Origin of the sequence: Paenibacillus sp. GCM10027630 (genome assembly GCF_042676305.1) — a bacterium.
Classification (GTDB): domain Bacteria; phylum Bacillota; class Bacilli; order Paenibacillales; family NBRC-103111; genus Paenibacillus_S.
Window position 1 is genome coordinate 55153 of sequence record NZ_JBHTGY010000001.1, and the last position, 230686, is coordinate 285838.

Consider the following 230686-nt stretch of genomic DNA (forward strand, 5'->3'; position numbering starts at 1 on the left):
AGCCTACGATTTGTATAATCTCCAAGACGGTTCACCTCTCCTGTCATTCGGAGAATAATCTACTGGAACAAGAAAATGGTTTTGATCTCTTTGAATAAGTTATCAAGCAATCTTACGACCATGAACAAAACGACAACAAATCCGATTACCGTAACCCAATGTGCCATATCCTCTTTGCCCATTTGCTTCAGGACGGTATGGATCATCGCGATAATAATGCCAATTCCGGCAATTTGGAATATCGCGTTCACATCTACATTCATTCGTGGCACCTCACCTCCAGCCTCAAAGCACTTTACTGCCCAAGTTAATTCAATACATCAGGATGACTATAAGCGCGCCCATCAGAAGCCCCAGAGTCCTCCACATGCTTTCGTACCGTTTGCGCTCCTCCTGAGCGGTTTCTAACTCACTTTGCAGCTGCTGCACCGTCAATCGAAGATGCTTCACTTGATCTGCTCCATCCGACAAACCTAGAGTAAAGCCCAGCTGGCGAAATATATCCTGTTCACCCGGCTTCATCGAGGTATGCCTCCAATCTGACGAAACCGTCTGCTGCCAAATCGACTGAACCGAACGCCCTCCCGCTCTCGTTAATTCTTCGGCTACATGCCGGAAGATCAGATGAATCGGTGGAGGGCAAGTTTTTGCCACTTGCAGCAGTGCGTCGGGCAGTGGCGTCGACCCGTAAATAATTTCGGTTTCCAGCCTTTGGAGAGCCCGTATAAGATCACCAATCTGCTTCGGCCGCCGCGCATACTGCTGAGCTTGATAAAAACCAAACGAGGTAGCGGCAAGCAGGATCAGCATTGCACCCAGCAGCTTCAACATAAGGGTTCCTGCTTCTTGGACATAAGCTGCCCTTGCAGCAAAGTGTGATTCCTTGTCCAGTCGATGGCTACCGGTGGGGGTGGGCTGCCTCTCTCTTCCTTCCATGAGGCTTGGACGGATCCAGCGGGTGTTAAAAGCTCGGATTTCAGGAGCACCGGACATCCTTGAGCATCGTAAACGCCTAGCAAGGTTCCAACGCCATTGCGATTGCCCAGTACTACAATCCTGCTAAAGACACCTTCGGCAAGCATCTCATGCAAGACCGGACGTTTAATTACATCCGTGTAATCCATGCCATGTGCTGTAGCAATTACTCTAATGCCTGCATGAACCGCTTCGTGTATAGCCGCTGCATCTTCACTTCGGCCAATCTCATCGACAATAAGCACCTCAGGGGACATAGAGCGTATCAGCATCATCATCCCTTCCGCTTTGGGGCAAGCATCAAGCACATCCGTACGCGGACCCAGTTCAAAACGAGGAACGCCTTTGACGCAGGCCGCAATTTCTGAACGCTCATCTACAATGCCCACTTTGTACCCCCTGTGCATCAAGCTCCCCTCCTTGATTGCCGGACCATTGCTTACGATTCGAGCTAAATCCCGTATAAGCGTTGTCTTACCCTGCTGAGGAGGCGAGACGACTAAGGTGTGATGAATCGCTCTATGTTCCTGCTGTTGATCCAACAAATAAGGAAGAACCTTTACCGCCGCACCTCTATGTTCTTTAGCAATGCGGATATTGAAACCGGTAATATCCTTCAGATGCTTTACCTTTCCATGCTCGAGCACTGTCCTGCCCGCTAGTCCCACCCTATGGCCTCCGGTTACGGTAATGTAACCTCTGCGAAGCTCCTCCTCGAAGGTGTACAGAGAGTGCATGGTCAGCATTTCCAAGAGCGCTGCACAGTCTTCTCGAGTCGGCAGGTAAGCTGCAGCCGGATCCTCACACAGTCCGGATTGTCGGGATACAAACCCGTAGCTGCGCCCCCAGGCGATTTCTAGCGGTCTCAGCTCCCGAACCCTGATCTCTTGTAATTCCTGCATAACATGCTTTGGTAGAGTTGCTAGTCTTTGTCGCAAAGGGACAGAAAAAAGCTGGAGTAGCGATTGCATCGTTGTCATCCCTCCAAGCTCTTCATCATTAATACTTGTACTTTTAATATTCATATGTATGCTTGGACTAATTAAATATGACCATTTACTTTTTCAAAATACCAATGAAGATACAGCTCACTCCAGCCAGCACCCAGAGCATTTTGCCATAAGACAGCTTATCTGCAAGTCCCGCCAGCCCAATGGTTGTAGTAGTCAGCAAAATGAGAGGTCCAACCATTGCGAGCCCTGTATTGACCATCAGCGCTTTATCAATCTGATTAAAACGAAGCATGAGCAGCGCCGCTATGATCTCAATGCTGCCGGACATGAACCGCAGTGACGCCATGCCCAGCACGATTTTGTTTAACATCGTTTTTTGTTCACCTCCTTTAAAGCATTTGCTTTGGCAGATCTTGCTCCACTTTCAAAGTCGGTCGAATCTATGCAAATCAACTCCTGACAAGCCTCTCTATCAATCTATGCAAACCCGGCTAAATTTAGGCATCATGGGCACACCACTAATTCCAGCTGCATATGATGACACTGAAACTTAAACAAACAGAAAACGCGAGGCGATCGATCATGGAGGCAACATCACATCTCAAGTGGCATCCGCTACTTAGAGATCCGTCAAGCAGACGAACGGACAAACCGAGAATGCTAGGTAAAACGATGGTTATTGATAAAGGCATGGGCCTGCATGCACTCGATGATTTTTTGCAAACCGCAGGCGCTTATGTGGATATGCTAAAAATGGGATTTGGCACTTCCTCCCTCTATAAGACGGAGCTGCTAAAGCAAAAAATCGAAATGGCCAAGGCGCAACAAATCCTGGTGTACCCTGGAGGTACTTTCTTGGAGGTAGCGATCCAACAAGGAAAAGTTGATGCCTTTTTTGACATGGTCAGCTACTTAGGGTTTAACGGATTAGAAATTTCAGACGGTACGATTCAGCTTGAGCGCGGCTTGAGAAGCGAGTTGATTCAGCGGGCTAAAGAAGCGGGCTTCAAGGTAATAACCGAATACGGTAAAAAATGCTGGGGTTCGTCCATTGAAATTGATGATTTAATTGAGACGGTTATTATCGATGCTGAATTGGGTGCCAGCCTCATTACGATTGAAGGACGAGAGTCGGGTAAAGGTGTAGGCATCTTCGATGAAAACGGGGCATGTAAGGACAATGAAATTGAGCAAGTGCTGCAGCAGGTGCCAAGCAAGGATTTATTACTATGGGAAGCGCCGCACAAGGATCAACAGGTTCATTTGCTGAACATGTTAGGCTCTGATATCCATCTCGGCAATATAGCTCCTCACGACTTAATATCACTAGAAGCACTGCGTAGAGGACTAAGATCCGACACCTTGCATTTTGGAGTGGGAACGGCTGCTGTGGAAAACGACTGCGATAATTGAGGATTAAAAAGTAAATGGAGTTAATGCTTACGAAGTTCTGCGGAAAACCCAGCAAATGCTTACGCAGTTGGTTTTCCTGCAGAAAACCCTTAGGAGGTTACACTTGTGGAAATACTGGTAATTCCCAGCGTCAATGAAGCGCGCATGGATGACTTGGCGAATAAAACCGTGATAGTTATCGATGTGCTGCGGGCAACGAGTACCATGTTAACCGCGTTAGCTCATGGATGCAGGGCGATCATTCCCACGGAAACGGTATTGCAAGCTAAACAGCTGCAACAACCAGGCTATTTGCTCGGCGGGGAGCGGGCTTGCAAAAAAATTCCCGGGTTCGATTTCGGCAACTCTCCTTTTGAGTATATGGACGATAAAATAACCGGTAAACATCTTGTCATGACTACAACTAATGGAACCCGCTCCATCCAAAAATCGCTCAAAGCGAGTACCATCATTGCCGCCTCGCTGCTGAATGGAAAAGCTTGCGCCAAGGAAGCAGCAGCGTTAAAGAAGGATATCGTAATTCTATGCTCCGGCACTCAGGACATTTACGCTTTTGAAGACGGGATTTGCGCAGGACAGCTTATTGAAGAGCTTCAGACCGCCTTGCAGGCTACAGGCTGCACAGAGCCTGAAATTAACGATTTAGGACTCAGCATGCTGTATGCATACCGACAAGTTCAAGGCAACATGACTCAGGTTTTGCTCAATTGCTCTAATGGTAAGAGGCTTAGCAAGCTAGGGTTTACTGACGACATTATATATTGCTCTCGTTTAAATCTAATTCAACTGGTGCCGATCATCCAAGATGGCCAACTGGTGGCCTCGCCAGTAAACCAGTTCATCTGAAACAAGTTCTAAATCAATGCCCCCCTCATACACTTAGAGAGAAATCAATGAGACAAGGGGTCCTACAAATGTACGGAGACATATTACTCGTAGTTCTCATCATTATCGGGCTGATCGGACGCTCTCACATTATTACGACAGCAGCATGTGTTCTGCTTATTGTCAAGCTAATTAGCCTTGACAGATTCCTTCCGACAATCGAGCGTAGAGGTCTTGAGCTGGGATTACTCTTTCTAACGATGGGAGTATTGGTTCCGTTTGCCAGTGAACGGATTTCTTACAAAGACGTGGTTAGCGTTTTTACATCATGGCCCGGTATATTGGCATTGCTCGGAGGAGCAATCGCTACTTACATGAACGGCAAAGGCCTGGCACTATTAAAAATAGACCCACAATTAATTGTGGGTCTGGTGATTGGATCGATCTTTGGCATTGTCTTTCTAAGGGGAATTCCCGTTGGGCCGCTGATGGCAGCGGGAATCACTGCTTTTTTATTAAAACTGTTTACATTCGTGTTCGACAAATTAAAGTAAGTGTTGACGGGCCTGCCAATGGACAAGCCGTGATAACTAACGTCTGTCGGAAGGTCCGCCGACAAATGCTTGCACATCGGTGTCCAAGCCATATGCTGTATGCAGCGCTTGAATAACTTCGTTCAGGCGGCTGTTATCAATAACGCAGGAAGTTTTGATTTCGGACGTGCTAACCATATTAATGCTTAAGCCCAGGTTGGAAATCGTTTCAAACATTTTGGCAGCAACGCCTGGTGTGCTCACCATTCCTGCTCCCACGATGGAAACTTTCACCAAATTCTCTTGAGAAGTAACCTCACGGAAACCTACTTCAGAGCGGATGCCTTCGATGACTCCTAGTGCATTGTCTTTATCGGTTAAAGCAACGGTAAAGGAGAAGTCAGCCAGTCCGTGAAGAACGCCGCTTTGTACAATAATATCCACATCAATTTGCGCTTGGGCCAGAGCCGTAAATACTTTTGCCAGCTGCCCCGGTTTTTCTTCTACTCCTAGAATACTGATTCTCGCTACATTCTTATCGCTTGCAATCCCGCGAACAACGATTCCTTGTTCCATCGCTGCTTCCTCCTTCACATTCGTACCTGCATTATGGTTGAAGCTGGATCTTACGACCAGCGGCACATTATAATTTTTCGCATATTCCACAGCTCTTGGATGCAGCACGGCTGCTCCCAAATTTGCAAGCTCCAGCATTTCATCATACGTGATCTCAGGAAGCTTGCGAGCGCATTTAACCACACGCGGGTCCGTTGAATAAATGCCGTCTACATCGGTGAAAATTTCGCAGACATCCGCTTTTATTGCGGCTGCCAAAGCAACTGCCGTTGTATCCGAACCGCCCCGTCCCAAAGTTGTGATCTCGCCTTCTTCCGTCATACCCTGGAATCCTGCGACAATAACCACATTCCCTTGGCCCAATGCATCCAACACACGTTCAGGCTTTATATCTGTGATTCTTGCCTTTCCGTGTACGGCTTCAGTATACATACCTGCTTGCCAACCTGTATACGAAACGGCCGACTGCCCCAAACTATGTATGGCAATGGACAGCAAAGCAACAGATACCTGCTCGCCTGTGGATAACAGCATATCCATCTCTCTGGTCGGAGGCGTTTCCGTACTAATCTGCTTCGTCAAGTCGATCAAATCATCCGTCGTATCCCCCATCGCAGAGACAACAACAACGCATTGATGACCATTTCTTTGTGTCTCTACTACACGGTTAGCCACGCGCTTCATCCGTTCCGCATCACCAACGGAACTTCCGCCAAATTTCATTACTATAAGAGACAAAGCTGTTCACTCCCTACCGAAAAATACATAACAATGTATCATTATATCATAACTACCTCTAAGGTTGAAGCAGAAAAATGTCCGTTAAATCGAAAGAGGCTTCCAGCCTATCGAACCCGACTGGCCGGATTGCCCAGGCAGCTCCTCTCGGCTCAGCTTCCCTCTTCGTATGTACTCCATATAGGATGCAATCGTTCCGTCGTGGCTTACAATGTGTACCCTGGTCTTATCCAGCCTTTTACACCAAGCTATAAACTGATCCGCCCATTTTTCAAATAGAACGGTAGGGACGGTATTAATCCCTTGAAGCCACAAATAGGCAGGAATATCACTTGGCAGCAAAAAATCGCTGAACAGCTCAATTAAACGCGGCGGCTCTAAAGTATTATCACAAGGCATTGTTGTAAAGTCATAGCGATTCGGAAACTGCCTCGGACCGATAGCTGGATGTATAAAACGTGCTGCATTCGTTCCGGAGCACCACACTTGAGCTGTCTGGAGTGAATATCGAGTTGGACTGGCAATAACAGCGTCCTGCTCCGTTAAAGGCAGCGTAACTCTCAATGATGCAGCTTCCTCCTCACCTTGTTGAGTCAATTTGGGATCAGCTACATTGTAGCTGTCCGGTGTATGCACCATATGCTCTCCATGACCATGACGAACAAAAATAATTTCCATATGCCGCCACCCCTAATCTTGTTGTTACTTTATTTTATGCACATCAACCTCGTCTTACATCCTTATTTAATTAGTACCCTATTTTCTGGCACCTTTAACCAAACCAAGCCAAACCATCAATGAAAAACAACCTCGTCCTATCATCACACCGATTAAATTCAACAAAATATCATCGACGTCAAAGCTGCCTACTTTACCGATGAACTGCAAAGATTCAACCGCTGTTAGAACCAGCACAAAAAGACTCGCCAAGTGCAAGGGCTTCATATGACGAGGGAATAGCCATGGAATGAGGATTCCAAAAGGGATGAAGGCTCCGACGTTGCCAAATAAATTAATGACCCATATGCCAAAATTGTAATGATGATACTCTTGAATATAATTCGCGATCGTTTTGAAGGGAATAATGTTATACATCCGAACGGACCGATTAGAACGGGAAAAGCCAAAAAACAACAGGTAGATCATAAAAGTAGAGTATCCAATAAAAAGTAACCACGCAGTTGTCCGCAGCCGTTGATGAAATCGAGCTCTATCCAAGCCTACCGGCCCCTCCATATGAAATTTTGGCGCTTCAAGATAGAGCTACCCTGTTGCTCTGCTTCCACTCTTGAGCAAGCATACCGTAAACGGCATGGTCAATATAATGATCATAAAGCCATTCAGCCTGCCGGACAACCCCTTCGAGCTTAAATCCCAGCTTCTCAGGAATCGCTCTGCTTCTGACATTCAATTCCCCGGCTTTAATTTCTACACGATTTAGTTTCATCACTCCAAACAAATGGTCAACCACTGCATGACAGCTTTTCGTCATCAGTCCCTTCCCCTCGTAGCCTGATGCAAGCCAATAGCCAATGGAAGTTTTTCTATGAGTCCAATCAATAGAATGCAGCCCTATATTTCCTGCAAGCTCACCGCGGTAAAATAAAAAGCAATTAAATCCATTGTTTGCGGCAAGCTGTCTCACACAGGATTCAAGAAACATCTGGGTATATGCAGCACTTCGCGTGCTATCCACCCATGGCAGCCACTCGCGCAGATGAGCCCGGTTATTGTTCACCAGCTCATATAATTGCGCTGCATATTTAACCTCACACAATCGGAGCTCGAGCTCTCCGTCTTCATAACTAATCATATGCTCGTCCTCCCTAATCTCTGTAACGGTAATTTAGTCCTAAAAAAAAGATTTACACCTTATGGGCAGCTGTTTGGCAGCAAGCTTTTCAGGTATAAATCTTTTATTTGCACTATTTAAAAAATGACAATAACTACTCTTTGGCGCGGGAAATGTATTTGCCTTCACGCGAGTCAATTAATAGCAGGTCACCTTCGTTAATAAATAGAGGAACCTGTACACTAAAGCCAGTTTCCAGCTTAGCGCTCTTAGTAGCTCCTTGTGCAGTATTACCTTTAATACCAGGCTCTGTCTCAGCTACCTTCAGCTCGATGCTGTTAGGAAGGTTAATTCCTAGAATCTCACCTTGATAGCTCATAATATGGATCATCATGTTTTCTTTCAGGAAGTTAAGCTCCCACTCCAATTGCTTGGCTGTTAGGCTGAACTGGTCGAAGGTTTCCGTATCCATAAACGTATATTCCGTACCGCTTGCATATAGATATTGCATCTCACGGTTTTCAATATGTGCGCGACCTACGTTCTCACCAGCACGAAAAGTACGCTCAACTGTATTTCCGTTACGCAGGTTTTTCAGCTTGGAGCGAACGAATGCAGCACCCTTACCTGGTTTTACGTGTTGAAAATCAATAACTGTAAACAAATCATGTTCTACCTCGATGGTTAAGCCTGTTTTAAATTCGTTAACTGAAATCACTGAAAAATACCTCCCTAAAAATGTGAGCAGACGGCATCCATTGCCATAGACAAAAGTTCAGACGCTGCTGAATTGTAATACTAATCAAGCACAATCAAGTCTTTACTTGAATGTGTTAATTTCTGGTTACCGGTTTCGGTAATAACGATATCGTCTTCGATGCGTACGCCGCCAAAGCCCGGCAAATAAATACCCGGTTCGACCGTTACCGTCATACCTGGTGTCAAGACAACATCCCCTTGGGTGGATAGCCGCGGCGCTTCATGTATTTCCATGCCAAGCCCATGGCCCAGTCCGTGGCCAAAAAAATCTCCGTAACCATGACGTTTAATGACATCGCGGGCAATCGCATCCGCTTGTTGGCCCGTCATTCCCGGCTTGATTCTCTCCAATGCTGTCAGCTGAGCCTCCAGCACGATGCTGTATATTTCTTTGTGTTTGTCCGTCGGTTTCCCAAGAACGACAGTTCGTGTAATGTCCGAACAATAGCTTTTGTAGTAAGCTCCGTAATCCAATTTTACAAACTCATTCGTTTGCAGGATTCGATCGCTTGCCTTACCGTGCGGCAGTGCAGACCGTTCGCCTGAGGCGACGATGGTTTCAAAGGAAGTCGAAGCAGCTCCGTTCTTCCTTACGAAAAACTCAATCTCAAGCGCGATATCCAGTTCCTTGGCTCCCGGCTTCAGAAAAGGCAAAATATGTGTAAAGGTTCGGTCAGCCAAATCAGCTGCTTCCTTCATAACATCAAGCTCGGCAGCATCCTTTACCAATCTCAGCTGCTCAACAAGCCCGCCTGTTGCAACCATTTCGATTCCTTGCAGCGATTCGGCGGTAGACAGGTAAGTACCATAGGTCATATCCAATTTCTCGAAACCAACCTTAGAGATACCAAGCTGAGCGAGCAGTGCACGAACCGTCTCCATCGCCTTGGGCGCATGCTCTACAACTTCATAGCTTACAGCCTGCGCTGGCGCTTGAGTCATGTAACGAAAATCCGTCAGCAGATAAGCTTTGGCTTCAGTTACGAGCACATATCCGGACGAACCGGTAAATCCCGTCAAATACTGACGGTTAACTCCATTGGTGATGAGCAGTGCTTGCAATCCTTGTTCTTGCATGACAACCCGGATACGATCCAATCGTGCTTGCTGCATTGTTATCCCTCCAATGACTTGAGGTGGTTTACCATAGCGCGAAGGCCTAATTCATAACCTTCCGCACCCAATCCTGCAATTTGTCCCAGCGCAACAGGAGCAATCACCGATACATGGCGAAATGCTTCTCTTTTGTGAATATTGGAGATATGCACTTCAATTAACGGAAGCTGTACAGTACTGATAGCATCCCGCAGTGCATAGCTGTAGTGCGTGAAGGCACCCGGGTTCATAATAATACCATCCATAGTGCCGAAGGCCTCATGAATTTTATCGATCAAGGCCCCTTCGTGATTGGATTGAAAGCATTCCAGCTCAATTCCAAGCTCTGTCGCAAGCTTCCGAAGGTTATCTTCAATGGCCTTTAACGAAACAGAACCGTAAATACCGGGCTCACGTACACCCAGCATGTTTAGATTAGGACCGTTTAACACTAAAATCCGCTTCAAACTCAGACCCTCCACATACCCTTAAAATACACGTACAAAATATTTTACCATAACTTTCTTCTATTTGAGAACTATTTTTTACGAAGATACGTCAGACCCTATTCCGGCTGTGGTTTGTTCGATCCTGAACTGAATGGTTCACGAACACTTTCATCGTTAAATTCAAAGGCTATGCTATATCCAATAAATAATCCCCAAAGCATAAACAGACAAGCCTCTGTAAGTATAGTGTTCCAATCCAGAAACGCAATCCAGTTCATCATCCCTGTTATTGGGCCCACTAAAAGAAAGATGATCCCCCAGATCGCTAGCCCATACATAATTCCGACCCATGGCCCAACTGCTTTGGCTAGAAAAACGGTATACAACAGCGTAGCCACAATAGAAAATAAAATAAAAACCACCCAACCGAGCAAATAGCCCTTCCACGTCAGCAAAAAGCTGTTTTTGAAAAAAGGCTCCACCAAAAATCCCGGCGGCAAGCTGGTGAAATGAAAATAATGCTCTACCATTTTCACTGCTCCCCACAGCAGTCCGGTAAAAAAACCAATATACAGTGAAAAAGTCCATTTATTGGAGCGTTTATCGGTTCCCTTTTCTCCCTCAGCCGCCATAATGATCCTCCGTTTCTTTCAGTATGATTGAATGGGTTTATGTTCTGAATAACGTTAGTATATACAATTTTTTGTACCCTAAACTTTACGTTGTCCTAAGGGTCAATATGTATTAGTTGCCATTCTAACCATCTGTCAACGGTAACAAGTATAAAAACTTATACTTCTTGCTCAACTTAAATACAGGGTCCTTCCTTATTTTCATACCCAGCGGTAGCTTTCTCTCTTTGAATCCGATACAATAAATAGTGAAGCCTACACATATATATCAAAAGAAGGTGTATTCGTTGTCGCAAAATGAGCAGCCATGTACGATTTACGGAGGTCAAGCCGTGATCGAAGGAGTAATGTTTGCAGGTCTAAAAACCCATGTCACGGCCGTACGCCGAAAGGATAATTCCATCGCCTATTTCGAAGTGCCAAAGAAGGAAATCGGCTGGGTGCAAGCTTTGAAGAAAATACCCTTCATTCGGGGAATTGTCGGCATAGTCGAGGCAAGCGCCAAGGGTGCGCAGCATTTGAACTTTTCTGCTGAAACATTTGCCGAGGAGCAAGGTGAGGAACAAGCGCCCAAAGAAGAGCAGAAGGAATCCTTTACAGGAAAAATTTCCATGATTCTGGGTGTCGCTGTAGTAGGGGTTTTATCCTTCCTGTTTGGGAAGTTTATATTTACGCTGGTCCCGCCTACTATCGAACAAGTTTTATTCGGTAATTTATTCGTCAATCAGATCGGACACAACTTGCTCGAAGGACTTATCAAAATCATTTTGCTCGTAGCCTATATATACTTTATCTCACTCACGCCGATGATTCGCAGACTGTTCCAATATCATGGAGCTGAGCATAAAGTTATAAGCGCATACGAAGCAGGAGTTGAGTTGACTGTAGCTAATGTACAGAAATTCAGCACACTTCACTATCGCTGCGGGAGCAGCTTTATCGTTTTCACGGTGTTAGTCGGAGTCATTATTTATTCCTTTTTCACCTACGATACCTTTGTTCAAAGAATTGTGCAGCGGATCATTCTTCTGCCTGTTGTTATAGGGGTTTCGTACGAGGTCTTACGTTTCACTAACCTGCTTCGCGACATACCAGTACTTCGTTATCTTGGTTATCCAGGTTTGTGGCTGCAGCTTTTGACCACCAAACAGCCTGATGATTCCCAAGTTGAAGTGTCCATCGCTTCTTTTAACCGGATGTTAGAGTTGGATAAACAAGCAAGAGTATAAGCTTAAAGCTGAAGTTTATGAAGAAAGTTTCGCTGCTCGCGAAACTCCAGGGAGGAAATCGTGATGAAGAAACGTTATCCTATTGCCGCCTATATTATACTTGGATTAGCCTTAATTGGATTGGCATCCAAAGCTTTGTCTCTCATTATCCCGATCGCAGTGTTTGCTGTAATTTTTCTGCTCTATAAGTTCCCGCCAAGCACCTGGGGAAATATCGGAAAATCCAAGCAAGGCCCCAAAAATTACAGCCGCACCAAAGAGAAACGAAGCAGAAATGCTTCATTTCGTGTCATAGACGGCAATAAGGGAAGCTCGGATGAGCCTCCCAAATATCATTAAACGGCGATCTGATCGCCGTTTTTTTTATTAATAATTAATCGGTTTTCTTTTGCGAACCACATGCTGCATGTAGTTTGTTTTATAATCAGTCAGCTTCCACTTGTTGAAGAAATTTTCAGCTGCCAGATTGCCTGATTCATAGAGCCCCTGGCTTTTCTCCTTCGATATATCAAATTCCGTGTTACTAACTCCTAAAGTAGGAATTTTCACAGTCCTGAACCGGTTAACATCCTCAATGTAACGTTCATCATGAGCATCCATCATAGTAGAGAAGAGCGCCTTCAGCATGGATAAGGGTCCATAAATTTTATTGGGCATACCTGATCCCCGACCTACCAATTGAAAACCTATAGTCGGAATCATTGAATCCAGAGCTGGAATCTCGTCCCTATCAAACAGCCACAGTGGGAAATTGCTTAATAATCCGCCGTCCACGATATAAACAAATTGTTCGGCGAAGGTTTCCGTTGGAAGCCTTTTAGCCGCTGATTTGCGAATAATGACGGGGTCGAAAAAATATGGAATGCTTGTACTCATCCGTACAGCCTTGGAAATGGAAAATTGAACGGGATCAATACCATAATCCGCAATATCATCCGGAAGTACAAGCAGCTTGCGACCGGAAATATCCGAAGCTATAATTCGCAGCTGGTTCGGACGAAGATCACCGAAAGTACGAATCCCTTTGGCCAATAGCAATGTATGTATCCAATGCTCCAATGTTTCTCCGGAGTATAAGCCTTTTTTCAAGAATAAACGCGCTAACGGTCCGATCAATTTTGTATCAAATAATTTAGAACGCTGCATAAAAGCGCTGAATGGAGTAGCTTCAATGACTGTTTTCAATTCATCCGATGTATAGCCCGCGGCTACTAAAGAGGCGACAATGGCCCCTGAAGACGTCCCTGCCACCTGGTTAAAAGTAAGGCCCTTACTCTCTGCTGCGTGTACAGCGCCTGCCAATGCGATCCCCTTAACCCCTCCGCCTTCAAACACGGCATTAATTTTCATACGTATCCCATCCCCGCATTTATATAAGTCCGCAACAGACCGCTACTTATTGGAATATATGCAGGGCGGGTTTGACCCAATACCGTATTTGTAAAACTCACTGCTCACAGAATCAACCGTACTATTTAAGCTTATTCCATAAGTTCGTGCATGGAGTGGGACTAAGTGAGGGGTTTCGACCACTTTTGGTTCTCGTGTTGATTGGATAATCAGGCCTGCCGAAGCGGAAACCTTCTTACACCAATTTCCAAACTTGACTAAAGTAAATTGTCTTGCTTCCAAATGGTTAGCGGGAAATCCTCCAGTTAATATTGGTCCATATGGGTCAATCAGCACATATAGCAGGAAAACATCCTTCTAATTCCGTTCACATCCAGCCTATTACCTCAATTAATGCTGATTAGATGAAGAATTTCCAGCTAAACCTCTCATTTGGGAGATAAAGGAGGTATTAGCTCCAGAATTTCCAGCTAAACTTTAATATGAGACTTCAATGTTGACTTTCATAAGACGAGAATATTATTGCTGGGATCGCCCCAACACGCCTTGCTCTTGCGATAAGGGTAAGGTTCTCCCCCAAATAAAAATTGCTTTAGAAAAAGCATCCGATCAAGATCGGATGCTTTCTAAGTTTCGTCCATTTCTTTTTTCAAATTCATAAGGTCCTGAAGTCTAATAGGGTCACGCTTAAAATATTCGACCAAAGTTTCAATGCATGTAATCGAATCCCAGCTCAGGTGATGCTCAATACCTTCCACATCTTTATAGATCGTATCTTCCGATACGCCAATAACAGTTAAAAATTCCTCCAATAGCTGATGCCGGACAACCAATCGTTTGCCCATCTTCTGTCCTTTAGAAGTTAATACCAGACCACGGTATTTTTCATACACCAAATAATTGTCCTTATCCAGTTTCTGAATCATTTTGGTAACAGAGGAAGGGTGTACTTCTAAACCTTCGGCGATATCGGATACACGTGCATACCCTTTCTCGTCTATTAATTTATAGATCCTCTCCAGATAGTCCTCCATACTCGGTGTAGCCATTTAGCTTTCCTCCCGTAATTCATAAAACCTGGCAACATATAATTCCCATGAGTGAACCGCAGCGGTTCTGATCAAACTAGGCTCATTATAAGCGCCTTTTACTATAACACAGCCTAATGGTTGACGCAAGTTAAGCATGAGGAGTAAATTAACTTGCTTAAAATAAGCATAACGCATAATGAAATCCTGACTCATACATCGATTCAATTGATGCTTACAGCGCAGCGCAGACTAACTAAGAACGTAACATTGGAGGCAACATAACCATGTCAACTGGACTGCTCACTCCCCCCATACGGCAAACGCAGGTTTTTGTTCCAGAGCTGGTTTATTTTGAACCGGATGCATTAAATTATCCCAAAGGCCAGCGAATACTTGAATGGGCCAAGCAGCAAGGCTTACCTATTCAAATGACTACCTCTCACAACCGAATTACTAATCTGCCCGGTGAAAGTGACCTGGAGAAATACAAAATAGCTAAGCGAACGCTTGTCGTAGGAATTCGTAAAACTTTAAAATTCGATACTTCCAAGCCTTCCGCCGAATATGCAATCCCAATTGCCACAGGCTGTATGGCTCACTGCCACTATTGCTACCTGCAAACTACTCTGGGAGCCAAACCCTATATCCGAGTCTATGTAAACACAGATGACATTCTAAAAGCCGCCAAGCAGTATATCGAAGAACGGGCTCCCGAAATAACAAGATTTGAAGCGGCTTGTACCTCCGATCCTGTCGGTCTGGAGCATATAAGCGGATCATTAAAAGAGCTAATAGAATTCATGGCACAGGAGCCGCTCGGACGCCTCAGATTTGTAACCAAATTCCATCACGTGGAACCACTTCTCGGGTTAAAACACAATAAACATACTCGTTTTCGGTTTAGTGTTAATGCTGATTATGTAATCAAAAATTTTGAACCGGCGACCTCCAGCTTTTATGAACGAATAACAGCGGCAGGACAGGTTGCCCAAGCTGGTTATCCACTCGGCTTCATTATCGCTCCAATAATATGGCATGAGGGCTGGGAAAATGGCTATCAGGAGCTGCTGGAGAAATTAAAAGAGGCGCTTCCTGAAGAAGCTACCTCTGATCTAACCTTTGAATTGATCCAGCATCGTTTCACCAAAACAGCCAAAACCGTCATCCAGCAGCGTTATCCCAAAACAAAGTTAGAGTTAGATGAAACGAAGCGCAAATACAAATGGGGCCGCTGGGGTCAAGGCAAATATGTGTACCCGGATGACCAAGCCAATGCTTTGCGAGAATTCATTACAGAACAGATCTTTGAGAAATTTCCGCAAGCCAAAATTGATTATTTCACTTAAAACTTCAAATAGTCGGGGGTTATTTGATTCAACCATATGGTAATTCGGGTCATCTGATCCGTATAAAGGAGAATGGCCATAATAATCATTAATCCTCCGCCAAGTTTCATAATTAACGATGAATAGCGCAATATCCATTTGGTCGTGCCGATAAAAAAGGCAAGTATTACAAAGGGAATGGCAAACCCGAGCGAATACGCTGTAATCAGGGGTACCCATGAATCCGGATTTGTCGCCGCTAATGCCAAAATCGCAGATAAAATCGGGCCAATACAAGGAGACCAGCCAGCTGCGAAGCCCATTCCTACCAGGATGCTTCCGAGGTAGCCTGCCGGCTTCAGCTTCCATTGAAGCTTACGCTCTCTCAAAAGCCATTGCGGTTGAAAGATGCCCAGCAAGAACAAGCCCATAGCAAAAATCAACAGCGCCGCGATTTGCCGCAATAAATCCTTGTAATCAATAAACAGGTTGGATACGACGCTGGCCCCCCAGCCCAAGCTGTAAAAAATAATCGAGAAGCCGGCAACAAAGCAAAGCGTATGTAAAATGGTTTTGCTGCGAATCTCCGTTCCGGAGTCCGCATTCTTAAGCTGACTGACGGATATCCCTGTTATATAGGATAAATAGGAAGGATACAACGGCAAGCAGCAGGGTGATATGAATGATGCAAAGCCTGCCCATAGGGCAATCCATAGATTAATTTCCAAACATTTACGCCCCCTAAATCCAGAGAATAATCTCTGATCCTACCCCTCATTATATCGAATTTTTCAACTTGCACGGATAACCTTTTCGAAAATTATGTGTCTCTCTTGCTCCATGCAATGAAATAATTCCATCCCATTTATACTATAAGCGAAATCCCCTTTTAATAAATAAGCTCAAAATCAACAGCCCGATTAAAAATAGAACAATAGTAGCTCCCGGTGCCAAATCCCACATTCCTGCAGCAAACAAGCCGCCGACAACGGAAACCTCGGAGAATAGAACCGACCAAAAGATCGACTTTTTAAAGCTTTTGGCTACAAGCAAGCTGCATGCGACAGGGATGGTTAATAGCGAGGAAACCAGCAGCGCCCCCACTATTTTTATCGCAACGCTAATAACAAGTGCAGTGAGCATCGTAATCATGATGTTGTAAAAACGAAGCGGCAAACCGCTGACGCCAGCAGCGTCTTCATCGAAAAACATCAAAAACAACTCTTTATAGTTCAGCAATATAACTCCGACAACTATAACCGTTACTCCAAAAACCACCCACAGATCAAAATTATCCAAGGTGTAAATACTGCCGAAAAAATAGCTCATAACATTCATATTAAAGCCTTTGCCCAGTGTAAACAGCAAGGTAGCCAGAGCAACGCCGCCTGACATGATGATCGCGATGGATAATTCCGCATATGATTTATATGCCTTGCGCAGCCTCTCTATGGCAAAGGACGCCAGCAGCGCAAATATGAGCCCGACTCCAATAGGATACACATTGATCAAGAAACCAAGCGCAATTCCCGCTATCGAAACGTGGGCAAGTGTATCTCCGATCATCGATAATCTGCGGAGAACAAGAAATACGCCCATTAATGGCGCAGTAAGCCCGATTAATATACCGCCCAATAAGGCGCGTTGAAAAAAATATTCTGAAAAAATGTCCAACTGACTCGCTCCTAGCTCCAGCTTTCATTAAACCAACACTTCCATTTGCTCCCGCAGCTGCTGGATGGAATGCGTCAAATTCGTTTCTTTGCAATTTTCAGGCTCATGCGTATGCTTAACGTAAAAAGATAAAGCCCCGCTTTTTTGGGCAGGCTCGTTTCCAATATAAGATTGTACCATATCCATATCATGTGATACCAGAAGAAATGTAATATGGTGATGCTGATGCATATGGCGGATCATCCGGAAAAAACCTGCTTGCGTTTCGGCGTCAATACCTACCGTAGGTTCATCCAGGATGAGCAGCTGCGGATTGTTAATTAATGCCCGTGCCAGAAATACGCGCTGCTGTTGTCCTCCTGAAAGCTGTCCTATGCGACGGTCTGCCAAGTCCTCAATGCGCATTGCATAAAGCGCGTCCTCGCATTTTTGCTGCTCCGCCTTACCTATCCGGCGAAACATATTCTTCTTGCCATACAGACCGGATAGCACTACTTCCCGTACGGTAGCCGGGAACAGCGGATTAAAGGCATTTTTCTGCGGCACATAGCCGATACGTTCCCAATCGCGGAATGTACTTATTGGCTGACCGAACAAACGTATTTCCCCCTGCGACGGCTTCAGCAGGCCAACGATCATTTTCAACAATGTTGTTTTCCCTGCTCCATTGGATCCGATCAGCCCAACAAAATCACGTTCCAAAACAGTAAAATTGAGATGCTCTATCACTTGTTTATTCTCATAAAAAAAAGAGACGTCATCAACTGTGACGATACTCTGATGACATCCTGCATTGCCAATAGGTGATGCATTGGAATCCATAGATATTAGCTCCTTCTTCAACAGGCTCTTCCTTCTATTGTAATGCTTTTATTAAATTATTCAAATTGCTGTTCATAATTGATATATAATCTGCTCCAGCCTTTGACTGCTCCTCTGTTAAACCTTCGATCGGATTTAGCACGGCTGTTTCCACTTTTGCATCCTTGGCCAATGTTTTGGCTAATTTGTCGGAGACCAGCTCCTCGAAGAAAATAATTTTGACATTATTCGTACGAATGAATTCATTAATATTTTTTAAGTCCTTGGAGGTTGGTTCCGCGTCAGGAGATAGGCCCATAATAGGTTTTTGTATCAAACCGTATTCTTTCGCCAAATATCCGAATGATTGGTGAGTTACAACAATTTCTTTTTTCGACAAACCGGATAGTGTCTGCTTATATTTATTATGCAGTTGGTCAAGCTGAGCTGCATATTGATTATAATTGGCTTCATAATCAGCTTTATGGGCCGCATCGACTTTTATCAAATTATCCTTGACGGTCTGCGCCATTTTTTTGGCATTTACAGGACTTAGCCATACATGTGGATCCCAGTGGCCTTCATGCACTTGTGCGTCCTTGGCTTTTTCTTTATTGCTGCTATCTTTTTTCTCAGCCTCATGTCCATGCTCATCCTCCTCGGCAGCCTCGATTAGATCAAGACCTTTACTAGCTTCGACTACCAATTGTTTGGAGTCCTTGGGCATGCTGCTAAGCGTATCATCCACCCAGCCCTCAAAGCCGGCACCTAAATAAAGAAACATTTCAGCTTTAGTAATATTCTGTATATCGCGTCCTTTAGGCGACCAATCGTGAGGCTCTACTCCTGCAGGAACGAGGTTAATGACATTGACATGATCGCCGCCAATTTTTTTCGCGAAATCATAGAGTGGATAGAAGCTGGCAACAACATTGATTTTTCCCGAAACCAGCGTAGCTTGCGGCTTACCGCAACCAGATAACATGATCGACAATATTAAAATTAGTAGTGCAGGAATTACAATAGCTCTCTTAACAGCAGACATTTACGAACACTCCTTATGTAAATCGTAATTATTTTTATTAACAGATTTGATTATACGACCGGACTCTCAAAATTGTCAACTATTAATAATATTTACGATTAGATACGTTTTAAACTTCATTAATATAAAAAAAACAGCATCCAACCGAATGTTCCCGGTTTGAATGCTGTTACTATTAACTGTCACATAAGAGTTGCAGCTACTATTCGACACGGACCGCTTGAAGCTGAGCTTTCACACATAGCTCAACCGCTTTGAATGCATGATCTTGAGTCATGGCATTCTCTGTACGATTGATGCAGTCAAGCACAAGCTGACCGAAGAACGGATAGCCCACTTGGCCGCGGAGTGAATAATGCTTCTCACCTTCATGATTGACCAAATATAAATGGTCTCCAGACGGGTCACGTGCAATATCAATGTATTTACGAATCTCAATGTAACCTTCGGTTCCAAGAATCGTCATCCGACCGTCTCCCCAAGTACCCAGGCCGTCTGGCGTTAACCAGTCAACACGGAAGTAGTTGGTTGCTCCATTGTCAGCAATCAGGGTAGCATCGCCAAAATCCTCGAGCTCCGGATAGTTCTTGTTCTTGTAGTTTGCAACCTTACTGTTGACAACTGTTGCATCCTTAGCTCCTGTGAAATACAAGAACTGCTCAATTTGATGGCTGCCGATATCACATAGAATACCGCCGTATTTATCAGCTTCAAAAAACCAATCCGGTCTGGACGGCGCATTCAAGCGATGAGGACCAAATCCAATAACTTGAACTACGCGGCCGATAGCGCCCTGCTCAATTAATTGACCAGCAAACACCGCACTTTCAACATGCAGACGTTCACTATAGTAAACCATATATTTACGACCGGTTTCTTTCACTTTCGCTTTAGCTTGCTCTAATTGCTCCAGAGACGTTAGCGGTGTTTTATCTGTAAAGTAATCTTTGCCATGATCCATAACACGAAGACCTAATGCGCAGCGCTTTGATGGTACAGCCGCACCAGCTACCAGCTTAATGGACGGATTGTTCAAAATTTCCTCTTCGGAAGCAGCGGCTTTAGCTTGAGGAAACTTGTTAATAAACGCTTCGACTTTCGCCGGATCCGGATCATAAACAGCGACCAAATCAGCGCCAGCCTCAATCAGTCCATTACACATCCCATAAATATGGCCGTGATCCAATGCAATTGCTGCAAAAGCAAATTCTCCCTTGTTAACAACCGGATTTGGCTTGCCTTGCGGTGCATAATTCATTCCATCCTTGTTTTGCATAAGAACTAAAACCTCCTGGTAATTAGATCATGATTATTAGTAAATTGTTAACGTGAACAATCCTCATTTTACCACAGATCCATTAGGAAGTGCATCAGAAATTGTAGCTAAAGTTAATTGATCTCCATGTGATGCTGCAAGAATCATTCCTTGTGACAATTCCCCTCTTAATTTGACCGGTTTCAGGTTAGTCACGCAGATGACTTTACGGCCGACCATTTGTTCAGGCGTATAAAATTTGGCGATGCCAGAGACAACCTGGCGCTGCTCTGTACCCAGATCCAGCTGCAGCTTCAGCAGCTTGTCAGCGCCCTTCACCGGCTCAGCTGCCAGCACCTCAGCTACGCGCAGCTCAACTTTAAAGAAATCATCAATCGAGATTTCTTGGGTTTCAACTTCCGCGGTAGCGGTCTGTTTCGAAGCTTCAGCAGGCTTCTTGCCTGCTTTCTGCACACTTCCCCCGGCAGGAGCAGCTGAATCTGGAGCAGCAGCTTCGAGTGTCCCTCCCATTGCCTCAACGATCGAGGAAACCTCCTTCGCCAGCTCAAGACGCGGGAACATTACCTCGCCCTTCACAACTTGAATTCCGCTAGGCAGTGTGCCAAAGCTGTGAATGGTGTCCCATGCAGTCAATGGGCCTTCGCTTATACCAAGCTGTGCCCACATTTTATGCGGTGTAAGCGTCAGGAATGGCTGCAGTAACACGGAAGTTATGCGCAATGATTCAGCCAGACAATAAAGTACAGAGCCCAATACAGGGCGTTTGCTCTCTTCCTTGACCAGCGACCATGGCTGCGTCTCGTCAATATATTTATTGGTGCGGCTTACCATCTGCCAAAGTGCGGTTAAAGCAACGGAAAACTCCATTTTTTCCATCGCTTCCTCAACCTTGATTACTGTTGTGCGAATCGTTTCCAACAGAGCTGCGTCGTATTCAGTTGCACCTTCGATGTAAGGCTGAATCGTACCGTTAAAATATTTATCGATCATAACTACAGTTCGGCTAAGCAGATTACCCAAGTCATTGGCCAAATCGAAATTAATCCGTTCAATGAAGCTCTCCGGCGTAAAAGCTCCATCCGAGCCGAACGGCACCTCACGCAGCAAATAATACCGCAATGCATCGAGACCGTAACGATCAATTAGCATAACCGGATCGACAACATTCCCTTTGGACTTGGACATTTTTCCATCCTTCGTCAACAGCCAACCATGACCGAATACTTTCTTAGGCAGCGGAAGATCGAGCGCCATCAGCATGATTGGCCAATAGATCGTATGGAAGCGGACAATTTCTTTTCCGACCAGATGAACATCCGCCGGCCAGTAGGTCCGATATTTGCTGTCATCCTCACTGCCGTATCCTAGGGCTGTAATATAGTTGGATAATGCATCGATCCATACATAAATAACATGCTTGGGATCATTCGGCACTTTAACTCCCCAGTCAAACGTCGTTCGGGATACAGCAAGATCCTCAAGACCCGGCTTGATGAAGTTGTTGATCATTTCATTCTTGCGGGATTCCGGTTGAATGAACTCCGGATTTTCTTCGTAAAATTTAAGCAAGCGGTCTGCATACTTACTCATGCGGAAGAAATAGCTATCTTCTTTAATTAATTCAACGGGACGGCCGCAATCCGGGCATTTACCGTCAACCAGCTTATTTTCCAAGAAAAACGATTCACAGGGTGTACAATACCAGCCTTCATAGGTGCCTAAATAAATATCTCCCTGCTCCATCAACTGAGCAAAAATTTTCTCAACCGATTGTTTATGACGCGATTCCGTAGTACGAATAAAATCGTCATAGGAAATATCAAGCTTTTTCCATAAGTCTTTAATGCCCGCTACCACTTCATCAACGAATTGCTGCGGAGTAACTCCCTTTTCCTGCGCCTTCCGTTCAATCTTTTGACCATGCTCGTCAGTACCCGTCAAGTAAAGAACATTGAAGCCTTTCAGCCTCTTGTAGCGTGCCATCGCATCCCCAGCCACGGTTGTATAAGCGTGCCCGATATGCAGCTTGTCGCTCGGGTAATAAATCGGCGTTGTAATGTAAAACGATTTTTGTTGCTCAGTCATGTCACTCGGCCTCCTTCAGGTTTAAAAAAAAACAAAAGAAGCCCTGTCCATCTTGGGACGAGAGCTTGTGCTCACGCGGTACCACCCAACTTCCCCCGCTTCCGTGTTAGGAAGACAAGGCTCAGCAGTCATGTTGCGACTTTCCGTTAACGCCGGAACTGCGATGACTATTTATTCGCCGCTTCCCAAGCTCGAAGCTGTTTCTTCGGCAAACTCATAGTCATATCCTCCAGGACCATCTTCCTCTATTTCAGTCAACCGGCTCTCAGCACAACACCGGCTCTCTGTATGACCTCTGCAGAGTACTCATCCGTTCATAGGCAATTCAAATATATGGTTAAGCCAAATATAGCGGAATATACGGACTCATGTCAAGTTAATGGCCTGATTCACGTTTCTTCATGTTTACATAGTTGGAGCAGAGCTTCAATGAATTACTTCTTTTTTCCTGAAGCAGGGGGCACGTGGTCGATCCCTCCCGGGTGAAAGGGATGGCATTTGCACACTCTCTTCACACTGAGCCAAGTCCCCTTGGCAGGGCCATGCAGCTCGAGAGCATCCAATGCATACTGCGAGCAGGTTGGATAAAAGCGGCAGGTCGGCGGCTTGAGCGGAGAAATAAATTTGCGGTAAAACAGCACCAAGGCTAGAAGCATCCGTTTCATAAAATACACCTCCGAAAAGCAGCAGCCTGGTTCTAAGGCCAGTCCATATTTGTCTTCCTACTCGATTCTAGTCGTTCAAACTGCTATAAGTCAAACTGGTATCTTCTATAATCCAATCGTTTAAATACAAATTGATGGAGTTGATCGTGTGTGCTTGAAATATTTCTTTCATTTTTCCATCTTTTAGTAACAGGCTATAGAAGTTCGAAGTGCTTTGGTTGTAATCAATTGTCTTCCAAATATGCCCCTTGTCTACCCTATACCCTAAATAATAAGCATTTTCCCCGGATCGCCAATATGTCCCATTTTCGAGGTCTACAAAGAAAGGAGGATCGTAAGCCTCTGTGTATGGAGACCAGGTATAAACCTGATCTTGATTAGTCAGCTCTTCCAGATTGACATTCTTGAGTTCAGATAGAGTTCCTGACAACAAATTTAAGGTTTTGTAGCTTACACTCGCCTTTTGGTCCTCGGTTTGCAGCTTCTTATCAATTTCAAAATAGCGTATAAGAGCGATTTCTAGATCAGGTATCCAGCCTGCCAGCTCCAAGTGAACGCCACCGCCCGGAGTCTCGATCTGATGTTGAATTTTTCCGAATTCGTCCATAATCATCAAGCCTTGCGGGGCTAAGATATCACTTTCTCCTCCAGTCATCCAATGCTCAGCTCCATCTTCAAAAGCATAGTGTCGCACCAAGTAGCGGTTGTCCGGACTCCAGCTTACGTTCAGCCCGATGCTCCCGGGCAAGCTCGGCTCTGACAACAAGCTGCCATCCAGAAAGTATAGTTTATCTTTATGCCAGAACCGTTCTCCGTCAGGTGATCGTAAAATTGAATATCTGGGCCATGTGCTAGGAAATCGGTCATCCGACACGTGGAAGCTCCCCTGATCCAAATCATAAACACGTAATTTCCCTTCGGAAAAAGAGGGAAGAATCAGCTTATCCTTGCTATAATTGAGCCAACCCGGCATAAAAAAATCAGGAGAAGCTTGTTCAGGCTGTTTGTCGAACAATACCTTTTTCTCGCCCGTGTATATATTCATTTGTTCAATGTTGTAAAATGTTTCTGTCTCAGGTGTGCCATGCACCGCTACATAAATGATATGCTCAGCATCTATAAAGCCAAATAATTCGGTTACGCTATCCGTCATATACGAATCTGCTGTACTGCCGTACATAAGCATGTAGTTTTGAACCGATTTGGATTCAGGCCTGACAACAAGCAGATCTTTCCGGTAATGCGTTTCTCCATTAAACTGCTCTGTTCTCCTAACAACATGAACTACTGCATCCTGACTCGGAGTGGATAAGGTTTGCATCACATATCCATTATCTGCATCATTCAATACTATACGAAACCCTTTAGGAGTATCCGATACGCTTAGCTTCAAAGAGCTCTCAGCCAAAGGAACCTTTGCAGGCAGGTTGACTGCCTGGGCCTCAGCCTTTACAGAGGGGCCAAGTCCAATGACGTGACTCGAGGTTTCGGCACCTCCAACCACAGCCACCAGCAGCATGGACAACAAATATTTTAGCTTCATCCTTTACTCACAACCTCTCCGATTCTTCATAGAGAATGACGCAATAACTTGTGAAAAGTTCCATTATCCGAAAAAATAGTAATTTTTTTGCTTTGTCAGCATCTAAAGTTGTTCTGTCAAACCATCCCTTACCAGCTTAAGCATAGCGTCCTTACGGTCTGGAGGACAAGCGATGATATACGGTTCCGGGTTCATACCGGTAAACGGATTCCCGTTGAAATCCAGAATTAATCCCCCTGCTTCGCGTACGAGCAGCAAACCGGAGTAAAGGTCATCGCCTTCGGAATTGTACAGTACAATCCCGTCCAATTGTCCGCGAGCCAGCATACTCCACTGCATCGTTGGAGCCCACAGCCTCATCATCCGCTTCGTATGCTTCTCTATATGCGCTCTCAATTGTACCGCTCGTGCCTCCTGCTGTACTTTATGTCCTTGAATCCAACCCACCGTTAAACGACTTGGCATCGTTCTCGGCTGTATCCTCAAAGCTTGTTCATTACAGGCAGCTCCCTGATTGTAGACAGCCGTATACATTTTATCCAGGATTGTATCGTATATAACACCAAGCATAGGCTCCTTCTTGTAAATAAGCGTAAGTGAGACGCCAAACAAAGGTAAGCCTACAGCAAAATTATTCGTTCCGTCCAATGGATCAACGAGCCATAGCCAATCGCTCTCGACTCCCGACCAGCCGGATTCCTCGCTGCGGATTTGGTGATCGGGAAATACTGCTCCAAGCCTGGATAAAATCTCATGCTCCGCTTTGATATCTGCTTCGGTCAGCACATCGCCAAACTCATCCTTCTCTTCCATCGTGAAGTCTTCATCGAAACAAACCCTTGCTGCATGGCCCGCAGCCTTGGCCGCCTCAACAGCCACTTTAATCGCTTTTTGCAATGTAGCTTCCATTTATGATCTGTTCCCCCATTCATCGATTTACATAAAAAAAAGAAAGCACCCTTACTTTTCGCAGGATACTTACTTAATAGAATAAATGTTTTTCATTGAAATTGCGAGATATTTCCAGCTTCTTCATTCTGGCTTCGTAAAGAAACATTAGCGCCCAAAGATCGGAACAAATGGATCGCATTCTCATAGCCCCGCTCGATATGCTCGATACCCGTAATACGGGTAACCCCCTCTGCAACTAGACCAGCCAGAAGAAGACAAGTACCTGCACGAACATCGGTAGCATGAACCCAGTTGCCTTTAAGCGGAGTGCCTCCTCTTATAAAGGCGCTTTCCTTACGTACCTCCACATCTGCACCCAATCGCTTTAACTGGTGAATATGGTTAAATCGTTTAGGATATACCCGCTCTGTCACGATACTCTTCCCTTGAGCCTGCAACAGCAGAGCGGTGAAGGGCTGCTGTAAATCAGTAGCAAATCCCGGATACATACCGGTTCTAACACGCGTAGCCCGCAGCTTACCGGTCGAATGTGCTGTTAGGCTTTGATCCGTCATCTCAAGCTCCATGCCAATCTCGCGCAGCTTGGCCATACATGAGCCCATATGCTCTGGAATAACATTATTTACAGTGATGCTGCCTCCCTTTATACCCGCAGCCATCAGAAATGCCCCAGCAATCAAACGGTCGGGAATTACGGTATAGGTACCGCCACCAAGAAACGGAACCCCATCAATACGGATGTGATCGGTCCCGGCCCCTACTATTTTGGCACCAAGCTGATTTAAGAAATTAGCTGTATCGACTACCTCAGGATCCATAGCAGCATTGTACAATCTTGTGCGACCTTCGGCTCTTACAGCGGCAAGCATGGCATTTATCGTTGCGCCAGAAGTAATCATGTCAAAGTAAATATCGGCACCGCGCAGCTGTTTCGCTTCTACGATGTAATAATCGTTAAAGAATGTAACCTCAGCACCAAGCAAACGGAGTGCCTTGATGTGTTGATCGATCGGCCGTGAAACGAAATCATCTCCGCCAGGGAATCCCACAGTGACCTTGCCGAATTTTGCCAGAAGGGCACCGACGAAATAGTAGGAAGCCCGATAAGCGGAAGCTTTCCCTGGGTCAATGACTGCACTGTGAATATAGCGTGGATCGAGCAGCATCTCTCCGGTTGGCAGCCGTTCTATTTGCAAGCCTATGTCTTTGCCGATTTGGCGGATGACGCGAAAATCATAAATATCAGGAATACCTTCCAGGGTAACCGTAGCATCTGCTAAGCATGATGCCGCAAGCAATGCTAAAGAGCTGTTCTTAGAGCCTTGAATCGAGACGGCACCGTGAAGCGGACCGCTGCTTTGTACTTGTATGTAATCCACGATCGTACCTGCTTTCCTATGGGTTTGGTTCGACTTATTCTTTTTCCAAAACATAGCCGCTGCCTCGAACAGCGCTGATCGTAAAGGTATCTTTTCCATATTTTTTGCGAATTCGATATATTAATGCATTGAGCTCATCCATACTTACGTCCGGAACCCCATCTTCTCCAGTTGAGCGCTCCTGCCAAACGGTCTTCTTGATCATATCAAAAGATACCAGCTGATTGGCATGATCGTTCAAAACTTTAATGAACCCGTATTCTTTCTCCGACATAACAATTCGTTGACCGTCAACATAGCATTCATGCTTCTCCCAGTTGATTGAAAACCCTGACTCCTGTAATCCCACTTGCCGTGGATAACTGATAGGCTCGAATTCCAGAGTCTGATCTGCAAACAAATACGAAAAATGAATAACTACCATTCCTTTTGCAAGCTTGATTATGTCAAACGAACGTAAAATATGCGGGGTATACGGTTCAATCCTGAATCCGTTAATTTCAGTTCCATGTCTGCTGCCTAAATCATATAAAACCGCTTCTTCATTCTCCCTCTTGATCATGAAATGCTTGCGGGAGATGAAGGCGTTAGAGAAAGCCAAATCTGGAATATCATCGTTCGTCATTCGCCCGACAAACAATTCCTTCGCCGACAAATTTACACAGGTGCCAGAACGATGAGGCTCTCCTCTAATCACATAGAGGCTTGCATAAGTTTCCAGCCGGGTACTGTCCAATTCCATTGCTGTGAGTCCCACCTTCACGAATACATTCATATTACAACAGCTATCTTATGATTACTGTGTGATATGACACATTCTATTGTACCATAAAAGGTTTAACGATAAATGCCCGTTCACTGACTACTGACTCACATTTCTATGACAGATAGCCATTTCATGAAAAATGACAGACAATACCCCATAATGACTGAGTCGAAGCATTAGCGGATGTAATTGTTCCGTTATGGCATGGTAAGCACAAAAAACAGAGAGATAACGGAACAACTTCTTCCGTTATCTCTCTGTTTTTGTTCAATATGTCCCTATTCGCTCCTAATAGCGGAATTCTACCTTCCGCTATCGTCTTAAATTGGAGGTAACTGATTAAATAACGGAACTTCCAGTTCCGTAAGGGATCTATAGAGGCACATAGCTGTTTCCCGCTATCCGAATATAAAAAGGAACTCGCCTGATGATTGAATCCGTAAAGATCTCAAGAATCATTGTCCGATCTGATAGCCTTCTGATACAAACTGTTTTATGCTTTTTACCAAAACAGCTCAGTATGTCCCTTCAACCGGCTCAAGCCCTCTACAAAGAAGTAATCACCATAGATAAGAGGGACATCCACGTTCTTGCCTTCAGGATAATGGCTCGTACCATGCAGAATCAAGCCTTCCTCCTGAAGATTATTCCATGCTCCGTAATTTTCAAACAAGGAACGCAATATGTCTTTGCCCGCATTGCGATAGCTATCCGCTTCCACCGAATCCACTTGATCGGCAATCAACAGCAGACCGCATGCTGCGCAAGCTCCTGCTGATGTATCCCGATACGGAGTGATATCAGGCGGGAGGCGGAAATCCCATAATGGCACATGATCCTCAGAAAGCTGTGCGATGAAGAAATGGGCCACTCGCTTGGCTGCCTGGAGATATCTCTCATCTCCCGTATACTGATAGCTTAAAGCCATCCCATATATCGCCCAAGAAGCGCCGCGGGACCATGCTGATTCCGGGGCAAAGCCTTGCCCCCCCAGAGCTTCTATCCTCTCTCCGGTATGTGGATCAAAACGAACAATATGATAAACCGAGCCATCCGGTCGAATAAAATGGTTAAGTACAGTATCCGCGTGTTCGATAGCCAGGTGCTTATACCGAGGGTCCACTGTTTGTTCGGATGCCCAATACAACAGCGGCAAGTTCATAAGACAATCGATAATAGCGATACCAGAGTTGTCCTCGCCCTCCCTCCACGGGTTCCACGCGCGGATGAAGCTGCCCTTCACGTTAAAGCGTGCTGCTAATAAATTGGCAGCTAGCAGCCCGCGGCGCTTGGCATCCTCAGCCTGCAGCAGCTTGTAGCGTGCCACGCTCGTTAAGGTCCACATAAAGCCTATATCATGGTCGAGCTTATAGTAGTTAGCAATTACTTCATCCAGCTTCAGCTCGCATTGCTCTGCTATCGATTTAAACTGCTCATCCTTAGTTTCTCTATATAATAGCCACAACAGTCCTGGCCAGAAGCCGGCTGTCCACCAATAAGAAGGCTCCAATACATAGGAACCATTCACACTTGCATGTGGAAATTGCGCCCCGATTCTCTGGCTGGTCCTGCTTACTTTATTCACCGTCTGCTGCCATGCTTCTTCTACCCATTGTTCCACTTGAATGCTCATCTTGTATTCATCTCCCTAAGAGTTTGCACGAGAAAACTTGCTTCGTTAGTTTCTTATTCAAACTGAAAGCTTAATTGGATCTTGCATATTTTCTCCTGCTGAAGCAATGTAAAATCTATTGCGAACACTTTTTTCACCACGCCAAAATGATCTGTAAACTCAAGACTCTGAACATGAGGCTGAAGGGTGTGGTGATCGTATCCAATCGTCAAACGCTGCTCCTTCCCAGGAATAACTATGGATTCACCAGATAAATCCGGTTCAAGGCAGGTCACAAATCGTTCGACTATCCCTTCTGGCACCTCGCTGAATCGATAGGAATCCTCCAGTAAGAGTACGGGATGCTCCTTCTTGCACCATGTAAAGCTTCTTTCCAGGCTTAGAAGATTCTCATCTTCATACGCAGCAGCAAGATTAAGCCGTATGGACTCTTGATCCTTTTCCAATGCCACATTCAATACTTCTGCACGGTGTGCAGCACCCTCCTTCTGCAAATGACCATTGATTATCGGCACTGAGTGGCCTTGCGATCCGTTGCAGAGATAGGAGTAACGCTCCGCTCCGAAATAGCTTTTGGTATACATGCCGGAGCCTAGGTCAGCGAGAAACGTTTCCCCTTGAGCATGCATAATAAAATGCCCGACATCATTATGATTATGCGGCTCATTATTATGTCCGCCCTTTGCTGCAAAGCAAAAAACACCTTCGTCATTCGCATATCTAGAGATAAGCCATTCCGCATCATTCAAATAATAGGTTGCTTGCCCCCAAGGCTCTCCAAGACTCGCTTTATCAGGCCGGAACCATAATATATTGCGCAGTGCCGTTGCCCACCGGTTGCAATGATCCTCCGTATAGCTCGTCCGTAAAGCCATATCAGGAATGACGACATCCGGGTAAATCCTGTTTAAATAATGGGTCAGCCCCATATGAATACGGGATTCAGGCATCGAATCGGAGAAGTTAACGACCGAGCTGCCGGTCATAAAGCATTTTTGTTGAAACAAGGCAATCCGGTGTATCTTCTCGTTAGAAAACAAATTCAGACAGCCGGCTGTTCTTTTCTTCAATAAATCGGCAAAAAACACAAAAAATCCAAAGCCGTAGTACCAATATCCGTACCCTTCTGTAGTAGCCCCATCTTCCTCGAACCCTTCCAAATAACTATCCAAGGTCCCGAGCACACGCTCCAATATTTTCGCTAAATCATCTTCATCTTTCATCATATGGAGCGCTGCAGAGCCGATAGAGCCTGCACAAACGGCTGCCCAATTATGTGTTGCTGTTTCCCAAGAGAATGGACCTTGATGAAGGTAGGGCCAGAAGATCCGACGGTAAATCTCATGTGTGATTCGGTTGCGAAGCAGCAGCGGTAATCTATTCTCCATTAATCTGAGCACTTCGCTTAAAGCAAATCCAGTTTCGGCTGCAAACAAGTCGATAACAGAAGCGTTTCCTTGAATAGCTCCTAAGTAATTATCCAAAGAATATTGTGCAGCCTGTGTTGTTTCAACCGTTGTACCCGCATGTGCAGGCAAACACCAGGTGTATTCATTGCATATCGACCAGATCGTTTCCTGCAATGCTTCCACATAATCTACACGCTCAGGCTCAAGCAAGGACATGAGGGTAAACGTATTAAGCCTCTTTCTCATAATAAAATATACTCTCTCGTACTCGAGCCGGGATCCGCTTTCTCCAAAAATACGAAATAAAGAGAAAGATAAGTCCGGTGTAGGCTGCGTTAACAGCTGCTCTGCTTCCAAGCGGATTTCATCGATCATAGGACGGTAGGATTCAGCCAGACTCAGCTCCCTCCACCATGCATCCTGACTTCCAGGGCTGAAAAGAAGTGACGAGCTATCACCTGAATATTTGCTTAGCAGCTGCTTAATCTGATTCTGATTCATATATAAGCCCCCCATAGTACACGAGTAATCTTAACTCCATACTAATGCATTTAATGCTTATAAAATACAACTTTTTTTACTTTTTCAAGTTATTTTTTGACCTCTGTATTCGACTGGTGTAACCCCTTCTGAAGCCTTGAATATTTTGATAAAATAGCTCTGATTATCGTAACCAAGCATCTCGCAAATTTTGCCTACAGGATGGCTGGTCTGATCAAGCAGCTCCTTGGCACGGATCATTTTCATCCGGGTTACATATTCAATAAAGGTTTCCCCTGTTTCCTTCTTAAACAAGCGGCTGAAGTAGCTGCTGTTCAAAAACAAATGGTCGGCCACCTCCTCCAGACTGATCCTTTTGTCCAAATGCAAGGACACATAATGACAAGCCTGCACCACTTCGGTCCGTTTGCTCTGCTCCCAAATCTCACCGGCCAATGCAATAACCGACTGAAAATGCTCTATTAGCCAATGCTCCAACTCCACTAGGGAATCGATATCCAGAATCTCTTTATGAAGGCTTTCTACAGCATACGTGGAACGAAAATATTGCAGCGACTGAAGCTTCAGCTTAAGGTCAAGCAGCAGCTTGAGCACCCAATCCTTGACCTTCTCCGGCGGAAAAGAATGCTCCTTCAGAAATTCCATCCAGTGCTTAACCGTAGGAATAATCCTATCGGCTTTCTTCTCAATCATCATTTCCCTAAATTCCTTGCTAGCCTGATCATACCAAGAGAATAAATCGATATCTCCGTCAATAAATGGACGCTGTTTCGTAATGGAGCCTTCATCCATATAAAACCGCTGAACCGTACTCGATAACAGCCCATTGAGAGCAACCTTAATTTCATCAGGACGGTAACAAATATCGCCGATAATAAAAGACATCGAAATCTTCAAATATTTGAGCAGAGCATCTTGAATCGCCTTTATTTGTATTATTGCTGTATCAAACGGATTAATCTTAAGGGTCGCATGATAGGGGTATAAGAAGAAGGACTCCTTGATTCCATAAGCAAAATGAACCTCTGGCGTATCATATCGGGCACAAACCTCGCTAATCACGTTATCCATGGCAAAGCGCAAAATGTCGTCGGACATAAAACGATGTTTGGCCAATCGATACTCGTCAACAAACCCCAGAATCGGCAGGCATGCTTTGCCCTCCATGTCTAGATTGAAGGCTTTTGCTTCCAGCAGCCAATCCTGAGGATCAATAATTGGCTGCTGCATCATTCTACGGATAAACTTCTCTTTGAGCAGCTCCTTGTTGCGATCCACCATATGCTGCAGCTGATGCTGATGCGCCTGAACCTGCTCTTCTTGATCCAAACTTACTTTGAATTGCAGCAGCAGCTTCTCCAAATCAGCCGGATCAAGCGTATCCTTGAGCACATATTCCTGCACATTAAGCTTCATGGCTTGCTGTGCGTAATGAAATTCGCTGTGGCAGGAAAGAATGGCCACCCGCAGGTTAGGCTTCTGCTCCTTAAGCAAACCAATCAGCTCGATGCCGTTCATCAAGGGCATTCCGATGTCTGTAATCAGAATATCCGGCATTTGAATAGTAGCATGCTCTAGCGCAACGGCCCCATTCTCATAGCAGCCTTGAAGCTGCAGACCGTATGCCTCCCAGTTAATCGTCTCCGATAAAAGCTGCAGTACCGGGTAATCATCATCAACAAGCATGACATTATACATAAGCAGCTGTCACCTCCACACGGGGAATATACATCGTAATGCGAGTTCCTTCCCCTTCCGAACTGTCAATTCTCATGTTAAACCTGTCGCCGTAGGTTAAGCGCATCCTTTCATGTACATTCAATAAGCCTATACTTGAAAATCCTTTTGGAGATTCCACAGCCGTCTGCTCCCTTTCCTCTCCTGACACTAGCATCTTGCGAAGCCTATGCAATATTTCTACAGGTATCCCTCTGCCATTATCCTCTACACTTAGAATCAACGTATTCTCTTCCATCCAAGCCTTCAGCATGATTGTACCGGCGGATTGTGTTAATCCATGGATTAATGCGTTCTCAATCAAGGGCTGTAGAAAAAAACGAGGTACTTTTATTAACAGAGCATCAGCTGATATGTCGGTTTTCAATAAAACGGGCTCCTTTTGCCGCATATTCATCAACACAACATAATCCATAACTATTTCTATTTCCTCATGCAAGCTGATAGTTTCTTTCTCCTGATTAATAGTCATCCGCAGCAGCTTGGAGAGCGACCCTATCATATCCGCACTTTCCCTATCCCCTCGTAGCATTACCTTCATACGAATGGAGTTGAGCACATTAAATAAGAAGTGGGGGTTTATTTGCGCTTGAAGCATAGCAAGCTCAGCTTTACGTTTGCGTGCTTGCGTATAGGATACTTCAGCAATCATCTCTTTGATCCTGTCGAGCATCTGATCGAACAAGAAGCCCAGTCGTCCAATCTCGTCCTCGCCACGAATATTCGAACGGGTCTCAAGATCGCCTTTCTGAACAGTAAGGGCCACCCTTCCCAGTCTAACGAGCGGCTTCGTAAAGGTGCCCAATAAATACAACAGCAGCAGCAAAAATACGATAAATGAAATAATTTGAAATCCGAACACTTTATTAAAAATAGCTTCAATTTTAGATATCGCCATTTTATATGGAGTTATGGAAACCAGCTTCCAGCCTGTGAAGGATAAGGAGCGTTGGGTCATCAAATACTCTTCATTGTTAACCTCAACAATATCGGAGCTGATCTGTTGGCTTTCTTGATTAACGTATGGAAATGGAAAGGTTTGCCCGATTTTCTCTCCATTATTGTGAGATAAAATAACGTTGTTAGCATCCATAATCATAAATTCCTGATTATTAGGAAGATTCTCGAAATTATGGTTCAGCTGATTTTCCATAACCGTTACAATAACATAACCGTATATAGTTGACCCCTCGCCACGAAGCGTGCGCACAACCGATAGCTGATAAGGATTTCTCACCTTCTCGGATTCAAACACGGTAGGCGTGGTTCCAACCCAATAGGATTGAAAGCCGTACAGGTTTTTCAATTGGGAAAACCACGGCTCCTTCGTTAGATTAAGAGGATTATATTCGTAGATTGAATAATTGGAGTAATAAGAACCATTGGTAAGCAGGATCGTTACGTAGCATATTTCCCCGCCAATTGTAATATTATCAATTTGCTTCATTATTTTGTTCTTATCATAAAATTCGTCATATTCCGCAGTGGGTTCCGTATAACGATGTCCCGAAACATTCGACTTGAAGATGAAATTCAGATCAGAATCCATTTGGATAGAGTTCGCAATATTGAGCATATATTTCAAAGAATTCGTTACATAGTTATTGACCAACAGCATGGACTCCTGTGAGTTCGTGATGGCCTGCTCCTTCACTGCATCTTGAGTCAAATAGTTATACGTCGCTAGGGTAATGCAGGCTGGAAGCAAAATACAAATGATAGAAACCATCATCAGCTTAAAACGAAACGACCTCATTGATAACCATCGACGTAATCGAAATTGCAGTTAAAACGCCTCCTCAAACCATTTGGGGACCTGCCCTTTAAACGTAAAAAGAGAGGGGCGGCTTGCACCATCCCCTCATATTGCAGTATTTCCTTAGTATAGCAGATTATTTTTTATTGGCGTCAATAATACCTTTAACGCGATCCTGGGAAGCTTTTACAGTTGCATCAATATCTTGTTTGCCTAAGATCATTTTCTCGAATTCCTCGTTCACTGCTTTGTAAACCTCAGCTTGGTAAGAAACCGGAGGTACGATTGCAGATGCCTTAGCATTCGCCAGAACACTGTTCAAAGAAGCTTTGTCGACTTTCTCAGGGTTTTTGGTGCCGCTAAGAATTGTGTCTGTGATTTTACCAAGATCTTCAGCTTTCACTTTGTTCCAGGATGGAATGTTCTTACCTTGAACCAATGCTCCGTCCGTAGTCAACCAGCGAATAAATTTGTATGCTTCTTCCTTGTTCTTGGAGCTTGCAGCAACTGACATATAGTCTGTAGTTACTTGAGTATAGCCGCTTGGATCAGCTGCAGTGTTTTTAGGGAATGGAGCTATAGCTACATTAAAATTCAAAGGAACCTGCTCAGTACCGCCTAGCTCTGTATTCATCCAGCTGCCTGTTACGATCATAGCTGCTTTTTGATTAAAGAATTGAGTACGGTAGTTTAACTTTTGGGAAAGCATATCAGCGTACGGAGTAGCCGATTTATCATCCTTCTCCATCTTCATACGAAGTTCCAATGATTTCTTAAAGAGCGGTGAATCCATATTGGAAGAACCGTCTGCTTTAATAAATTCCGGATTATCCTTTTGATTCTCCAATGCCAGCTTCGCATAATCCAACCAGCCGCCATTTTGCGGACCGTGGAAATAAGTACCGTATACTTTGGCAGCGCCCTCGCCTTTAGTCAGCTTCTTAGCATAATCCATGAACTCGTCCCATGTCCAATCCTTAGGAATGGCAAGTCCGGCTGCGTCCAATGCTGTTTTGTTCAAGATGACATACCAAGGGTTAAATTTACCTGGAAGGGCGTAGTACTTACCGTTCAGCTTAGTGTCAACCTTGTAATCTTCACTAACTTTATATCCGTCTTTAGTAATGTAATCATCGAGAGGAGCTACCATACCCAATGATACGCGCTGAGCGTAAGATGCCGGGTCACTGAACATAAGAACGTCCATTGCTTCCCCTGAAGCCGCTGCAAGATCAAGCTTCTTTAAAGCCTCTTGAGTATCGCCTTTCTCACTCAAACCGATAACGTTGACTTTAACATTCGGGTTCTTCTCTTGATAAGCAGCTATTGTTTTCTGCCAGTTATAGTTACCTTCTGTTCCAAAAGTATAGAAGCGAAGCTCTGTTAATTTGCCTGCAGGTGCCGCACCTTGAGTGTCATTATTTTTCTCTGTACCTGCGCCTGCACCACAGCCTGCCAACAGCCCCATGACTAACATACCGCTTACTACACTAGTACCTAGTTTCTTTTTGTTCATGTTGTTGAAACCCTCCTTGTTTTGGGCCAATCTTGTTTTTGTACAACGCTTACAATGAAATTGTATCAATTCGAGCACTTGAATCCATGCTCGTAAATTGACTTTTTTACAATTTTTTTGACTTTTCCTCTTATCCTTTGACTCCACCGGTCGCAATACCCTCGATAACACTCTTCTGACCGATCATAAATATGATTAGCAAAGGAAGAATAGATGATACAGCGGCAGCCATAATTAATGAGTAGAATTCACCGCTTAGTGAAGTGAACTTTTGCATCGCGAGCGGAATAGTGAACAGCTTATCCGTCCTCAAGAAGATCAACGGGTTCTGATAATCATTCCATGTCCAAATGAAGCGAAGAATCGCATAAGTCGCAATGGACGGCCGTACTAGCGGCAGCGCAATGGACCAAAAAATCCGAAAGTGACCAGCGCCGTCAATTTTGGCGGACTCAATAAATTCATTATGAAGTCCCATAAAAAACTGACGCAGCATAAATGTACCAAGAACACTAAAGCTGCCAAGCAGAATAAGTCCCAGGTGACTGTCAAACAGTCCGATATACCGGTATAAAATAAATTGGGGTACCAAAGTAGCTTGTCCAGGAACCATGAAGGTTGTCAGAACGATTAGAAACAGCCACTTGCTTGCCTTAAACTGTACCTTGGAGAAACCATAAGCAGCCATACTGGAAACAATTACTGAGATGGCAGTCGTAATTAAAGCAATTTTAATCGAGTTCCAGTAATATAAATAGAACGGAAATTTACCCAGCCATACTTCCGTATAGTTCTTCACTGCGTTCCATTGCTGCGGAATCCAATCGATTGGAAAATTGAACACATCCGATTCCATCTTAAAGGATGCAGACAGCATCCAAAAGAATGGCATAAGAAACAAAATGCTGACCGCAAACATAACAATGGTCACTATTACCCTTCTGAGGCTTAGAGGCTCCCTCATGTTAGTTCCCCCCGTTTCCATAATTCTCGTCGAATTTTAATAATTAACCCATTTTTTCTGGCCGATCCATTGAAGCGCCGTAATTACCAATACGCACAAGAACAGAACTGCGGCCATCGATGAAGCGTACCCTAACTTCAGGTTCGTGAAAGCTGCATCATACATATACCATACGAGCAAGCTGGTTGACTGTACGGGGCCCCCCTGTGTCAGCACCGCTATCAAATCAAACACTTTAAAGGTAGAAATAAAGCCGGTTATCATAAGGAAAAATGTTGTTGGCGACAGCATCGGCAATGTAACACTTTTAAATTTTACCCAGCCATTCGCGCCATCGATATCCGCCGCTTCATACAAATCCTTCGGTATCGCCTGCAAAGCTGCAATATACACGATTAGATTGAAGCCAATGGAAATCCAAACATAGATCATCATGACAGAAAGGAGCGCATAGTCCGGATCGGCAATCCACTTGGGCGGATTCGAGACACCGATGGACATAAGGAACTGATTGACCGGTCCAAGAGAAGGATGGAACAATACTTGCCATACAATGGCAACGGCCACTACGCTTGAAATATAAGGCATGAAGTAGGCTACTTTAAAAAAGCTTTTGAAGTAAACCTGCTTGTCTATCAGAATCGCCAGTACCAATGAAATGATCAAGTACGCTGGAACGGTCAGCAGAAAAACAGCATTGTTGCGGAATGACTTCAAAAAAGTTGGATCATGAAATAATTTCTTGAAATTATCCAGTCCAGCCCATTCAAACCCACCGAAGCCCATTATGAAATTCCAATTCGAAAAGCTTAAAATGAACGTCGCAATGATTGGAATCAACACAAGTACTGTTACCCCGATCAACATTGGGCTTACGAATAGGAAGCCCGCTAATGTTTCTTTACGCTGCAAGCTGCTGCTGCGCTTTTTAGTAATCCGGTTTCCCGCTGAGTTAGCGGATGGATTGGAGTTCATATGTCATTCACCTCGACTTCCTTTATGTTGATTACATTATAATTAATAATGATGGTTCTTTTTTAACGCTATTTTGATCACATTATCAATTATTTTGACTTTTCCTAAAAAATTTAAGTAATTTATGCCCCTTTAGCATTCCACACTTTACAGTAAAAATATTACCCCGGAGTCAATGATCGGACAAAAAAGAAGGGGTTGTCCCGAAGTAGCTTTAGCTACAAGGGAGCAACCCAATTGTTCTCCAAAAAAAATGACACAGAGACTAACCATGCCCAATCGCCAGCCTTATAATGTCGATCGATACTTTCCTCAACAAAATGTGAGCAAGCGAAAGCCACCCGATCTTCAAGCTTACTTAGGTAAGCCGCGAAGCAGGAAGTCCCTAAAGCCCCGTTGTTCTTCAATTGACTAAGCACATTATCTACCATCAGATGCACGGACACATACTCGGCGTTCTTCCATCCATCGACGTGGGTATGGACCGACTGCCTTGCAATTCCGCAACGCTCCCCCGCGGGATTCGCTCGCGTTGGAAACTTCCTCGCTTGTTTTTGTAGTGAAGATAGGCCGAGAAAGAAAATAGATGGAAATCCTCACGTTAATTCGGCCTGAATATCGTTTGAAATCAATCTAACTGGAAAAACTCACGCTAAAATAGCTGCTATGGATAATATCACCCCAAACACGTAGAATTAGCATGAGAAATTCCAGTTATTGGGCTAGGAATGCTATTTTCGGAGTAATTAACATGACAATTTCCTTATATTTTGCTGGGAGTGGGGAACGTTTGGCTGCTATAAAATGACGTAACTGAATCACGATCCCAGATCACAATCCCCAATCACAAGCCCCAATCACGATCCCCGAGATCAGCACGCACGTTGGGAAAGGAACTCATCTCTTCATTTGACTGAGAGTACCCAAGAAGGGACCAATAAGAAAGGGCTGACTTCCAAAAAGCTAAACCCTAGTGAGTGAATCCCGTAGAATGTGCATAAAACCTCACAATAAAAATGCACCTCCTAGAATTTCATCGGATAAACTAGAAGTTTATTCCAATGTCTATTCAAAGAGGTGCACTCCAACTGTCAAAGTGGATATAAAGTCGATATGCTTGATTCTTTTGTATCCCTATTTCAGATTAAGGGGTGGATAGGCGGCTGCTCCAAAATGGCTTTTGAGACAGCCCCTCTACTCCTTTACTATGCTATTGAGGTAGGTGCGCCAAACGGTGAACTGTATCCGCTAATTCCACCAAGAATGCGCTTTGCCTCCTCATCACTCATCGAACCGTATCTTTCCGCGGCATCTACAATTTTCGGGAATAGATGTACATCACCCGCGGTAGCAAATCCCGCCACACCTGGGAAGGATAATACGAAATGGACACAGGCGTCGATTGCTTTGATAACTCGCAAGGCAACATCTTGCCTGCCGGTTTCCTCGATTAATTGGTCGAAAGCCTCTCGGTAATCGGGAAGGGAATACAAGTAATAGTTCAAAGGCAGAAGCACGGTATCAAAGGAATAGCGACGCAGTGCTTCCAAATGTGTAACTGGAGCTTGATGACCATGTCCTGTAATTCCGATTGCCTTCACGATGCCTTCTTCTTTAGCCTCCAGAGCAGCTTCCAAAGCTCCGCCCTTTTCCGTACATTTATCCAGTTCGTCCACTGTGCCAACAGAATGAAGCTGAAGCAAATCGATATGATCTACCTGTAGCAGCTCCAAAGAACGGTAAATTTGAGCTTTCGCTTTCTCCTTCGTACGTTCGCCTGTTTTGGTCGCAAGAAAAATTTCATCTCGGACCTTCGGCATCCAGGGTCCCATTCTCAGCTCTGCGTCACCGTAGCTCGCTGCTGCATCAAAATGATTGACACCATGCTGCAAAGCATACGAAATGGAAGCATCCGCTTCCTCCTGTGTCACCTTGCCAAGACTGGCTGCACCAAACATAACGACCGATCTGGGATTGCCCAGACGTCCCATTCTTCGTTGTTCCATCTTACTTCCCCTCCTGCCAATTTTTCTTATAATTTAAATATAGGGCTACCTGGTGGAGCCTAAAGCGCTTCTCATACTAAGAATGTATTTGGATGTATCGAGCGGATTGACACCTCTGCGAGTTCTTGCTGCATCAACATCAGGAGGACATTCCCGGTAGCTGTCGAATCGGGCTGTATAGGTACCTCGCCCACCGGTCAAGGTGCTTAGTTTCACTGGGAACTCTAATGAGCTTGCAACCGGGATAAGCCCTTCCACTGTAAATCTTTCACCTGCTATAACAGGATATTCGAATACAGCTCGCATAAGGTTCAATTCGTTCAATATTTTACCGCTTACTTCCTGAGGAGCTGTAATTCTAAAATGAAGATAGGGTTCCAGCAGCGTTGTTCTTGTATGCGCCAGTCCATCCATAATTCCCATGGGTGTAGCCAGTACAAAGTCCAACGGATGGGTATGCCAAACATGATGCTGTCCCTCTACCAGCGTCACTCGAAGATCTGTAACTTCCCAACCCTGCAAGCCCTGCATTAGTGCCTCAGGTACTCGCCTCGCCACCTCATTTTGGTAGCTGTACAGCAAATCCTCCGGCTTAACCTGGGAAGTATATTGAAGTCCGCTGCCGCGAGGGCCAGGCTCAATGTGAAACCGCAATATCGCCCAGCAAGGTTTGGGCATCGTATAAGCCACATATCCATAACCTGTGCCGGATGGGGTTTCTTTGTAAATCACACTTGGCGAGCCGAATTCAGCACGCAGGCCGAAGCGGCTATGCAGCTGATGGGTGAGTATTTCCAGCTGAATTGGCCCCATGATCTTGATATGCAGCTCCCGCTCCTGCTGATGCCACTGCAAATCCAGCAGCGGGTCCTCATCAGCGAGCTCCTGCAAGGCAGCTACAAGCTGAGGGTACTCGGCATTGCTTGCCGGATGCACCTGCACGGTCAGCAGCGGAATTGTCAGCCTGTGCTCAGGAGGCACGGAAGCAGCGCTGCCGATAACATCCCCGATCTTCACTCGGCTTAGCCCGCAGACGGCAGCGATATCACCGGCGTTCAGCACGCCGACATCTTCATAATGGCCTGCATGGATTTTACGAATTTGCGTTACTTTCTCATCCAGCTCTTGCGTAGTATTATGAATCATATCGCGATTCTGAATACGTCCGGCATACAATCGGACTAACGCTACTTTTCCCATTACTTTGTCACGCTCAAGCTTAAATACAACACCGGATAACGGATCTTCCACTTTACCCGATGGAGAAGGCAAGAAGGATAGCGCTGCATCCATCAGCTCCTTTATGCCAATCCCTTTGCTCGCCGCGGCAAACAAGACAGGATAAACCTTCGCTTGTTTTGCCAATCCGCATAGACGCTCATAAAGCACCTGCCGGGGAACCTCTTCCCCTTCTATATAATGCTTCATCAGCTGGTCATCATGTTCAGCGAGCTGCTCCAAAACGGAGTCATAATCCGCTTGCTCTACTGAAGCTTCAGTCTCACTTTTTCCATTAAGCGAAAACTCCCACTCCCACAGGCTGTTTACGCGGCTAAAGCTATCTTCCTCACCCGAATAGCACTGCACAGGAATGGCATCAGGAGTTAATACGGAGCGGATTTCGTTAAGCACCCGCTGAGCCGAAGCGCCTGTCCGATCCATCTTGTTTATGACAATTAAGGTGGGAATCTGAAGAGTCCGCAAAGCATTCCATAGTGTTTCCGTATGAGCTTGAACCCCTTCTACTGCAGACACTATTAAGATGGCCCCATCCAGAACGCGCAGCGACCTTTCCACCTCGGAGGAAAAATCAACATGACCCGGCGTATCTATTAAATTGACCTTGTAGCCCTTCCATTCGAATACTGTTGTCGCAGCCCGAACCGAAATGCCCCGTTCCCGCTCTACATCCAGCCAATCGGTCTGTGCCGTTCCCATATCAACTCTGCCAAGACTGCGGATTCGGCCGCTTTCGTATAACATATGCTCGGTTGTTGTCGTCTTGCCGGCATCAACATGAGCAACGATGCCGATATTCCTCAGCTTCATTTCTCTTCGCTGCGGTCAGTCGCAGGTGGAGGCGTGATTGATAAAGAATCAATCTCTTTACGCCACTCAGGTGTCATATCGACCTGTAGGGCTGCAAGCGAAGGCTCCAACTGCTCCAGGCTACGGGCTCCGATAATCGGTGCAGTCACACCTGGGTGAGACATAACCCACGCAATAGCTAAAGTTGCCGGATGCAGTTCACGTTCTGCGGCATATTCGGTAAAACGTTCTGCAACATCATAATACAATTGCTCGCCGTAACGTTTGCCATACATCTCCTGATCAACGAGCCTGCCTTGTGCAGGTCTTTTATCCTTGCCGTATTTCCCACTTAGAAGCCCGCCACCTAATGGACTGTAAGAAATAACGCCTACCTGCTCGGATTCAGCCAATGGCAAAATCTCCACCTCAGCCTGCCGCTTGACCAGATTGTACATCGGCTGGATGCATTCGAAACGAGCCAAGCCCGCTTTATCCGAAATCCCCAGCGCCTTGGTGATTTGCCAAGCCGCCCAGTTGCTAACCGCCGGATACAATATTTTACCCTGCTGCTGCAAATCGTCCAAGGCCCGCAGTGTTTCTTCCATTGCTGTAGTGGAATCGAAATTATGGATGAAATATAAGTCGAGCCTGTCCGTGCCCAGTCGTTTCAAGCTTTGTTCAACGGACAGCATAATATTGCGGCGCGACATCCCTCGGGCATTGATGTCACTGCCCATCGCCATACTAACCTTCGAAGTGAGGACGATTTCATCACGGCAATCAGCAATACAGCGGCCGAGTATTTCCTCTGAACGTCCTCCCGCGTATACATTGGCACAATCAAAGAAATTAATGCCTACCTCTCTGCATCTCCGAAACATTGCTCGCGAGGTTTCCTCGTCTGCGTTTCCTCCGAAAGACATCGTTCCAAAGCACAAGCTGGACACCTGAATGCCCGTTTTTCCTAATGTACGGTATTTCATTTTCAATATCCTCCCAAGAGTTTCGCTCTGCGAAACTGACATTATAATGATTAATTAGACAATTGTGGTGCTCCCGGCATTAATTGCATGAATTCAATACGGTTGCCATCCGGGTCTTTAGCCCAGCATTGGAAGTTCGTATCCTTGCCCATTTTTGGCTCAACATCCAGAGTCACGCCGTTCGCTTTCAAATGATTGGCAATTTCATGAATATCATCTACCTCAAGGCATAAATGATTATAGCCTATAGGCTTCTGCACGGGCTCGACCTTATTTAACCCACCATAAAAGAGTTCAATAAATTGCCCTTCGCATACTTTAAGATATTGAATCCAAGGCTTATCATCCTTATCCTGCAGCTCGAACAATTTCTGAAAACCCAATATATTGCAGTAAAAATGCAAGGATTGTTCCATGTCCTCAACTGTAAGAGCAATATGTCCAAGTCGTTTTATCATATTATCTCCTCCTAAGGTTTCAGCGAAACCAGCATCGTAAGCCTTCACTCGGTCTTTTTTTGAACAAAATCGATAACGTAAGCGTTCTCTCAGATTTGCTTGGGTATGTATTCACTTATTCGGCTTCCCTTTTCATTTTATAGAAAAATCTGTTGAAATATAAGGAGTGACTTAGTCTTTATTAAGTTACCTTGAGGTAAGGATGGCACTGAGGCGTTAGTAAGGCAATATATATTCAGTACTTAACAAACCTAAGAATGTTAATTATAATTGGCACTGAATCTATCATGTTACGAAAAATAGTTGGAGGTGCTTTAACAATGAAATACCGTAAGCTTGGAAACAGCGGCTTAAAAGTCAGCGAAATCAGCTTGGGCAGCTGGATGACCTATGGAGGTTATGTTGAAGACGATAAGTCGGTTAAATCAATAGAGCAAGCCTATGACTTGGGAGTTAACTTTTTCGATACAGCTAATGTATATGAACGTGGGGAAGCCGAGCTCGTTATGGGTAAGGCATTAAGCGCCTATTCCAGAGATTCCTATGTACTGGCTACTAAAGTGTTCTGGCCTATGGGTGACGGTCCTAACGACCGGGGTCTTTCCCGTAAACATGTGATCGAGCAATGCCATGCCAGCTTGAAGCGTCTGAATACGGATTATGTTGACCTTTACTACTGCCACCGCTTCGATCCTGAGACACCGCTTGAAGAAACGCTTCGCGCCCTAGATGATCTTGTAACACAAGGCAAAGTCCTGTACGTTGGTGTCAGTGAGTGGACGGCTGCTCAGATGGTCGAAGCTCTCTCCATTGCGGATAAATATTTGCTGGATCGTATCATTGTTAACCAACCGGTATATAACATGCTTAACCGCTATATTGAAAAAGAAGTCATCCCTACCGGCTTGTCCAAAGGGATTAGCCAGGTCGTATTCTCACCACTCGCTCAAGGTATTCTTACAGGAAAATACCGTGCAGGCGCCGGTGTACCCGCCGACAGCCGGGCTGCAAGCAAAAGCTGGGGGGATGAGAAGCTTACCGAATCCACCTTGGCTAAGGTCGAGCAGCTGATTAAGATTGCTGATGAGCTGAATATTAAAGTTTCACAATTGGCTTTGGCCTGGATTCTGAGACAGCCGAATGTCGCGAGCGCATTAGTCGGCGCAAGCCGTCCGGAGCAGGTTATCGAGAACTGTGCAGCCTCCGGAATCGTGCTGTCCGAGGATGTAATCAACTCCATTGAAGGCATTTTGCAGAACTAGCTGCTGCCTCCAGACAATCCAAGTAAAGGGCGGCTAATCTCTGATTAGCCGCCCTTTACTGTACCCGCTTCAACGTTTGCTTCTTGACTTTATAGTTGCCCGATTTGCTACTGAACGACTACCAGGCTTGCTGCCAGACTTGTAAGATGAACGGTTCTTCCGGTTCAAACGGACACTCGCCGTCGATACCTTCGCACCTCCGCCAAACATGCCAAACAATTTCATAATCGGTCCCATTTGCTGAAAAAGACGAATCATTTGGTTGGCTTTGCCCATCATGGATATAATTCCGTCAATCCCGCCGAAGCCGCCCAGTAAGGAAGCACCGGTATTTGGAGTTGCGGATGCTGAAGCTTCCACGTTTTGTTCCGATTCAATCCGTCCTATCTGCATATCCTCATCCTCAATGAAATTCCTGCTTCCTCTTGACGGTCTTGCAGCAATCTTTTTATAGGGCTTATAAGCTTTGGCTGGAGCATTGCCACTGCGTCCTTTGGTTACCGCTTTCCCCGGGGCACTGCCTCTTGATGAGCTTATGGAAACCTGCTGTCCCCGCATCCGTTTCTTTTTGTCCATCGAGTTCCCTTCCTTCTTCAAATGTTCTTCTAATACCTGATACAGGATACTTGTCTCTGCTATACTGTATATGTATGTAGAAGCCATATAAAAAGGTTGGGATACCCGACTAGTACCGATGAAATGTGTGTTTGTTTAGTAGTGTTTACAGAATACCTAGCCTTATTTCAGCTCTAGCGTTGCGCGATACAGCAGCTGATCCCAGCTAACCTTCGCCCCCAACGTCTCCCCTGCAAAACGAAGTGGTATATACAAATGTCCATCCACTATGACAGGAGCCTGCTCAAGCTTGATCGCCCTGCCGTTTACAATGGCTTCCGGTACATCTGGACGCAAAGTCAGCTCAGTTGTACCACGTTTGGCAGTTAATACACGTTCTTCGCCATCCCATTTGAAACCAGCTCCAATTCGCTCGAAAATACCACGAAACGGCACCATGGTCACATCCTGCTTAATAAAACCGCGATTTTCATTGACGAATTTACCGTTCACTACTACCTGAACCTGCGGATCATCGTAGCGCTTTACTATTAAGGCATTACTCAGCAATCTGCCAGGAGAGCGCTTCATCATCCCTTCGGCGTACAAGGCTGAGCTGGACCCCCCGTCCATATTCATGGCCTCTACCATTCCAAGCTCTACCAGGGCTTGCGCCATATCTACAGCTGTTGCTGAGGATACAGTTCCCATAACCAGCCGCCCCTCCCCGTTCACACCAACAAAACTGCGTGTATTAGCCGATCCCGTAATTTTAGGATCATCAAAGCCATCTCTTTCAAAATCTACATCGGCCTGTCCGTTCGTTACCAGCTTCGGCCCTGCCCCAATAGCTGTTTCCCACGCTTCTGCAACGGGAACAGCATTCGAACCGCTGCCGTCAGCCACATAGGCTTCTATTTCAACTTGATCGCCCTCATGCAGATTAGGCAGCAAATTTTTATCATTATTTGGACTATGCCCAATATAGATTACATAACCATTCTCAGGAGCTACTGTGGTACCCTCCGTCAATGACGTAATTCGTCCAGCTTCTATTACAGCCTTCGTTCCACCAGCTCTGTCTATCTGTTGTGCAAAATCACTTGTATAAGCGATAACTTGATCGGCATCATCACCGTAATAAGTGTTTACTCCCCATGGATTAACTGTATACACGTTATTGTTGTGTTTTACCTTAAAGCTCAGCTTTGTTTGCATCTGATGAATTTGAGCCGTTTTATCCGTCTGGATACCTAACGCCACGTTTTCTCCTGATCTCACAAAGCTCCCGGACTTGATCATCAAGCCGTTGGGATGCCTCTTGCTTTCATCCTGCTCATAAGCATCGAAAAATGTGCCGTTAACCCCTGCAACCGCATCACTGCGTTCAATCATTCCGGCAAAGCTTTCCACATATCCGATACCCGCTTCCGCCGTTATTGGCATAACCCGAATATACGGGTCCGACAAGTCGATGGTTGTCCACTGTACGGTAAATTTCTTACCGTTAGCTTGTACAGTAGTTGAGTCAAATACAACAGATTCGCTTGCCTGTGCAGAACTCCCTGTCCATGAGATCCCGAGCATTACAGCTGCACTAGCAGCAATAATTACACTTTTCTTCCAAAATATCATCTTGTCATCCCCGTTCAATTATTTATGAAATTTCAATAAATACCCCTGTTTATAATTGAAAAATAGAACCTTTGAACAAAAAAAAGACTACGATTTCGAATAGTCTTTTTGCTAATAAATTTGTACTGCGCTTCACCTTAGTGTGGATCTACCGTTTTTGCTCAGGCAGTGTTACCCAACCCGCATAAATAGAATAGTAGAAGAAGAACGCTGTAATTAGTCCAAGCACCAGCAATAAAAAACCGAGTTTAGTCTTCTTTTGAAAAAATGCCACGAGCGCTCCGCTAAAAAACGACCCCATCAAAATTAAAAACAAAATGAACAAAATAATCATGAAAGCTGCTGTCTCCTTTTTTTCCATCTCCATCATATCAACAGTTAATACTTTACCATTTTTGCAGCTGAAAATCGAATACTAAGGCGCATTGCTTACCTAAATGTTACTAAGTCATATTAATTTCAGTACTTTTCTCGCAACTATGTTTTCCTTATACTGATTAGAGAAGCTGAATTTTGCAGCTGTTGGGATTCAATGTGCCCAGCCTGCAGGATGTCAGATTCAACCTACTAAAGGAGGTTCAAAATGCCTTATCAAGCGAATTCAGAACGTTATCAATCTATGAAATATAACCGGAGCGGGAGATCAGGTGTGCAGCTGCCTGCAATATCATTGGGGCTGTGGCATAACTTTGGAGGCGTGGATACATATGAGAATGGAAGAGCAATGCTTAGAGCCGCATTTGATTTAGGCATTACTCATTTCGATCTGGCCAACAATTACGGACCGCCACCGGGCTCAGCTGAAGAAATGTTCGGGTCGATGATGAAGTCGGATCTGGCTCCGTACCGCGATGAATTAATTATTTCCTCCAAAGCCGGATATCGGATGTGGGAAGGACCTTATGGAGAATGGGGCTCGAAAAAGTATCTTATTGCTAGCCTGGATCAAAGCTTAAAACGCATGGGCCTTGATTACGTCGATATTTTCTACTCCCATCGTTTTGACCCTAATACTCCGTTGGAAGAAACAATGGGTGCTCTCGACCAAATCGTCCGCCAAGGAAAAGCTCTCTATGTCGGGATCTCCAGCTACACAGCCGAGCAAACTGAGGAAGCGGTTAAAATTTTGAACCGATTGGGTACTCCGCTGCTGATCCATCAGCCTGTTTACTCCATGCTGAACCGTTGGGTAGAGAACGGACTTCAAGACGTGCTGCAGGAGCATGGCGTAGGAAGCATTGCTTTTTGCCCACTGGCTCAGGGCTTGCTGACGAACAAATATTTAACGGGAATTCCGGCTGATTCCAGAGCCTCCAACCCTACCAGCTTCCTGAAAGAAAAAGATGTAACCGAAGATAAAATTGCGAAAATCCGCCAATTGAATGAGCTTGCCCAGCAACGGGGACAAAGCCTTGCTCAAATGTCACTCGCTTGGGTGCTGCGTGAAGGGCGAGTTACCTCCGCTTTAATTGGTGCGAGCCGCGTCAGTCAGATTGAAGAAAATGTAGCAGCTTTGGCCAACCTGGATTTCAGCAGTGAAGAGCTTGCCAAGATCGATAATATTTTAAAATAAGCACTCATAACAAAAAGCCAAGCTCGCAGTTTATGCAAACTTGGCTTTTTGTATTTATTGAGGTTGCTCAGGAGCCTTGCCCAACTGTTTGAGCCCACGTATCAAGCACCCTCTTTAATACGCCGTCCATCCAGCATCCGCAGTAATAACGGTACCATTAACAAAGCTCGAATCATCTGAAGCAAGAAATAATGCGACCTTGGCGATCTCTTCGGGTTCACCGGCTCTTGGGTTTAAGTTCATTCCGGCCATTGCTCTGCCCATGCCAAACTCATTTGGTTTATTAATGGAGGTGCTGATATTAGTATTTACTCCGCCTGGAGCAATAGCATTACAACGAACACCGAGCGTCGCATACTGAAATCCTACGTTTTTTGTTAATCCGACAACCGCGTGTTTGGCTGCCGTGTATGCCGCTCCTGCCCTTGAGCCCATCAAACCTCCGGCTGAAGCTATGTTAACTATGACTCCACTTCCTTTTGAAGTAAAGATGGGAAGTGCCTTGCGTATCGCTCTCATAGGGCCGGTTGTGTTAATGGCAAAAACTCTTTCCCAAAGCTCGTCTGTCAAGTCAGCGGCTGGAACAAAATTATCCATTATTCCTGCATTATTAACTAAAATATCTAATGTGCCATAGGTGGTAACTGCCTTGTCAATTAAATTCTGAATGTCCTCTTCTTTTGCAACGTTGGCTGCTACAGCTATAGCTTCCCCGCCATTGGATTTAATTTCTTCAACGACTGCATTAGCTGGGTCTACATTAATATCGGATACAACGACTTTAGCTCCTTCTTGTGCATAAAGAATAGCAATAGCTTTCCCCATACCTGAAGCTGCCCCTGTTACCACTGCAACCTTGCCTTGAAGTTTCATTCCAAACCCTCCAATTGATGATCTCTGCTAAATGTTCCACTATTTCAAGCTTTTTGCCATCTTTACTAGTTCTTCCTCTTCGAGCTCCCTGCCGAAAATGCTGATAAATGTATCATTTTCTGTCCAGTCTAGCCTTATGAAACTATTCTCAGTTATTGAAGTGACGAGCAATGCTTTGGTTCCGCGGATAAATATTTCCTTACTCGACTCCGGCCCGAATGAACCTGTAGTCAGAACACCATTCTTGTGAAGCTTATAATAAGTTACCCTTAGTAAATGATTCTTATCATTCATATAAACGAGCATCGTATGATCCGTCTTGCTCTCTCCTTCGCGAATCCAAGCTAATCCCTCATCAAATGTATAACCACTAGGCAAATAGGCTGGAACATACATTTTAAAATCAGCGTAGTTCTTGACCTCCTGCTCTTTGAGCTTCAGTTCTGTTAATGTAATCGGTCCTTCAACCAATTGATTAGGGGATGCCCCGTTCGTTGAGGATGCAATGGATTTGGTGGAGGCTGAAACCTGTGATTCCATGCCTGGCGCTATCGGCATAACCATTCCGAATATAAAGCCCCCGAATACAAGAGCTGTGATCATAAAGCCTACCGATCCGAGACGTTCACTAAATAAACGCCGTTTTTTATGTCTATGTATTCGTTTTAAGACCTGCTCCCAAGCCTCAGGCAGAAGCAGCAGTGTTTCATTGGGATGAAGCGGCACTTGTTGCGAAGGCGTAAGCGTCGCAGCCAATGGCAGCTGCTTACTGATCCGCTGCATCATGAGCTCTCTGAGCATGACAACGATCTGCTCCTCATCCAGCAATCGAAAATAACGCCGGTGCTTGGCCGCCCATAAAAAAACGTCAACAGCACTGTTCTGAACAGCTGTTTTCTCCAATAAAGACAGCTCGTCTAGTTCAGAAAGCACAGCCATATAATGATCGAACAATGTTTTTTGCACTATTACCGGCAATGAAAATACATTTCCTTTAAACAGCAGCATCCATTTCAGGTCCATGTTGCCTCCTATTGCTTGACCTTTAATCCTTCACCGATCTTATTCAATTCCTGCTCATTCATAGCAGACCGAACAATAATATTGATATCTTGATTATTCCATTCCAGCTCCCCTCCACCCTTTGCTGGGGTGGTAAAAGTGCGTATTCCATCCGGGCGATCCGCATTCGGGCTGAAGGATCGTTTGCGGAACAATATCTCCAGTTGTCCCTGATTATCTGCGCTTCCCTGGTAAACCAGCTTAACAGCGCTCGCTTTTGATTCCCCCAAGGTTATATGGACGGTCGCCTCTTGAAGTATATAGCCCGAAGGAATGTAAGCCGGAATGGGCATAGCAAACTGTGCTGCAGAAGCGGCTTCCTCCAGTGTAACCTTCACTCTGCGAAAAGCAGATTCATTCGGTAAATCGCGATTGTCCTCCAGCTTGGGAGGAGGAAGCATGTCGTCCGGTGGCGGAGGTGGCGTCTTGGCTCCTTCGGTAGACGCATTCTCCGTGCTTCGGACGCTCACGTTAATGGTATTGTTCTTCGCTTTATAAACCATTTCAAACATAGGTCGAAACGCTTCCGTTGTATGCAATGTGCTAAACAGCATTGCTCCTGCGATCAATGAAGCGGCGCTAACCGAGGCCCACTTGGCTCTGCGAAGCCAGACTGCTTTGCGTTGTTCCTTCTGCAAACGTTGCTGCAGGGTACGCCAGGAGGCTGATGGATCAGCATTAAATTCAGTTGGTAAAGGCTCGCTATTTTCTGCGGCTTCGTCAAACAAACGCTCGAACTCCGCATCAAACTCTGACTTATTCATAGCTCATTCACCTTCCAATCATCCTGAAGTTTACGCTTGACTGCTTCTCTTGACCTGAACAATGTTTGGCGGATTTTCTCCTCCGAAACATCCAGCCGTTCAGCCATCTCCTTGTAGGAAAGCTGCTCGACCCAACGCATATGCAGCACTTGCCTGTATATAGGCTTCAATTGTTGTATGTAATGTACAATAGCTTCCTTCATTAGCTTGGCCTCCACCTCAGCTTCAGTTGAAGGATGGATAGAACTCATAAAAGATATGGCATTATCTATATAGACATCATCAGAAAGAAGTTCGTTCCGTTTATTATTATTTTTTCTTAAATAACTTATAGTTGCATTACGCGCGACCGTTCGCAGCCAGGCTATAATTCTTCCTTCTTCAACATCATGGGGACTTTTTCGGATAAGATTTATAAATGTATCTTGAATAATATCCTCTGCAGCCGGGTGATCTCTAACTATATACATAATCTTAGGGTACACTAAGCGGTAAAACTGATCATATACTTGCTCCTGCAATATCGGGTCGAGGGACCTGATATCACCGGTTAATAGAACTAAAATTGATTTTGACATAACTCCTCCGCAGCCGTATAAGCCGATTCCTTTATTTCCCAATGGATATTGCCCAAGCTCTATCTTACACTTTTTCATCCATTATTAGGAGATTAATCTCACATTTTGTATATTCAGCATTATTTTTTAGAATGAATGGACTTAATGAAGGTTGTCAAATAGTGGTTGAAAAAGCGAGAAGCTGCAAGGAGGATCAAGGTACGGTTCATAGGATACCGAGGTTTAGGAGAGGTTTACGCGGTTTGCGCTTCGGCAACAAACCGCGTAAAGATCAGGCTTTTCTAAATACGAGGACTGCGTTGTGCCCCCCGAAGCCGAAGCCGTTGGAAATGGCCAACTGAATCGGAGAAGCTGCCGCCTTATTAGCGACAATATCCAAATCACATTCCGGATCTGGGTTCTCGAAGTTAATCGTTGGCGGGATAATGCCCTCCATCAAGCTTTTCACTGTAATTACAGCTTCCAGCCCTCCGGCGGCACCGAACAAATGCCCTGTCGCCGATTTCGTAGCACTCACCTTCAACTGGTACGCATGTTCACCAAATACTCGTTTGATTCCCTTTACCTCTGCACGGTCACCAAGCGGAGTACCGGTTGCATGCACGTTGATATAATCGACTTCCTCCGGCTGTACGCCAGCATCCCTAAGCGCTTCCTTCATAGCCATAGCATTGCCTGTTCCTTCCGGATCAGGTGCTGTTATATGATAGGCATCCGCAGATTGCCCATAGCCAATAATCTCCGCGAGAATTGTGGCGCCTCTAGCTCGAGCATGCTCCCACTCCTCCAGTACAAGTACCCCTGCTCCTTCTGACATCACAAATCCGTCACGATTCGCATCGAACGGCCTGCTAGCCTTCTGCGGCTCATCATTTCGTGTCGACATCGCCTTCATATTGCAAAAGCCTCCAAAGGACAGTTCATTCACCGGCGACTCCGCCCCACCGGCAATCATTGCATCCGCAGCGCCGCATCGGATAAGATGAAAGGCTTCTCCGATCGCATTATTTCCGGAAGCACAAGCATTAACAGGCGTTGTATTCGGCCCCTTTGCCCCTATTTGAATAGATAGCTGAGCCGATCCCATGTTAGCGATCATCATGGGAATAAGGAATGGACTGATGCGACGTGCCCCTTTTTCCAGCATAGTTTTATGATTGTCGAGTGTCGTTTGAATTCCGCCAATCCCGGTTCCAATGGACACTCCTACGCGGAACGCATTTTGTTCCGTAATCTTTAAATCAGCATGAGTCAGAGCCTGCTTCCCCGCCGCTACAGCAAACTGTACAAAACGGTCCATATGCCGCAGTTCCTTGGGCTCGAAGTAGTCCTCAGGATGAAAATCAGTAACAATACCGGCTATTTGCGTAGCAAAAGAAGATGGATCAAACACTTCAATGCGCGAGATTCCTGATTCCCCTTGAACCAGTCGGCTCCAGAAGGATGAAACATCCGATCCCAGTGGGGATATAACTCCTAAACCTGTAACAGCTACACGTCTTGACATATAGGAACAGCTCCTTATTAGAGATTGTTCAAAAAGTTCAACTTTTGATCACGAAGTAAACTTATTGAACACTCATTATTAGTAAGATATTAAAGGTTCATTGATTTGCGGATCCAGTTGAAGCTTCAATAGCAAGCCCGCTTGTACAAGTCCTGCTCCAAATCCATAGAGCAGCAATCGGTCTCCATTCTTTACTCTCCCATCCCGAATGCCCAAATCAAGCGAAAGCGGAATCGTTGCAGCAGATGTATTGCCGAACTGTACGAGGCTGTAGAGGGTTCGCTCAATGGGAAACCCGCTTCTCTCACATACAGGCTCAATAATTCGCAAATTAGCGCTATGCGGAATAAACCAATCTACCTGATCCATACTCCGTCCACCTTTTTCAAGTAAAGCATTCATTCCATCCGGTACTGTGCGCACCGCCCACTTAAACACTTCCTTGCCATTTTGTACGAGCAGCTTAGAGTCCTTCAGTTCCACCTCATTGAGCTTGTTGGCTATGCCGGTGCGGTAAACATGGATACCTCCCTTGCCCTCCGTTCCCATATGATAGGCCTCGAAGCTTGATTGCTCTGCATCCTGCTCCACTAATGCAGCACCGGCTCCATCCCCGAACAACACACAAGTTGTTCGGTCTGTGTAATCTGTTATCTTCGAGATCGTGTCCGCTCCGATAACCAGAATTTTGCGGTGCAGCCCTGATGCAATGAAGCTGTGTGCCGTATGCAGCGCATAGGCAAAACCGGCACAGGCTGCACTTAAATCAATAGCACCAGCAGCCGTCTGTATACCCAGACGGTCTTGAACAATTGCCGCAACACTTGGAAAAGGAAAATCCGGTGTGCTTGTGGCAACTATAATCAAATCAACATCGCTAACGGTCTTATTATATCTGTGCAGCAAATCTTGAACCGCCGCTACGCATAAGTGACTGGTATATTCGTTGGGGCCGCTAATTCTGCGCTCTCGAATTCCGGTTCGTTGTACGATCCATTCATCGCTTGTCTCCACCATGTCTTCGAGATCTTTATTTCGTAGTATGCGTTCCGGTACATAGGTGCCAATAGCTGTAATACGGGCATGTTGTAAGTACATGGGTCAACGCTCCTTTATTTATTATCTAGTATTAGTACCTAGTGCTAATTGTAATTAGTATAACTCCCTCAGCTTGTCCGTGTCAATCCGAAAAAAACCGGCCCCCTGCACACATCATGTGCTGGGAGCCGGTTCTCTATTAGGGAATATGAATAATGCCATCAAGATCACTTATATCCGATTTATTGAGGAATAACGGCTTTCGTAACGATTTCCCATTCATGTATTTCGTAGCCTCTTGCGCCGCTGGATACATAAGGGTCTTGTCTGACCACTTCCACAACTTCATCCGTTGATTCCGCTATGTAAATAACCAATCCACCGGAACCGTCTGAAAACTTGCCACTAGCAAATATTTTGCCCTCATTACGACCCTTTTCAAGAAATTCAAGATGCTGGGGGCGGAACTGCTGGCTTTTCTCAATATTAATGATAGGTAAAAAAACGGCATAATATTTCATCAGAAAATCCCTCCAAAATAAAGTTTATTATTAAGACAGCCTTATCTAGGATTATTCGGAGTCGAACAATCCCAGATAAGTACCATAGCCTTCCTTCTCAAGCTCATTCTTTGGTATAAAACGCAGCGCCGCAGAATTAATGCAATAACGCAGTCCTCCTGCTGACTTGGGACCATCATTAAAAACGTGGCCCAAATGCGAATCCGCCTCCCGGCTGCGCACTTCAGTCCGGATCATGAAATGGCTGAAATCCTGCTTATCCTTCACATTTGAAGATACCAACGGTTTGGTGAAGCTCGGCCAGCCGCAGCCGGAGTCGAACTTATCAAGTGAACTGAACAACGGCTCGCCTGATACGATATCCACATATATGCCTGCACCTTTATGATCCCAGAATTCATTTTGGAAAGGAGGTTCGGTTGCATTGTTTTGTGTCACTTCATATTGAATTGGGGTCAGCTTGCTTCTTAGCTTCTCTTTATCCTTTTCAGTATTCCAGTGAGCGGCTATGAAGTTATCACGACCCGAGCCTTTTCTGTACATCTTGTAATGCATCGTTTTTTTATGATGATAGCCCTGATGATAGTCTTCTGCTTCGTAAAAGGGTCCCGCCTCAACGATTTCTGTCACAATAGGTTTGCTGAAACGTCCGCTTTGCTCCAATTTTTGCTTGGAAGCCTCCGCCAGCTGCTTCTGCTCATCACTATGATAAAAAATCGCTGTTCGATAAGAACGCCCGCGATCATGAAATTGTCCGCCTGCATCCGTCGGGTCGATTTGCTGCCAGAAAATATCGAGCAGCTTCTCATAAGAGAATAGCTGCGGATCATAAGTAATCTGCACCGCTTCCGCATGCCCTGTCATTTCCGAGCAAACCTGCTCATAAGTGGGATTTACAGTGCTTCCACCCGTATAACCGGAAACGACTCGCTGAATCCCTGGCATTTCCTCAAATGGAGAAACCATGCACCAAAAGCATCCTCCTGCAAACGTCGCTAGCTCGTAACTGCCCTTCTTTTCGGTCTCATCCTTCATCCGTATCCCTCCACCCTATAGGAAATAACTTGCCACTTCTTATCATAACAAGGTTTCAGACATTTTCCAAATGAGCTGCAAAAAACATACGAATGTAAAGATCTGCATATTTACTGCATCGAATGGAAAAATATAACCATACAAAATAAAAGTTTCAGGTGGATGTGAAATGGAAACGTCACTTAAGAAAATCAGTTTTTTGCAGGTCTGTATGATCCTTATGCTAATGAATGGACTGACGAATCATGTCATTGTGAACCCGATGCTCCTGGATGCCTCTGGAAGAGACGCCTGGATTTCTGTTTTATTTACTGGAGCCTTATTTCTCCCATGGTGCGCTCTTCTTGTATGGTTTATGAAAAAATCAGGTCAACAAAAGCTCCAGCCTTGGTTAGCTCGAAAAACAACTCCTATTGTGTCATGGATGATAGTAATTCCGATCTGTCTGCAGCTGTTTCTAATCGGTGGTAGTACTGTCTTGCATAGCGCAACATGGACAATAACCAACTACTTGCCTTCCACTCCAAAGCTTATCTTGGTTATTACTTTATGTCTGGTTTGTTATTATTACGCCAAATCAGGCATTAGCATGATTGCCGTGAGTGCGGGAATCTTACTTCCAATCGTCGTTCTATTGGGTTATTTCGTTTCTTTCTCGAATTCCCCTCGTAAAGACTATACTCTTCTGCAGCCTGTTATGGAGCATGGATTACAGCCTGTTATTCACGGGATGCTCTATGCCGGAGGCGGATTTATCGAGATGTTCATGATCATCGCCATCCAGCATCGATTGAAATCCAACCTTCGCGCCTGGAAGCTCGTAATTTTGGGGATTATCATGATTTATATTACGATCGGTCCGATTGTTGGCGGCATTACCGAATTTGGACAGGAGGAAGCGGCCAAACAATTTGAATCCCCCTTTGAGCAATGGCGGCTGGTCAAATTAGGCAATAATATCGAGCATGTCGATTTTTTATCCGAGTTCCAGTGGCTTTCCGGTGCCGTTATTCGAATCAGCTTCGCCCAATTTCTACTTGCAGAATTATTGCCATTTCCAAGTTCGAAGCAGCGAAACCGATTTATACTTTTCATCACTATCTGCTATGGTGTACTCTCTATGATCCCTATTGACAGTTATACCTTCTATTTATGGATGTATCGGTACTACATGCCCATTTCACTTGCGATTGGTTTCTTTTTATCCATCGTCTGCATCACTATCTCTTTATTTTCTAAGACCGTTAAGGGGGAAATTGCATGAATGGGAAGATGCTTGAACCCGTAGAGAGTTGGAATGAGCACAAGATAAAAGCTCTATTCCCTCATTCGGCAGATGTTCAAATCATAAGCTATCGGTTTGAGAATGATATCTCATCAACTGAAGTCATTCTTTTATATAGCGAAGGATTGTGCGAGACCAGTCAGATCGGAGAGGTCGTCCTTCCGGAGCTTGAGCATTTGTTTCGTCAAAATGGGTTTAAAGAACTGCTTCTAGACCGTACTTACGGCAGCTTGCCATTAATACCTCTGGAAGCTAACGCTACATCTGAACAAATATCCGAATTAATCTTTGAAGGGGATCTGCTGCTGCTGTTTCCCCCAACTAATGCTTTATACAAAATGTGCACTTGCAATCGTCCTCAGCGCACTCCGGGGGAATCGAGTACGGAGGTGTCCATCAAAGGACCGAAGGATGGATTCGTCGAGGATATTAGTGTCAATGTAGCTTTAATCCGCAAACGTCTTCGAAGCCCTTCCCTCTACTATGAAACCTATACACTAGGAAAACGGACCAAAACAAAGGTCGGTTTATTATATTTTCAAGATATCATCGCTCCCGAAATATTGGAAAGAATCCAAAAGAAAATAAGCCAGCTTCAGATCGACGGACTGTTTAGCATCAACCAGCTCGAAGAGACGATTACCGATAACAAGTACTCTTTGATGCCTTTGCTAGACTATACAGGCCGGCCAGATAAGGCGGTCAGCAGCTTGCTTGCCGGAAGATTCGTAATCATAGTTGACGGAAATCCGATGGTATTAATTGGTCCTGCTACCTTTTTGCTTATGCTGAAATCGCCTGAAGATCTATACTTTAGCTTCCAATATATTTCCTTTGCCCGCTTTATTCGGATATTCAGCTTCTGTTTATCCATTCTCCTTCCCGGAGCTTGGGTAGCACTCTCTTCATTCCACCCGGATCAAATTCCATTCAGGCTTATGGCAACCATATCCTCGGCTCGTATCGGCCTTCCGTTTTCCGGGCAGCTTGAATTGTTTATTTTATTGTTATTGTTAGAGATCTTTAGAGAAGCAGGCTTGCGTCTGCCGAATTCCCTAGGTCAAACCTTGACCGTTGTCGGCGGATTAATAATAGGAGATGCGGCCATTCGAGCAGGCTTGGTTTCACCAAGTGTCGTCGTCGTTGGAGCAATAACGGCCGTCAGCGGGACAACATTGGTCAGCCAATCGTTAAGCGCATCGGTTAGTGTTATTCGTCTTGTGCTTTTTTTCATTTCTTCGTTTCTTGGGATGTTTGGGCTCCTTCTGGGCATTGTGCTGTTAATTGGCTATATGAGCACTCTACGCTCCCTGGGCGTGCCCTATCTGTCGCCAATATCGCCACTTATTTTTAAAGATTTGTTGGGAGCGATATTCCGGATTCCTTGGGGCAAAAATAAATCAAGACCACGTTCCTTGCACACCATAGATTCGGACCGACAAGGGGAAGATTAGTGTGAAATTATGGACTAAACTGATTCTCGTTTGTATAGCGCTCTTGCCTCTATCCGGATGCTGGGATTCCAAGTCTATTCAAAACTTGGCTTATGTAACGGCTCTTGGGCTCGATTATAAGGATAACGAAGTTAAGGTCTATGTTCAGGTTATAAACTTCTCGAATGTGGCCAAAAGTGAAAATTTTGAAATTGGTAAAAATGTGCCCGTGTGGATCGGCAGAGGGGTTGGCAAAACCATTACTGAAGCTATGACTTCAATCTATGCGACATCACAATTAAAAGTTTACTGGGGGCATGTCAAAGCTATCGTCTGCAGCGAAGAGATATTAAAACAGAAGGAGACGGTCCGTCAAGCCTATGACGCTATTAACCGTTACCGTGAGGTTCGTTATAACGTTTTGTTATATGGGACGAAGCATCCTTTGACCGAAATCTTTACTCAAAAGTCCATATTTAAGCTTTCACCTTTGGACACCATATTGGATACCCCAGAGGATACTTTTTCGCAAAGATCGTTTATTCCTCCCCAATACGGCTATAAGATTATTTCAGAAATCAATGAGCTGGGCCGTACGCCTATTCTCCCATCTATCTCTATAACCAAAGATGTTTGGAGTGAGGATGAAAAGGAAACACCGATGTTTCAAATAGACGGGGCCTACTTAATGAATGAACAGTTGATTGCACATTGGTATTCTGAAGATGATCTCAAGGGACTACGATGGCTACAAAAAAAAATGAAACGGTCCCTTATTGATATTCCTGATAATAAAAACCCGGATGCGTCTTTGGTATTGGTTAAGCCCCATCATTCTATACAGTATTACTTCGAGAATAATGAATTGCGGTTTAAAGTAAACATTAAAGCCAGTGCGTATGTCGATGAAATGGTATCCAACATCTCCGTGAATACGATGAAAAAACAAGCCGAAGCGGTTGTAAGCAATGAAGTCATTTCAACCTATCAAAAAGGACTCCCGCTTCAGATGGACACACTAAATTTGCTTGGAGAACTGTATAGAAAAGACTCGGGGAAATGGTTTGAATTGCAAAAGGAAAACAAGCTTGTACTAAAAAAAGAGACCTTGGGCAAGGTCGAGGTTCATGTGGATATTATGCATACCGGAAAATATAAAGGAAAAGTACATTCTTGAGCTTAATTAGTTAATTTTCGGATTTATCGTCCGAATGGGTCTTGAAGGAACGTGCAATATACAATACCGGCGTTCCTGCAACCGAAATGACAAACTTCAGCACATAAGTCGTCAACAGAATTTGCCACCACACATCAATTGGGAACACTCCGTAGAAGGCGATTGAACAGAATACAAGGGAATCAACAAATTGGCTGAGTCCTGTGCTTCCGTTAATGCGCAGCCAAAACTGCCCGCGATCCGGAAACCTTCGTTTTAATGCACTGAATACATAAACATCCAGGAATTGACTGACAAGGTAGGCGCACACACTTCCAAGGGCAATTTGCGGTGCCAAGCCAAATATTTGCTTTAGAGCCTCCTGTGCCAGATCAGTCTCTTGAGGAATGAACACAAGCACCATCTGCATAATGATCGTCGAAGCGAATAAGCTGAAAAATCCAAACCAAACGGCTTGTTTCGCAGCCTTGGCCCCGTATTTTTCATTCAACAGGTCGGTCGTCATATAAATCGATGCATAGATCGAGTTCCCCAATGTCATGACGATGCCGAAGATTTCGATCGTTTTGACAACCTGAATGTTAGCCAGCACGGTCGCAATACCTACCCAGGCATAGAGCCCCTTACGGCCAAAGAGCCGGTAACTGACTAGAAACAAAGCAAAATTGACGATGACGAATGCAAAACCCCATACTAAATTAAACATTGTAACTACTCCTTAGTTTTGATTACGCGGGAGGATTTCGAACCGCGACCGGCGATAGATTGGCCCGCCAGTTAAGCCGCTTCGGTATTTACGAAAAAAATACCGAAGCATTCATTTTACCACGCTATGTTAAATCCAGCAATGCACAGATTAATCAGTTACATCCAGCCATGCCTCACCATTGCATCCGCTGTAATTGACGTATGACATCTCTAATCTGAAGCCGCCTGTTCGGCATTTGCAGGGCAAGGATATATTTGCACTCTGAGTCTCTGATTTTTGTAATTACTAATTAATCGTTTCGATATACGCGTCCCCTTGGCATCTCCCGCTCGTGCAAGTCAGTACTAATCTTGCATCGTTCTGATTAGAGCTGTCCAATACAAAATCCGCAGTGATATTGTGATCACCCGAATTGGGGTAGCCATATACAGTTAAAGGATTGGTAACTGTACCGCTGGCAATAATGTTCGAGTATCCGTCTATAAGTTCCCAATTAATGTCTCCCCAATTGCCTGTTGGTGCACTATTATTAACACTTATATATACATGCGTTCCATAATGATGTCTGGATTCTACTTGCGAATTAGAGTTTTCGTACATTTCAATCCATTGATAAGAGGCGGCATGGACGGGCAGCGAATATACAAGAATAGAAGCAGCAATAACAAGTGTGGAAAACAAACGTTTTTTCATCAATCTCTTCCCTTCATTTTAAAATACAAAAGATCTATCAACCCTTAAGGTTCTATCCACCGAACAGCTCTCCCTACAGCCTCCCTTCACCTAAAATGCTGGAAGAAGCAAATAAATTTCCGTCTCGCTCCTTTTCGCATTATGTAATTAACTGGAAACAAAGCCAATAATATCATGCTTATATTTGACTTAATATAGGTGTATCCAACTCTACTTTCCTTGCTAAATCGACTGCCATAATATAGGAATTTTCTGATTTAAGAGGATAGCAATCGGGGTAATGAAGTTAAATAAGGGCTTAACTACAATGTAAAAAGGCTCAACTCAAAATCAGTTGAATGACCTCCTCGGACCATAAGCATGAAAAAAACCTGCAAACATGCAGTTGTTTCTAACGAAATTGCTCTTAAGAGAAAAAAAGTGTAAAAGTACAGCAATTTTCACGGAAAATTGGTCCGGTTCAGTTAAGAATAGAAAAAAGATGTATCTTTGCATGAATTTAAGCATACTGCCATTTAAACGGTCAAAAGGATGTACAAATGCAGGTTTTTAGGGTAAGCAACGATAGGGGGCGCACATAGTATGAACAGCCGATCATCTATGAGTAGAAAGCAAAAAACTGTAATAATCATCGCTGTCCTGATCGCCTTAGCGGGACTGGTCTCGATGATCCTATGGTCTCTTATGGTTCAAACTAAATGGCATCAAGCTGCGAGCACTGAGGATTCATTTGTATTATCACTGGATAATGGTGATTTTGTTAGAGGCATTAAGGTAATCGGGGTCACTAGTGCAACTATGGATAAGAATCTGAAGCTGCTAATTGACGGGACGAAAATGCCAACTAAACCCGTTATGGAGCAAAATGCACTACTTACACTTGAAATCAATGATATGGAAGCAGGAAACGGATACTTGAACAGCGTGTGGGTTAACGATAAATTAGTCCATACCTTCGAGAATAATGCCACTACTTTTACTAAGGTCACTATCCCTGTCCCAGCTCATTTACTGAAGTCCGGCAACAACAAAGTAACGTTTCGATCAGGCAGCTTAACTTCACGGCAGGATGAAGCCGGAGAGCATGATGATTGGCGGTTTCGCGCCTTGAAATTCGAGCTGGGAGATGGAACGGTACTGGACGATCCCAATTATAAAACCGCCACCACCTACACAGTCGGGGACGCTCAGGCTGGGGAGCCAACTAATTTATCGCTTTACAAAGATTTCAACTATACGATCAAAGACGAGAAATTCCGTACTTTTTTTTATTTATGGGATACTCAAGAGATATCAGATGGCAGCCACCAAATACAACTGCTAGCCGACGGCCCCTCCGGTAAAAAAGCAAAAGCAGTGACGGTTCAAGTTGATAACACTTCTCCGACTCTGGAGATTATTACCCCAATAGAGGGCAGAACTTATAAAAATAAAGTCAATGTTAATGTGAAATCTACCGATGAAGGCTCTGGAAGCGGTCCCTTAGTAATTAAACTGGATGGGAAGCTGATTGAACTGCCTGCCGAGATCGACACTACCAAGCTTGCAGTCGGAGAACATAAGCTGGATGTCGCCGCCTCTGATAAAGCAGGCAATGAACGGGACAAAACGGTAACCTTTCGTGTATTGGATGAAAAACCAAATCCGCCTGTATTGGCCGCTCCGGCAGATTTGAGTACAATTCCATCCAAGCAAACAGCACTTAGTGTGCGTGTAAGTGATGCTACGGACGATCCTATGAAGGTGTCATTCTATAAAGCCAAACGCTATGACCTGGCTCAGTCAGGCGGCATCCATGAATCCTATGCCCATGCCGTCGATAGAGAACCTCCGTTAACCTTAATCCCTTCTGGTGAAACGGTTTTGACTCCGCAAGACCGAGAGCTCGTTGCTACTCGTGATGGCAAGTATTTATTAAATAACGATAAGGAGAATTTCCCTTACCACCGATTTTCGTTCAATGTCGGCAGCAGCTTGCCTAAGGATGCAGAAGCGGTATGGACGGGACATTCCCTCCCCGATCGCCTGGTAACGATGTACCTGTGGAATTATGAAAAAGCTGCATGGGATGATCTCGATTCCAATATAGGTACGGAGGATTTTACTCTGCATGGCAAGATTATCCCAGCTCATGTCAGAAACGAACGCGTAGAGGTACTAGTTCAAGATAGGATTCCTTCGACCGGTGACTATGATTTTGCATTTGTATGGATGACCGATACGCAGTACTATTCGGAATCGTATCCGAAGATTTATGATTTAATGACCCAATGGGTCGTTGATAATTGGAAGGAAAAGAAATTCAAATACCTCCTTCATACCGGCGATATTGTGAACAACTGGAACAGCAAAGCGGAATGGGAACGAGCCTCTGCGAGCATGAAAACGCTGGATGATGCGCATATACCGTACGGAGTTGTCGCAGGGAATCACGATGTTTATTATGACGTTGGCAACTACGATGAGTTTTGGAAGTATTTTGGGAGAGAGCGTTTTGTTAATCAACCGACCTTTGGAGGTGACTTGAACAATAATCGGGATCATTATGATTTAGTATCCGTTAACGGTCATGACTTTGTTATTGTATACCTCGGATGGCTGATCGATCAAAAAACATTTGATTGGGCAAACGGTGTATTACATAAATATTCTGACCGCAACGCGATCATTGCGACTCATGAATATTTAAAGCCAAGCAAAGCATATTACGGTCAAGGCAAAGGAGTTTGGGAGAAGCTTGTCGTTCCTAATTCCAATGTATTTATGGTATTAGGCGGCCACAATCCGGGTGCAGCTTATAATATTAAGAAGCTTGGCGACCGTACAGTTCTTGAAATGCTTAGCGATTACCAGAATGGACCCGAAGGCGGCCAAGGATTTATGAGGTTTCTACAGTTTGATTTAACAAATAACAAGCTGCTGGTCAATACGTACTCGCCTTATATAAAGAAGTGGAATTTTTTTAAACCGGATGAAGATGATTTCGTCCTGCCGCTTAATCTCAAACCTATCGAAAAACAGGTCGCCACCGATTACATTGGTATATACGCCTGCACTAATGACCTAATAGGTCAAGTGGAGAACGTCCCTAGCGGCAGCTCAGCTACAGTAACTTACAACGGCTTGCAGCCCGATCAACAATATGATTGGTATGCAGTCTCCCAAGATGAATTCGGAGGGCAAAGCAAATCCGAGGTATGGTCATTTCATACAAAGTAAAAGTGATCAACTGCAAGACACTAAAAGCGGAGGACTCGTCCTCCGCTTCTCAATCCTTTTTTATATGAAGATTTAAAAAACTTATAAAGTTTGACGTGTATTACAAGATAGCGGAAATGAGCTCGGTCCATAATGATTTTAGCGTTTCCCAAGCGCTTTTCTGAGGAGCCTGAGCAATCGTTTGTCCGTTAGCAAGGGGCTCGGTTATTACAGCAGCAGTTACAGCTGGTTGCAATATACTTGCATTCAGCTTGGAATCTTGAGATTTAACATCTGCGTTCGCATCGGCCAGTGCTGCTGAATGCAAAGGAGTCGGGTTGATTCCCAGATCAGCATAGGTGAGAAAATCTGTATAAACACCATGGACTCCCAAATCCATAAGCTGTTTCACCTCTGATGTATCATTAATCGAATGCGCATAAGTAACAACTCCAGCTTTAGTTAGAGCCGCAATAAAACTATCGGTAACCCGTTCTGTCGGCATGGCTACCACTCGGATCTCATTATTTTTTACGTAATTAACAACTTCATCAGGTTCCATAGCGCTTAAATAGATCGAAAAAATGACATTTTTAAAAGGTACAATTTCTTTAACCGTCTCCATCATTTCCGGTGAATATATTTCCGGTATAACTCTATCGAGAATTGCGGGATCAACTTTGTTAGCCGTATCCCGGATTAAAGTAAACTGCTGCTTAACCAGCTTCGGGTCCGTTTCCTTCGTATCCGTGATAAAATAAACATCAGGATGTTTATTTAATATTCTGACTACATCATTGAACGAGAGCGGCGTATATTTTTCTAAAATTTTATAGCTTTTAAATTCTTTCAAGGTTAGAGGCTCATCCAGCTTATTTTCGGGAATATCCTGTTCGAATTTTTGCGCCAAATAGCCCATCCAATCATGACGCGCAGCTAATTTGCCATCTTCGGTTAAGGATAAATCAATCTCGAACACACGCTGTCCTTTATCATAGTTTTGAGTAAATGCTTGTAAACTGTTGGTGTAATCAATACCGTCAATTCCACCTAATGCGTGGGCAATTAAAGGATATCGGGTCCATTCCGGGGGATCGGCTGCATAAGCGGTTGTCATTTTCCCCGGAAGCCATAAAGTTGCCGAGAGCAGAATGGATAAACAGGCTATCAGTATGTTTCTCATCATCATCCTCACCTTTGTTTTTGGATTTGTTTTCTCTCTATGGATTGGTTTCATAATTGAATTACCCATAAAGTAGAAGAAACTACCACAAAAATTGGTGAAAGTTATGACTTAGAACAAACAAGCCGTAAATTGGACTTTGAGAATCGAATGTCATATAATAGGCACAATTTTAGGAGGTGATTATATTGGGTAATATAGTAAACATCCTATTAAATCGTCATAGTAGTCTTCCTGTGCTAGTTCTTGCTATAACTCTATTGGCAGGCTGCATGTCCAATACTCCGTTGCCGCAACCAGCTCCTCCATCAGGTGAAGCTCCCGCTTCAGGCACTGGAACCACTAATCCGGGAACCCCCGGAGCTTCTGCTCCCGGAACCCATACAGCACCTGGCAGCGCACAGCCACCGGCAAATTCATCGGGACAGGCTGCGGATAAACCTTATCGATTTGTAGTTATGGGTGACAGCCGGGGATCGTCCACCGGAACTAACGAAACCACGCTTCGCGCATTGATGGAAAAGGTAAAAAAGCTGTCTCCATTACCCGGATTTATTTTATTTACCGGTGATCAGGTGGTCGGCGGTTCGGATGTAGGAAAACAACTGGAGGATTGGAAAAATATTGTCGATGACTATTTCCCAATTACATCCCTGTATCCGGCACTAGGCAATCATGAGCATGATGAAGCTATTTTTACGCAATCATTCCCTGCACTTCCTAAGGAGCAGCTCACTGGCTATGGCAAGACCGTATATGCTTTTGATTACGGCAATTCACGGTTCATCACACTTAATTCCGACCGCACCAACGCGAAAAAGAAATATATTATCGATAAGGATCAGCTTGAGTGGTTAGAAAAGCAGCTCAAAACAAGCGATAAAAAACATAACTTCGTTCAGTTTCATGTACCCGCCTATCCCATCGGCGCCCATCTTGGGAATTCATTAGACGGTGACCCGGCTTCCCGGGACGCTTTATGGTCTATCCTGGACAAGTATAAGGTTAGCGCTGTATTTGTAGGCCATGAGCATAATTACAACCGGCGAAAAGTGGACAGCAGCTTTGATGGAAGCGGCTATCAGTTTACAAACACCATTTATCAATTAACGGTTGGCGGTGCTGGAGCTCCCTTATATTCGGGTAATAAAGAAAATAAACAAGTCGTTGTAGGGCCAAAGGCTAGCTACCATTACATGGTCGTGGACGTAGATGGCGGCAAATCAACCTTTAGAGCGTATGATCTTCAGCAAAATGAAATCGACTCGTTTATCGTTGAGCGATAATTCTAGCGAAAGCTGAGCTAATGCTTACGAAGCAAGTTTTAGAGAGAAAACTTTCAGGAGGCTAACTGCAAATGAAAAAAGGAGCTCCTTACCGTGATATGGCCATTGCCCAGGGGATGATCGCTATCCTCTTTTTCCTGCTCATCCCATTGGCAAATGCAATCGGCCCGGGAAGCCAACGTTTATCCGGTGTCCTGCATGGTCTTGGAGCATCGCTAACCTTATTGGTCGCAACCTACACTTGGCATGCTTACTATACCTACGCCAGAGGGAACAAGGCTGCTGGAGCTAAGCTGGAGTGGCGGCTGCTTACGACCAACCTGCTAACCTTGGCAACCATAATCGCTGGAAATTGGCTGTATATCGGATACCAGGCTCCTGAAGGAGCCTCGGAATGGTTTAAGCTACACGCTCCTATGGGCCATTGGGTTGTTATGGAATACAAAGAATTTGTCAGCCTCATGACCTTTCCTCTGGGAGTGGCTGCCAGTGTACTGATTCGGAGATTTTCAGAAGGCAGGAAGATGGATGAGATTCGATGGGTGGTCGGTATCTTACTGACCTTCATGTGGTTTTGCATGTTTATCGGATTTACGTTCGGTCTTGTGTTGGCAAAATGGAAGCTGGCGTAAGGAGGTATAGTTTCGAAGGAGCTTAACTCTGTAAGCCGAATCTTCATGTATTAAGAACTGATGTAAGGAGGTCCATTATGGAAACGGAACATGAACAAGCAGAGTTACAGCAAATCAAGGAAACCCCTCAGAGAACGGAGACATCCAAGCAGCCCCGGTCTGGTGAAGTGGTTGCCGCTATGGCTGCAGTAGTTCTTGGCATGGCTGCGCTTACCGCAGCTCATTGGTGGAGTGCTGCCGACGCTCCTCACGCCAATCCAAAATTGCTCCAATGGGGCTCCTGGCTTCCGAGTGGGCATCGAATCGGCCCCTTTGCAGGTAAACAAGCCGCAGCACTTGTTGTGTGGCTCACCAGTTGGCTTATACTGCTTCCACTATTGATGCGATTTGATTTCAAGCTTCGCAAGTGGACTTATGCTTTTGCCACCATTATGCTGATTCTGCTTATACTCCTGTGGCCCCCTGTGTATCATGCATTGTTCGGCTGGCCTGCTTAATCAGCACTATTACTTAGAGAAGGAGGCGATGGAGTGAAAAGTAAAGGCAGAGGAAGCATAGCAGCCTTACCAATAACCATGCTATTCGTGTTAATGCTTGCATGCTTGACGGTTACACTTTTGATGTCCAAACCTCCTCTTACAGGAGTTATGGAGCAGAGTTCGAATATGAACCGTTCTCCAGCATGGACCATTGGATACTTGATCGGACAGCAGACTGTTAAAGAGCCGAGCCGTTTACAGCATCAGCTGGAGGCTCGTAAAGATATTATGTTTTGGACGGGAGAGGCAAGTCTGGCAAGCGACACGTCAAACATCCAGGCCGCTAGAAAGCCTGCTCCGCGGTCATTTTTCCCAATATGGAATGAGGGAACCGCTGCTTTTAGAGACCAGTATGGGGATTTGTTCCCTCATATCCCTGAGGAACAGCTAAAGGGATATGGCAGAACCGCTTACTTCGTCGACTATGGCGAAGCTCGGTTCTGGTTTCTTAACGCCGCGAAGCTGGAGGAGGAGCCATCGGCACAGCTCGATTGGCTGAAGCGAACCGCGGAGGAGAATCCCCAGCTGCACCGGATCGTACTCCTCCAGAAGGAGCCGGTGCAGCCCGCGGTGTGGGATCGGCTCGCCGAGAGCGGCGCCGATCTCATGCTGATCGGCGCGCGGGTCTACGCGCCGGAAGCCACGGTAACCGCGCAGCCGCAGGCCGGTTACCGCAGCTCCGCCCACCCCGGGTGGGCGGAGTGGACCGTGAGCAGCCCTTCGGGCGGGCTGCTCATCGTCCAAGGGCAGGGCAGCCGCCTCGAGGCGGCGCTGCCCTTGGACCCAGCCGGTCGCGCAGCGGACCGGCTCGAGCTTGATGCAGCCGCGCTGCGCCAGCCGGCTGCTGTGCAGGAGCGGGCGCCGATCAGCATCGGCGCCATGTGGCGGTACCATGCAGGTGGACCGGAGGTCCACGCCGAAGTACCGCCAGGGCTTGACCTGACCGGGGAAACCCCCACCCGGTCAATGGAGCGGCCGCCGCGTCAGGACTGGCGCAGCCCTGAGTACAACGACGCTGGCTGGCGTTGGTCAGCCGCGCCATTCGGCCGCTCCTCCGACAGCGGCCGTAAGAACAACATTCGTACCCCTCTCTCTGCTGAACTTCAATCGCCAGCGTACTACTTTCGAAAAAGCTTCATTCTGGATGAAGCTGAGGCTTCTGCCGCGATTAAAGAGTGGATAATGCATATTTCATATGAAGACGGTTATATTGCCTATCTGAATGGAGTTGAAATTGCCCGAGATTCGATCCGTGAAGGGCTTGTCGACTACCGAACACTAGCTGTTCCCCATACTGGCGGATTATATGAAACCGTCTCCCTTGGCAACCACCGGAATCTGCTGGTGCAAGGCATCAATACTTTAGCCGTAGAGGTTCACACCAGTCATCCGGACTCTCCGGAAATGTGGTTTGACCTAAGCTTGTCTTACAAAAAATAAAGCCGCATTTCGACCATCCCGGTATGATAAGGAGAGGAGCAAAGTCCCATGAATAAGAAGGTGAATTTTAATCCGATAGCTCTGTTTCAAAGTTCACGGCAGTTTATAAGTACAAGCTTTATATCCAAACGATGGCTGCCGCTTAGCTTATGCATCCTGCTTCCTCTCCTTTCCTTCTGTGTCGGATGCTCTAGCCAAACTAGTAATATACAAGAGCCTGAGCTTCTTGTGGCGCTTTCATTTGCTCCCCGGCATTTAATGATCGATAACCAAAATGATTTTGTCTGGACTAAAGTTACCATTAAACTTAATGACAACTATATCTATCAAACCAATATGTTATCGCGCGGCCCTTCCAGCATTCCTCTATCTTCTTTCCATAATGAGCTAGGTGAGGCGTTTAATCCGGAAAAGACTCAACCCCATCATTTAATTCTGGAGGTACTTGAGGGCTTTAATGGGAACCCAGGTCAGTTCATTTGGTAATGGTAAAATTTTGCTTAAATTACTATAAAGTTTCAATCAAGCGCATTGTCCTGGTTTATGAATGAGACTATACTATTGACATCAATCAAAACCAGAGCGTCTTCATGCATTTTTATAGGAGGATTTATTATGACAGTAGAAAGTAAAAGAAAAGAGCCATTCAGGTACATGCTAACGACTCCAACAGAATGCACATTTGAAATTATTCAGATTAATGGCTATCCCATCTCGGCCAAACCAGCTGAGGCTGCAATTATCGATCTAAGCAAGTCCGGCTGTAAGCTCTATACGAAATTAGACTTAAATGCTGAGAATAATCGGATTAAGCTGCTCGTCAATTTAGCCATTGATGGTCAAGCCATGAAATACCGTGGAACCATTCGCTGGCAAAAGCAAACCGAACACTCCTTCCATTACGGAATTCAGTTGGAGTTAATCGATTCTGAAATAGACCAGATGCTTGCTGACATCAAAGCTTTGGCAACTCATAATAAAATAGAAGTCGTTTAACGATCTACCATCTATTCCTTCGATGTATTCAAAGACTCGCCTGTCAGCATCTTTATAAAAGCAAGCAGCGCTTGAGACATCCATTTCTTGGGATGTATAATAAGCTGGAGCTCGAACCGAAGAGCCTCATGAGCAAAGGGGACTATCGCAATACTTCCCCGATTCACTTCTTCTTGTGCCGCAATCAGCGGCATGAGTGCAATCCCCAGACCATTAGCAACGCATTGCTTGATCGCCTCCAAGCTACCTAACTCGAAGCCGATTCGAAATTGAATCCCATGATCCTTCAACAGCTTTTCAAAAATCCCCCTATAAATACAACTCTCTTCAGAAACGATTAATTCAATATCATCCAGATCTTGAATCCTCACATGAGCTTGTTTCATCAGAGGGTGAGCAGGAGGTGCTATCAAGACCAAGGGCTCCTCACGTATTGAAATGCAATGAAGGGTCGGATCCGCAGGATAACGATCGAGCAGCAGCCCCACATCAAATTCTCCGTCCTTTACTTTAGTCACCAAGACGGATTCGCTTTCTGGAAGCAGTTGGACGGTCAATCCCGCAATCTGTTGTTTCAACTGCTGCAAATAGCGCGGCAAATAATAGGCAGCTAACGAATCGATGGTACCGATAATGATCGAACCTCCGATTTGATTTGCAATTTGTTCCTTTGACTGATCATACAAATCGAGCATTTGCACAGCCAGCTTTAGAAGCTCTTCTCCAGGCGGGGTCAGCCGAAGCTGTCGGCCATACCGCTCTATTAAAGACACACCATACTCCTTCTCCAGCTTCTGAATTTGCATGGTAATACTGGACTGCGCATACCCGAGCTCTTCAGCCGCCCTCGTAAAGCTATGTCGCCTTGCAACCTCACGAAATGTACGCAGATAGGTCAAATCCATAGCTACTTGCACCTTCCCTTCATACGGTTGTTTACGACTGCTGCAATTCAGAAACATGCAGATGGTTCATTTAGCTGCAAGCCGCCCTTAATCATCATCAAAAATAATGATCATGCTCATCATTTATTATAGATAACTGTAATGATTGAATCCATGCTAAAGTATCCATACACACTTAATGAATGGAGTTGGATGCAATGTTACAATCACAAGAGCTTCGTGGAATTTATGTTCCTATCATAACACCTTTTAATGCTAATGGAGAGCTTGACCTGGAGTCCTTTGGATCGCTCGCCCAACATTTAATTACCGAAGGTATTCATGGCTTGGTTGTCAATGGAACCACTGGCGAATCGCCTACTGTTGAATCGAACGAAGTACCTCTTCTAATAGCAGCCGCACGTATGGCAATTGACTCCACTCGACAAATTCCAATTGTAGTTGGTACAGGAACGAACAGCACAGCTTCTACCCTGCAAAAAACCGAACAAGCTGGGTTCCATGGAGCTGATGCTGCGCTAGTTGTTGTTCCCTATTATAGCCGGCCCTCGCAGCAAGGAATTATTGAACATTTTCGCAGTCTGGCAGCTGCAGGCCTTCCGGTTATTATGTATGATGTTCCTCACCGTACTGGGGTTGTATTGGAGGTCAATACTGTACGGACTATAATGGAAATGGATCATATTATAGGACTTAAGGACAGCACTGGCAGTATTAAATTGGTTTCGGAATTATTCCGGGTTGGATCAAAACCAGTTCTGTGCGGGGATGATGAGCATTTCTATGCGTCACTCTGCTGCGGGGCTCAAGGGGGTATGCTTGCTTCAGCCCATATAGGTACTGATCGATTTGTTCAATTGTATCAGCTTTTTATGGCAGGACAGACGCGCGAAGCCAAGCTGCTGTTTGACGAACTGCTTCCGTTAATCCGACTCCTGTTCACTGAGCCCAATCCGGCACCACTTAAATGGTTGCTTGCCCAACGGCTGCTAATAATGTCCGATAGCTTGCGGCTTCCATTGACTCGCATAAGCACTCAGCTTCAGCAGCAGCTAGCTTCATTACAGGAAATATAAGTCGCGTATTCTAAAACAGCTGCTTCTCTTCCAATTTGCCACAAGTCGCATACATTAAACAATTGCTTCTTCCAAACAAGTTCGCGTATTTTAAACAGCTGCTTCTTCTAATTGCCACAAGTCGCGTATTCTAAAACAGCTGCTTCTCTTCCAATTTGCCACAAGTCGCATACATTAAACAATTGCTTCTTCCAAACAAGTTCGCGTATTTTAAACAGCTGCTTCTTCTAATTGCCACAAGTCGCGTATTCTAAAACAGCTGCTTCTTCCAATTGCCACAAGTCGCGGATATTAAACAGCTGCTTCTTCCAATTGCCGCAAGTCGCGGATATTAAACAACTTTTTCTTCCAATTGCCGCAGCCGCTCCATAATCCTTCGCTTGCGGTAAAGCATTTTTCCAGTCTCCGCCACCTGCTGAAGCGACTCTCGGTTGGAGTAAGCGCCGAATAGAGTTCCAGCTATGGGCACGAGCTGAAATAATTTCTTCATGCCGAAGCTGTCCCGGTAAGCGGAGACAACCTCGCGCCAGCCTTGAAGTTGGCTCATAACCTGGACAGAGATATCTTCGCTATCATATTCGGCTAGTTCTTCAAGAATTGCTTTTTTGCCTACAATGTCGGAAGAAGAGAACTGCAGGCATTTTATAATAAAGGTACGCTCTCTTGCGTCCTTTGGATTGAAGCCGTAGCAAATAGCTAATTCCTGCAATACCTTCAGTGATAGCCCCAACATGGCGGGTATGTCCGCTACTATAGTGAACAGCCCGCCAAATCCGGTCGCCGCTCCTTGAACAGTTGCCATATTTGTTCGGCTTTCCCCTAGCTGGTCCGCTACTCGATCCATCACGCCAAGAGGAAACTCCTTGAGTTCCTTGATCTCTTCGGGTCCGTTGATCTTCTCGAGTCCCTTGACCTCTTCGTATCCTTTGATCTGTTCGGGTCCTTTGATCTCTTCGTATCCTTTAACCTTTTCAAGTCCTTTGGATTCTTGTATCTCTTCGGTCCAACGTTCCGCTTGGCGATATTCCCTTTGAAGCTTGTCCTGAATTGTCTTTTCAGACACAAGGTAATCTCCACCGGTTTGGATAAATCGACCTATTTCATTCAAAGCTAGCTCTATTTTGTCCTGAATTAATTTTGGTGTCCATTTATCCAACAAGACGAAGGGGAGCCGTCCGAGTTTCTCCCAGAACCACAAATCTTTTTGTTCTTTTTCCCATCGAATAATAGTTTGAAGCTCCCGCAACAGCTGTTCTTTATTTTCCATTTATCCTTAATCCTCTCCTTTCCCCTTCCAATACGTAAGATTGGCGAAAAAAGGTTCAATTATTAATCAATCAGCGATCCTCTCCTTTTAGATCAACTCTAACTGGAAAAACTCCCGCTAATATAGCCCACATTACCTAAATATCAAATTTAACGGAGAAAACTCCCGTTAATATCACCCTTTTGGGCAATTCCCCCACATACGTATTAAAATAGATGGATAATTTCCAGCTAAACTCCTTTTGAGGCAGAAAAGCGGAATATTAGCTCCAGAAATTCCAGTTAATATGTCAAACAGTGGATAGGAGCTTGCATTGGTTTTTGACTTTGGTTTTGACTTTGGTTTTGACTTTGGTTTTGACTTTGGTTTTGACTTTGGTTTTTCTCATTGCTCTCGACTTAGGTCGCTGTTTTCGCTTTGCTCTCAGCTTTGACTTGGACTTTACTTCCGACTTTTGTCTCGCCTTTAACCCTCGCTTTCCTCCTCGCCTTCCTCTTATCCTTCGTCCCACATTAATTTTACTTTAGAACCGTTTCAAGCAACTCCCACACCGGCAACTTGACAACGTTCAGGCTAACCGACTTACATCTCTTAGTTGTTCAAACCTTCCCGCTAGAATGAACATCAACATTTTTGCGGAAATATCGGAACCCCCATCGAAGAGCATATGGAACAATAAACAAAATAAATAAAATGCGGAACATTTGATAAGCAACGACTAACGAAACGTCAGCTCCGACAAGAGCAGCAGTAACCCCCATTTCCGTCATCCCGCCTGGGGACATGCCTAGAAATGCTGTCAACAACGACATAGGAAGGACCAGACTGAATGCATAGGATAGTCCTATGGAGAATCCGATTACAGCAACATTACCTAATACGGTATACGGCAGCAGTCGCCTCCATTTGCTAAGGCTGCTCAGTTTAATTCCCAGTCCCATGTATATGCCTAAGCTCCACTGAGCCAACAGTACAAATAAAGAAGGTAGATGCGGCGGCTCCAAGCCTGCGACTGTAAAAGTAGCAGCAGCCAAAATAGGCCCCAGGAAATAGGCTGTGGGGAAACGCAGCTTCACCGCTACCCAACAGGCAGCGGCCACGCCCATAAAAATCAGGAATGAGAATATGGGCCGGGAGTGCAATGCCATGCCCCAGCTCAGCAGGGAACCTATAAGTGTGTTCTCATTGCCTCCATTCGCAATGCTCCCTACCCCTGCACCTCCAACACCAAGCCCATCAGCAAGTCCATGGACAGCGACAAAGGGGATCACAAATACTACCATAAGCAAGCGTATGGTTTGCATAAAAGCTACGACCGCTTTATCTGCCCCTTCGATTTCTTCGCTCAGCACTATCATCTGAGATAATCCTCCCGGTATACTGCCGATGGCACTGCTAGCCGGACTCACTCCCGTTTGGCGGGCCGTAATAAAGGCTATACCCAAGCTGAATGCTATCGTTAACAGCGTAGCTATAAACATGGATGGCAGCTGGGAGGAGATTTGCTTGGCACTGTTCAATGTAAAGGAGAGCCCCAGGCTGTAGCCAAGCAGCAGTAAGCCCCCATTGCGCAGCCTAATCGGCCAAACCAAACTTCGTCGTGTACAAACAGTCCATACCAGAACCGCCGCCAAGGGTCCAAGCATCCAGCTCAGCGGCACATGCAAAAGGGTAAAGAGCATCCCACCCGCAAAGGTGATGAGGACCGTTTCCAATATCCGTTTCATGTTGTATTCCTCTTTTCTTAGAACCTGCAATACGTTCATCGTATACTTTCTGTTATTATATCAAAACAAGGCCGTACAGCACATGAAAGTGTTGTACGGCCTCCTCTATGAACTTATTTAAGCTTTTCTCTAAAATTTCACGAGATCCGCAACCTGCACAGCTTGACCTGTACGAAGTGAACGGTTTCCTGCAATACCTGTAAGTATGGACATTGCACCATCTACATGAGACGCTGCGCGATTGAATCGATCTGGAGCTGGCTCACCGAATAAATCATTGAGCAATACCGGATCTCCGCCGCCATGGCCTCCCTTGCCTTCTTCTACCGTTACTTCGTATGGCTTATCAAACAAAGGATGCACAAGAATTTTCTTCCCTGTTACCGCACCTTCCAGACCTTGTTCGCCACCGGAGTTGACATAGGATTGCTCAACTACGTTCATCTCAATGCGGCCTTTAGTTCCGTTAAAACAAACACGGAAGCCTTCCCAAGGTGCATAAGCATACAGATTGTAAGTTAGAAACGCATTGCTGCGGTATTTAACCATAACGCCCATCGTATCTTCAATATTGATGCCATCGCCGAATACGCTTTGGTCGCGATAATAACCGTCTTCTTTTTCTGCATCCAAATACATAGCTTTCAGATTACCGTTATCCTCCAAGTGCAGAGCAAATGGATCGTTCTTAGCATATTCGCTGCCATGAGCACGGGAATAAAACTTCGTTTCTCCACGTTTCTCGGCATTCTCGCGGCCATAGAACATCAAGTCGCCAAGAGCATACACAGTAGCAGGCTGAGTGCCTAACCAGAAGTTCACCAGATCGAAATGGTGAGTCGATTTATGAACCAGCAGACCGCCGCTGTTGCGTTTGTCGCGATGCCAACGACGGAAGTAATCCGCGCCATGCTTCGTATTTAACAGCCATTCAAAATGAACGGAGTTCACATCTCCGATAACTCCATCAGCGATAAGCTCGCGGATTTTCGTGTTATGCGGTGAATAACGGTAGTTAAATGTTACGCGCAGCTGGCGGCCTGTTCTTTTTACAGCATCCAATATTTCCTGGCATTTCACTTCGTCTACAGTCATCGGTTTTTCCGTAATGACATCGCAGCCAAGCTCCATTGCACGAATAATATAAGTATGGTGAGTACGGTCAACGGTTGTGACAATTACGAAATCCGGCTTCGACTCTTCAATCATGCGGTCGAATTCTTCGGATTTGTAGGTAGGAAGAGGTCCAACACCATGTTCTCCCACTTTTTTATTGGCAAAATCCATACGAGTCTGGTTTACATCGCAAAACGCGACGAGTTCAGAAGTTTCTTTAAAATCCTTGGCAATGGCGGAGTAAAAAAAACTGGCACGGCCACCTGTACCAACGAGTGCATATCTTTTACGAGCTGACATCTATTCTTCCTCCCTTGTCTATGTTATTGTGATTATAGCGCAATAATTATAATAAAACAGCACTATAATTGCTTAAAAAATCTTTTTTTCAACATTTCTTGCAGTCAATATCTGCATAATCATTGGAGGAACATTTCATGAAAGACAGCCATTCATCCAAGATGAAACTTGCATTTTCCTCAGATCATGGACTTTTCCATCTGGATCATTCCATTCGTACAGGTCCTTATAATATGACTCAGAATCATTCGCATGACTCCTATGAAATTTATTATATGCGTGCGGGAGAACGGTTTTATTTCATTAAAGACCGCTCCTATCATGTAAAAAGGGGGGATCTGGTGCTTATTCAGCCTAATGTTCTGCATAAAACAACCGAATCTTATTCCCCTAATCATGAACGGGTATTGATCAATTTCAAGACTGCGTTCGTTACGCGGATAAACAATGAAATTGCCCCGGATTTACTGCAAATATTCGAGGAAGGTCCAGTGCTCCATCCCGATGCCCGTGAATTAATTATTATAGAGTCGATCATGGACAAAATGCTGCGGGAGCAAAAGCAGGGCGAGCCGGATGCAGAGGGATATATAAAACTGCTGCTTGGAGAACTGATGCTCCTGATTAACCGGCATATTCGCCAGACTGACCGCAAAAGCAAAACCTCCGAGCATCCAACCACTTTGCACCGAAAAGTGTCCGATATGGTTGTCTTCATCAATGAGAACTACCGGGAGCCGCTGTCGTTAAAATCACTTGCAGAGCATTTTCATATCAGTCCCTTTTATTTGTGCCGCATCTATAAGGAGGTTACGGGCTTTACCGTTGTTGAATATGTCAATCAGGTGCGTGTGCAGGAAGCCCAGGTGCTTCTGAAAACAACTCGCAGCTCAGTAACCGACATTACGGAAAAGGTCGGCTTTGAGAGCAGCACGCACTTCGGGCGTATTTTCAAAACCTTATGCGGAATGTCTCCTCTACAATATCGAAAATTGAATAAAACGTAATACCCAGATCTATTATCCTATACTATTACTTAACCAAAAAGGGCCTCGAGCCAGCAATTTCATGCTGCTCCAGGCCCCTTTTTCACTTCAATCCAACTTACACTAATTGCTCCGGATTTAATTGCTCCAGCTCAGGAATTACAAACCTTCCATCCTTACGGATCAGAACGTCATCGAAGTAAATTTCGCCGCCACCGAATTCTGGCCGTTGAATAAGAACCATATCCCAATGCACAGAGGAACGGTTGCTGTTATCCGCATCCTCATACGCATTACCAGGAGTAAAGTGGATGCTGCCATCGATTTTTTCATCAAACAAAATATCCTTCATCGGCTGCTTGATGTACGGATTTACACCAATAGCAAATTCGCCAATGTAGCGAGAGCCCTCATCTGTATCCAATATCTCATTGATTTTCTTCGTATTATTGCTTGTTGCTTCGATGATTTTACCATTCTCAAATTTCAGCATCACATTTTCAAACGAGGTTCCCGTATATATGGTTGGTGTATTGTAGGTAATCACTCCATTTACGGAATTTTTAACTGGTGCCGTGAACACCTCTCCATCAGGAATATTATGTGCACCTGCACATGGAATAGACGGAATGCCTTTGATCGAGAAAGTCAGATCTGTTCCTGGGGAAACCAGGCGAACTTTGTCCGTCCGGTCCATTAAGGAGACAAGCGACTCCATGGCTTTGGCCATTTTGCTATAATCAAGGTTGCATACTTGGAAATAAAAGTCCTCAAATGCTTCGGTGCTCGTATTGGCTAATTGAGCCATCGAAGGGTTTGGATAACGCATAACACACCATTTGGTGTGATTGACACGCTGATCGACGACCGGACGCTGATATTCCTTCACGTAGAGCTTCATTTGTTCCTCTGGCACATCGGAGGTTTCGGTAATGTTGTCTCCGCTGCGTACTGCTATGTATGCCTGCATTTGCTTCATACGTTGAAGCTCCAGCCCCATAAGAGTCTGGTACTGCTCCTTAGTTCCGTTAAGCATCAAGCTGCGCGTTACAGCAGGGTTGCGCAGTTCAACAAATGGATGTCCACCTGCCGCATACACCTCTTCAATCAAGCATTTAGTCAGCTCCTGATCGGGCAGTCCAATCATCTCAAGCAGTATATTTTCACCAGGCTGCAAATTTACGGAATAACGAATCAAATTATTAGCCATAATCTTGAGTCGCGGATCTCTCATTTCACTCATCTCTCCTTTATTCTTTTACTTCTATTCAATGTAACCAATTTTGCTAAAAACATCAAATCTGTTCACCATGATGTGCTCTGTAGAAATTTCTTAACACAATAAAACAATCACCCTCAAAACCGAGGATGATTGTTCTGTATGGCCCCATATTCATTTACATGCAACGCTTCGAGCTTAATCTCCGTCGGATCAAATATTAGCAGCTCCTCCGGCTGAAATGCATTCGCTATTTCCCGCTCCGCGCTCTCTGGTGAGTCCGAACCGTGAATAATATTATTGCCCTTATCTGTTGCAAAATCACCTCGAATGGTTCCAGTCGAAGCTTCAAGCGGATTGGTCTTTCCGATCATAAAGCGGGACATAGCAACAACCCCTTTTCCCTGCCATACCATGGCAAATACAGGACCGGATGTTATAAACTCAAGCAGCTCGCCATAAAAGGGCTTGTCTGTATGCTCCGCATAATGTGCTTCGGCCTGCGCCATTGTCATTCTCATCAGCTTGGCTCCAATCAGCTCAAAGCCTTTATCTTCAAATCGCTGAACCAATTTCCCTATCATTTTTCGCTGCACCGCGTCAGGCTTAAGCATTAAGAATGTTTTTTCCATTACCCTACACTCCATTCTGTCTTGTTATGATCTTGGTAACATTCCATTATTACCCAAAATATGCTTTCTCACTCCTAAGCCTTGCCTGCAGAGATAAAAAAATGTTTTAATCATAAGCTCTCATCAAGTCCACAAACTCCTTCATATACAAAAAAAGCTAAATCAGGCGCATCGCGGCAGCTGATTCAGCTTTCTTTATTTCACTATCATTGTCTTCAAGCAGCTGCTTCTGACAATTTTACAGTACGGCAGCCGGTGTTCCCACGCTTGCGCTTGAACCTGATGTGCGGGATTGTCCCGCTTCTTTTTTCCCTTGCTGCAATTCATACATTTGATAATACTTGCCGCCTACCGCCATTAACTCATCATGGGTTCCTCGTTCTACAATTTCCCCGCGGTCAAGCACAAGAATTAGATCTGCACTCTTTATTGTCGATAATCGATGTGCGATCACGAAGGTTGTGCGGCCTTTTTTTACAATATCGAGCGCATCTTGAATGACCGCTTCTGTCTCGGTATCGATGTTCGAAGTCGCTTCATCGAGGATAAGAATCGCAGGGTCGAAGGCAAGCGCCCGAGCGAATGAAATCAGCTGGCGCTGTCCTGCGGAAAGCGTGCTACCCTTCTCAATCACAGGCTCATCAATACCCTTAGGTAAATGGGACAGGGAACGGTCCGCGCCTACATCCCGCAATGCTTTCTCAATACGATCCCTCGTAATTGCAGGGTTGTTGAGCGACACATTAGAAGCAATTGTCCCGGTAAAGAGGAAAGGGTCCTGCAATACGATGCCCATATGGCTGCGCAGTGTTTGGCGAGGTATTCCTCGAATCTCCCTGCCGTCAATCGTGATGCTTCCCGAGTCTACATCATAGAACCGGAAGATCAGGTTAAGAATCGAGCTCTTGCCTGAACCTGTGTGTCCTACAAGTGCCACAGTCTGGCCTTGCCGCGCTTCGAACGATATTCCTTTCAATACAGGCTCACCGTCTTTATAAGAGAAAGCGACGTTGTCAAACACAACATTCCCTTTGTAACGAGCCATTTTTTCATCTGAAACATCTTCTCCCTCTTCGTCCATTAGAACGAATACACGTTCAGCGCTGACAAAGGCCTGCTCCATGTTCGGAAGCTGGTTGACGATATTAACGATCGGCTGAAACATGCGGTTTAAGAAATCAACGAACGCATAGAGCACTCCAAGGGAAACTCCTCCAACTACGGAGCCGAGCGATATGCCAGAAAAATACCAGATCAATGCGATAAATGCGACATTGCGCAAAACGCCTACCAAGTTATGCGAAGTCAAGGAATTCAAATTCAACATTTTGTTCCGGTAATCGAAATACCGCTTATTGAATGCCTCGAACTCCTTCTCCTGCTTCTTCTCTCTGCGAAACGACTGAATAATCGGCATACCCTGAATAGATTCATTAATCATCCCGTTCATTTCCGATAAAGTTGAGCGGATGACCCGATTGTAATTAGCTGCGAATTTCCGGTATATGATGATCCATACCACTAGTACGGGAATGATAAGCATACAAATAAGTGCTAAACGTATGTCAAGCAGAAACATAGCGCCGAGAATCGCAAAGATATACAATGTTCCCGAGAAAAAATTCGCAAGTACTGTCACGTACAGCTCCTTGATCGCTTCGGTATCGTTCGTGATCCGTGATACAACTTTGCCGGCCGGCAAATTATCAAAATATCGTATCGGAAGACGATTTATATGTGCGAACACATCATCCCTCATCCTTTGAATAATTCGATTGGCGGAAGCCTGAAGCCAATACCGCTGTCCATAGCTAAACAATGCCGATACAGCGATTAGTGCCAATGATATCAATGCCAAACGAATAACAGACCCAATTTCAGGTTCATAAAATGCAAACAATTGCTCTTTCGTAAGCTGCTGTGCATTATATTTCGATACCGTATTATTCTTGGTTATCAACAACTCTGAGGCTCCGTCAGCCTTCCAATTTATTGAACGCTCCCCGTCCTCTTTAATGCCTCCGGGCACAAAGACGAAATCCCGCCCAACTTGAAGGACACGCGCTTCCTTAACCTGCTCGTTCGCCTGTATCCAGTCTCCCCGCTTCCAATAAGCTCCATTGTAAGCAACACTGTCCACAGCACCAGCATTTACTTCATACCAAGGTTTCTCAATTCCAGCGATATGAACGTCAATAATACGTTTGGCTATAAAAGGGCCGGTAAGCTCAGTCCCGATTGCAATGGCAAGCATCAGCAATGCCAGCAGGATAGTCTTTTTATAAATTAATGCATATTGCCATAAGCGTAATCCCGGACGCGCTCGCCTTACCGCTTCACGGTCTATTTCCAAATCCAATTCACCACTCATTAATGTTTCCTCCACCTTTCTACTCCAAGCTGTCCGAGCTATACAACAGCAAGCTTCCTTGCCTGCTTCTAAACTGGATTATGCGCCTTCTAACGTTGCTTCTGCCTGCTGCCGCTCCCATTGTTCCCGGTACCAACCGCCTTGAGCCAGCAATTCCTCATGGATTCCTTCCTCAACGATACGCCCTTCATCCATCACGACAATATGCTCAGCATGCCGCACTGCCGACAAACGATGTGAGACGATCAACGTTGTTTTACCAGCACGGGACCGCCGAATATTCGAGATGATTTCTGCCTCAGTTTTGGCATCCACCGCTGATAAAGCATCGTCAAGAATCAAGATTTGCGGATTGCCTAGCAGCGCGCGGGCAATTGATACCCTCTGCTTCTGGCCGCCTGAGAGGGCAACTCCCTTCTCGCCTACAAGCGTTTCCAAGCCCTGCGGCAAAAACTCAAGATCTTTACGGAATGCAGAGCATTCAATAGCATCCTCCAATTGATCCTGGTCTCCGTCAGCTTTGGAAAATAATATATTTTCCCGAACGGTACGGGAGAACAGGAACGGATTTTGTGGCACATAGCCGATCCAGCCTTTCAAATCATCAAACGCAATATCCTGAAGCGGCTGATCTGAGATGGATAACTGCCCTTCTCCTTTCGGATACTCGCGAAGCAGCTGCCTAATAAGCGTCGTTTTTCCACTGCCCGTTCGTCCAACAATGCCCAAAGTCTGACCTCGAAGCAAGTTAATCTTCAAATCACTTAAATTTTTAACTTCCGACGATGGATACTGGAAGGTAACTTGATTGAATTCAATCGAACCGGGTTCTGCCATCCGAATGGCATCAACCGCCTCTTCCACATCAGCTTTATAAGATAGAGTTTCGTTTACCCGATCGAGCGATGCATTACCTCGCTGCATAATGTTAATGAGCTCGCCAATCGCGAACATCGGCCAAATCAGCATCCCGAGATAAACATTAAAAGTAACGAGTCCTCCAACCGTCAACTCATTGTGGAACACAAGATAGGCGCCGTATACTAAACCCATAAGATAGCTTAAGCCGACAATAATCTTGACCGTAGGATCAAAGAGCGCATCAATTCGCGCTATTGCAATGTTCTTTCCTAATACATCAGAAGTCACATCTCCAAAATTACGTTCTGCTTCACGCTCTTGAACGAATGCGCGAATAACACGGGTTCCGGATATCGTCTCAAGCACTCCGTCATTCATGACGCCAAAAGCGTCTTGAGCGGCTTTAAACCGCTTATGAATCCACCCTCCGTATATTTGCATCGTTATAGCCAGAATGGGCAATGGCAGTACTGCCGCCAATGTCAGCTTCCAGGATATGAGAAATCCCATAACACCTATTAAGGTCATGATCCATACTGTAGAGTCGACAAGAGTTAATATACCGAATCCGGCCGTCAACGAGACATCCTTTAAATCGTTAGTGGCACGCGCCATCAAGTCGCCTGTTCGGTTCTTTTCATAGAACGTTGGAGTCATTCGGAGAAGATGCCGCATCAAACGCGATCTTAACAGCCGCTCCACTACGAACGCTCCGCCAAACAGACGATACATCCAAATATAAGTGATAAAATAAATAATTACGGCAAGCCCACCTAATAGAAGAAGCGTGTTCGTAACCAGCTCCCAATCAAGTGCGCCTTGCTGAATGTAGTCGATCATGTCCCCAACGATCTTCGGCGGTATAACCTCTATCAACCCCGCAATAACGAGCAGTGGGATCGCAATAGCATACCTTTTCCATTCTAATTTGAAAAACCAACCTAACTTCCCAAGCACTGAAAGCATAATCCTTTTCTCTCCTCTCTCTATGAACAAAAAAACACACGGCGCTACAGCTGTGTGCTTTTTCCTGTTACGGAACGTATAAAGCGCACGCCACGAATGAATCATGACCTGCGCTGTGGTTTCCATCTATGTAAGGCTGACGCTTTCATCAATTGAGAAACGTCAACACATCCAATTACGGAAGCGGGAGGTCACATTATAGTTATGTTTGCTGAACAGACTAAAATTAGAGCTACGATGATCCATTCTTATTAGTGCTAACATAACGTAATCCCTCCTTCCAAATTCAAGCCTTGATCTCAACACTAACAGAACTTTTCAATAAGGGGAATGGAAACTTTGAATATATATGATTATTCCCTCTTGATTAGACTACTTCGTCTTACTTCTTAATTTCAATAGTCGATGTACTCATTAATTCTTCTGGAGTGATAACGCCCGATTTCAAATGGATCATTAGTTTAACTTGAACTTTGTAGGTTCCAGGCGGAACCTGACTTCCATGATTATCCAGCAGGTTCCATTCTTCGTTAAATGCAAGCTGCTCATCTATTTTCAAGCCTCTTACTATGAGCGCCTCGGTAAATGCTTTATTATTCGACCACCTGTAAACCTCTGCATTATGCTCATCGTAAACAAAAATATCATATTGTTGCCCGGAGCTGTGCGAAATCTCCAAGTCCTTCCCTGATACGTTTTGAATGGAGAAATCAAGTTTTACTTTTCCATTTTCTTCGAATGACTCCAATGATGTTTTAAAAAGCCCCGCTATCGGTGTTGATAGTTCAGCTTTCTTATTCATGATATCTTTTTCGATTATTGGATCGAGGCTCACTCCTTTTTCTACTTTTATTGGATGCAGCTGTTTGTTATCATCAGCTTGCTTTTCTACTATCTTCAATTCTAATTTCGACTTCTCTATCGGGGTTTTTCCCGTATTAGGGTGCTGTACATCAGAAAAACCAAATAGAGGCATACATAAAAAAATTACCCCTAACAACAGCTCGTTCACCAAAATGCATCACCTCATAAGTTAGAACGAATTGAATATGCAAATTGTTCCAGTTATAAACACCCGCAGCAAAAAAAAATTAAAAAAGCTAAATAAGAAAAGCTATATAAGTTTTAATTAACTAAATTACTTGCACCGGAAATGGCATCTAATTTAGCATTGGGTAATGCTTCGATGAAAGCATTCAAAGCACTGCTGACAAATGAGCCCTTTCGAGTAATGAACTCAGTTTTTATGTGACTGATCGAATCGGGAATCGCATGCATGCGGATAATGCCTTCCTCCTCATGTTTGCGAATGACAGACTTGGGAAGTAGAGAAATACCGAGTCCTGCTGCTACGCCACCGATAATGGCTTCAAGTGTACCGAACTCCATAATAAGCGGCTGTCTCAACCCGCTGAACTCCAGCCACCGCTCCAGAACATCCCGATAAGAACAGCCTGTGCTGAACACGAGGATCGGTCTAGTAAGAGCCTCCTTCAGATCATCTACCGATGAGGCGGACGCTATTATAAGCTCTTCATCGAATACGGGAACGGACTGGAGCTCTGGGTGATCGCATTGGCATCCGATGAATGCCCCGTCCAGCTCGTAGTGGAGTACTTTCTCCATTAAAAATTGCGAATGCCCTGTCGTTAACGATAATAGTACATTCGGGTGCTGCTTATAATACGAGGCAAGCAGCATAGGCAAGCGGACCGCTGCAGCTGTCTGCGTTGACCCGATCATGAGCGGGCCGCTCGGATCGCTGCTTGAGGAAAGGGCTTGGGTCGCCTCGTCCAGCAAGCCGACTATTTTATCCGTGTATGCGAGCAGCATTTTGCCGCTAGATGATAATGTCATTCCCCTATTGTGGCGAAAAAAAAGCACGGAGCCCAGTTCCGATTCCAGCTGTTGAATCCTAGCAGTCACATTGGATTGGACATAGCCCAATCGCAAAGCAGCCTTTGTTATAGAGCCCTCGCGAGCAACCATTTGAAATACTCTCAGATCAGCGCTCTCCATAGTTATAACCCTCCTTATTCTGTTCGCTCCATATATGAATTAATTCGGCAAAAATTAGATATCACAATTTATGATAATCAATATCTCTAACAATCATTATACTTAATTTCAAACCTCCATTACAATCAAATCATCACGAATCGGCGGAGGTCTTCATCATGAGTAAATTCAAATATATCAGTCTTATAATACTGACAACCTTTTTAATGGGCATTGCATTTCCAGTCGGAAAAATCGGTATGTCTTATGCCCCTCCTTTTTTTCTGATGGGTATTCGCTTCATACTTGCAGGCGGTTTGCTCGCGATCATAGTAGCCAAGAAACCCCAGCCCCGCAGCTGGAAGCAATGGCTGCAAGCTGCTGTAGTCGGCTTGCTTCAATCCGCCGGGGTGATGGGCTGCGCATACTACAGCATGCAGTGGATAACATCGGGCGAATCCTCCATTATCACCTGTACGAACCCGTTGATTGTCATCGTGCTTGGAACACTGCTTACCGGTGCTTCTTACCGCAGACGCCAATGGCTCGGCGTGGCAGTAGGTTTTATCGGCGTTGTCTTCACCTTCGGCCTTCATATGAACATCCAGCCGGGCACGCTCATAAGCTTCGCAGGCGCCGTCTGCTTCGCTTCTGCCACTTTGCTTATTAAGCGATGGGGACCTGCGTTTGATTTATCCGTGCTTGCTTCTTATCAGATGTTTGTTGGGGGAGTCGCCTTGCTCATCATAAGTGCCTTTACAGAGCATCCATACTTTATCTTCACCGGCACTTCGGTAACCGTATTATTATTGCTTGTAATTATGTGTTCAATTGTTCAATTCACGGTCTGGTTCAACTTGCTGCGCAGTGGAGATCCCGCGAAAACGAGTGCCTTTCTATTTTTGGTACCGCTATTCGGTGTCTTTACAAGCTGGCTGCTGCTTGGCGAGACGGTGGAATGGTATGTTGGAGTAGGCGGAGCATTCATATGCGCCGGTATTTTTCTAGTCAATTGGGAGGGTAAGGGAACGAAGGCGGAGAATATGAAAAATCAATTGGCCTAAAGGGGTTAGCCACAGGAGGTTGGTTGTATCTCAGTTTTTAGTGCAAACTAAAAAATCCGCTTCTCACAAGCGGATTTTTTCCAATCATATTCCCTCTACTTTATGAAAACCATTTATCCAACTTCTATCTGATGCACTATAACTGACTGCTCCTTAAGCTGGGCTACAATGTCCGGATCGGTTTTCTCATCCGTAATGAGATGCCGTATTTCATCCCATGAAGCGACATGCGCCAAAGATTGCTGTCCAAATTTACTGTAATCAGCCAGTATATAGACTTCATCAGCGATACTGATCATTTTCTGTTTGACTAATGCTTGCAGCTCGTTGAACTCACTTAAGCCGCGCTGCACATGCAGTCCTTTGCAGGATAGAAACGCTTTATCGACATGATAGGTGCTGAGCGAACGTTCAGCTAACGGTCCCACATAAGAAAGCGAGCGGGAAGACAACAGCCCGCCGGTGGAAATGACCTTAATCTTCTCTTTCCCGCTTAATTCCATAGCGACTTTGATCGAATTGGTCAGAACGGTTAGCGGCATATCCGGAAGCAGCTGCGCCATGTACCAAGCCGAAGAACTGGCATCCAGAATAATGCGGTCATTCTCGTAAACTTGCATGACCGCTTCTTGGGCAATACGCCGCTTCTCATCCGCATTCGTTGTTTCCCGTTCCATGTAAGGTGTTTCCGCTTGAGCCGATTTCATGCTGATGGCTCCGCCATGGCTTCGCAGCAGCTTGCCTTCGCTTTCCAGCTTATCCAAATCACGCCGGATCGTTTCCTCCGTCACTTCGCATATTACACTAAGCTCAGTTACCCGGATGCTGCCCCGTTCGTTAACAAGCTGTATGATTTTTTGCCATCTTTGCGCTACCAGCATTACAATCCCTCATTTGTATCAAATTACAGACTTTTTCCTGAGCAACCGCTTCAAGAACCAATGACCTTTTGGAAGGTAAGGAAAGCTTGCTCCCAATCCTCATTTTGCTCCGGTTGGTACGTGTCTACAGGAAATGAATGACGAATAATGTCCCTTGCTTCCTGAATACCGGAAATATGTCCTAGTGCCATATATTGTACAACAAGATTGCCTATTGCACTACCTTCGACTGGCCCCGCCCAAACCGGACGCCCGATTGCATTTGCTGTAAATTGGCATAAAAGTCGGTTATTAATCCCACCACCCACCATATGCAGCCCATTAAAGCGCTCCTTGCCCACCAAGCTCTCCGTGCGCTCCAGCACAACGCGATATTGCAGAGATAAGCTTTCCAGCACTATACGGATAATCTCTCCTGGTGTTTGTGGCACATTTTGACCTGTACGGCTGCAATAGGCTTGGATCTGTTCTGGCATATGCACCGGGTTCAGAAATGCTGCATCGTCAGGATCTATGAACGCTGCGAAAGGTTTAGCCTGCTCTGCCAGCTCAACAAGCTGAGGAAAGCTTAATCCGAGACCTGCCTTATCCCATGCACGCTTACATTCCTGAACCAGCCACAGCCCCATAATATTACGAAGCAAGCGGAACGTACCGTTAACTCCGCCTTCATTAGTGAAATTCCAATCCAATGCCTGCTTCGTCAACACAGGCTCCTTCACCTCGGTACCGAGCAGCGACCAGGTGCCGCAGCTCAGATAGGCAAAATGCTCCTCGGTCGCAGGAACAGCGGCGACAGCTGACGCCGTGTCATGCTCGCCCACGGCGATTACCGGTATTGCCGGTACGCCCAGCTCAGCGCATACCTCAGCGGATAGCGAGCCTGCGCTGGTGCCAGCCGCAACCGGAGGCAGCAGAATCGATGCCGGCAGCCTTAGCTGCTCCAGCAGCAAGGAGTCCCACTTGCCGGTGCGAGCATTCAACAGCTGCGTCGTGGAGGCGTTGGTGCCTTCGCTCAGCATAATGCCGGTCAAAAAGTACCGCAGCAGATCAGGAATCATCAGCAGCTTATCGGCTTGCTGAAGCTGCAGTGATTCATTTTTCTTTAAGGCATACAGCTGATAAAAAGTATTGAACGGCAGAAACTGGATGCCTGTAGAGTCAAATAGTTCCTCACGGCTGATCAGCGTTTCGACCTCTTCCATCATGCCTTCGGTATGATGATCGCGGTAATGATACGGATTGCCGAGCAGCTGGCCCGAGGCATCGAGCAAGCCGAAATCGACCGCCCACGAGTCGATTGCCAAGCTTTCTACGGCATGATGCCCCGCATGCCCGGCCTTCACAATACCCTGCTTAATTTCGTGAAGCAGGCGCAAAATATCCCAGTGCAGGTGTTTGCCCACCTGCACTGGATCGTTCGGGAAGCGATGGATCTCCTCAACGGTAAGACGGCGGGGTGCACCCGCGCTGTCTTCACCGTCTCTCAGAGGCTCCAGCTTCCCAATAACTGCACGCCCGCTGCTCGCGCCCAGATCGAACGCGAGCACTGTCGCCGCATCGTTGCTGCTGCGGCTTACCAACTGGCTCCGCCTTTGCCGCGAGCCAGGATGCTCTCTGCATATCCGCTTTGCAGATATGCCTTCATCGGATCAGCAGGCACTCCTTGCTCTTCACGCAGCGATACCAACAGTGGAGTCACGTCAATTTCATAAGCGGAACGAACCGCATTCTCAGCAGCCAGAACATCCTGACGTTCCTGTGCTTCGCGTACTTCATCCAAATTCACAAGCAGCGCTTTCGCGTATTGAGTTTGGACGTTTAACACTGAACGAAGCATCGCTGGAATTTTGGGCTCAATAGCGTGGCTTTGGTCGATCATATAAGCAATTTGTTCAGCTGTATGACGAATTCCCGCGTTCGGATCTGCCGCTGCTTCAAGAATTTGATAGAAAATAAGGAATAATTCATAAGGATTAACTGAACCAACAATCAGATCATCATCGGCATATTTACGGCTGTTAAAGTGGAAGCCACCCAGCTTCTGTTCATCCAGCAAGTACGCTACAATATGCTCAACATTGGTACCTTGGGCATGGTGACCCGTATCGACCAATACTTGAGCTTGAGGCCCAAGCTTGTTAGCCATATTGAAAGCCATTCCCCAATCAGCAAGATCGGTATGATAGAACGCAGGCTCGAAAAATTTGTATTCAATCAGCATCCGCATATTCGGATTCATGGCTTGATACATTTCTGACAGTGCTTCATGCATCCATGCTTTGCGTTTACGAATATCGGCTTGACCCGGATAGTTTGTACCATCTGCAAACCATAAGCTAAACGCATCTGAGCCAACAGTTTTGCCGATCTGTACGCATTCCAGCAAGTGATCCGTTGCTTTACGGCGGATAGCTGCATTAGAGTTAGTGACGCTGCCGAAAATATATTCATCCTCTTGGAACAAGTTCGGGTTAACAGCTCCAATTCTCACGCCAAGCGAATCCGCATGTTTCTTTAATTTGTCGTAATCATCAACCTTATCCCATGGAATATGAATAGCTACAGAAGGACAAATTCCTGTGTATTTATGAACTTGTGCCGCGTCTTCGAACTTTTCGAACGGATCACGGGGCACTCCAACCGCTTTGAATACTTTAAAACGAGTTCCTGAATCACCGTATCCCCAAGAAGGCGTTTCCACTTCAATGGTTTTCAGCTTCTGTTTCACTTGCTCAAGGTCGATCCCTCTATTTTTTTGCTGCTCTTCAAAAATCGCATAAGCGCGGTCCTGTAATGTCATGGCTAAGCTCCTCCTAATGGTCTGTTCCTGTATTCATCTTCCAAAAAAATGAAGTAAGTAAAGTATTAAAACATGTCCTAAGCGGATTCCACTAACCGAAGTAGCCTATAGCCGTCATTAAAGCATTTGCTGGTTGTGTCGCATCCAAGCGGCTGTATTGAACAATAATTGGAACAGAGCTTTCCAGGCTGATGGCATAAGGCACTCCAACTGGAATAGTTTCCCCATTTTTGGATAGCGAACTTGTGCGGATATGCCGAGTGCGTCGTCCGGGAACAGTCGCCATAATATCTTCAATAGGCTCTCTGTCTTCAAAATAGATCGTAACCCGAATATCCGCATCCTCCGTTAAACAATTCAACACACAGATGGATTCATGGCTTTCCAACTCTCCGCTGCTATGTGGAGGAATATAGGCGTCAGGAATGTACCAAGCCGTACGGCCTTTTGCATGAGAGCCTTCTACTGTCATTGTTCATTAGCCTCCTAATATATAGTTTCCTTATGCAAAAGATTGCGCATCCCACAGCATTCAAGCAATGGGATACGCCACCTTCTAGTAGTACCTTGCTCCGTTTCTTACTGTTATCTTGTAAATGCTGCAGGAACGCCGCCATCCACGGTCATCATGCATCCCGTTGTTTTCTCCGCCTTGGATGAAGCGAAGAATGCGATTGCATCAGCAATGTCTTGAGGATAGATGTTCACAAGCAAAGTTGTTCTTTTACGATAGTACTCTTCAAGCTGATCCGGCTCGATATTGTAAGCAGCAGCTCTCTCATTACGCCAGCCTGAATTCCAAATTGCCGAGCCTTGCAGAATCGCATCCGGCAGTACGGAGTTAACACGAATTCCGAACTCCCCACCTTCTGCAGCGATGCAGCGGGCCAAATGTACCTCAGCGGCTTTTGCAGTGCTGTACGCCGATGCATTCTTCCCTGCATAAATCGAGTTTTTGGAGCCTACAAACACCATATTACCGCCAATCGACTGCTGCTTCATAAGACGGAAGGCCTCTCTAGCAATCAGGAAATAACCAGTTGCAAGAACGTTCATGTTTAGGTTCCACTCTTTTAACGAGGTTTGGTCAAAAGGACTTGAGGTTGCCAAACCTGCATTGTTAACCACGATGTCTACGCCACCGTATGCCAATATGGATTGGCGGAATGCAGCAGCCACTTGCTCTTCATCCGTCACGTCAATCTTCACAGCTGTAACTCTTGCCTCACCGTACTGGGCATTCAACTCCTGAGCCAGCTTCTCGGCGCCTTCGATATTCAGGTCCGCGATTACTACATGAGCGCCATCCTTCAAAAATTGACGGCAAGTTGCGCTTCCGATACCACCAGCGCCTCCTGTAATGAAAGCAACCTTGCGTGAGAACTCAGCTTCGGCAGGCGCTAATGACAGCTTATACAGCTCTAGTGGCCAGTATTCCACATTGTACGACTCATTTTCGCTAAGTGAAACGAATTGCCCCAATGCCGTAGCCCCACGCATAACGGAAATTGCACGATGATATAATGCTCCGCTAACTTTGGACATAGACCAGCTTTTGCCTGTGTTGATCATCCCTACGCCAGGAATAAGAATGACGCGCGGAGCTGATTCGAAGATTTGGTCGCCATCATTGCAATTGCGTTGGAAATAAGCTTGGTATTCCGCTTTGTAAGCTTCAACACCGCTTTTAACCGCTGCTGTCAATGCTGCCACATCTCCTGAAGCGGGGTCCCACTCCACGAACAAAGGCTTCATCTTTGTATGAACGAGATGATCCGGGCAAGCCGCTCCTACTTGAGATAAACTCGCTGCATCCTTACTGTTAACGAATTGCAACACATCTGCTGCGTCATCGTATGTCAAAATCATCTTTTTCTCATTGCTTACGGCGCCACGAATGACTGGCATAATCTGAACAGCAATTTGTTGTCTTTCTTCAGCTGACAATGCTTGATACTTCGCTCCGCCGAACAACGCTTCCTCTTTCACTTTAGCTTCGATAAAGTCTTCAGCCTCTTGAATAACCGCTAGCGTTTTTAAGTAACTAGCTTCAGACGTATCGCCCCATGTAACAAGACCATGCTTCTCCATCAGCACTAGCTCCGCTTTCGGGTTAGCAAGAACGCCTTGTGCAATCATTCTAGACAAGCTGAATCCTGGGCGGATGTAAGGAACCCATACGAAACGGTCTCCATAAATTTCTTTGGCCAGCTCTTTACCGTTATCAGCACAACATAAGCTTATTATTGCATCTGGATGTGTATGGTCAACATGCTTGAATGGAAGAAATGCATGCAATAATGTTTCGATGGAAGCACGAGGATGCTTGCTATCAACCATGCAATGGCCCAAATAAGCTACCATTTCTTCATCACTCATTGTTTCTCTCTCAAATAAAGGACGAATATCCTCCAAATTCAAACCTGTGAAATTGCCTGCTTTCATTGTAGCCAAGTCAGAACCGCTGCCTTTAACATACATAACCTCGATAGATCTGCCGCGGAAATCAGTTATTGTTGTTTTCGTTGAAGTATTGCCCCCGCCCCAGTTCGCAACCGAACGGTCTGTTCCTAACAGATTAGAACGATAAACTAGCTCGTCAAGCCCCCCTGTAAGTTGTGAAGCTTTGCTGTTGTCCCATAAATTGGATGGCATTGTTTGATTTCCTCCCGAATAGTTTTGGTTAATATTGTTTTATGATAGATTCATCATATCATATGTCTGTTTATTTTTGTATATGTATTTTTATTTTTGTTTTCAGTCCGTATTCTTCGTTTTTTTTTGTAGTATAATTTGCTTTGCTTCCTAAAATTAACATTATAATATCCCCCTATTAAACTATCGCTATACAAGAACCTCCGGTTCAAACTCGTACTCTAATATAATAAGAAAAGCTTCTGATCGAAGCCCTTTCGAGGAAGATACAAACGTGCCTTAGCGGTGGCTTTTCTTGCCATATTAGAAAGGCGAACCTCCGGTTCGAACTTAAACTTTCTAAATATAATAAAAAAACTACGCAGTCCGCCTTACCAGCAGATTGCATAGCCTTTTTGATTACATCTATTTATTGAATCATTTTTCTCTTCAGTTATAGGATGGTTAATTACAATTCATTAAAGAGCGGCTGCAAACTGCCGGCCGAATTCTTTACACTGCTCTTTCTCTTCATTAGAAGGAGTCAACTCAATTTTCAAACCTTCGAGAACAACTTCAGCTCCCAATTCCTTTAGCTTAGTAACCAGAGTATCAACCGCTGCACCATATTCCGAATAGGAGGAATCGCATGAACCGAAAGCGGCCGATTTTTTATTAGTCAGATCTATATCATCCATCTCTTCATATAAATCAAGGAACTCATCGGGCAAGTCACCGTCTCCCCAAGTGTACGCACCTAATACAACGCCATCATATTCTGTCAGCTCAGATGCACTTGCGTCCATCGAAGACTTCAAAGTTATTTCATGACCAGCTTCACGAATTCCATCTGCAATAGCTTCTGCCATTTCTTCTGTATTTCCCGTCATACTTGCAAAAACTACTATTACATTTGCCATCTTTTCCGCTCCTCTTAATGAATGATTATAATGTTGTGTTAAAACTCCATTTACAAACAAGGCAGATATTAAGAATATATCCGATAATGATTCTCATTATATTGATAATGATTATCAATTTCATTTGTTAATTTAATACATCTGCATGGGAATGTCAAGCTTCAATTAAAAAAATAATAAAGATGTTGCACATCGACGCACTTTGTGTACGATTAATGCTTTTGCGCTAGAGGGATGTGCAGCATTTAGGCCGTTCCTTAATTTGTAGGCTTCCAGCAGTCTATTCATAGCCATGAATACCCTGGCACTTTTTCTGGTACATTTAAGCTTCAACGGCATGCGATAGCATATCTTATATCCAATAGTTAGTTAATAGCCATGCTTCATCCAAAGAACGTCAATGAAATAGCGGAAGTATTATTCCTCTGTCACCTGAAAAGCTCAAAAAATAGAGAGACAACGGAACAACTGATTCCGTTATCTCTCTATTTTTGTACAAAACTCGCCTATTCGCCCAACATAACGGAATTCCGCTTTCCGCTATCGTCTTATATTGGAGGCTGCAGATGGAATAGCGGAAATCTCCGTTCCGTTCAAACTGGCCGTTAGCTTATTCCATCCATTACATTCAATTAGTCAAATAATTACTATTTCGAGTCTGTTGTTGATATATACCCTTGGTTGTTTTGGATTAAGCTCACAACCTCATCATAATCTTTTTCATTAACCTGCACCGCTAAAACATAATGAAAACGCTCAAGCTCATCATCCTCACCATCTAGTGAAACTCCTAGTAAAGGAGCATACTCCTCACTGCTCTCCGCATAAACTATAGCTCCAGAACCGCCCGTTCCTGAAGGTGCGATACCCGCGCCAAGCGGCACAACCAGCTCGCTGTTGCCAGACATGCCATCTTCTTGAATCACTCCGATTTCCAGCATTTCTGTATCATACTTTTGCAGTAAGATTCTAACATCCTCTGCTTCATTCTCTGTCCGAAAGTAAGCTTGAATGGATTTTATCATTGTCAATCTCTCCTTTACCTGAAGTTTGGATACACCATCTTTTTACCCATAAAGGAGATCTTGAATACATATTTAAGCCTAATGCGAAAAATTTATAATAGATCTTCACCTACTTAAACTATTATAAAATTATTCTTATACTATTACAGTTGTGTTTTGTAACAGGATCTTTTATAATCATCCTTACGACTAAAAATGGAGTGACATAACTTGACGTTAATTGACGTGGATCGACTACATACGCTAGGCCAATTTTTAAAAACAGCACGCACCAAGCTAAACCCTGACACCGCCGGCTTTACCGGAGGAGGTCGCAGACGAACGCCTGGACTTCGACGTGAAGAAGTCGCTCAGCTTGCAGGTGTGAGCACCACTTGGTACACATGGTTGGAGCAAGGTCGCAATATCCAGGTATCCGCCCTTGTATTGGATCGAATTGCTACAGCACTTCAATTAAGCACCACCGATCGCAGCTATTTATTTACAATGGCTCTGAAGCAAACCTCCTCTATTTTTAATGAATCTCCCCCGGTCATTGATCCGACGCTGCAGCGTATTCTTGATTACTTATGCCCCTGTCCAGCCTTTATTGCTGACCGGAGATGCGATATCATCGGGTGGAATAAAGCTGCCAGTATAATTTTGGGAGACATAGGTCCTTTCAGCCGAGAGGATAGAAATATTGTGTGGCTTTCCTTTATGAAGCCTGAAGTTCGGGAAATGGTTGTGAATTGGGAGGATTTTGCGAAGGATTTTCTTACGATATTCCGCAACTACCAAGGACAGTATCATGGCGATCCATGGTATGACGAGTTTATCCAGCATTGCGGTCAAATCAACCCCATGTTCAAACAGCTGTGGCAGAGAAGCGAGCTCCCGGCCGTACCCAAAACATTGCGTGAGATCAATCACCCTAATGCCGGCAGCATGAGATTCGAACTCACTTCTTTTCAAGTTTATGCTCGTGCCGATCTGCGCTGCTGTGTGTACACTCCATTGCCGGACACTGAGACGGAAGCGAAGCTGGAGCAGCTTCTTACAGCGGTTAGTTAGCCTTATTCGGAATGACGTTGCACGGATTAAAGCTCAAACCAATTATTTTGTAACCATATTTGTTTTTTCGTTCAATTAACTTAAATCAAAACCAGTCCTACACTAATTAAAGTGTTAGGCTGGTTTTTTTCTTGCATTTCTTTACAAAAAAGTTGACAAAGAACCCCAATACGAATATGATCATTTTATCCAATTGAATGAATGATTCATTCATTTACATGAAGGAGGAGTTTTACAAGCATGATGACCGATTCCAAGGATCACCTTCGGGACGAACGAAGAGAACAGATCAAGCGGGCAGCACTCAAAGTATTTGCACAACGCGGCTTGATAGGTACCAAGATGAACATGATAGCCAGAGAAGCACAGATCAGTGACGGCCTCTCGTACCGTTATTTCAAATCTAAGGAAGAAATCCTTACTGAACTTATTAAGGAGGCTATTGAGGGCTCTAACGAAGCGTTTGCTCTTATCACGAATATGCCTGGATCGCCAATTGAAAAAGTTCGGACCTTAACCAATGAGATTTTGCAGGAGGATAACCATCACTTCATTCTGATGCAGCAGGTGATGTTAGCTGATGAGCTGCCTCATGAAGTTGCAGAGCTGCTTAAGACGCACGACTCCGCGGCGATGATCAATACGTTGACCGCCATAATCGCAAAGGGTCAGCATTCTGGAGAATTCGTTGAAGGCAATCCGAAAGAGCTTGCCATGTGGTATTTGACATCTCTCGTCGGCCTGATGAATATACAAAAGATAGATATTGAAGGCTACCAGCTGCCTGATGCCGATTTCATGATGCGCTTGATTGTGAAGCCTAATCCTATATAGAAAGCAGGTTTATACATGAAAAAGGACATGACGAACAAAACCTTAATCTTGATCGGGTTGCTGCTTGGCCTCGTCTTCTCGGAACTCGATCAAACAGCTGTCTCAACAGCATTACCTACAATTATCCGCGATCTGCACGGTTTGGCGCTCTTCGGCTGGGTAGCGGGAATTTATATGCTGTCAATCACAATCTTCATGCCAATCTTCGGCAAGCTGGCCGATCTCTATGGTCGCAAACGGATTTATCTGCTCTGTGTCGCGCTTTTCATAGCAGGCTCCATTCTATGCGGACTAGCGAACTCGATGACAACATTGCTTATAGGCAGAGGCATCCAAGGGATCGGAGCCGGAGGACTTATGCCGCTCGCCATGATTATTATCGGAGACTCGTTCCCTCTCGAACAACGGGCGAAGGTACAGAGCTTGGTCGGCCCGATGCTGATTTTACCGCAGCTGCTAGGACCGACAGTAGGTGGTTATTTCGTCAGCCATATGAACTGGCATTGGATATTTCTGATCAACATCCCGGTAGGGCTGGTTGCAGCCTTTTTCGTCGCCAAGGGTCTGCGTGAATCCGTGAGTTCAGAGAAGAAACAGATAGACTGGGCAGGAGCTTGCACGCTCGTCCTCTCTATGCTTGCTTTGCTATTCGCGCCGGTGCTAATAGATGTAGCAGGCTATACATGGTCTTCTCCTGTCATAATCGCCTTGCTGGCATTATCAGGCGTATTGATCGCCCTGTTCATCCGCATCGAATCGAAGGCTGTGGATCCGATTATTCCACTTCAATTGTTTCGGAACCGCTCGGTTGTAGTTCTATCGCTTATTGTCTTCATAACGATGCTTGGAGTTATGGGAGGCATGTCCGGGTTTCCCTTCTTCGCTCAGAACGTGATGGGCATGACTCCTACTGCTTCCGGCTATCTGATGTTAGCCTTCATGGCAGGAGCGATCCCTGCGAGCATATTATGCGGATTACTGATCACTAAGATTCCTTACAAGCATCTGTTTGTTTCTTCATTTATCCTGCCCGTTGCCGGATATCTGGTACTGTCCAGAATCGACGTGAGCACAACCGTACTATATGTAATCATTGCATTTTTCATATTGGGATTGGGTATTGGCGTATTATTCGGCAGCGACAACCTGATCGTACAGGAAACGGTGGATAAGGAGCATACAGGGGTTGGTGTTGCCACCGTACAGCTGTTCCAATCGCTTGGTGCCACTCTTGGATTCAGCATCTTCGGCAGTCTGCTCTCCCGCAACATTCATAACGGTATCGACCAATTATCCGATCAGTTCCCAGCAGGAACATCGGACTCCATCATGAATGGGGGGATACCGGAAGGGATACCGGCAGACTTGCTGCTTCAGATCAAAACTGTATTCGCCGGAGCTTTCCAGCAAATGTTTATGATAGGAACACTCTTTGCCATTGCCGTATTTATTATATGCTGGTTCATGAAGAAGGAAGTGCTAACCGCTCAGCAGAATCCCTCGCATACAGTTATGCCTGGTGAGACAGTATAAGCTAATTCATACTAAGGATTACTTTCATTGAGTGCATCCTGTCGTTACATGATGTTGTATAGCGGATCGCGCCCTTTAAGAACGAATATGATGTCATCTCATTCGATTACCCGGGAAATAAGCAAATACCAATAAGAGGCTGTCCCAAAAGGGTATCAGTGAATGAATCAGTACCAAACTATGTACAAAGACGCCTCCAAAACCACCATGTAAGCGGGAATGGAATCGTCTTTTTTGTAGGGAAATTCCCATCAGAGTGGAGGTTCGAAAATCGAAAAATGAGTCCGGCCGCTTTTTGGATGTTACTTAAGTGATGGGGCGAGAAGCGATGTTCAAAGGCTGCTTTCAATCTAGAGGAGACCATGATTTGTCGGGGCCGCTGCGGAAGGAAAGAAAAAAGATGGAAATTGTAACGCTAATCCAGCGTGGATATCGCCTGAAATCAATCTAACTGGAAAAACTAACTCTAATAGAGGGGATATGGTGGATATCAGCCAAAATACGCAGAATTAGCATGAGGAATTCCAGCTATAAGACTTGGAACGCTATTTCCGGAGTAACTAACTTGACATTTTCCTGATAATTGCACGAAGTGCGCAAGACTGCCATGTAATGCCGTAACCGAACCATGAGCCACGAACCCGACACCCGCGATGAGTACGCGCTGGAAAGCGACCTCATCTTATTCATCACTAAGAATACACAAGAATACGCAAAAACGCCTTCAACTATTAAAGTGGAATTGAGGGCTCTTTTACAACCATCTATTCAGGATAAAATGGTGGAGGAGTTGTCCTCAAAATGACTTTTGGGACAGCCCCTTATACTGAATATGCAGCAGATCCACAGTCGCTGCCTTATTTATCTGCATCCCGGTTCCACAAATGCCGGAGCTCCTCACTCGTTTGCAGCAATTGTTCAAGCATGCCCTCGGCCTCCACACGTCCGTCCTTCAGCACGATGATGTGGTCTGCATGCGTCAGCGCAGCCTTGCGGTGCGAGATCACCAGGCAGGTCGCCTTTCGATGCTCATAAAGGCGCTCCCACAGCTTGCGCTCGGTCTCGACGTCTAGTGCGCTGGACAAGTCATCAAACACGAGCAGCTCCGCATTGCGCACGAACATACGCGCCGCGGCTGTTCGCTGTGCTTGGCCGCCGGACAGCTTCACTCCACGCGGTCCGATGACCGTGTCCATGCCATGCTGCAGCATGGCAATATCGGGCTCCAGCACGGCAGCAAATACCGCCGCCTCAAGCTGCGCTTTGTCCTCCTTGAGGCCAAGCAGGATGTTATTTTGCAACGTGTCGCTATACAGTCGTGGCACCTGTGGGGTATAAGCACTGTGCGGCGGAATGAAGAACTCTCCTGGCTCCTCAATCCTCTTTCCGTTCCAACGAATATCGCCTTGATCCATAGGCAGCAGCCCCAACAAGGTGCGAACAAGGGTTGTTTTACCCGACCCTATCCTCCCTGTAATAACTGTAAAAGAACCTTCCGGGATGCTTAGGTTTATCCTCTCGATGCCGCGTCCGGTTTCCGGATAACGATAGGACAGCTCCCGTACCTCCAGCAAACTAAGGCTTCCGTCACGATCCGCAGTTTCGGATATTGCATCTAAGCCATTGCTCTTCACCCACGGCTCATTAGCTTTTGCTCTCTGCCTTGCAGCAGCTATTGACTGCTGCACCTCAGCTTCAGCACCAGCTGCCTCGACCTCATCCTCAGTCTGGCCAATTAATGGCTCATCTCTGCTCTGCCTCTTCTCGAAGCCTTCGTAAGCATCAGGCAATTTAGCATGCTTTCTTAAATATAACGGATGAGGTTCCGTTAATTTCTTTTCATCCGCCCCTTGCATTAATGAAGCTAATCGTTCTTTAGCTACCGTGCTTTGCTTAAAGTAGGTTAAAAATTTGCCGAAGTTTTGGATGAACTGTGTAACGAACGTTAAATAGTAGACGAATAAGGCAAAATCTCCGACAGTAAAGCTTCCGTCCCGCATAGACTGTGCAGCGAGCAGCAGTATAAAGCCCGTACCAATATTAACTGTATTGGAGAACACGGAGTCTAATGATTGCGTCAGCAGCTTATCCTTCAGCATCGCTTGACGACGGTTATCGTTCAGCTTCCTGAACCGATCGATTACCCTGTCTTCAGCCCCGGCAACCTGAATGGATTGCACGCTGTTGAACATCTCACTGATCGCCCCGGTCACCTGGCTAGTAGCCTCCCGGCTTGCGGCACGATACTTTTGCAGCCAAGTAGTTGATGCCTGAGCAATTGTCACAACTACTACAAGCGGCAGAAACACCCACACAGTCATCGTTGCATTAATTCCATATAAGATATAAAAGGAAACCGCAGCGAAGATTGTCATCCCAAAAGAGTCTACAGACCAGCTGACTGTCTCCTCCACCTGATCTACATCATCGCGAAAGTTGCTAATTGCTTCACCGGGCGAGCATGGAATCGCCTTCGCACCCGGCTCCTTAAGAATATGATTCAGCATATTTCTGCGTAAAAGTGAACCGATACGGAAACGAAAGTTAACATCCGTAATAAACCCGAACAAAATCATTATCACTCTTCCAAGGGCGGACGCAATTAGCAAAGCAATTAATGTCCACACACTGAACTCATAAGCTGCGTTACCCGACAGTGTATCGAAAAATTGCTTAGTGATCCAACCCGGCGCTATCGGAGCGAGGTAAATGAGAGACCATGCGACAGCATTCAGGATATACAAGCCAATACGGTAACGTGTTAATTTCAATAAGAACGCAAAGGTACTCATGCCAGCATCTCCTCCATTCCAACCTGAAGCATATGGCTGTAGCGGGAATGATTATCTGCCGCCAAGCGGGCTCTATCCCCGAATTCAATCATTCGTCCTTGTTCGAGAATGAGGATGTTGTCTGCCCTTTGTATCGTGGCCAGCCTATGAGCAATTACAATACAGGTACGATTAACCAACAAGCGGCTGATCGCCTTCTCCATCTTTTGCTCGGTTGCCGGGTCCAAGCGGGAGGACGCCTCATCCAGAATAATCAAACCGGGATCGGATAGAAACACACGGGCAAATGATACAAGCTGCGCTTCCCCTGCGGATAATCCCCCCCCGCCCGATTCCAATCGGCTATCAAGCCCTGCCGGCATAGAATGAAACCATTCCCCGAGCCCCAGCTCCTCAAGCACACCGATAATTTTCTGATCTTGAATATCTTCTTGAAAAAAGGTCAAATTATCCCGAACCGTACCTTGGAATATTTCTATATTTTGCGTAACCAGCCCTACTCGGTTCCTTAATTCCTGCAAGGTCGTATCTCGAATATCGACCCCTTCCAGATGGATCCCCCCCATGCGCGGATCATAAAATCGCAGCAGCATTCGTGCAAGAGTTGTTTTTCCGCTGCCGGTCCTTCCCAGCACGCCAAGCACCTTTCCGCGTTCCAAACGAAAATCAATATCCTGCAATGTAGTAAGCTCGTCTTCATAGCCGAATTCTACATGATTGAACTGTACGGACAGCGGACCAGCTGGAAGCGGTACACCTACTCCATCTCTTATTGCCGATTCCGTCTGCAGCAGCTCCCGTATCCTCACGATACTGGCGTCCGCTTTCTGCAAATCCTCCATCTCTGTGCGGATCTTCTCAATCGGTTTAGCCATCAATTCCGTATAATAAAAGATCATGTACACGGTTCCAAGTGTGATTGCTCCTTGCTTCCACAGCACGGCGCTAATGGCAAACGCCACAGCGCTGCCGATCGTAAACACAACCAACGTTGTAATCCACATAGATGCCCAGCCAAGGAACGCTTTAATACGCAGTGGCAGCCATTCGCGGATTAATGAATAGAACCGGTGCATAACGTAGCCTGTTGCTCCGTTCGCCCGCGTATCTTCAGTCCCTTCCAAATGTTCGCCGAGAAAGCCATAGAAGCGCGAGCTCATTGCTCTCATATTCCCCCAATGGGGTACCGCAAATTGACGTATGTATTGGATAGCATAAATGGCAAAAATAACGAACAACGTCATGCTGATGCCAACAAGCCATCCTTCCCGGAACAATAAAACAAGCATTCCTGCAACCAATAGAAGATTGCTTAACAGAGAAACTACAAAGTTGGAGAAAAAGTTAGCCAGATTGTTAATATCGCCATCGACTTTTTCAATTATGGCGCCGGATGTATGCGATTTATGAAAGGTCATATCGAGCTTCATACAGTGAGCCGCCACATCGCCCCTCAACCTGTTTGTCGCTACCCAACCTACGTTCTCGCCTATGTAGGTTGCAAGCACCGTTAAGCCCTGATGAATCAATGAAACTACAATAAACAGTCCTGCGGCATATAACAGAGGCTCATTGCTGTCCTGTGTTTTTGCTGTATCAATAAAATAACGAATAATTTGAGGGTTAATCAACTGCATGGCGATGCCTGAAACTAGAAGCACCGATAACCAAATGATGCTTTTGCGCTGAGGCCGCAAATAATTAGACAGCAGTCTTGTATATTCATTCAGCGGTATTTTGCGGTTCATGCTCTCACTCCTCCCTTGAAAAAAAGCGTATGGATGTAACTTTAGTGGATGCTGCAAGCCGCGTCAATCGAATTATTGGAATAAATCTATTATAATGAGATATTTTTCTAATATTCCTCGCTCTCGACTTATTATGACAATTCATGCTAAGCAGCTTGATTTTTCAATAGAATTTAATAAGACATTATACCTAAATTTAGTCATTTAACAAAGTTTATAGTGAAATATTAGTAGATTTGATTTACACTATTTACAATACGATATTTACCTTCGCTTCTATGAATAGACATAAAGAACCATTTTTTACCTTTTTTCACTTCCTACTCATCGCACTTCTTTCCTACCACCATTCATAGCACCTTATAGCTTTATACCATTAACAGTCCTATAGCGCCGTTTAAATCAGTAATTAAAGATGAACCTGCTGGAAGGAGATACGGAAGTTGAAATGGCAAAAGTTATGGTTGTCGAGCAATACAAACCGATTCGCTGTTTATTAAGAACCGTTCTGACCTCTGTCGGACATGAGGTAGTAGTTGAGGTCTCTAATGGTCCCGATGTGCTATCGACCTTTCATTCCTTACTCCCGGATATCATCTCCATGGATATGCGTCTTCCTTCTATGGATTGTTTCGAGCTGCTTAAACAAATTAAAAGCACAAATCCAAACACTCGTATCGTAGTCTACTCATCTGATATCCATTCCGCGGATGTCGAAATGGCTATTTCCTGTGGTGCCCATGTTGTATTTGATAAACCGTTTGATATCGATGATTACTTAAAACATTTCCAATGATAGTGTTTACATTTTCTATGTAATGCTTATACGACTCCGTGCTATAATAGGATCATTCATTCAAGAATGGGAGTCGAGTTCGTCTATGTGGTTCAAGAAATACCATCCTATGCGTATAACTGCTTTGATTGCAGCCACCGTGCTATTATTATTTCTCGAGACGTCAGACTCCGGAATTGCGCCAATCCGTCCTGTAGAACTTCAAATTACTCCTTTAACGGATTGGAGCAAGGAAGAGCTTTCCCGCAAGCCTAATGTAATTGTGGTACTTAGCGAAGCCTTTTGGGATCCTACTCAAATCGAAGGTCTCAAGTTTAGCCGTGATCCAATCCCTACCTTCCATGCACTTCAAAATAAATATACGAACGGTAAAATGCTATCGCCGCAATTTGGCGGTGGAACCGCTAATGTAGAGCTTGAGGTGCTGACCGGAAATTCCATGCGTTTTTTACCGGAAGACTCTATTGCTTATGAGACCGTTATAAAGCATGACGTTGACTCACTGGCCAGTATTTTATCCCGTCAAGGGTATACATCAACAGCCATAACTCCATTTCATAACTGGTATTTTGACAGCTTGAATGTATATCGCCGTTTTGGCTTTACCCGTTACATTAGTATGGAATTTTTTAATCCGAATGAATTCGTGGGACCTTATATAGGCGATCACGCCGTAGCTAAACGAATCATTGAAGAAACCGAGCGAAGCCAAGGGCCTGATTTTATTTTTGCAAATACTATGGAAAATCATTACCACTACTGGTCGAACAAATTCAAACGAAATACCATCAATATAAAAGGCAATGTATCCAGCGAGGCCCTCGACATTTTGGAAACCTATGCGCAAGGAGCTAGCGGAGCCGATTCCATGCTTCAGGAGCTGGTTGAGCATTACAGCCAAGTCAAGGAGCCGACGATTATTGTCTTTTTTGGGGATCATCTGCCTTTTTTAGAGAAGGATTATTATGTTTACAAGGAAACCAAGTATATTCAGAGTGAGGACGATCCGGATTTTTTGCAAAAAACACATAATGTACCGCTGCTCATCTGGAATAACTATTTGCCTGAAGGAAAGGACAATTTATATATAAGTCCATCCTTTCTAAGCCCCTATATACTGGAATTGGCGAAGCTTAAAGGCAGCGATTACACCGATTTTTTGTCCAGGCTGTCCAAGCAAATCCCGATTATTCCGCCAAAGACCTATTATGAAGCCATGCATATACGCGAATCCGATCTAACGGAGTACGAGCAATGGCAAAATAGGATATTAGCAGGAACAGACAGCTCCGATTCCGAATATAACGGCTCTGACGAATTAGCTGAAATGAAGAAGCCATTGGCCGAAACCTTTACATTAGGCTATGGAGATCCGATCATTCAGTCCGTCTCGCCAGAGGTGCTTCTACGGCTGCAAGCCGGAGAGAAGCTGATTGCTGATCTATTGAAAAAAACGATTACCATTAAAGGCGGCCGTTTCGGTATAGGCAGTGTAGTCTTTGCGAACGGCAAACCGCTGGAAACATCCTGGCAAACTGAGGAAAGCTTATCCGCTGTAATCCCTAAAGAACTGCTAAGGAAGCCGGGTAAGCTTGAGCTTCAGGTTCGAGTTATCGACGAGAAGGAAAATGTCCTTGCACAATCCAGGTCCGTTGAGTTGCCCATAAAAGATAAACAGCCCTGAACGGACATATCGGCTTAGCGATATACAGTCCTCCGGGGCTTTGCTTTTTTATAAGCTGAGCTTGAGTTATCTTTAAGCCGGATCCGTTGGCTGCGACTGAGGCAAATGGCCTTTACGAAAGGCTGCAGGGGTAATCCCCTTGCTCTCCCGGAATATACGGGCGAATGTGTTATATGAACCATAGCCTGTTTCCAAAGCAATTTCAAGCACACTCATTTCAGTGGATATCAAAAGTCCGCAGGCTTGGCGTATTCGCACATCATGGACGAAGGTCACAAAATTTTGGCCTAAAGCTCTTTTGAACAGCTCGCTTAAATAAGGCACACTAAACCCAAACCGTTCGGCCAATCCGCTTAATGTCAAATCATCCCTGTAATGGTTATGAATATATTGAATAACCTGCCAAACACTGCTTCTCGGCTTCTTTCTAACATATGCATGGGATGCTGCTGCTTCCTGCAGGTCAGTCTGCATACTTCTTCTGAGCCGGTCAAAGCGAACGAGCACCTCGGTCAGCTTGGCTTTGATTAATGAGTTCCTCCATGGCTCCGCACCTGAATACTCCGCACTTAGCTCCTCTAATACCGATTGAAACCTCCGCTGCTCTTCGGTACCCTCAACTTGAACAAATGACGGTAAATTAGCTTCCGCTGAATTCCAGTCTATTCCTGGCAGCTGCTCGGTGGGACTGTACAAATGAATGCCAAAATTGCAATTGAAAAGCTGCAGCGGCAAACCAGGATCTGAATGAATTTCATGGAACTGATAAGGCATAACAAGAGTGAATGTTCCCGGAAGCATCAAATGCTTGACGCCATTAATGGTTTCAGAACCGCTACCTTCAATAACATAGGAAAATTCCAAATAATCATGCCTGTGTGACTCAAAGCCATTGACCAGTTGATTGACTTTAATATGAAAAGGCAGCTCCGAATCCATATTAGGGTAATGAGTTAAGTACTTGGGAACGACAGTCATTTTATTTACTCCCCTTGCCAACTGAAAAAGTGGGATATTCGCCATAAAAAATGGCATGTATTTTATACGCTTACATTTTACTATAAAATCAAATACCGCAACATACCTTAAATCATTTATTTTGGGAGGCCGTCATTACAATGAGCACAACGGATAAAATCAGACTTGGAATCATCGGAGCAGGCAACATCGGAAACGTTCACATGAATATTTTTAAACAGCTGCCCGAGGATACGGTAATCGTCGCAACAACGGATACCTACTTGCCTCTAGCAGAAAAACGTGCAGCTGAGCATGGAATTCCCAAGGTATACCCAACAGCCGATGAATTGATTGCCGATCCGGAAATCGACGCTGTTATCATCGGAGTTCCTAACCAATACCATGCTCCAATCGCTGTAAAAGCTTTGCAAGCAGGCAAGCATGTGCTGTTGGAGAAGCCAATGGCCATAGATGTACCGTCAGCTCGCGACATCGTACGGGCGCAGCGTGAAAGCGGTAAGGTGCTGATGATTCCTCATCAAATGCGATGGGAATGGCTTCCTCTGCAAGTGAAAGAGCAGATTGATAAAGGTGCACTCGGGCATATTTACAATGCCAAGGTAGGCTGGTTCCGCCGCAAAGGTATTCCAGGCTGGGGCACTTGGTTTACTCAACGTGAAGAGTCCGGCGGCGGCCCGCTGATTGATATTGGCGTACATATGCTCGATCTCGGCTTCTTTTTCCTTGGCGACCGCAAGCCTGTGTCCGTATACGGCTCCACCTATGCCGAATTCGGCCCCAAAAAACGCGGCATCGGCACATGGGGCACACCGAATTGGAATGGTCGATTCGATGTTGAAGACTTGGCTACAGCGTTAATCAAAATGGATGATGGCAGCACGCTCTCCTTGGAAGTTAGCTGGGCCGTTCATATGGATACGGATAGCCAGCATTTCATCCATTTGATGGGCTCGGAGGGGGGAGCTTCGATCCGCGGTAATGAAGGCAAGCTGCTTACCGAAACATTCGAGCGTGCAACGGAGGTATCGCTGACTAAGCCTTCTAATGATGAAGGAGGACGGATACGCGTAAGCCGCCACTTTATCGAATGTATCCGTGAAGGCAAACAGCCTACTACATCGGCATTAGCCGGCTTCACTAACAATTTGATCCTCGATGCCATTTATGAGTCCTCCCGCACAGGACATGAAGTTATTTTGGATTGGACTATTTAATATATTTTTCACCAACTTCTATAAGGAGGCTTGAAACAACCATGTTAAAAGGTCTTACAAGAGCTGGGCTCGGAAGCAATGTGGGCAATATCGAACAATTCATTGAAGCTGCGGCTGCACACGGCTTTGTTGCTGTTGCGGCAAGCGGCCAGGAGCTGGAAGAATGGATTGCAGCTAAAGGAATAGAAGCTGTCCGCGGCTTTCTGCAAGAGAAAGGCGTACAAATCGGCACTATCGGTTTATCCGTACAGTGGCGTGAGACAGAGGAAGAATTCGTCCGCGGCCTTGCACGGTTTGCCAAAGACGCTGAGGCAGCGGCGGCTGTAGGATGCACAGCCTGCGTCACTTATGTGCTTCCTTCTACTGATCAGGATGCCGCACATTTTACCGTATTGGCTACTCGCCGTTTGCGTACTTGCGCACAAATATTGGCGCCATACGGAATTCAATTTGGCCTCGAATTTGTAGGGCCGCATCATCTTCGAACCCGATGGAAAAATCCATTCATCTGGGGATTGCAGGAAACGCTGGATTGGATAGACGCCATCGGTGAAAGTAATGTTGGACTGCTGTTCGACAGCTATCATTGGTACACTAATGAGCTGGGTGTTGAAGATATACTTCGTCTAAAAGCAAGCCAGATCACTCTTGTGCACATCAACGATGCCCCAGACGTACCGGTAGCGGACGTACTGGATAACAATCGCCTGTTTCCTGGAGAAGGAGTGATAGATCTGGCAGGCTTCCTTCGTGCGCTGAAGCAAATTGGCTATACCGGAGTTGTAGCACAAGAAATTCTTACGCCTAAGCCGCTTGAGCAACCAACTGAGGAGCTGCTGCAGCGTTCACGCGATGCATTCCGCAACGTATACGCTGCAGCTGGATTAGAGTAAGTATGCAAAAACGACCATTTCTCCCAAAGAGATGGTCGTTTTTATTCTTTCCTTACTCTTATTCCACTGCACCGACTGCCTGAAGCCATGCTTTGGCGATCAGAGCATGCCCTGCTGGAGATGGATGTACGCCATCTGGCGCCCAGAACGAGGCTGCAGCACGTGCCGAGGCTTGAGCGAATAAGCCGTCCAAGCAAACCAGCCGGGCTCCGAATTCTCTGGCAAGCTCACGTACTACTGTAATTTTCGGATCCAGGTCCTCTCTCCACTGCTTGCGGTCCTCAGGAACCGGGAGAACAAACGGCTCGATAATTACCAGCTTGGCTTCAAGCTTGGCTGATTGTTTAAGTATGTCACGGTATACCTCTTCAAACTGCTCCGTAGAGGTCGGATCGTTTCGGTCATATCTTCTCCAAGTGTCGTTAATCCCTATATAAATGGAAACAACATTAGGCTTCAAATCAAGGCAATCCTCCTGCCAGCGTTTCTGCAAATCCTTCACCCGATTGCCGCTGATACCGCGGTTAATGAACTGTACCTGCTTCTCCGGATATAAGGCAGAGAATTGTGCCGCAGCCATCAGAGCATACCCCTTGCCGAGGTCATCCCCTTTGTCGCGATTACGTCCTGCATCAGTAATGCTGTCCCCTTGAAATAATACTACGTCGCCTTCCTTAATCCAAGATTGCATACTAGTTACCCTCCCAAATATGTATAAGCTGCTCACATCCTTTTCCAGTTTAGCATAACAAGGAAAACCAGACAGCGGTTTTTTCAGTAAAATTTATAGCCGATTTTATCAAGCTTAAGACTGCTGAATCGGTTGTACAATCACACCGCTGCTTTTTGAAATCCGGATGGCCATTAAAGCAGCAAATAAACATACAAAACCAGCGGCGATAAAAGGAACCGTATAGTTACCCATCAGCTCTCTCAACAGACCTGCTCCATAAGCTGCGGTTGAAGCGCCGATCTGGTGGGCTACAACGATCCAACCGAAGATCATGCCGGCTTTTTCCTTACCGAACTCTTTCATCGCGAGCTTGACTGTAGGCGGTACTGTAGCAATCCAATCAAGACCGTAAAATACAGCGAACATCAAGAGCGCCATTGGACTGGAATCGAGAGCATACGGCAAGAAAAGCAAGGAAAGACCGCGAAGCCCATAATACCAGAAAAGCAGCCAGCGACTGTCAAACCGATCCGATAACCACCCTGAAAGTGTAGTTCCAAAAAGATCGAACAAGCCCATCAAAGCTAGTAATCCTGCTGCCATTACTTCGGGAATACCATAATCTCCACAGGCGGGAATTAGATGAGTGCCTATTAAACCATTCGTCGAGAACCCGCAGAAAAAAAAGGTGCCAGCCAACAGCCAGAAGGTTTTGTTCTTTAATGCTGAACCGAGCGCAAGAAGCGGTGTGAGAAACAAATTTCCTTTGAATTTATCAGGCTTAACAAGCTCCTTCGTCCCGTAAGGGGCAACACCTACATCATAAGGATGGTTTCTCATCCATACAGCCACGATAACGATCAGCAGAACCAAAATCCCAACAGCTGAATACACCGAGGTTCTCCAGCCGGCTTCTACTGTAATTTGGGCAAGCAATGGAAGAAACAGCAGCTGTCCTGTGGCAGCACTGGCTGTAAGCAAACCAATAACAAGCCCTTTCCTCTCAACAAACCAGTGATTGGTAACCGTTACGCCCAGTACGTTTGCCATCATTCCTGTTGCAAGTCCCGATACGACACCCCATAGTATTTCAAACTGCCATAAGGCGCTCATTAAAGGCGTGATTGAAAGGCTTAAGGCCAATACCGCCAATGAGGTGACCATCATCCTTCGTATACCGAATCTCTCCAGCAGTGCAGCGGAAAAAGGGCCCATTAACCCGTATAAAAATATTCCTGTCGAGATGACGGCCGATATGGACCCGCGATTCCAGCCATACTCTTTTTCAAAGGGCAGCATCAATATACTTGGCATAGAGCGAATTCCAGCGGATACTAGCAAGGTTACAAAAGCGATGAGCACAACCACCCATCCGTAATATATTCGCGAAGATTTCATGCTGGCTTGCATCTGGTATTCACTCCATTTCTTATTTTAGTTGTACATGCAAATGATTTTGAAAAAAAATTACTTTCGCTCCAACTGCTCGCTTGTCGACTCCATATTCATAGACAGCTGTTCAGAAGCTTCCAAACCTAGAATAGCATTATATCTGCGATGCAAGCTTTTGGATGCGTTACGAATCGTCTCTTCCAGCTCTTGCCCTTTGGGAGTTGGATATACAAGTACAGTTTTCCCCTGAACCTTCCGCTCTACCAATTGCTTGCCTTCCAATTTATCAATAAATCGCGTCAGCGTTGAAGCTGCAATGTACAATTTCTCCGATAATTCTTTTTGTGTAATTCCGGGCGTTCCGTTCACAAGCCGAATAATGTAACCATACATAGGGGTTAATCCGGTTGCTGCAAATTCTTCTTCCGCCATCTTAGTAATGGCACGACTTAAGCGGTTTGCAGTAAAAAACAAACAATTGTGCAGGAAGCTGTCATCCACAGTAAAACCTCATTCCATATTTAATTTATATTTTGTATGTACAACTAATATAGGTTGGAATTTGTTAGCTGTCAATAGCAAATCTGTTATATGCGTTAAAGAAACACGAACATCCCTGCATTTTAAATCGAAATGAGTCGCGTTATGCAGTTTAGACATGATACACTAAAGAACAAATAACTATGAACTGCAAGGGGAATAAAATAATGAAGCTGGTATCATGGAACGTAAATGGTTTAAGAGCATGTGTCAACAAAGGATTTAACGATTACTTCAAAGAAACAGGAGCGGATATATTCTGTATTCAGGAGACGAAGCTCCAGGAAGGACAAATTAGTCTGGAACTGGACGAAGAATATAACAAATATTGGAACCACGCTCTTAAAAAGGGCTATTCCGGTACAGCTGTCTTTACTAAGATCAAGCCGCTTTCAGTGCGTTACGGCTTGGAGGAGGACCATGAGGAGGAAGGGCGAGTCATCACTTTAGAGTTCGATACCTTTTATTTGGTAAATGTTTATACCCCAAACGCCAGACGTGATTTGTCCAGACTTGATTTCAGATTAGAATGGGAGGACCGGTTTAGAAGCTACCTCCTTGACCTGGATACTCGTAAACCGGTAATTATTTGCGGTGATTTGAATGTTGCCCACCAAGAAATTGACCTTAAAAATCCCAAGTCCAACCGTAACAACTCAGGCTTTACCTTGGAAGAACGCGATAAGATGACTCAACTGCTGGACGCAGGTTTTATCGATAGCTTCAGACATTTCTCACCGGATACGACAGACGCTTATACATGGTGGTCTTATATGCCTAAAGTGAGAGAACGTAATGTCGGTTGGCGGATTGATTATTTCCTTGTATCCGCCCGATTGGCTTCTTCATTAATCGATGCCGGGATTGACTGTGAAGTTATGGGCAGCGACCACTGTCCGGTAGTTTTGAATATTGCTGAGTAAAATCGTTATTTAACACAGGCTGCCTCGGTTTTATACATAGACTTCTCTCTAACCTCTCGGTACAATGGGCTTGAGCGACTCCCGAAATAGATAAGGGGATGCTGCGAATTCCATTAAAGGAGCGAAGCATTATGAGCACTGTCATCTGGACTCCAGCTTTTTTCGAGCAAATTCGAACAAAATGTATGAAATACCATTGGGCTGCCGATGCACTCCAGCGATTTCGGGAGCCCAATGCGGAATTTGTAAAAAATGCGCCAGTAGACATCCCTCTCGTGGGAGGCGGCTGGAGCCATAATTACAGCTGCCCTCATGATGGAGCAAGGCTTGTACTTCAGGACAGGCAGCATCATCAATGCCCTGCTTGCGGAACGATTTGGAGCGGTTCTCCCTGGGATGAAGTAGCCATTGCCAACGAGCACTGGCGCAATAGTATCCGCTGCCGTGATGCTGCGGTTTTATACGGAATCGAGGCAGATCTTGTTTGGGCCGATACCGCCCGCCATATTTTGCTTTATTATGCGCTTCATTATGAGCAGTACCCGCTTCATGATAAGCTTGGGGGCTCGGATAAATCGTCCGGGAAAGTGCAGTGCCAGACTTTATCCGAGGCCAGCTGGCTGGCACCGCTCGCTCAGGCCTTTGCTATCCTCAAGCACAATGGCGGACTCACTGCCGAAGAGCAAGATGAAATTGAATCCAGACTGCTCCGCCCAGCTCTTGATGTAATTGGAAATAATCCTAAGGAAAAATCCAACTGGCAGACTTATCATAACGCTGCCAAGGCGCTAGTTGCAGCTGCCTTAGGTGATAACGCTCTTATGGCGGAAGTCGTAGACGACCCCGAAAACGGCTTCCTGTTTCAAATGGAGCATAGCCTTGCCGATGACGGCTTCTGGTACGAGGGATCATGGGGTTACCATTTCTATACCTTGGAAGCGCAAGTGATGATTGCTATCGCCGGTCTTTCCTTTGAAATGAAGCTATATGAACATCCCCGGTTTCAGAGGATGTTTCAGGTTCCGCTTGATTGTATGTTCCCGGACGGAACTTTACCGGCTGTTCATGATTCAGGAGAGGTTCAGCTGAAGCGTTATTCTCATTTGTACGAATTTTCCCTCGCTCATTTTGGCATGGGAGAACGTATGGTTTCGGAAAGTCAGCGGAACACCTTATACAGCCTGTTATTCGGAGAAGCACTTGAACAAGAATCGAAGAAACCGACTCAGCAAACGCTCGAATTTGTCGATTTGAAACGATCCGGTATGATCTTCTCAAACTGGGAGTCACCTTCCCAAGAACAAAGCCAAATGGCAATGATGGACTACGGGGAGCATGGCGGAGAACACGGCCATCAGGACAAGCTCAATATCCTCTTCTATGCCCAAGGACATCCATGGCTGACTGATGCAGGCACGATGCCTTATGGCAATCCGATGCATTTTGGTTATTTCAAGCATACAGTTGCGCACAATACGGTTGCCATTGGGGCCAAATCCCAAGCAAGCGCAGAAGGCTTTTTGCAGAAAACCATTATTGAAGGAACCGCTTTTATGGAAACGATTGCTGAAGTGCGAGGAACCTATCCTGGTGTATTCATGCAGCGTAAAATTGTAATGGCCAATTCTCTGCTGTTCGATGTGTTCCATGTCCGATGTGATCAGGCGAGAGATATAGATTGGATTTTACATACACAGGGAATACCGCTCACGGGTCAGAATGGTATACGCATAACCAGCGAATTACAAAGTGAGAGCCTGGGCTCGACAGATGGTTACAACTACTTAAAGGGCATTCAGCTTCTGGATTTATCCGGTTCACAGAATGTGATGGAATGGCAATGGGACCGTGAATCGCAATCAGCCGATAGGCTTGCCCTGCATCTGCTTGATGCTGTTGAAGGCGAACAAATTTACCTGGCAGAGTCTCCGGCTTTGTCGAATGTGAAACGAAGAAGTACACTCATTCGCCGCCGCAAGCAGATAACTGAAACGACGTTTGTCGGTATACTCCATGCATTCCGTGAAGGTGAACCGGCCCTTCGTCTGGAGAAACAAGACCTCGATTGGTCTTTGCAGCTCGGGCAAGGAAAATCACTCCGTCTAACGACGGGGTTGTGAAGAAATAAAGCTTACCTAAGAAAAACGTCTTGTATATATGTACGCGTGGGGAATGGAGAACCGTGTGGATTAGCGCAGGACAATAGCGGAAGTGTTCTTTCCTTTTTCACATGTAAAACTCAAAGAAACAGAGAGATAGCGGAGCGGCTAATTCCGTTATCTCTCTATTTGTGTGCATACTGATCCTATTCACTCCAGATAACGGAATTCCTGCTTCCACTATAACCTTACATTGAAGGAAGCCGATGGAATAACGGAACTCTCAACTTCGTTCAAATCCTTCAGGGCTCACGCAACTTCTAAGCTACCGTATAGATGATTCTGTTATTCTTTATCAGCCAGAAGCTTACGGATACTGATCAATTGTACACATAGACATAAAATTTCAATCGCTGTTGTTAGCTCGGATAAAGTCGGGAACGTAGGAGCTATCCGAATATTCCGGTCCCGCGGATCTTTACCGTAAGGGAATGTAGCTCCAGCCTTGGTTAAGGTGACCCCAGCTTCAGACGCCATGGAAACAACCTCTCTAGCACAGCCGTCCAATGTATTTAGACTAATGAAATACCCTCCGTTCGGTTTATTCCATTCGGCGATTCCCCCTCCGGACAAGGCAGTTTCGAGGATGCTCAATACCGTATCAAATTTGGGTTTTATGATGGCTGCATGCTTTTCCATATGGGCTTTAATATGATCGGTATCCTTAAAGAAGCGAGTATGTCGAAGCTGGTTGATCTTATCCGGACCGATAGTCTGAACGGCTAGCTGCTTGCGGATATAATTCAAGTTGCTTTCGCTGCCTGCCATCACAGCCATTCCGGAGCCAGAGAAGCTAATCTTTGACGTCGAGCTGAACATGAGCACTCGATCCGGGTTCCCAGCCTCTTTGCAGGCAGCTAACATAGGTTTCAAGCGGTCAGGATTGTCTGTTAAATGATGAACCGTATAGGCATCATCCCAAAATATGGTGAAATCCTCCGCACTAGTTTCCATTGACGCCAGCCGATCCACAACCTCACCGGAATAGGTGATCCCATCAGGATTACTGTACTTGGGCACGCACCATATTCCCTTAATTGCGGCATCTTCCCTCACAAGCTTCTCAACCTGGTTCATATCCGGTCCGTCCGGCAGCATATCTACCGTTATCATTTCAATACCGAACAGCTCGCAAATAGCGAAGTGACGGTCGTAACCCGGGCTCGGGCACAGAAATTTAACCGCAGGCAGCTTGCTCCATGGAGTCTTACTGCTATACAGGCCGTGAATCATTGCTCTGGATATCGTGTCATGCATCATTGCCAAGCTTGAATTTCCACCAATGATGATTTCATTTACGTTAACCTCAAGTACCTTCGCGAACAGCTCCTTCGCCTCGGCAATTCCATCTAGCCCACCGTAATTGCGGCTATCCGATCCGTCTCTAGTCTTCAAGCTGTCGCTGGAGCTTATGACATCAAGCATCCCCACAGAAAGCTCTAGCTGTTCCGTACAAGGCTTGCCTCTGGACATATCCAAGCTCAGCTTCCGGCTCTTATACGCATCGAATTTACTCTGTAACTCCAAATATAGATCATTTAATTCAGCTGTGCTTAAAGCACTGTAATTAATGGCACCCACCCGGTCGGCCTCCCTCAGCTCATAAAAAATATTTATTAACAGTACAATAACATTTATCAGCAAAAATATCATCAACAAATATATGCTTCGGGACTGGATTTTTATTTCTTAAGTGCAGCTATCAATTGCTTTTCTTTTCAGCCGGCTACTTCCCATCATGAATGAATCAAGCATTAGTAGTAGTAATTGTTCCGCTATGCATGCAATGCACAACAAACAAAAGAGACAGCGGAAGACCTAGTTCCGTTATCTCTTTTGTTTGTTGCACCGTGCGCAGCTCCCAGCGCGTGGTATGACGTTGCATGACGGCGGTTAACATCAGCCACCAATTAAGGTCCATCCCGGATCTTAATTTACCCAAATGCTGTCCATAGACAGCCCTAGTTCCCTGCACATCTCGCGAAGTTCCTTAACTACATTCTCCTTAAGAGGAATGCCGTTGACACTTCTTTCCTGATAGGTCACATTCTCCTTCTCGCCCGGATATTTCATTCTGTCAGCCCCCTCTACGGTAGGGGCTTCATGTATCTTCCCGATCATCTCATCCATGAGCTGTGCAAACCCGCCTCCGGTAGGGAATGCATCGATCCGTAAAGCACAGAAAGCGTGGCTTTCCTGCCCTTTTTTACGGAACATACTGCCTCCGTCTCCTGATAAGAGTCCCGTTAATATATCGGCAACGAGGAGCAGCCCAAAGCCTTTATGTACACCATGCGAAGCTGAGCTGCCTAACGGAAGAACGGCTCCTTTCTCGGCAAAATAAACGTTAGGATCTGTAATAGGCCGTCCCTCAGAATCTACAGCCCAGCCTTCCGGCATGCTTTTACCTTCCCATTGGAGCATATGCAGCTTGTTCGCTATCGCCATGGTCGGCGCCATATCAAGAACAAAAGGTCCTTGCTTATCCCCAGGGGCTCCGAATGCCATTACATTGTTGCCAATCATCCGTTCCTTACCACCAGGACCGGCCACCGTTGAGCCTCCTGTTGAGAACATCAGGCCAATCATATTCTCCTGTGCAGCCATCAGCATATAATAAGCTCCAGCACCGCAATGATTGCTGTTATATACAGTCGTCCATCCAGTTCCAAATTCCTTCGCCATTCTTATCGTTTCGCTCATCGCCTTATGGCTGATGACAAATCCAAGACCGTTATCCCCGTCTACGGATGCTGTTGTAGGGCTGCCGGACGATATTTTAATGTCCGGCTTGCTTTGAATGCGACCGGTTTGTATCCCTTTAATATAGTAACCATATAGGTTGATCACGCCGTGTGAATCAATCCCGCGCAGATCAGCATCGACTAATATAGTTGCAGTCAAGTCGGCCTCCGTTTGGGAAACTCCCACTTTTTGAAGCGCCAACGAAACCAGCTGCTCCAGCTTTTGAGGATTGGCTTTTTGCTGTGCATTATTCATCATACATTATCTCCCTGTCCAGCGATTTGGTTGGTTCATACATCCTGTTCTCCAGCATTCAACTAGCTGGAAAAACGGTAATGTAACCGCTTTATCAGTATACTACTCTCATCCGTCAATTTCATCCATTCTTGCTAGAATCGCTATTCGTCCGTTTCTTGAGCTCCATCTAATCTAACAGCCTGCCGTCATACATCAAATAAGCCGACCCTAATATTCGGTCGGCTTATTTGATACTGTTCGTCCTAAATCTCGATATCAACCACAATGCTGTCCAATCGGCCGACTTCCCTAATTAAAGCGGCTACAGCTTGATGATGAGGATTCGGTCCATATGCGGCAAGTGCTTCTTTATCCTCGAATCGTACGGATAAAACGACTTGGTATCCTTGATTTTTCTCCGAGAAGTTAATTCCCGCTTGCAGGTCAACAATTCCAGTCAGGTGGCTTCTTAATGCTTTGAATCGGTCCACTACCTCCTGCAGCTGCTCTTGCGTTGTAGTTTCAGAGAATTTTACAAGTACAATATGATCAATCATGGAGAATCCTCTTTTCAAAGTTTAGTATAGTATTTATGATGTTCTGGATTAGCTGCAGCTTTACTGCTGCTGGAGCTCCCGCTTGGCGAGGACCAAAGCGCCGCTAAGTCCCGCATTATCGCCGAGACCCGGAGGCACAATATAATCGTCAAGCCCCGATGCCAGTTCCTGCTTCTGCACGTAGCCATTCAACATTTGCGACACCTTATTGCGAATCAAAGGAAATAGCTGTTGCTGTTTCATGACGCCGCCACCCAGAATAATTTTTTCCGGGGAAAGAATATAGATGAAGTTTGTAACCGCTTGAGCCAAATAATATGCCTGAAACTCCCACACTTTGTCATTCTGCTCAAGCTCGTACCCTTTTTTACCCCAACGCTGTTCAATTGCCGGGCCTGCGGCCATTCCTTCCAAGCAATCATGATGGTAGGGACATTTGCCTGCAAAAGAGTCCTCAGGATGACGTTTGATCAGAATGTGCCCCATCTCCGGATGAAGCAGACCATGCAGCAGCTTTCCCTCAACAAGAGCTCCCGCTCCAATCCCGGTTCCAATTGTAACATACACACAGCTGGACAGCCCACGGGCTGCTCCCCATTCGGCTTCCCCCAACGCCGCAGCGTTTACATCTGTATCGAATCCCATTGGAACATTCACATGCTTTTTCAGTTCGCCCAAAACCGGATATTGATTCCAGTGAGGCTTGGGAGTTGTTGTAATATATCCGTATGTACTGCTGGATTTGTTCAAATCCACCGGACCGAAAGAGCCGATACCTATCGCCTCAACGTCCTTCTCCTTAAAATACTGGATCACTTGACCCATCGTTTCCTCAGGTGTTGTTGTCGGAAAACTTACCCGATCTGTAATTTCACCATGCTCATTGCCGATACCGCAGACGAATTTTGTTCCTCCTGCTTCAATAGCTCCCAGCTTCATTAAGAGATGCCCGCCTTCCCATAACAATATATCCAACTTGGCTTATTTAACGATAGCGCATTTGGTCTCATATATTTTAGCATAAATCGTATTATTTGCATTGGCAAATTTCAAAAGCAGGAGCTGCCTTATCTGATCATACTATATCAAGCGGCATTTTTCTGGAAGGTTTAGGAAACTCAGCAGCCAAGCTCTCGATATCCTCTTCTGTTAACTCAATAAGAATGGCCTGAGCATTATCCACTACATGCTCTACAGACGATGCTTTTGGTATCGCTACAACATCCCCCTCACGAATACACCAAGCTAATAGCAGTTGATATGGAGTAACGTTATATTTAAGAGCAATAGCTTTTACCGTCCTATTATCAATAAGTCCCCTTCTTAACGAACCGGCCTGTGCCAGAGGACAATACGCCATAACCGGTATTTTGTGCTTTTTAAGCAAAGGTAGCAAATCATATTCGATACCGCGTGAACCAAGATGGTACAGCACTTGATCGGTCATGCAGTGAGCGCCTTTATCATAGCTCAGAAGCTCCTTCATATCGGCAGTGTCCAGGTTGGATACGCCCCATCTTGCAATTTTCCCCTCTTGAACTAATCTCTCCATTCCTTCGATTGTTTCACTTAGAGGGATGCTTCCTCTCCAGTGCAGCAGGTACAAATCCAGACGATCAGTCCCAAGCCGCTTCAAGCTCGCTTCACAGCTTTTGGCAATACGGTTAATTCCTGCGTTATGGGGATATACCTTGGATACAATAAATACGTCATCCCTAATTCCTTTAATTGCTTCTCCAACCAACTGCTCCGAATTTCCTTCTCCATACATTTCAGCGGTATCGATCAAGTTCATACCAAGCTCTACACCCAGCCTTATTGAACAGATCTCTTCATTCCTTTTAGACGAATCATCGCCGATAAGCCATGTGCCTTGACCCATTCTTGGCAATGCAGTTCCGTCCGATAATAACACAGGCTGCCTGGAAAGGGCGCTAGTAATTTTTACGATCTCATTTTCATCCATTATTGCCATAGCTCCAATCTCCCTTCGAATTAGAAAGCATTTTCTCTATTATAACCGAATACCTCATTATCTTTCTTGCTCATAACGACAAAAACCGTCCCTGAGGACGGTTTTGTAGCTGACTATTTCACTTCGCAGTCGATCATTACGTGAATGGTATCTCCTTTGTGCTCATTCCTCAATTGGAATGCTCGTGCAACCTCTGCTAGCGGAACAACGTGCGTTATCATTTCCTCCGTGTTGACTAGTCCGTCTAGAACAAGACGCAGACCTTCATCGAAGAAACGTCGGTTATCGATATCGCGTTTAGGTTCCGTGGAAAGAATATCCAGCCTCTTTTTATGAACCTTGAAGAAATCGACCGGCTTATGGCAGGTGCCGATGCAGCCGTACATCACTATACGACCGTTTTGAGCCGCAGCGTTAATGGCATCTACCATTCCCGCTCCTTCCAGCAAGCAAGGAATAACGACGTCAAAGCCGTCCGGGAAATCTGCACCTACAATATCCATTGTATTTGCATGCTCATTTGGAAGCTTGTAAGTATGGGTAGCACCGTATTTCCGGGCCAATGCCAGCTTTTCGTCAAACAGGTCTGTTACAACCAAATTTCTCGGACTAAACATATTTACCACTTGGGTCATCACTAAACCGCTGACACCCTGCCCTGTGATTAATACATTCTTATTAGGAGAAATATCGCCAAGCTCCGCTGCGTGAATGATTCCAGGAAGCACTTCTATCAACGAGCCTTCGATTAACGGAAGGTCTTTGGGCAGCACCTTCAGCGAGAATGGAGTGCAGCACACATATTCTGCAAATGCGCCCCATACATACCTCAATGCTACATGATCGCCTTCTTTGACACCAATTACGTTAGGTCCAATTTTATCGATAACTCCCGCTACTTCATGTCCAAGTCTGGTTGGGTACGAAATAAATTCAGGCTCGCGCGCGCCACGGAACACTTCAACATCACTACCGCAAATGCCGACCCACTTAACCTTGACACGTACTTCTCCATCCTTGGGCTCTGGAATTAAAGCTCTTCTGACACTAATTTCTCCAATTGCGTCCATTACAGCACACATCTGCGTTCCAGGACCTTCATAGTCTACCAATTCCATAGGCGGTACTGACATTTTTCTTACCATTTGTGTAAATCTCCTTCCGGTCAGCTCTCCAAAGCCGCGTAATTTTATCTATATTGCTGATTTCTACGCCATAACTTCCCACATTCTCTCGCTGACTTCATAGGTTGTCTTTTCTTCGTTCAAGCCTCGTATGATATCCTTCACTACTTCCTCCATCAACGAAAGATGGCCTTGTACCGATGCTCCAGCAACATGCGGGGTGATGAGTACATTAGGTAAGGAGCGAATCGGACTATCCGCGACAAGCGGCTCTTTCTCGAACACATCGAGCGCTGCGAAGAAACGTCCGCTGTTAAGCTCGTCCATAAAAGCTTGTTCATCCACTACAGGGCCGCGTGAAGAATTTATAAAGACAGCTCCGTCAGGGATGAGCTGCAGCAGCTCGCGGGTTAGCATTCTTTCCGTAGCGGGAAGCTTCGGAGCATGCACCGAAATAATAGGGCAGCTCATAACTTCTTCCAAGGATGCTCTTGTGACGTTCAATGCAGCTGCGGCTTCTTCGGACAAATACGGATCGTAAACAAGCACGTTAACCTGAAACGGCGCTAATAACTTGATGAAAGCCCGCGCTGTGGAGCTCGCGGAAATAATGCCAACCGTGCTGCCGGTAAGCTCTCTGCCTTTGAGGCCAAGCTCTCTCCATTGGCCCGCACGCAAGGATGCATCCAGCGTCGGCAAATGGCGAAGGGACGCAAGCAATGCTGCAAGGCAATATTCTCCCACACTTAACGCGATACGGGGAGCTGCTGAGAATACCCTGACACCACGGGAGAAGATTTGCTTGGGAACCAGACTTTTCACCGTTCCGGCCGCATGGCCTATTGCGCGGAGATTAACGGCTTTCTCCAGCGCTTCTTCGCTTAGGCTCGGAGAACCCCAGCTCGTAATAATCACTTCGGCATCGTTTATCATCCCGGCCAGCTCTTCCTTAGTATAATCCTTGCCGGTTTCATTCCAGGATACATCGAAATGTTCATTTAACAAGGTCCTGCATTTGTCGGAGCAAACCTCCTTCAATCGTGATTCCGGTGAGAGCACCAATGCTTTCTTCTTCATGAGTATAGCTCCTCCTTAGAGTTTTAGTGAGCGCTCAAAAAGTCAATTCGATTCCGAATAGGCTTCCTGAGCTGCTTTGTAATCAAGAGGGGACTTTTTCGAACAACCTCTTTAGGGCTGAATTGGAACAACCTGATGCGTACGCATGGATTCGAAACAAGCGTCTATAACCTTCATCACGCGAATGATTTCCCGTCCCGATGCGAGCGGCTCTCTTCCTTCACGGATAGCGTCTGCAAATTCTTCGAGCTGCCAGGTGAAATTGGCGTTCGTTCTTTCACACTCAGCCTGCTTCTCACCATTCAATAGCAGCTCGTATTCATCCTTTAACTGCATCATGCCGTTAGTGCCGATCAGGTAACGCTCGTAAATGCTGTTCTGTGTCGACCAGATCCGTTTGCCTGTCAAGCCCTCTTCATCTGCTGGCCGGACACCTGCATTAAACGACATAAGTACATTAGCCATTTGACCTTCACCGAAATTGAGCGAGATGGCGACCTCATCCTCCCCGCTCCAGTTCGGGTTATTGGAATGACCTTGAGCATAAACCGAAATCGGCATTTTATCATAGGCCCATACGATGTAATCAAGGATGTGACTCCCCCATAGCGGAATAATGAATCCGCCGATCTTCGATTCATCCTTCCACCAATCTGCTGCCGGCTTATTCATATGGGCCAGCAGCAGCGCATTAATATTAATTAGTCCGCCGATTTCATTAGCTCTGACTTTCTTGATGGACTCCATAACAGGGCTAAAGAACCGCCTGCTTTGACCTACCATCAACGTAACGCCATTTTCTATGGCGGCCAAAGCCATGTCTTCCGCTTCCTTTACATTCATAGCCATAGGCTTCTCAACCAGCACATGCTTGCCGGCACGAAGCGCCTTAATTGAATATTCCGCGTGAAGATCATGAGGTAGCAGCAGCAGGAAAGCGTCAATATCCGGATCATTAACCGCATCATCATAGGAAGTGTAAGTTTTTACCCCTTCCCACTGTTCTGCCTCCTGCCGCAGCTTCCCTTCATCTCGGGTTACTAGTGCAACCAGATCCATTTTATGTGCAAGTTCCCGAACTGCCGGAAGATGGGACTTCGATACACGTCCCAATCCGACAACGGCCAATCGCAATTTTTGCAGCATGGGCCTCTCGACTCCTTCTCTCTATTTATTTACCGCTTTTTTTATCCTGATAGGCTTTGTTAAATTCATCGATCATCTTCATGTAATTAGCGTCTGCTTTGAACGATTTAACCATTGCATCCCAAGACTCGATCGGTTCTTTTCCCATCATAACTTTAACTTTCATATCGTCCATTTTCTTTTTGAAATCCGGTCCTAATTTCAAATCGATGTCAGACAATAAACCAATCGATACATCAGCTACTCCGTATTTGGAACGCTCGTCAACGATTTTCTTGTTGCGTTCGAACATTGCTTTTGGCATTCCAACACGGTAAGCCCACAAATACGGATCATATCTTTCGAAGATTTTACCAAAGGAGCTTTGTGATACACTTTCTTTGACAGCTTGATCTGTTGCCGTTTTAAACCCGTCTACCACTTTGAAATGGATGTCCTTAAGTCCGTAGCAAGCCAATTCAAAGCCTTCTTCGGATGCGCCGTAATCCATTAGAGCCAAGATCTTCTTCATTTTGGCCTCAGGGACCTTTTTCGGAATCAAATACAATCCGGCAAATCCGCTGCCTGTATGAACCATTTTACCAGCCGGGCTTGAAAGAAACGTCATAGCTACGAAATCCGCTTTCGGATCAAGCTTCTGCGCACCTTCTGTAGCACGGTACACGCCTTCTGTCGTATCCATCTGGACACCGACTTTTCCCGCTTTTGCCATGTTTTCATAGTCTGTAGTTTTCATAATAGTGAAGTCTTCAGGCAATATTTTATCCTTGTACATTTTGTTCAGATAAATAAGTCCTTCTCGGGTTCCTGGCTCCAAATCAGTGTCAACCAGCTTGCCCCCTACATCTTTCCACTTACCATTACTGTTGTTGAAAATATCGATAACCTTTTCCCAGTTTTTCCCGTTGTATCCATAGGTGTCAGCTTTGCCGTTTTTGTCCGGGTCCTTTTCAACAAATGCCTTCATTGCGATATAGAACTCATCCATAGTTTCCGGCATCTTCAGCCCTACATTATCCAACCAATCCTGGCGGATATTGAAAAAGCTGCTGCCATGAAGCGGACGTACTGACGGAAGGATATATTGCTTGCCATCCACTTTTACACTGTCCATAATTTCTTTCGGATAAGCGGCCAAGTTCTTATAATCCTTCAAATAAGGACCCAAATCCCAGAATGCCCCTTGTTTTATCATGTTGATTGCCTGGGTTTGTTTCATATCTTTAATCTTCATCAAATCGGTCATGTCGCCGGAAGCCAACATAACGTTCTGCTTCTCTTCCCATGCATTAGGTGATGCCCAGGTAATATTCAGCTTCGTATTCGTACGTTTCTCGAATTCCTTCGTAACCGGATTGTCCGCTGAAGGAGGCTCCGGTGTGCTGAACTCGGTGAAAATGCTGATTTCAGTCGGTTTCTCATCTTTCACTGCACCTGCCGCACCTTTATCTGTCCCTGGAGCTGTACCGCCTGAGCAAGCCGACAGGATTGATGCTACCATGATGAATGACAAGGATGCAGGCACCGCTTTACGTTTAATGAACTTCTCTTTTTCTTTCATACTAACCCTCCTAATTCATTTTTAAAAAGATTATCCTTTCACCGAACCCAGCATTACACCTTTGGCAAAATGCTTTTGCAGGAACGGATAAACACATAGGATTGGTATCGTCGCAATTACGACAGCAGCCATTTTTAAAGTTTCGGTAGGGATATTTTGTCCGGCCATCATCTCTGCTGCAGCCGATCCCCCTGCTTGGGTCGAGGAGTCGATCAGCATATTGCGCAGCACTAGCTGAAGAGGCCATTTGGCATGATCATTGATGTATAATACCGCACTAAAGAATGTGTTCCAGTATGCCACTGCGTAAAATAATCCGAATGCGGCCAATGCCGGAAGCGATAAAGGCAGGACGATCCGGAAGAAAACTCCGATATCCGTTGACCCGTCGATAACAGCGGATTCCTCAAGCTCAACTGGAATGCTGTCAAAGAAGCTCTTCATCAAGATGACATACCAGCCGCTTGTCAGTACCGGTAAAATCAAAGACCAGATACTGTTGATCAATCCCAAGTCGCGAACGAGCAGGTAAGGCGGGATCAATCCCGGACTGAACAAGAGCGTGATAAGAATCAGCAGCATGATGATTCTTCTACCCTGCAACCGCTTTCTAGACAAGCCGTATGCCAGAGCGGCAGTTACTACGAGGCTCAATGCGGTTCCGACAGTAGCCAGAAATCCGCTGACCATAGTTGCGTTTCGGAAAGCCGATGTAGACAATAAATATTTGTAGGAATCCAAAGTCCAGCTTTGTGGAAATAAGATATATCCTTGCTTCTGGATATACTCCGTTGGGTCCGTGAATGATACAACAAATACATAATAAAGTGGAAAAAGCGTAATGATCGCTACGATGCCCAGCACTATAATATTCGCTGTATCAAATATCCGGTCACCTATGCTTCGTTTCATTTTCCTCACCCCGTTACCGATATTTAGCGATTAATACACGCCTTCTTCACCAAAGCGTTTGGAGAGCTTGTTAGCTACAATAACCAAAATCAATCCGACCAGCGATTTGAACAAACCAACAGCTGTACTAAAGCTGAATTGACCTTGCTGAATACCTAGACGATAAACGTAAGTTTCGAATACATCTGCAACATTAGACACTGCTCCGTTCATCATCAAGAAAACTTGCTCGAATCCCACATCCATTATGTGGCCAAGCTTCAGAATGAACAATACGACAATGACACTTCTAATAGCAGGTAGCGTTACATGCCAGGCTTGCTGCAGCCGGTTGGCTCCATCCATTTTAGCCGCTTCATACTGTTGAGGATCGACCCCGGCAATGGCGGCAAGGAAAATGATTGTTCCCCATCCAGCTTCTTTCCATATATTTTGTACGGTTAGCAGCGCCCAGAAATTATTTTCGTTAGTTAGAAAATCATATTTGGCAAAGCCTAAACTGACCAGCATCTTATTAACAATCCCCGACGACTGTGACAGCAGCAAAAAGGTAATCCCCGCGATAATAACCCATGAAAGAAAGTGAGGCATATACACGATGGATTGAATCCACTTTTTGTAGATTTCATTGCGCAGTTCGTTCAACAAAAGCGATAGTATGATTGGAAGAGGGAAAAAGAATATTAAGCTCAGCAAGCTGATAGCCATCGTATTTCGAAATAATAGGAAAAAGTCCTGGTTTGAAAAGAAACGCGTGAAATGCTCAAATCCTACCCAATTACTGTTCATTACACCCATGTAGGGTGAGTAGTCCTGAAAAGCAATGATAACACCCCACATGGGAACATACTTGAATATTAGAAAAAACAATAAACCGGGAGCAATCAACAAATAAAGAAATTTGTCTCGTTTAAGTCCGTGCATCACATGCTTCCATCTGCTTTGTGGTACCGTTCTTGCGAGACTGCCCAATTGCAATTCGCTTTGAGCTGCCATGGTACTGCACCTCCCTTTTCAAAATCTCTTTATGGCTCTGCTGGAGAATTATTATTCAAACAGCGACTTAGCGTAAGCCAGATCCTCGGCAATGTAGCGGTCTTTGTTGTCCAGATCCGTATATTCAGCGGTCAAGCATACTACACCCGAATAGTTTCTTTTCTTCACATAATCTGCAATTCTTGGCCAATGCGCCATACCATGTCTTCCGGTAGTAAAATGACGTTTCCACTCGGCTGTCTTCGCTTCAGGTCCGTTGCTTCGGATGAAAAAGCCGTTTTTCAAGTTGACCATAGCAAGATGAGACCAAACGATGTCCAATCCGTATTCGGGCTGTTGTCCGGCGAAAGCATCATGTGCTGCATCCCAAACTACACCTACATGCTCAGGGTTGATATCCTTCATTAAGTTCATAATTCCATTGGAATCTATGATATAGTTCCCATAATGCTGCTGAACGCCGACCTTCACGCCGTATTTCTCACAAAGTGGTACAAGCTCTTCCAGCTTGCGCTTGGTCCGCTCTTCCGTCGCCTTATAGCCGTCCTGATCTATGTTGATCATGATCCGTATCACTGGCACCCCAGCCTCCGCACATGCGGCGAAGACTGATTCATCAGTTGAAGCGGCAACGCTATATATTTTGACGCCTTGTTCATCCAGTTGCTTGGCGAATTCAGGCAATGATTTGCCGACGGTTTCAGGCTCAACCTGAAATCCTGCACGGATGGGCAGTTCAATGCCATCAAAGCCGATACCGCTTACAAAGCGGCCCAAGTCTTGAGCTGACTTGTCTTTCCAATGCTTGACAAAGAGCGAATAAGAAACTTGCTTTTCTAGGTTCTTCACACCAGCACTCCCCTATTTGAACTTTTTAAACATTGACATTAGGCTTTATTGTAGTTAGTAAATGCTGCAAATCCTTGTAGCATTGCTGCGCCAGCTCTGTGTGAACAGGAAGATCGGAGCCCGGTTTGCTTACACTTTCGATGGTGAGAAGCCCGCTATACTCGATTTGCTCTAGCCCCCGGAACACTTCGTACCAGTCAATACCTCCCTGATTGATGAGGCGGTGACAGTAGTAACGCTCCTCGTTGTTGTTCTTCTTGGCAATAACCCGATGATATCTTCCAATATGAGGTACATAATCACTGTACTCGAATGCCCAAGGATATTGGTCGCCCTTCAGCTCCACGATATCTTTGATATGAACATTGTACAGATATGGCTTTAACCGTTTAATCGTTTCGATTCCATACTCTGTCGGAACTTGATATAAGTTGACGGGATCGAGAATCAGCCCCACGTTGCTGCGTCCAACCGCTTCTACAAAAGCGATGGATGATTCTGCAGTGTCACATAGCGTCCCATGATGCATTTCAATGACTGCCTTAATATTTCGTTCATTTGCCAGATCAGCACATTTTTGAAACCATTTCACGGCTCTTGCAAAATCCTCTTTAGAAACCTCGTCAGAATGCTGGAATCCCGGATTCAGCCTCATCATGCCGCAGCCAATTGTTGAAGCAAAATTCAGATAACGCTCCCATTTCAGAACTTCAGCCTCATTCTCCTCATCCGTATTGCAAGCAAACCCGCCTGCAAACAAAGAAAGATTAGTCGGGATTAATTTATAACCATCCAGCAAGCCTTTAATTTGCTCAGCCCGCTCCTGTGAAATATGGCCATCCTTCAATTCTCCAACACCGCGAATCTCAACACCCTCATAACCGATATCGGCTGCATCCTTCAAAAAATGCTCGATTGTTGAGTCATCATACATGTTTCCACCTAATACAATCGTTGCTTTCATCCTATCCCCTCCGTAATAGCGCTTTCATTTCTATAGGGATATCATAAAGGAAAACGAGGACTTATGTCAATATATAAATTAAGTATTGTGTAAAATATGTTTTATCCGGATAAAAGCAGCTATTTTTTCATATTTCACTTGATCTTTGTTTTGTTTTTTATTAAATTAAACATATGACTCCAAATAAGTAATGGTTGTCCGCTTGTATGCTATTTGATTGAAAAATTCGAAATATTTACCATTCATCTTGAGTTTCAGGTATAATCGATTTAATTACAGAATGATATGGCGACGGTGAAACTTATGATAATTCCTAGCAAAAGCGATCAAAAGGGCAGTAAAACTAGCATCATCCAAGCATTGCGTATGCACGGCTCCATGCCCCGGATTCAATTGACCAAAATTACTGAACTAAGTCGAGCTACTATTTCATCAACGATTTCCGAGCTTATTGAATGGAATCTCGTGAAAGAAACGGAAAAAGCTCCTTCCACAGGAGGGCGTCCCGCCATTTCACTAGAATTAGTTCCCGGCTCCCACGCTATTATGGGTGCTGATCTGGATAATCAGGCGTGGACGCTCGGTGTATTTGATTTACTCGGCAATGTCCTTCACAAGACCAAAATACCTGTCAGCTCCTCCAGACCCGAGGAAGCCGTTCAAGAGCTGGTCGACCACACCTCGAAGTTTGTTCAAGAATTCGATAAAGAGGTTATCCAAATGTTTGGCCTGGGTGTGCCCGGACTTGTGGATACGAGGCTTGGCATTATTAAGAGTGCATCCGATCTGGGATGGTCGAATGTGGATATTGAGGAAATGGTAAGCAAAGGGCTTGGTTGGCCGACTGTCGCTATTAACAGACACCGGGCTCGGGGTCTTGCGGAATGCCGGTTCGGATCAGGGAAAGATTATAAGCATATGATTTATGTCGGGGTAGGCTCAGGCATTGCCGCCGGTATTTTTAACGACCGGCAGCTCGTATCCGGTTCGTTCGGTGGCGCAGGGGAGCTCGGACACATTACGGTAGAACCTGACGGCCCTGTGTGCCCTTGCGGGAATAACGGCTGCCTGCACCTGTATTCAACAGCTTCCGCCATGGAGCAGGAAGCCCGCAGACTGCTGCGGGCCGGTCAAGAAGAAAGCAGCCTAAGAAGGCCAGGGCATGATCTCCAGCTTCTGCGTGCCAAAGATGTTTGCCTAGCCGCGGATCAAGGCGATGAGCTTGCGATTCGTGTCGTTAATCACGCTGCAACCTATCTGGGTATTGCCTTAGCGAATCTCGTCAATTTGCTCAACCCTGAAGCCATAATACTGGGAGGGGCCATCCCCGGCATATGCAGCACCTATGTACAAACCGCGACAAAAGTTATGCAGCAGCGTTCTATGATGGCTCTTTCGGCGGGAATTACGGTTAACACTGCATCATTAGCCGAAATTGGAGGGGCCCTCGGCGCTATCAACTTTGCCCTTGATAGGCATTTCTCTTTTAATATGGTGCAATAAACTAGATTGATTGGCGCTATAAATAAGAAGAACCGTCAGTTCATTTCCTGACGGTCTTTTTATGTGCAAACTCATACGTGTGTACGTGGAGAGGGAATCCGTGTGGGTTCCGACCGCTCTTGAAATCATGTTCCTTGGATTGGTAGGCTTGCAGCGGTCATCACTCTTTTAGAAGGATGATCGGAAGTCAGGTGCGCTATTTCATTGTTTTAACGTTATTTTTCGAATGAAACGGAACTAGGATCTCTTATTTAGTTTAAAATAAGGCATTTCAGTCTATAAAAGTCAGAATAACGCATCGTAGTTCCTCTACTTCATGAAATGGGATAGGTTTTCAACCCATAGAGGATCGACGATCCGTTAGTCGGCTGGACTCATGTTAAAGACCTAGCATAATAGGATGGATGCCCCCCCCCCGCAAGAGAGACCAAAAGTCAGGGTAAGCTTCGTTCTCTCCAAAACATATAAATTCTACAAAAAAAAGCCTTACGGCGTCCTTCGTGTACAATCTACATTTGTGCGCTTTGGAGGGATGGGTGTGGGATTACGGCAGCTGTTGAACTCATGTACCTTTGAATGCAAGGCTTGCTGCAGTCGGAACAGTAGCTTCAAAGGTAGACTGCATACTCGAGCAGTCTCCGGAGGTGACGACCAGGCGGACGCTTACGCTCCTCCACCCTACATTCGTTCCCTCTTTTGTTCTACTTCGTGCTTTGCGCCGCTTCCTTACTCCCCTAAGCCGGTCTTCGAGCCGTTATTGATAGCCATGAACTCCTCTGCAATGTTCCATGTACGTACAGTTAGCTTCACTATACTTTTAGCGAAGAGATCTACCTGCACATAACCTTAACTAACACACCAGTACTGCATTCACGGAAGTGAAGGGCAATGCGGAAGTAATTGTTCCGTTATCACCTGAAAAGGCCAAAAAACAGAGCAATAACGGAACAGCCAGTTCCGTTATTGCTCTGTTTTTGTGCATAAATGCTCCATTTGGCCAACATAACGGAATTCCCACTTCCGCTATCGCTCCAGATTGGAGGCGGCTGATGGAATAGCGGAACTCTCCGTTCCGTACAAAGTCCTCCAGGGCTCGGCCCCAGCTATTTCTATAAAAATCCCCCTTGATCATTGGGTGCATTAAAGATCTTAAGCTCAAATGCAGCTCTAAATTACGCAAGGTAGGCAGGTTACTCGCTCAATCTTCATTCCTTCCAAAAGCTTTCTGATCGAAACACTTTCATTGAGGATATATCTCAAGCTTAAAGACAGCTTTTCTGGCGAGATAAATAAGGTACGCTCGGCAGACTTACATTAGAAAGGGCACCTTACTTTAGTGCTGTAAAGGACTTGAGAGCTTATTCTCTCATATGAAAACAGAAGCACTCTATTCTTATGACATACGAGATATAGCCGAATTTCAAAGGCGTATTGAAGATTATATCAAGTTTTATAATGAAGAACGAATCCAGAATAAACTAAACAAGCTGACTCCGGTAGAGTACCGTCACCAGCTTGTTGCCTAGGGCTTTTTTCTATGTCTACAAAATTGGGGCTTGACCATCGTTTCAAGAGGCTTGTTTTATTAAACTAATAAGCAAATGGCATTATTGTACAATCGCATGTACCCCAGCCAGCACAAGCCCGATCAAAAATCCGCAAATAGCACCGTTCACACGAATCCATTGCAAATCCCCGCCAATCTTATCTTCCATCAGTTCAATAAGCGTAGCATCGTCAAAGCGGTCGATATTTTCCTTGATCAGCGCCCCAATTTTATGATGGTTAGCTTCAATTAAACGAGCAATTTGCTCCCTCAGCCCAAGCTCCATCCGATTAAGAAGTTCTTCATTTTCTTCAATCTGCTTGATCATACGTGAAAGGAAAGGAATCACATGATTTTCGGCAAACTGCTCCTCACGCACCCATTCAAGCGCCTGTGTCTGCAGCCGCTGCAGCAGCACGAACAGCTTATCGCCAAGCTTCCATTCGGTTGCCAGCTGCTCTTTCCATTTCTCCAGCTCCAACGCAATATTCTCCTGATGCTCAGGCTTATTCAACCAATCTCTCAATGCTTCCATCACAGCTTGGCGATTTGCATTTTCTTTAGACCTCAAGCCCTCTATACCTGTAAGCATAAACTGCTGAATCAAGCTGCCAAGCTTTTCTTCATTAAAAAATCCAACGAACGCATTTAATGCAAACTGCATGAGTCCGTTTGTTTTCAGATGGGCCAAAGCTTGTACAGCCATCACACCCATGCGATCCCGAATTTCATTCTTGCTGATCAGCGTTTCTGCCATATCCAGCACAAAATCGAAAGCTTTCTCATCATAACCTCTTGCGTAGGCTTGTCCAAGTGTTTTATCAATCAAGCTGCGCAAATCCAACGTTCCTAAAAGACGAATGATTTCTTTTTCCCCGTAAGCAGCGAGCTTCTCCAATGGAATTTGTTGAATCGCAAACTCGCTTATTTTCGCTATTCCCGCTTTAGCGCCGTCTGTCGCCAATTGCTGCTCAGCCCCACGCAAAAGCCTTATAATAATGGGCACCTGAGCCAGCTTATCCATAATGCTCTTCTTACTCAGGAGGTCCTCCTGGATCGTAGTAATAAAAGCTTGCGAAACCTTAGCGCGATTTTTCGGCAAAAGAGCCGTATGTGGTATTGGAATACCAAGCGGATGCCGGAACAGCGCAGTAACAGCAAACCAATCCGCCAACCCTCCTACGAGCCCTGCTTCAAAGCCACTTTGTAAAAAACGCACCCAAGGCCCGTCTACAAACAATGTCCCTACAAACCCCGCCGCCATTATTCCGAGCGACACCGTCGCCGTATATTTGGATTTCCCCTTCATCATGGTTGTCCCCTCTGCAAAATACTCTGTAATTTAATCCCTGATCATCTATTCTACTAGAATGACCAAACAGACTTAATAATAGACAGAAAGACCACTGCGGTCAACAAAAAAGTATCCACGGCATTATACTGAGCCCATGAATACTTTCTCTTGTTTAAGCTGCTTTGGTTGCGGTTTGTCCATTCATGCCCAAGCTTTTGCCTAATCTGTAACCGAACAATGCAGCGAGAATTTGCTGGAACAGCATTCCCGCGATAACAGGCAGCGCGACAGGCGCCGGGAAAAAGGCGATAGCCAGTACCGCACCCGCGCTTAAATTCCGCATACCGGAGTTGAACGTTAAAGCAATGGTTAATTCACGATCCCAACCCATCGCTTTCGCTACGAACCATCCAAGCACATAGCCTAATGTAGCACATACAAATGCAACCAATATAATGACGGCCAGCTGAGAATTCATTTGTTTAAGATAAGGAGCTATAACAGAGCTATTAAGAGATACAACAATAAATAATCCGATTTTGGAAAATGGAGCTAAATTCGGGCCCCACTGTGACTTGATCTTGCCTTTGGTAAGCTGGTTCAGCGCCATGCCTATCAATGATGGAATAACTACCATCCAGAGCAGTCCTTGCATGATGTCCCATGTGTTCATTTCTACCTTGGCGCCTACAAACAACGTTAAGCTGTAAGGCACAATGAATGGGGAAAGCATCGTATCGAGCAATATTAATGCTAACGTTAGCGCCAGATTGCCACGGTATATCGTAACCCACACCAAGCTTATGACCCCGGTTGGAATTACGAACAGAAGGATGAAGCCCGTCTGCGTCAGATCGTCGCCTGGGAAAAATAATTGACCTGCTCCCCACCCAATCAATGGCATCACTACATGTAAAATAATGAAAATGACAATAAGCGGAAACGGATGCATGATTACTTTGCCCAAATCCTTGAAATTAGATCCGAGACTTCCAGCAAAAGTCATCGCTGCAAAAATCCATGGCGCGAGAAAGCTGTAGGAAGATAACCACGACGCACATAACAAGCCTACAATAACACCTAGCGGAGTCAGCAGCGGCATCACTTTTTCCAAAAATTTATTCAGTCGGTTTAACATAGATGGCGGCCCTCTTTATATTCGTATTAGAGTTAGTTGAAGTTCTCCACCTATTCTAGCATAATTTTTTAAGCTTAAAAGAACCAATATTGCGTTTTCCATTAAAAGCAGACCATATTTGCCATCGATTTTTCTATAGGGCCTGCAAAAAAATTTTATTGCTGAATACGTTTGATGATTAGAAGTTAATCCGCAGCGGATCCAATCCTTCCCCGGCATATGAAACCAATGGAGAAACTTCGATCTCCCGATTGGCTAGCCTTTCTAAAGGAACACCTGCCGTAAGAAGCCAGCTGCGATGTAATTCGAACAGCATTTGCCTTGCGGTAAATGGACTGTCCACTCCTTCTTTATTTTTCACTGGGGCAAACTCAGCATCTCGCTTCATTAATAGTACGGTCAGGTTATCAGCCAACGGGAAAAAGTCAAAATGATGCCTTTCAAACTTATAAGCATTCGGTTTGTCCGGAGCTGTTAAAGCACCATCGCTGTTAACATATGGAATCTTTTTGTGGGCCACATGGTAGGGGATTTCGGTTTGCGCATGCTGCTCGATAAAGTCGGTACGAAACAATTGAATGGACAGATTAGCCAGACGGTATTTCAGCTTTCCCTGATCATCCCGAGCATACATAATGGATTCCGGCAATTCATTATATTCCACTACAGCTGGATGACCATTCTTCAAGCAGACTACTCCAACCTTTTCCTCTGGTTCGACCTTCTCAATCACTTTAGTTGCTACAGGATTGTTGAAATGCGCAGCCACTCCAATAAATACCGGATCAGCCACCTTAATCAGCGCATTATCAACATTGTAATAGAACAGCCACTCCACGCCGCGGCGCTTCAAATCATCCAGAGCACCAGAGCGCTTAAGTGCAGCGAAGCAATCCCCATTGCCGCTAGGTGCCAGACTAATCTCATCTTCGGCAGCCATCAGTATTTTCCCGCTTTCGTCTAATGCAGGCATAACTCCTTGTTCAAAAAAGAAGCAGTCTTTTTGATCATAACCAAAGAAATCATGATTATTGAAGAAGCGGACCGTTTCTCTATGGTTATCCGGGCTTGTCATAACATACCAAGGAATCGCAGTACCTGCCCGTTTGGACAGGTTGATCAGACGTTCCGCTTGCAGCTGAAACAATGATTTATGCGAAGGTAATCCGATATCATAGGTACCTTTGGGACCTTCATGTCCCAGCCTGCTTCCTTGCCCGCCTGCAACAACCAATGCTCCAACTTTCCCCTTCTGCAGCAGCTCCCAGCCCTTTTGCATAAATTGCTCCTGCTCCTGGACGTCAAACTCGTCCCAATCCCAAGCATGTATGGAATCTAATGCTTCCATATGATCCGCAGCGGTAGGTCGGTTATTCAGCATATTGTTAATTTTGTTAAAATCCAAGTTAAGAATTGTATCGACCAGTTTTGCCTGTGAAGCTGCAGATAATTGAGGATAAAACTGGAGCAGTTGCTCTTGTCCATGCTGTGCCAGTAAAGCTGTCGCTTGTTCCCATTTGGAATCCACCTTATAGCACACTCCCCTCTATATTCTTTTCATCCATTTTACCACATATTACCACATACCAGGAATTGGAGGTTTATTGAGTGAGGTTGTGCCTTGAAATTTATTTAGATCTGAGAGACCGTGTGCAAGTAAATAGCAGTTATAGAAAAGAGAGAGACAGCGGAAGCAGGTGCTTCCGTTATCTCTCTCTTTTTGCTCATTAGTATGGTTATATGCACAAATAAAGGAATCTCGATTTCCTTTATTTAGCTTGAAATTAGAAGTTATTCCAGCGAAATCTCAATCCCAAGCTCATTTCTAAACCTATCCACCATTAGATTGTGCAGATTCCGCGCCGCAGCGCCTTCTCCCGCTTCCTTCAAATCTTTCAGCAGGAGTCTGTAATGAACTTCCGTATAAGGCTCTAGCATAATAAGCTTTCGCAAAATAGATTCCCTTTCCAATCGTCCTGCTAAAGGAAGCAGCTGTTGCAAGGATTGCAGATAGGCAGCACGAATTTCGTATCGTCTCGCTGCTGCCCATGCATAATTCTCTGACTCTAAATAGTCGCCGCGATAAAGCTTGACCAATTCCCCTACCACGGACAGATCCCCGTCTTTATAGTGCATTAATGCGCCCAGCTGTGACTTATCACTCACAATTCCCTCTATCCGCATCCAATATCTCTCATCGCCAAACATGACCGCGTCCTGAAACCCTGCGTTTTTTAGCGTATTGCGAAGATGGTATAACGTCGTGTGAAACAACGCCTGCGACCGATCGAGCGTGTGCTCGGGCCACATATCCTCCAAAATGCGATTGCGCTGCACAGGGTTGCCATCATAATGCCAAAGATAAGCGAACATTTCCTTCGCTTTCTTCGTCCTCCACGTTACCAAGGAATGATCTGAATCGTACAGTTCCATACTCCCAAGAACATTCAAATGTAGAGAGGTTTCCTCCGTTTCCCCGACAGGCTCCAACTCCTCCTCGGCAGAAGATCGGATAGGCTTGCTCTGTGCTTGCTCCCGTTGGCGGAATCGATACTGATATCGCTCCAGCGTCTTAGCGAGCCGCTCTTTGGAAACAGGCTTCAGCAAATATCCGAAAGCGTTGACCTCAAAAGCTTCCACGGCATATTCCTGATAAGCGGTAACGAATATGATCTGACTGCCCGGACAACTTAGAGACAATCGCTCCGCAGCGATCAACCCGTTCATTCCCGGCATCTCAATATCCAGGAATATCAGGTCCACTTCCGTATCCTCCAAATAAGCGAACGCTTCATCCACTTGAAGAAATTTGCGTTCAACAGATACGCCGCCCACTTCATCCAGCACAATTTCCAGCACATCCAAAGCAATTTCTTCATCATCAATCAATACAGCTTTAAGCATCACGTTCCTCCGGTATGTGAAACTTTACATAAGTCCCTTGGTTGGGTTCACTGCGTATCTCCAATGTTTGGGCGTAAAGCATTTTTAGTCGCCGGTTTACATTCCCGGTACCGACCCCGCTTCCCTCATCTTTATCCAGCTTATTGAGCATGTCTTCATCCATCCCGATTCCGTCATCCTCCACAGTAATTTCAACCCCTTTGTGCACACGGCAAGCACGAATCACCACTGTGCCTCCTGAAGGCTTCGGCCCAATCCCGTGACGCACCGCATTTTCTACGAGAGGCTGAACCATCAGCGGCGGCAGCATACAATGAAAGCCCTCTTCAATCAAATAACGAACCTGAAGCCTGCTGCCAAACCGCAACTGTTCAATCGCCATATAGGCTTTCACCAGCTCTAGCTCTCTTTCAAACGATACAAGCTGACTTTGAAAGGTGAAAGTAAACTTGGCTCTCAGATAGGTCGTCAAATGATGAATGGTCTCTCTTAGCTTATCGGTGTTCTTGTAGCTGAGCCCAACAAGGGCATTCAAGCTGTTGTACAGGAAATGGGGGGTGATTTGCGCTTGCAAAAAATCAATCTCCCTGCGGACCGCATACTCTGAAGATCGTTTCATGGAAAGCAGTGATTGTACCCTGGCCTTAAGTTCGGTCAGCTCAAACGGCTTTTGCAAAATATCGTTAGTTCCTGCTGCGAACGCTGCAATCATATCACCGGTTTGACCGGATGCTGTCAGCATCAATACCGGAAGCTCGGCCAAGCCATGCAATTTGCGAATTTCCTTACAAACATCAACACCTGAAACACCGGGCATCATCAAATCAAGCAGAACCAAATCCGGCTTGGGTGAGCGTTGCAGCAGCTCAATGGCTTCCTTGCCGCTATATACGGCCGTGTAGTCATAATTCAAGGATGAGATTGCGTCAATTAATATTTTTACATTGGAAGGCTCATCATCCACCAAGAGGATAGAAAATTCCGCCGGCTCTTCGGACCGGAATTGTGTTGCGAAAGCATAACTCTCGACAAAATCCGTATCATAGGTCGTCTTGTCTACTGACACTTCACCAGGGGCTATCGGCAGCGTGAAGGTAAAGCGGGTCCCTCTGCCAACCTCTGATTCCACCTCCAGATTGCCATTCTGAAGCTCCACAAGCTGCTTGGTTATGCTGAGTCCAAGACCAATCCCACTCGGCGACTGTACGCCCATTTCGTTATACTGCTGGAAGGGCTGGAAAATACGCTTGATCTGCCCTGGTGGAATCCCTCTGCCCGTATCGGTAATAGAAACAGCGAGTTCCTTCCCTCTTATTTCAGCGCTTATGCGAATCGAGCCTTGCTCGGTAAACTTCATCCCATTTTCCAATAAATTATATAAAATTTGTTTCAATCGGTTTTCATCAGCGTAAATTAGAGGCAGCCCAGCATCAAGTTCATTAATGAGGATAACCTGCTTATTAATAGGCGTGATGGAAAGCGTCTCGAGCACAAAGCTAACGCTCATTCGTAAATCCACAGCGGTTGTATGAATGAGCATATGCCCATGCTTAATTCGTGACATATCGAGAATATCGTGAATAAGTCCAGCCAGCCGTCGGCCAACCAGGTTCATAAGCTTGATATTTTCCTTGTGCTGGGGACTAAGTTCGGTTTTGCGATCATCCAGCAGCGACTGTGATAAATTAATAAGACCATGCAACGGTGTGCGAAGCTCATGCGAGGTTTTAGCCAGAAATTCATCCTTCTGCCGATCGTAAGCAAGCAGCTGCTTGGATAGTCGTTCATTCTTATTAAAAGCCTGCTGAATGCGGTTAGACATTAGAAAAGCTTGGGAAAACACGAGAAGCAATGGTGAAACGATCATATAATACGGATTGTCAAGTGCCAGCTCATAACGAAGCTGGGCAATAATCGAGTTGACGATTAGGAAGAACACCCCTACCGCAAGAAAGCCGGTCCCCGAGACTCCTTTATAGCTATTGCGGATCAGCATATAAAAAATAAATATAAATGTGGTTCCTTGTAACAGGAAATTCAGTGTCATGGTATTCACCAAATATTCATTGGGAATGAACACAATGACTACGAGATAAACATAAATGAACCGAAGTATCCAGCGAAACAACAAATTGTTTTGCTCACCTAAGTAGGTAAAAATGTACAATGCAAAAAATAAAAAGGAAAAATAAGTACAAATAAAAATGATTTTTTGAATCACTACGAAGGTGATCGAGGGAATTAACCTCGATAACAATATTTCGTTGTCGATGGTAAAAAAAACGCCTGTTGCCAGACAAAATAAACTGAAATACATAAGATGCCGTTCTTTGCGCCATTGGCGGAACATGCCGCCATAGTATAAGCCGAACAACAACATTGTCGATATCTGAACCATATCTGCCAGCTGGGAATTATCTATTCGATCCGTAACCGCCCGATAGGAGCCGAACTCAGGAGCTTGCACCAACCCGCCAACGAGATATTTGAAGCTCGCAACCTGGATGATAATTTCAATGACGCCTGCTTCAGCCTTCTCTGTACCAAAAAAGGGCAGATTGCTGGCTACAAAATCATTTCCGTTAAGCGATGGATTCCCATTGCCTTTAAGATCGGTGCCGTTCATATAAATGTGGCTGGACATCCGAACTTTTTTGGCTCGCAAGCTATATATATCCGTCTTGTCTACTTGAACGAGCAATCGGTATGTCCCAACACCGTGGCCATCTCTTCCGTCAGTTTCAAGTACCCCCTTCCAGCCATCGGGTACCTTCAGAGTCTGTCGTTGTGCTACAAGCTCGGGGTGATTCTTAAAATCAGTGGGAGTCAGCAGCTTCCCTGCATAAAACTCCCACTCACCCTTTAGTGGAATGACTGAATCATTAGAAAAATTCCATTCCCTTGCATCCAATATTCCATTATGGGCAACCGGATAGTTTACTGATGGATTAAGCCAGTGATATATAATAATGGTCACCATTATTGAAAACACGCCAATCATACAAAACATCGTTGCAACAGGTTTACTCATCATCTCTGCCTCAATTGAAAGTTTTCTATTTGCTTCCTTTATCATAGCAGATCTTGACTGGGCGCTCATTCACTTTTTTTATGCATTAGTACAACACCCCCGCTGAACTTTGCAGCATTAAAATGTTTTCATCCAAATAATTAGACAGCATCTGCATTAAACTCACTTTACTGGAATTGTTTGCAGTGCGCTTCGAATATCAGAGGTATCAATCACGAGATGTATGTTATTCATAGTCCTCATGGAACCCGATATAATCCCGACCAATTGACCAGACGGATCTATAACAGGCCCCCCCGACATTCCGCTAACAATCTGGGCCGATGTCAGAATTCGATTCCTGCCGTTGATCTCCGCCTTCGGGGTATTAATAATTCCCTCGGTAATAATTGGAGTGTTTTTTAGAGGGTAGCCTACGGCAAATATTTTCTCCCCGTGTTTCACAGCCGCTTCTCTTATTGGCAAAAAATGGTATAACGCTCCACTCGCCATTACAGCTTGTGGATCAGGAAGCTTTAGAATTGCTATATCCGTCAGCTCGTCAAAATTAAGGACCTCTATAGAACCAACTGCCCGTCCATCATTAAACGTCGCCTCAATCCGCTCTGCCTCTTTTATCACATGATAAGCAGAAGCTGCTGTCCCGCTAGGGGACAGCAGCACGCCTGTGCCGGTGGCTATTAGAGTACCATCGCTTTTCATTGACCGGATGTAAAATACAGCGTCATCGGAGAGCTCGTAGATCTCCTCCGCATTATGCAAAACCGGTGCATCCGCTTTGACATTGAGACTGACATTCACAAAAAAGAGTATGCCGGCCATTAACGAAATCAGTGCAATTGCACTTAAATTAATTAGTTTTCTCTTCAAGCACCAAACCGCCTTTCCACACCTTCGAATCTTACTTCACAACTGGCATGATCTCATCGAATGCCCAATGATCAGGAGTTAGATCGCTGAATTTAGACGGTAGAGTTTGTTTTTGCGCACCCGTGATTCTGTTGATGACCACGATTGCTTGAGCTCTTGAAATTTGACTATCCGGCTCAAAGGTACCGTCAGGGAAGCCCTGTACATATCCAGCTTTCGTAAAGGCATTCACATACTTCTCGGACCAGTGGCCTCTAACATCAGAGAGACTTGTTTCCCCATTGCTTGTAATGTCCAGCTTAATCACTCTGGACATCAGCACTACAAACTCGGCTCTCGACAAGCCTTTCTCCCCGCCGAAGGTTCCATCCGGATATCCGTCTACAATGCCGGCTGATGTAAAGAATGCTACTAACTCTTCAATTCCTGATTTCACATCTTTAAATCGATTTTGTACACTCACTTCCTCCATATTCAGCAATGGAGCAAGAACATGGATAAGATCGTATCGGGACATAGCTGCATCCGGCTTAAATTGGCCGTCTTCATAGCCGGAAATAAATTTAATTTGACCGGCATCGCTTTTCAGATCGTATTTGGCATTTTCTGCCTGATAATTCATCGTTATTACTCGATCATCCTTATCGGTAATTAGCTTGATCGTCATATTGCCCGTAATAATGATTTCTCCAATGTACTGAGTGCTGCTCGTAGTAGGAGTGCTTCCATCGGTTGTATAATAAATAATTTGGCCTTCCGGTGCCGTCAGCTTCAATTTACTGTTCATCGCTACGGTAGAGGAAGTGCTGCTGTCGCTGTTACCCTTCACAGTTGTCTGGCCGACTTGAGCGGTAACTGCCGGTTGTGGGGCTGCTGGCGTGACAAAGCCACCACCACCGCCTCCACCACCGCTGCTTTCTCTTTTCACCCAGATGCCTGTTAATAATTCACTGTTCTCCTTGTCATCTATAACAGTAATGGCTTTTAAATTGGTCGTACTTCTTAGTACAATTGGACCTGTATACAATGTTGAATAAGCATCCGGCACACTGCCATCCAATGTATAATATATTTTTCCTCCAGGCTCATCTGTACTTAAAGTAACCGTAACCTGATCAGTGAAATTAAAGTCACCTGATGAGAACTTAGGCTTTGTTGCTGCCACGCTGTACTTCAGGGACGGAGCATTGACCGTAATTGTTCTGCTCTCACCATTTGAAGACACGGTCAACACTGCACTTCCTACTGTTTTCAGGGAGCCTCTTACGGTCCCGGCCTCATTGCTGATTAAAGCCTCGTTAGGATTGGCAGACCAAACCACAGAAGCATCCTTCGTTAAATCAAAACCAGTACGAATGAGATTAATCAAATCTGTTTTACTTAAAACAACTGCAGCTGCACTTAGCTTGGAACCTACAGTTCCGCTGAATGCAGATAGCTGAGGATAGAACCCTTGCTCTGCTTTCCATAAGGAAGAGTCAAAACTTGCTGGCAAAGTTCCCGTCAGCTCAGAAGCCAACATTCCTGCCGCTTCTTTATTGTCACCGGTCACCCGCGTGCCGGAAGCCATGTAATAAGCAGAATTGCTTTTTAACATTTGTTTGTTAAACGCTGTATGAGAAACAACTGCCGCATCTTCTTTTTGACCCGCTATTCCACCGAAATAAGCTTTAGCAGTCAAAATTTTTCCATCAACTCCAGCAATAACTTCTCCGTAATTCAACGAAAAATTGATAACACCACCAGCAGCATATCCTGCGATACCACCTGCTTTGGACTGTTCCGTACCTTCCGCTTTAACGCGGCCGGATGAATAGCTGTTGCCTATAGCACCTTCATTCAGCCCCGCTATACCGCCCGCCATCGAGTAGCTCGAAGCTGCTTCAATATCGGAGTAGGAGAATACCTGAGAAATAGTTCCACTAGCTTTGTTTTCACCGGCTATCCCTCCTATTACCAGGGTAAGACCTGGTGCAGTTGCACGAACAATTCCTCTGGAGTATGCTTTGCTCACTTGTCCTTCGTTAGAGCCTGCGATACCACCTACATAGCTGCCTGAACCTGTAATAGCACCTTTGATTGCGGCTTCTGTAATAGAACCACTATTGACTCCAGTCAAGCCACCTACATAGCTGGCGCCTTCTACGCCAGACACTTCCACAGTCACGTTAGAGATAGTTCCTTTATTGTCTCCAATCGCCCCTCCGACAGAGTCGTTGCCTTTGATATCGGAGTAGGAGAACACTTCGGTAATAGTTCCGCTGCCCTTGTTCTCACCGGCTATCCCTCCTACTGCAATTGTAAGACCCGGTGTCAATGCACGTACCGTTCCTCTGGAGGTTGCTTTACTCACTTGTCCTTCGTTAGAGCCTGCAATCCCACCTACATAGCTGCCTGAACCTGTGATTGCACCTTTGATCGCGGCTTCTGTAATAGAACCACTATTGACTCCAGTCAAACCACCTACATAGCTGGCACCTTCTACGCCAGAAACCTCCACAGTCACGTTAGAGATAGTTCCTTTATTATCTCCGATCGCTCCTCCGACAGAGTTGTTGCCTTTGACATCGGAGTAGGAGAACACTTCGGTAATAGTTCCGCTGCCCTTGTTCTCACCAGCTATCCCTCCTACTGCAATAGTAAGACCCGGTGTCAATGCACGTACCGTTCCTCTGGAGGTTGCTTTGCTCACTTGTCCCTCGTTAGAGCCTGTGATACCGCCAGCATAATTGCCTGTACCTGCGATGTCTCCTTTTACCACAGCTCCGGCAATTGAGCCACTATTGNAAGACCCGGTGTCAATGCACGTACCGTTCCTCTGGAGGTTGCTTTGCTCACTTGTCCCTCGTTAGAGCCTGTGATACCGCCAGCATAATTGCCTGTACCTGCGATGTCTCCTTTTACCACAGCTCCGGCAATTGAGCCACTATTGGCTCCGCTCACGCCGCCTACGTAAGTAGCACCTTTCACGCTAGAGACTTCCACAGTCACGTTAGAGATAGTTCCTTTATTGTCGCCGATCGCTCCGCCTACGTAATCAGCACCTTCTACGCCAGAAACCTCCACAGTCGCGTTAGAGATAGTTCCTTTATTATCTCCGATCGCTCCTCCGACAGAATTGTTGCCTTTAACATCGGAGTAGGAGAACACTTCGGTAATAGTTCCGCTGCCCTTGTTCTCACCAGCTATCCCTCCTACTGCAAGGGTAAGACCCGGTGTCAATGCACGTACCGTTCCTCTGGAGGTTGCTTTGCTCACTTGTCCCTCGTTAGAGCCTGTGATACCGCCAGCATAATTGCCTGTACCTGCGATGTCTCCTTTTACCACAGCTCCGGCAATTGAGCCACTATTGACTCCGCTCACACCGCCTACGTAATTAGCACCTTCCACGCTAGAGACTTCCACAGTCACGTTAACAACAGTTCCTTTGTTGTCTCCGACTGCACCGCCGACATAGTCGTTACCCTTAACTTTACCGCGGATTACTATATCACTTAAGCTCGCACCGATGTGGTTAACCCCAGCAGCACCACCTGTTTTGGAACCTGCCACAATATCTGCATCCTCAAATACCAAATTAGTGATATTTCCGTAATTTTCGGACACGAATCCATTCAAATCTGATCCTACTGCCAGCAGTTTGAGTCCCGTTACTTTCTTACCTTTCCCATCGAACTCTCCTCTGAAGCTTGCAAACGGAGTCCAAGAGCTACCAGATAGGTCAATATCTGCACCAAGACTAAACTTATTCATAACCGGCTTTTCTGTTGCAGTTCTGTTAAACAAGCGAAAATAGTCGAGACCTGTATCATTGTAGAGTCTAATTATGCTTGTCAACTGCTTCGGGTTTTTAATGACAACTTCTGTAATCTCTTTGCCGGTTAAAAAGGATGGATCGGTCTCAAAATTCCAATTCCCGAAAGCGTAGGAATTCGTACTATCCGCTTGGACAACTCCTGGCGTGCTGCCCAAATTGTATCCTACAGCATTCAAAGCTCCTACATAGGAGGACTGAACGATTTTACCGTCCCTGAAGTTATAACCGACCAACGAGCCTTTATAAGCATTAGCACCGCTAACACTCATGGAAAGCTCAGCAACCTTAGCAAATACGCCATCTAAAGTTCCGTCGTTATATCCGACAAATCCGCCGCCATAAGAACGTGTTGCATGATTAATTCCAATGGTCGCAACTTTATCTTGGATGGCATAAGCATTTTTGACGATTCCGCGTCTTTCCACCGCTCCCGCGAAGCCGCCGCTGCTTGTATCAAAGCCTGTATTAGTTATGCTGCCTGTAGCGTATGCATCTGAAATGCTGTAATGATCTATAGACCCGGCAAAACCTCCTGCATAAGAGCCGGTTATACCTTTGACATCAACGATCCCCTTGGCATAGACCTGTTGGATAAGTCCGCTGCCTGAGCTAAGATCACCGAGCAGTCCGGCAAAACCGCCGGCATAAATCGTATTTTCCTGATTCGTGCACACGACAATTACCGGGATGTTGGCATAGGAGTGAGTAATATTCGTATTATCTCCATTGCCAGCAAACCCTCCGACTCGAGTAGCCGGCATGACGCCTGGTTTCGTAATGGCGCTGCCTACAGTAATCTTTTGCCCGCCTGGAGCGTTCATATTCGAATAGTGAATGGCACCGCCCGCTGTCCAGCCTACAACGCCGCCCACATCATAAATCGTGCTTGTATCCGCGTTGATATTACTGCTGGCCGAAGAGCTGACGATGATTCCATCACTATAGCCCGCTACGCCGCCGACAGCAGCAATTTTCGCCCCATTGACAGCAAGATCGGAAGTTGACCTTGAATTATAGATTGAAGCCGCCATGTTTTTGCCGACAACACCACCTACGTAAAGATCAGGTCCGTTATCTGCACCTTTAACTTCCATTGCCTTAGAGTGAACGACTGCATCATAGATACCTCTGTAAAAAGGAATCAGCTTACCGAAATCAAGACCGGCATCTACGTTGCTTGACTGCATAATACCAGCAACGCCGCCAACGGCGCTTTCGCCTGCCCTCGAAACCGAAGTAATGTCCGACAGCACATCTACTTGATAAAGAATCGAATCCATACCATAGCCGATAATACCGCCAGCCGTGACCCTGTCACCTTTCCCTCTAATAAATGCTGAGAAAACTGCCTGATGGACCACTGTCTGAGACAGCTTGCCCGCAATACCGCCAATGACCGAATTGGTGCTGCCATCAAGTGAAGATAGAACAACCTTGTCCGTTTTTACATTTTCCATATCAAAAGCATTCGTACCCTTGCCTGTTTTAACCCCTACAACGCCTCCAACGATGCCATTCCCGGTCATATGCTGACCCGCTTGATTAGCTGTTATGTTGACATTGCTGATCAGATTCCCCGCATCGGATAGACCGGTCGCACCGCCCAGAGTTGATCCCAAGCCAAGCGCTTGCAAGGTTCCATCTGTAAAGGTAACGATCAAATCATCAGCTTTGCCTGACACATGATTACCAATCAAGCCACCGACTGTACTGTTGGCTCCTGTAGATGAAATCGGATACGCAGCTGTTATTGCAGTACGAAATCCTTTAAAATCTCCTGTTTGCTTTCCGATGATTCCACCGATAGTAGCGTTGGCAGCTGAGCTGCCGATGCTACCGCTCGGCGTTTTCAGATCAATAACCTGAGGATTCAAAGCAAACGTGTTATCGCCAATGATGCCGCCCGCAACAGCGTTATTGCCTACTGCCTCAATTCGGCTGTTGCCATCCAATGTCATAGACAGCTTTTCCAGAGCACCTGCGTTTTTACCGATAATTCCACCAACGATATTTCCGCTAATAGTCCCGGCATTCAATAGCTTAACCTCAATTTGAGAGACTGTCCCTTTATTGAGTCCCGCTAAGACACCGGTGTATTGATTACCCGCTACGGATAAAGGCTCCAACCGCATATGCTGAACCTTTGCCCCTTGCCCAATAACTCCGAACAAGCCTGAATACGATTGATCCGGCAGCAGCTTGAGCCCATCAATCAAATAATTGTTACCTTCAAATGTTCCTAAGAAAGCATTCGCTTCATTATTACCGATAGGCACCCACTGATTGGATTGAATGTGGATAGGATTCAACACTCGAACCGTTCTGCCTTCGAATGCAAATTTCTCAACACCTGTGACCGCTCCATTAACAATCGCAGCAAGTCCTGCAAGCTCTGCTTCTGTTTTAATATCAAAATTAATGGCGCCTTTATCCCGCATGTACCAGTTGATGTTGGCATTCACATCATTGCCGCTGCCACCGTCTCCACCCGTGTTGGCACTACGGTGCAGCTCCGGATATTTATAGTCGGCATTCAACGAACCGTACTTCCAGGCTTGAGTAAAATCCCATCCCGACAAGCCCGGGAATATGTCTCTTTCTTTAAGCGTGGACGATAAAATCGTACTCAATCGCACATGCACAAGCAGCCAACGATGGTCTCCTTCTGCGAAATCCGGCAAATCGTTATTGATTTGCTCGTTTTCATCTTTTACATAGTAGTTCTTGTAAAGCAATTCCTTGCTTGGATTATCATAACGTCCGGCAAAGCCACCGGCATATGCACCATTCCCCACCGTAACTTGACCGGCTGAATAACTGGTAGTCACTTTACCATTGGCGATCCTTCCCAGAAGTCCTCCGGCATAAGATCCATTTGCACTTGCGATAACTTCTTTGGCTGCATAAGAATCGGTGATAGAGCCTTCTACATGGTCACCAACCAAACCGCCTACATTCGTATATGCACCAGCGGCTGTTACCTTGGAAGCTGAATAAGACTTCTCAATAATTCCACTGTTTCTTCCAATCAAACCGCCGAGGAACACAGAGTTTCCGTCTGTACCAAAAGCGTGGCTTGCGATATCTATATCCACATAGGATGTAATGACCTGGCCTTTATTGTAGCCTACGAGCCCGCCAGCTAATGTGTTCTCCCCTTCAATCGTAAGGTTTGCGTTGCTGTAAGTGTAATAAAGTGTACCTGTTTCCGTGTTCAGACCGACCAGACCGCCGAGCGTACTGTCATTCCCTTTGGAAGCAACAGGAATCTTATCGGTGATGCTGTTGTTGGCAATCAAGCTTCTGTTCTCGCCAACCATTCCCCCTGTTACTGTTGAAGGTGAGAATGCTTGAATCGATCCTACATAACGGCTGTTCTGAATCGTACTGACCGCTATGCCTGGAGCTGTGCTCGGATCGCTGCTCTGCTTATCGTTGACACCGATAATGCCGCCGATGGTTGAGGCTGCAGCCGATGCATTCACTTTAAGATTAAGCTGAGCTATATAATTGTTCACAAGAATGGCTGTTGCTGTGCTTTGATTGTAAGCGGCCATACCACCTACAATAGCTCGTTCGCCATTGATAATCAGATTGACATTAGCAGCGACGATTCTTTCCATTCTAGATTTGAGATTATACCCGCTTATTCCGCCTACATAAGCATTAGGTGCATCGGTCGAGGTGGAAACCATCAGATTCTCCACATTCGTCATTGTCGCGTCTCCAACGATTTTACCTTGCTCGATTTGACCGGCAATTCCTCCGGCTATCACATGGTCCGCTTTTACCGCCAGCATTGCATAATCCGGGGCTTCAGCGCGTATAACTGGATTTGTAATCTCTGTGCTCTTGGCCATACCGACAATACCGCCAATAAATGAATTCGCTCCTGTTGCAGTGATGAGCGGCTCCTCTTCGGCATATACCGATGAATTAACGATCAATGCTGGTGCTACCGTACTGTCCGCTGCTTCAGATCGACCAGCAATACCCCCGGCCTCAGCGCTAATTCCTTTGGAGGCAATAATAATGTTTCTAGCTTCGTTGCTCGTAATGGAACCTGTATTTCTTCCCGCGATACCTCCGATTTGGTTCGACGAGCCTTCCGTGGTGATGCTCACATTATGTGCGAAGCCTCTAGGCGTATCTCCGAGATTTTCACCGAACAAGCCTCCGATTCGGGCATTATTCCCTTGGGCCTTTATAGTAATTCCCTTCGCTTTAAGCGGATGCGCGGCATTAGTGCTGACATCGCTTGGTATACTGCCTTTAGTTACTTCTTGAATTCCTGAAATACCACCGACCTTAGCTTGAACAGCCGCTATGTTGATGGTCAGGTTTTCCGACTGTACATAAACCTTTGGCGAATGATTGATCCCGATAGCTCCACCGATCTGACTATTCGCAGACTTAATATCGATTGCCAGCTTGCTCACTTTTATAGGGGTTCCTGGTTCACCTATAATCGCATCTGCTGAGAGGAAGCCCGCTACACCGCCCAACGTATATCCGTTTCTTCCTAATTCATTGATAAGGCCAATGTTAGTTACCGTACTGCCTGTAACGTTCAAAGCATTGTCGTTATGTCCTGCAATACCCCCGGCTGTAACGGTGTCGGCTGTCGACTCCAGCTTTACACTATAACCATCCGAATAGCTCTCGACCCCAACAGCTGCGTTGGATATTGTCCCTTGTGCCTTACCTGCTACTCCACCTGTAAATCCACCGTTCAGCTTATTGGTTAAAGCTATGAACTTAACCGTTGAACCACTAATAGTTCCTTTTGAATATCCAGCAACTCCGCCAATCGTTCCTTCCGCTGTAATTGCAGCGAATGGGATTTCTGTAGTTCCGGTATTTCCAACTGTAGCTTGCGAAAGCGTACCGCCATCCATATAGCCGGCAATTCCTCCGGTATAGGTTTCAGCTCCGCCTACAGCGGAAATCACACCTTGATACTTGGTTAAATCTATGCTGCCCACGCCGCTTCGGTTGACATAATAACCGACGATTCCCCCGGTACTAATCGTGTTGCTTGGGTCTGAGGCTGCACCCGTTACTGCAATCTCACTCGCAAACTCGGCACCTGATATTATTTTATCGACGCCTTCATCAGGAACTAATCCGATAAAACCGCCTGTATATAGCTTCGATTGTCCATTTACCGTAATTTTTGCAATGCTGTATACATTATTGCTGACAGCCCCAGATGCTCTGGCATAGGCTCGATTGGATACAATCCCTCCCGTATATAGGCCGGTGCCTCCATTTACGGTGATTTCTGCGCTATTTTCATACGCTCGGTTTGTTGTGCTTTCAAATAATACACGTTTGCTTGCAAAACCGATGATTCCGCCTGTAAAAGCTTCATCCGGTTTTTGTGATACCGTTCTGCCGGAAACTGAAATAATTCCAGTATTTTTGGCTGCGCTGTTAAAAGTGATGTCGCCGGAAACCTTGCCGATTAATCCGCCGCTATATAATTGCTGTGTTCCTGCCGCTGTAATACTTACGTTGTTAGTAAAACTTTTATCCCACTTGAAGGTGCTGCCAACAAATCCCGCAATCCCCCCAGTATGTACATTCGTCCCGCCTTTGTTAGTTATGGCCGCCGAATTCGTAAACACTATGGAGAATATAGTCTGAGTCTGCTCAGCTGTAATAGCGCCTGCCAATCCACCAGCATAAGTGCCACTAGCCTGCGGAGAATCTATACTTACTGCACCGGTGTTGGTTGTGTTGTTGGAGAAAGTAATGTCTGCTCCTGCTCTCCCCACTATTCCACCGGCATAACCGCCACTTCCGCCTGTTACCTTAATCGAAGCCGAATTGCTTATTGGTGTTGCATCTTCATCCATCTTAATGAATCCATAAGCGAAGCCCGCGATACCTCCGGCATGCAGCTTCCCGCTACCACTTGCATCTATGGGGCCACTATTCATGACCTTCTTGATTTTAAGCCCATCATCATCCCCGTAACCGATAATTCCCCCCACATGGGTATCCATACCTGAGGCCGTAACCGGTTTATAATTGTTGGAGTTGGAAATGCTTCCTTCACCCGACCCGACAACACCGCCAGCAAAAACGTTAGTAATAGTTGTGCTGACCTTTACATTCAATTGATTCGTAATATTGTATACGGTACTGTTGTTGATCATTTTACCGACAGCAGAGCCAACATAAACGCCATTGTCCCCGTAGACATTGTTGTACACGCTGTTGCTAACGGTAACAACATCAATACTTCCGGTAGCTGTAAACTCAAAGCCGCCTACGGTGGCACCATCCATATACCCTACAAGCCCCGCATAATTCAAATCCCCTGAAATTTTCATTCCGGAAATTTTATAGGTTTGTCCACCCTTGGCAATTAACGTTCCTTTAAACGGAGCTGCCTTAGTTCCAATAGGCACCCACTGGTAAGCCGCCAAATCCAGGTCACGGTCAACTTCCAGCACCTTGCCGCTGAAACCATTAATCAACGCCCCATCTGCAGTACGGCCGTCATTGACCAGCTTGGCAACCCCCGCCAGCTTCGCGGATGTATCGATTTTGAATGTATTATATACAGGATCATACCATAATGTATCCGCATGATCGGTCCATTTATCGCTGCTGGCATTCGCCATGAATACTAGTGAAAATGTAAGTACTGCAATTAATAATGCAATAAATGCAGAACCGAAGATTGCTTTTTGCTTTGGAGCCATCTTTGCACCGCCTCAATTGATTTAGATCGCTTAAACGGGATCTACCCACACAAATCATACGAATTGTGTGGGTACCTCCTCGATGATTATTTACCGCTTATCCATCGGTCAAGTCTTACTGCAATTGCTGCCGCTTGTGCCCGAGTCAGTGCATCCTGAGGATTGACACGGTCGTCTTCACCTTGAATAATGCCATTCTTGATACTCAATGCTACCGGCTTTTTAGCCCAGTCCGGAATTAAATCCCGGTCTTTATACGCGCTTAATATGCTGTTTACTTCCTCATCCTTCAAATCCTGGCCAAGTCCGAGCGCGTTCAGCGTCCGTCCTGCCATCGTCATCGCCTCTACTCTAGACAATGTTGCTTGAGGAGCGAAGGATCCATCTTGCAAGCCGTTCACAATTCCGAGCTGTGCTGCAATGGATACGCTGCGATTATACCAATCTTCATTTGCGACATCCTTGAAGCTATTGCTCGCATTTTTATTCATCAGCCCCGCTACGCGAAGCAGCAGAGTAGGATACTCGGCTCTGGAAATTCGGCTGTCCGGCTCGAACCGGTCAGCATCTTTCCCTAAAGCAAACAGTCTGGATGCTGCTTCGGAAATGCTTCCTTTACCCCAATGGCTATCACTGACGTCTTTAAAGGTTCTGTTATTACGGATAAAGGCCAGATTACCGTTACCGGTCAGACTAACATCGACATAGGCCGCGCCGCCTTCATTAGCCAGCTTCCAAGGCACCGTTGTCCAATTTCCATCCGGTCCTTGCAGTATAACTGCCGTAATATCCCCAGCTTGCATCCCTTCAGGTACTGCTACCCGAGTTTTCACATAGGAGCTCCAACCGGCTTCCGGGATATTCATCTCGATAGCAGCGCCTTGTCCTGATCCGAGCAAGCTGCCGTTAACATCTGCAGCAATACCGGATAGACCCCTTATTGCAGCTTCACCATTTGAATTAATCTTGATCACTAGCTCCTGATCCATACCGGCCAGCATATTTGGAGTCAACATCAGCTTGCCCATCGGCACTTCAATGCTGATCGTTTGCTGCTTGCTGATAGCTTGCTCCACAGCTCCCTTATCAAAATGGAACGTAAAGCCTTGAACCGTTTTATCCTGGGAAGCAATCTTAATTTCTTTGGCCGATTCAACATCTCTGGCTTTAATATAAGCTTCTACTTTATCGTCTTTGCGATCTGCGTTGATGGAGAGATTATTGATGGTCATCTGACTGCTTGATGATCCAACGAAGACTCCGCCACCACCGCCTCCTCCAGGACTACTTGGGGAAGACCACACATTCGCAGTGAGTTTGTCGGAAACGCCCGTAGCCAATTTCTCAGCTATTGTTCGTTTAGCTACCACTATGGAATCGCCTGAGCTTGCAAGAATCTGTCCATTCTCAGGCAGAATGCTCCAGTCGCTCAAATTTTCGTTGTATTGAGGCATCTGGACTGTTCTACCTATAGGCGTTAGCTTATAAGCAAGCTCCTGCCCAACCAAGTCTCCTGCAGAGCTAACAATTACCCTAGTGGCAACGCTATTTTTTTCAATACTGCTTGTATAGGCCGTAATAGTTTCCATTTGCGGAGGAAGACCCCACACATTGGCTGAAAGCTTACCGGACACGGCCGTGGCTAAATTCTCGCCTATCGTTCTTTTCGCTACAACTACAGAATCACCTGAACTTGCAGCAATCTGGCCACTCTGAGGCAAGATGCTCCAGCCGCTCAAATTTTGCTTGTATTTCGGTATTTCAACTGTCATTCCTTTAGCCGTCACCTTATAAACTACCTGCTGTCCAGCCAAATCTCCCGCAGAGTTGACAATTACCTTTGTGGCAATGTTATTTCCTTCAATGCTGCTTGTATACGCACTAATAGTTTCCAGACCGTCTGCCGCAGGCATTGCCACGGAGGCAACTACCATAGATTGAAGAGACACGCCTTCAGAAATGGTATACGTTCCTTCAATAAGACTAGCGCCGACTGCAACACCGGATACAGTCCCATTCTCTCCGACATTAACAGCTTCACCCATCGCTACAGCATAGCTTAATCGTTTCTTGTCTTCGCCCGTTACTTCCACTTCTCTGAATTTAGGCTTGCCCGATGCATCTTTACCGTCAGGAACTCTCACGAAGGCTGCAATCTCCTGGCTTCCCCCTGGTTTTAAAGTAGGCAATGTTTTCAACACAAGAGCCACAGGCACTTTAAATCCATCATTAGTGATGACAACGGAAGCTTTGTTCTCATTGCCCGCAGCATCCTTAGCTATAATAACTAGCTCCTCGTTAGGCACTCCAGGTGTTACATTTACTTTTCCGCTAAATTTACCGTTCGTTTGCACATCTAGTTGTGTGCCATTGACGGTAAGAATCGTGTCCTTGGACGTTGTACCCGATACCGTTACTTGTCCATTCTTGGCTCTGGCTCCGTTAACCGGCTCATCCAAATACAAGACTGGCGGGCTGGTATCTAAGGTTAAGTAAAGCATCGTCGCCGAAACGTCTTTGGTTTTCTTGTTCTTTGCAATTAGCTCGATCGCATAGGTTCCATCTGTCTTGAACTGATCAAAGCTAATCGTACCTTGGCTTCCTTGGCTGTTGTTTACAGCTGTTGTTTTGCCGATTGATTTCTCGGAGTAGAACGCTTCTACCTCGAGATCCTGCTGATCCGACACAAAATTGAAGCTTTGCGTTGTCTGATTGGTTACAAGCTCGATGAAGTGCTCGGACGCTTTCAGCTGACTGCTTGTTGTTTGTGCTTTCAAAACAGGTTTGACAGGAATCGGCAGAAGCTCATTTGTACTGTGAATGGTTCCTGCAAAATGATAATTTTCATTTTTGTCTGCAGCTTTGGTTGGCTTGTTAGCTGCCGATACTCCTACTACATACTTTTGTCCAACCTCGAGACCCGAATAATGAACATCCTTTAAATCAAGAACGGCTCCGTTTAATTTCGTATCATCAATTTTGTCGGAAGTAGACAATGCAGTCCACCCACCAACAGGAATCCCTTCATATTTACCTGTTTCTTTATTCAGATATTTGGCCAGTTCATCCTTCGTAAGCAGCATTTCCGCAAAGCTTGGATACTTGTTCAGCTTCCCGCTGCTTTCCTGCAGTGCTTCAATTCTATAGCTTTGCTCATAGTCTTGGTGCCCTGCTTTGGTAGGAGCAGGCTTGAAGGACAGACTAAAGTATCCATTACCTGCAGGCTCTATTGCAACCTCGCTTACTTCCGCTGGTGCCAGAGGATCAATAATTTCGAATTTCTCAGCTGATGTCTTGGTGCCAAAGGCAACGCTAGACTTCAGCTCAGCACGCAAATAGTATTCCCCTTGCTGCAGCAAGCCGCGGATATCTTCCTTGTCACCCAATAGCCCTACTTGTGTAACATCAATGACTTCACTTCCATTAGTCGTTGAGCCGGTAATGCCGCCATTTTTATTAACCGGCAAATCCTTGGCAATCAGAAGGCCAGGCTCGCCAGGCTGCAATACCTCTAGTACTGTTCCTTTTTCACTCGTTACTTTAGTCGTTTGGTTAGACTCAGCATCCTTCGTCAAATACAGGTTGATCGTATCTCCCTGCTTTGCATTTTCCACGCTCCAGGCAGCAGTAAATTTGTTAGGATCTGCACCATTTTTGTTCAACTTAATATCTTTAAGTCCAGGAGCGACCGGTACGTTAAGCAGTCTGGTATCAACACCCGATTCGGCCGTCAAAGTCCAGGTTCCGCCATTTTTCAACTTATCCTGAGGCAGAATGATATAAGCTTTTCTTACATCCACTTTGTCTTTGGAATTGCCCGCTGCAATAAATTGAGTGAAGGCATTAGCTGCAGGATTGGTGTTCGTGTTGTCAAATACAATCGGATACACTTTTCCTTCTGCATCCTTCAAGGTAAAGTTAGGCATTTTCTCATCTACATATTCCATTTCGATAATGGCATTTCCGCTGACGCTATTCATAGGGATTTCGTGCACACGTCCGCTATTTTTTACGGTTATGCCGCCGATTCCCGCATTCATGCTATCTGTATCCAGATGGCTGATGTCTTCTGTTATTTTGCGGTAGACAATCTCATGCTTCTCTGATTCTGTATCTATCCTGGAGGTCGCCAAGGTTTCAACACCTTGCCCGATGACAAGCAGCCTTGGCCCTCGTTCCGGATCTTGAACAAGCAGATGGATAAAGCCTTCAGGCAAGCCCTCACCGGAGGTGCCGAATTCAACCCCGCCTCCCCAGTAATAAGTAAGGCCTAGTGAAATAAAGAGAATCCCCACACTGCCCCATATCTTTTCGTTATTAACTCCGAAGAATACGCTCGACAGTGGCATTCCGCCTACCACCGGCACATCGCTAGGTATCTGTACCTTGGCTCCGATATACCCTTCAAAATCGGTTCTGTGCTTCTCCAGATTTTGCCCTACGAAAATCCCGGCTTTACCGATAATGATATCAAATCCGCCAATATCCACTTCGGCCTCCAGCCTTACAAACCATGGAGTCACCCATTGGGCCTCAAGAAGTGCTTTGGTTAGCATTGGCAGAAGCTGATCGCCTTCAGGTTCAGGTACTGTGGAGAAATCCAGTTTCCCTAGCAAAGCAAGTCCAGTCCGCTTAACTGTAAGATCAATGTCGCCGAAGTGATAAGCCGGTGCTATACCGAATCTCACGCTTACTCCTGCTTGCACGACAAGCGGGAACGGGTCGTTTTTGGAGCCGCCAGCGATCGTATCAGCAAGCTCTCTTACGGCTCCCCGTACAGCCGTTAAATAGGTCGCTCCAGTTATAAGCACGCCCGGCTTGCCAAGCGTAGTACCAAATGCAACGACATCCGGCAAAATCCGCCCATCCGCAACCTTTTTAAAAGCAAGCTCCGCCTTGATTTCCAGCATGCTTTTCAGCTGAGCATCGAACTTAATCCCGTAGCGGTTAGCAATATCATGCTCCGACATATCTTGCACGTAGTGGACAATATTGATTTCACCACTTGGCTTCTTTGGTTCCTTAGCCTCTTCGGATTTTTTCGGCTTCTTATCGCTAGGCTCGAACAAACCCAATTCTTTATTAAGATCGAATTTAAGATCAGCCTCGACCCCTACAAAGCCTTTGTCATTAAAAATAACATTGCGAACCTCCGCGTCTATAACCTTCATGGAAAGCTTGCCGCCAAAAGAAATGCCGCCATGCCTTAAAATAAAGTCATTAAAAGAAAAACTGAAGCCCGAAATATAAAAGCTTGGTCCTGTAAACAAAGTATGTTTGTTAAAATAGATTTGGCTTATCATCAGCTGCTTGAACGGATTCAGCCGATCACCCAACGCTCCGGACGCCCAGCTAAGCGCGCCATTCAGACTATCATCTTCCTCATTATCCCCGCTATCAGGAAAAGTCGCATTATCGATAACAAGCTCTTCACCTAAAGATTTATCGAAGCCATTAAAGAAATCCAGGGTCCATTCCCCTTGGTGGAACACGAAGCCGCTGTTTGCAACGCTAAGTCTTCCATCCCCTTTAACAAACAGCGTATCAAAGAAAGGCATGCTGTCATAACCGTTAACATTGTTCTTGATTCCGAAAACATCGAGCTTCCCTCTTACAAACACCATATCTTTCCCTTTGTAAGCTACGGAATCATTAATAATGGCAGGCTCAGTTTTCGTATCAACAATGACCTGCTTGTCATTGCCGGTTCCGACCTCTTTAATCATACCTCGGATCGTTACTAGCGATTCTTTCGCCTCATCCTCGAAAAATTCCGCCATTTCTTCATCCGACCCAAACATTTGATAGTTGTAGGCAGCTACTTCAGCCAATGACTCGTTACTCGTATATTCAGCCAAATCAAATTTGGGATCCAAAGCTTTATTGGCTGCCCCCACAAACATTTTGGCTTTCTTGTAGTTGGTCACCGCCGAGAATAAATCGTCTCCCTTTTTGAACGGCTTGCCGGGAAAGGCCTCATTAATCTCTGCCAGCTGCCGGTCACTTAATGGAAGACTAACATGGCTTAAATCTACCGTTTTCTTATAAACGGCGAGAATATTCGCCTCTCTGACCCGTGATTGCTGATTATCCGTTACCGAGAAGGTTTGTCCAGTCGTAATATCGAACAGTGCGGCAAGCTCTTCGTCACCTCCGGCATCACCCTTAAAATCGATTTGGACCTGATAGTCTCCGAGAGGCAGTTCGGGTCCAAGACCTGCTTGGATTACATTCCCTACACGGTCAACAAGATCCCCGCCTCTGTAGGTTATCCGCATATCCCCCGAAAAGCCGTCATCTGCTGCTTGGAGTATAACCGATTGCTTGACAGGAACCTTGTATCGCTTCCCCGTCACCTTTTCTTTCAAAAACAAGTCGAAATTCGGCGGCGCAACGTCATTGCCTGCATTGTACGCCTCAATGTTCGTCAGGTTAACCGTAAGATATTTCACGTCGCTGCTGTACAGCTCTTTAGGAGAAAGCCCGTAAGCATAGGTCGCTGCAGCTTGTCCGATTGCAGGCAGCAACATAAAGTTCGCCTTATTTGACTCATATTGCGCTTTAATTCCCTCATCCTCAACCCCTTCAATCTTGGCACGCGTTTCAGGGCTTCTCGCAGTAAGCATATACTGTTTGGTTGTAGGCCATGCCTTGCCTTTGGCCTGTACTTTATAAGAAGCGGTAATCGAATCGCCCGGCTTATACTTAGGCTTGATCCCTTGTGCCGCCTCTTCCGGCGTTGCTGTCTTCTTGAATTCCAGCTCCTTGCTGCGGAAAGTCTCTGTGACCGGTTTACCATTAGCATCCCGAACTATATTGCCCACTTCATCGAGCTTGACGAAATTAAGTCCGCTTTCCAATTCCATATTGACGGTAATATTGGAATGTTCCATACCGAACATCGCCAAATTTTCTACTTCCGCGATAATATCAAATATGCCTTCACCCACATAATTGCTGTTATCGCTCAATGTGGCCAACTGCTGAGGCGTATCCATGTAACGGATGGAAAAGATTTTATCCGGTTCAATGATTTCCCCTAATCCATATACCGTTTCAAACGATTGCGCAGCCTTGTCGGCAAGCGCCTTCGGCTGCCAATAGAAGGCAACTGCTGAGTCAGCAGTTCCATAATCATTGGTATCCCTTGTAAAATCAAGATTAGGGTTAGGTGTGTAATCCCACTTGGTGTTCGCTAACCCATTCCAATGTCCAACGATCATTTCATCGACGATATTAATATTTTTTTCAGCAAAATTGTTAAATCCATAGGCTATAACATTAGTAGCCAAGGGATTAGTCAAATCCAGCTTATCCCTCATCACCCAATAAGGAGGCAGCTTGTACAAAGCTCTGTCCTCTTCGGAAATCGTCGGATCGTTCTCCGGGTTATGTACCAGCTTTCTTTCCACCATTAGAGGCGCTTTATAAGCCGTACCAATCTGAAACTCAGGTCCGTCCTTGCCGGCAACCATTGTATCCAGCAATAGGCGCGTTCCCATCTGTACCACAGCGCCGCTTCGGTTAACGACTTCATAACGGATATTTACATTCCCCGCATTTTTCTTATCTGCTGCACTTGCATACAGCATTAAAATTTGTTTGATCTCAACACCTTTAATGCTCCAGATAGTCTCAATCTGTTTGGTGCCGTTATTGTTTACTACAATTTGGGGCTTCGTGACCTCTGAGAAGAAATCCACCGCAAACTTGTAAGGATTCCCAAAAATATAATCGGTGCCATCGATCCGAAAAGTCGTAAACGAGGTTTCCGGATCATCCCCCCGAAAAAGCATGTTAACATTCTGATCATTTTTCCTGATCGGCTGACCCTCTACCGTTCTGATGCCAAAGCGTCCTGTATTGTTGTCAACCGTAATTTTTATAAAATCATTTTGCAGCACCGTTACTTTTGGTGTAGTGAGCTCTGCTGCAAGAACGGTTGTAACCCCGGACAAAGAACTGAAAAATAGTATAAAAGCCAATACAAGCACAAGCGTTCTTTTCAATAACTTCACTTGAGCGCCTCCTAATCCTTTCATTCTGAAAACAATGACTGCAAGTGAAGAAGGGACACTCCCATGTCCCATCCTTCATCTTCTTGCCGCCATTCTTTTTTATTCCGTTTTTCCAATAAAGAAGGTTGCATACTCACGTTCACGTTCCTGGTTTCTTACAATCAGCGTATACCAGCCAACCTGTGGGAAGGTGACTTCGTAATGGCCGTTCAGCAGTTCCTTGTAGGAAACTTTGCTTGCCAAATATTTCATTTGTCCTTCGCGATATAAACCAGGCTGGTACAGCAGATCGAAGGTTCCCCATTCATTGACCCGCTCCTGACCGTTAACGTCCATCAAGTTGTATCTTGAAATGCCAAAGGTCAGCTTATTGGTGTTAAATAGTGCCGTCTCTCCGCTGGAGCTGGAAATGAGGATGTCATTAGCAAAGATCAGCATGCCATCCGAACCGACAACGACTACATCCTGGTAGGCGACTGTTGTATTGCCAACCTGATCCTTCGCTGTATAAGTGACCCGTTGGCGTCCAAGCTTCGTTAAATCCAATCCGCTGATCGCAACATTAATCTGATCCGGTTGGGAGATGTTGTCGGTTACTGTGAACCCGCCCAAATCTACCCGGAAATCAAAGTTGGATTTGTTTTGTGCAACAGCCACGGTAGCCATTTTCAGCTGGAGTTCAGGTGCTTTGTTATCAAGTCCCTTGATAGTGACAGGAACTTTATTGACATTCCCTAATGCGTCCACTAACCCGATAAGCGTTGAGCCTTGTGCCGAATAAATTTTGGACACAGTAAACTTCCCATCCTGACCACTTATCTGATTCGAATAATTGTCCAAATCTGGAACAACACCCATAAACAATTTATTCGGTGCATCCATATGTCCGCTCAGTGTCACTTTCACATTGCCCTTCGCATAAGGCTGACCGTTGATATTCACCAGCTTGTCTGCCGGCAGTTCGTTACCCGCATCGTCCACGAACGTATAGATGATTTGATCCACTTTCGGAACGGCTGAGACGATATTGTTTACTTCTTCTTTGATCGTCGTCATATTGCCGTAATCATCGTACACCGTAAAGGAGGCTACACCATTTTGCTGCAACGAAACTACTCTTTTTCCATCCGGCACTCTAAAGGCTGGGGAACTAGAATTTACGTTCTGCACTTCAAGTGTCACACCTGAGGCTAGAAGGACATTCCCGTTTCCATCCTTGATCGTTTTAAAAGTCTGGCTTCCATTTTCTCCATATGCATAGGAGCGTACAACCTTGACCTGCGGTCCTTCCTTGTAAATATTGTCAACTGTGACTGGTGCTTTGGCCGTATTGCCCGCTTCATCCATAAACTCAAACTCAAACGACCCGTTTTCTGTGAAGGTGTGAACAGCTTTACCATCATTATTCGTAATCAGGATAGGCTCTGAAGCATCGAGCTTTACCGAAACGTTGCCGTTAGTCTTGGCTGTGATTAATTTGGTAATGCTGCCAACAGGCGCTTCCCCATCCACATTGCTGACTACAACATATAGCGTATCTTTTCTGCTGGCGTCAGATGTATCTGTAAGGTCAAAGGAATAGTAGCCATTAGTCTTAACGTTGAATTTATTGCCTGTACGAACCGGAACGGATGGATTCACAGCCGAGGCCACTACTTTAATCCCGAGTGGAGCCGCGATGTCAATATCTACCCCTTTGGTCGGATTTACCGGTGTTAAAGTGCTTTGAGTTGCCAAGGCATATATAGGCTCAGCGGCTTGAACCGAACCGCTCGTTAAATCTATTTCGTTTCCAATTGCTCCACCAGGTGTTTTATACTTCACCTTAATATGGAGATCCGTTACCTTATTCGTAGGTACCTTAATTGAGACAAAGTTCGTATAAGGACGCCATTTCAACCATCTTTGGCCACCATCCGGAGATACGGAATATTCGTAGCCACTCTTATCCAATGTGTCGAGACTCAGCTTCACGATAGCGGTATATCCATCTTCATTGTCTCCATACACATAGATCAAATCAGACTTCCCTTCAGCTGGTGGCACCTCCACTCCTCCGTTCTTGGAAACCTTGAAGAACCCGGATGTGCCTGTTATTATGCTGTTTCCAGCAATGTCTCTAGCCCAAACATATAATTGGAAATCTTTAGTTTCTCCGACTGCCAAAGTTGAATTAGTAATTTCGGTTTCACCTGTAGCGGGCAAATCCGTCCATTTGTCTGGGTCCTCTGACGGAGGTGCTTCTCCATTCTTAACCCACTTGTATTTCTTAAGAGTCACGTTTTTGCTGACGGCATCTTCAACGGTTACGATTACCTTATGAGAAGAGAGTGGATAAGCAACTCCATTCGTGCTGAAGCTAACCTTGGGTGGAGTATTATCGAATTTATATGACTTGTAGAAGTAATTCTCCCGGTTGTCTGCTTCCTTCACTCTGATATGAATATTCTGCTCCCCTTCTATACCCTTGTTTGCCGGAACAAGGTAGGTCCGCTGTCCATTCGATTCCGTAAACGTTGTAAACAGAGTATAGTCTGTATCCTTTGTAGGCCGTGAAACGTCCTTGCTGAAAGCATAACTTACAGTCGGCACACCAGCCATGAGGCTGGAATAAGTGGAGTACGTTACTGAACTAACGGAATTTGACTGCGACCCATAGGTCGAATTAGAAACGGAATTTCCGTAGCTTGCTCCTGTAACACTCTGTGAGGATCCGAGACCGCTGATGTGGAATTCAATATCATGACTTTTAACATAGTTTGGATTAGCTTCAGGTGAAAAACTTACAGGGATACGAACATTAGAGTTGATGGTTACAGCATTAGCGGATTTGGTAACCCGTTCATTGCCTGCTAAGTCCTCGGATTTGATATATAACGAGTACTTTCCATCTTCAATTACCTCATTCAAGGTAGAAAGTACCTGTCCTGCTGCCGACGCTATGGAATTCCATTGCTCGGTCGGTTCCTGACCTTCCTTAATCCATTGATAAAAGCTTCTCTTAACTCCGCTTTGATCGTCTGAGATGGTTACCTGCACCTTAACGTCGACCGTGTTGTCATTAACAGCCGGACCTATGGTAATCGTTGGCGCTTTATTGTCCAGCTTGATCGTTGCCACATTATAGGACCAGTTTGAATCTTCTTTCTTGTAATCAGTAAGCGGCCAAACATCTAACTTGCCATATTGCCCGACTTCCGCTAGTGCTTTATTGTCCGCATAAAACACTTTGTCAGCTTCTGAGCCTGCAGCCTCGGCTTTCCAGGCCTCATACTGTTCCGGGTGGCTCTGAACATAGTTCTTCTTTTTATCATATTGCATCAGCTCTCTTGCCGAATCCCAGGTCATATCGGCTGTCCAACTGTGCAAATACCACAATCCGCTCTTATCTTCCGTTAAAGCCTCAGCCGGAGGAGCAATCATGTTGGTTTTGTTATTCACAACACTAAAATCAAATTTTGCAAATTCATCACCCGGATACAAATCTTCTCGTGGCTGTTTCCCCGCTATCGCGTACCTTTTTACCGCTGCAAAATTATCACCGCTTTTGGAAGCAAAAGGATCTGCCGCACTTTGACTCCAGAAGTAATAGACTAGACCTACAGATGGAGAAGCGGGTCCCGTCATATTGGAAGGACGATAGATGCCATTGCTCGGCTTTTCTTTACCGCGTTCGCTGACATTAGGATCTAATGAAGGGATAAGTAAAGGCGGGTCGTTGGCGTCTATAGTAACCTTACCGTTCTTCAAGAAAATCTGATCACTAGCACCACCATTTTCATAGTGAAAGGAAATTTCCGGTTTCGTATTGTCTATGGAAAGCTTGGCCCAATCTATCTTGGAGTTGACATTAGATTGGTCGCCATCCACATGAATGCCTGTGTAATTAGCCGGTTGAATCAGCATATTGCCCGCATAATCCTGAATGACGTTAGTATCGGTTAAACCTGGCTTGTCATCATGCGATAGAGCAATGACCTTCAAAAGCGGAGTCTCTACCATCAGCCCTGTAGGTATCTTGGTTCTGAACGTCCAATTGGCCGTCCCTTCTCCAGTTACATAGTAGGCTTTCTCGCCATTATTGAGATAAATAAACGTTTTCTTTACATCCCAGCCTACCTTAATAACAGCCTCTTCGGTCATTTGGAGCGTGAAATCAATGGTATCATCCTTGTTCAACGTCACCCCAGTGACGATTTCCGGCTGTATCCCGTTGCCGACCTTCGTATACTTAGGGGCAACTGCATCTATAATGACACGATACCCCTGCTGGTTGTAGTCAAAAGGATTTACGGTTTTAGTTCTCAAATAACTATTGCTAGAGTCGCTTGCTTTGTTGATGAATTCAATGACAGCTGCATTACCAGCCTCATCCGTTAAATCCGCTGATCTCAATTTCTCCTCCAAGGTCATATCGATAGGAGCTACACCAGAGGTAGTTCCTGTCATTTTCGGCTCAAGGGGAAGATTCCCGCTATGGTGATACTTTGATCCTGTATAGCGGTAAACAATGCTTGAATGAATCGTTTTTAAATTTGCTGTCGTATAGGTTTCATTCTTCAAATATTGCTGCTCGCCAGTTGCAGGCAAGCCAGTCCCGTCTGGATTGACAAACAACGGATGACGCAGAAAATAATCAGCATTGCCTGCAACCAATGTCGTTGGTTTGACCGGCTCGCTGAAATCATAGGCAAAGGTAATGTTCTCATTTTGTTTCACATACAGTTCTTTTTGATTGATTTTCGTATTGTCTCTCTCGGCCCCGTTACCCGTAAACGTGTAGCCAGTCAGCTTCGGACGGGTTTTATCCTGAAACTTGATGTAAAGTCCAACTGCTCCAGCACCTTCTCCTTCAACACTAGCTCCTACCTTAATAACAGATGTAGGTGTTATTATACGTTTCATGCTTTTCGCGGATGTGGTCCCTTGATGCGAGCTATCAGATAATTTCACACCATCAATCTCTATAGTTGCTGATGTAACTCGTGTCTTACACCAAAAGAGAACACAATCAAATTCGTTGTAAAGTAGCCTATTCCAACCTACAACTGCTTCCGCATGTCCACTCTGGGCTAGGGCTAGCAGGGTTGGATTGTCTTGGACTCTGATTGTAAGATCGACTCCGGCTCCGTCGTCACCATTAGGATATACGCCACCATCAGCCCAATCGATAGTTCCGGAAGAGCTTATTTTCGTAAACCCAGCCGTCCCGATATTAAAATTTAAAAACGAATTGTCTGCATCATACGACAAATTTCCAAGTCTTGTACCGGCACCGAAGCGTACTTCCTTATCCTCACCTACCGTTGCCGCCTTCGCCTCACCCGCAAACCAATTAGGCTGCAGCGAAAAAAGCAGACTGAGCGTAAGAGCTATTGCGATCCACTTGTTGATGAACTTGCCTTTAAACATCCATACAACCTCCTTCTAAATTTCTACAAGCTTATAGTCCTTAAGAACCATCATTAACCCCTCTCACAACTGATATTAGTTCTTTACAACCATTATGTTTCCTATTTTAAAGTTTACCTCTAAACAAATACTAAACATTTTCGTCATTATTCTACTTTTTCTCTAAAAATTCGTTTTTTTAATGAAAAGTTAACTAAATGCAGATGCTTTTTCACAAAAATACATCACACACTCACAGCCGTTTGCCTCCCTTAGATTGTGCAAGCAACGTAAGCTCCAGGTCTTCAGGCACACAAATAAAAAGCACCCTCTGATTTGAAGGTACTTTTATGTTGCCGCTAACGAATTGTCACTAATGAAAAATTACCGATTGAAACATTGTAATCCTTTTCAATATACAGAGAGCTTAAGGACTGATGAATCCCTATTTCTGCAGTAAAAACATTTCCTTATAACGTCAAAAAAAGCCGGCTGCTAATAGCAACCGGCTTCCCCTATTATTTATTTAGTTGTTTCGTTACGCGGCTGTCTCTTCTGTTCAACAAATTGCTTAATATGTTCAGTCAAGCCATCCTTAATTTTAGTAATCAATTGATCCTCGCTAATGCCCTTCTCCTGAGCGATTTCCACTAAGGATTTGCCGGCTTTCAAGCCGGTTTGCAGCTCTTGCTCTGTGAGGCCTAGAGATTTGGCTAATGCTTCTGCATTGCCGAAACCGCCCATTCCGAAGCCTGGTTTGCCGCCAAAGCCTGCTTTACCATCGCCCATAGGTTTCGTGCTAGTAACCTCTTTTTTCAAACGATCTGCCATCCCTGTTTTCACTTTGTCTGCTTGCTCTTGTGTAAGCTTGCCTGCGGTAACCGCATCAGCAATCGCTTTATTTTGAGCATCCGTCAGCTTTTGCAGATAATCAGCCTCGCTTACCCCTTTTTCCTGAGCGAATTGAGATAAAGTTTTGCCGGCTTTCAATGCATCATTAACGACACTTTGCTCAACTCCCAGCAAGGTTGCGGTTTCCTTCAAAATATTGCTTCCGTGGAAACCACCATCTTTACCCGGACCGCCCGGTCTTCCTGGTCCTCCAGGAAATCCTCCTTTTGGTCCCTCTCCCGGTTTGCCGAAGCCTGCGCGTTCTATGTCCTTTTGCAAACGTTCTGCCAAAGCAGCCGTTTCTTTATCGGCTTGTGCTTGTGTAATTTTGCCTGCAGTAACTGCCGCTGCTATCGCTGTTTTTTCGGCATCAGTCAGCTTTTGCAAGTAAACTTCCTTAGTCAAGCCGTTGGCTTCAGCAAGCTGCAGCAAAGATTTACCTTCCTTCAGAGCATCGAAGACCGCATTTTTATCTAAGCTCAACAACGTTGCCGTTTCATCTAAAATATTGCCTCCGCGGAAGCCCGGTACTTGATGAACTCCACGCTCACCCTTTGCCGCTGCTTTCGTTCCGATCTTGCTATCCGTGCTGCCAGTCGTTGCATTCTCTGCATTCGCTTGGCTCAGCAATCCGGCTCCACCCAATAATAAACTAGCTGCAATAGCACCTGTTAAAATTTTCTTTTCGAATGGTTTCATTGTCATGTCCACCTTTATATGGATTTTACCTACAATTAGAAGTATAGACTCTTTTCCTTAAAAGGACATTAATACCAGTTGAGCGCTAGCTGAATGTTTGCTGAATGTTTTATTGGGACTTTTCTACATAAATCATTTAAAATTGACCTTGATTGTAGTAAACTAGCCTCATTTCAAATGGCCCGCAAACAAATATCAATAGAATAGGGAGCTCCCGTTAGGAGATGTGATAGTTTGAACAAGCTGTCGGACATAACGCCTTCCATTAGAGTTGCTCATCACTACAAGTTTTTTAGTGGCGAACACTTCTCGGAGAATCGTATTGGCTATTGCTACGCCTTTCATTTATTTGACGGGGGACGTGGTAAAGTACGGGTAGACGGCAAGCTGTATTCAGTTAATAAAGGCTCCTTATTTTTTATTCGTCCGGAGCAGGTACATTCTTTTTATCCCGATCCCGTCCATCCGTTTCGTTCTTACAATATTTATTGCGAGCTCTGGCAGGATCCGGCGCTGGCAACAAATAAACATTTGGCTTGGAACCCTGCTGACTTCGACTCTTCCTTGTTGACCCCTGTTCATTCATGCAGTGAGCTTGACGTTATCCCTAGTGTCATGCAGCTCCAGCAGTATCCTGTTATGCAAGAAATGTTCGCCTGTATCGTATCCTCCCACAATCAAGCAGCTAATCCCTATAAACAACAAATTACACGAAGCCTGCTGCATGGGTGGTTGCTTAAGCTCTGTTCAGACTGTCTGAGCCAGGATGCATTCGATCCGCGTATTCAACGTTTAATGGACTTGATTGAGCAAAATCCTACTATTAATTATACGGACATTCTGCACCAATCGGGCATACGAAAAACGCAGCTTCATGAATCGTTCAAGAAAATGAGCGGGATGTCTCCCAAAAGCTTTATTCAAAAAGTGATCATGAAGCAAGCCGCTGCCGAGCTGTTGGAAAGCTCACGTTCCGTTTCTGATATATCGGACTTGTTAGGATTTTCTTCAATCCATTATTTTTCCAAACGTTTTACCAGTTACTATGGCATCTCCCCCACAGCTTTCAGACTCGGCCACAATGACCGGAAAAAATGACAAATGATTGGTCAACTGTCAAAATACTTCCTCATCCAATCCTCTTATAATGAAATCATGAACGATTACCATTATTATTAAGGAGTGATTCAAAGGATGACACGATCTCAAGGAAGCTTAACACCGGAACAAATGGCATTTTATAATGAGGAAGGATATCTTGTATTGGACCAATATTTATCAGCGGAGGAGCTGGAAGGTCCCAAGCAGGCGATGAGTAGCAAAGTGGCGCAAATTGCCGATAACCTGTACGAGGCTGGATTAATCAAGGATAAGCTGGAGGAGCGCCCCTTTAAATATCGTTTGGCTGAGCTTTTTAATGGACTGACTGAGGAGCATTTCTTGAAATATGGACGCAGCTGGAGAGACCGTATTCCGGGTTATTTTGAGCTGATGAGCAATTCCAAGCTTCTGGATGCGGTAGAATCCTTAATCGGTGGTGAAATCTTCTCTAATCCTGTATACAACGTTCGCCCCAAAGTACCAGGAGTAGCCGCAGGCGCAGTACCATGGCATCAAGATAAATCCTATTGGCCTGATGCCAATGCGAATCCTGTCATCACGGTTTGGATTCCATTAGTAGATTCCACACACGAGAACGGATGCTTGCACATTAAGCCAAGGACACATAAGCAGCGAGTGCTCGAATGGCACCGGGAGACTACGACAGGAACCGGTTATACGGCACTGCAGGAAAGTCAGCTGGGGCCAACAGCAACTGTTGCGCTGCCAGTGAAAGCCGGTTCCGCTATTTTGTTTAACGACCGGTGTATTCACATGTCTACGCCAAATAACTCCAATGAGGTGCGCTGGAGTGTCGATCTGCGCTATCAGCCTACGGATCAAGATCCAATGCCGCAGCATGGGGCAGGCTTCTTGGCGAGAAGCCGCAAGCATCCTGAGCTTGTAGCAACGCTGCAGGATTGGCTGGCGTCCGTAACCACCGCGACATCTTAAGTCAGCCGCCAGCAGAACGAAGCTCAATGACAAGGACCTGACTTGAGGCTATGTCTTGGGTCCTTGTCCTAATTTCATGGATGCCTGCATTATTACAAAAACGGGCTGTCCCAAAAGTCATTTTGAGACAACCCCTCCACCATTTTATCCTGAATAGATGGTTGCAAAAGAGCCCTTAATTCCACTTTAATAGTTGAAGGCTTTTTTGCACATTCTTGTGTATTCTTAGTGATGATAAGATGAGGTCGCTTTCCAGCGCGTACTCATCGCGGGTATCGGGTTCGTGGTTCGTGGTTCGTGGTTCGTGGCTCGGGGTTCGGTTACATGACAGTCTGGCGCACTCCATGCAATTATCAGGAAAATGTCAAGTTAGTTACTCCGAAAACAGCGTTCCAAGTCTTATAGCTGGAATTCCTCATGCTAATTCTACGTATTTTGGCTGATATCGACCATATCCCCTCTATTAGAGTTAGTTTTTCCAGTTAGATTGATTTCAGGCGATATCCACGCTGGATTAGCGTGAGGATTTCCATCTATTTCTTTTCCTTCCGCAGCGGCCCCGACAAATCATAGTCTCCTCTAGATTGAAAGCAGCCTTTGAACATCGCTTCTCGCCCCATCACTTAAGCAACATCCAAAAAGCGGCCGGACTCATTTTTGGATTTTCACCCCCCCACTCTGAGGGGAATTTCCCTACAAAAAAGACGCTTCCATTTCCACTTACATGGTGGTTTTGGAAGCGTCTTTATACATAGTTTGGGACTGATTCATTCACTGATACCCATTTGGGACAGCCCCACAAACTCTTGAAACCTCCAATTCTCCTTAACTCAGATGCTCCAGACGGTAAAACCGCAGTGCATTCCCGCCGAACAATGCTTCCTTATCCTGCTCGCTTATCACTTCAGGCAGCCCTTGCTCCAGCACCTCCACCACCTGATCGTAGCTTGCCGCTAATAGACATACCGGCCAGTCGCTTCCGAACATAACGCGGTCAGTTCCGAAAATACGCACAATGTGTTGGATGTATGGTGTGATTTGTTCCGGCTTCCAATGCTGATGATCCGCTTCCGTCACCATTCCCGACAGCTTGCAGTAGATGTTAGGGTACGCAGCAATCTCTTCCATTTGGGTTGCCCACGGCTCCCATTGTCCTTCCATGATTTGCGGCTTCGCTATATGATCGATAACACCATGCAGATTCGGCACCGCCTTCAGCAGCTTCAGCACAGACGGCAGTTGATGCGAAAGCATCAGAAGGTCAACCGGAAATCCCTCCTCGGCAAAGTACCTTAGAGCTTCTACAATAGAAGGCTGCAGAACCTCGTCTGCGTCTTCCATTGCTTGTATCATGACGCGAATACCGGCAAACGAAGGATGCTGCTTAAACAACTGGTACTGCTCGCGGTAATTCGGACTATGGAGGTCCAGCCAACCTACAACACCAGCTATCGATTCGTTATGTTCTGCCAATTCAAGCATAAATTCTGTATCCTGCAAGGTCGGCGCAGCTTGGACTACAATCGATTTATCCAACCCGTTCTTATTCAAATGATCAGCTAAATCCGCCGGACCAAAATCTTTGTATATAGCCTTCATATCAGGCGAAATCCAGCCATAGTCGCCTCTCTCCAATTTCCAAAAATGCTGATGCGCATCCACTCTCATAGCAATTGTCCCCCAATTTCCGAATTGGCGGCCCCAGCAGGTACATGCTAAGGCCTACATCCAATTTATACCGTAAAATGGTCAAGAAGTATACCTTTCAGCGATGGAAATTGAGGGTTTAATATAGCAAACCTACTTGACGGTATCCTTTCCAATCATCTTGCTTCGAAGCCCTGAAAGTTTCACAGGACCCAACAAACCGGATGGATGGGTCATACCGTCATAACGGTTTGCCAAGCTGTTAGTAACCTCAATTTGAAGTACATGCTCCACAACTCCTGATGCAAGCGCCTCATTAACCTTAAAAACATAAGGCTTCCACATTCTCACACCAGCTTCTTGACCGTTAAGCGATACCCGTACAAGCTCATGAGCATCTCCAAGATTCAATTCAATCGATTCGAAATCATCTGCTGCCGCTTCGGAAAGCTTAAATCGTTTCTCATATAACACAGTACCTGACATATGGTGCAGCCCTAGCCCCTCCCACTCCGTCCATGAGCCAAGCTGCGTCAATTGCTGACTACCGAAATCTCCTTCAGCTTGCCACCCGGCGGATAAATCAAGGAGCTCCACAACTTCTTGTTCCAATCCAGCTCTCTCCTCACCTTGCAAAGAGGTATCAATAACGAGCCACAAGCATTCTCGACGCTCCAGCGTCAGTTCTATCCCGATACCCTCTCCTGCATTGTTTCTAAAAGAAGCTGCCGCTCGAATAGCTCCCGACCAAGGGTACCAAAGCTCTGCTTTTCCTGATAGGGGTGTATGCACAACTCCTTGAAAAGCCTCTTCACCCTCGTTAACCAGCACATAGAAGTGTATTCCATCCTTCACAACATGGCTGATTCGAACCGAGCAGCATGCAGGAGTAATCACCATTTCTCTCGTGATCATTCCATTCAATAGAGCAGGCAGCTTCTCCGTTTCGTCCAGACGGTAATGCTTCCGTCCATTTCCCTTCGCTCCGGCTATAGACATATGTTCGTCTTCATCCTTTGCTGCCGCTTCTATAACGATGCCGCCGCGTTCAACAAAGCTGCTCAGTAAATCAGCCTCTTTGGCTCCGAGAATGCCACTGTCTTCTATTAATACAGCTTTATACAGCTGCTTCCCAATACTAATTCGTCCGTTATCGGTAAAAGTACACGAGGACAGCAGCTCTGTTTCGAGATAATTAAATTCAATCTGCTGTTCGAAAAGCGGTTTAACCGATTTCCAGGGCAGCGAGGTTGGACCCACCAGCACAGCCAGCTCCGTTTGATTGACACTATCCGTCATCAGCCAGCTCATCCGCTTAATATAGCGGGCAAACTGCTCGTATTCCGACCACCAGATGTTGTTAGGACCAACATCCGGAGGACGCTCATCCCGCCGAGAATCACGGATGGAATAATAAAAAGCATGGGGAGAGATCATATTCGTTCCCCTGACAAACAGCCAATCCAAATACCATTTCATCTCGTCGGCCCTGAGCGACCAACCGCTCTCTTTGCCGCAAACCCCGAAGCATTCATTAATAACGCGCCGCCGTCCTCTATGACGAGCAGCATCCGAAGCGCATTTGCCCATAGTACTGTGCACGCCATCTACTGCTTTCCCAGCCTCAGGTGCAATATATCGCCACACTACATCCTGCCCCGGTATATGAAACCACGCTTGAGCTCCGATATCATCACTTGCTGCCGGATGTCCGGTTAGCGCAATTCCATGTTCCTCGCACCATTCATACAGCGGCCTATAGTAGCTTGCTGCTAATCGGTGATGTACGGATGTTTCATAGTTTCTGCGAATCGCGGTTGTTCGTGTTCCGGCTTCAAACCAGAGGGCTCCAAGCTCCTTTTCCTCATTGCCTCCTGCCTTATAATCATCAATAAACCCAGTTGTCCATGGCTTCAATCCTTTGATATGATTACGTCCGAGTAAATCAGGCTCATCTGTAAACATCGCGATAACCGTTTTGCCAAAATGTCTCTTAAGCTTCCGGTAATAGGTCTCATGCGTAAGTGTAATGAAGGTTTGTACCGCGTCACCGTTTAACAGATCTGCAGCAAGCGGTGCGTCAGCCTCTCTGTCATCTTGTCCCTCGTGAATCCCCCGTATTGTCCCCTTAGAGAAGGTGTCTATAAAAACGAGCACAGACCATTCCCCGTCATCGGGCTGCTCGAAGGTAACTCCTTCGCTATCATAAGCATCAATGATCTGGCAGTGCTCAAGATCAATCTCCTTCTCGGAGCGTTTGCGGACAGCTTGCACTGAAACTACTTTATCCCCTGGCGACAGCTTGAAGGAGATGTTTGTCAGTCCACTGCAAGGGTACTCAATCATTTGCAGACCACGGCTCGCATATTCAGGGTTAGCTTTAACGACCAGGCCATTGGCGGCACCAGACGGATACATCCCTTCATCATACAAAATTACCGTCATACCTTGAGCCTCTGCTTCCAACACTGCCGTCTCAACCAACTCCATGAAAGACTCCGATAAATAAGGCTGGCTTCTTGGAAGTCCCATCCTCGGATGGAGGACAAAGCCCATAACCTCTTTGGACTTAAAATCGTGAATCTGTCTAATCAGCTCATTCTTATTCAATTCATCGTTCCAAAACCAGAAAGGAATCGGAGTAAACTCATCTTGGGGCTCCCAAAAAACGCTTTTTAAATGTTCCATTATTTAAACCCTCACCTTCAGCTTCCGGCTTTGTTCTTGGAAATCATGTTTACTTTCCCGCCTTTATTCAACATAACAACCATTCTGCTTTCAAACAATCGGATTTTTTTGAAAATCGACCTCTCACCGCTAGCACTTTTTTGCTTGATATGGATTATATTGCTGTTAGCTCCTCAGATACCTATATAAAATGGCTATATCTCAACCACTTACGCCAATAGAACACGCTCATACAGAAATGCCCTTTACATGAGCCCAGATTAAGCGGCTTTGTAAAGGGCATCCCTTTTTTAAAAAAAATGAGAACTATGGACGCGCTCTTAAGCGGATTACATTCCAGGAAAGCTTCGGCAGATTTGCTTGGATATAGCCGTCCTTCGCTTCAGCGTTACCTTTATTATGAGGTACTACAGAATGCGGATGAGCAGCCGTATTGGCAGCTTTGATGTCGTCATGCTCAAAGACGATGTGCTCGACAACCTGATAACCGGCGAATCCGCGAATATCCACATCCAGAAGCAGAGATGCTTCGGTATCTTTATTTACGGCGAATACGGTAAGCTCTTCCGTTTCTTCGTTGTACACTGCAGTCGACTCCAGATAAGGCACATCCGTAAAGTCCTTGCTATCATATTTAGGCGATGAAATGATCGGATTAAGGGCAACTCCTCTTCCATATACTGAAGCATGCATGTACGGATAGAAAATCGTTTGCCGCCAAGCATCTCCTCCATTATCGGTCATAATAGGAGCAATAACGTTAACTAGCTGCGCCATGCAAGCGATCTTAACACGATCCGAGTTGCGCAATAAGGTGATCAACAGGCAGCCAACCAGCAGTGCATCCTCGAAAGTGTACACATCTTCCAATTGCGGTGGAGCGATGGACCAAGGCTCTATTTTACGGTCGGCAGCATTAGAGTGAAACCAAACATTCCATTCATCGAAGGACAGGTACATCGTTTTCTTGCTTCTCTTCTTCGCCTTAATATAATCGCAGGTCGCAATAATTTCTTTAATGAAGTAATCCATATCAAGTGAGCGCCCAAGAAAATTCGGCAGGTCATTGTCGCGGTTTCCGTAATAGGTATGCAAGGATAAATATTCAACATGATCATAGGTATGGTCAAGAACTGTAGCTTCCCACTCGGCATATGTTTTCATCGCCCGGTTGGAGCTTCCGCATGCTACCAATTCTATAGTCGGATCGACCCACTTCATAGCTTTCGCTGATTCCAATGCAATTCTGCCGTATTCTTCAGCTGTTTTATGACCTATCTGCCAAGGTCCATCCATCTCGTTGCCCAGGCACCATGTTTTTATTTTATGCGGTTCCTTATAGCCATGCGCAACACGCAGGTCGCTCCAGTACGATCCTGAAGGATGGTTGCAGTATTCCACCAAGTTTCTTGCAGCATCGATACCGCGAGTCCCTAGATTGACGGCCATATTAACCTCGGAGTTAACGAGCTTGGCCCATTCCATAAATTCATTCGTTCCTACATAATTGGGCTCAACCGTTTTCCAAGCCAGCTCCAGTCTTGCCGGTCTTTCATCCACAGGACCTACCCCATCCTCCCAGTTATAGCCCGACACAAAGTTCCCACCCGGATAGCGGATAATAGGCACCCCAATCTCATTAATCAAATCAATTACGTCTTTGCGAAACCCCTTTTCGTCAGCCTCCGGATGCCCCGGCTCATAAATCCCCCCATAAACGGCACGTCCCAGATGCTCGATAAAAGAACCGAAGATCCGTTTATCCACCTCAGCGATTTTAAAATCCTTCTCCAAAATCATCTTCGCTTTTTTCATTTCAGCCATTAGTTCTACCTCTTCTCGATATTTATTTTATGTTTATATAAATCATTTCACACTTATGTATTTCATTTTATGAGATGGGATCCGTCTATGTCAATACAAAATGTTTACGTTTGCAAGCAGCAACAACGAGCTTATTCATCCTATTTCCCTACATACGTGGAACAACACCTCGAACCTTATACTTTCAAGACAACTATTAAAGGCAAAAGCTTGCTCTTTCTTTTTAAGCCATTTTATTTTATAATTTTATAAAATAGTTTATGCAAATGAGGACAACCCTATGATCTATATAAAAGAACTGAAATCGGGCTTATCCATTTTCAAGGCACTAAGCTCGGACATCCGCATCCAAATCATTGAATTGCTCGCTACTCATGATTCCTTAAATCTCAATGACATCGCCGGCAAGTTAAATCTGACCAACGGCGCAGTTACGATGCATATTAAGAAGCTTGAAGAAAGCGGACTGATTGAAATTAATACCGCCGTTGGCAAGCATGGCATTCAAAAAATATGCTATCTGAATGAAGATAAGCTGATGGTAGATTTAAGGAACAAGGAAAATAAAAATTTGTATGAGGTCGAGATCAAGCTCGGACATTACAGCGCTTATGAGGTACATCCAACCTGCGGGCTAGCCACTAAGGACAGAATTATCGGGGAGTTCGACGATCCGCGTTATTTTGCCGATCCCGAGCATATTAACGCCGAAATCATCTGGCTGACCAAAGGTTATTTTGAATACAGAATTCCGAATTATTTGAAGCCCAATCAACAATTCGAAGAGCTTCAGTTTATAATGGAGCTTGGCTCGGAAGCGCCAGGATATTGCAATAATTGGCCGTCGGATATTTATTTTCATGTGAATGATATAGAACTGGGGTTTTGGACAAGCCCTGGGGATTTTGGCGGTGAAAAAGGAACGTTCAACCCTGATTGGTGGCTGCCTAATTTGAATCAATACGGTGTGCTGAAAATGATCCGGATTAATCAGGAAGGCTCGTTCATTGACGGCCATAAAATTTCGGATACTACGCTTGCTAGCATTGGACTCGACTATAAAAGCGATATTAAGCTTAAGCTCTCCGTTCCCTCCAAAGCCAAAAATTTGCATGGTTTAACTATTTATGGAAGTAGGTTCGGCAACTACAATCAGGATATTTTGGCAAGAGTGCTTTATAAGTAGCCTTATTTCATTGAAATTGGAAAAAATATAGTAATTTTCACAAAAATTTTTGTGAAATTAATAAAATTGTCAAACTATTTTAAGGTTATTTTAATAATCGTAATATAAACTATTTACATATCCAAATATTAGGCGGGTGACTGGAATGAAATTGTTTATTACGATCCAAAATAAAAGCGTGCCTGTATACTCCGACGAGAAAAATAAAAAGAAATTTAATCTATTGATTTCTGCGCTAGATTCTAAATTGGTAAAAGGCAAACGTGCCATCAAAAAATGCCTTGATTCATTAATAAGCATTGAAATCGTTGGGTGTGAAGCCATCCTCCATTCTTATAATGAAACAGATTCGCTTGCCTTGTCTCTCTACTAAGAGAGGCTTTTTTTTATTTACACGCTCATAGATGGTACAATCAGAGAATCATAAACAGACCAATGAGTGTATTGGTGCTTAAGCTAGGTGGAGTGAATCGATGATTAGATTACCAATTGAGCCGGTTCTGCCGGAAATAATAGAGGCACTAGGTTCATCATCCAACGCCGTACTAGTGGCCCCTCCAGGAGCGGGTAAAACAACCCGCGTTCCACTTGCACTGCTGGAGAGTCCAATGTTTGCAGGTCAGCGTATTCTGATGCTGGAGCCGCGCCGTCTGGCAGCCAGAGCAGCAGCGCGTTTCATGGCCTCCGCCTTGGGCGAGCAGGTCGGCCAAACCATCGGATACAGGGTCAGGCTCGACAGCAAGGTTGGACCGAATACTAGAATTGAAGTCATCACCGAAGGCGTGCTGACTCGTCTTCTGCAGAGCGACCCCTCCTTGGAGGGTGTGGGTATCGTCATCTTCGATGAATATCATGAGCGCAGCCTGCATGCCGATCTGGGCTTGGCGCTTTGCTTGCAAGCACAGGCCGTTCTGCGCGATGATCTGCGCATTCTGGTCATGTCGGCTACACTGGACGCGGAGCCAGTGGCGGCTCTGTTGAACGATGCGCCAGTTATCCGCAGCGAGGGCCGTATGTTTCCGGTCGAGACGGTATATCTCGATCGGCAATTGGAAGGCCGTATCGAGGCGGCCACGGTGCGCTGCATCGTCAGTGCGCTGGAAGCGCAGTCTGGCGATCTGCTCGTATTCCTGCCGGGAGCGGGAGAAATCCGGCGGACCGAAGCCCAGCTGCGATCACTGCAGCTGGGTCCTCACGTGCGGATCGCTCCGCTGCACAGCAGCCTGCCGCAGGAGGCGCAGGATTTGGCGATCGCGCCAAGCCCTCACGGCACGCGAAAAGTCGTGCTTGCGACAACAATCGCCGAGTCGAGCCTTACCGTCGAAGGCGTGCGGATCGTCATCGACTGCGGGCTGATGCGTGTGCCCCGCTTCTCGCCGCGGACCGGCATGACACGCCTGGAGACCGTTGCGGTCTCTCGCGCATCAGCGGATCAGCGGCGTGGACGCGCCGGGCGGCTTGAGTCCGGCGTATGCTACCGCCTGTGGATGGAGCAGGACGACAGGCGGCTCGCCGTGCGCAGCACGCCGGAAATGCTGGAGGCGGATCTCGCGCCGCTGGCGCTCGAGCTCGCCGCATGGGGCGCAGCACCGGACGAGCTGCTGTGGCTCGACCCACCGCCAGCGGCCGCTTATGCGCAGGCGCGTGAGCTGCTAAGCCGGCTAGGCGCCTTGGCCGCAGACGGCACGCTTAGTGCCCAGGGTCGGCAGATGGCCGACCTGGGGCTTCACCCGCGGCTCGCGCATATGATCCTCCAAGCCGTTCCACTCGGCTTGGGCGGTCTCGCGTGCGAGCTTGCCGCGCTGTTGAACGAGCGCGATATATTGCGCGGCGACACAGCCTTTGATTGTGATCTGCGGCTCCGCTTGGAGGCGCTCAGGAGCACTCAAGCCGCAGCTGGCGAATCCTCGTCGAAGGCAGGCTCTTATCTCGGATATTCCGTAGATACGGCAGCCTGCAAGCGTATCCGCGCTGAAGCTCAGCAATGGAAGCGAGCGCTGAGCATTCCATCTAATCAAACTTATGATGTGAATATGTGCGGACTGCTGCTAGCATTTGCCTATCCAGACCGCATTGCACAGCGAAGAGCCACGGGACGTTTCCTTCTAAGCAACGGTCGCGGCGCCGTCTTCACACAGCAACAGCCGCTCAGCAATGCTCCCTATTTGGTAGCGGCCGAGCTCGATGACCTCGGGCCCGAGAGTCGGATTTATTCGGCTGCACCTATCGACCTTGATGATCTGGAGCTCCATTTTAAGGATCAGATTGAAGTGGAGGCTTTGATAGTCTGGGACAGATCTGCCCAGGCGGTTCGTGGACGCAGCCGGTCACGTCTCGGCTCTCTAATCTTGAAGGAAGCTCCTCTCTCCGCTCCCCATGCAGAAGATACACTTGCCGCGCTGCTCAGCGGCATTGCAGAGGAAGGGCTGGAGCTGCTGCCTTGGTCGAAGGCCTCCCAACAATACCGGGAGCGCCTGAGCTTCATGCATCTCCATGACTCCAGTTGGCCGGATGTTTCCGACCACGCGCTGCTGTCCTCGCTTAAGGATTGGCTCGGACCTCATGCTTATGGACTTAAGAGCCGTGGAGAGCTCCAGCGTCTGAATATAATCAAGATATTGGAATCCATGCTCACTTGGGATCAGCGCCGCGAGCTTGATTCCAACGCTCCAACGCATATTACCGTGCCCAGCGGCTCCCGCATCCCTGTCGATTACAGCGCCCCCGCTTCGCCATCGCTTAACGTGAGGCTGCAGGAAATGTTTGGCCTACAGGAAACACCACGGATCGCCGGCAGGAAGGTTCCGCTCACCCTGCATCTGTTATCCCCCGCCCAGCGTCCGGTGCAGGTAACTCAGGATTTGGCCAGCTTCTGGCGAAATGCCTATTTCGAGATCAAAAAGGACCTCAAAGGAAGATATCCTAAGCATTATTGGCCGGATGACCCGCTTATTGCTATGCCTACTAACCGAGTGCGTCCACGTTCGTAGTCCGAAAATCATCAGAAAAAGGGGCTGTCTAAAAAGGTAAACCCTAGTGAGTGAATCCCATATAATCCATATAATAAGCAAAAGAACCTACAAACTCCCACTATGAAGCGGGATTGAAGGTTCTTTTGCGATTCCATATTCAGAATAAAGTGGTGGATGGGATCTTGCAAAATAACTTGGGACAATCTCTTTATTGAGTATGAATCCAAACGAATGGGAATGGTTTCCCTCAAGTATAAAGGCCCAATGGCTGTTGATAATCTATCCCATTGAATTTATTTCACAGTTAGGAGATATATGTAGGAGCGGCTTCAATGGAAAATGAACATCAATGAACCTTTTTCGATTGGACTGCTGCCAATTAGAACGCCCTCATTAACCGTAATCATCAAAATTCAGTACCACGAACCTTGGAAAATATCATCGTATCTCTCAAAGCACCGTCAACTCCACATTTTTCACTGCGAAGAATCCCCTCTAGAGTAAAACCTAGACGTCGTGCAACTTGGCTGCTTCGGTTATTACGAGAGTCGCATCTGATTTCTATGCGGTTGGCGTCCAGGTGTTGGATAGCGTAGTCAGTAATGCCTTCAACAGCCTCAGTGATGTAACCCCGTCCGCTAAAAGACGTACGCACCCAGTAGCCGATTTCAAACTTTCTAGCTTCCCAATTTATTCGATGCAAGCCACTGCTGCCAATCAGCTGTCCCGTTTCCTTCAGTATTAGGTATAAGCGAAGATCCGAACGTTCCAAAAAAAGTAGTCGGGAGCGACGAACGCCTGCCTCTGATTCTTCTATCGTTGGGAGGCTTTGAGCCCACGGCATCCAGGGGCGTAATTGTTCCAAGCTTTCCTTGACCGCTTCGTTTACTGCTGCCCCGTCCTCCCATAATGGCGCTCGAATAATTAGACGATCCGTTTCGAAGCTCTCGGGAATTGAAATTAAAATAGGATTAAGATCAGAGACACCCACAAATTCCACCTCCGTGAAATGTAAATAGGTTCATGCCCTCTATTATGAAATTCCTCTATCATCCAGAAAAATGCTTACTCCCAAGGAAACTTCGTAATCAAATAATCAGCGAACTTTTTACTTTCTTCTCTGCGATGTCTTCTCACTTCGGCCCTGTATAATGCGGTCTCGTGAAGCCTTTGTTCCTCTTCCGTTTCGGGCACAACTTGTGGCACTTGTACCGTTTTCTTATGTTCATCCAATGCGACGAAGGTTAAAAAAGCAGTAGCAGCTATTGCTCTTTCGCCATTCTGCAAATCTTCGGTGATAACCTTTACAAATACCTCCATCGAGCTTCTGCCAGTCCAAGTAACATAGGACTCCAAGCATACGGAATCTGTCGTCTGGATTGGCAGCAAAAAGTCAACGGAGTCGGTTGAAGCCGTCACGACGCTGGCACGGCAATGCTTGGAGGCAGCAATCGAGGCAATATCATCAATATATGCCATTAGTTTTCCGCCGAACAAGGTGTTGTGATTATTGACATCCGTAGGGAATACCCTCGCTGTTTTGTAGCATCTTGATTCCTTGGCAAATCTGGTTTCCATCGATAGCACTCCTCTAAACATATCTTTTTTTACCGGAAAGTTGATTTCTAAAGTTTATAGCAATGAACCGCTGGAATCAACAATTTTTCTCAATTCATCTGCAATAATTTTGCTATAATGAATGAAAATCTAATGAAAGGTGGAGAACTCACAATGATTCAACGTCCTGATCCCGCTGAGCATGATCCCTATTACGAAAGATACATCCAGCTTGTTCCTTCAGACGATCTTTTAGCCCAATTAAGAAATCAACTTACCGATACGTTGGAGCTTCTGCAATCCACATCCGAAATGAAAGCAAGCTACCGTTATGCTCCAGGCAAATGGAGCTTGCGTGAAGTAGTAGGACATATGGCGGATACAGAACGTATAATGAGCTACCGTTTGCTTCGCGTCTCTCGTGGAGATGCTACTCCCATTGCCGGTTTTGACGAAGATGCCTATGCAAAAGCGGCTAACTACGAGGCTTATCCCATGCACAGTATTCTGGATGAATTCAGCATCGTGAGGAAGTCCACTTTATTTTTACTCGAACGTATTACACCTGAGGCATGGGGATATTGGGGAACATCCAATAATAGCAAAATTACTGCAAGAGCATTGGGTTACATCATTGCCGGACATGAGCTTCATCATCGCAGCGTCATTCAGGCACGATATTTATAAAAAGCAACCGACTGCATCGAAATCAAGCCGGCAAGCGCCGCTGCGTTTTTTTAGAGAACTTGTCGAGGTTGATTTGAAGCTAAGCATAATTCTTCGTACTTTATTGTTGTAATAAAATCTGCTTTCTTATAAGGTTTTCAACCTCAAAATCAATGCCAGACCTTCCTGCCGTTATCGGCCTGTACATATTCCTGCAAACATGCAGTTATTTCTACCCAAATTTATTTGTTAAAAGGAAATAACTGCAATAGTGCATCAATTTTCACACACTGGGCTCGGGTTTCGTCCATGTAAGAAAAAAAGATGCACTTTTGCATGAATTCAAGAAGACTGCGGATAGAACAGCCAAAAAGCTGTTGATATGCAGGTTTTGTGGCAAGCACTGGCTTCGTCTCAGGTATGTGGCAGGCACTGGCCTCATCTCAGGCTTTCTAATAGGCAATAGCTTCGACTCAGGTTTTATGGCAGACAGTCGCTTCGACTCATGTCTTGTGTGCCCCTATTGCTGTTCGTAAACTCTCATCAAGCGCTGAGCTACGTACGGAGCCGCAATAGAATGACTTCGTTAACGCTGATTTCGGTTTTCGATTATTGGTAATGTAAAAAAAAGCATGTTTCAAAAGTCATTTTCGGAATTTTGATGCCCCATTTTAAACCAATTCATAAACGCAAAAAAACAAAACATCCCATTCCACTTTCATTGCGGTTTGGGATGTTTGTTTACTATTTTTGGGGGACTGAATCATTCCGTTTTACCTTTTTGGAACAGCTCTCTTCATTCTGTACAGCAATATTAAACCAATTATTTGAGCACATAATCAGCGAGGACGCTTTGCAGCTCATAAATATTTAAGCTTTTATTAAACTTTTTGCTGACAGGCATCGGATTACCGCTTATCCAAATTTTCAACTCGGCATCCAAATCGAATGTGCCTGCCGTTTCGATACTAAAATGTGTAATGCTCTTGTAAGGATAAGAGTGAAACTCCATCTTCTTGCCGCTTAAGCCTTGTTTGTCGACCAAAATCAGGCGCTTATCTGTAAATATAAACAAATCGCGAATGAGCTTATACGCTTTTTCGATCCGCTCAGACTTGGCCAGAACATGCGCCATCTCTTTTTGAATATCATCTAATTTTATTTCTGAAGCGTTCCCCATTAAACCATCGAACAATCCCAACCTGTTCCCCACCCTTCACATCCACTATTTCTCCGCAAAAACAGCATACCATATAATGGAATATCCAATAGCACTCATTCATTCCACACAAAAAAAACAAATGATTACCCTTTAAAGTGAACAACCAGCTCGATCAGCTCCGACCTGCTCCCAATACGGATCGGCGGGCCCCATGTACCGTAACCTGATGAAACGATGGCATGCAGAGCGCCTTTTTTTAAATAACCCCAATCCAACTCGAATATTCGTCTTGTAATGTAATGGTTTGGACTCATTTGTCCCCGATGGGTATGGCCTGAGAGCATAACATCCACTCCTGCCGCGGCAGCCTTATCCAACCCATACGGCTGATGATCCATGAGTATAAGCGGCAATGATTTGTCCACTCCTGTTAACAATGTTTCCAAATCCATTCTTCCATCCGAACCAAACCGTTCAACAGCTTTGTCCTTCCGTCCGATAACATAGAAGCTATTATCAATCAGCACTGGACGATCCAACAGCACCTCGATGCCAATGGCACTCATCTGATTGACGAATTCCTTGATATGGCCTCCAATATACTCATGATTGCCAAGCACCGCATAAATACCTAGACGAGACTCCAGCTTTTTCATGATGCTTCCCATATCTTGGCGGATAAACGGCTTAATATCATCATCGATAATATCACCAGGAAGTAAAATCAAGTCTGGTTTCAATGAATTCATTTTTTCTACCAAGAGCTGAAGCTGCTTGTTGCCAACGATGGTTCCCAGATGAAGGTCGGATGCTACTGCAATTTTTAACTCTGTCCTATCGCCTGCACTTTTGGGGATTGTTATCTCATATCGGCGAATAATCGGATTGCGCGCATTCCAGGAGCCCCGAATCATGAGCACTAATAAAATTAATGCTGCAGCTAGTCCAAGGACCGGTATATATACGGTCTTTTCAACGGATAACAATGCCATTATCCAGGCAGCAACATCAATAAAAGGCAGCATTACAAAGCTAAACAGCATTATCGCGAGCCAATAGGCACCTATCAATCTAAGAAAGCTGGATAGACCATGCGGCAGAAATTTTGAGCCAAGCCTCCCTACTACATAGGAAAAAACAACGAGCCAAAAGCAAATCCAATAAAGCGGACCAGGACTGAAATGAAATACATATTGAACCCATAATTGTCCATGCCATCCGATGTAATAATTAATAAGCGCGAACACTAGTAAAACTATTGCTATGATAAAATAAAAACGCGGCTTCATCCTCTGCAGCTCCCCATGTATGTTGAAAAATTCAAGTCTGGTTGTAATCCCCCATTCAATTCTCCTTCCTTCAATACTCCTTCCTTATATCCGAAACAGCCCATTGTTCAAAAGGCTTCTTATAATCATGCGGCTTTAATTGCTTCATAAGTATGGAACGCTCTTCAACAGGCAAAGCAATTTGCTCGTAAATAAACTGGTCGTCAAAACCAATTGCGGCAGCATCTTCCTTACTGCAAGCATAATAGACCGCATCCGGTCTTGACCAATAGATAGCCCCGATGCACATCGGACACGGCTCACAGCTCGTATAAATCTCACATCCTGTTAGCTGAAAATGATTCAAATGCTTGCAAGCCTCTCGAATTGCCTGAACCTCAGCATGGGCGGTTGGATCGTTAAGCGATGTCACAAGATTGCTTCCTCTGCCTATGATTTGACCGTCCTTTACAACAATTGCACCAAAAGGCCCTCCCTTACCTGTAAGTACATTATCTACAGCTAATTGAATCGCTTCCTGCATTCTTTTTTCATTTTCAATGGTCATCAATAAAACCACCCTTCTATGCGAATTGACGATATGCGGTTTTCAGCCTGCTTTCATAATAAAGGAAACACGCTGCGTTTTCAAAGGCTATCCGGCCGTTCACAATATATTACCTTGGAGAAACCTGTGAGATTGGAATATAATAAGGTATTCTATGTAATTCGATGCCAGTACAAGGGGGAAAAACCATGTCAAAAGTACATTACGTGGCGGGAACGCCCAACGCATACATTCAAGAACCCGGTCTTATGAAAACTGCCGGAGAATGGATCGCCAAGTTCGGCAAGCGAATCTTTATTGTAACCGGCTCCAAATCTTGGGAAAGCGTCCAACCTCAGTTCACTGAAAGCTTGGCTTCAGCAGGAATAGAATATGAAGTAGCCCCTTACCGAGGGGAATGCTCTTATAATGAAGTATCGCGTTTGCAGGCAATGGTCAAACCGGAGATCGATTTAATTGTAGGTGTAGGTGCAGGCAAAGTGATCGATACAGCCAAAAAGCTGTCCAACGACTTGAATAAGCCGTTTGTTGCGATCCCTACTCTGGCCGCTCAATGCGCTCCTGTTACAAATCTGTCCGTCATGTATACGGATGAAGGTGTGTATGTAGATTTCCCGGTGTTCTACCGTAACACTTTGCTCGTATTAATTGATACCGATGTGATTGCTGCAGCTCCAGTACGCTATCTGATTGCCGGTATTGGTGATACTATCGCCAAATGGTATGAATCCTCAGCTTGTTCAACCGGCAAGACGCAGAACCTTCCGACCATTGGCGGCGTCCAAGCCTCCAAACTATGCTTTGACATCCTTCTTGCTCATAGCGATGAAGCGATCCGTGACGCTAAAGAGGGGCGATCCTCGGAAGCTCTGCAGAAAGTAATTGACGCTGTTATTTTATTCAGCGGCTTGGTTGGCGGCCTCGGCGAGGATAACTGCCGTTCCGCAGCAGCGCATGCCGTACATAACGGCTTGACTACGCTGCCGGAGTCCCATCATGCATACCATGGCGAGAAAGTAGCCTATGGCATCATTACACAGCTGGTGCTGGAGAATCGCCCCGCTGAGGAGATCAATGATCTGCTTGGCTTCTACAAGCAGATCGGCCTTCCCTCCAAGCTGCGTGAGCTTGGCATCACGGAGACGTTGAATGATGAACAGCTGCGTGAGATCGCACGCGTATCTTTATCGCCGGACGGTACGATGGGCAATATGCCGTTTCCTGTGACTGCAGAGATGCTCATCGAAGCCATTAACAAGGTCGAGCAGCTGTAAGGCAAGGCAGAAGCAACCTGTTACTGAAACAAAACAAATAATAGTCAGCTCACCAAGGTATACTAACCAATAAGAGTACCCGACAATTACAGATTGTCAGGTACTCTTATTTGCAGCATTTATGAAGTCCTTCCCAACTAATCATAAAGAAAAGCTTCTATTCGAAGCCCATTCGATGAAGATACATTCGTGTCTAAATTGTAGCTTTTCTTGCAATATCAGACTTGTTCAGCTCCGCTGAAAACTTATATAGTTTGATATTACAAAAAACTTGTCACAAAGTATATGCTCATCCATACAAAATACGACAAAACCTCTTCTTTTCCATCGTATATTTATTAGGTAGATTGATGTAAAATATCCAAATACAACCAGATCAAAATCTGAATGGCAGATATAGCATTATCAACCCACTATACTGGTATAGAACAGGAGATTAAAGATCATGAGAACTATTTATGAAAATTACAGAGGATTCATTGTGAGTCAGGACGACAAAAGATATCAAGCGACTAACCAAGAAATTAATATTAGCCACCATAAATTAAGTGAGGTTCTAAATACTATCGACAAATACGTGGAGGATAAAACGAATTAAAAAAATCCCCGCTAATGGGGGACATCGACGGTTAACATTACTTGAACCCTTCCTTATCCATCTCATCGTCCAATAAATCGTCGCTTGTTCCGGAAAGCTTATAAAAAGGATAGCTTCCATATTCATTTGGATAATATCCATAATCATCACCTGGATGTTCCACTATGAAATAATCCTTAAGTAAAGATTTGATTTTCTCAAACATGAGGCATTCCTCCTTAACACAGTTGTTTTATGTTAAGTGTTTTCTAAATCATCATTTATTATACCTGTTTAACCTCTACTGAAATGACTAAGGACCCGTCCTTAGTCAGCTTGATACCGACTCCTCCAGTTAAACGTATTATTATAATTTTCTATATTTCGCAATCTCTTGTACATAGAGATCACCGCCATGAGCGTCATAAACTACCAGAACAGGAAAATCTTCAACCGTAAGCTTTCGAATGGCTTCCGGTCCCAAATCCTCATAGGCAACAACCTCGGCCGATTTCACCTTGTTTGCCAGTAATGCCGATAAACCGCCAATTGCCGACAAACAAACGGCTTCGTACTTGACGCAAGCATCTTTTACTTCCTGGCTTCTAGGTCCTTTCCCAATCTTCCCCTTCACACCGTATTCATACATAGCTGGTGTATAAGGGTCCATACGGGATGCCGTTGTAGGTGCAATGGAACCGATAATTTGGCCTGGCTTCGGCGGAGTTGGACCGGCATAAAAAATGATTTGATCCTTTAAATCAACAGGCAGTTCCTCTTTATTTTTCAACAATTCAATCATTCGTTTATGTGCAGCATCCCGGGCAACGTAGATGGTACCGTTGAGAAATACCTCGTCACCGGCTTTAAGATTCAGAGCCTTCTCCTTTGTGAGGGGCGTTTCCAAATATACTTTTGCCATCGCAAGAAACCTTCCTTTCCTTTCACTGCCTGAACAGGTTATTTAAATGACCTTTGAATTTTTGCGTGCTGCATGGCATTGAATGTTGACAGCTACAGGAAGCGCCGTAATATGGCAGCCGTATGTCTCGACAGCAACCCAAATCGCTGTATTGGAGCCTCCCAAGCCCTGCGGTCCGATACCGGTTTTATTAATATCCTCCAACAATTCCTTCTCAAGCTGGGCAATATGTTCCTCATGATGGAAGGAGCCGACTTCCCGCAGCACAGCTTCTTTGGCAATCTCGGTCACCTTGTCAAAGCTTCCGCCAATACCTACTCCAACTACAAGCGGCGGACAAGCTCTTCCTCCCGCAGCGATAATGGTGTCCAGAACAAATTTCTTCACACCTGCAACACCGTCTCCCGGAAGCAAAAATTTCATAGCGCTCATGTTTTCACTGCCTCCGCCTTTTGGCAAAACGGTCAGCTTGATCTGATCTCCAGGAACAATGCGGGTATGGATTACTCCCGGTGTATTATCATTCGTGTTTTTACGAAGCAAGGGGTCGGATACGATTGAATTCCGCAAATACCCTTCCTTATAGCCCTTTCTAATACCTTCATGGATAGCACTTGTAAAATCCCCGCCTTGAATGTGAACATCTTGACCTACATCTGCATAAACCACAGTTAGCCCAGTATCATGACAATAAGGACGGTCTTCCGTAGCCGCTAATTGAGCGTTCTCAATCAATTGATCAAGGATGCTTTTGCCTAATGGCGATTCCTCTGTCTCACTTGCTCTTTTAAACCCGTCTAATATATCTTGGGGCAAATAATAACAGGCCTCCCAGCACATCACTGCAATGGTATCGCGAATTTGATCCGTATGGATAACCCTCATATATATTCCCTTCCCTTCCATGGCTGTTTTTCAAACATCTGGATTACCGTCGTAAAAAGTTCATATTTTCCATTCTGATGAATCACACTGTACTCCTTCTATCGTAAGCGCCTTCATCACTCTTTAATTTTAGCACAGCCCTGTAATACAAGAACGATATTTATTGCGGTTAATGATCCTTTCTATGCAATACTTGCTATCGATTTTTCTTTTAGGGCTGCAAAACAATTTGAATAACCCCCTGCATTGTCATAATCGGCCTAGGTTTGGTTCAGTAACTGGATGATTTTCCCTTCAGGCTTTTATACATTTCCGGGATATGCTAAAAAAGTCGAAATTATGGAGGTTACTATGAAAAAAACAGCGATCTTCCTCACATTAATAATATTGTCCCTGCTCGCTCCAACCTTGCTCCCAGCCTCATCAATGGCTAGTGAGCAGCCGCTGTTTAGTTTCGTCGTGCTCAGTGATATTCATATTCAGTCTTGGGATAAGCAATCCCACCTTATGCTGAAAACAGCTCTAAGCGATATCCAAACGTTCTCCCCTGAAGCAGCTGCGCTTATTATGAACGGAGACTTGACCAACGGAATGCCAGAAGACTACAGACAGCTGAGCGATATGCTTAAGCAGCTTGCTCATCCGCCTGCTCTCTATTCTTCTATAGGAAACCATGAATTTTATAAAGCATGGGTTAACGCTTCGGGCAGATGGAGTGCCGAAACTTTTCCAAACGGTGAAACCGAGCATGCCTCCATTAACAGGTTTCTGCAATTCACAGGGGAAAGCAGCGTTTATTACGAAAAAGTAGTTCATGGCCATCACTTTCTGTTTCTCGGCTCTGAAAAATACTTGCAATCAAACCCTAATAAGTCGGAAGCCGCTTATTTATCTCCTGCACAGCTCAGCTGGCTTCGTCAAACATTAGAGCATGCACGACTGGCTTCTGCGGAAATTGATAAGCCTATTTTCGTTTTTCTGCACCAACCGCTTAGCGAGACGGTTGCCGGCTCCGAATGCTGCGTTGATAACCAGGCGGTTGTGCAGGATCAGGAGCTTAGAAGCATTTTATCCGCCTATCCCCAAGTCATTTTGTTTTCTAGCCATACCCATATGACTCTGCAGCTGTCAAAAACAATGATCCAAGATCATTTTACAATGGTAAGTACGTCTTCCGTTCGACAGCCATGGACCAAGGATAGCCGCCGCGGCAGCTACAAGGCTATCGATTCAGGAGCAAGCGAAGGGCTGTACGTCGAGGTTTTCACTAATAAAGTACAAATTAAAGGACGTGATTTCTATAAGCATAAATGGCTTACTCAAGCACAGTTTACTATTTCATTTCCAGTTTTATGGAACTACCTGTCCCTATGGGCCCTGCCGCTGGTGTATGAGGCATCTCCAATATTATTTTCGTCCCCCGCTCCAGCTCACTTTCGATTCGCAATCCATACTCATCTCCGAACACCATCTGAATCCGGCGGTGTACGTTAAGGATACCGATCCCGCCTTTTCTTCCTTTCTCATCAATCTCTCCGTCAGCTAACCTATTCGAGTTGACTTGCTCCTGCAAACGGATAAGCTTATCTTGTGCGATACCGATCCCATTGTCCTCCACGCTAATCCAGAAAACCTTCTCATCCATGCCTCCATCAATCTTAATCGTATGGTAATCCTCCAGCCCATCAGGAAACGCGTGCTGGAATGCATTTTCCACTAAAGGCTGCAGCGTAAGTCGAACCATCTTTTGCAATAAAAGCTTCGGACTAACCGCAACATCAATTTCGAACTCCCGGTTGATCCGATGACGCAGCACAATCAGAAAGTACATAACATGTTTTAGCTCGTTAGCTACAGTAATTTCTTCCAAATTTGTTTGAACCGAATACCTCAGCATGTAGGCAAGCGCCTTTACTATTTCAGTAATTTCCTCGGATTCGCGAATAGATGCATAGCAAACAATAACCTCCAATGTGTTATACAAAAAATGCGGATTAATTTGCAGCTGCAAGGACTGGAACTCCGCTCGCTGCCTCTCCAACTGGATTTCCTGATTTTTCAAATCCGCTTGGTATGCCTTTTCTACCAGCTCCGACAGCCGATTGACCATTAAATTATAGCGCATCATCAGCTCAACAATCTCATCAATATGCTTGGGCAGCGGAATGATCGCCCAATTCCCCTTCTCCGTCTCCCGCATCCCTTGCTTCAAAATTTTGATCGGACCAGTAATAGAACGCCCGAATTGATAAGCTAATCCCAGAGCAAACAATAACGTGAATAAACCGACAATAATGGTTGTCGACCTGATGTTCTCGACCGGCTTGCGCTGTTCGTCTAGTGGCATCGATACAACCAGGCTCCAACCTGAATAATCAGATTTCCTTGACATATAGACCCGCTGCTCACCGCTGCTATCATCTGTGAACATCGAAGAGCCCGCCTCAATGATCTTCTGTCTTAAATCATTGTTCGTGATGGTTCCTACTTGATCCGATTGTGGATGGTAAACGGTACGCCCTTTGTCATCCATGATGAAAAAGTAGCCGTTCGGGCCAAGCTCAATTCCTTTCCATAATGAAGACAGATCTGCAGAACGGATTTCTATGGCCAGCACTCCTTGCGGCGATGGATCGGAGAGCCCCCTGGTTTGCCTTACCAAAGTCAACATTTGGTTCGATTGATTGCTCATAATACTATGATTTAAAATTCCTAATTGTCCGTTTTCCTTTGTGTTTTCCCTGAAATAATCCAATTGTTCCTGTGTTTGCGCGGCTGTAAAGGACGGCTGATCCGGCACCTCATTATAATAATACACAGCGTTCCCGTTAAAGCTGATCACATAGATAGCGGCAATCTCGGGGTTGCGGATAAACAGCGAATCCACACCTATTTCCTTGATTTGCTTACGGTATTCGTAAAACTCGTACTCATGCAGATTGCGCGGACGATCAATGAATTGCTTCAGCTCGCGAATGGTTAACAACGAAACAATGGAGCGTGAATAAGCTTTAAGATACAGATCGGTATGATTAACAGCATTGGTAACGATTTGATTCATTTGGTTTTGTACCAGAATGTCTAATTCCTGAGTAGAAGTACGGTAGGAAAATATGCCGACACTCGCCAATGAAACAACGATGACGATAAAAAAGTAAATATACAGTTTGCGGTATAAGCTTCTCTTTTTCATTTATCGGATACCTATGCCGTACCGATATTCGGAAGGCGAGACACCTACAATTTTTTTGAACGTTTTGGTGAAATGCGGGTAATCTTCGTAGCCTACCTCCAAAGCGACATCGACAATACGAATATGCGGGATTGCCAACAGCTCCTTTGCCTTTTCCATTCGCTTATGGATCCGGTAGTGTACGAAGGTCACTTGAGTCGTCTTTTTAAAAAGCGCGCTGAAATAGGTTGGTGTCAAGCCGACCATCATGGCCACCTGATCGAGTGAGATTTCCTGGGATAAGCGGCTATCGATATAAGCTCTGGCTTCCTCCATCGGATCTTTGAAATTGCCGTTCCGTATCGCAAGCAGATCAGTCGCCAGCTGCTTGAGCTGGAATTCAAAAATGTCTAAAGCTTCCTTCACACTGCTTGCTGCCACATCCGTCTTGGCAAGATACGGTGAGAAACGCCGCGTCTGAAAACGTTTTATTAACAAAACTAAGCAGTCCTGCAGCAGCTCATTGGTTTGTGCTAACGTCATACCAGACGACAAGACGGTTGTCCTCCATTGACCGGTCAACCGCTCCAGCTCATCCATTTGCAGCGACCAAATACTTTGCTCCATCCGGTCAACCCACTCCGCATATAAGGATACGGACACGTACCCCCGCACTATTTTGCGCGTTAATTTATCAAGCACCTCATGAATATCTGATTTTGTAACCGGTTTCAACAAGTAATGCTTCACACCGTAATCCATACATTTCTGTGCATATTCAAAATCATTATAGCCTGATATAACAACGGTTTGGATATGTTCATATTGCTCATGTATCGACTGGCACAAGCTTAATCCGTCCATTTTGGGCATTCGGATATCCGTTAGTACAATGTCAGGCGACAGCTCGGCGATCAGCTTTAAGGCTTCATGTCCATTCATCGCTGTCCGGATTCCTTTGAAGGCGGGTGTATAGGTTTGCACCATTTTAATAAGCCCTAAACTAATAATCGGTTCATCGTCTACAATGAGTATTTGCATAAAAATACAACCCCCTTCAACCATTCCATGTACATCATCGCTCTTGGCTTGATCATACTGCCTTGGGCAATTTTCTACAATAGAAATAGGTATTCGGGAGTTGTGTTTTTTTATGATTATTTTCCAGAAAGATCGTAAGCTCCGTCCTTTTTATTAAAACGGTCCGTTGCTTCCTTAATGATTTCGTTGCCGCCCTTGCTCTTGTACTCCTCAATGACTTTAGGCCAGTCGGAGATCGGCTCCTTGCCATAAATCATTTTGACCATATGATCAATGATTAATTTGGGTCCAACATCCTGCTGTGGAGTGGCCAGATCAGGGAATTTAGCAAAGCTGCTTAGCTCTGGATTGAACCCTATACCTGGCAGCCCTTCTTTGGCCAATACTTCGTCAAACGCCTTCAACGTATCCCTTCCATTATCATCCATCTCTAATCTAACCTTGTTGTAGGTGGAGTCCTGAGCTCCCCACAAAGTGCTACGGAAGCCTTCCTCCTCGTTTTCTTCCTTCGTCTTAGGAAATTTGTAGTTCACCTTGCCGTTCTCCATTGTATACGTATCCCCCTCGATTCCGAAGGTGAAAAATTTAGCCGCTTCATCCGTTGCCATCCAGTCGAAATACTTCACAATGCCGATAGCCGTATCGGGCTTAACATTTTTATTGATATAGAAGGAACGGACAACAGGTGTATAAAAGAAGTAGCCCCCTTTGCCCTCAGGACCTTTAGGCGATGGGATGATATCTACTTTGGCTGAAGGCAGCACCTGCTGGTTATTAACCCGGAAGCCTACAAGCCCTGCGGCATTGGCAGACCATATACCCGCTTTGCCTCCGCTGATGTTCTTTGTATAGTCGGTTGAGGAGATGGTCGCAAAGTCTTTGGCAATCAGACCCTCATCGTACATTGTCTTGTAAACTTGAAGCGCCTTCTGCATATTCTCCGAGTCAAAAAATTTCGGGACTACCTGTCCATTTTGCAGTTCGAATTGATCCTTGTAAGGCAGGACGTCGAAAGCCCCAAGAATCGTATCCGCATATTTGAAATTCTCCCGCATTTGATACGGATTCTCCACGCCCAGCTTTTTAAATGCCCTTAGAACATTCAAAAATTCATCTACGGTTTTAGGCGCCGCCAAGCCAGTCTTCTCCAACAAATCCGTTCGGACAAAAGTCCCACGCCGTGAAGGATTGTTCAAATAGTCGGGGATGCCATAAATTTTCCCTTTATACGATACTGCCTCCCACGCGGTTTTTGGAATTTTTTTCATCAGATTAGGCCCATACTGCTTCAGAAGGTCATCGAGTGGAATGAACACTCCGGCTTCAACGGAACCCGACATCGCCTTATTCGAAGGCGTACCGATATTACCTACTACATCTGGTATATCATTACCGGCGAACATGACACTCATTTTGGTTTCTTCGATAACCTTCACATCCAGAACCGTATTGGACAGCTCCCCTAGCTTCTTCACCCATTTATCGTTATTGAGATCCGGAATTCGGGTATGGTAGCCTGTATTTACTGTCGTTGGAAAGGTGATCGAAAATTTCGTAGGCCCTTTATTAGCAGCCGCCGCAGGCGCTTCAGCAGCAGGTGCTTGATTACCGCCAGAACAGGCAGCGAGACTGCTAACTGCTAATACTGCAACCAAAGAACCGCAGATTGCTTTTTTATTCCTCATGGATACCCCTTCTTTCAGCAAAATGTATGCGCTGTCATCCGTTTGTTGACTAAATGACAAACCGCTATTACTGCTAATCTTAACGTAAGCAAGAATAGCATCAAATTGGGAATTTTATGTTGATATGTTATATTTTATGATTTCACAGAACCAACGAGTAAACCTTGAATGAAGTGCTTTTGTAAAAAAGGATAGACCAGCATTATCGGCAATGTAGCTACAACAATAACAGCCATTTTGATTCCTTCGGGAGATAGCTGGGCAATGAGCTCGGAGCTGATATCGGATTGTCCGTAATTATCCGTAAATACAATCTCCCTCAACCTTACCTGCAAAGGAAGAAGGGTCCGGTTGCTAATGTAATAAATCGCAGCTGAGTAGGCGTTCCAGTTGGAAACCGCATAAATAATTCCCATCGTAGCCATCGCCGGCTTGGATAATGGCAGGATGATATTCCATATGAGCCGCAGCTCGCCGCAGCCGTCTATTTTCCCCGAATCGAGCAGCTCACTTGGCAAATTCATAAAGAAGGAGCGCATAACAAATAAATTAAAAGCACTGATCGCCGTGGGCAGCATCAATGCCCATAATGAATTTAGCAGCCCAAGCTGTTTGATTAATAAATAATTGGGAATGAGGGGCGCGTGAAAAATAAGTGTAACCAAAATAAGAATGAGGATGATTTTTCGCCCATTATAATCCGGTCTGGATAAAGGATAAGCAAGCGACGCCGTTGCCGTCAAGTTAATAAGCGTACCGAAGCCAGCAATAATGACACTATTGCGAAACGCATACCACATCGAACTATCCGCCAAAATAACCTTATAGTTACCGATAGTAGGGTCAACCGGCCAAAAGGACACTTTTCCGCTGTTAATGGCTGCATTGCTGCTGAGCGATTGCGCTATAACATGCACGATCGGAAGCATCATGCTCAGGCCAATCAAGATCATAAATATAATGTTAAACTTTTGAAAGCTTCGTTCCGCTCTGCTAATGATCAATATGCTCACCTCCCAAGCATTCTTAATATAGACCTTCACCGTTCACTTTCTTACTCAACGTATTTCCTATGGCGATAAGCATAAACCCGACCAATGACTTGAACAGCCCGATAGCTGTTGTATAGCTGTATTGCCGGTCCACTAAACCCGCACGAAACACATAGGTATCAATAATTTCTCCATTCTCGCTGTTCAAAGGATTCAAAAATATGAAAACCCTTTCAAAACCGAAATCCAAAAAATTTCCGATATGCAGCAGAAACAGAATTGTAATGGTCGACATTATGCTCGGTATTGTAATCGAAATAGTCTGTCTCAGACGCCCTGCCCCATCAATAACCGCAGCCTCATACAAATCCGGATTTATTCCGGCTATGGCAGCCAAATATATAATGGTCCCCCAGCCGCTATCCTTCCAGACTCCAGCTCCTACAAGAATACTTCGTATATATTCATTATCTCCCAGGAAATAGATCGGTTCGATTCCGAACGTCCCTATTACATGATTGACGAATCCGGTTGTCGGTGAAAGCAAGCCTACTAGTATCCCGCCTACAATTACCCACGACAGGAAATGCGGCATATACACAACCGTCTGCACCACGCGTTTGAATATAACGATTCGGAGCTCATTTAAGAGCAAAGCCAATATAATAGGTACAGGAAATGCGAACACCAAATCATAAAAGCCAATCAAAATCGTATTTCTCAGTATAGTCAGAAATTCATCGTAAGCGAACATTCGTCTAAAATGCTCAAGACCGGCCCAAGGACTGCCAGATATTCCCTTAAAAATGTTATAATTCTGAAAAGCGATGACCGAGCCCATTAACGGAATATATCTGAAAATAATAAAGTAAAATATACCCGGAATTGAAATCAAATAAAGCACCCAGTTTTTCGGCAGCACTATCGGCTTCTTGGGCATACGGGCTGTTAACCCGTATGCGGTTTGCTTTGTTGCCTCTGTTTTATTCCCCATATATTTCCTCACTTTCCAGCTTCATCTTCCTTATATAATCATACGTTGGAGAAACTCATGAATCCATGGAAATAGTTGCAGACGGATTGTGTTTTTTTATGTTGCAAAACCATACCTTTGTGCCGCGCTTGTATACAGCCATGCTTCTGCAAGCTGGAGTGCAGTATCCCGATCCAACCAGCCGGCTTCGATCTGCCCATACAAATATTCACCCATTAGCCGCTTAACGAGTAATATTTTCCCGTAGCTCCATTCGATACATCTCGCATCCGAGGCAATTAGCGAGCATTTAATGCCAGGCAGCGCTTCTGAACGGTATTGCATGCAGTCACGATAAGTGCTCGCGCGGAAATTAAACCACCACAATCCTCCCAGATGAACATTGGGGAAGTTCCATGCAGCCTGAACGACATCGAGGTTGTTCATTTCCGAAGCCACAACTAACTCAAACTTGCAGCTGTACCTTTCAAAAAGTCCGGTTAGCTTGAGAATGCGCGCAGGATCATTAACTGGAACCGCTGTCCCGCACCAGGAACGTTCTACGCCAAGGAATAATTGCAGAAACATTCCCTTACCTTCAAGCTCTTCACAAATCTTATGCAGCAACTTCATCATGATCTGATCTTTGGTCATGCCGCTTGTTAACGGATACGTTTCATTAGCTCTGGCCTCATACTCAGGTAGGGTAGTCATTATACCTGTGCAGCCCAGCTGCCGATAATCTTCCAGCAGCTTGCCAATTACTCCGGCAACTTCTTCAAAGGCAGAAGAAGGATCTTCGGCTTGCTGAATGTCATTGACCCATCCGCCCAATCTTCCGTCAATACGAGGAATGAGCAGCGCGTTACGATCCATTCCCTGAAATTCCGCATGCTCTGGAATATTGACGACAAATCCGCGGATTTGCAGCTTGTCTGCAACCTGCTGAGCCCAGCCCTCACGCTGGCTTGATTCACGTACAGCAGCATCAGCCCGGCGTACTGCAGCTTCATCCGACAGCTCGATATCATAAAGTGTTTTGAATACATGGGTAACGACCCAATTCATCAAAGTGTTTCTAGTCGCCCGATAAGCGGCAAGAAACTGAATGATCCTTTCTTCCTCCGGCAAATCCATCGCATCCGCTGGATAGCCCGCAGCCTGAAGCTCCCGAAAAAACCAAAAGTAATGGGCTATCTCCCAAAAGTCCTTAGCACACAATCGGTCACCCACCAGATGTGTGTGGGTATCCAATACAGCTAATCCGGCTACCTCATTCATGAATTGTTCCCTTTGCCAAGACATAGGCTCTCATCCTCTCCGTCGGACTCTTTTTAGTTTTCATTTATCCTCTTTTTCATATTAACTAAAAAATGAGCAGAGCTGAATTGAATAAATTATGGTGACTTGTCATCATTTACGCTGTTACACTAAAAAAACGAGGCTATCCAATAAGTCATGGACTTAAAGGACAGACTCGTTCGTATGATGCTGCTAAAGCGCACTTTTTATAAAACCGCCTTATGTAATTCACGATTGCTTGGACTTCCAGCCTCAGGTATTATCTTCCGCCCTTTTCCATGCGGGATACATACCGGCGTACCGAAAAGCATATCCGTTCCGATCTCACATTCCATACCGTATACCTCACGAATCATCTCCTTGGTTACGATAGTCTCCGGTAATCCCTGAGAATGAATCCCTTTGTTATGGACTGCGATAATATGGTGTGCATATCGGCAGGCCAAATTCAAATCATGCAGAACCATCACAATAGTACGCTGTTCATTCTGATTCAAATCATAAAGCAGGTCCAATATTTCCACCTGATGCGCCATATCCAGATAGGTTGTCGGCTCATCCAACAGCAGCACCTCCGTGTCCTGTGCCAACGTCATGGCGATCCATGCCCGTTGGCGCTGCCCTCCTGAGAGCGAGTCTACGTCCCGATCCAATAAGTGCTCCAGATGTGTCACTTGCAGCGCCCTTTTCACTTGAGCTTCGTCCTCTTCAGACCATTGCTGAAATAAGCTTTGATAGGGATAACGCCCCAATCGCACAAGCTGCAGCACGGTTAATCCCTCCGGAAGTACAGGGCCCTGCGGAAGTACAGCCATTTGCTTCGCAACATCCTTGGTGGACAATCGCGAAATATTGCGTCCATTCAAAAGAATGGCGCCCTGAGCAGGCTGAAGGAGCCTTGCAAATGAGCGCAGTAATGTGGATTTCCCGCATCCGTTGCTCCCGATCAGAATGCTTATTTGACCCTGCGGAATTTGCAAATTCAGCTGGTTGATGATGGTTGTATCCCCATAGCATAACGTCAGCTGCTGCGCGGATAAAGTATAATCCGTCATGCTTACCTCTCCTTTCTGTCTCGCTGCCATGCTGAGCTCTATACTACACTTGCTTTTTCTTCACCTTGATCAACATGTATAAAAAGAACGGCGCTCCTAGAACAGCCGTAAAGACCCCTGCCGGAATATCCTTCGGCGCAAATAATGTACGGCCAACGAGATCTGCTGTAACGAGAAGGATGGCTCCGACGGCAGCCGAGCAGACCAGGAGGACTCCATGGGAGCCGCCTACCAGCCTGCGGGAAATATGCGGAGCCATCAAGCCGACAAAGCCGATCCCGCCAACAAAAGCAACTGCAGATCCGGCAAGTCCTGCCGCCGTAAATATAAGCGCAAATCGCTGGAGTTGGATACGTCCGCCTAACAATACGGGCAGTTCATTGCCAAGCACCTGGATGTTCATCCTCCGTACGAGGATGAACAAGATCGGCAGAAACAACAAAAACCAGGGAGAGAAAAACTTAACCGTATTCCAGTTGGCGCCGTAAACGGTTCCCGTTATCCAGATTTTAGCCTGGCTAAGAACCGCGATAGGGCTGAAAATCATAAATAAAGTTTTTAGAGCCTCCAGAAGCGCAGATACGCCAAGTCCTACCAAAATCATTCGCATGGAAGAAACGCCTTTCTTCCATGCGACTAAATAAATGAATATCGAGACAATTACAGCTCCGGCGAAAGAAAACAACGGCATCCAGAATATGCTCATAGTTTCATTGAAAATGGCCAGAAATAATACAGCCATCATCGCGGCACCACTTGTAATACCGATAATATCCGGGGATGCCAGAGGATTACGGACAACCGCCTGCAAAATCGTTCCAGCCAGTGCCAAAGCCATACCAGCCAAACTAGCCAGAATGATCCTTGGCAGCCTAAAGTTCCAGATGATAGTAGTTTCCATAGCTTCACCATTGGGCCCTCCGAACAAAATTTGCAAAGTTCTTATCGGCGAAATATAGAGGGTTCCGATACCTATGCTTGTTACCATTAGTGCAGCCAAAAACAGCAGGACGGATAAAAGAATCCATATCCCTTTCTTATCAACAATCACAGAGAAACGCAGGCGTCGCGCCCGTATAGCGGCATAACGGTTCATTGCTTCTTCAGCTCCTTTCGGGCCAAATAAATAAAGAAGGGAGCTCCGATGATTGCTGTCATGATCCCTACTGGGACTTCCTTAGGAAAGGCAACGAATCGAGCTGAAATATCGGCTGCGAGCAAAAGACATGCTCCCAGTAAAGCACAATAGGGGATCACCCACCGATAATCAATCCCTACCAGACTGCGAACGATATGAGGGATAACCAAACCAATAAAGCCGATTGGACCTGCCAGAGCTACCGAGCTGCCAGCAAGAAGCACAACAATCAGAAGGGTGAAAAGCTTGACTCTGAAAGTATTCTGGCCAAGACCTTTAGCCACATCCTCGCCAACTGAAATAACGTTCATCGCTTGACCAAGAAATAGAGCGCATATGAAGCCTAGTGATATAAAGGGAAGCACCGGCAAAATTACATCCAGCTTGCGCCCGTCTACCGAACCTGCCAGCCACAGGAAAATATTGTCCAGTACACCCTCATTGGTTACGAGGATAGCCGTAGTGAATGAAGTAAACAGCGCTGACATGGTTGCTCCAGCCAAATTCAGCTTAAGAGGTGTCAATCCTTCGAAGCCAACGGAGCTGACCATATATACAGAGACGGCCGCTACTGCTGCTCCCAGTAAGGACATCCAAATAAATTCGCTCTGTGAGGTCAACGAAAACACTGAAAAACCGGCTACGATAAAAAATCCGGCTCCTGCATTAACTCCCAATATACCGGGAGAAGCCAGCGGATTTCTCGTCAAAGCCTGCATCAATGCACCCGCAATGGCCAGAGCTCCTCCAACAAGTGCCCCGACAATTGCTCGTGGCAATCGAATATCACGAATAATAACATGTTCGTTGCTGCCGTTAAATGCCATGTAGGCATCGTGGAAAGTTGACCATGTCGTATTCGTATATCCATTTACATTGCTCGCAAGGAACAACAATACGGTTAAGCATAAGCAGGCAATAAATCCCGTTAATTTGGCTAAATTGCTATGAAGTATCATCTTTTAAACCCTTCTTAATAAACGAAATTCAAACCCGCATCCGGAATTCCCGAGCAGGATGCGGGTTTGCAGAGCTTGAGCTATTTCTATAAGCCTATTTCAGTAAATGTTTCGCTAACTCATCTACCAATAAATTGGCCGACAGGATGCCACCGGACGAATTCCATACTCCGTCATTTACTTTGATGGCTTTGCCTTTTTTAACAACGTCCAGGTTCTTCCAAAGCGTTTCTTCCTGCCACGTCTTTTCTGTTTTGGTTGTTAATCCTTTATCATCTTCCAAAGTAAAGTAGAACATAATATCCCCATCCGCATCTGGAATCCGTTCCTTGCCGATAATATCAGCGAATGTAGGCTTATCCTGAGCAGCAGGCCGCTTCAGACCGATTTGCTTAAGGATGCCTCCGGCAAACGTATCTTGATAGTAGAGACGAACCTTATCATCCAAATAAAAGCGCAACAAAGATACCTTGGTATTGATTTTGTCTCCCAGCTTTGCTTGAAGGTCTTTTACCTTGCTCTCAAAGGCTGCCAGCTGCTTATCGCCTTCTTCTTTTTTGTTAAGTGCTTCGGCATATGTTTTGAAGTTGATCAATGAGTCCGAATTAGTACGCTCTGAGAAAATGGTAGGTGCTATACTAGTAAGCTGTTGGTAAATTTTCTCCTGGCGAAGCTTATTACCAATAATCAAATCCGGTTTCAAGGCTGCAATAGCTTCCAGGTTCGGTTGATTCTCGTCCCCGACAATTTGTACCCCTTCCAATTTATCCTTCAAATGGTCATAATAAGGTTGAGTTCCCCAAGCTTTGACCATGCCAACGGGCTTGATTCCTAATGCCAAGGAAGCTTCAACTGCATCATTGACCAATATAACGACTCTTTTCGGATTCCCTTTGACCGTAGTTTCCCCCATAATATGTTTAACTGTATAGGGCGCGCTTGCTTCCGGCTGCTTGGCTGTCTCAGCAGGCTTCTGCGCGGATGCCGGAGCGGTCCCAGCGCTTCCTTGATTGCCAGAGGCTGGCTGTGGATTAGTGGCGGCACTCCCGCATGCAGATAATACCAGGGCCATTATAAATAACAGTAACCCTAATACCGTACTTGTCTTGCGTTTTCGATTCATGTATCTTTCTCTCCCTTTTATAATGATAATGATTCTTGTTATCATCTAACAGTTTAAAGCATGGGTTAACTATCGTCCATGACCTGAAGTATCCGTTTTGTTGTACAATTCTACCTTAAAAAAGAGCGCCCTTATTACGATTCCCATGGAGAGGAGCTGAATGCATTGCCCGTTCAAACGTTTGCCCACATGCAACGAACGCTATATTTACTATCATCCATTCGCAAGTTCAAGCGCTTGAATACCTTCACCATTCAGCGTAGAACAGTTCCTGTACCCATGCTTTGTTTCATTGCGAAAGGGAAAGGGACTTTGACCGTTAATGATGCCACTTATTCAGTGGAGCCTCTCCAACTCTTCTACTTCGCTCCGGGGATGACCCTGGAGGCGGCTTCGCTCGGCAAGGAGCTCGAATATTACGTCATTATTATTGAAACCGTAGCGGCAGTTAAGCGAAAGAATCGCTGGAAACTTCAGAGCGCAATCGGGTTGCTTCACAGCCTGCCTGCCGGTCGTTTATATATTCAGGATGCCAAGCAGCTGCTTCAAAGAATAGACGAGCTTTACATTTCAGTAAAAGACCGAACCGTATCGAATCTTACGGATCCGGATTTGCAGCTGCAATCGCTCATCGATCTCATTGCAAGAGCTATCCGGCAAGAACCTTCAGACGGGGCTCAGAGCAATGGAATTGATTCCTGCATCACTTATATGCACCAACACTTTCATGAGAAAATAACACGGGAGACGCTGGCCGAAATTGCCAAGCTCACACCGAATGCCTTCTGCCGCAGTTTCAAACGGCAAACCGGAAGCAATCCAACTGATTATTTAAACATGATTCGCATCAATCAAGCCAAAAGCCGGTTAACGCCGGATTGCTCTATTAAAGATGTCGCTGTCACAATCGGATACGGCAGCGAATACTATTTTAGCCGAATATTTAAAGAGTCTGTCGGGATTTCCCCCTCCCTCTTTATTAAAAGAGAAAGGTTGAAGGTAGCTGCAGCCTCCCGTACTTGCTTTCATGACAACCTTGCTTCTATCGGCATGCCTGCGGCAGTTGGGGTGGATTGCTACAGATATCCTTGGATGGATGATGCCGAATATAATCGCAGGTTAACCTCGCAGCTTGAACAATTGCGGCTTGTAAAGCCTGATTTGATTATCGGCGATTATTTTCATCAACCACTCTATGAGTCATTGAAGCAAATCGCCCCTACAGTCATTCTGGATCATCACCTGGACTGGCGTACTATACATATGAAAATTGCCGAACTCGTTGGACGAGAAAAAGAAGCCTTCCAAACGTTCCATCAATTAGATGAAAGAACTTGGGAGGCTCGAAATCAATTAAGTAAAGCTATGGGAAATGAACGTGTAACATTCCTGCAGATAATACCCCAGGGGATAAGAATTCAAGGTGCCGTCAATCATCCATTAAATGAACTGCTATACTCAGAGCTTGGACTTCATCCAGGCAGCGCCGTTCCACCTAATAAAATGAGGGATGAAATACTACCGGAGCAATTTCCAAACATGGAGTCCGAGCATCTCTTTATTAGCAAGTACATCGGTCATCCGGATGTTGAAGCTGTATTATCCAAGCTTCAGCTAACCCCTTCATGGAAAACCATACATGCATTAACTGATAATAAAACTTATTTCACTCCAAATTGGCTGCAAACCAGTTGGACGCCATTAGGAAGAAATCAGATCATTACTACTATGGTCAACCTGCTGTTGCACTGATTCATTTATTTAGAATTATGATTTGATAGATCCGACCATCATCCCTTTAATGAAATGCTTCTGGAGGAACGGATACACCAGCATAATCGGGATGGTAGCCACAACGATTACTGCCATCTTGAGTCCCTCAGGTGAAACGGACAGCAGCAATTCGGATGATACGTCAGCTGAACCCAAGTTGTCCGTGATTACTATTTCACGCAGCCGTACCTGAAGAGGAATCAAATTTCTGCTGCTGATGTAGTAAATCGCTTGAGAATACATATTCCAGTTACCAACTGCGTACATGATCCCCATCGTCGCCATAACCGGCTTGGATAACGGGAGAACAACACTCCAGATCATACGGAACTCGCCACAGCCGTCCATTTTGGCTGAGTCAAACATCTCCGTCGGCAAATTCATGAAGAAAGACCGCATAACGAACAAGTTATAGGCACTAATGGCGCCTGGAATTATTAGTACCCATAAAGTATCGAGCATATGAAGATTTTTCAGGAGCAAATAATTCGGAATAAGCGGCGCATGGAAAATCATAGTGAACAGCACTAGTAAAAGCGCAGGTTTTCTATAAATATATTCGGCACGGGACAATGGATAGGCCAAGCTTGCCGTTGCGATCAAATTAATCAATGTACCGAACACGGTAATGATGACACTGTTTCGAAAAGAGATCCAAATGGAGGGATCCTTTAGAATCATATGATAATTTTCAAGTGTAAAACCTATAGGCCAAAGCCCAACTGATCCGCTGTTAATCGAAACTGCATTACTGAAAGATTGTGCAATTACATTTATGATTGGAAGAATCATAGTGAGTCCGATAACAAGCAGAAAAACCATATTAAATAGCTGGAACGCGCGCTGTCCTTTAGTTAAAATCACGTTTCTTGCCTCCTTTTGACTGAAATTAAGTTAGTATAGACCGTTTCCGGTTGCTTTTTTACTTAGTGCATTACCAAACATTATTAGCAATAAACCAATGACCGATTTAAAAAGCCCGATTGCTGTTGTATAGCTATACTGACGATCCAGAAGACCGGCACGATACACGTAAGTATCCAGGATTTGACCATTCTCACTGTTCAGCGAATTTAAAAATACATAAACCCGTTCAAACCCGAAATCCAAAAAGCTTCCAATGTGCAGCAGGAACAAGATTGTGATTGTAGGAAGAATTGTGGGCAGTGTAATGGATACCACCTGACGAAACTTGCCTGCTCCATCGATTTCCGCCGCCTCATAAAGATCCGGATTAATACCTGCTATAGCAGCCAAATAAATGATTGTTCCCCATCCGCTATCCTTCCAAATGCCTGAGCTAATCAGAATCGAACGAATATAGCTGTTTTCCCCGAGAAAATAAATAGGTTCAATATTAAAAAAGCCCAGTATGTGGTTAATGATCCCTGTAGTCGGAGAAAGCAAACCGATGATAATCCCGCCGACAATAACCCATGAAAGGAAATGCGGCATGTAAATGATGGTCTGTAAAGCTCTTTTATAGCCATTGAAACGAATTTCATTTAACAGAAGCGCTAGCAGAATCGGTATCGGAAATGCAAACACCAGATCATACATCCCGATCAGCAATGTATTTTTTAGAATGACGAGGAATTCTTCATAGGCGAACATCCGTTTAAAATGCTCAAAACCTACCCACGGACTGCCTGTGACCCCTTTAAAAATATTATAGTTTTGAAAAGCAATCGACGAACCCAGCAAAGGGATATATTTAAAAATGACAAAATAAAAAAGCCCTGGAATAGAAATCAAATATAAAGGCCAGTGTTTAATGACAAACGCTCTTTTTGCCTTCTTCGAAGTAAAGGTGTATACAGCTTGTCCTGAAGTGTCCGTTTTTGATGCCATAATTGTCTTTCCTTTCTTTCCACATAAATGTTTGATGGTCTCATCATACTATGAGCCCCTAGGTGAAACCATGGAGAAACTTCAATTGCACATGTGTTTTTCAACAATAGCGCCACAGAAATGAATGAAAAAACCGGCTTTGTGTACGAGTTACTTTTGTGCATCTGGAGGGATGGATGTGTGATTACGGCCACACATGCCAGTACTGCACCCACGGAAGTGAAGGGCTATGCGGAAGTAATGGTTCCTTTATCGCCTGAAAAGTCCAAAAATCAGAGTGATAAGGGAACAGCCAGTTCCGTTATCACTCTGATTTTGTGCATACATGCTCCAATTCGGCCAACATAACGGAAATCCCACTTCCGCTATCATCCCAGATTGGAGACGGCTGATGGAATAGTGGAACTCTCCGTTCCGTTCAAAATCCTCCAGGGCTCATCTTGCGAAATAAATAGAGTACCCTTGGCAAACTTATATTAGAAAGGACATCTCACTTTAGTGCTGTAAGGCGACCAAACTCTCTTGTATGTTAAAAAACGCCCCCATCCCCACTTACCTAGTGGTTTTGGAAGCGTCTTTGTACATTGCTTTAGGACTGCACTTCTTCGCTGATACACTTTTGGACCAGCCCATTTTTACGGCATGTCCAGACTTCAAATCGGTTCCAGGACGATTCTTTTCAAACACATTAGCATATCGCCATCGAGAGAAGCGGCGCCGAGCTTCAGTACATACTCTCCTGCATGAGGAATACTAAAGCTGCCGATATTAACAATGTCAAAGTCATACCAGCCGCCTGTAGAGCGAATCTGCCCCAGAATATGGGCTACCCTCTCACCTGTACTGCCGGAATAAACAGAAAGCTCGCAGCTGCCTCCAGCTGTCTGCTCATCCGCTCCATATTCTAAAGCTACCTTCCAATGACCTATTCCACTGCTGCGGAATTTCCATGAAGCCTCATCGTCCAAGCTTTTCCAATTAACAAGATTGTCATGATCCTTTTTCCCTGTGTCATAACGTATGGTTGAGCCCGCGATATGAGCATCGAACGCATCGAATCTATTCGGATAGTCCTGTGTGTACAATAGAGAAACCGGACTCGCGTCGCAAGCGCCCGCAAACTCAACGGCAAACACCGGAATGGTCGAAGCCATCAGCTCCTGCGGAACATCGATAACAATGTCCTCTTCGCTCTGACGATGAACAGGCAATGCTCTACGTTCCGTATCTGCTAGCGCATAAGCTTTCAGAACAACATTCCGTAGGCCTGGTACAACCAGCTTCCCGGACTGAGGCCATTCGAAGATATGAAGGTATAAAGTATTGCCTTTTATCGTGCTTCTTCCCCAAGGAGGTTTACCTATCGGACTCTTACGAGTACCGTATACGGCATCACTGTTGATTTGCATCCATGCCCCGATTTGTTCCAGCAATTCCACGGATTTGGGATCAAAGGCTCCATCCCCGGTCGGTCCAACATTAATAACAAAATTGCCGTTCTGGCTAAGTACATCAATCATTTGCTGCAGCACCTCAACCGATGTCTTCCAGTTATGATCGGTAGCTTTATAGCCCCAGGAATCGTTGAAAGTGGCGATGGATTCCCAGTCCTCACGCGGAACCCTTACATGTGGCTGATTATCGGATGAATTGCCGTAATCCCCGTATGGCTCCATCCACACGCGGCGATTTACCAAACAATTCGGTTGTACTCTGCGAACTTGTTCCACGAAGGCTGTCCCCTGTTCAGCTGTAAGCTTATGACCGCAGTCAAACCACATCAAACCAATAGGTCCGTATTTCTCTAACAGCTCCTTTACCTGGGGGAGCGCGAAGCTGCTTAAATAATTCTCATATCGGCTGCGTTTATCTTCATCATCGATCCATGATGCCACATCATCATACGCACCTATATTTGCAGGGTAATCCCATATGTTTCCCTGTGAATCAGGATGATGCCAATCCATTGAATGGGAGTAATAAATACACAGCTTCACTCCTTCCTCACGGCATGCATCTGCCAGCTCACGAAGCGGATCGCGTCCGAATGGCGTCCGCTGAACCATGTTATAATCCGATACATCCGAATCGTACATGGCGAAGCCATCATGATGCTTTGCTGTATATATCAAGTATTGGAGCCCCGCCTGCTTCGCCATTCGAGCCCACTGCCGCGCTTCAAAGCGTTCTGCCCGAAATTCCGCAGCAATTTCTTCATACTCCCGTACCGGAATTTGGGCCCGGAGCATCAAATGCTCCGCATAGGAGGCCTGTACCTCCTGCCCTTTCCAAAAGCCCCCCTGAAGCGAATATAAGCCCCAATGTATAAACAGCCCTACTTTGGCTTCACGCCACCAAGCCATTCGGGCATCTTGATCTGCGCTTACTGTTAGTGCGGGCACGCTTTCTTGTCCACTATGTCCCGCATTATCCATTAAATCCTCTTGTTCATGCATCGGAATTCCTCCTAAGAGTTTCGCTTTAGCGAATCTTTCTTCGTAAGCATATTCTGAGTTTCGCTTTATTGAAATTTGCTTCGCAGCAGCAGCCTATCCTTCAACCGACTACCACCTTCAACCTTCTTTACCTTGATCTGAAGCAGGCATGATCATGATCAGTTTCGTTCCTCTATCCACTTGACTCTCAATCTGCAAGCCGTACTGCTCACCGAACACCATCTGAATTCTTCGGTGAACATTGACAATACCAATGCCGCCAATCCCTTGGGATGAGCCGCTCTCCTTATCAGCAAGCTGGTTAGTGCCTAGCTTCTCACGCAGTTCTTCGAGCTTCGCTTCATGAATTCCAACTCCGTTGTCCTCAACGCTAATCCAGAATGTATCCTTATCCTCGCCAGCATCAATTCGAATATAATGATAATCCTCCACCCCGTCGGCAAAGGCGTGCTGAAATGCATTTTCAATCAACGGCTGCAGCGTCAGCCGAACCATACTATGAAGCAAATAATCGGGATGAATGGCAACATCCACATCAAACTCCCGACCGATACGATGCTTGAGCACTACAAGATAGAACATAACATGCTTCAATTCGTTCGCTACTGTTATTTCTTCCAAATTGGTTTGTACAGAATATCGCAGCATATAGGCAAGCGCTTTGACGATTTCATAAATTTCCTTCGAGTCTCTAATCACCGCATAACAAACAATCGTTTCCAGCGTATTGTATAAAAAGTGAGGGTTGATCTGCAGCTGCAAAGATTGCAGCTCTGCCTTTTGGCGCTCCATCTGACTCTTCTGATCACTCAGCTCGGCTTGGTACACCTTATCGACCAGCTCAGAAAGCCGGGTCACCATCAGATTGTAGCGGCTCATCAGCTCTGTTATCTCATCGCGATGCTCCGGCAGTGGAATGGTGATCCATTTCCCTTGCTCCGTCTGTCGCATAGCGCCCTTCAAGATGCGTATGGGCCCTGTGATAGATCTCCCGAAACGATAGGCTAGCCAGAGAGCGATTCCTAATGTTAAACAGCCGATGACAATCGTCGTTGTCCGGATGGTATCGCTCGGTTTGCGCAGCTCCTCCACCGACATGGAAACGACCAGCCTCCAATTCCCGTAATTAGAGCGGCGGCTCATAAACATCTGCGGCTTATCGTCAATAACCGCTACAAACGCATTAGTGCCCGCCTCCAGCACCTGGCTTTGAATCTGGTCGGGCAAGCTTGCGGCTATCTTGTTTTTATCCGGATGGTACACATATTTTCCATTCTCATCTGCTATGAAGAAGTAACCATTCTCTCCCAGATCAATTCCCTTCCAAAGCTCCGAAAGCTCCGCGGCCCGCAATTCGACTGCAAGAATACCTTTGGGCTCTGTAGAGGAAAGTCCTCGAATCTGCCGAACAAGGGTTACCATCATATTTTGTTGTCCTGACAGGATGCTGTGGTTAAGTACACTCAAGCTTCCTTGACTGTCCGTATTGGCTCTGTAAAATTCCAGCTGCTGTTGAATTTGCTGCTTGTTGAAGGATTCGCCAATCGAATCATTATAAAAATACATTGCATTATTATCAGCGCTTATCATGAAAATATCAGCAATCTCCGGATTGCGGGCAAATGCAGGCTCAATAAGAAGCTCCTTCATGAGCTTCCGCAGCTCATAATAGGGATAACCCGTTTCTCCCTGGGGGAGATCAATGAACCGTTTGACGTAGTTACTATTCAATAACGACACCATAGACCGCTCATAATTGCGAATATACAGGTCTGTATGGTGTACTGCATTGCCAACCACCTGCGACAGCTGCTTCTCCACAATTTGGTCAAGCTCCCTGGAAGAGGTCCAGTATGAAAAAATACCAACGCTGGTCAAAGAAATCATAATGACAATCAAATAGGAAAGAAACAGCTTCGGGTATAAATTAAGCTTTTTCATTTGATCCCCAACGAAGCGCGATATTCGGACGGCGAAATGCCAAAGATTTTCTTAAAAGTTTTTGTAAAATGCGGATAATCGTCATACCCTACCTCTGCCGCGATATCCACAGTACGCTTATGGGGAATGGCCAGCAGCTCACGGGCCTTGTCCATTCTTTTATTAATGCGGTAACTGACGAATGTTTCACTGCTCATTTTTTTGAACAACGTGCTGAAATAATTCGGCGTAATACCTATCATATCCGCCACTTCCTTTAAGGAAATATCAACGGACAAATTGTTGTCAATGTAAGCCTTGGCTTCCTCCATCGGATCCTTATAGTTGCCCCGGCGCACAGCCATAATATCCGTCAAAACCGTTTGCAGCCGTTCCTCAAATTCCTTAAACAGATCCGCTTTGCCGGAAGCCTTGAAGCCTTCAGCCAGATCAATGTTCAGAGGGCGGTTCTTCTCTTGAAACTGCTTTTGCAGCAGTACTGCTGCATCCTGCAGCTGATCCTTCAACTGCGGAGCAGATAAATGTGAGCAATGCTCTCTCCACTCAACCATAATTTTGGCCATTTCGTCTTCTTGAAGTGACCAAATACTGTGCTCTATCCGTTCAACCCACTCCACATAGAGGGATACCGGAATGTAACCCTGGGATTGGGTTTTCCTGATGATGTTGAATACATCATGTAAATCCGGCGGTGTAACGGGTTTTAGCAAATAGTGCTTAACGCCATACGACAGGCATTTTTGTGCATAATCAAAATCACTATAACCCGAGACAACAACCATCAGAATATGGGGATAGTTTTCATATACTTTCCGGCAAAGCTCCAAGCCGTCCATTTTGGGCATACGGATATCAGTCAGCAGCAGGTCGGGTTCAAACTGAATAATTCGCTCCAGTGCGTCAACACCGTTTACAGCGGTTTCGATTTGTTGGAATTTAGGCTCATAGCTTTGCGCCATCATCATCAAGCCGCTGCGAATTACCGGTTCATCATCTACAATTAACAATCTCATGTTGTCCCAAGCCTCCACCCTTCACGTTTGTCACTTAATTATAGAAACGTGCTCACATAGCCAATACCTTCTAATTATACGCTCAAAAAAAGGATTTGTCCGCTTGCAGGAACAAACCCTTTTTCCAATCTTTGAACTAGCTGATGTTTTTAGTAACGATGGCTCCATTGCCTTTCTTGTAACGCTCAGTAGCTTCTTTCAGAATATCGTTGCCGCCTTTATTTTTGTATTCCTCGATTACTTTCGGCCAGTCTGAGATTGGCTCCTTGCCGTAGATCATTTTGACCATATGGTCGATGATTAATTTAGGTCCTACATCGTCGCCTTGAGGTGCAACATCCGGATATTTCGAGTACGCTTCAAGTGCCGGTACGAAACGGATGGAACCTAAACCTTCCTTGGAAACAACGGTATCAAAATATTTGATCATGTCGCGCCCGTCTTCTGTCATCTCTTCTTTGGCTTTATTGTATACGGTATCGTGTACAAACCAGAACATACCGCGGAATTGGTCCTCTTCAATTGCCTCAGTTGCTGTCGGAGGCGTGAATTTGACTTTGCCATTCTCCATTGTATAAGTCTCGCCTTCAATTCCGAATGAGAAATATTTCTCAGCTTCAGGTGTTAGCATCCATTCGAAAAATTGAATAATCCGGATCGCTTTTTCCTTCGAAACTTTATTATTAATGTAATAAGAAGTATTAATGCTGGAGTAGAGCAAATGTCCGCCGAAATTTTCCGGTCCACGAGGAGATGGAATAATTTCGATCTTCCCATCCGCTACCAAGTTCTTCAATTTGCTTCTATAACCTGCCAACCCTTGAGCATTGGCCGACCACATACCTACCTTGCCCGCTTCAATGTTTTTGTTATAATCCGATGAGCTGATAGACGCAAAGTCTTTCGGGATCAAGCCTTCATCAAACATTGTTTTGAAGGTTTGAAGCGCTTTGGTCATATTCTCCACATCAAAGAATTTAGGTACTACCTGATCGTCCTTTACTTCAAACTGAGCAGGAAGCACATCATAGGCCCCCAGGATAGTGTCTGCATACTTGAAGTTTTCACGCATTTGGTAAGGGTTCTCAACCCCATTTGCTTTAAGTGCTCTCATAACCTTCAAAAAATCATCAACAGTTTTCGGTGCTGGAAGCCCTGTTTTGGCAAGCAGATCCGTTCTGATGAAGGTTGCCCGGCGAGAAGGATTGGAAAGCCACGATGGAATTCCGTAAATTTTCCCGTTGAAACTCGTTTCCTGCCACGCTTCCTTTGGGACCGCTTTCATTATGTTTGGAGCATATTGCTTGAGCAAATCGTCCAAAGGCATGAAAACTCCAGCTTCTACGGATCCGGACATCCCCTTGGTAGTAGCGCCGCCAACATTCTGGACTACATCAGGTATGTCGTTGGAAGCAAACATGAGCGACATTTTTTGGTCAAAATCTTTCAAAGGGATCATACGAAGATCAAGATCTACTTTTGAAAGCTCCTCCAGCTTATTCACCCATTTTTCCTTGTTAACATCCGCTGTTTTCTCAGCATATTTGAATCCGCTTGTGGTCATTGACATGGAGAACTTTTGTACTTCATCTTGTTTGGCTGCGCCGCCAGACTTTTGATTCGTTTCTCCACCGCAACCCGCAACTGTGCCAGCTGTCAAAGCGAAGGCCAATGTGACAACCATCCCTTTTTTCATTAGTTTCTGCCCCATTCTCTATCGAAATTATCCGTTGTGTTGGATATATACACATCTTACCCTTCCTTTGTTCGATCAGGAATGTGTTTTTTACCAATCATGTTGTGTTTGTGTTAACACAATACCTTATTTATCATTCCACCAAGTCCCTCCTTTTAATAATCTTGGACATAAAAAAGAACAGCTTTTGTCATAACAGTTTGACAAAAGCTATCCTCATTTGCAAGATGATAGTAATTATTGCATGATGCAGCCAGCGCTTAGCGCATGAAATTTCCACCATTGATTTCGAAAGTTTCTCCTGTAATAAACGAGCTGTAAGAGGAAGCAAAATAAGCTACAATGCCGCTGATATCCTGTGGTACTCCACTGCGTCCAAGCGGAATGCCTGCAATGGATGCACGTTTGCCTTCTTCTGATGTAAAGGTAGCATGAAACTTCGTTTCCTCAATAAAGCCCGGTGCTATACAATTCACTCGAATGCCATTCGGCGCCAATTCTTTTGCCAGGCTTTTAGTTAATGTAAGAACAGCTCCTTTGGAAGCTGCATAAATGCCGGATCCAGGTCCTCCGCCATTGTGTGCGGCAAGTGAGCTCATATTGATAATCGAACCGGCTCCTCTTGCTTTCATACCAGGAATTGCTGCTTTTGTAACAAACACAGTGGACAACACATTGACGTCCATTATTTCTTTGTACAGCTCATAGGTCATGTTTTCAATGCTGCGTCTTTCTACCAAGTTGCCTGCATTGTTAACGAGAATATCAAGACCGCCGCTGCCGAATGCTTTCTCAGCTTCTGAAACCAATCTTTCAATTTGCTCCAAATCCGTCAAATCCGCTTGTAGAACGACCGCTTCCCCGCCAGCTTTGCGTATTTCATTAGCCGTTTCTTCGGCGCCATCACGATTTCCCAGATAATGAACCACAACTTTGGCACCACAGCCGCCCAATTCCACAGCGATAGCTCGGCCAATGCCTCCCCCGGATCCGGTTACCAATGCTACTTTATTACTCAAATCAATCTTCATTTTGTCATTCCCCTTCCGATTTGTTCTGATTTCGTTCCAATTAGTACTTTCTACAATCCATATCGCTTTTAAAAGTAAGATTTGTTATACTTAACTCCTACAGTACCATAAGATTCGAACTTTTTCAAACATAATTGTACCTTTTCGAACCATTGTAAATATAAGCCGAAATCACGCTTGGAGTTGAGAGACCATGTTATCTGATGTCAGACATACTAAAATTGTAGAGTTTTTAAACAGCACGGGGTCTATAAAAGTTTCTGAAATAAGCAAATCTTTGCAGGTTAGTGAAAAAACAATTCGTGAAGATTTGGAGAAGCTGGAGGAAAAGGGATTTTTGAAAAGGGTTCATGGAGGAGCCGTGCTCATTGATCATTCGGAATCTATGCTGCCCATTCACAAGAGAAGAACGAGACAATACGGGGAAAAGGAACAGATTGCCGCTGCTGCTTACAAGCTCATAGAGGATGGGCAGGTCGTGCTGCTGGATGCTGGCTCTACTACTTTGGAGCTTGCCAAACTCATGCAGCATCGATCCCTTACAGTAATTACGAATGATACCAACATCGCTACGGCTCTGGCTGACAGCAATGACATCGAGCTGTGTATCCTTGGCGGCTATCGTAGAAAAAGCACGTACACGATCATCGGCCCCAGCGCTCTCAGTATGATGAGCGAGCTGAATGTGGATATCGCCTTTTTGGGATGTTCCGGGGTTGATCTGGAGAGAGGCTTGTCCATCTTTCATCGGGAAGAAGCGGAGCTGAAGAAGCGAATGATCAAATCATCACATAGAAAGGTTCTGCTTGCCGATCATACCAAATTCGGCCGGACGGCTCTTATTTCGTTTGCCGAACTGAACGAAATGGATACTTTGATCACCAACCATCAAACGGACGAAGCAATAATCCAGAGTATTCAGCATCTCGGCATTGAGGTTATTACAGGTCATTAGGTTTAGCTTCTCCTATCAGAGCCATCACCGTATGCCCTTGAACAGCAAATAAGCGAGAAGGCCATTCCTTCTCGCCGTCTTGCAGTAATGGATACTCAATTCCCATTACTGTGAAGCACCGATTAGATGCCTGCCTCTAACTAAATCAAATTTTTTTTGAACACCGCAGGAACCCCGGCATATAAGACTCCCCCAGGCACATCATCTTTTACAAATGCTCCTCCGCCTATCATCGACCAAGGACCTATCGTAATTTTCTCGCGCAGAGCTGATCCTGTTCCGATAAAGGCGCCTTCCTCGACTGTGACATTTCCACTTATATGAACTCCGGGAGATATCGTAGCGTAATCGCAAATTTTGACATCATGGGCTAAGGTTACACCGCTGTTAACGATAACAAAATGACCAATGTGGACATTGATCGTTAAGATGGTACCTGCACATAGGATGGACCCGATACCCAAGTGTATTTTTCTGGAAAGCTGTACTGCTGGATGCACCATGGTTTCTGCTAAAGAAAAACCGTAATCTCTCGTTTTCTGAACAAGCCTTTTCTTTAATTGTGGACTCCCGACACCAGCACAAACGACCTTTAATTGATCCCGCAGATGCATAATATCCGGCAAATCTCCTAGCACAGGTATGTCATCAACTATTTGGCCGCGCATGTCCGGCCTCTCATCAAGAAAGCCCGCTACTTCATATCCAAGCAGCTCACATAGATAGTTAACCTCCCTGCCCATCCCTCCGCATCCCCAGATGACAAGCTGGTTATCCTTCATATATTAGCCCTCGCACAATCTTTTGCACATGGCCCTGGTTCATGTCTTCCCATAACGGCAAATTGATGATTCGCCTGCAGATTTGTTCTGTTACATGAAGAGATGTTCGATTATAAGACTTGAATAGGGTCTGTTCATGGCAGGACGGGGCAAAATAAGTACGGGTTTGAACTCCCTGTGCGGCTAGCTTTTGCACAAAATAGGAGTTGGTGAGCTGCTCAGGACATAGCATAGAGAGGAAAGAATAAGCAACACTCCCTCTTACTTCTTGCAGCCGCCATCCTTGCTCCAGCAGTCCTAGATGCTCTAGCCCTTCCATGTACCATTCAAAAACCTGCTCACGCTTTTGCTTCTTCAGTTCGAACACGTCGAGAGTAGCGAGTCCGATGGCAGCTGCGTATTCCGACAATTTACCGTTGATACCCATTTGTTTGGATTCCCGTTCTTCACTGAAGCCGAAGTTTGATGCTTGTCGTATTCTGTTGATCATCTCTTTATCGCTGCTGTAAATAAGCCCGCCCTCACCAATACCAAAGCCCTTCGTTGCATGGAAGCTAAAAACAACTGCGCCTGTAAATCCTTGGCCAAAGTGGGTAGTCAGCCTAGACCCCACGCTTGCCGCAGCATCGATGACTACGGGGATACCACGATCTTGCAGGGCTTGATAATAGCTGATATCCAGGTTGGTTCCGAATGCGGCATAGGGGATGACCGCTGCAACTTCATCTCCCAGTCGAGTGATTTCTTTCTCAAGCAGCTCTTCGTTCATGCACCAATCCTTTTCGCATACATCTATAAAATAAGGCTCCAAGCCACACCACATGGCAGCAAGTGGAGTTGCGGCGAAAGTAAAGCTGGGCATTAAAGCGTATTTACCAGGGCGCTTTATTTGGGTAATAGCCAATATAAGTCCTGTTGTAGCGTTATTGACAGTTACTGCGCTGCCTTGACCTTCAAAAAGCTCATGAATAAGACGCTGCTCAAACCATGTATTCAAGGCACCATAATTAGTGTAGGATCTTGAATCATCAATCTGTTTCAAATAGCCCATATAATCTTCTTTTACAACCAGCTTAGGCTTAAGAAAGGGGATCTCAAACATGAATGTTCCCACCTGCTTTATTATGCTTGGTTAAAGGTTCAGGATGTCTCGCAGTAAGAACACCTACAGCAATTATCCTCTTTATTCGATTCCAATCCCCAGGCTCATTCCACAAATAACAGGTAGGATCCCAATGAATATCCTTAAAGCTTTTGTGTTGATCATCCACAACTGTCACTCCCCATGGGCTTGCTGAATAATTGCATACAGCTTCAACTGTAATATTTTTACATGGAATCAGTATATGAATAAAAAACCTAGAGGACTCAGCAGATGTACTATTTGAAACCCTTTTTTCTAGAAATACGTAATAAAACCATAACAAAAATTTATTTCTGTAGGAAAATAACTGAAAAGGAAGTGATAATAATATGAGAAAATGGATGTTACTATTTTTAATTATTTCTTCCACGATGTTAAGTGCATGTTCTTTAATTGAGGGCGCGAGCAACTCATTAGATTATGTAAATCAAGCCACGGAACACATAAATAAATTAAGTAAATTTGCAGAACAAGCGCCACAAATGATTAAAGATGCTGCTTTGAATCCAGAAGCTAAACAGGAACTGGAAAAGCAATTAAACGGATTAAAAAAAGAACTGGAACAATTTAATCTAATAAATGCCCCTTCGATTGCAAAAGATATTCATCAACAATTGGTTGACAAAAATAAAGTATTATTACAAGAGATAAATAAAGTGGTGGAAAATGGTCATCTAACACTAGATAAACTCCAAAACTCACAAATAATCACTACAATTAATGATATAACGAGCTTAATCAATCGAATTAAAGATCTAGGATTGTAATCATAATGAAACGCCTCAGGGATAAGTACCCCTGAGGCGTTTCGAATATTCAATGGTGATTGGCTATTAATCTTTTAATGTCCCTAATAAACGTCTTGCGTCACCATTTGGCGTGCTAACAATCTCGTAAACTTTGGCCGTAACCGGAGATTCCAGTGTGTCTGCCGCATTATCGAACATAACGGACTGGTTACCGCTCATTAGACGGTTATCTCCCCCAAGAGAATAAGTTTTGGAACCCAAAAGCTTGCCATCCGGACCTTCCAGCTGGAATAATAGTTTCGGATTAGACGGATCAGCTAACACTGCATCCGTTGTTTTGATGTTTAGTCCCATCTCTAGCTTATAGCTGTACCCATAGGAATTGGTTACCGCATTTTTCGCTGCAAAGTTGGTAATATTAAAGCTATCCATTTGCAGCTCGTAAGGATAGAACGAATATACGTTACCTGCCTGATTCAATGTTTTTATCGTTACATTGACTTGGGCTATCGGCATTTTATAGGATTGCTGGGTTTGTGCTTGTTCAGACGCCGCTTGCCCTTGTTGTTGAACTTGCTGGCCTTGCTGCTCCATTAAACGGAAGGTGAACTGATTAGCTTCCTCAGATTTAGGAACGATGAACGTATACGTTCCTACTGCACCCATGCCAGGAAGAACATCTTTTACCGTGCTTGCAATGTTTGTTCCGTCATAGACAGTCCCGTTACTAGATACGATATCTGCTCCCAAAACCGGCACTGGAATCGTACTGCTGCTTTTGTTGGTGAATTTGATCTTCGCTACAGCTGTTTTATAACTTTGTCCGTCATTTTCAAACCAACCGAAATCCTGCAGAGCTACCTCCATTTGCGGATTCACAGTTTTACTTAATGAATCTATAGCGATAGGCTTGCCAATTTCATATTGCGGCATACCTGCTCCCGTCTGTCCAGGACCAGGAAATTTTACTCCAATCCTGCCTGTATAGAACTGAATCGGGGCATTCATTCCTTGCTGTAAAAATGAATGGGCGGAAAGAACATAAAAAGCGGTCAATTGAGCATCCGAGTCTGTTGTAATGGCATAATTAATATATTTTTGCTCTCCAGCATTCAGCTTAATAGAGGTCTGCTCAATTCTTTTCCCAACAAATGAACGCCCTTCCGCCTTACCGCTCAAAGTAAAATCAGGCACGGCTGCTGCATTTTTACCCGTGTTTTTCACTCTTAGCTGTATGATATAGGACGGAGCTTGCCCGGTAAACTGTTTGGTTACGTTTGTTGCTGCATATTGTAAAGCGGAAGTTTCTCCCGGAATCGTGAATGCAGCACCCCAATTCCCCATTAAGGAAGGCTCTTGGATGGCAGCATCAGCGCCATGCCACACTATCGAATCAATCGGAGCATCGGCCAGTACCGTCTCCAGCTTAGGATACACTTCATCATCGACATGAACCCATAGCAGGTTGGTCAATTGGAAGTCTGTATTTTTATCAACTTGCGTCATATAGCTCAATTCCACAACGCTTTGGGGAGCAATGGAGACAGGTTTGTCTGAGCTTGCTTTAAGCGTATAAACCGTACCATCCGAGGCTTTTACCCGAAGCTCATAATCAGGTATACGAACCGTTGAGCTTGAAGTATTGGTTAGCTTAATGGATGCTCCCAGTTGCCAGCCATTAGCCGTTTTTTCCTGCAATACGCCTTTAACTTGCGCCTGAGTGTTCTCTGTCAAATAATAGCTGGGCATATCAACGGCCAATAGCTGTCCTTCGCCGGATACGCCTCCTGCTGTATCTCCACCCTTATTATCTCCAGCTGCCGGAATATACTGCTGCTTCGCTTCGTATGAAGAGGTGACCAGCAGCTCACGGGTTGCTGCTGAAGTGCCTCCAAACGTACCGTCAACGGCATTATCCATAAGCTTTAATTGGATAGCCAGAGCGGCATAACCTGCTGCCCAGCCAGAAACTGTATCGTCATTTACGCCCTGAATGGCCTTAGCTTCAGCTTCCTTATTCAATCCGCGGATCAAGAAAGCAGCAAGCTGCTCTTTAGTCACTTCTCCGGCAGGATTGTACGAATCTGCTCCGAAGCCTTCAGTGAGATTAGCCTTTTTAAGTGCTTCAATGTAGGGCAACGCATATCCGTTGGCAGGATCGTCAGCAAGTACGTCGCTGAAGCTCGAGATTTTAACAGACGCATCCACCGGCAATCCGAAGATCAAGGCTGCAGCCTTGGCGAACTGAGCGCGGTTCATTTTATCCTTCAAACCAAAGGTGCTGTCTCCAACTCCATCGAATATGCCCGCTGAAATCAAAGCATCGAATTTGATTTTCGATGCGGCATCCAAATTTTGCAGATCAGTAAAATCAGCAGATGACTTATCAGCACCGTAAGCGAAGGATGACAGCATGGAGAACGCTATAGATGCAGATAATAGGATAGATAGACTCTTTTTCATTATAGAATTCCTCCCAACTATTTAATCAAACAAGGTCACTTTGCCACTTCCACTTTTTGACCATCCTTCAACTGATGCTGTCCCGATATAACAACCTGCTCATCCGCTTTAACACCCTCGAGGATTTCCTGATTGGCTTCCTTAACCCTACCCAGCTTAACTTTACGTTTCTCTACTGTATCGGACTTCAGTATATACACGAATGTATCACTGCCTTCTCTTACTATGCTCAGGCTTGGAACAGCAAGCGCCATCTCTTCTTGCTCGCTAGTTAACTGAAGCTGCACACGGGAGCCCGGCTTGATAGAAGGATCTGTATTGGTTACCTCCAGTTCTATCGGATACATCTTCGTCTGTGCATTCATCATATCCGCCAAATAGGTAACCTTAGCTTTCTGCTTTTGAGACGGATTATTTGCAGAGTAGAATACCAGCTCCGGTTTGTTTCTTGCCAGCTTAGCAGCTGATTCAGTCAGCTCTGCTTTAATTTTAAGCTTATCCGTCTGCTGAACCTGACCAACCTTACTGCTGCGGGAAATAGTCATTCCAACCTCTGCCGTCATATCAGATAGCACACCGTCAATAGTCGACTTTACCGCATAATTGTCAAGGGTATTCCCGGCATCCTGCACCGCGATTCGGGCTGAATCCACTTGTGATTGCTGACTGGAAAGAGCATTGGTGCTTTCCAATGAATTCAATTTATCCTGCACCAGCTCCAAATCTCTACGAGCATTATTCAGTTGAGTTTCTGCCTGATCAAGCTGTTTTTTGGTTGCAAGACCTGCATCATAGTCATTATGCATTTTGTTATAATCCTTCTCGATAGTATCCAGCTGGCTTTGTGATTTGGCAACCGAATTTCTCATCTCGGTTTTACTGTTGCTCAAATCCTCTGCCGATTTCGCAAGAGCCTGCTGGGCGCTGTTCAGGGAGGATTGGCTTTTTTCCATTTGCAGAGCAATATCCTTAGTATCTATGCGAAGAATGACATCCCCTTTTTGTACCAAGTCGCCTTTCCTTTTCAATACCTCAACCACTTGACCATCTGCCTTAGGCATGACATCAACCTGGTTAACAGCCAATACATCAGCGACTTGCTCCTTGGGAGACCCCATGCTCTGCGAGCTGATCTTGGCCACCTTGATCGGTTTATTCTGCAGCTGTGCAGCAGCGGATTGCTCCGCTCCTGGTGCTGCTCCACAACCTGCTGCCACAACCGCTACGAGAATAAGAAGGCCCGCTGTCCGAGCGCCGTGCATTAATTTATTGTTTGCTTTACTTTTCTTCATCGCATGTTCTCTCCTTTACACTTCAATTGATTTCTCGGCTTTAGACTTGCGGTTAAATCTTTGACTAACACGGCCCTTCAATACCTCAATAAGCTCGTAAACAACAGGTACAACAATTAATGTCAAAATCGTGGAGGTTGTCAAACCACCAATTACAACTACTGCGAGACCTTTGGAAATCAATGTTCCTTTGGAAAATCCAAGTGCTAACGGCAGCATGGCTACAATCGTTGCTCCAGCCGTCATAATAATCGGTCTCAACCGGACTAAACCTGCTTCCACCAATGCATGCCGCACTGTATAACCTTCTTCACGAAGCTGCTGAGCGCGGTCAATCAATACAATAGCGTTGGTGACAACGATCCCGATCAGCATCATAAATCCGATCATTGAAGTGACGTCAAGTGATTGTCCGCTAATAAATAGTCCAAGCAATCCGCCAATTGCCGCTAGAGGCAGTGAGAATAATATAGCAAACGGCGCTCCGGCATTACCAAAGGCAAGAACCATTACGAGATATACGACAAAGATTGCCGCAGCCATTGCTACAAATAACTGTGTGAAGCTTTCATTAATATCTGCGCTCACACCCTTAACCTCGCGCGATACGCCATCCGGCAATTCAAGCTTGCCTAACTCGGCAGAGACCTTGTTGCTTATCGCTGATTTATTGACCGAATCAATTTTGGCCGTAATTTTCACGACTTGTTCTTTATTTTCTCTTTGCAAAGCTACAGGAGCTTCTACCTCTTCTATTTTCGCAACCTCATTTAAATAAACCGTTGAGTTGGAAGAGGTTCGCAATGGAATTTGACCTATTTTATCCATAGAGTTTTTATCTTCTTTGGACAGTTGAATCGTTGTGGTATAAGTTTGATTGTCAAATTGGATATCACCCAGCTGATCCTTCATAATCCAGCTGCGCGCTGCATCCTTAACCTGTGAAACCGTCAAACCAAGCGTTCTTGCTTTACTTTGATCAACATTAATCTGGACTTGAGTCTTCGAATCACTCAGGGAGTCTTCGACCTCGCTCAGCTCCGGAAAGTCTTGAAGCTTCTGCTTCACAGCAACCGATGCTTGCTCCAGCAGCAATTGATTATCTCCTTTAAGTGAATAGGAGAAGTCCGTTGATGAAATACCGCCGCCTCCACCTGCCAATGTTTTAGGTGTAACTTCAGAGCCTTTAGGAAGTTCATATAAGATGAATTCCTTATAGTCCTTTTTCACCTGATCGGGATTTGCTTTCTCATTCACCTCAGTGAAAATTTCAGAAACATAAGCAACCTGCTCATCTTTTCCGTTATAGCCAACAAGGGCTTCTACGAAAGTAAACAATGGCTGACCATCTTTATCTTTGGCTTCCTGCAGCATCGCTTCCAATTGCTTGGAAATTTGATCTGTTGATTCTATCGACGTTTCATAAGGAAGCTTAACCTCAAAATACATTTGACGTTCGCTCGTGCTGCCTGGAATGAAGCTTACGGCCAAGTTCGGAATGATGGCTGCCAGCGATACTACAAAGAGCAATCCTGAAATAAGCAATGTTTTGATGCGATGGGACAGGCTCCATTTCAACACCTTTTCGTAAAAAACGGTAACTTTGCCTTTCTGCGTTTCATCATGATGAGGTATTTTCCCATTCCGGAGAACTAACAGCTTAGCCATCATAGGAATGACGGTTAGTGCCACCAGCAAGGAAGCCATCAATGCGCAGGCAACGGTAATAGCAAACGGACGGAACAGCTCCCCTACAATGCCGCTGACCATTCCGATTGGAGCAAAAACCCCTACAGTGGCAAGCGTCGAAGAAGTGATCGCCATAGACACTTGCTTTGTTGCCAGCTTGATTACTGATTCATTACGCTCCTGAGCTTTCTGCAAAGAAGCATATATATTCTCAATAACGACGATACTATCATCAACGACACGCCCAACGGCTATGAAAATACCGCCCAGCGTCATTGTGTTCAACGTTATTCCCAGCTGTGAAATAACAAGCAGCGTAATTAAGATCGATAGCGGGATCGAGACTAGAACAATTAAAGTCATTCTCACATTCCGCAGGAATACCAATATCATTAAGGAAGCAAGCAGTGCTCCCATAATTCCTTCCTTCAGCAAGCCATTAACGGATTCTTTAACCTGATCCGCGCTGTTATATACCGATTTGAAAGTAATGTCAGGCATTGTTGTTTCCCATTTCTTGATCAATGCATCCGTTTCGTTAGAAAAATCAACCGCATTGGCATCACTTGTTTTAAATAGATGAATACCAAGCGTCGGTTTATTATCCAGGCGAGCAATAAATTCTGAATCTGTTATAGCTTGTACTTTAGCAACCTGATTAAGGGTTACCATACTTCCGTTACTAAGGGGAATTTGCATATTCTCCAAATTAAACAGGCTGTCGATATCACTGGTTACCCGGGCCACCTTGGTGTTTCCGTTAAAATCGACCGTACCAATGGCTCCATTAGACAAGGTGCTCTTAAGTGCCGTGCTTACCTGTGCCGGTGTCAAACCAAAGCTCGCCAGCGCATCAGCGTTCATTTCTATGTCAAGCGAGGTTTCCCGTGCTCCGATAGAATTGATATGGTCAATTCCATTTATCCCTTCCAAGCTCGGTTTGATTTGATCCTCATAAAGCTTATCCAGCTCAGTCTGACTCATGCCGTTATCCGCATAAACAGCTAAATAATAAGCCGGAATCGATGCGAAACCGAAAGTGGATGCCTTAGGCCTGCCTGATGAGGCCGGCAGCTTTACATCCTGCACCAATCCTTCGATATCCTGCTTTTTCTTGTCTACATCCACGTTCTGCTTGAACTGGACTATGACGGTAGACATATTATCACTGGAAGTGGAGGTTAAATTATCGATCCCCTCCATATTCGCAATTTTATCCTCTATGGGCTTGGTTACTTCCGTCATGACATCTTTAGGCGATGCCTGATAAGTAGTAGACACTAATACAACCGGGAATGAAATGTCCGGCATATTTTCCATTTTCAGCGTTGAAGCCGAATAAATACCTCCACCGACAAGCATTGCGATAATAATTAACACCGCAGCTATATTTTTCATGGAGAAGTTCGTTAGCTTGTTCATTTGATTCCCTCCTCAGAGTTTTGCTTAAGCAAAACTTTTTTTCGTAAGCATTGACTAAAGCTTTGCTCTAGCAAAACCATACTTCAAAATTTCGCTAATCAGAAATATCTCTGTCTTTAACTATAATTCGGGAATATGAACTCAATATGAACTGAGAGCAAAGACATTAAAAAGAACCATGGATTTACCATGGCTCTGCAATTTAAGTAATCTCATTCTATTTTAAAACATTACATCACACCTGGAAGCGTCACAATGAACGCAGCTCCTTTGCCCAGGGTGCTTTTTACTTGAATAGACCCCTGGTGCAATCTCACGATTTTATTAGCTATGGCTAGGCCCAGCCCGCTGCCTCCTTGAGACATCGTGCGTGAGCGGTCCGCTTTAAAGAACCGTTCAAAAATCCGTTCCTGATCCTCCACGGAAATACCGATACCCTCATCCAAAATGGTAATTTCGATTTCATTAGTCGTTTTTAAGCTTGCCTTAATATGGATGGTTCCATTCTTAGGTGAAAACTTAATGCTGTTACTAAGCAGATTCGTCCAGACTTGATTCAGCTGATCTTTGTCCGAACAAATTTTAATGCTAGGCAGTTCCAGATCAAGTTGAAGGTTTTTGGCAGACCACTGAGGTTCGCTAGCTACTATAACTTGCCGAATTTGCTCATCCAGATCATAAGTTACAGGATGAAAAGGGTGGTGCTCGGATTCAAGCGAGGCAAGCTTCAGCAAATTTTCAGTTAACCTGGATAGCCGCTCACTTTCCGTTTGAATAATTTCGAGATAGCGGCTTCGATCCTCCTCCTCAATGCTTTTATTGCGCAATGCCTTGGAAAAACCTGAAATCGACGTTAAAGGTGATTGAATTTCATGCGAGACATTCGAAACAAAGTCCTGCCGCATTTGCTCTATTTGCTTCAGCTCCGAAGCCATTTCGCCAAAGCTTCGAGCCAGCTCACCCAGCTCATCCTTACGGCGCTTTGGCCACGACCAATTAAAGTTAAAATCACCTTTCGATATGCGTCTTGTCGCTGCTGTCATCGCTCTCAAAGGCTTGACCAGATAACGAGCCGCGATGAAAAAAATTACACTTCCCACAAGAAGAACGATAGCTAAGGTTGTCGTAAGCATCCGCCTAATAATGGATTCCCACTTACTAATACCAGATGGTTGGATAAACAATGCGTACTTTTCATTATTTTTTTCAAAGGGGATACCAACAAGCAGCTTCTTCCGATTCGAGCCGTCATCTGAGTGAATGATTTGGCCACTAAATATTTTTTGACCATTGTGCACCTGATTTACCAACTGCTCCTGAATGGGTATGAAGTTATTTTCGTTCATTTTGCCGTACTGATTGAGCTGTCCTTTTCCGTCAAATAAGCTGATATGATAGGACAATAATACGCTGATGCTTGTTAAGTATACGTCTGCTTCTTGAACATTCAACTGACTGTATACATGGGCTATTTCCTTGCTTTGAGTCATGATATCTTCTTCTACTTCGTTGGAAATCTGTTCCCCAAAAATATAGATTGTGATGAAAAAAGAAGTGAAGAGCCCGATAATTACGGCAGTCAAGTAAATTACCACTACACGGAAATATAGTGTCTTGATCATAGTCTCTCCTCAAGCTTATAACCCAATCCCCGGATGGTTATAATCGTGAAGCCTGATGTTTCTTCCGGAAACCGTTCACGGAGGCGTTTGATATGGACATCGACCGTTCGGTCATCCCCGCCATAATCCATCCCCCAAATTTGCTCGATGAGCTGATTTCGGGTAAAGATATGACCGGGATGGCTTGCCAGCTTGAACAACAGCTCAAACTCCTTCAATGGCAACGTCATGCGCTCATCCCCACTAATAACTTCAAATTGCTTCCGGTTCAGTTGAACTGAACCGCATTGTACAATTTGCGAAGCCTCGATCCGGTATCGTTTCAATAATGCCTTAACACGCACTACTAACTCTATAGGATCGAATGGCTTAACCAGATAATCATCGGTACCCAGTTGGAAGCCTTTTACCTTCTGACCCGTTTCACCTTTCGCTGTCACCATCAACAGTGGCAAATCAGAATAATATTTGCGCAGCTCAGCGCATAAATCCCAGCCGTCCATTTCCGGCATCATGATATCAAGAACAACCATATCTGCCTTCGAGGCTTCCATAACTTCCAACGCTTCCTTGCCGTGCGTCGCCTCCAAAACCTCAAAGCCTTCTTGCAGTAAATACATCTTTATTAATTCACGAATATGATTGTCATCATCGACAACTAATATTTTGGCCAACCCTGTCCCCTCCTGGCTATGTTCCTATCTCATTACCATATAATAAAAATCATGAAAAATAAACCTGCTCAAAAGGAAACGGCGGCTGTGAATTGTTATTTACATATTTACATGCGTTCTCTTATATAAAATTGGTATTGCCGCTGCTATAAGGATCATGCCCATAAAAGCGGGTGCGCTAGACCCAAGTGATACATAGATTTGACCTCCAATGATAGGTCCAATCATTCTTGCTAAAGCCTGTATAGACTGGCTGCCTCCTTGAATCCTTCCTTGTTCACTAGAATCGACAGACTTGGAGAGCATCCCATTGAATGAAGGCCCAAAGATCGAATCACCAAAACCAAATATAAACATTCCAGCGATAAGAAGTGGGTAGAATGAGAATAAAGCCGATGCTGCAATAAGACTGTAGCCAATTATCTCCGAAACCATTCCAAGAATTGCTATCTGTTTATCACTAAGTTTTTTCAACAGCTTTGGCATTATGAAACCTTGTGAAATGATATCTTGGAAGCCCATAATTGAAAACATAAGTCCGATTAGTGCAGGCTTCCAACTGAAAGTATCTACTGTGAATTGTGAAAAAACTGCCTGTAAAGATCCGTTGGGGATCCAAAGTAAGAATGCTGAGACAAGCAGCCATTTTAAGTTTTTCATGGAAAGTACGTTTGCAAGCTGTGTAAATGGATTCAGTCTTATAAAGGTAATCACTTTCAGTCTATTATTCTTGTCAAGGCTCTCAGGCATAAAAAAGTATCCATAAACAACATTCAATAAAGTTATTATTGCTCCAAAATACATGGGTGCAGAATAATCAAACTTGGCAAGTAATCCGCCTAGCGTTGGACCAATGACGGTGCCTACACCTACAACCGCACTCAACCATCCAAAGTATTTGGTTCTCTGTTCTGGAGGAATGATGTCTGCAAAATATGCGAAGATAGTGCTTATGCTCCCGCCTGTTATACCTTCAATTATGCGCCCAACAAAAAGTACCCATAGAGCTCCTCCTATGCCAAAAACTAAGTACCCGATTGCAGAACCCAAAAGGCATACTAAGAGCAATGGACGACGGCCATATCTGTCGCTCATAGCTCCAAGTGCAGGGGCTGCAAAAAACACACAGACTGCATAAACAGATGTCAGCAGCGTAACAACTATAGCTTGTTCTCCCGGATTGCTTGTATAAGGCTGCACTAAGAATGGGACGACAGGTGCTATGATGCTGAAGCCTATTCCGCAAAGAAACACAGAAATAAGACCGAATAATAAAGCATGTTTATCTACGGTTTGTTCTGTGTTCTGTTCATTGTGTGATCTAAATAAGGACATTTAAATTTCTCCTCTCAAAAGTTGCTTTTTTGATTCCTCGGAAACAAATTTATCGTATTATAATTTTGTTTCCTTGTCAACAAATCAAACAACAAAAATACAGCCCATTCTCAAAGAGTTGGGCTGCCTGTGGTTTCATTTTCAGTATTCAAAATTTATTCCGACTTAATATCTATATCCCGTTTCTTTATTTCTGCATCCAAATGCCTGCTATACTTTTCCACGAAGCTAAGCATACTGTCAAATTGTTCTTCGGTTACCTGCTCAAATACGGCTTTATCCCGCTCTTGAAACTCATTGTGCAGGTCCTCATGGATTTTATAAATTACTTTCCCTTGCTCAGTAAGCCTAAAATAGACTTCTTTCTTGTTATCCGACTTCTGGTAGCTTTCGATAAGGCCTTTTTTTATGAGCTTCTTAGTCATTTTACTTATGGCACCGCGAGTCATATAAAAAGACTCCGCAAGTTTTGTCACGTTGGAATCCACATTTTTTTCAATGTATTCGATGCAATGTACTTCAGAAGACATGTAACCCTTAAGACTATCTTCCATCTTATCCTTATTAAGCCAAACCATTTTGTTATATAAGTCCCTGAAACCTGTTAAGACCTGTTCTTTTTTGTTCATGGTTGTCCTCCCACCCGTTGGTGCATTAACAATATTATTAAAATAATTATTTTCAAAATGGAATTGACCTTGTTCCTCGGTACATCTATTCATAGGAATAAAAAACCTATAGGCGGGAAGCGTAAAAAGGGGTACACATTCCTCGCATGGAAAAAGGGATTAAGTTAATTATCTATGATAAATTTATTATAAGCAACATGGCATGATAAACCATACCTTATACAACATTCCAGTACTGCATCCACGGAAGTGAAGGGCAATGCGGAAGTAATTGTTCCTTTATCTCCTAAAATGTCCAGAAAACAGAGTGATAAGGGAACAGCCAGTTCCGTTATTTCTCTGTTTTGTACATAAATGCTCCAATTCGGCCAACATAACGGAATTCCCGCTTCCGCTATCGCCCCAGATTGGCGGCGGAAGATGGAATAACGGAACTCTCAGTTCCACACAAAATCCTTCAGGGCTTTCGCCGCTATCCCTATAAAATCCCCCTTGATCATGGGGTGCATTAAAATCTCTAATGTAGCTCTAATCTAAGTAAGGCAGGCAGGTTACTCGCTCATTCCTTCGAAAAGCTTTCTGATAGAAACTGTTTCATTAGAGATACATTTCAATCCTAAAGGCAACTTGTCCTGAAGGATAAATAGGGTACCCCCCCTCGGCAAACTTATATTACAAAGGGCACCTTACTTTAGTGCTGTAAAGCACTTAAACTTAAAAAAAACCTTAGCCAAAAATGGCTAAGGTTTTTCATACATCGAATCAAAATTCTAATTATTTTACATTGACGTCGAAGGCAGCTGTTACTCCGCTTGGAGCAACTACATTCACTTTAAAACCTGTTACATCACCAGTTGAACCGTCGTATTTAATCAATCCTGTAGCAGGATCAACTTTGATCGCACTAGGGTTCGAGCCTACAATGTTGGAAATATAGAAGCTAACTTTCAGCACTTCGTTGTTGTTATACCCAGTGCCATTAGCTTTGACAAGCATGCTGTCATTGCTTTTTGCTTCTTCATTCAAAGTTCCTGGAGCATTTTCAGCTACAAACTCGCCTGCATATTGATCTTTTATTGTTATTTTTTCAGCTAGCTTAGCATCCCATACATACAAACCGTTACCTTGAAGATCGGATTGGCTAACTGTTTTACTTGATTTCTTAAGAGCAATCTCACTTACAACTGGACCTTCATTTTTGGAATCCACATCAATACTTGAACTGGCAATATCTTTTTTGCCGTCATAGTACAGAACTGTAAGCTTAGCTTTACCAGCCTTACCGCCTGCTATCCAATTTGTTTTAGTAGCTGTATCAACCACCTGTGAATCACTTGTTGAGATGGACACGACATTAGTTGGTACTTTTACTGCTTCAGAGCCGTCTTTTTTAGCACGAATTTTCACTTCTTTGGCAAATCCTTTGTAGTTTTCATAGACGTTTGTTGCACCGCCTGCACCTGTTCCAGCATTCAAATAATCTTCCGCTGCAAGCACGGTATTATTGGATTTGTCCAGATAAGCTTCGTAAGTCAGTTTGTTATTGACATTGGCAGGATCGAGCACTTCCATAGTAGTTGAAAGATTGTTTACCTCCACATACTTTTTATCGCCGATTGTAACTAGTCCTTGATTGTCTTGTTTGTACAAGGTTGCCTTGAAGGAATAGCTTGCTGCTTTCGCATTAACCCCAGCATAAAACTTGAAGGACTTATCAATAGCGGAATCTACCGTTTTGTCAGCAGCATCATGGGCAAGCTTCAAATCTTGAGTAACCGGTGTGCCCACTGTTGTCGGGTTAAGAACATATTTGCGAGCAGACGTATTGTTTGTTTCATCCGTTCTTTGCACACTGGATAAGCTGGTTGCTGCCAAGCTTGCAGCATCTCCGGAATTAGCTGTCAAAGAATATCTAACCACATACTGATTATTGCTGTCATATTTCATTTCGCCGCCATATTGATCATAGAGCTTCAATTTCAATTCATTGTCAGCACCTGCGATCATATATTTTGCTGGCGTTGTGGAGAACTTAAGAGTATCGGCTTTACGCTCGTCATTAACGTTCAATGTTTTTTCTGTTCTTACCGCAGCATCATCTTTAAGCTGAACAGTGATGGTTGCAGACCCTTTTTTATCAACGCTCTGAATAGCGATCATTCCTTTGTGCAACCCGGAATTCGAGATTGGCTCACTGGCTAAAGTAATAGCACCACTCGCAAATACTGTAAGCTTGCTGCGGTTGTCGTAAATTTCTTGACCTGTTAATTGATTGCCTTGCGCATCCTTAACAAGGATAGGAATGAACATTTTGTTATCTGTAGCTTCATCACCTGTAATTGCATCACCGTTAGTCAAGCTGTAGCTGTAAGTGCCGAAATCAATCTTGGATGGTGATTTGTAAGCTGCCACTTTAATGGTCTTAGTCACGGATTGAGAAGAACCGTTAGCGAATAAAGAAACTTTAAATTCTTTCTCTGTATCAGCAACCGAACGCAGCTTCAAATCTGCCGCTTCATCGCCAACTGCATTATCAACAAATGCTGCTGTTGAATCCCCTTCGTTACCTTTTTGCAAGTCATTATCTGTAATGGATACTATCACGCCGCTGTTAAGAGCATCTTTATCTTCAATGCGGAAGCCATACTGGTCATAAGCTTTAACATCCAGGTAAGCATATCCGTTAGCGTCAATGGCTTCAATCTTGTTGCCGGAGCCATTCAACAGATCGCCTGCTTCAACTTTAGAAATAATAGACTTGTCACCAATCGTGAATACTTTATTCAC

178 protein-coding genes and 2 pseudogenes (2 of these 180 running past the window's edge) are annotated in these 230686 nt (G+C 45.2%); 44 read left to right on the forward strand and 136 right to left on the reverse strand.

Going from position 1 to position 230686, the window contains the following annotated elements; genetic code table 11:
* The 5 genes from spoIIIAD to ACFQ0C_RS00365 all read right to left on the reverse strand — a co-directional run.
* Positions 1–25, reverse strand: the start of a protein-coding gene (gene spoIIIAD / locus ACFQ0C_RS00345) for a stage III sporulation protein AD (protein ID WP_258215526.1). The gene continues 365 nt to the left of window position 1, outside the view; 25 of the gene's 390 nt are visible here — the first part of the coding sequence; the start codon lies at positions 23–25; its stop codon lies beyond the left edge, outside the window.
* A gap of 34 nt (positions 26–59) precedes the next feature.
* On the reverse strand, positions 60–263 hold the full coding sequence (gene spoIIIAC / locus ACFQ0C_RS00350; RefSeq protein WP_171655920.1) for a stage III sporulation protein AC: 204 nt from the start codon (positions 261–263) through the stop codon (positions 60–62).
* A 49-nt stretch (positions 264–312) separates the two neighbouring features.
* Complete coding sequence (spoIIIAB, locus tag ACFQ0C_RS00355) at positions 313–831, reverse strand: stage III sporulation protein SpoIIIAB (RefSeq protein WP_379362860.1); 519 nt, start codon at positions 829–831, stop codon at positions 313–315.
* A complete protein-coding gene (spoIIIAA, locus tag ACFQ0C_RS00360; protein ID WP_379362862.1) occupies positions 825–1946 on the reverse strand; it encodes a stage III sporulation protein AA in 1122 nt (373 codons plus the stop codon). Before spoIIIAA ends, spoIIIAB begins: the two co-directional genes overlap by 7 nt.
* A gap of 85 nt (positions 1947–2031) precedes the next feature.
* Positions 2032–2298: a YqhV family protein gene (locus ACFQ0C_RS00365; protein WP_258215529.1), complete on the reverse strand. Its 267-nt coding sequence runs from the start codon at positions 2296–2298 to the stop codon at positions 2032–2034.
* Between the two features lie 212 nt (positions 2299–2510).
* On the opposite strand from ACFQ0C_RS00365, the gene comA reads away from it, so the two are divergent.
* From comA to ACFQ0C_RS00380, 3 genes are all read left to right on the forward strand, one after another.
* Positions 2511–3341 (forward strand): phosphosulfolactate synthase, encoded by an 831-nt coding sequence (comA, locus tag ACFQ0C_RS00370; RefSeq protein ID WP_379362864.1) that lies wholly within the window; start codon positions 2511–2513, stop codon positions 3339–3341.
* Positions 3342–3446: 105 nt separating this feature from the next.
* Entirely contained in the window at positions 3447–4187 is a 741-nt protein-coding gene (locus tag ACFQ0C_RS00375) for a 2-phosphosulfolactate phosphatase (RefSeq protein WP_379362866.1), read from the forward strand.
* A gap of 68 nt (positions 4188–4255) precedes the next feature.
* Entirely contained in the window at positions 4256–4720 is a 465-nt protein-coding gene (locus tag ACFQ0C_RS00380) for a DUF441 domain-containing protein (RefSeq protein ID WP_258215532.1), read from the forward strand.
* Between the two features lie 36 nt (positions 4721–4756).
* Here ACFQ0C_RS00380 and ACFQ0C_RS00385 read toward each other — a convergent pair whose 3' ends face one another.
* The 8 genes from ACFQ0C_RS00385 to ACFQ0C_RS00420 all read right to left on the reverse strand — a co-directional run bounded on the left by ACFQ0C_RS00385 (position 4757) and on the right by ACFQ0C_RS00420 (position 10740).
* Complete coding sequence (locus tag ACFQ0C_RS00385) at positions 4757–6013, reverse strand: aspartate kinase (RefSeq protein WP_379362868.1); 1257 nt, start codon at positions 6011–6013, stop codon at positions 4757–4759.
* A gap of 84 nt (positions 6014–6097) precedes the next feature.
* Positions 6098–6691 carry a histidine phosphatase family protein gene (locus ACFQ0C_RS00390; protein ID WP_379362870.1) on the reverse strand — a complete coding sequence of 198 codons (594 nt, stop codon included), beginning with the start codon at positions 6689–6691 and terminating at the stop codon, positions 6098–6100.
* 78 nt (positions 6692–6769) lie between these two features.
* Positions 6770–7231 (reverse strand): VanZ family protein, encoded by a 462-nt coding sequence (locus tag ACFQ0C_RS00395; protein WP_379362872.1) that lies wholly within the window; start codon positions 7229–7231, stop codon positions 6770–6772.
* Between the two features lie 34 nt (positions 7232–7265).
* Complete coding sequence (locus tag ACFQ0C_RS00400) at positions 7266–7826, reverse strand: GNAT family N-acetyltransferase (RefSeq protein WP_379362874.1); 561 nt, start codon at positions 7824–7826, stop codon at positions 7266–7268.
* A gap of 133 nt (positions 7827–7959) precedes the next feature.
* Positions 7960–8523, reverse strand: a complete 564-nt coding sequence (efp, locus tag ACFQ0C_RS00405) for an elongation factor P (protein WP_379362877.1) — start codon at positions 8521–8523, stop codon at positions 7960–7962.
* Between the two features lie 80 nt (positions 8524–8603).
* On the reverse strand, positions 8604–9677 hold the full coding sequence (locus ACFQ0C_RS00410) for a M24 family metallopeptidase (protein ID WP_379362879.1): 1074 nt from the start codon (positions 9675–9677) through the stop codon (positions 8604–8606).
* Positions 9678–9679: 2 nt separating this feature from the next.
* On the reverse strand, positions 9680–10126 hold the full coding sequence (gene aroQ, locus ACFQ0C_RS00415; RefSeq protein ID WP_379362881.1) for a type II 3-dehydroquinate dehydratase: 447 nt from the start codon (positions 10124–10126) through the stop codon (positions 9680–9682).
* Positions 10127–10224: 98 nt separating this feature from the next.
* On the reverse strand, positions 10225–10740 hold the full coding sequence (locus ACFQ0C_RS00420) for a YqhR family membrane protein (RefSeq protein ID WP_379362883.1): 516 nt from the start codon (positions 10738–10740) through the stop codon (positions 10225–10227).
* A 347-nt stretch (positions 10741–11087) separates the two neighbouring features.
* Here ACFQ0C_RS00420 and ACFQ0C_RS00425 point away from each other — a divergent pair, with 347 nt between their 5' ends.
* On the forward strand, positions 11088–11969 hold the full coding sequence (locus tag ACFQ0C_RS00425; protein ID WP_258215640.1) for a DUF1385 domain-containing protein: 882 nt from the start codon (positions 11088–11090) through the stop codon (positions 11967–11969).
* A 63-nt stretch (positions 11970–12032) separates the two neighbouring features.
* Positions 12033–12308: a hypothetical protein gene (locus tag ACFQ0C_RS00430; protein WP_258215541.1), complete on the forward strand. Its 276-nt coding sequence runs from the start codon at positions 12033–12035 to the stop codon at positions 12306–12308.
* A 27-nt stretch (positions 12309–12335) separates the two neighbouring features.
* Here ACFQ0C_RS00430 and ACFQ0C_RS00435 read toward each other — a convergent pair whose 3' ends face one another.
* Positions 12336–13319: a patatin-like phospholipase family protein gene (locus ACFQ0C_RS00435; RefSeq protein ID WP_379362885.1), complete on the reverse strand. Its 984-nt coding sequence runs from the start codon at positions 13317–13319 to the stop codon at positions 12336–12338.
* Between the two features lie 626 nt (positions 13320–13945).
* Positions 13946–14368, reverse strand: coding sequence for a transcriptional regulator MntR (gene mntR, locus ACFQ0C_RS00440; RefSeq protein WP_258215544.1), 423 nt, complete (start codon positions 14366–14368; stop codon positions 13946–13948).
* 266 nt (positions 14369–14634) lie between these two features.
* Here mntR and splB point away from each other — a divergent pair, with 266 nt between their 5' ends.
* Positions 14635–15696 carry a spore photoproduct lyase gene (gene splB / locus ACFQ0C_RS00445; protein ID WP_379362888.1) on the forward strand — a complete coding sequence of 354 codons (1062 nt, stop codon included), beginning with the start codon at positions 14635–14637 and terminating at the stop codon, positions 15694–15696.
* Here splB and ACFQ0C_RS00450 read toward each other — a convergent pair.
* From ACFQ0C_RS00450 to ACFQ0C_RS00555, 22 genes are all read right to left on the reverse strand, one after another.
* On the reverse strand, positions 15693–16403 hold the full coding sequence (locus ACFQ0C_RS00450; protein ID WP_379362890.1) for a cytochrome c biogenesis CcdA family protein: 711 nt from the start codon (positions 16401–16403) through the stop codon (positions 15693–15695). The two genes, splB and ACFQ0C_RS00450, sit on opposite strands and share 4 nt — an antisense overlap.
* 142 nt (positions 16404–16545) lie before the next feature.
* Positions 16546–17349, reverse strand: a complete 804-nt coding sequence (locus tag ACFQ0C_RS00455) for a metal ABC transporter permease (RefSeq protein WP_258215547.1) — start codon at positions 17347–17349, stop codon at positions 16546–16548.
* Between the two features lie 27 nt (positions 17350–17376).
* Positions 17377–18171 carry a metal ABC transporter ATP-binding protein gene (locus ACFQ0C_RS00460; RefSeq protein ID WP_258215548.1) on the reverse strand — a complete coding sequence of 265 codons (795 nt, stop codon included), beginning with the start codon at positions 18169–18171 and terminating at the stop codon, positions 17377–17379.
* Between the two features lie 34 nt (positions 18172–18205).
* Positions 18206–19195, reverse strand: coding sequence for a metal ABC transporter solute-binding protein, Zn/Mn family (locus ACFQ0C_RS00465; RefSeq protein WP_379362893.1), 990 nt, complete (start codon positions 19193–19195; stop codon positions 18206–18208).
* A gap of 202 nt (positions 19196–19397) precedes the next feature.
* Positions 19398–20471, reverse strand: a complete 1074-nt coding sequence (locus ACFQ0C_RS00470; protein WP_379362895.1) for a Gfo/Idh/MocA family protein — start codon at positions 20469–20471, stop codon at positions 19398–19400.
* A 63-nt stretch (positions 20472–20534) separates the two neighbouring features.
* Positions 20535–22556 (reverse strand): methionine--tRNA ligase, encoded by a 2022-nt coding sequence (gene metG, locus ACFQ0C_RS00475; protein ID WP_379362897.1) that lies wholly within the window; start codon positions 22554–22556, stop codon positions 20535–20537.
* Positions 22557–22990: 434 nt separating this feature from the next.
* Positions 22991–23221, reverse strand: a complete 231-nt coding sequence (gene yidD / locus ACFQ0C_RS00480; RefSeq protein WP_258215552.1) for a membrane protein insertion efficiency factor YidD — start codon at positions 23219–23221, stop codon at positions 22991–22993.
* 67 nt (positions 23222–23288) lie between these two features.
* Positions 23289–24764: a hypothetical protein gene (locus ACFQ0C_RS00485; protein ID WP_379362900.1), complete on the reverse strand. Its 1476-nt coding sequence runs from the start codon at positions 24762–24764 to the stop codon at positions 23289–23291.
* A gap of 102 nt (positions 24765–24866) precedes the next feature.
* Positions 24867–25673, reverse strand: a complete 807-nt coding sequence (locus tag ACFQ0C_RS00490; protein ID WP_379362902.1) for an inositol monophosphatase family protein — start codon at positions 25671–25673, stop codon at positions 24867–24869.
* A gap of 92 nt (positions 25674–25765) precedes the next feature.
* Positions 25766–27055 (reverse strand): UDP-N-acetylglucosamine 1-carboxyvinyltransferase, encoded by a 1290-nt coding sequence (gene murA / locus ACFQ0C_RS00495; RefSeq protein WP_379362904.1) that lies wholly within the window; start codon positions 27053–27055, stop codon positions 25766–25768.
* A gap of 34 nt (positions 27056–27089) precedes the next feature.
* Positions 27090–27797 (reverse strand): FHA domain-containing protein, encoded by a 708-nt coding sequence (locus ACFQ0C_RS00500; protein ID WP_379362906.1) that lies wholly within the window; start codon positions 27795–27797, stop codon positions 27090–27092.
* Positions 27798–28323: 526 nt separating this feature from the next.
* Complete coding sequence (locus ACFQ0C_RS00505) at positions 28324–29454, reverse strand: glycoside hydrolase family 88 protein (RefSeq protein WP_379362908.1); 1131 nt, start codon at positions 29452–29454, stop codon at positions 28324–28326.
* A 53-nt stretch (positions 29455–29507) separates the two neighbouring features.
* Positions 29508–31364 carry a heparinase II/III family protein gene (locus ACFQ0C_RS00510; protein ID WP_379362910.1) on the reverse strand — a complete coding sequence of 619 codons (1857 nt, stop codon included), beginning with the start codon at positions 31362–31364 and terminating at the stop codon, positions 29508–29510.
* Between the two features lie 84 nt (positions 31365–31448).
* Positions 31449–33062 (reverse strand): response regulator transcription factor, encoded by a 1614-nt coding sequence (locus ACFQ0C_RS00515; RefSeq protein ID WP_379362912.1) that lies wholly within the window; start codon positions 33060–33062, stop codon positions 31449–31451.
* The gene (locus tag ACFQ0C_RS00520) at positions 33055–34857 is read right to left on the reverse strand and encodes a cache domain-containing sensor histidine kinase (RefSeq protein WP_379362914.1); all 1803 of its coding nucleotides are present in this window, start codon (positions 34855–34857) and stop codon (positions 33055–33057) included. The genes ACFQ0C_RS00515 and ACFQ0C_RS00520 overlap by 8 nt, the downstream gene beginning before the upstream one ends.
* A gap of 136 nt (positions 34858–34993) precedes the next feature.
* Positions 34994–36373, reverse strand: a complete 1380-nt coding sequence (locus tag ACFQ0C_RS00525) for an ABC transporter substrate-binding protein (RefSeq protein WP_379362916.1) — start codon at positions 36371–36373, stop codon at positions 34994–34996.
* 130 nt (positions 36374–36503) lie between these two features.
* Complete coding sequence (locus tag ACFQ0C_RS00530; protein ID WP_258215562.1) at positions 36504–37337, reverse strand: carbohydrate ABC transporter permease; 834 nt, start codon at positions 37335–37337, stop codon at positions 36504–36506.
* A gap of 36 nt (positions 37338–37373) precedes the next feature.
* Positions 37374–38312, reverse strand: coding sequence for a carbohydrate ABC transporter permease (locus tag ACFQ0C_RS00535; protein ID WP_379362919.1), 939 nt, complete (start codon positions 38310–38312; stop codon positions 37374–37376).
* Between the two features lie 1205 nt (positions 38313–39517).
* Positions 39518–40318: an aldo/keto reductase gene (locus ACFQ0C_RS00540; protein WP_379362921.1), complete on the reverse strand. Its 801-nt coding sequence runs from the start codon at positions 40316–40318 to the stop codon at positions 39518–39520.
* A 45-nt stretch (positions 40319–40363) separates the two neighbouring features.
* The gene (locus ACFQ0C_RS00545; protein ID WP_379362923.1) at positions 40364–42367 is read right to left on the reverse strand and encodes a GTP-binding protein; all 2004 of its coding nucleotides are present in this window, start codon (positions 42365–42367) and stop codon (positions 40364–40366) included.
* Positions 42364–43332: an aldo/keto reductase gene (locus ACFQ0C_RS00550; protein ID WP_379362925.1), complete on the reverse strand. Its 969-nt coding sequence runs from the start codon at positions 43330–43332 to the stop codon at positions 42364–42366. The genes ACFQ0C_RS00545 and ACFQ0C_RS00550 overlap by 4 nt, the downstream gene beginning before the upstream one ends.
* A 50-nt stretch (positions 43333–43382) precedes the next feature.
* Entirely contained in the window at positions 43383–43790 is a 408-nt protein-coding gene (locus ACFQ0C_RS00555) for a VOC family protein (RefSeq protein WP_379362927.1), read from the reverse strand.
* Positions 43791–44110: 320 nt separating this feature from the next.
* On the opposite strand from ACFQ0C_RS00555, the gene ACFQ0C_RS00560 reads away from it, so the two are divergent.
* A complete protein-coding gene (locus ACFQ0C_RS00560; RefSeq protein WP_258215568.1) occupies positions 44111–45052 on the forward strand; it encodes an aldo/keto reductase family protein in 942 nt (313 codons plus the stop codon).
* A gap of 69 nt (positions 45053–45121) precedes the next feature.
* On the opposite strand, the gene ACFQ0C_RS00565 is transcribed toward ACFQ0C_RS00560, so the two are convergent.
* The 3 genes from ACFQ0C_RS00565 to ACFQ0C_RS00575 all read right to left on the reverse strand — a co-directional run bounded on the left by ACFQ0C_RS00565 (position 45122) and on the right by ACFQ0C_RS00575 (position 47576).
* The gene (locus ACFQ0C_RS00565; RefSeq protein ID WP_379362929.1) at positions 45122–45628 is read right to left on the reverse strand and encodes a hypothetical protein; all 507 of its coding nucleotides are present in this window, start codon (positions 45626–45628) and stop codon (positions 45122–45124) included.
* A gap of 162 nt (positions 45629–45790) precedes the next feature.
* Positions 45791–47242 (reverse strand): stalk domain-containing protein, encoded by a 1452-nt coding sequence (locus ACFQ0C_RS00570; protein ID WP_379362931.1) that lies wholly within the window; start codon positions 47240–47242, stop codon positions 45791–45793.
* Positions 47243–47390: 148 nt separating this feature from the next.
* On the reverse strand, positions 47391–47576 hold the full coding sequence (locus ACFQ0C_RS00575; protein ID WP_258215571.1) for a hypothetical protein: 186 nt from the start codon (positions 47574–47576) through the stop codon (positions 47391–47393).
* A 249-nt stretch (positions 47577–47825) separates the two neighbouring features.
* Here ACFQ0C_RS00575 and mgrA point away from each other — a divergent pair, with 249 nt between their 5' ends.
* A complete protein-coding gene (gene mgrA / locus ACFQ0C_RS00580) occupies positions 47826–48815 on the forward strand; it encodes an L-glyceraldehyde 3-phosphate reductase (RefSeq protein ID WP_379362933.1) in 990 nt (329 codons plus the stop codon).
* Positions 48816–48929: 114 nt separating this feature from the next.
* Here the strand turns inward: mgrA and ACFQ0C_RS00585 are convergent, their stop codons facing one another.
* The 8 genes from ACFQ0C_RS00585 to msrA form a co-directional block, all read right to left on the reverse strand.
* Positions 48930–49688, reverse strand: coding sequence for an SDR family oxidoreductase (locus ACFQ0C_RS00585; RefSeq protein WP_379362935.1), 759 nt, complete (start codon positions 49686–49688; stop codon positions 48930–48932).
* Positions 49689–49727: 39 nt separating this feature from the next.
* The gene (locus tag ACFQ0C_RS00590) at positions 49728–50711 is read right to left on the reverse strand and encodes a DUF4367 domain-containing protein (RefSeq protein WP_379362937.1); all 984 of its coding nucleotides are present in this window, start codon (positions 50709–50711) and stop codon (positions 49728–49730) included.
* An 8-nt stretch (positions 50712–50719) separates the two neighbouring features.
* Positions 50720–51514, reverse strand: coding sequence for a hypothetical protein (locus tag ACFQ0C_RS00595; protein ID WP_379362939.1), 795 nt, complete (start codon positions 51512–51514; stop codon positions 50720–50722).
* A complete protein-coding gene (locus ACFQ0C_RS00600; protein WP_379362941.1) occupies positions 51511–52092 on the reverse strand; it encodes an RNA polymerase sigma factor in 582 nt (193 codons plus the stop codon). The genes ACFQ0C_RS00595 and ACFQ0C_RS00600 overlap by 4 nt, the downstream gene beginning before the upstream one ends.
* A 271-nt stretch (positions 52093–52363) precedes the next feature.
* Entirely contained in the window at positions 52364–53599 is a 1236-nt protein-coding gene (gene fabF / locus ACFQ0C_RS00605; RefSeq protein WP_379362943.1) for a beta-ketoacyl-ACP synthase II, read from the reverse strand.
* 78 nt (positions 53600–53677) lie between these two features.
* The gene (locus ACFQ0C_RS00610) at positions 53678–54697 is read right to left on the reverse strand and encodes a ketoacyl-ACP synthase III (RefSeq protein ID WP_379362945.1); all 1020 of its coding nucleotides are present in this window, start codon (positions 54695–54697) and stop codon (positions 53678–53680) included.
* Between the two features lie 182 nt (positions 54698–54879).
* Positions 54880–55158 (reverse strand): YciI family protein, encoded by a 279-nt coding sequence (locus ACFQ0C_RS00615; RefSeq protein WP_379362947.1) that lies wholly within the window; start codon positions 55156–55158, stop codon positions 54880–54882.
* A 51-nt stretch (positions 55159–55209) separates the two neighbouring features.
* Positions 55210–56193 carry a peptide-methionine (S)-S-oxide reductase MsrA gene (msrA, locus tag ACFQ0C_RS00620; protein ID WP_379362949.1) on the reverse strand — a complete coding sequence of 328 codons (984 nt, stop codon included), beginning with the start codon at positions 56191–56193 and terminating at the stop codon, positions 55210–55212.
* Positions 56194–56362: 169 nt separating this feature from the next.
* On the opposite strand from msrA, the gene ACFQ0C_RS00625 reads away from it, so the two are divergent.
* Genes ACFQ0C_RS00625 through ACFQ0C_RS00635 form a run of 3 tightly spaced genes read left to right on the forward strand, consistent with a single transcriptional unit; the run spans position 56363 to position 60088 of the window.
* On the forward strand, positions 56363–57457 hold the full coding sequence (locus tag ACFQ0C_RS00625) for an endospore germination permease (RefSeq protein WP_379362951.1): 1095 nt from the start codon (positions 56363–56365) through the stop codon (positions 57455–57457).
* Entirely contained in the window at positions 57454–58932 is a 1479-nt protein-coding gene (locus tag ACFQ0C_RS00630) for a spore germination protein (protein ID WP_379362953.1), read from the forward strand. Before ACFQ0C_RS00625 ends, ACFQ0C_RS00630 begins: the two co-directional genes overlap by 4 nt.
* 1 nt (position 58933) lies before the next feature.
* Entirely contained in the window at positions 58934–60088 is a 1155-nt protein-coding gene (locus ACFQ0C_RS00635) for a Ger(x)C family spore germination protein (RefSeq protein ID WP_379362955.1), read from the forward strand.
* Positions 60089–60098: 10 nt separating this feature from the next.
* On the opposite strand, the gene ACFQ0C_RS00640 is transcribed toward ACFQ0C_RS00635, so the two are convergent.
* Complete coding sequence (locus ACFQ0C_RS00640; RefSeq protein WP_379362957.1) at positions 60099–60794, reverse strand: queuosine precursor transporter; 696 nt, start codon at positions 60792–60794, stop codon at positions 60099–60101.
* Between the two features lie 288 nt (positions 60795–61082).
* Complete coding sequence (locus tag ACFQ0C_RS00645; protein ID WP_379362959.1) at positions 61083–61490, reverse strand: hypothetical protein; 408 nt, start codon at positions 61488–61490, stop codon at positions 61083–61085.
* A gap of 582 nt (positions 61491–62072) precedes the next feature.
* On the opposite strand from ACFQ0C_RS00645, the gene ACFQ0C_RS00650 reads away from it, so the two are divergent.
* Positions 62073–64709 carry a metallophosphoesterase gene (locus tag ACFQ0C_RS00650; protein ID WP_379362961.1) on the forward strand — a complete coding sequence of 879 codons (2637 nt, stop codon included), beginning with the start codon at positions 62073–62075 and terminating at the stop codon, positions 64707–64709.
* 100 nt (positions 64710–64809) lie between these two features.
* On the opposite strand, the gene ACFQ0C_RS00655 is transcribed toward ACFQ0C_RS00650, so the two are convergent.
* On the reverse strand, positions 64810–65871 hold the full coding sequence (locus ACFQ0C_RS00655) for a phosphatidylinositol-specific phospholipase C/glycerophosphodiester phosphodiesterase family protein (protein WP_379362963.1): 1062 nt from the start codon (positions 65869–65871) through the stop codon (positions 64810–64812).
* A 188-nt stretch (positions 65872–66059) separates the two neighbouring features.
* On the opposite strand from ACFQ0C_RS00655, the gene ACFQ0C_RS00660 reads away from it, so the two are divergent.
* From ACFQ0C_RS00660 to ACFQ0C_RS00685, 6 genes are all read left to right on the forward strand, one after another.
* The gene (locus ACFQ0C_RS00660) at positions 66060–67157 is read left to right on the forward strand and encodes a metallophosphoesterase family protein (protein ID WP_379362965.1); all 1098 of its coding nucleotides are present in this window, start codon (positions 66060–66062) and stop codon (positions 67155–67157) included.
* A 71-nt stretch (positions 67158–67228) separates the two neighbouring features.
* A complete protein-coding gene (locus tag ACFQ0C_RS00665) occupies positions 67229–67789 on the forward strand; it encodes a hypothetical protein (RefSeq protein ID WP_379362967.1) in 561 nt (186 codons plus the stop codon).
* A gap of 77 nt (positions 67790–67866) precedes the next feature.
* A complete protein-coding gene (locus ACFQ0C_RS00670) occupies positions 67867–68286 on the forward strand; it encodes a hypothetical protein (protein ID WP_379362969.1) in 420 nt (139 codons plus the stop codon).
* Positions 68287–68319: 33 nt separating this feature from the next.
* A complete protein-coding gene (locus tag ACFQ0C_RS00675; protein ID WP_379362971.1) occupies positions 68320–69768 on the forward strand; it encodes a hypothetical protein in 1449 nt (482 codons plus the stop codon).
* 48 nt (positions 69769–69816) lie between these two features.
* Positions 69817–70254, forward strand: coding sequence for a hypothetical protein (locus tag ACFQ0C_RS00680; RefSeq protein ID WP_379362973.1), 438 nt, complete (start codon positions 69817–69819; stop codon positions 70252–70254).
* A 129-nt stretch (positions 70255–70383) separates the two neighbouring features.
* Entirely contained in the window at positions 70384–70764 is a 381-nt protein-coding gene (locus ACFQ0C_RS00685) for a PilZ domain-containing protein (protein ID WP_379362975.1), read from the forward strand.
* A gap of 11 nt (positions 70765–70775) precedes the next feature.
* On the opposite strand, the gene ACFQ0C_RS00690 is transcribed toward ACFQ0C_RS00685, so the two are convergent.
* Complete coding sequence (locus ACFQ0C_RS00690; RefSeq protein WP_379362977.1) at positions 70776–71669, reverse strand: LysR family transcriptional regulator; 894 nt, start codon at positions 71667–71669, stop codon at positions 70776–70778.
* A gap of 197 nt (positions 71670–71866) precedes the next feature.
* Between ACFQ0C_RS00690 and dapA the strand changes: the two genes are divergently transcribed.
* A complete protein-coding gene (dapA, locus tag ACFQ0C_RS00695) occupies positions 71867–72745 on the forward strand; it encodes a 4-hydroxy-tetrahydrodipicolinate synthase (protein ID WP_379362979.1) in 879 nt (292 codons plus the stop codon).
* Between the two features lie 331 nt (positions 72746–73076).
* On the opposite strand, the gene ACFQ0C_RS00700 is transcribed toward dapA, so the two are convergent.
* The 3 genes from ACFQ0C_RS00700 to ACFQ0C_RS00710 all read right to left on the reverse strand — a co-directional run bounded on the left by ACFQ0C_RS00700 (position 73077) and on the right by ACFQ0C_RS00710 (position 77155).
* On the reverse strand, positions 73077–74012 hold the full coding sequence (locus tag ACFQ0C_RS00700; protein WP_379362981.1) for an EcsC family protein: 936 nt from the start codon (positions 74010–74012) through the stop codon (positions 73077–73079).
* A 599-nt stretch (positions 74013–74611) separates the two neighbouring features.
* Entirely contained in the window at positions 74612–75739 is a 1128-nt protein-coding gene (locus ACFQ0C_RS00705; RefSeq protein WP_379362983.1) for an AbrB family transcriptional regulator, read from the reverse strand.
* A gap of 129 nt (positions 75740–75868) precedes the next feature.
* On the reverse strand, positions 75869–77155 hold the full coding sequence (locus ACFQ0C_RS00710) for a Gfo/Idh/MocA family oxidoreductase (RefSeq protein ID WP_379362985.1): 1287 nt from the start codon (positions 77153–77155) through the stop codon (positions 75869–75871).
* A 137-nt stretch (positions 77156–77292) separates the two neighbouring features.
* On the opposite strand from ACFQ0C_RS00710, the gene ACFQ0C_RS00715 reads away from it, so the two are divergent.
* Complete coding sequence (locus tag ACFQ0C_RS00715) at positions 77293–78162, forward strand: AraC family transcriptional regulator (RefSeq protein WP_379362987.1); 870 nt, start codon at positions 77293–77295, stop codon at positions 78160–78162.
* A gap of 97 nt (positions 78163–78259) precedes the next feature.
* On the opposite strand, the gene ACFQ0C_RS00720 is transcribed toward ACFQ0C_RS00715, so the two are convergent.
* From ACFQ0C_RS00720 to ACFQ0C_RS00745, 6 genes are all read right to left on the reverse strand, one after another.
* Positions 78260–79375 carry an aminopeptidase gene (locus ACFQ0C_RS00720; RefSeq protein WP_379362989.1) on the reverse strand — a complete coding sequence of 372 codons (1116 nt, stop codon included), beginning with the start codon at positions 79373–79375 and terminating at the stop codon, positions 78260–78262.
* Positions 79376–79497: 122 nt separating this feature from the next.
* Entirely contained in the window at positions 79498–79992 is a 495-nt protein-coding gene (gene ndk / locus ACFQ0C_RS00725; protein WP_379362991.1) for a nucleoside-diphosphate kinase, read from the reverse strand.
* A gap of 238 nt (positions 79993–80230) precedes the next feature.
* Positions 80231–82363 (reverse strand): ABC transporter ATP-binding protein, encoded by a 2133-nt coding sequence (locus tag ACFQ0C_RS00730; protein ID WP_379362993.1) that lies wholly within the window; start codon positions 82361–82363, stop codon positions 80231–80233.
* Positions 82364–82441: 78 nt separating this feature from the next.
* Entirely contained in the window at positions 82442–84190 is a 1749-nt protein-coding gene (locus ACFQ0C_RS00735) for an ABC transporter ATP-binding protein (RefSeq protein WP_379362995.1), read from the reverse strand.
* A 382-nt stretch (positions 84191–84572) separates the two neighbouring features.
* Complete coding sequence (locus ACFQ0C_RS00740) at positions 84573–85202, reverse strand: BsuPI-related putative proteinase inhibitor (RefSeq protein ID WP_379362997.1); 630 nt, start codon at positions 85200–85202, stop codon at positions 84573–84575.
* A 113-nt stretch (positions 85203–85315) separates the two neighbouring features.
* Entirely contained in the window at positions 85316–86209 is an 894-nt protein-coding gene (locus ACFQ0C_RS00745) for a LysR family transcriptional regulator (protein ID WP_379362999.1), read from the reverse strand.
* 158 nt (positions 86210–86367) lie between these two features.
* Between ACFQ0C_RS00745 and ACFQ0C_RS00750 the strand changes: the two genes are divergently transcribed.
* Positions 86368–87252, forward strand: a complete 885-nt coding sequence (locus ACFQ0C_RS00750) for a DMT family transporter (protein WP_379363001.1) — start codon at positions 86368–86370, stop codon at positions 87250–87252.
* Between the two features lie 113 nt (positions 87253–87365).
* Here ACFQ0C_RS00750 and ACFQ0C_RS00755 read toward each other — a convergent pair whose 3' ends face one another.
* The 7 genes from ACFQ0C_RS00755 to ACFQ0C_RS00785 form a co-directional block, all read right to left on the reverse strand.
* Entirely contained in the window at positions 87366–88133 is a 768-nt protein-coding gene (locus ACFQ0C_RS00755; protein ID WP_258215604.1) for a DeoR/GlpR family DNA-binding transcription regulator, read from the reverse strand.
* 50 nt (positions 88134–88183) lie between these two features.
* Positions 88184–89716: a rhamnulokinase gene (locus tag ACFQ0C_RS00760; RefSeq protein WP_379363004.1), complete on the reverse strand. Its 1533-nt coding sequence runs from the start codon at positions 89714–89716 to the stop codon at positions 88184–88186.
* The gene (gene rhaI, locus ACFQ0C_RS00765) at positions 89710–90936 is read right to left on the reverse strand and encodes an L-rhamnose isomerase (protein ID WP_379363006.1); all 1227 of its coding nucleotides are present in this window, start codon (positions 90934–90936) and stop codon (positions 89710–89712) included. The genes ACFQ0C_RS00760 and rhaI overlap by 7 nt, the downstream gene beginning before the upstream one ends.
* 91 nt (positions 90937–91027) lie before the next feature.
* Positions 91028–91408 carry a sensory rhodopsin transducer gene (locus tag ACFQ0C_RS00770; protein ID WP_379363008.1) on the reverse strand — a complete coding sequence of 127 codons (381 nt, stop codon included), beginning with the start codon at positions 91406–91408 and terminating at the stop codon, positions 91028–91030.
* A 113-nt stretch (positions 91409–91521) separates the two neighbouring features.
* Positions 91522–93591, reverse strand: coding sequence for a bifunctional aldolase/short-chain dehydrogenase (locus ACFQ0C_RS00775; protein WP_379363010.1), 2070 nt, complete (start codon positions 93589–93591; stop codon positions 91522–91524).
* 458 nt (positions 93592–94049) lie between these two features.
* The gene (locus ACFQ0C_RS00780) at positions 94050–94490 is read right to left on the reverse strand and encodes a flavodoxin (RefSeq protein WP_379363012.1); all 441 of its coding nucleotides are present in this window, start codon (positions 94488–94490) and stop codon (positions 94050–94052) included.
* Between the two features lie 647 nt (positions 94491–95137).
* Positions 95138–95515: a hypothetical protein gene (locus ACFQ0C_RS00785; protein WP_379363014.1), complete on the reverse strand. Its 378-nt coding sequence runs from the start codon at positions 95513–95515 to the stop codon at positions 95138–95140.
* Positions 95516–95725: 210 nt separating this feature from the next.
* Between ACFQ0C_RS00785 and ACFQ0C_RS00790 the strand changes: the two genes are divergently transcribed.
* From ACFQ0C_RS00790 to ACFQ0C_RS00800, 3 genes are all read left to right on the forward strand, one after another.
* Positions 95726–96568: a helix-turn-helix transcriptional regulator gene (locus ACFQ0C_RS00790; protein WP_379363016.1), complete on the forward strand. Its 843-nt coding sequence runs from the start codon at positions 95726–95728 to the stop codon at positions 96566–96568.
* A gap of 240 nt (positions 96569–96808) precedes the next feature.
* Positions 96809–97402, forward strand: coding sequence for a TetR/AcrR family transcriptional regulator (locus tag ACFQ0C_RS00795; RefSeq protein WP_379363018.1), 594 nt, complete (start codon positions 96809–96811; stop codon positions 97400–97402).
* A gap of 15 nt (positions 97403–97417) precedes the next feature.
* Positions 97418–98935 carry an MDR family MFS transporter gene (locus tag ACFQ0C_RS00800; RefSeq protein WP_379363020.1) on the forward strand — a complete coding sequence of 506 codons (1518 nt, stop codon included), beginning with the start codon at positions 97418–97420 and terminating at the stop codon, positions 98933–98935.
* A gap of 857 nt (positions 98936–99792) precedes the next feature.
* Here ACFQ0C_RS00800 and ACFQ0C_RS00805 read toward each other — a convergent pair.
* The gene (locus ACFQ0C_RS00805) at positions 99793–101727 is read right to left on the reverse strand and encodes an ABC transporter ATP-binding protein (protein ID WP_379363022.1); all 1935 of its coding nucleotides are present in this window, start codon (positions 101725–101727) and stop codon (positions 99793–99795) included.
* Positions 101724–103475 (reverse strand): ABC transporter ATP-binding protein, encoded by a 1752-nt coding sequence (locus ACFQ0C_RS00810; RefSeq protein ID WP_379363024.1) that lies wholly within the window; start codon positions 103473–103475, stop codon positions 101724–101726. Before ACFQ0C_RS00810 ends, ACFQ0C_RS00805 begins: the two co-directional genes overlap by 4 nt.
* Positions 103476–103923: 448 nt before the next feature.
* Here ACFQ0C_RS00810 and ACFQ0C_RS00815 point away from each other — a divergent pair, with 448 nt between their 5' ends.
* Positions 103924–104271 (forward strand): response regulator, encoded by a 348-nt coding sequence (locus ACFQ0C_RS00815; protein ID WP_258215616.1) that lies wholly within the window; start codon positions 103924–103926, stop codon positions 104269–104271.
* Positions 104272–104356: 85 nt separating this feature from the next.
* Positions 104357–105955 (forward strand): LTA synthase family protein, encoded by a 1599-nt coding sequence (locus ACFQ0C_RS00820; RefSeq protein WP_379363027.1) that lies wholly within the window; start codon positions 104357–104359, stop codon positions 105953–105955.
* 72 nt (positions 105956–106027) lie between these two features.
* On the opposite strand, the gene ACFQ0C_RS00825 is transcribed toward ACFQ0C_RS00820, so the two are convergent.
* On the reverse strand, positions 106028–106933 hold the full coding sequence (locus ACFQ0C_RS00825; RefSeq protein ID WP_379363029.1) for a helix-turn-helix domain-containing protein: 906 nt from the start codon (positions 106931–106933) through the stop codon (positions 106028–106030).
* A gap of 140 nt (positions 106934–107073) precedes the next feature.
* Here ACFQ0C_RS00825 and ACFQ0C_RS00830 point away from each other — a divergent pair, with 140 nt between their 5' ends.
* Together ACFQ0C_RS00830 and ACFQ0C_RS00835 are read left to right on the forward strand one after the other, a co-directional pair.
* Positions 107074–108150, forward strand: coding sequence for a Gfo/Idh/MocA family protein (locus ACFQ0C_RS00830; protein WP_379363031.1), 1077 nt, complete (start codon positions 107074–107076; stop codon positions 108148–108150).
* Between the two features lie 41 nt (positions 108151–108191).
* A complete protein-coding gene (locus tag ACFQ0C_RS00835) occupies positions 108192–109043 on the forward strand; it encodes a sugar phosphate isomerase/epimerase family protein (protein WP_379363033.1) in 852 nt (283 codons plus the stop codon).
* A gap of 58 nt (positions 109044–109101) precedes the next feature.
* Here the strand turns inward: ACFQ0C_RS00835 and ACFQ0C_RS00840 are convergent, their stop codons facing one another.
* The 3 genes from ACFQ0C_RS00840 to ACFQ0C_RS00850 form a co-directional block, all read right to left on the reverse strand.
* A complete protein-coding gene (locus ACFQ0C_RS00840; protein ID WP_379363035.1) occupies positions 109102–109734 on the reverse strand; it encodes an SGNH/GDSL hydrolase family protein in 633 nt (210 codons plus the stop codon).
* A gap of 114 nt (positions 109735–109848) precedes the next feature.
* A complete protein-coding gene (locus ACFQ0C_RS00845) occupies positions 109849–111126 on the reverse strand; it encodes an MFS transporter (protein WP_379363037.1) in 1278 nt (425 codons plus the stop codon).
* Positions 111127–111183: 57 nt separating this feature from the next.
* Entirely contained in the window at positions 111184–111609 is a 426-nt protein-coding gene (locus ACFQ0C_RS00850) for a MarR family winged helix-turn-helix transcriptional regulator (protein ID WP_258215623.1), read from the reverse strand.
* A gap of 206 nt (positions 111610–111815) precedes the next feature.
* Between ACFQ0C_RS00850 and ACFQ0C_RS00855 the strand changes: the two genes are divergently transcribed.
* Positions 111816–112571 (forward strand): exodeoxyribonuclease III, encoded by a 756-nt coding sequence (locus tag ACFQ0C_RS00855; RefSeq protein ID WP_379363040.1) that lies wholly within the window; start codon positions 111816–111818, stop codon positions 112569–112571.
* A 131-nt stretch (positions 112572–112702) separates the two neighbouring features.
* Complete coding sequence (locus ACFQ0C_RS00860) at positions 112703–114691, forward strand: heparinase II/III domain-containing protein (RefSeq protein ID WP_379363042.1); 1989 nt, start codon at positions 112703–112705, stop codon at positions 114689–114691.
* Between the two features lie 324 nt (positions 114692–115015).
* On the opposite strand, the gene ACFQ0C_RS00865 is transcribed toward ACFQ0C_RS00860, so the two are convergent.
* From ACFQ0C_RS00865 to ACFQ0C_RS00925, 13 genes are all read right to left on the reverse strand, one after another.
* The gene (locus ACFQ0C_RS00865) at positions 115016–116311 is read right to left on the reverse strand and encodes an aspartate aminotransferase type Ic (RefSeq protein ID WP_379363044.1); all 1296 of its coding nucleotides are present in this window, start codon (positions 116309–116311) and stop codon (positions 115016–115018) included.
* Between the two features lie 348 nt (positions 116312–116659).
* Complete coding sequence (locus ACFQ0C_RS00870) at positions 116660–117733, reverse strand: Ldh family oxidoreductase (RefSeq protein ID WP_379363047.1); 1074 nt, start codon at positions 117731–117733, stop codon at positions 116660–116662.
* Positions 117734–117975: 242 nt separating this feature from the next.
* Complete coding sequence (locus ACFQ0C_RS00875; RefSeq protein WP_379363049.1) at positions 117976–118269, reverse strand: Dabb family protein; 294 nt, start codon at positions 118267–118269, stop codon at positions 117976–117978.
* A 60-nt stretch (positions 118270–118329) separates the two neighbouring features.
* Entirely contained in the window at positions 118330–119208 is an 879-nt protein-coding gene (locus ACFQ0C_RS00880) for an ROK family protein (RefSeq protein WP_379363052.1), read from the reverse strand.
* A gap of 136 nt (positions 119209–119344) precedes the next feature.
* Positions 119345–120244: an aldo/keto reductase gene (locus tag ACFQ0C_RS00885; protein WP_379363054.1), complete on the reverse strand. Its 900-nt coding sequence runs from the start codon at positions 120242–120244 to the stop codon at positions 119345–119347.
* 113 nt (positions 120245–120357) lie between these two features.
* On the reverse strand, positions 120358–121389 hold the full coding sequence (locus tag ACFQ0C_RS00890; RefSeq protein WP_379363056.1) for a zinc-dependent alcohol dehydrogenase: 1032 nt from the start codon (positions 121387–121389) through the stop codon (positions 120358–120360).
* Positions 121390–121452: 63 nt separating this feature from the next.
* Complete coding sequence (locus ACFQ0C_RS00895; protein ID WP_379363059.1) at positions 121453–122445, reverse strand: hydroxyacid dehydrogenase; 993 nt, start codon at positions 122443–122445, stop codon at positions 121453–121455.
* 111 nt (positions 122446–122556) lie between these two features.
* On the reverse strand, positions 122557–123591 hold the full coding sequence (locus tag ACFQ0C_RS00900) for a Gfo/Idh/MocA family protein (RefSeq protein ID WP_258215631.1): 1035 nt from the start codon (positions 123589–123591) through the stop codon (positions 122557–122559).
* 25 nt (positions 123592–123616) lie between these two features.
* Positions 123617–125152: a type 2 periplasmic-binding domain-containing protein gene (locus ACFQ0C_RS00905; protein WP_379363062.1), complete on the reverse strand. Its 1536-nt coding sequence runs from the start codon at positions 125150–125152 to the stop codon at positions 123617–123619.
* A 30-nt stretch (positions 125153–125182) separates the two neighbouring features.
* The gene (locus tag ACFQ0C_RS00910) at positions 125183–126064 is read right to left on the reverse strand and encodes a carbohydrate ABC transporter permease (protein WP_258215633.1); all 882 of its coding nucleotides are present in this window, start codon (positions 126062–126064) and stop codon (positions 125183–125185) included.
* A 30-nt stretch (positions 126065–126094) separates the two neighbouring features.
* Positions 126095–127060: an ABC transporter permease gene (locus ACFQ0C_RS00915; RefSeq protein WP_379363064.1), complete on the reverse strand. Its 966-nt coding sequence runs from the start codon at positions 127058–127060 to the stop codon at positions 126095–126097.
* Between the two features lie 51 nt (positions 127061–127111).
* Complete coding sequence (locus ACFQ0C_RS00920) at positions 127112–127909, reverse strand: sugar phosphate isomerase/epimerase family protein (protein WP_379363066.1); 798 nt, start codon at positions 127907–127909, stop codon at positions 127112–127114.
* 25 nt (positions 127910–127934) lie between these two features.
* The gene (locus tag ACFQ0C_RS00925) at positions 127935–128873 is read right to left on the reverse strand and encodes a sugar phosphate isomerase/epimerase family protein (protein WP_258215636.1); all 939 of its coding nucleotides are present in this window, start codon (positions 128871–128873) and stop codon (positions 127935–127937) included.
* Between the two features lie 303 nt (positions 128874–129176).
* Between ACFQ0C_RS00925 and ACFQ0C_RS00930 the strand changes: the two genes are divergently transcribed.
* Both ACFQ0C_RS00930 and ACFQ0C_RS00935 read left to right on the forward strand, forming a co-directional pair.
* Positions 129177–130376, forward strand: a complete 1200-nt coding sequence (locus tag ACFQ0C_RS00930) for an ROK family transcriptional regulator (protein ID WP_258215637.1) — start codon at positions 129177–129179, stop codon at positions 130374–130376.
* A 1361-nt stretch (positions 130377–131737) separates the two neighbouring features.
* Positions 131738–131902: pseudogene (locus tag ACFQ0C_RS00935) on the forward strand (IS3 family transposase); the annotation flags it as partial.
* A gap of 81 nt (positions 131903–131983) precedes the next feature.
* Here ACFQ0C_RS00935 and ACFQ0C_RS00940 read toward each other — a convergent pair.
* The 10 genes from ACFQ0C_RS00940 to ACFQ0C_RS00985 all read right to left on the reverse strand — a co-directional run bounded on the left by ACFQ0C_RS00940 (position 131984) and on the right by ACFQ0C_RS00985 (position 166691).
* The gene (locus ACFQ0C_RS00940) at positions 131984–133234 is read right to left on the reverse strand and encodes a DUF445 domain-containing protein (RefSeq protein WP_379363069.1); all 1251 of its coding nucleotides are present in this window, start codon (positions 133232–133234) and stop codon (positions 131984–131986) included.
* Between the two features lie 154 nt (positions 133235–133388).
* Positions 133389–134354, reverse strand: a complete 966-nt coding sequence (locus tag ACFQ0C_RS00945; protein WP_379363071.1) for a bile acid:sodium symporter family protein — start codon at positions 134352–134354, stop codon at positions 133389–133391.
* Positions 134355–134532: 178 nt separating this feature from the next.
* Positions 134533–135882: a UTP--glucose-1-phosphate uridylyltransferase gene (locus ACFQ0C_RS00950; protein ID WP_379363073.1), complete on the reverse strand. Its 1350-nt coding sequence runs from the start codon at positions 135880–135882 to the stop codon at positions 134533–134535.
* 263 nt (positions 135883–136145) lie between these two features.
* A complete protein-coding gene (locus ACFQ0C_RS00955) occupies positions 136146–137258 on the reverse strand; it encodes a response regulator (protein ID WP_379363075.1) in 1113 nt (370 codons plus the stop codon).
* On the reverse strand, positions 137251–140292 hold the full coding sequence (locus tag ACFQ0C_RS00960) for an ATP-binding protein (protein WP_379363077.1): 3042 nt from the start codon (positions 140290–140292) through the stop codon (positions 137251–137253). The genes ACFQ0C_RS00955 and ACFQ0C_RS00960 overlap by 8 nt, the downstream gene beginning before the upstream one ends.
* Positions 140293–140451: 159 nt before the next feature.
* Positions 140452–141159, reverse strand: a complete 708-nt coding sequence (locus tag ACFQ0C_RS00965; RefSeq protein WP_379363079.1) for a S1 family peptidase — start codon at positions 141157–141159, stop codon at positions 140452–140454.
* 31 nt (positions 141160–141190) lie between these two features.
* Positions 141191–143920, reverse strand: a complete 2730-nt coding sequence (locus ACFQ0C_RS00970) for a chitobiase/beta-hexosaminidase C-terminal domain-containing protein (protein ID WP_379363081.1) — start codon at positions 143918–143920, stop codon at positions 141191–141193.
* 7858 nt (positions 143921–151778) lie between these two features.
* Entirely contained in the window at positions 151779–159710 is a 7932-nt protein-coding gene (locus ACFQ0C_RS00975) for an S-layer homology domain-containing protein (RefSeq protein WP_379363083.1), read from the reverse strand.
* A 99-nt stretch (positions 159711–159809) separates the two neighbouring features.
* On the reverse strand, positions 159810–165122 hold the full coding sequence (locus tag ACFQ0C_RS00980; protein ID WP_379363085.1) for a hypothetical protein: 5313 nt from the start codon (positions 165120–165122) through the stop codon (positions 159810–159812).
* A gap of 501 nt (positions 165123–165623) precedes the next feature.
* A complete protein-coding gene (locus ACFQ0C_RS00985; RefSeq protein ID WP_379363087.1) occupies positions 165624–166691 on the reverse strand; it encodes a hypothetical protein in 1068 nt (355 codons plus the stop codon).
* A gap of 234 nt (positions 166692–166925) precedes the next feature.
* On the opposite strand from ACFQ0C_RS00985, the gene ACFQ0C_RS00990 reads away from it, so the two are divergent.
* Together ACFQ0C_RS00990 and ACFQ0C_RS00995 are read left to right on the forward strand one after the other, a co-directional pair.
* Positions 166926–167789: an AraC family transcriptional regulator gene (locus ACFQ0C_RS00990; protein WP_379363089.1), complete on the forward strand. Its 864-nt coding sequence runs from the start codon at positions 166926–166928 to the stop codon at positions 167787–167789.
* A 96-nt stretch (positions 167790–167885) separates the two neighbouring features.
* On the forward strand, positions 167886–168746 hold the full coding sequence (locus ACFQ0C_RS00995; RefSeq protein ID WP_379363091.1) for a phytanoyl-CoA dioxygenase family protein: 861 nt from the start codon (positions 167886–167888) through the stop codon (positions 168744–168746).
* An 825-nt stretch (positions 168747–169571) separates the two neighbouring features.
* Here ACFQ0C_RS00995 and ACFQ0C_RS01000 read toward each other — a convergent pair.
* From ACFQ0C_RS01000 to arfA, 3 genes are all read right to left on the reverse strand, one after another.
* The gene (locus ACFQ0C_RS01000; protein WP_379363093.1) at positions 169572–170414 is read right to left on the reverse strand and encodes an amidohydrolase family protein; all 843 of its coding nucleotides are present in this window, start codon (positions 170412–170414) and stop codon (positions 169572–169574) included.
* Between the two features lie 132 nt (positions 170415–170546).
* On the reverse strand, positions 170547–173081 hold the full coding sequence (locus tag ACFQ0C_RS01005; protein WP_379363095.1) for a glycosylhydrolase-like jelly roll fold domain-containing protein: 2535 nt from the start codon (positions 173079–173081) through the stop codon (positions 170547–170549).
* 306 nt (positions 173082–173387) lie between these two features.
* The gene (gene arfA, locus ACFQ0C_RS01010; protein WP_379363097.1) at positions 173388–174905 is read right to left on the reverse strand and encodes an arabinosylfuranosidase ArfA; all 1518 of its coding nucleotides are present in this window, start codon (positions 174903–174905) and stop codon (positions 173388–173390) included.
* Between the two features lie 280 nt (positions 174906–175185).
* Here arfA and ACFQ0C_RS01015 point away from each other — a divergent pair, with 280 nt between their 5' ends.
* From ACFQ0C_RS01015 to hrpB, 3 genes are all read left to right on the forward strand, one after another.
* Entirely contained in the window at positions 175186–176091 is a 906-nt protein-coding gene (locus tag ACFQ0C_RS01015; protein WP_379363099.1) for an ArsR/SmtB family transcription factor, read from the forward strand.
* A 145-nt stretch (positions 176092–176236) separates the two neighbouring features.
* On the forward strand, positions 176237–176464 hold the full coding sequence (locus tag ACFQ0C_RS01020) for a 3-dehydroquinate dehydratase (RefSeq protein WP_258216657.1): 228 nt from the start codon (positions 176237–176239) through the stop codon (positions 176462–176464).
* A 100-nt stretch (positions 176465–176564) separates the two neighbouring features.
* On the forward strand, positions 176565–179081 hold the full coding sequence (gene hrpB, locus ACFQ0C_RS01025; RefSeq protein WP_379363102.1) for an ATP-dependent helicase HrpB: 2517 nt from the start codon (positions 176565–176567) through the stop codon (positions 179079–179081).
* A gap of 388 nt (positions 179082–179469) precedes the next feature.
* Here hrpB and ACFQ0C_RS01030 read toward each other — a convergent pair whose 3' ends face one another.
* Together ACFQ0C_RS01030 and ACFQ0C_RS01035 are read right to left on the reverse strand one after the other, a co-directional pair.
* The gene (locus ACFQ0C_RS01030) at positions 179470–180054 is read right to left on the reverse strand and encodes a GNAT family N-acetyltransferase (RefSeq protein WP_379363104.1); all 585 of its coding nucleotides are present in this window, start codon (positions 180052–180054) and stop codon (positions 179470–179472) included.
* A 74-nt stretch (positions 180055–180128) separates the two neighbouring features.
* A complete protein-coding gene (locus tag ACFQ0C_RS01035) occupies positions 180129–180641 on the reverse strand; it encodes an acyl-CoA thioesterase (protein ID WP_258216654.1) in 513 nt (170 codons plus the stop codon).
* 153 nt (positions 180642–180794) lie between these two features.
* Here ACFQ0C_RS01035 and ACFQ0C_RS01040 point away from each other — a divergent pair, with 153 nt between their 5' ends.
* Complete coding sequence (locus ACFQ0C_RS01040) at positions 180795–181307, forward strand: DinB family protein (protein ID WP_379363106.1); 513 nt, start codon at positions 180795–180797, stop codon at positions 181305–181307.
* 802 nt (positions 181308–182109) lie between these two features.
* Here the strand turns inward: ACFQ0C_RS01040 and ACFQ0C_RS01045 are convergent.
* The 3 genes from ACFQ0C_RS01045 to ACFQ0C_RS01055 all read right to left on the reverse strand — a co-directional run bounded on the left by ACFQ0C_RS01045 (position 182110) and on the right by ACFQ0C_RS01055 (position 184284).
* A complete protein-coding gene (locus ACFQ0C_RS01045; protein WP_379363262.1) occupies positions 182110–182487 on the reverse strand; it encodes a PH domain-containing protein in 378 nt (125 codons plus the stop codon).
* A gap of 104 nt (positions 182488–182591) precedes the next feature.
* Positions 182592–183737 (reverse strand): metallophosphoesterase, encoded by a 1146-nt coding sequence (locus ACFQ0C_RS01050; protein WP_379363108.1) that lies wholly within the window; start codon positions 183735–183737, stop codon positions 182592–182594.
* A gap of 70 nt (positions 183738–183807) precedes the next feature.
* The gene (locus tag ACFQ0C_RS01055; RefSeq protein WP_379363110.1) at positions 183808–184284 is read right to left on the reverse strand and encodes a nucleoside deaminase; all 477 of its coding nucleotides are present in this window, start codon (positions 184282–184284) and stop codon (positions 183808–183810) included.
* Positions 184285–184472: 188 nt separating this feature from the next.
* Between ACFQ0C_RS01055 and ACFQ0C_RS01060 the strand changes: the two genes are divergently transcribed.
* Positions 184473–185558 carry an iron-containing alcohol dehydrogenase family protein gene (locus tag ACFQ0C_RS01060; RefSeq protein WP_379363112.1) on the forward strand — a complete coding sequence of 362 codons (1086 nt, stop codon included), beginning with the start codon at positions 184473–184475 and terminating at the stop codon, positions 185556–185558.
* Positions 185559–186193: 635 nt separating this feature from the next.
* Here ACFQ0C_RS01060 and ACFQ0C_RS01065 read toward each other — a convergent pair.
* From ACFQ0C_RS01065 to ACFQ0C_RS01075, 3 genes are all read right to left on the reverse strand, one after another.
* Complete coding sequence (locus ACFQ0C_RS01065) at positions 186194–186361, reverse strand: hypothetical protein (protein ID WP_379363114.1); 168 nt, start codon at positions 186359–186361, stop codon at positions 186194–186196.
* A gap of 141 nt (positions 186362–186502) precedes the next feature.
* Complete coding sequence (locus ACFQ0C_RS01070) at positions 186503–187057, reverse strand: Fe-S-containing hydro-lyase (protein WP_379363116.1); 555 nt, start codon at positions 187055–187057, stop codon at positions 186503–186505.
* 42 nt (positions 187058–187099) lie between these two features.
* Complete coding sequence (locus tag ACFQ0C_RS01075; protein WP_379363118.1) at positions 187100–187942, reverse strand: fumarate hydratase; 843 nt, start codon at positions 187940–187942, stop codon at positions 187100–187102.
* A gap of 426 nt (positions 187943–188368) precedes the next feature.
* On the opposite strand from ACFQ0C_RS01075, the pseudogene ACFQ0C_RS01080 reads away from it, so the two are divergent.
* A pseudogene (locus tag ACFQ0C_RS01080) lies at positions 188369–189043 on the forward strand (metallophosphoesterase family protein); the annotation flags it as partial.
* Positions 189044–189275: 232 nt separating this feature from the next.
* Here ACFQ0C_RS01080 and ACFQ0C_RS01085 read toward each other — a convergent pair.
* The 10 genes from ACFQ0C_RS01085 to ACFQ0C_RS01130 all read right to left on the reverse strand — a co-directional run bounded on the left by ACFQ0C_RS01085 (position 189276) and on the right by ACFQ0C_RS01130 (position 201382).
* Complete coding sequence (locus ACFQ0C_RS01085) at positions 189276–191135, reverse strand: cache domain-containing sensor histidine kinase (RefSeq protein ID WP_379363120.1); 1860 nt, start codon at positions 191133–191135, stop codon at positions 189276–189278.
* Complete coding sequence (locus ACFQ0C_RS01090; protein ID WP_379363122.1) at positions 191136–192155, reverse strand: response regulator transcription factor; 1020 nt, start codon at positions 192153–192155, stop codon at positions 191136–191138.
* Between the two features lie 116 nt (positions 192156–192271).
* On the reverse strand, positions 192272–193840 hold the full coding sequence (locus ACFQ0C_RS01095; RefSeq protein ID WP_379363124.1) for an extracellular solute-binding protein: 1569 nt from the start codon (positions 193838–193840) through the stop codon (positions 192272–192274).
* A gap of 134 nt (positions 193841–193974) precedes the next feature.
* Positions 193975–194847 (reverse strand): carbohydrate ABC transporter permease, encoded by an 873-nt coding sequence (locus tag ACFQ0C_RS01100; protein WP_379363264.1) that lies wholly within the window; start codon positions 194845–194847, stop codon positions 193975–193977.
* Between the two features lie 19 nt (positions 194848–194866).
* Positions 194867–195772 carry an ABC transporter permease gene (locus tag ACFQ0C_RS01105; RefSeq protein ID WP_379363266.1) on the reverse strand — a complete coding sequence of 302 codons (906 nt, stop codon included), beginning with the start codon at positions 195770–195772 and terminating at the stop codon, positions 194867–194869.
* Between the two features lie 150 nt (positions 195773–195922).
* A complete protein-coding gene (locus tag ACFQ0C_RS01110) occupies positions 195923–197110 on the reverse strand; it encodes a glucuronate isomerase (RefSeq protein ID WP_379363126.1) in 1188 nt (395 codons plus the stop codon).
* Positions 197111–197313: 203 nt separating this feature from the next.
* Entirely contained in the window at positions 197314–198162 is an 849-nt protein-coding gene (locus ACFQ0C_RS01115) for an ABC transporter ATP-binding protein (RefSeq protein ID WP_379363128.1), read from the reverse strand.
* Between the two features lie 43 nt (positions 198163–198205).
* A complete protein-coding gene (locus tag ACFQ0C_RS01120; protein ID WP_379363130.1) occupies positions 198206–199258 on the reverse strand; it encodes a FecCD family ABC transporter permease in 1053 nt (350 codons plus the stop codon).
* Entirely contained in the window at positions 199255–200259 is a 1005-nt protein-coding gene (locus ACFQ0C_RS01125) for a FecCD family ABC transporter permease (protein WP_379363132.1), read from the reverse strand. Before ACFQ0C_RS01125 ends, ACFQ0C_RS01120 begins: the two co-directional genes overlap by 4 nt.
* A 94-nt stretch (positions 200260–200353) precedes the next feature.
* On the reverse strand, positions 200354–201382 hold the full coding sequence (locus ACFQ0C_RS01130; RefSeq protein WP_379363134.1) for an ABC transporter substrate-binding protein: 1029 nt from the start codon (positions 201380–201382) through the stop codon (positions 200354–200356).
* 165 nt (positions 201383–201547) lie between these two features.
* Between ACFQ0C_RS01130 and ACFQ0C_RS01135 the strand changes: the two genes are divergently transcribed.
* Positions 201548–203134 (forward strand): helix-turn-helix domain-containing protein, encoded by a 1587-nt coding sequence (locus ACFQ0C_RS01135; protein WP_379363136.1) that lies wholly within the window; start codon positions 201548–201550, stop codon positions 203132–203134.
* Positions 203135–203149: 15 nt separating this feature from the next.
* On the opposite strand, the gene ACFQ0C_RS01140 is transcribed toward ACFQ0C_RS01135, so the two are convergent.
* Complete coding sequence (locus ACFQ0C_RS01140; protein ID WP_258216666.1) at positions 203150–203977, reverse strand: carbohydrate ABC transporter permease; 828 nt, start codon at positions 203975–203977, stop codon at positions 203150–203152.
* 72 nt (positions 203978–204049) lie between these two features.
* A complete protein-coding gene (locus tag ACFQ0C_RS01145; RefSeq protein ID WP_258216638.1) occupies positions 204050–205006 on the reverse strand; it encodes an ABC transporter permease in 957 nt (318 codons plus the stop codon).
* A 180-nt stretch (positions 205007–205186) separates the two neighbouring features.
* Here ACFQ0C_RS01145 and ACFQ0C_RS01150 point away from each other — a divergent pair, with 180 nt between their 5' ends.
* Complete coding sequence (locus ACFQ0C_RS01150) at positions 205187–205354, forward strand: hypothetical protein (protein WP_379363138.1); 168 nt, start codon at positions 205187–205189, stop codon at positions 205352–205354.
* Between the two features lie 305 nt (positions 205355–205659).
* Here ACFQ0C_RS01150 and ACFQ0C_RS01155 read toward each other — a convergent pair whose 3' ends face one another.
* From ACFQ0C_RS01155 to ACFQ0C_RS01175, 5 genes are all read right to left on the reverse strand, one after another.
* Complete coding sequence (locus tag ACFQ0C_RS01155) at positions 205660–207462, reverse strand: alpha-L-fucosidase (RefSeq protein ID WP_379363140.1); 1803 nt, start codon at positions 207460–207462, stop codon at positions 205660–205662.
* Between the two features lie 117 nt (positions 207463–207579).
* A complete protein-coding gene (locus ACFQ0C_RS01160) occupies positions 207580–209403 on the reverse strand; it encodes a cache domain-containing sensor histidine kinase (protein ID WP_379363142.1) in 1824 nt (607 codons plus the stop codon).
* Positions 209400–210416 carry a response regulator transcription factor gene (locus ACFQ0C_RS01165; protein WP_379363144.1) on the reverse strand — a complete coding sequence of 339 codons (1017 nt, stop codon included), beginning with the start codon at positions 210414–210416 and terminating at the stop codon, positions 209400–209402. Before ACFQ0C_RS01165 ends, ACFQ0C_RS01160 begins: the two co-directional genes overlap by 4 nt.
* A 136-nt stretch (positions 210417–210552) precedes the next feature.
* Positions 210553–212112 carry a type 2 periplasmic-binding domain-containing protein gene (locus ACFQ0C_RS01170; RefSeq protein WP_258216634.1) on the reverse strand — a complete coding sequence of 520 codons (1560 nt, stop codon included), beginning with the start codon at positions 212110–212112 and terminating at the stop codon, positions 210553–210555.
* A 260-nt stretch (positions 212113–212372) separates the two neighbouring features.
* Complete coding sequence (locus tag ACFQ0C_RS01175; protein ID WP_258216633.1) at positions 212373–213143, reverse strand: SDR family NAD(P)-dependent oxidoreductase; 771 nt, start codon at positions 213141–213143, stop codon at positions 212373–212375.
* A gap of 193 nt (positions 213144–213336) precedes the next feature.
* Between ACFQ0C_RS01175 and ACFQ0C_RS01180 the strand changes: the two genes are divergently transcribed.
* Complete coding sequence (locus tag ACFQ0C_RS01180; protein ID WP_379363147.1) at positions 213337–214098, forward strand: DeoR/GlpR family DNA-binding transcription regulator; 762 nt, start codon at positions 213337–213339, stop codon at positions 214096–214098.
* Positions 214099–214238: 140 nt separating this feature from the next.
* Here ACFQ0C_RS01180 and ACFQ0C_RS01185 read toward each other — a convergent pair whose 3' ends face one another.
* From ACFQ0C_RS01185 to ACFQ0C_RS01195, 3 genes are read right to left on the reverse strand one after another with little or no spacing between them, the layout of a single operon-like run.
* A complete protein-coding gene (locus tag ACFQ0C_RS01185) occupies positions 214239–214880 on the reverse strand; it encodes an acetyltransferase (protein WP_379363149.1) in 642 nt (213 codons plus the stop codon).
* On the reverse strand, positions 214870–215982 hold the full coding sequence (locus tag ACFQ0C_RS01190) for a DegT/DnrJ/EryC1/StrS family aminotransferase (RefSeq protein ID WP_379363151.1): 1113 nt from the start codon (positions 215980–215982) through the stop codon (positions 214870–214872). The genes ACFQ0C_RS01185 and ACFQ0C_RS01190 overlap by 11 nt, the downstream gene beginning before the upstream one ends.
* Positions 215975–216151 (reverse strand): hypothetical protein, encoded by a 177-nt coding sequence (locus ACFQ0C_RS01195; protein ID WP_379363153.1) that lies wholly within the window; start codon positions 216149–216151, stop codon positions 215975–215977. The genes ACFQ0C_RS01190 and ACFQ0C_RS01195 overlap by 8 nt, the downstream gene beginning before the upstream one ends.
* 202 nt (positions 216152–216353) lie before the next feature.
* On the opposite strand from ACFQ0C_RS01195, the gene ACFQ0C_RS01200 reads away from it, so the two are divergent.
* The gene (locus tag ACFQ0C_RS01200) at positions 216354–216791 is read left to right on the forward strand and encodes a DUF6376 family protein (protein WP_379363155.1); all 438 of its coding nucleotides are present in this window, start codon (positions 216354–216356) and stop codon (positions 216789–216791) included.
* A gap of 66 nt (positions 216792–216857) precedes the next feature.
* Here ACFQ0C_RS01200 and ACFQ0C_RS01205 read toward each other — a convergent pair whose 3' ends face one another.
* From ACFQ0C_RS01205 to ACFQ0C_RS01240, 8 genes are all read right to left on the reverse strand, one after another.
* Positions 216858–219236 carry an S-layer homology domain-containing protein gene (locus ACFQ0C_RS01205; protein ID WP_379363157.1) on the reverse strand — a complete coding sequence of 793 codons (2379 nt, stop codon included), beginning with the start codon at positions 219234–219236 and terminating at the stop codon, positions 216858–216860.
* Between the two features lie 35 nt (positions 219237–219271).
* Positions 219272–220528, reverse strand: coding sequence for an efflux RND transporter periplasmic adaptor subunit (locus ACFQ0C_RS01210; protein WP_379363159.1), 1257 nt, complete (start codon positions 220526–220528; stop codon positions 219272–219274).
* Between the two features lie 15 nt (positions 220529–220543).
* The gene (locus ACFQ0C_RS01215; RefSeq protein WP_379363161.1) at positions 220544–223639 is read right to left on the reverse strand and encodes an efflux RND transporter permease subunit; all 3096 of its coding nucleotides are present in this window, start codon (positions 223637–223639) and stop codon (positions 220544–220546) included.
* 230 nt (positions 223640–223869) lie between these two features.
* Positions 223870–225261 (reverse strand): sensor histidine kinase, encoded by a 1392-nt coding sequence (locus tag ACFQ0C_RS01220; protein ID WP_379363163.1) that lies wholly within the window; start codon positions 225259–225261, stop codon positions 223870–223872.
* The gene (locus ACFQ0C_RS01225) at positions 225258–225935 is read right to left on the reverse strand and encodes a response regulator transcription factor (RefSeq protein ID WP_379363165.1); all 678 of its coding nucleotides are present in this window, start codon (positions 225933–225935) and stop codon (positions 225258–225260) included. The genes ACFQ0C_RS01220 and ACFQ0C_RS01225 overlap by 4 nt, the downstream gene beginning before the upstream one ends.
* Positions 225936–226034: 99 nt before the next feature.
* Complete coding sequence (locus tag ACFQ0C_RS01230) at positions 226035–227270, reverse strand: MFS transporter (RefSeq protein WP_379363167.1); 1236 nt, start codon at positions 227268–227270, stop codon at positions 226035–226037.
* A gap of 155 nt (positions 227271–227425) precedes the next feature.
* Positions 227426–227899 (reverse strand): MarR family transcriptional regulator, encoded by a 474-nt coding sequence (locus tag ACFQ0C_RS01235; RefSeq protein ID WP_379363169.1) that lies wholly within the window; start codon positions 227897–227899, stop codon positions 227426–227428.
* Between the two features lie 774 nt (positions 227900–228673).
* Positions 228674–230686, reverse strand: the 3' portion of a protein-coding gene (locus ACFQ0C_RS01240) for an S-layer homology domain-containing protein (protein ID WP_379363171.1). 1200 nt of this gene lie beyond the right edge of the window; only the last 2013 of its 3213 coding nucleotides appear in the window; the start codon falls outside the window, past its right edge — the gene reads right to left on this strand; the stop codon is at positions 228674–228676.

Excerpts from the sequence above, each read along its gene's own strand:
- spoIIIAC (WP_171655920.1), bottom strand. The coding sequence starts at position 263 with ATGAATGTAGATGTGAACGCGATATTCCAAATTGCCGGAATTGGCATT.
- spoIIIAB (WP_379362860.1), bottom strand. The coding sequence starts at position 831 with ATGTTGAAGCTGCTGGGTGCAATGCTGATCCTGCTTGCCGCTACCTCG.
- spoIIIAA (WP_379362862.1), bottom strand. The coding sequence starts at position 1,946 with ATGCAATCGCTACTCCAGCTTTTTTCTGTCCCTTTGCGACAAAGACTA.
- ACFQ0C_RS00365 (WP_258215529.1), bottom strand. The coding sequence starts at position 2,298 with ATGTTAAACAAAATCGTGCTGGGCATGGCGTCACTGCGGTTCATGTCC.
- comA (WP_379362864.1), top strand. The coding sequence starts at position 2,511 with ATGGAGGCAACATCACATCTCAAGTGGCATCCGCTACTTAGAGATCCG.
- ACFQ0C_RS00380 (WP_258215532.1), top strand. The coding sequence starts at position 4,256 with ATGTACGGAGACATATTACTCGTAGTTCTCATCATTATCGGGCTGATC.
- ACFQ0C_RS00390 (WP_379362870.1), bottom strand. The coding sequence starts at position 6,691 with ATGGAAATTATTTTTGTTCGTCATGGTCATGGAGAGCATATGGTGCAT.
- ACFQ0C_RS00400 (WP_379362874.1), bottom strand. The coding sequence starts at position 7,826 with ATGATTAGTTATGAAGACGGAGAGCTCGAGCTCCGATTGTGTGAGGTT.
- ACFQ0C_RS00410 (WP_379362879.1), bottom strand. The coding sequence starts at position 9,677 with ATGCAGCAAGCACGATTGGATCGTATCCGGGTTGTCATGCAAGAACAA.
- ACFQ0C_RS00420 (WP_379362883.1), bottom strand. The coding sequence starts at position 10,740 with ATGGCGGCTGAGGGAGAAAAGGGAACCGATAAACGCTCCAATAAATGG.
- ACFQ0C_RS00425 (WP_258215640.1), top strand. The coding sequence starts at position 11,088 with ATGTTTGCAGGTCTAAAAACCCATGTCACGGCCGTACGCCGAAAGGAT.
- ACFQ0C_RS00430 (WP_258215541.1), top strand. The coding sequence starts at position 12,033 with ATGAAGAAACGTTATCCTATTGCCGCCTATATTATACTTGGATTAGCC.
- ACFQ0C_RS00435 (WP_379362885.1), bottom strand. The coding sequence starts at position 13,319 with ATGAAAATTAATGCCGTGTTTGAAGGCGGAGGGGTTAAGGGGATCGCA.
- mntR (WP_258215544.1), bottom strand. The coding sequence starts at position 14,368 with ATGGCTACACCGAGTATGGAGGACTATCTGGAGAGGATCTATAAATTA.
- splB (WP_379362888.1), top strand. The coding sequence starts at position 14,635 with ATGTCAACTGGACTGCTCACTCCCCCCATACGGCAAACGCAGGTTTTT.
- ACFQ0C_RS00460 (WP_258215548.1), bottom strand. The coding sequence starts at position 18,171 with ATGGATTCCAATGCATCACCTATTGGCAATGCAGGATGTCATCAGAGT.
- ACFQ0C_RS00465 (WP_379362893.1), bottom strand. The coding sequence starts at position 19,195 with ATGTCTGCTGTTAAGAGAGCTATTGTAATTCCTGCACTACTAATTTTA.
- ACFQ0C_RS00470 (WP_379362895.1), bottom strand. The coding sequence starts at position 20,471 with ATGCAAAACAAGGATGGAATGAATTATGCACCGCAAGGCAAGCCAAAT.
- metG (WP_379362897.1), bottom strand. The coding sequence starts at position 22,556 with ATGACTGAGCAACAAAAATCGTTTTACATTACAACGCCGATTTATTAC.
- yidD (WP_258215552.1), bottom strand. The coding sequence starts at position 23,221 with ATGAAACGGATGCTTCTAGCCTTGGTGCTGTTTTACCGCAAATTTATT.
- ACFQ0C_RS00485 (WP_379362900.1), bottom strand. The coding sequence starts at position 24,764 with ATGAAGCTAAAATATTTGTTGTCCATGCTGCTGGTGGCTGTGGTTGGA.
- ACFQ0C_RS00490 (WP_379362902.1), bottom strand. The coding sequence starts at position 25,673 with ATGGAAGCTACATTGCAAAAAGCGATTAAAGTGGCTGTTGAGGCGGCC.
- ACFQ0C_RS00500 (WP_379362906.1), bottom strand. The coding sequence starts at position 27,797 with ATGGAATTGGACAGTACCCGGCTGGAAACTTATGCAAGCCTCTATGTG.
- ACFQ0C_RS00505 (WP_379362908.1), bottom strand. The coding sequence starts at position 29,454 with ATGAGCATTCAAGTGGAACAATGGGTAGAAGAAGCATGGCAGCAGACG.
- ACFQ0C_RS00510 (WP_379362910.1), bottom strand. The coding sequence starts at position 31,364 with ATGAATCAGAATCAGATTAAGCAGCTGCTAAGCAAATATTCAGGTGAT.
- ACFQ0C_RS00515 (WP_379362912.1), bottom strand. The coding sequence starts at position 33,062 with ATGTATAATGTCATGCTTGTTGATGATGATTACCCGGTACTGCAGCTT.
- ACFQ0C_RS00520 (WP_379362914.1), bottom strand. The coding sequence starts at position 34,857 with ATGAGGTCGTTTCGTTTTAAGCTGATGATGGTTTCTATCATTTGTATT.
- ACFQ0C_RS00525 (WP_379362916.1), bottom strand. The coding sequence starts at position 36,373 with ATGAACAAAAAGAAACTAGGTACTAGTGTAGTAAGCGGTATGTTAGTC.
- ACFQ0C_RS00530 (WP_258215562.1), bottom strand. The coding sequence starts at position 37,337 with ATGAGGGAGCCTCTAAGCCTCAGAAGGGTAATAGTGACCATTGTTATG.
- ACFQ0C_RS00535 (WP_379362919.1), bottom strand. The coding sequence starts at position 38,312 with ATGAACTCCAATCCATCCGCTAACTCAGCGGGAAACCGGATTACTAAA.
- ACFQ0C_RS00540 (WP_379362921.1), bottom strand. The coding sequence starts at position 40,318 with ATGGAACAACGAAGAATGGGACGTCTGGGCAATCCCAGATCGGTCGTT.
- ACFQ0C_RS00545 (WP_379362923.1), bottom strand. The coding sequence starts at position 42,367 with ATGAAGCTGAGGAATATCGGCATCGTTGCTCATGTTGATGCCGGCAAG.
- ACFQ0C_RS00550 (WP_379362925.1), bottom strand. The coding sequence starts at position 43,332 with ATGAAATACCGTACATTAGGAAAAACGGGCATTCAGGTGTCCAGCTTG.
- ACFQ0C_RS00555 (WP_379362927.1), bottom strand. The coding sequence starts at position 43,790 with ATGATAAAACGACTTGGACATATTGCTCTTACAGTTGAGGACATGGAA.
- ACFQ0C_RS00560 (WP_258215568.1), top strand. The coding sequence starts at position 44,111 with ATGAAATACCGTAAGCTTGGAAACAGCGGCTTAAAAGTCAGCGAAATC.
- ACFQ0C_RS00565 (WP_379362929.1), bottom strand. The coding sequence starts at position 45,628 with ATGGACAAAAAGAAACGGATGCGGGGACAGCAGGTTTCCATAAGCTCA.
- ACFQ0C_RS00570 (WP_379362931.1), bottom strand. The coding sequence starts at position 47,242 with ATGATATTTTGGAAGAAAAGTGTAATTATTGCTGCTAGTGCAGCTGTA.
- ACFQ0C_RS00575 (WP_258215571.1), bottom strand. The coding sequence starts at position 47,576 with ATGATTATTTTGTTCATTTTGTTTTTAATTTTGATGGGGTCGTTTTTT.
- mgrA (WP_379362933.1), top strand. The coding sequence starts at position 47,826 with ATGCCTTATCAAGCGAATTCAGAACGTTATCAATCTATGAAATATAAC.
- ACFQ0C_RS00585 (WP_379362935.1), bottom strand. The coding sequence starts at position 49,688 with ATGAAACTTCAAGGCAAGGTTGCAGTGGTAACAGGGGCAGCTTCAGGT.
- ACFQ0C_RS00590 (WP_379362937.1), bottom strand. The coding sequence starts at position 50,711 with ATGGACCTGAAATGGATGCTGCTGTTTAAAGGAAATGTATTTTCATTG.
- ACFQ0C_RS00595 (WP_379362939.1), bottom strand. The coding sequence starts at position 51,514 with ATGAATAAGTCAGAGTTTGATGCGGAGTTCGAGCGTTTGTTTGACGAA.
- ACFQ0C_RS00600 (WP_379362941.1), bottom strand. The coding sequence starts at position 52,092 with ATGTCAAAATCAATTTTAGTTCTATTAACCGGTGATATCAGGTCCCTC.
- fabF (WP_379362943.1), bottom strand. The coding sequence starts at position 53,599 with ATGTCAAGACGTGTAGCTGTTACAGGTTTAGGAGTTATATCCCCACTG.
- ACFQ0C_RS00610 (WP_379362945.1), bottom strand. The coding sequence starts at position 54,697 with ATGTACTTACAACATGCCCGTATTACAGCTATTGGCACCTATGTACCG.
- ACFQ0C_RS00615 (WP_379362947.1), bottom strand. The coding sequence starts at position 55,158 with ATGAAATATTATGCCGTTTTTTTACCTATCATTAATATTGAGAAAAGC.
- msrA (WP_379362949.1), bottom strand. The coding sequence starts at position 56,193 with ATGAAGGATGAGACCGAAAAGAAGGGCAGTTACGAGCTAGCGACGTTT.
- ACFQ0C_RS00625 (WP_379362951.1), top strand. The coding sequence starts at position 56,363 with ATGGAAACGTCACTTAAGAAAATCAGTTTTTTGCAGGTCTGTATGATC.
- ACFQ0C_RS00630 (WP_379362953.1), top strand. The coding sequence starts at position 57,454 with ATGAATGGGAAGATGCTTGAACCCGTAGAGAGTTGGAATGAGCACAAG.
- ACFQ0C_RS00640 (WP_379362957.1), bottom strand. The coding sequence starts at position 60,794 with ATGTTTAATTTAGTATGGGGTTTTGCATTCGTCATCGTCAATTTTGCT.
- ACFQ0C_RS00645 (WP_379362959.1), bottom strand. The coding sequence starts at position 61,490 with ATGAAAAAACGTTTGTTTTCCACACTTGTTATTGCTGCTTCTATTCTT.
- ACFQ0C_RS00650 (WP_379362961.1), top strand. The coding sequence starts at position 62,073 with ATGAACAGCCGATCATCTATGAGTAGAAAGCAAAAAACTGTAATAATC.
- ACFQ0C_RS00655 (WP_379362963.1), bottom strand. The coding sequence starts at position 65,871 with ATGAGAAACATACTGATAGCCTGTTTATCCATTCTGCTCTCGGCAACT.
- ACFQ0C_RS00665 (WP_379362967.1), top strand. The coding sequence starts at position 67,229 with ATGAAAAAAGGAGCTCCTTACCGTGATATGGCCATTGCCCAGGGGATG.
- ACFQ0C_RS00670 (WP_379362969.1), top strand. The coding sequence starts at position 67,867 with ATGGAAACGGAACATGAACAAGCAGAGTTACAGCAAATCAAGGAAACC.
- ACFQ0C_RS00680 (WP_379362973.1), top strand. The coding sequence starts at position 69,817 with ATGAATAAGAAGGTGAATTTTAATCCGATAGCTCTGTTTCAAAGTTCA.
- ACFQ0C_RS00685 (WP_379362975.1), top strand. The coding sequence starts at position 70,384 with ATGACAGTAGAAAGTAAAAGAAAAGAGCCATTCAGGTACATGCTAACG.
- ACFQ0C_RS00690 (WP_379362977.1), bottom strand. The coding sequence starts at position 71,669 with ATGGATTTGACCTATCTGCGTACATTTCGTGAGGTTGCAAGGCGACAT.
- dapA (WP_379362979.1), top strand. The coding sequence starts at position 71,867 with ATGTTACAATCACAAGAGCTTCGTGGAATTTATGTTCCTATCATAACA.
- ACFQ0C_RS00700 (WP_379362981.1), bottom strand. The coding sequence starts at position 74,012 with ATGGAAAATAAAGAACAGCTGTTGCGGGAGCTTCAAACTATTATTCGA.
- ACFQ0C_RS00705 (WP_379362983.1), bottom strand. The coding sequence starts at position 75,739 with ATGAAACGGATATTGGAAACGGTCCTCATCACCTTTGCGGGTGGGATG.
- ACFQ0C_RS00710 (WP_379362985.1), bottom strand. The coding sequence starts at position 77,155 with ATGTCAGCTCGTAAAAGATATGCACTCGTTGGTACAGGTGGCCGTGCC.
- ACFQ0C_RS00715 (WP_379362987.1), top strand. The coding sequence starts at position 77,293 with ATGAAAGACAGCCATTCATCCAAGATGAAACTTGCATTTTCCTCAGAT.
- ACFQ0C_RS00720 (WP_379362989.1), bottom strand. The coding sequence starts at position 79,375 with ATGAGAGATCCGCGACTCAAGATTATGGCTAATAATTTGATTCGTTAT.
- ndk (WP_379362991.1), bottom strand. The coding sequence starts at position 79,992 with ATGGAAAAAACATTCTTAATGCTTAAGCCTGACGCGGTGCAGCGAAAA.
- ACFQ0C_RS00730 (WP_379362993.1), bottom strand. The coding sequence starts at position 82,363 with ATGAGTGGTGAATTGGATTTGGAAATAGACCGTGAAGCGGTAAGGCGA.
- ACFQ0C_RS00735 (WP_379362995.1), bottom strand. The coding sequence starts at position 84,190 with ATGCTTTCAGTGCTTGGGAAGTTAGGTTGGTTTTTCAAATTAGAATGG.
- ACFQ0C_RS00745 (WP_379362999.1), bottom strand. The coding sequence starts at position 86,209 with ATGGAGAGCGCTGATCTGAGAGTATTTCAAATGGTTGCTCGCGAGGGC.
- ACFQ0C_RS00750 (WP_379363001.1), top strand. The coding sequence starts at position 86,368 with ATGAGTAAATTCAAATATATCAGTCTTATAATACTGACAACCTTTTTA.
- ACFQ0C_RS00755 (WP_258215604.1), bottom strand. The coding sequence starts at position 88,133 with ATGCTGGTAGCGCAAAGATGGCAAAAAATCATACAGCTTGTTAACGAA.
- rhaI (WP_379363006.1), bottom strand. The coding sequence starts at position 90,936 with ATGACATTACAGGACCGCGCTTATGCGATTTTTGAAGAGCAGCAAAAA.
- ACFQ0C_RS00770 (WP_379363008.1), bottom strand. The coding sequence starts at position 91,408 with ATGACAGTAGAAGGCTCTCATGCAAAAGGCCGTACGGCTTGGTACATT.
- ACFQ0C_RS00775 (WP_379363010.1), bottom strand. The coding sequence starts at position 93,591 with ATGCCATCCAATTTATGGGACAACAGCAAAGCTTCACAACTTACAGGG.
- ACFQ0C_RS00780 (WP_379363012.1), bottom strand. The coding sequence starts at position 94,490 with ATGGCAAATGTAATAGTAGTTTTTGCAAGTATGACGGGAAATACAGAA.
- ACFQ0C_RS00785 (WP_379363014.1), bottom strand. The coding sequence starts at position 95,515 with ATGATAAAATCCATTCAAGCTTACTTTCGGACAGAGAATGAAGCAGAG.
- ACFQ0C_RS00795 (WP_379363018.1), top strand. The coding sequence starts at position 96,809 with ATGATGACCGATTCCAAGGATCACCTTCGGGACGAACGAAGAGAACAG.
- ACFQ0C_RS00800 (WP_379363020.1), top strand. The coding sequence starts at position 97,418 with ATGAAAAAGGACATGACGAACAAAACCTTAATCTTGATCGGGTTGCTG.
- ACFQ0C_RS00805 (WP_379363022.1), bottom strand. The coding sequence starts at position 101,727 with ATGAGTACCTTTGCGTTCTTATTGAAATTAACACGTTACCGTATTGGC.
- ACFQ0C_RS00810 (WP_379363024.1), bottom strand. The coding sequence starts at position 103,475 with ATGAACCGCAAAATACCGCTGAATGAATATACAAGACTGCTGTCTAAT.
- ACFQ0C_RS00815 (WP_258215616.1), top strand. The coding sequence starts at position 103,924 with ATGGCAAAAGTTATGGTTGTCGAGCAATACAAACCGATTCGCTGTTTA.
- ACFQ0C_RS00820 (WP_379363027.1), top strand. The coding sequence starts at position 104,357 with ATGTGGTTCAAGAAATACCATCCTATGCGTATAACTGCTTTGATTGCA.
- ACFQ0C_RS00825 (WP_379363029.1), bottom strand. The coding sequence starts at position 106,933 with ATGACTGTCGTTCCCAAGTACTTAACTCATTACCCTAATATGGATTCG.
- ACFQ0C_RS00830 (WP_379363031.1), top strand. The coding sequence starts at position 107,074 with ATGAGCACAACGGATAAAATCAGACTTGGAATCATCGGAGCAGGCAAC.
- ACFQ0C_RS00835 (WP_379363033.1), top strand. The coding sequence starts at position 108,192 with ATGTTAAAAGGTCTTACAAGAGCTGGGCTCGGAAGCAATGTGGGCAAT.
- ACFQ0C_RS00840 (WP_379363035.1), bottom strand. The coding sequence starts at position 109,734 with ATGCAATCTTGGATTAAGGAAGGCGACGTAGTATTATTTCAAGGGGAC.
- ACFQ0C_RS00845 (WP_379363037.1), bottom strand. The coding sequence starts at position 111,126 with ATGCAAGCCAGCATGAAATCTTCGCGAATATATTACGGATGGGTGGTT.
- ACFQ0C_RS00855 (WP_379363040.1), top strand. The coding sequence starts at position 111,816 with ATGAAGCTGGTATCATGGAACGTAAATGGTTTAAGAGCATGTGTCAAC.
- ACFQ0C_RS00860 (WP_379363042.1), top strand. The coding sequence starts at position 112,703 with ATGAGCACTGTCATCTGGACTCCAGCTTTTTTCGAGCAAATTCGAACA.
- ACFQ0C_RS00870 (WP_379363047.1), bottom strand. The coding sequence starts at position 117,733 with ATGATGAATAATGCACAGCAAAAAGCCAATCCTCAAAAGCTGGAGCAG.
- ACFQ0C_RS00875 (WP_379363049.1), bottom strand. The coding sequence starts at position 118,269 with ATGATTGATCATATTGTACTTGTAAAATTCTCTGAAACTACAACGCAA.
- ACFQ0C_RS00880 (WP_379363052.1), bottom strand. The coding sequence starts at position 119,208 with ATGAAGCTGGGAGCTATTGAAGCAGGAGGAACAAAATTCGTCTGCGGT.
- ACFQ0C_RS00885 (WP_379363054.1), bottom strand. The coding sequence starts at position 120,244 with ATGGCAATAATGGATGAAAATGAGATCGTAAAAATTACTAGCGCCCTT.
- ACFQ0C_RS00890 (WP_379363056.1), bottom strand. The coding sequence starts at position 121,389 with ATGGTAAGAAAAATGTCAGTACCGCCTATGGAATTGGTAGACTATGAA.
- ACFQ0C_RS00895 (WP_379363059.1), bottom strand. The coding sequence starts at position 122,445 with ATGAAGAAGAAAGCATTGGTGCTCTCACCGGAATCACGATTGAAGGAG.
- ACFQ0C_RS00900 (WP_258215631.1), bottom strand. The coding sequence starts at position 123,591 with ATGCTGCAAAAATTGCGATTGGCCGTTGTCGGATTGGGACGTGTATCG.
- ACFQ0C_RS00905 (WP_379363062.1), bottom strand. The coding sequence starts at position 125,152 with ATGAAAGAAAAAGAGAAGTTCATTAAACGTAAAGCGGTGCCTGCATCC.
- ACFQ0C_RS00910 (WP_258215633.1), bottom strand. The coding sequence starts at position 126,064 with ATGAAACGAAGCATAGGTGACCGGATATTTGATACAGCGAATATTATA.
- ACFQ0C_RS00915 (WP_379363064.1), bottom strand. The coding sequence starts at position 127,060 with ATGGCAGCTCAAAGCGAATTGCAATTGGGCAGTCTCGCAAGAACGGTA.
- ACFQ0C_RS00925 (WP_258215636.1), bottom strand. The coding sequence starts at position 128,873 with ATGAAAGCAACGATTGTATTAGGTGGAAACATGTATGATGACTCAACA.
- ACFQ0C_RS00930 (WP_258215637.1), top strand. The coding sequence starts at position 129,177 with ATGATAATTCCTAGCAAAAGCGATCAAAAGGGCAGTAAAACTAGCATC.
- ACFQ0C_RS00940 (WP_379363069.1), bottom strand. The coding sequence starts at position 133,234 with ATGATGAAGGGGAAATCCAAATATACGGCGACGGTGTCGCTCGGAATA.
- ACFQ0C_RS00945 (WP_379363071.1), bottom strand. The coding sequence starts at position 134,354 with ATGTTAAACCGACTGAATAAATTTTTGGAAAAAGTGATGCCGCTGCTG.
- ACFQ0C_RS00955 (WP_379363075.1), bottom strand. The coding sequence starts at position 137,258 with ATGCTTAAAGCTGTATTGATTGATGATGAAGAAATTGCTTTGGATGTG.
- ACFQ0C_RS00960 (WP_379363077.1), bottom strand. The coding sequence starts at position 140,292 with ATGATGAGTAAACCTGTTGCAACGATGTTTTGTATGATTGGCGTGTTT.
- ACFQ0C_RS00980 (WP_379363085.1), bottom strand. The coding sequence starts at position 165,122 with ATGTTTAAAGGCAAGTTCATCAACAAGTGGATCGCAATAGCTCTTACG.
- ACFQ0C_RS00985 (WP_379363087.1), bottom strand. The coding sequence starts at position 166,691 with ATGAAACCATTCGAAAAGAAAATTTTAACAGGTGCTATTGCAGCTAGT.
- ACFQ0C_RS00995 (WP_379363091.1), top strand. The coding sequence starts at position 167,886 with ATGACACGATCTCAAGGAAGCTTAACACCGGAACAAATGGCATTTTAT.
- ACFQ0C_RS01000 (WP_379363093.1), bottom strand. The coding sequence starts at position 170,414 with ATGAGAGTGGATGCGCATCAGCATTTTTGGAAATTGGAGAGAGGCGAC.
- ACFQ0C_RS01005 (WP_379363095.1), bottom strand. The coding sequence starts at position 173,081 with ATGGAACATTTAAAAAGCGTTTTTTGGGAGCCCCAAGATGAGTTTACT.
- arfA (WP_379363097.1), bottom strand. The coding sequence starts at position 174,905 with ATGGCTGAAATGAAAAAAGCGAAGATGATTTTGGAGAAGGATTTTAAA.
- ACFQ0C_RS01015 (WP_379363099.1), top strand. The coding sequence starts at position 175,186 with ATGATCTATATAAAAGAACTGAAATCGGGCTTATCCATTTTCAAGGCA.
- ACFQ0C_RS01020 (WP_258216657.1), top strand. The coding sequence starts at position 176,237 with ATGAAATTGTTTATTACGATCCAAAATAAAAGCGTGCCTGTATACTCC.
- hrpB (WP_379363102.1), top strand. The coding sequence starts at position 176,565 with ATGATTAGATTACCAATTGAGCCGGTTCTGCCGGAAATAATAGAGGCA.
- ACFQ0C_RS01035 (WP_258216654.1), bottom strand. The coding sequence starts at position 180,641 with ATGGAAACCAGATTTGCCAAGGAATCAAGATGCTACAAAACAGCGAGG.
- ACFQ0C_RS01040 (WP_379363106.1), top strand. The coding sequence starts at position 180,795 with ATGATTCAACGTCCTGATCCCGCTGAGCATGATCCCTATTACGAAAGA.
- ACFQ0C_RS01050 (WP_379363108.1), bottom strand. The coding sequence starts at position 183,737 with ATGAAGCCGCGTTTTTATTTTATCATAGCAATAGTTTTACTAGTGTTC.
- ACFQ0C_RS01055 (WP_379363110.1), bottom strand. The coding sequence starts at position 184,284 with ATGACCATTGAAAATGAAAAAAGAATGCAGGAAGCGATTCAATTAGCT.
- ACFQ0C_RS01060 (WP_379363112.1), top strand. The coding sequence starts at position 184,473 with ATGTCAAAAGTACATTACGTGGCGGGAACGCCCAACGCATACATTCAA.
- ACFQ0C_RS01065 (WP_379363114.1), bottom strand. The coding sequence starts at position 186,361 with ATGTTTGAGAAAATCAAATCTTTACTTAAGGATTATTTCATAGTGGAA.
- ACFQ0C_RS01070 (WP_379363116.1), bottom strand. The coding sequence starts at position 187,057 with ATGGCAAAAGTATATTTGGAAACGCCCCTCACAAAGGAGAAGGCTCTG.
- ACFQ0C_RS01075 (WP_379363118.1), bottom strand. The coding sequence starts at position 187,942 with ATGAGGGTTATCCATACGGATCAAATTCGCGATACCATTGCAGTGATG.
- ACFQ0C_RS01085 (WP_379363120.1), bottom strand. The coding sequence starts at position 191,135 with ATGAAAAAGAGAAGCTTATACCGCAAACTGTATATTTACTTTTTTATC.
- ACFQ0C_RS01090 (WP_379363122.1), bottom strand. The coding sequence starts at position 192,155 with ATGCAAATACTCATTGTAGACGATGAACCGATTATTAGTTTAGGGCTT.
- ACFQ0C_RS01095 (WP_379363124.1), bottom strand. The coding sequence starts at position 193,840 with ATGAGGAATAAAAAAGCAATCTGCGGTTCTTTGGTTGCAGTATTAGCA.
- ACFQ0C_RS01105 (WP_379363266.1), bottom strand. The coding sequence starts at position 195,772 with ATGCCCAAGAAGCCGATAGTGCTGCCGAAAAACTGGGTGCTTTATTTG.
- ACFQ0C_RS01110 (WP_379363126.1), bottom strand. The coding sequence starts at position 197,110 with ATGTCTTGGCAAAGGGAACAATTCATGAATGAGGTAGCCGGATTAGCT.
- ACFQ0C_RS01115 (WP_379363128.1), bottom strand. The coding sequence starts at position 198,162 with ATGACGGATTATACTTTATCCGCGCAGCAGCTGACGTTATGCTATGGG.
- ACFQ0C_RS01120 (WP_379363130.1), bottom strand. The coding sequence starts at position 199,258 with ATGAACCGTTATGCCGCTATACGGGCGCGACGCCTGCGTTTCTCTGTG.
- ACFQ0C_RS01125 (WP_379363132.1), bottom strand. The coding sequence starts at position 200,259 with ATGATACTTCATAGCAATTTAGCCAAATTAACGGGATTTATTGCCTGC.
- ACFQ0C_RS01130 (WP_379363134.1), bottom strand. The coding sequence starts at position 201,382 with ATGAATCGAAAACGCAAGACAAGTACGGTATTAGGGTTACTGTTATTT.
- ACFQ0C_RS01140 (WP_258216666.1), bottom strand. The coding sequence starts at position 203,977 with ATGGTTTTTCTGCTTGTTATCGGACTCACTATGATTCTTCCAATCATA.
- ACFQ0C_RS01145 (WP_258216638.1), bottom strand. The coding sequence starts at position 205,006 with ATGGCATCAAAAACGGACACTTCAGGACAAGCTGTATACACCTTTACT.
- ACFQ0C_RS01155 (WP_379363140.1), bottom strand. The coding sequence starts at position 207,462 with ATGCATGAACAAGAGGATTTAATGGATAATGCGGGACATAGTGGACAA.
- ACFQ0C_RS01160 (WP_379363142.1), bottom strand. The coding sequence starts at position 209,403 with ATGAAAAAGCTTAATTTATACCCGAAGCTGTTTCTTTCCTATTTGATT.
- ACFQ0C_RS01165 (WP_379363144.1), bottom strand. The coding sequence starts at position 210,416 with ATGAGATTGTTAATTGTAGATGATGAACCGGTAATTCGCAGCGGCTTG.
- ACFQ0C_RS01170 (WP_258216634.1), bottom strand. The coding sequence starts at position 212,112 with ATGAAAAAAGGGATGGTTGTCACATTGGCCTTCGCTTTGACAGCTGGC.
- ACFQ0C_RS01175 (WP_258216633.1), bottom strand. The coding sequence starts at position 213,143 with ATGAAGATTGATTTGAGTAATAAAGTAGCATTGGTAACCGGATCCGGG.
- ACFQ0C_RS01180 (WP_379363147.1), top strand. The coding sequence starts at position 213,337 with ATGTTATCTGATGTCAGACATACTAAAATTGTAGAGTTTTTAAACAGC.
- ACFQ0C_RS01185 (WP_379363149.1), bottom strand. The coding sequence starts at position 214,880 with ATGAAGGATAACCAGCTTGTCATCTGGGGATGCGGAGGGATGGGCAGG.
- ACFQ0C_RS01190 (WP_379363151.1), bottom strand. The coding sequence starts at position 215,982 with ATGTTTGAGATCCCCTTTCTTAAGCCTAAGCTGGTTGTAAAAGAAGAT.
- ACFQ0C_RS01200 (WP_379363155.1), top strand. The coding sequence starts at position 216,354 with ATGAGAAAATGGATGTTACTATTTTTAATTATTTCTTCCACGATGTTA.
- ACFQ0C_RS01205 (WP_379363157.1), bottom strand. The coding sequence starts at position 219,236 with ATGAAAAAGAGTCTATCTATCCTATTATCTGCATCTATAGCGTTCTCC.
- ACFQ0C_RS01210 (WP_379363159.1), bottom strand. The coding sequence starts at position 220,528 with ATGAAGAAAAGTAAAGCAAACAATAAATTAATGCACGGCGCTCGGACA.
- ACFQ0C_RS01215 (WP_379363161.1), bottom strand. The coding sequence starts at position 223,639 with ATGAACAAGCTAACGAACTTCTCCATGAAAAATATAGCTGCGGTGTTA.
- ACFQ0C_RS01220 (WP_379363163.1), bottom strand. The coding sequence starts at position 225,261 with ATGATCAAGACACTATATTTCCGTGTAGTGGTAATTTACTTGACTGCC.
- ACFQ0C_RS01230 (WP_379363167.1), bottom strand. The coding sequence starts at position 227,270 with ATGTCCTTATTTAGATCACACAATGAACAGAACACAGAACAAACCGTA.
- ACFQ0C_RS01235 (WP_379363169.1), bottom strand. The coding sequence starts at position 227,899 with ATGAACAAAAAAGAACAGGTCTTAACAGGTTTCAGGGACTTATATAAC.